Annotated in this window: 234 protein-coding genes, 2 tRNA genes and 3 pseudogenes (2 of these 239 cut by a window edge); 157 read left to right on the forward strand and 82 right to left on the reverse strand. The window is 58.0% G+C overall.

Annotation, left to right across the window (positions count from 1 at the left end):
• Together NUV55_RS06755 and NUV55_RS06760 are read right to left on the reverse strand one after the other, a co-directional pair.
• A protein-coding gene (locus NUV55_RS06755) for a 2-dehydropantoate 2-reductase (protein WP_296671480.1) crosses the window boundary here: on the reverse strand, positions 1 to 474 show its 5' portion. It extends 537 nt beyond the left edge of the window; 474 of the gene's 1,011 nt are visible here — the first part of the coding sequence; the start codon lies at positions 472 to 474; its stop codon lies beyond the left edge, outside the window.
• A 133-nt stretch (positions 475 to 607) separates the two neighbouring features.
• Positions 608 to 1,372, reverse strand: a complete 765-nt coding sequence (locus tag NUV55_RS06760; protein ID WP_296671481.1) for a fumarylacetoacetate hydrolase family protein — start codon at positions 1,370 to 1,372, stop codon at positions 608 to 610.
• Positions 1,373 to 1,537: 165 nt separating this feature from the next.
• Here NUV55_RS06760 and ggt (NUV55_RS06765) point away from each other — a divergent pair, with 165 nt between their 5' ends.
• Entirely contained in the window at positions 1,538 to 3,124 is a 1,587-nt protein-coding gene (gene ggt / locus NUV55_RS06765) for a gamma-glutamyltransferase (protein WP_296671483.1), read from the forward strand.
• A gap of 118 nt (positions 3,125 to 3,242) precedes the next feature.
• On the opposite strand, the gene NUV55_RS06770 is transcribed toward ggt (NUV55_RS06765), so the two are convergent.
• The 4 genes from NUV55_RS06770 to NUV55_RS06785 all read right to left on the reverse strand — a co-directional run bounded on the left by NUV55_RS06770 (position 3,243) and on the right by NUV55_RS06785 (position 8,194).
• Complete coding sequence (locus NUV55_RS06770) at positions 3,243 to 4,772, reverse strand: acyl--CoA ligase (RefSeq protein WP_296671484.1); 1,530 nt, start codon at positions 4,770 to 4,772, stop codon at positions 3,243 to 3,245.
• Between the two features lie 233 nt (positions 4,773 to 5,005).
• Complete coding sequence (locus tag NUV55_RS06775) at positions 5,006 to 5,416, reverse strand: hypothetical protein (RefSeq protein ID WP_296671486.1); 411 nt, start codon at positions 5,414 to 5,416, stop codon at positions 5,006 to 5,008.
• Positions 5,417 to 5,458: 42 nt separating this feature from the next.
• Positions 5,459 to 6,535, reverse strand: coding sequence for a glycolate oxidase subunit GlcE (gene glcE, locus NUV55_RS06780; RefSeq protein WP_296671489.1), 1,077 nt, complete (start codon positions 6,533 to 6,535; stop codon positions 5,459 to 5,461).
• Positions 6,536 to 6,700: 165 nt separating this feature from the next.
• Complete coding sequence (locus tag NUV55_RS06785) at positions 6,701 to 8,194, reverse strand: FAD-linked oxidase C-terminal domain-containing protein (protein WP_296671490.1); 1,494 nt, start codon at positions 8,192 to 8,194, stop codon at positions 6,701 to 6,703.
• A gap of 63 nt (positions 8,195 to 8,257) precedes the next feature.
• Here NUV55_RS06785 and NUV55_RS13815 point away from each other — a divergent pair.
• The 3 genes and pseudogenes from NUV55_RS13815 to NUV55_RS06800 all read left to right on the forward strand — a co-directional run.
• Positions 8,258 to 8,591, forward strand: a pseudogene (locus NUV55_RS13815) (glutamate--tRNA ligase family protein); the annotation flags it as partial.
• Between the two features lie 78 nt (positions 8,592 to 8,669).
• Entirely contained in the window at positions 8,670 to 9,272 is a 603-nt protein-coding gene (locus NUV55_RS06795) for a DUF502 domain-containing protein (RefSeq protein WP_296671493.1), read from the forward strand.
• Between the two features lie 70 nt (positions 9,273 to 9,342).
• A complete protein-coding gene (locus NUV55_RS06800) occupies positions 9,343 to 9,975 on the forward strand; it encodes a YchE family NAAT transporter (protein WP_296671495.1) in 633 nt (210 codons plus the stop codon).
• Positions 9,976 to 10,161: 186 nt separating this feature from the next.
• Here the strand turns inward: NUV55_RS06800 and NUV55_RS06805 are convergent, their stop codons facing one another.
• Entirely contained in the window at positions 10,162 to 10,668 is a 507-nt protein-coding gene (locus NUV55_RS06805) for a DUF1993 family protein (protein ID WP_296671496.1), read from the reverse strand.
• A gap of 238 nt (positions 10,669 to 10,906) precedes the next feature.
• Between NUV55_RS06805 and NUV55_RS06810 the strand changes: the two genes are divergently transcribed.
• The 5 genes from NUV55_RS06810 (at position 10,907) to dinB (ending at position 16,991) form a co-directional block, all read left to right on the forward strand.
• Complete coding sequence (locus NUV55_RS06810; RefSeq protein ID WP_296671498.1) at positions 10,907 to 11,710, forward strand: ABC transporter ATP-binding protein; 804 nt, start codon at positions 10,907 to 10,909, stop codon at positions 11,708 to 11,710.
• A gap of 113 nt (positions 11,711 to 11,823) precedes the next feature.
• On the forward strand, positions 11,824 to 12,930 hold the full coding sequence (locus NUV55_RS06815) for an ABC transporter permease (protein WP_296671499.1): 1,107 nt from the start codon (positions 11,824 to 11,826) through the stop codon (positions 12,928 to 12,930).
• Positions 12,931 to 13,154: 224 nt separating this feature from the next.
• A complete protein-coding gene (locus NUV55_RS06820) occupies positions 13,155 to 13,367 on the forward strand; it encodes a hypothetical protein (protein WP_296671501.1) in 213 nt (70 codons plus the stop codon).
• A 142-nt stretch (positions 13,368 to 13,509) separates the two neighbouring features.
• Entirely contained in the window at positions 13,510 to 15,723 is a 2,214-nt protein-coding gene (locus tag NUV55_RS06825) for a YgiQ family radical SAM protein (protein ID WP_296671502.1), read from the forward strand.
• A gap of 101 nt (positions 15,724 to 15,824) precedes the next feature.
• Positions 15,825 to 16,991, forward strand: a complete 1,167-nt coding sequence (gene dinB / locus NUV55_RS06830) for a DNA polymerase IV (RefSeq protein ID WP_296671504.1) — start codon at positions 15,825 to 15,827, stop codon at positions 16,989 to 16,991.
• 18 nt (positions 16,992 to 17,009) lie between these two features.
• On the opposite strand, the gene NUV55_RS06835 is transcribed toward dinB, so the two are convergent.
• The 4 genes from NUV55_RS06835 to NUV55_RS06850 form a co-directional block, all read right to left on the reverse strand.
• On the reverse strand, positions 17,010 to 17,207 hold the full coding sequence (locus NUV55_RS06835) for a DUF1059 domain-containing protein (RefSeq protein ID WP_296671883.1): 198 nt from the start codon (positions 17,205 to 17,207) through the stop codon (positions 17,010 to 17,012).
• Positions 17,208 to 17,399: 192 nt separating this feature from the next.
• Positions 17,400 to 18,653, reverse strand: coding sequence for a D-amino acid dehydrogenase (locus NUV55_RS06840; protein WP_296671506.1), 1,254 nt, complete (start codon positions 18,651 to 18,653; stop codon positions 17,400 to 17,402).
• A 33-nt stretch (positions 18,654 to 18,686) separates the two neighbouring features.
• A complete protein-coding gene (locus NUV55_RS06845) occupies positions 18,687 to 19,352 on the reverse strand; it encodes a nitroreductase (RefSeq protein WP_296671507.1) in 666 nt (221 codons plus the stop codon).
• 134 nt (positions 19,353 to 19,486) lie between these two features.
• On the reverse strand, positions 19,487 to 20,473 hold the full coding sequence (locus NUV55_RS06850) for a serine hydrolase (protein ID WP_296671509.1): 987 nt from the start codon (positions 20,471 to 20,473) through the stop codon (positions 19,487 to 19,489).
• Between the two features lie 233 nt (positions 20,474 to 20,706).
• On the opposite strand from NUV55_RS06850, the gene NUV55_RS06855 reads away from it, so the two are divergent.
• Positions 20,707 to 21,030 (forward strand): hypothetical protein, encoded by a 324-nt coding sequence (locus NUV55_RS06855; RefSeq protein ID WP_296671510.1) that lies wholly within the window; start codon positions 20,707 to 20,709, stop codon positions 21,028 to 21,030.
• A gap of 122 nt (positions 21,031 to 21,152) precedes the next feature.
• Here the strand turns inward: NUV55_RS06855 and rlmKL are convergent, their stop codons facing one another.
• Complete coding sequence (gene rlmKL / locus NUV55_RS06860; protein WP_296671512.1) at positions 21,153 to 23,306, reverse strand: bifunctional 23S rRNA (guanine(2069)-N(7))-methyltransferase RlmK/23S rRNA (guanine(2445)-N(2))-methyltransferase RlmL; 2,154 nt, start codon at positions 23,304 to 23,306, stop codon at positions 21,153 to 21,155.
• A gap of 111 nt (positions 23,307 to 23,417) precedes the next feature.
• On the opposite strand from rlmKL, the gene NUV55_RS06865 reads away from it, so the two are divergent.
• Complete coding sequence (locus NUV55_RS06865; protein WP_296671514.1) at positions 23,418 to 23,672, forward strand: hypothetical protein; 255 nt, start codon at positions 23,418 to 23,420, stop codon at positions 23,670 to 23,672.
• 78 nt (positions 23,673 to 23,750) lie between these two features.
• Here the strand turns inward: NUV55_RS06865 and rpoH are convergent, their stop codons facing one another.
• The 4 genes from rpoH to ftsY all read right to left on the reverse strand — a co-directional run bounded on the left by rpoH (position 23,751) and on the right by ftsY (position 27,390).
• Entirely contained in the window at positions 23,751 to 24,605 is an 855-nt protein-coding gene (gene rpoH / locus NUV55_RS06870; protein ID WP_296671516.1) for an RNA polymerase sigma factor RpoH, read from the reverse strand.
• A gap of 142 nt (positions 24,606 to 24,747) precedes the next feature.
• Complete coding sequence (gene ftsX, locus NUV55_RS06875) at positions 24,748 to 25,665, reverse strand: permease-like cell division protein FtsX (protein ID WP_296671518.1); 918 nt, start codon at positions 25,663 to 25,665, stop codon at positions 24,748 to 24,750.
• On the reverse strand, positions 25,662 to 26,333 hold the full coding sequence (gene ftsE, locus NUV55_RS06880) for a cell division ATP-binding protein FtsE (protein WP_296671520.1): 672 nt from the start codon (positions 26,331 to 26,333) through the stop codon (positions 25,662 to 25,664). The genes ftsX and ftsE overlap by 4 nt, the downstream gene beginning before the upstream one ends.
• Before the next feature lie 91 nt (positions 26,334 to 26,424).
• Entirely contained in the window at positions 26,425 to 27,390 is a 966-nt protein-coding gene (gene ftsY, locus NUV55_RS06885) for a signal recognition particle-docking protein FtsY (protein ID WP_296671522.1), read from the reverse strand.
• 85 nt (positions 27,391 to 27,475) lie between these two features.
• Between ftsY and NUV55_RS06890 the strand changes: the two genes are divergently transcribed.
• The 6 genes from NUV55_RS06890 to ggt (NUV55_RS06915) all read left to right on the forward strand — a co-directional run bounded on the left by NUV55_RS06890 (position 27,476) and on the right by ggt (NUV55_RS06915) (position 33,496).
• On the forward strand, positions 27,476 to 28,852 hold the full coding sequence (locus tag NUV55_RS06890; RefSeq protein WP_296671523.1) for a pitrilysin family protein: 1,377 nt from the start codon (positions 27,476 to 27,478) through the stop codon (positions 28,850 to 28,852).
• A complete protein-coding gene (locus NUV55_RS06895) occupies positions 28,842 to 30,236 on the forward strand; it encodes a pitrilysin family protein (protein ID WP_296671525.1) in 1,395 nt (464 codons plus the stop codon). Before NUV55_RS06890 ends, NUV55_RS06895 begins: the two co-directional genes overlap by 11 nt.
• The gene (gene rsmD, locus NUV55_RS06900; RefSeq protein ID WP_296671527.1) at positions 30,223 to 30,867 is read left to right on the forward strand and encodes a 16S rRNA (guanine(966)-N(2))-methyltransferase RsmD; all 645 of its coding nucleotides are present in this window, start codon (positions 30,223 to 30,225) and stop codon (positions 30,865 to 30,867) included. The genes NUV55_RS06895 and rsmD overlap by 14 nt, the downstream gene beginning before the upstream one ends.
• A gap of 76 nt (positions 30,868 to 30,943) precedes the next feature.
• Positions 30,944 to 31,423: a pantetheine-phosphate adenylyltransferase gene (coaD, locus tag NUV55_RS06905; protein WP_296671528.1), complete on the forward strand. Its 480-nt coding sequence runs from the start codon at positions 30,944 to 30,946 to the stop codon at positions 31,421 to 31,423.
• A gap of 44 nt (positions 31,424 to 31,467) precedes the next feature.
• A complete protein-coding gene (locus NUV55_RS06910) occupies positions 31,468 to 31,722 on the forward strand; it encodes a YfhL family 4Fe-4S dicluster ferredoxin (RefSeq protein WP_296671530.1) in 255 nt (84 codons plus the stop codon).
• Positions 31,723 to 31,828: 106 nt separating this feature from the next.
• On the forward strand, positions 31,829 to 33,496 hold the full coding sequence (gene ggt, locus NUV55_RS06915) for a gamma-glutamyltransferase (protein WP_296671532.1): 1,668 nt from the start codon (positions 31,829 to 31,831) through the stop codon (positions 33,494 to 33,496).
• Positions 33,497 to 33,512: 16 nt separating this feature from the next.
• Here the strand turns inward: ggt (NUV55_RS06915) and NUV55_RS06920 are convergent, their stop codons facing one another.
• The 12 genes from NUV55_RS06920 to NUV55_RS06970 all read right to left on the reverse strand — a co-directional run bounded on the left by NUV55_RS06920 (position 33,513) and on the right by NUV55_RS06970 (position 47,141).
• Entirely contained in the window at positions 33,513 to 35,495 is a 1,983-nt protein-coding gene (locus tag NUV55_RS06920; RefSeq protein WP_296671533.1) for a dynamin family protein, read from the reverse strand.
• A gap of 329 nt (positions 35,496 to 35,824) precedes the next feature.
• The gene (locus NUV55_RS06925) at positions 35,825 to 36,538 is read right to left on the reverse strand and encodes a hypothetical protein (RefSeq protein WP_296671536.1); all 714 of its coding nucleotides are present in this window, start codon (positions 36,536 to 36,538) and stop codon (positions 35,825 to 35,827) included.
• Between the two features lie 81 nt (positions 36,539 to 36,619).
• Positions 36,620 to 37,666 carry a hypothetical protein gene (locus NUV55_RS06930; protein ID WP_296671537.1) on the reverse strand — a complete coding sequence of 349 codons (1,047 nt, stop codon included), beginning with the start codon at positions 37,664 to 37,666 and terminating at the stop codon, positions 36,620 to 36,622.
• Positions 37,657 to 39,039, reverse strand: a complete 1,383-nt coding sequence (locus NUV55_RS06935; RefSeq protein WP_296671539.1) for a hypothetical protein — start codon at positions 39,037 to 39,039, stop codon at positions 37,657 to 37,659. Before NUV55_RS06935 ends, NUV55_RS06930 begins: the two co-directional genes overlap by 10 nt.
• A gap of 304 nt (positions 39,040 to 39,343) precedes the next feature.
• Positions 39,344 to 39,454 (reverse strand): zinc finger domain-containing protein, encoded by a 111-nt coding sequence (locus NUV55_RS13820; protein ID WP_367280367.1) that lies wholly within the window; start codon positions 39,452 to 39,454, stop codon positions 39,344 to 39,346.
• A gap of 112 nt (positions 39,455 to 39,566) precedes the next feature.
• The gene (locus tag NUV55_RS06940; RefSeq protein WP_296671540.1) at positions 39,567 to 40,625 is read right to left on the reverse strand and encodes a hypothetical protein; all 1,059 of its coding nucleotides are present in this window, start codon (positions 40,623 to 40,625) and stop codon (positions 39,567 to 39,569) included.
• Positions 40,616 to 41,977, reverse strand: a complete 1,362-nt coding sequence (locus NUV55_RS06945) for a hypothetical protein (protein ID WP_296671542.1) — start codon at positions 41,975 to 41,977, stop codon at positions 40,616 to 40,618. The genes NUV55_RS06940 and NUV55_RS06945 overlap by 10 nt, the downstream gene beginning before the upstream one ends.
• A gap of 319 nt (positions 41,978 to 42,296) precedes the next feature.
• The gene (gene mutM, locus NUV55_RS06950) at positions 42,297 to 43,112 is read right to left on the reverse strand and encodes a bifunctional DNA-formamidopyrimidine glycosylase/DNA-(apurinic or apyrimidinic site) lyase (protein ID WP_296671543.1); all 816 of its coding nucleotides are present in this window, start codon (positions 43,110 to 43,112) and stop codon (positions 42,297 to 42,299) included.
• 19 nt (positions 43,113 to 43,131) lie between these two features.
• Positions 43,132 to 44,052, reverse strand: a complete 921-nt coding sequence (locus NUV55_RS06955) for a DUF4340 domain-containing protein (protein ID WP_296671545.1) — start codon at positions 44,050 to 44,052, stop codon at positions 43,132 to 43,134.
• A gap of 12 nt (positions 44,053 to 44,064) precedes the next feature.
• Entirely contained in the window at positions 44,065 to 45,414 is a 1,350-nt protein-coding gene (locus tag NUV55_RS06960) for a GldG family protein (protein ID WP_296671546.1), read from the reverse strand.
• Positions 45,415 to 45,417: 3 nt separating this feature from the next.
• Complete coding sequence (locus NUV55_RS06965) at positions 45,418 to 46,167, reverse strand: ABC transporter permease subunit (protein ID WP_296671548.1); 750 nt, start codon at positions 46,165 to 46,167, stop codon at positions 45,418 to 45,420.
• On the reverse strand, positions 46,164 to 47,141 hold the full coding sequence (locus NUV55_RS06970) for an ABC transporter ATP-binding protein (RefSeq protein ID WP_296671550.1): 978 nt from the start codon (positions 47,139 to 47,141) through the stop codon (positions 46,164 to 46,166). Before NUV55_RS06970 ends, NUV55_RS06965 begins: the two co-directional genes overlap by 4 nt.
• A gap of 275 nt (positions 47,142 to 47,416) precedes the next feature.
• On the opposite strand from NUV55_RS06970, the gene NUV55_RS06975 reads away from it, so the two are divergent.
• The 4 genes from NUV55_RS06975 to NUV55_RS06990 all read left to right on the forward strand — a co-directional run bounded on the left by NUV55_RS06975 (position 47,417) and on the right by NUV55_RS06990 (position 50,048).
• Positions 47,417 to 47,986 carry a hypothetical protein gene (locus NUV55_RS06975; RefSeq protein WP_296671551.1) on the forward strand — a complete coding sequence of 190 codons (570 nt, stop codon included), beginning with the start codon at positions 47,417 to 47,419 and terminating at the stop codon, positions 47,984 to 47,986.
• A gap of 146 nt (positions 47,987 to 48,132) precedes the next feature.
• On the forward strand, positions 48,133 to 49,254 hold the full coding sequence (locus NUV55_RS06980; RefSeq protein WP_296671552.1) for a CDP-6-deoxy-delta-3,4-glucoseen reductase: 1,122 nt from the start codon (positions 48,133 to 48,135) through the stop codon (positions 49,252 to 49,254).
• Between the two features lie 141 nt (positions 49,255 to 49,395).
• On the forward strand, positions 49,396 to 49,611 hold the full coding sequence (locus NUV55_RS06985; RefSeq protein ID WP_296671554.1) for a hypothetical protein: 216 nt from the start codon (positions 49,396 to 49,398) through the stop codon (positions 49,609 to 49,611).
• Between the two features lie 11 nt (positions 49,612 to 49,622).
• Positions 49,623 to 50,048 carry a hypothetical protein gene (locus tag NUV55_RS06990; RefSeq protein WP_296671556.1) on the forward strand — a complete coding sequence of 142 codons (426 nt, stop codon included), beginning with the start codon at positions 49,623 to 49,625 and terminating at the stop codon, positions 50,046 to 50,048.
• Here NUV55_RS06990 and NUV55_RS06995 read toward each other — a convergent pair.
• The 10 genes from NUV55_RS06995 to NUV55_RS07040 form a co-directional block, all read right to left on the reverse strand.
• Complete coding sequence (locus tag NUV55_RS06995; RefSeq protein WP_296671557.1) at positions 50,045 to 51,289, reverse strand: heme biosynthesis HemY N-terminal domain-containing protein; 1,245 nt, start codon at positions 51,287 to 51,289, stop codon at positions 50,045 to 50,047. The two genes, NUV55_RS06990 and NUV55_RS06995, sit on opposite strands and share 4 nt — an antisense overlap.
• Complete coding sequence (locus NUV55_RS07000) at positions 51,286 to 52,365, reverse strand: uroporphyrinogen-III C-methyltransferase (protein WP_296671559.1); 1,080 nt, start codon at positions 52,363 to 52,365, stop codon at positions 51,286 to 51,288. Before NUV55_RS07000 ends, NUV55_RS06995 begins: the two co-directional genes overlap by 4 nt.
• A gap of 29 nt (positions 52,366 to 52,394) precedes the next feature.
• Positions 52,395 to 53,198: a uroporphyrinogen-III synthase gene (locus NUV55_RS07005; protein WP_296671560.1), complete on the reverse strand. Its 804-nt coding sequence runs from the start codon at positions 53,196 to 53,198 to the stop codon at positions 52,395 to 52,397.
• Positions 53,191 to 54,117 carry a hydroxymethylbilane synthase gene (gene hemC / locus NUV55_RS07010; protein WP_367280368.1) on the reverse strand — a complete coding sequence of 309 codons (927 nt, stop codon included), beginning with the start codon at positions 54,115 to 54,117 and terminating at the stop codon, positions 53,191 to 53,193. The genes NUV55_RS07005 and hemC overlap by 8 nt, the downstream gene beginning before the upstream one ends.
• A gap of 475 nt (positions 54,118 to 54,592) precedes the next feature.
• A complete protein-coding gene (locus NUV55_RS07015) occupies positions 54,593 to 55,006 on the reverse strand; it encodes a hypothetical protein (protein WP_296671562.1) in 414 nt (137 codons plus the stop codon).
• 87 nt (positions 55,007 to 55,093) lie between these two features.
• A complete protein-coding gene (locus NUV55_RS07020; RefSeq protein ID WP_296671563.1) occupies positions 55,094 to 56,614 on the reverse strand; it encodes an AAA family ATPase in 1,521 nt (506 codons plus the stop codon).
• Positions 56,615 to 58,076: 1,462 nt separating this feature from the next.
• Entirely contained in the window at positions 58,077 to 58,637 is a 561-nt protein-coding gene (locus tag NUV55_RS07025) for a hypothetical protein (protein WP_296671565.1), read from the reverse strand.
• Positions 58,638 to 59,003: 366 nt separating this feature from the next.
• The gene (locus NUV55_RS07030) at positions 59,004 to 59,750 is read right to left on the reverse strand and encodes a LytTR family DNA-binding domain-containing protein (protein WP_296671567.1); all 747 of its coding nucleotides are present in this window, start codon (positions 59,748 to 59,750) and stop codon (positions 59,004 to 59,006) included.
• Complete coding sequence (locus tag NUV55_RS07035) at positions 59,747 to 60,892, reverse strand: sensor histidine kinase (RefSeq protein ID WP_296671568.1); 1,146 nt, start codon at positions 60,890 to 60,892, stop codon at positions 59,747 to 59,749. The genes NUV55_RS07030 and NUV55_RS07035 overlap by 4 nt, the downstream gene beginning before the upstream one ends.
• A gap of 3 nt (positions 60,893 to 60,895) precedes the next feature.
• A complete protein-coding gene (locus tag NUV55_RS07040; RefSeq protein WP_296671570.1) occupies positions 60,896 to 61,948 on the reverse strand; it encodes a sensor histidine kinase in 1,053 nt (350 codons plus the stop codon).
• A gap of 454 nt (positions 61,949 to 62,402) precedes the next feature.
• On the opposite strand from NUV55_RS07040, the gene argH reads away from it, so the two are divergent.
• On the forward strand, positions 62,403 to 63,794 hold the full coding sequence (gene argH, locus NUV55_RS07045) for an argininosuccinate lyase (RefSeq protein ID WP_296671571.1): 1,392 nt from the start codon (positions 62,403 to 62,405) through the stop codon (positions 63,792 to 63,794).
• Between the two features lie 74 nt (positions 63,795 to 63,868).
• A complete protein-coding gene (locus NUV55_RS07050; protein WP_296671573.1) occupies positions 63,869 to 64,207 on the forward strand; it encodes a nucleotide pyrophosphohydrolase in 339 nt (112 codons plus the stop codon).
• Here the strand turns inward: NUV55_RS07050 and NUV55_RS07055 are convergent, their stop codons facing one another.
• Genes NUV55_RS07055 through NUV55_RS07070 form a run of 4 tightly spaced genes read right to left on the reverse strand, consistent with a single transcriptional unit; the run spans position 64,208 to position 65,864 of the window.
• The gene (locus NUV55_RS07055) at positions 64,208 to 64,744 is read right to left on the reverse strand and encodes a DUF3106 domain-containing protein (protein WP_296671574.1); all 537 of its coding nucleotides are present in this window, start codon (positions 64,742 to 64,744) and stop codon (positions 64,208 to 64,210) included.
• Positions 64,725 to 64,949, reverse strand: coding sequence for a hypothetical protein (locus NUV55_RS07060; RefSeq protein ID WP_296671575.1), 225 nt, complete (start codon positions 64,947 to 64,949; stop codon positions 64,725 to 64,727). The genes NUV55_RS07055 and NUV55_RS07060 overlap by 20 nt, the downstream gene beginning before the upstream one ends.
• A complete protein-coding gene (locus NUV55_RS07065; RefSeq protein WP_296671577.1) occupies positions 64,933 to 65,286 on the reverse strand; it encodes a hypothetical protein in 354 nt (117 codons plus the stop codon). The genes NUV55_RS07060 and NUV55_RS07065 overlap by 17 nt, the downstream gene beginning before the upstream one ends.
• Before the next feature lie 2 nt (positions 65,287 to 65,288).
• A complete protein-coding gene (locus NUV55_RS07070; RefSeq protein WP_296671578.1) occupies positions 65,289 to 65,864 on the reverse strand; it encodes an RNA polymerase sigma factor in 576 nt (191 codons plus the stop codon).
• Positions 65,865 to 66,098: 234 nt separating this feature from the next.
• Between NUV55_RS07070 and NUV55_RS07075 the strand changes: the two genes are divergently transcribed.
• A complete protein-coding gene (locus NUV55_RS07075) occupies positions 66,099 to 66,269 on the forward strand; it encodes a hypothetical protein (protein WP_296671580.1) in 171 nt (56 codons plus the stop codon).
• 4 nt (positions 66,270 to 66,273) lie between these two features.
• On the opposite strand, the gene NUV55_RS07080 is transcribed toward NUV55_RS07075, so the two are convergent.
• Entirely contained in the window at positions 66,274 to 66,786 is a 513-nt protein-coding gene (locus NUV55_RS07080; RefSeq protein ID WP_296671581.1) for a hypothetical protein, read from the reverse strand.
• A gap of 140 nt (positions 66,787 to 66,926) precedes the next feature.
• Between NUV55_RS07080 and NUV55_RS07085 the strand changes: the two genes are divergently transcribed.
• Together NUV55_RS07085 and NUV55_RS07090 are read left to right on the forward strand one after the other, a co-directional pair.
• A complete protein-coding gene (locus NUV55_RS07085; protein WP_296671583.1) occupies positions 66,927 to 67,220 on the forward strand; it encodes a hypothetical protein in 294 nt (97 codons plus the stop codon).
• A gap of 98 nt (positions 67,221 to 67,318) precedes the next feature.
• Complete coding sequence (locus NUV55_RS07090; RefSeq protein WP_296671584.1) at positions 67,319 to 67,624, forward strand: hypothetical protein; 306 nt, start codon at positions 67,319 to 67,321, stop codon at positions 67,622 to 67,624.
• A gap of 135 nt (positions 67,625 to 67,759) precedes the next feature.
• Here NUV55_RS07090 and cyaY read toward each other — a convergent pair whose 3' ends face one another.
• On the reverse strand, positions 67,760 to 68,074 hold the full coding sequence (gene cyaY / locus NUV55_RS07095; RefSeq protein WP_296671586.1) for an iron donor protein CyaY: 315 nt from the start codon (positions 68,072 to 68,074) through the stop codon (positions 67,760 to 67,762).
• A gap of 91 nt (positions 68,075 to 68,165) precedes the next feature.
• Between cyaY and NUV55_RS07100 the strand changes: the two genes are divergently transcribed.
• The 12 genes from NUV55_RS07100 to NUV55_RS07150 all read left to right on the forward strand — a co-directional run bounded on the left by NUV55_RS07100 (position 68,166) and on the right by NUV55_RS07150 (position 78,526).
• Entirely contained in the window at positions 68,166 to 69,251 is a 1,086-nt protein-coding gene (locus tag NUV55_RS07100; protein WP_296671588.1) for a saccharopine dehydrogenase family protein, read from the forward strand.
• A 109-nt stretch (positions 69,252 to 69,360) separates the two neighbouring features.
• Complete coding sequence (locus tag NUV55_RS13825) at positions 69,361 to 69,495, forward strand: lipoprotein (protein WP_367280369.1); 135 nt, start codon at positions 69,361 to 69,363, stop codon at positions 69,493 to 69,495.
• 16 nt (positions 69,496 to 69,511) lie between these two features.
• A complete protein-coding gene (gene lysA / locus NUV55_RS07105; RefSeq protein WP_296671590.1) occupies positions 69,512 to 70,777 on the forward strand; it encodes a diaminopimelate decarboxylase in 1,266 nt (421 codons plus the stop codon).
• Positions 70,778 to 70,926: 149 nt separating this feature from the next.
• A complete protein-coding gene (locus tag NUV55_RS07110; RefSeq protein ID WP_296671592.1) occupies positions 70,927 to 71,052 on the forward strand; it encodes a hypothetical protein in 126 nt (41 codons plus the stop codon).
• Between the two features lie 239 nt (positions 71,053 to 71,291).
• Positions 71,292 to 72,131 carry a diaminopimelate epimerase gene (dapF, locus tag NUV55_RS07115; RefSeq protein ID WP_296671594.1) on the forward strand — a complete coding sequence of 280 codons (840 nt, stop codon included), beginning with the start codon at positions 71,292 to 71,294 and terminating at the stop codon, positions 72,129 to 72,131.
• Positions 72,128 to 72,829 carry a DUF484 family protein gene (locus tag NUV55_RS07120; RefSeq protein WP_296671595.1) on the forward strand — a complete coding sequence of 234 codons (702 nt, stop codon included), beginning with the start codon at positions 72,128 to 72,130 and terminating at the stop codon, positions 72,827 to 72,829. Before dapF ends, NUV55_RS07120 begins: the two co-directional genes overlap by 4 nt.
• 18 nt (positions 72,830 to 72,847) lie before the next feature.
• Positions 72,848 to 73,756 carry a tyrosine recombinase XerC gene (gene xerC / locus NUV55_RS07125; protein WP_296671597.1) on the forward strand — a complete coding sequence of 303 codons (909 nt, stop codon included), beginning with the start codon at positions 72,848 to 72,850 and terminating at the stop codon, positions 73,754 to 73,756.
• Positions 73,753 to 74,610: a hypothetical protein gene (locus NUV55_RS07130; protein ID WP_296671598.1), complete on the forward strand. Its 858-nt coding sequence runs from the start codon at positions 73,753 to 73,755 to the stop codon at positions 74,608 to 74,610. Before xerC ends, NUV55_RS07130 begins: the two co-directional genes overlap by 4 nt.
• A gap of 206 nt (positions 74,611 to 74,816) precedes the next feature.
• Positions 74,817 to 75,440: a TetR/AcrR family transcriptional regulator gene (locus NUV55_RS07135; RefSeq protein ID WP_296671600.1), complete on the forward strand. Its 624-nt coding sequence runs from the start codon at positions 74,817 to 74,819 to the stop codon at positions 75,438 to 75,440.
• A gap of 28 nt (positions 75,441 to 75,468) precedes the next feature.
• Positions 75,469 to 75,840 carry a LexA family transcriptional regulator gene (locus tag NUV55_RS07140; RefSeq protein WP_296671602.1) on the forward strand — a complete coding sequence of 124 codons (372 nt, stop codon included), beginning with the start codon at positions 75,469 to 75,471 and terminating at the stop codon, positions 75,838 to 75,840.
• A 256-nt stretch (positions 75,841 to 76,096) separates the two neighbouring features.
• Positions 76,097 to 77,173, forward strand: a complete 1,077-nt coding sequence (locus NUV55_RS07145; RefSeq protein ID WP_296671604.1) for a DUF1207 domain-containing protein — start codon at positions 76,097 to 76,099, stop codon at positions 77,171 to 77,173.
• Positions 77,174 to 77,293: 120 nt separating this feature from the next.
• Positions 77,294 to 78,526 carry a hypothetical protein gene (locus NUV55_RS07150; protein WP_296671606.1) on the forward strand — a complete coding sequence of 411 codons (1,233 nt, stop codon included), beginning with the start codon at positions 77,294 to 77,296 and terminating at the stop codon, positions 78,524 to 78,526.
• Between the two features lie 127 nt (positions 78,527 to 78,653).
• On the opposite strand, the gene NUV55_RS07155 is transcribed toward NUV55_RS07150, so the two are convergent.
• Positions 78,654 to 78,860, reverse strand: coding sequence for a cold-shock protein (locus NUV55_RS07155; RefSeq protein WP_296671608.1), 207 nt, complete (start codon positions 78,858 to 78,860; stop codon positions 78,654 to 78,656).
• A 397-nt stretch (positions 78,861 to 79,257) separates the two neighbouring features.
• Between NUV55_RS07155 and NUV55_RS07160 the strand changes: the two genes are divergently transcribed.
• Positions 79,258 to 79,407 (forward strand): hypothetical protein, encoded by a 150-nt coding sequence (locus tag NUV55_RS07160; protein WP_296671609.1) that lies wholly within the window; start codon positions 79,258 to 79,260, stop codon positions 79,405 to 79,407.
• 64 nt (positions 79,408 to 79,471) lie between these two features.
• Here NUV55_RS07160 and NUV55_RS07165 read toward each other — a convergent pair whose 3' ends face one another.
• Together NUV55_RS07165 and NUV55_RS07170 are read right to left on the reverse strand one after the other, a co-directional pair.
• Entirely contained in the window at positions 79,472 to 80,776 is a 1,305-nt protein-coding gene (locus NUV55_RS07165) for an ammonium transporter (RefSeq protein WP_296671611.1), read from the reverse strand.
• Positions 80,777 to 80,803: 27 nt separating this feature from the next.
• Complete coding sequence (locus NUV55_RS07170) at positions 80,804 to 81,142, reverse strand: P-II family nitrogen regulator (protein WP_296671612.1); 339 nt, start codon at positions 81,140 to 81,142, stop codon at positions 80,804 to 80,806.
• A 294-nt stretch (positions 81,143 to 81,436) separates the two neighbouring features.
• On the opposite strand from NUV55_RS07170, the gene NUV55_RS07175 reads away from it, so the two are divergent.
• The 3 genes from NUV55_RS07175 (at position 81,437) to NUV55_RS07185 (ending at position 84,866) form a co-directional block, all read left to right on the forward strand.
• A complete protein-coding gene (locus NUV55_RS07175) occupies positions 81,437 to 81,874 on the forward strand; it encodes a rhodanese-like domain-containing protein (protein ID WP_296671614.1) in 438 nt (145 codons plus the stop codon).
• 20 nt (positions 81,875 to 81,894) lie between these two features.
• Positions 81,895 to 84,366: an EAL domain-containing protein gene (locus NUV55_RS07180; protein ID WP_296671615.1), complete on the forward strand. Its 2,472-nt coding sequence runs from the start codon at positions 81,895 to 81,897 to the stop codon at positions 84,364 to 84,366.
• Positions 84,367 to 84,512: 146 nt separating this feature from the next.
• Positions 84,513 to 84,866 carry a hypothetical protein gene (locus NUV55_RS07185; protein ID WP_296671617.1) on the forward strand — a complete coding sequence of 118 codons (354 nt, stop codon included), beginning with the start codon at positions 84,513 to 84,515 and terminating at the stop codon, positions 84,864 to 84,866.
• A 148-nt stretch (positions 84,867 to 85,014) separates the two neighbouring features.
• On the opposite strand, the gene NUV55_RS07190 is transcribed toward NUV55_RS07185, so the two are convergent.
• On the reverse strand, positions 85,015 to 85,497 hold the full coding sequence (locus NUV55_RS07190; RefSeq protein ID WP_296671619.1) for a peptidylprolyl isomerase: 483 nt from the start codon (positions 85,495 to 85,497) through the stop codon (positions 85,015 to 85,017).
• 189 nt (positions 85,498 to 85,686) lie between these two features.
• On the opposite strand from NUV55_RS07190, the gene NUV55_RS07195 reads away from it, so the two are divergent.
• Both NUV55_RS07195 and NUV55_RS07200 read left to right on the forward strand, forming a co-directional pair.
• On the forward strand, positions 85,687 to 86,094 hold the full coding sequence (locus NUV55_RS07195) for a secondary thiamine-phosphate synthase enzyme YjbQ (protein ID WP_296671620.1): 408 nt from the start codon (positions 85,687 to 85,689) through the stop codon (positions 86,092 to 86,094).
• A complete protein-coding gene (locus NUV55_RS07200) occupies positions 86,091 to 88,025 on the forward strand; it encodes a S9 family peptidase (protein WP_296671622.1) in 1,935 nt (644 codons plus the stop codon). Before NUV55_RS07195 ends, NUV55_RS07200 begins: the two co-directional genes overlap by 4 nt.
• Positions 88,026 to 88,030: 5 nt before the next feature.
• Here NUV55_RS07200 and NUV55_RS07205 read toward each other — a convergent pair whose 3' ends face one another.
• The 4 genes from NUV55_RS07205 to NUV55_RS07220 all read right to left on the reverse strand — a co-directional run bounded on the left by NUV55_RS07205 (position 88,031) and on the right by NUV55_RS07220 (position 92,279).
• A complete protein-coding gene (locus NUV55_RS07205; RefSeq protein WP_296671623.1) occupies positions 88,031 to 89,515 on the reverse strand; it encodes a 2Fe-2S iron-sulfur cluster-binding protein in 1,485 nt (494 codons plus the stop codon).
• 273 nt (positions 89,516 to 89,788) lie between these two features.
• The gene (locus NUV55_RS07210; protein ID WP_296671624.1) at positions 89,789 to 90,190 is read right to left on the reverse strand and encodes an RNA-binding protein; all 402 of its coding nucleotides are present in this window, start codon (positions 90,188 to 90,190) and stop codon (positions 89,789 to 89,791) included.
• Between the two features lie 263 nt (positions 90,191 to 90,453).
• Complete coding sequence (locus NUV55_RS07215) at positions 90,454 to 91,773, reverse strand: DEAD/DEAH box helicase (RefSeq protein WP_296671626.1); 1,320 nt, start codon at positions 91,771 to 91,773, stop codon at positions 90,454 to 90,456.
• A gap of 278 nt (positions 91,774 to 92,051) precedes the next feature.
• On the reverse strand, positions 92,052 to 92,279 hold the full coding sequence (locus NUV55_RS07220) for a hypothetical protein (protein WP_296671627.1): 228 nt from the start codon (positions 92,277 to 92,279) through the stop codon (positions 92,052 to 92,054).
• A 213-nt stretch (positions 92,280 to 92,492) separates the two neighbouring features.
• Here NUV55_RS07220 and NUV55_RS07225 point away from each other — a divergent pair.
• The 3 genes and pseudogenes from NUV55_RS07225 to NUV55_RS07235 all read left to right on the forward strand — a co-directional run.
• Positions 92,493 to 92,900, forward strand: a pseudogene (locus tag NUV55_RS07225) (endonuclease V); the annotation flags it as partial.
• A 124-nt stretch (positions 92,901 to 93,024) separates the two neighbouring features.
• Positions 93,025 to 93,822, forward strand: coding sequence for a hypothetical protein (locus tag NUV55_RS07230; protein ID WP_296671630.1), 798 nt, complete (start codon positions 93,025 to 93,027; stop codon positions 93,820 to 93,822).
• Positions 93,823 to 94,404: 582 nt separating this feature from the next.
• Entirely contained in the window at positions 94,405 to 95,064 is a 660-nt protein-coding gene (locus tag NUV55_RS07235; protein WP_296671631.1) for a MarC family protein, read from the forward strand.
• A gap of 10 nt (positions 95,065 to 95,074) precedes the next feature.
• On the opposite strand, the gene NUV55_RS07240 is transcribed toward NUV55_RS07235, so the two are convergent.
• Entirely contained in the window at positions 95,075 to 96,346 is a 1,272-nt protein-coding gene (locus NUV55_RS07240) for an HD-GYP domain-containing protein (protein WP_296671633.1), read from the reverse strand.
• A 197-nt stretch (positions 96,347 to 96,543) separates the two neighbouring features.
• Here NUV55_RS07240 and NUV55_RS07245 point away from each other — a divergent pair, with 197 nt between their 5' ends.
• Together NUV55_RS07245 and NUV55_RS07250 are read left to right on the forward strand one after the other, a co-directional pair.
• Positions 96,544 to 96,753 (forward strand): dodecin, encoded by a 210-nt coding sequence (locus NUV55_RS07245; RefSeq protein ID WP_296671634.1) that lies wholly within the window; start codon positions 96,544 to 96,546, stop codon positions 96,751 to 96,753.
• Positions 96,754 to 96,878: 125 nt separating this feature from the next.
• A complete protein-coding gene (locus NUV55_RS07250) occupies positions 96,879 to 97,193 on the forward strand; it encodes a DUF2007 domain-containing protein (protein ID WP_296671638.1) in 315 nt (104 codons plus the stop codon).
• Positions 97,194 to 97,361: 168 nt separating this feature from the next.
• Here the strand turns inward: NUV55_RS07250 and NUV55_RS07255 are convergent, their stop codons facing one another.
• Complete coding sequence (locus NUV55_RS07255) at positions 97,362 to 98,585, reverse strand: hypothetical protein (protein ID WP_296671640.1); 1,224 nt, start codon at positions 98,583 to 98,585, stop codon at positions 97,362 to 97,364.
• Between the two features lie 241 nt (positions 98,586 to 98,826).
• Here NUV55_RS07255 and htpX point away from each other — a divergent pair, with 241 nt between their 5' ends.
• From htpX to slmA, 8 genes are all read left to right on the forward strand, one after another.
• Complete coding sequence (gene htpX / locus NUV55_RS07260; protein ID WP_296671641.1) at positions 98,827 to 99,711, forward strand: protease HtpX; 885 nt, start codon at positions 98,827 to 98,829, stop codon at positions 99,709 to 99,711.
• Positions 99,712 to 99,967: 256 nt separating this feature from the next.
• Positions 99,968 to 100,930, forward strand: coding sequence for a protein-methionine-sulfoxide reductase catalytic subunit MsrP (gene msrP / locus NUV55_RS07265; protein ID WP_367280379.1), 963 nt, complete (start codon positions 99,968 to 99,970; stop codon positions 100,928 to 100,930).
• A 19-nt stretch (positions 100,931 to 100,949) separates the two neighbouring features.
• Positions 100,950 to 101,573, forward strand: coding sequence for a protein-methionine-sulfoxide reductase heme-binding subunit MsrQ (gene msrQ / locus NUV55_RS07270; RefSeq protein WP_296671644.1), 624 nt, complete (start codon positions 100,950 to 100,952; stop codon positions 101,571 to 101,573).
• 247 nt (positions 101,574 to 101,820) lie between these two features.
• Positions 101,821 to 102,363, forward strand: a complete 543-nt coding sequence (gene hslV / locus NUV55_RS07275; protein WP_296671646.1) for an ATP-dependent protease subunit HslV — start codon at positions 101,821 to 101,823, stop codon at positions 102,361 to 102,363.
• 2 nt (positions 102,364 to 102,365) lie between these two features.
• Complete coding sequence (gene hslU / locus NUV55_RS07280) at positions 102,366 to 103,706, forward strand: ATP-dependent protease ATPase subunit HslU (protein ID WP_296671648.1); 1,341 nt, start codon at positions 102,366 to 102,368, stop codon at positions 103,704 to 103,706.
• Between the two features lie 171 nt (positions 103,707 to 103,877).
• Complete coding sequence (locus tag NUV55_RS07285; RefSeq protein WP_296671649.1) at positions 103,878 to 104,339, forward strand: Hsp20/alpha crystallin family protein; 462 nt, start codon at positions 103,878 to 103,880, stop codon at positions 104,337 to 104,339.
• Positions 104,340 to 104,687: 348 nt separating this feature from the next.
• Positions 104,688 to 105,584, forward strand: coding sequence for an acetylglutamate kinase (argB, locus tag NUV55_RS07290; protein WP_296671651.1), 897 nt, complete (start codon positions 104,688 to 104,690; stop codon positions 105,582 to 105,584).
• 10 nt (positions 105,585 to 105,594) lie between these two features.
• Positions 105,595 to 106,176 carry a nucleoid occlusion factor SlmA gene (gene slmA / locus NUV55_RS07295; RefSeq protein WP_296671652.1) on the forward strand — a complete coding sequence of 194 codons (582 nt, stop codon included), beginning with the start codon at positions 105,595 to 105,597 and terminating at the stop codon, positions 106,174 to 106,176.
• 123 nt (positions 106,177 to 106,299) lie between these two features.
• Here the strand turns inward: slmA and NUV55_RS07300 are convergent, their stop codons facing one another.
• The 9 genes from NUV55_RS07300 to NUV55_RS07340 form a co-directional block, all read right to left on the reverse strand.
• A complete protein-coding gene (locus NUV55_RS07300) occupies positions 106,300 to 106,542 on the reverse strand; it encodes a hypothetical protein (protein WP_296671654.1) in 243 nt (80 codons plus the stop codon).
• A 438-nt stretch (positions 106,543 to 106,980) separates the two neighbouring features.
• Entirely contained in the window at positions 106,981 to 107,970 is a 990-nt protein-coding gene (locus NUV55_RS07305) for a GIDE domain-containing protein (protein ID WP_296671655.1), read from the reverse strand.
• A 135-nt stretch (positions 107,971 to 108,105) separates the two neighbouring features.
• Positions 108,106 to 108,681, reverse strand: coding sequence for a LemA family protein (locus tag NUV55_RS07310; RefSeq protein WP_296671657.1), 576 nt, complete (start codon positions 108,679 to 108,681; stop codon positions 108,106 to 108,108).
• A 65-nt stretch (positions 108,682 to 108,746) separates the two neighbouring features.
• Positions 108,747 to 109,169 (reverse strand): M67 family metallopeptidase, encoded by a 423-nt coding sequence (locus tag NUV55_RS07315; protein WP_296671659.1) that lies wholly within the window; start codon positions 109,167 to 109,169, stop codon positions 108,747 to 108,749.
• On the reverse strand, positions 109,166 to 109,912 hold the full coding sequence (locus tag NUV55_RS07320; RefSeq protein ID WP_296671661.1) for a molybdopterin-synthase adenylyltransferase MoeB: 747 nt from the start codon (positions 109,910 to 109,912) through the stop codon (positions 109,166 to 109,168). The genes NUV55_RS07315 and NUV55_RS07320 overlap by 4 nt, the downstream gene beginning before the upstream one ends.
• Positions 109,913 to 109,932: 20 nt before the next feature.
• Positions 109,933 to 110,796, reverse strand: coding sequence for a peptide chain release factor N(5)-glutamine methyltransferase (prmC, locus tag NUV55_RS07325; protein ID WP_296671662.1), 864 nt, complete (start codon positions 110,794 to 110,796; stop codon positions 109,933 to 109,935).
• Between the two features lie 2 nt (positions 110,797 to 110,798).
• On the reverse strand, positions 110,799 to 111,881 hold the full coding sequence (prfA, locus tag NUV55_RS07330) for a peptide chain release factor 1 (protein ID WP_296671664.1): 1,083 nt from the start codon (positions 111,879 to 111,881) through the stop codon (positions 110,799 to 110,801).
• A 147-nt stretch (positions 111,882 to 112,028) separates the two neighbouring features.
• Positions 112,029 to 113,285, reverse strand: coding sequence for a glutamyl-tRNA reductase (hemA, locus tag NUV55_RS07335; protein WP_296671887.1), 1,257 nt, complete (start codon positions 113,283 to 113,285; stop codon positions 112,029 to 112,031).
• Between the two features lie 57 nt (positions 113,286 to 113,342).
• Positions 113,343 to 115,034: a carbon starvation CstA family protein gene (locus tag NUV55_RS07340; RefSeq protein ID WP_296671665.1), complete on the reverse strand. Its 1,692-nt coding sequence runs from the start codon at positions 115,032 to 115,034 to the stop codon at positions 113,343 to 113,345.
• A 200-nt stretch (positions 115,035 to 115,234) separates the two neighbouring features.
• Here NUV55_RS07340 and NUV55_RS07345 point away from each other — a divergent pair, with 200 nt between their 5' ends.
• From NUV55_RS07345 to NUV55_RS07565, 44 genes and pseudogenes are all read left to right on the forward strand, one after another.
• Positions 115,235 to 116,962 (forward strand): tetratricopeptide repeat protein, encoded by a 1,728-nt coding sequence (locus tag NUV55_RS07345; protein WP_296671666.1) that lies wholly within the window; start codon positions 115,235 to 115,237, stop codon positions 116,960 to 116,962.
• Positions 116,959 to 117,594: a lipoprotein insertase outer membrane protein LolB gene (gene lolB, locus NUV55_RS07350; protein WP_296671668.1), complete on the forward strand. Its 636-nt coding sequence runs from the start codon at positions 116,959 to 116,961 to the stop codon at positions 117,592 to 117,594. Before NUV55_RS07345 ends, lolB begins: the two co-directional genes overlap by 4 nt.
• Before the next feature lie 18 nt (positions 117,595 to 117,612).
• Positions 117,613 to 118,434, forward strand: a complete 822-nt coding sequence (gene ispE, locus NUV55_RS07355; RefSeq protein WP_296671669.1) for a 4-(cytidine 5'-diphospho)-2-C-methyl-D-erythritol kinase — start codon at positions 117,613 to 117,615, stop codon at positions 118,432 to 118,434.
• Between the two features lie 170 nt (positions 118,435 to 118,604).
• Positions 118,605 to 118,679, forward strand: a tRNA-Gln gene (locus NUV55_RS07360).
• Between the two features lie 140 nt (positions 118,680 to 118,819).
• Positions 118,820 to 119,755 carry a ribose-phosphate pyrophosphokinase gene (locus tag NUV55_RS07365; RefSeq protein WP_367280380.1) on the forward strand — a complete coding sequence of 312 codons (936 nt, stop codon included), beginning with the start codon at positions 118,820 to 118,822 and terminating at the stop codon, positions 119,753 to 119,755.
• A 122-nt stretch (positions 119,756 to 119,877) separates the two neighbouring features.
• A pseudogene (locus NUV55_RS07370) lies at positions 119,878 to 120,549 on the forward strand (50S ribosomal protein L25/general stress protein Ctc); the annotation flags it as partial.
• 126 nt (positions 120,550 to 120,675) lie between these two features.
• The gene (gene pth / locus NUV55_RS07375) at positions 120,676 to 121,257 is read left to right on the forward strand and encodes an aminoacyl-tRNA hydrolase (RefSeq protein WP_296671674.1); all 582 of its coding nucleotides are present in this window, start codon (positions 120,676 to 120,678) and stop codon (positions 121,255 to 121,257) included.
• A 112-nt stretch (positions 121,258 to 121,369) separates the two neighbouring features.
• Positions 121,370 to 122,461, forward strand: a complete 1,092-nt coding sequence (ychF, locus tag NUV55_RS07380) for a redox-regulated ATPase YchF (protein ID WP_296671676.1) — start codon at positions 121,370 to 121,372, stop codon at positions 122,459 to 122,461.
• 83 nt (positions 122,462 to 122,544) lie between these two features.
• Positions 122,545 to 122,621: transfer RNA gene (locus tag NUV55_RS07385), tRNA-Met, on the forward strand.
• A gap of 233 nt (positions 122,622 to 122,854) precedes the next feature.
• On the forward strand, positions 122,855 to 125,734 hold the full coding sequence (locus tag NUV55_RS07390; RefSeq protein WP_296671678.1) for a molybdopterin oxidoreductase family protein: 2,880 nt from the start codon (positions 122,855 to 122,857) through the stop codon (positions 125,732 to 125,734).
• Between the two features lies 1 nt (position 125,735).
• Entirely contained in the window at positions 125,736 to 126,467 is a 732-nt protein-coding gene (locus NUV55_RS07395) for a 4Fe-4S dicluster domain-containing protein (RefSeq protein ID WP_296671680.1), read from the forward strand.
• A 142-nt stretch (positions 126,468 to 126,609) separates the two neighbouring features.
• Positions 126,610 to 126,825, forward strand: coding sequence for a four helix bundle protein (locus NUV55_RS07400; protein ID WP_367280371.1), 216 nt, complete (start codon positions 126,610 to 126,612; stop codon positions 126,823 to 126,825).
• A 113-nt stretch (positions 126,826 to 126,938) separates the two neighbouring features.
• On the forward strand, positions 126,939 to 127,916 hold the full coding sequence (locus tag NUV55_RS07405) for a DmsC/YnfH family molybdoenzyme membrane anchor subunit (protein WP_296671683.1): 978 nt from the start codon (positions 126,939 to 126,941) through the stop codon (positions 127,914 to 127,916).
• Positions 127,917 to 128,160: 244 nt separating this feature from the next.
• Positions 128,161 to 128,322 (forward strand): hypothetical protein, encoded by a 162-nt coding sequence (locus NUV55_RS07410; protein WP_296671685.1) that lies wholly within the window; start codon positions 128,161 to 128,163, stop codon positions 128,320 to 128,322.
• Between the two features lie 136 nt (positions 128,323 to 128,458).
• Positions 128,459 to 129,859, forward strand: coding sequence for a tRNA (N6-isopentenyl adenosine(37)-C2)-methylthiotransferase MiaB (gene miaB, locus NUV55_RS07415; RefSeq protein ID WP_296671686.1), 1,401 nt, complete (start codon positions 128,459 to 128,461; stop codon positions 129,857 to 129,859).
• A gap of 61 nt (positions 129,860 to 129,920) precedes the next feature.
• Complete coding sequence (locus tag NUV55_RS07420) at positions 129,921 to 130,907, forward strand: PhoH family protein (protein WP_296671688.1); 987 nt, start codon at positions 129,921 to 129,923, stop codon at positions 130,905 to 130,907.
• The gene (gene ybeY, locus NUV55_RS07425; protein WP_296671691.1) at positions 130,904 to 131,359 is read left to right on the forward strand and encodes an rRNA maturation RNase YbeY; all 456 of its coding nucleotides are present in this window, start codon (positions 130,904 to 130,906) and stop codon (positions 131,357 to 131,359) included. Before NUV55_RS07420 ends, ybeY begins: the two co-directional genes overlap by 4 nt.
• Complete coding sequence (locus NUV55_RS07430) at positions 131,356 to 132,252, forward strand: HlyC/CorC family transporter (protein ID WP_296671692.1); 897 nt, start codon at positions 131,356 to 131,358, stop codon at positions 132,250 to 132,252. The genes ybeY and NUV55_RS07430 overlap by 4 nt, the downstream gene beginning before the upstream one ends.
• Positions 132,253 to 132,262: 10 nt before the next feature.
• Entirely contained in the window at positions 132,263 to 133,765 is a 1,503-nt protein-coding gene (gene lnt, locus NUV55_RS07435) for an apolipoprotein N-acyltransferase (RefSeq protein ID WP_296671693.1), read from the forward strand.
• A gap of 117 nt (positions 133,766 to 133,882) precedes the next feature.
• The gene (locus tag NUV55_RS07440; RefSeq protein WP_296671695.1) at positions 133,883 to 136,501 is read left to right on the forward strand and encodes an EAL domain-containing protein; all 2,619 of its coding nucleotides are present in this window, start codon (positions 133,883 to 133,885) and stop codon (positions 136,499 to 136,501) included.
• 135 nt (positions 136,502 to 136,636) lie between these two features.
• Positions 136,637 to 137,152 (forward strand): OmpH family outer membrane protein, encoded by a 516-nt coding sequence (locus tag NUV55_RS07445; protein WP_296671696.1) that lies wholly within the window; start codon positions 136,637 to 136,639, stop codon positions 137,150 to 137,152.
• 236 nt (positions 137,153 to 137,388) lie between these two features.
• Entirely contained in the window at positions 137,389 to 140,163 is a 2,775-nt protein-coding gene (leuS, locus tag NUV55_RS07455; protein ID WP_367280381.1) for a leucine--tRNA ligase, read from the forward strand.
• Positions 140,160 to 140,732: an LPS assembly lipoprotein LptE gene (gene lptE, locus NUV55_RS07460; RefSeq protein WP_296671697.1), complete on the forward strand. Its 573-nt coding sequence runs from the start codon at positions 140,160 to 140,162 to the stop codon at positions 140,730 to 140,732. Before leuS ends, lptE begins: the two co-directional genes overlap by 4 nt.
• Positions 140,716 to 141,741 carry a DNA polymerase III subunit delta gene (holA, locus tag NUV55_RS07465; protein ID WP_296671699.1) on the forward strand — a complete coding sequence of 342 codons (1,026 nt, stop codon included), beginning with the start codon at positions 140,716 to 140,718 and terminating at the stop codon, positions 141,739 to 141,741. Before lptE ends, holA begins: the two co-directional genes overlap by 17 nt.
• 52 nt (positions 141,742 to 141,793) lie before the next feature.
• On the forward strand, positions 141,794 to 143,050 hold the full coding sequence (locus NUV55_RS07470; protein ID WP_296671890.1) for a glutamate-5-semialdehyde dehydrogenase: 1,257 nt from the start codon (positions 141,794 to 141,796) through the stop codon (positions 143,048 to 143,050).
• A gap of 116 nt (positions 143,051 to 143,166) precedes the next feature.
• Positions 143,167 to 143,811 carry a nicotinate-nucleotide adenylyltransferase gene (gene nadD, locus NUV55_RS07475; RefSeq protein ID WP_296671700.1) on the forward strand — a complete coding sequence of 215 codons (645 nt, stop codon included), beginning with the start codon at positions 143,167 to 143,169 and terminating at the stop codon, positions 143,809 to 143,811.
• Positions 143,811 to 144,215 carry a ribosome silencing factor gene (rsfS, locus tag NUV55_RS07480; protein ID WP_296671702.1) on the forward strand — a complete coding sequence of 135 codons (405 nt, stop codon included), beginning with the start codon at positions 143,811 to 143,813 and terminating at the stop codon, positions 144,213 to 144,215. Before nadD ends, rsfS begins: the two co-directional genes overlap by 1 nt.
• Before the next feature lie 48 nt (positions 144,216 to 144,263).
• Positions 144,264 to 144,731, forward strand: a complete 468-nt coding sequence (gene rlmH, locus NUV55_RS07485) for a 23S rRNA (pseudouridine(1915)-N(3))-methyltransferase RlmH (RefSeq protein ID WP_296671703.1) — start codon at positions 144,264 to 144,266, stop codon at positions 144,729 to 144,731.
• 64 nt (positions 144,732 to 144,795) lie between these two features.
• A complete protein-coding gene (locus tag NUV55_RS07490) occupies positions 144,796 to 145,416 on the forward strand; it encodes a nucleoside triphosphate pyrophosphatase (protein ID WP_296671705.1) in 621 nt (206 codons plus the stop codon).
• Positions 145,417 to 145,527: 111 nt separating this feature from the next.
• On the forward strand, positions 145,528 to 146,994 hold the full coding sequence (gene rng, locus NUV55_RS07495; RefSeq protein WP_296671706.1) for a ribonuclease G: 1,467 nt from the start codon (positions 145,528 to 145,530) through the stop codon (positions 146,992 to 146,994).
• Between the two features lie 282 nt (positions 146,995 to 147,276).
• Positions 147,277 to 151,170: a YhdP family protein gene (locus tag NUV55_RS07500; protein WP_296671707.1), complete on the forward strand. Its 3,894-nt coding sequence runs from the start codon at positions 147,277 to 147,279 to the stop codon at positions 151,168 to 151,170.
• Positions 151,171 to 151,280: 110 nt separating this feature from the next.
• A complete protein-coding gene (locus NUV55_RS07505; RefSeq protein WP_296671708.1) occupies positions 151,281 to 152,093 on the forward strand; it encodes a carbon-nitrogen hydrolase family protein in 813 nt (270 codons plus the stop codon).
• Positions 152,090 to 153,541 (forward strand): metalloprotease TldD, encoded by a 1,452-nt coding sequence (tldD, locus tag NUV55_RS07510; RefSeq protein WP_296671710.1) that lies wholly within the window; start codon positions 152,090 to 152,092, stop codon positions 153,539 to 153,541. The genes NUV55_RS07505 and tldD overlap by 4 nt, the downstream gene beginning before the upstream one ends.
• Entirely contained in the window at positions 153,534 to 154,895 is a 1,362-nt protein-coding gene (pmbA, locus tag NUV55_RS07515) for a metalloprotease PmbA (RefSeq protein WP_296671711.1), read from the forward strand. Before tldD ends, pmbA begins: the two co-directional genes overlap by 8 nt.
• A 45-nt stretch (positions 154,896 to 154,940) precedes the next feature.
• Positions 154,941 to 155,213, forward strand: coding sequence for a HigA family addiction module antitoxin (locus NUV55_RS07520; RefSeq protein ID WP_296671713.1), 273 nt, complete (start codon positions 154,941 to 154,943; stop codon positions 155,211 to 155,213).
• 68 nt (positions 155,214 to 155,281) lie between these two features.
• Entirely contained in the window at positions 155,282 to 155,512 is a 231-nt protein-coding gene (locus NUV55_RS07525) for a type II toxin-antitoxin system HicA family toxin (RefSeq protein ID WP_296671714.1), read from the forward strand.
• A 15-nt stretch (positions 155,513 to 155,527) separates the two neighbouring features.
• Positions 155,528 to 155,956, forward strand: coding sequence for a type II toxin-antitoxin system HicB family antitoxin (locus tag NUV55_RS07530; protein WP_296671715.1), 429 nt, complete (start codon positions 155,528 to 155,530; stop codon positions 155,954 to 155,956).
• 224 nt (positions 155,957 to 156,180) lie between these two features.
• Positions 156,181 to 158,538 carry an EcoAI/FtnUII family type I restriction enzme subunit R gene (gene hsdR, locus NUV55_RS07535; RefSeq protein WP_296671717.1) on the forward strand — a complete coding sequence of 786 codons (2,358 nt, stop codon included), beginning with the start codon at positions 156,181 to 156,183 and terminating at the stop codon, positions 158,536 to 158,538.
• A gap of 14 nt (positions 158,539 to 158,552) precedes the next feature.
• Entirely contained in the window at positions 158,553 to 160,106 is a 1,554-nt protein-coding gene (locus tag NUV55_RS07540; protein WP_296671718.1) for a class I SAM-dependent DNA methyltransferase, read from the forward strand.
• A 23-nt stretch (positions 160,107 to 160,129) separates the two neighbouring features.
• Complete coding sequence (locus tag NUV55_RS07545) at positions 160,130 to 161,260, forward strand: restriction endonuclease subunit S (protein WP_296671720.1); 1,131 nt, start codon at positions 160,130 to 160,132, stop codon at positions 161,258 to 161,260.
• 139 nt (positions 161,261 to 161,399) lie between these two features.
• Positions 161,400 to 161,651 carry a type II toxin-antitoxin system Phd/YefM family antitoxin gene (locus NUV55_RS07550; protein WP_296671721.1) on the forward strand — a complete coding sequence of 84 codons (252 nt, stop codon included), beginning with the start codon at positions 161,400 to 161,402 and terminating at the stop codon, positions 161,649 to 161,651.
• On the forward strand, positions 161,648 to 162,058 hold the full coding sequence (locus NUV55_RS07555) for a type II toxin-antitoxin system VapC family toxin (protein ID WP_296671723.1): 411 nt from the start codon (positions 161,648 to 161,650) through the stop codon (positions 162,056 to 162,058). Before NUV55_RS07550 ends, NUV55_RS07555 begins: the two co-directional genes overlap by 4 nt.
• Before the next feature lie 109 nt (positions 162,059 to 162,167).
• Entirely contained in the window at positions 162,168 to 163,523 is a 1,356-nt protein-coding gene (gene mgtE / locus NUV55_RS07560; RefSeq protein WP_296671724.1) for a magnesium transporter, read from the forward strand.
• Positions 163,524 to 163,642: 119 nt separating this feature from the next.
• Positions 163,643 to 164,047, forward strand: coding sequence for a WYL domain-containing protein (locus tag NUV55_RS07565; RefSeq protein WP_296671725.1), 405 nt, complete (start codon positions 163,643 to 163,645; stop codon positions 164,045 to 164,047).
• A gap of 37 nt (positions 164,048 to 164,084) precedes the next feature.
• On the opposite strand, the gene ptsP is transcribed toward NUV55_RS07565, so the two are convergent.
• The 11 genes from ptsP to NUV55_RS07620 all read right to left on the reverse strand — a co-directional run bounded on the left by ptsP (position 164,085) and on the right by NUV55_RS07620 (position 173,854).
• Complete coding sequence (gene ptsP, locus NUV55_RS07570; protein ID WP_296671727.1) at positions 164,085 to 165,812, reverse strand: phosphoenolpyruvate--protein phosphotransferase; 1,728 nt, start codon at positions 165,810 to 165,812, stop codon at positions 164,085 to 164,087.
• A gap of 142 nt (positions 165,813 to 165,954) precedes the next feature.
• Positions 165,955 to 166,224, reverse strand: a complete 270-nt coding sequence (locus NUV55_RS07575; RefSeq protein ID WP_296671729.1) for an HPr family phosphocarrier protein — start codon at positions 166,222 to 166,224, stop codon at positions 165,955 to 165,957.
• Positions 166,224 to 166,634: a hypothetical protein gene (locus NUV55_RS07580; protein ID WP_296671731.1), complete on the reverse strand. Its 411-nt coding sequence runs from the start codon at positions 166,632 to 166,634 to the stop codon at positions 166,224 to 166,226. The genes NUV55_RS07575 and NUV55_RS07580 overlap by 1 nt, the downstream gene beginning before the upstream one ends.
• A gap of 141 nt (positions 166,635 to 166,775) precedes the next feature.
• The gene (gene rapZ / locus NUV55_RS07585; protein ID WP_296671732.1) at positions 166,776 to 167,630 is read right to left on the reverse strand and encodes an RNase adapter RapZ; all 855 of its coding nucleotides are present in this window, start codon (positions 167,628 to 167,630) and stop codon (positions 166,776 to 166,778) included.
• Positions 167,631 to 168,713, reverse strand: coding sequence for an HPr(Ser) kinase/phosphatase (hprK, locus tag NUV55_RS07590; RefSeq protein ID WP_296671734.1), 1,083 nt, complete (start codon positions 168,711 to 168,713; stop codon positions 167,631 to 167,633).
• A 137-nt stretch (positions 168,714 to 168,850) separates the two neighbouring features.
• On the reverse strand, positions 168,851 to 170,350 hold the full coding sequence (locus tag NUV55_RS07595) for an RNA polymerase factor sigma-54 (protein WP_296671735.1): 1,500 nt from the start codon (positions 170,348 to 170,350) through the stop codon (positions 168,851 to 168,853).
• A 161-nt stretch (positions 170,351 to 170,511) separates the two neighbouring features.
• Positions 170,512 to 171,315: an LPS export ABC transporter ATP-binding protein gene (lptB, locus tag NUV55_RS07600; protein WP_296671737.1), complete on the reverse strand. Its 804-nt coding sequence runs from the start codon at positions 171,313 to 171,315 to the stop codon at positions 170,512 to 170,514.
• 7 nt (positions 171,316 to 171,322) lie between these two features.
• Positions 171,323 to 171,829 carry a lipopolysaccharide transport periplasmic protein LptA gene (lptA, locus tag NUV55_RS07605; RefSeq protein WP_296671738.1) on the reverse strand — a complete coding sequence of 169 codons (507 nt, stop codon included), beginning with the start codon at positions 171,827 to 171,829 and terminating at the stop codon, positions 171,323 to 171,325.
• Between the two features lie 35 nt (positions 171,830 to 171,864).
• Positions 171,865 to 172,299: an LPS export ABC transporter periplasmic protein LptC gene (gene lptC / locus NUV55_RS07610; RefSeq protein ID WP_296671740.1), complete on the reverse strand. Its 435-nt coding sequence runs from the start codon at positions 172,297 to 172,299 to the stop codon at positions 171,865 to 171,867.
• Positions 172,296 to 172,877 (reverse strand): 3-deoxy-manno-octulosonate-8-phosphatase KdsC, encoded by a 582-nt coding sequence (kdsC, locus tag NUV55_RS07615; protein ID WP_296671741.1) that lies wholly within the window; start codon positions 172,875 to 172,877, stop codon positions 172,296 to 172,298. Before kdsC ends, lptC begins: the two co-directional genes overlap by 4 nt.
• Before the next feature lie 2 nt (positions 172,878 to 172,879).
• On the reverse strand, positions 172,880 to 173,854 hold the full coding sequence (locus tag NUV55_RS07620; protein ID WP_296671743.1) for a KpsF/GutQ family sugar-phosphate isomerase: 975 nt from the start codon (positions 173,852 to 173,854) through the stop codon (positions 172,880 to 172,882).
• 69 nt (positions 173,855 to 173,923) lie between these two features.
• Between NUV55_RS07620 and NUV55_RS07625 the strand changes: the two genes are divergently transcribed.
• The 6 genes from NUV55_RS07625 to NUV55_RS07650 all read left to right on the forward strand — a co-directional run bounded on the left by NUV55_RS07625 (position 173,924) and on the right by NUV55_RS07650 (position 180,361).
• On the forward strand, positions 173,924 to 175,900 hold the full coding sequence (locus tag NUV55_RS07625) for a monovalent cation:proton antiporter-2 (CPA2) family protein (protein WP_296671745.1): 1,977 nt from the start codon (positions 173,924 to 173,926) through the stop codon (positions 175,898 to 175,900).
• Positions 175,901 to 175,916: 16 nt separating this feature from the next.
• Positions 175,917 to 176,681 (forward strand): class I SAM-dependent methyltransferase, encoded by a 765-nt coding sequence (locus NUV55_RS07630; RefSeq protein ID WP_296671746.1) that lies wholly within the window; start codon positions 175,917 to 175,919, stop codon positions 176,679 to 176,681.
• Between the two features lie 25 nt (positions 176,682 to 176,706).
• Positions 176,707 to 177,288, forward strand: coding sequence for an NAD(P)H-dependent oxidoreductase (locus tag NUV55_RS07635; protein ID WP_296671748.1), 582 nt, complete (start codon positions 176,707 to 176,709; stop codon positions 177,286 to 177,288).
• A 61-nt stretch (positions 177,289 to 177,349) separates the two neighbouring features.
• Positions 177,350 to 177,802, forward strand: coding sequence for a hypothetical protein (locus tag NUV55_RS07640; protein WP_296671750.1), 453 nt, complete (start codon positions 177,350 to 177,352; stop codon positions 177,800 to 177,802).
• Positions 177,803 to 177,855: 53 nt separating this feature from the next.
• Positions 177,856 to 178,431 (forward strand): hypothetical protein, encoded by a 576-nt coding sequence (locus NUV55_RS07645; protein ID WP_296671752.1) that lies wholly within the window; start codon positions 177,856 to 177,858, stop codon positions 178,429 to 178,431.
• A gap of 220 nt (positions 178,432 to 178,651) precedes the next feature.
• Positions 178,652 to 180,361 (forward strand): tetratricopeptide repeat protein, encoded by a 1,710-nt coding sequence (locus NUV55_RS07650; RefSeq protein WP_296671753.1) that lies wholly within the window; start codon positions 178,652 to 178,654, stop codon positions 180,359 to 180,361.
• Between the two features lie 263 nt (positions 180,362 to 180,624).
• On the opposite strand, the gene NUV55_RS07655 is transcribed toward NUV55_RS07650, so the two are convergent.
• The 3 genes from NUV55_RS07655 to NUV55_RS07665 all read right to left on the reverse strand — a co-directional run bounded on the left by NUV55_RS07655 (position 180,625) and on the right by NUV55_RS07665 (position 181,495).
• A complete protein-coding gene (locus tag NUV55_RS07655) occupies positions 180,625 to 180,933 on the reverse strand; it encodes a type II toxin-antitoxin system RelE/ParE family toxin (protein WP_296671755.1) in 309 nt (102 codons plus the stop codon).
• Entirely contained in the window at positions 180,923 to 181,108 is a 186-nt protein-coding gene (locus NUV55_RS07660; RefSeq protein ID WP_296671756.1) for a hypothetical protein, read from the reverse strand. The genes NUV55_RS07655 and NUV55_RS07660 overlap by 11 nt, the downstream gene beginning before the upstream one ends.
• 201 nt (positions 181,109 to 181,309) lie before the next feature.
• Entirely contained in the window at positions 181,310 to 181,495 is a 186-nt protein-coding gene (locus tag NUV55_RS07665; RefSeq protein WP_367280373.1) for a hypothetical protein, read from the reverse strand.
• A gap of 249 nt (positions 181,496 to 181,744) precedes the next feature.
• On the opposite strand from NUV55_RS07665, the gene acs reads away from it, so the two are divergent.
• The 23 genes from acs to tatC all read left to right on the forward strand — a co-directional run bounded on the left by acs (position 181,745) and on the right by tatC (position 199,531).
• Positions 181,745 to 183,688 (forward strand): acetate--CoA ligase, encoded by a 1,944-nt coding sequence (gene acs, locus NUV55_RS07670; protein ID WP_296671760.1) that lies wholly within the window; start codon positions 181,745 to 181,747, stop codon positions 183,686 to 183,688.
• A 334-nt stretch (positions 183,689 to 184,022) separates the two neighbouring features.
• Positions 184,023 to 184,853: an ATP-binding cassette domain-containing protein gene (locus NUV55_RS07675; protein WP_296671761.1), complete on the forward strand. Its 831-nt coding sequence runs from the start codon at positions 184,023 to 184,025 to the stop codon at positions 184,851 to 184,853.
• Complete coding sequence (gene mlaE / locus NUV55_RS07680) at positions 184,850 to 185,629, forward strand: lipid asymmetry maintenance ABC transporter permease subunit MlaE (RefSeq protein WP_296671763.1); 780 nt, start codon at positions 184,850 to 184,852, stop codon at positions 185,627 to 185,629. Before NUV55_RS07675 ends, mlaE begins: the two co-directional genes overlap by 4 nt.
• 1 nt (position 185,630) lies before the next feature.
• Positions 185,631 to 186,107 (forward strand): outer membrane lipid asymmetry maintenance protein MlaD, encoded by a 477-nt coding sequence (gene mlaD / locus NUV55_RS07685; protein WP_296671764.1) that lies wholly within the window; start codon positions 185,631 to 185,633, stop codon positions 186,105 to 186,107.
• 24 nt (positions 186,108 to 186,131) lie between these two features.
• Complete coding sequence (locus NUV55_RS07690) at positions 186,132 to 186,779, forward strand: phospholipid-binding protein MlaC (protein ID WP_296671766.1); 648 nt, start codon at positions 186,132 to 186,134, stop codon at positions 186,777 to 186,779.
• An 11-nt stretch (positions 186,780 to 186,790) separates the two neighbouring features.
• Positions 186,791 to 187,093 (forward strand): lipid asymmetry maintenance protein MlaB, encoded by a 303-nt coding sequence (locus tag NUV55_RS07695; RefSeq protein WP_296671767.1) that lies wholly within the window; start codon positions 186,791 to 186,793, stop codon positions 187,091 to 187,093.
• A 52-nt stretch (positions 187,094 to 187,145) separates the two neighbouring features.
• Positions 187,146 to 188,063 (forward strand): ABC transporter ATP-binding protein, encoded by a 918-nt coding sequence (locus NUV55_RS07700; RefSeq protein WP_296671769.1) that lies wholly within the window; start codon positions 187,146 to 187,148, stop codon positions 188,061 to 188,063.
• Positions 188,064 to 188,065: 2 nt separating this feature from the next.
• Positions 188,066 to 188,821 (forward strand): ABC transporter permease, encoded by a 756-nt coding sequence (locus NUV55_RS07705; RefSeq protein ID WP_367280382.1) that lies wholly within the window; start codon positions 188,066 to 188,068, stop codon positions 188,819 to 188,821.
• Between the two features lie 171 nt (positions 188,822 to 188,992).
• On the forward strand, positions 188,993 to 189,214 hold the full coding sequence (locus NUV55_RS07710; protein ID WP_367280383.1) for a BolA family protein: 222 nt from the start codon (positions 188,993 to 188,995) through the stop codon (positions 189,212 to 189,214).
• A 50-nt stretch (positions 189,215 to 189,264) separates the two neighbouring features.
• The gene (gene grxD / locus NUV55_RS07715; protein WP_296671774.1) at positions 189,265 to 189,579 is read left to right on the forward strand and encodes a Grx4 family monothiol glutaredoxin; all 315 of its coding nucleotides are present in this window, start codon (positions 189,265 to 189,267) and stop codon (positions 189,577 to 189,579) included.
• A 73-nt stretch (positions 189,580 to 189,652) separates the two neighbouring features.
• A complete protein-coding gene (gene murA, locus NUV55_RS07720) occupies positions 189,653 to 190,948 on the forward strand; it encodes a UDP-N-acetylglucosamine 1-carboxyvinyltransferase (protein ID WP_296671776.1) in 1,296 nt (431 codons plus the stop codon).
• 3 nt (positions 190,949 to 190,951) lie between these two features.
• Positions 190,952 to 191,596 (forward strand): ATP phosphoribosyltransferase, encoded by a 645-nt coding sequence (gene hisG / locus NUV55_RS07725; RefSeq protein ID WP_296671778.1) that lies wholly within the window; start codon positions 190,952 to 190,954, stop codon positions 191,594 to 191,596.
• 7 nt (positions 191,597 to 191,603) lie between these two features.
• Positions 191,604 to 192,911 carry a histidinol dehydrogenase gene (gene hisD / locus NUV55_RS07730; RefSeq protein ID WP_367280374.1) on the forward strand — a complete coding sequence of 436 codons (1,308 nt, stop codon included), beginning with the start codon at positions 191,604 to 191,606 and terminating at the stop codon, positions 192,909 to 192,911.
• 97 nt (positions 192,912 to 193,008) lie between these two features.
• Positions 193,009 to 194,088 (forward strand): histidinol-phosphate transaminase, encoded by a 1,080-nt coding sequence (gene hisC / locus NUV55_RS07735; RefSeq protein WP_296671779.1) that lies wholly within the window; start codon positions 193,009 to 193,011, stop codon positions 194,086 to 194,088.
• 60 nt (positions 194,089 to 194,148) lie between these two features.
• A complete protein-coding gene (gene hisB / locus NUV55_RS07740) occupies positions 194,149 to 194,742 on the forward strand; it encodes an imidazoleglycerol-phosphate dehydratase HisB (protein ID WP_296671781.1) in 594 nt (197 codons plus the stop codon).
• Positions 194,743 to 194,842: 100 nt separating this feature from the next.
• Entirely contained in the window at positions 194,843 to 195,493 is a 651-nt protein-coding gene (gene hisH / locus NUV55_RS07745) for an imidazole glycerol phosphate synthase subunit HisH (protein ID WP_296671783.1), read from the forward strand.
• 64 nt (positions 195,494 to 195,557) lie between these two features.
• Positions 195,558 to 196,301, forward strand: coding sequence for a 1-(5-phosphoribosyl)-5-[(5-phosphoribosylamino)methylideneamino]imidazole-4-carboxamide isomerase (hisA, locus tag NUV55_RS07750; RefSeq protein ID WP_296671784.1), 744 nt, complete (start codon positions 195,558 to 195,560; stop codon positions 196,299 to 196,301).
• Between the two features lie 93 nt (positions 196,302 to 196,394).
• Complete coding sequence (gene hisF / locus NUV55_RS07755) at positions 196,395 to 197,156, forward strand: imidazole glycerol phosphate synthase subunit HisF (RefSeq protein ID WP_296671786.1); 762 nt, start codon at positions 196,395 to 196,397, stop codon at positions 197,154 to 197,156.
• Between the two features lie 112 nt (positions 197,157 to 197,268).
• On the forward strand, positions 197,269 to 197,661 hold the full coding sequence (hisI, locus tag NUV55_RS07760; protein ID WP_296671787.1) for a phosphoribosyl-AMP cyclohydrolase: 393 nt from the start codon (positions 197,269 to 197,271) through the stop codon (positions 197,659 to 197,661).
• A 1-nt stretch (position 197,662) separates the two neighbouring features.
• A complete protein-coding gene (locus NUV55_RS07765) occupies positions 197,663 to 197,983 on the forward strand; it encodes a phosphoribosyl-ATP diphosphatase (protein WP_296671789.1) in 321 nt (106 codons plus the stop codon).
• Between the two features lie 71 nt (positions 197,984 to 198,054).
• Entirely contained in the window at positions 198,055 to 198,306 is a 252-nt protein-coding gene (gene tatA, locus NUV55_RS07770) for a Sec-independent protein translocase subunit TatA (protein WP_296671790.1), read from the forward strand.
• Positions 198,307 to 198,333: 27 nt separating this feature from the next.
• The gene (gene tatB, locus NUV55_RS07775; RefSeq protein ID WP_296671792.1) at positions 198,334 to 198,753 is read left to right on the forward strand and encodes a Sec-independent protein translocase protein TatB; all 420 of its coding nucleotides are present in this window, start codon (positions 198,334 to 198,336) and stop codon (positions 198,751 to 198,753) included.
• Complete coding sequence (tatC, locus tag NUV55_RS07780; protein WP_367280375.1) at positions 198,722 to 199,531, forward strand: twin-arginine translocase subunit TatC; 810 nt, start codon at positions 198,722 to 198,724, stop codon at positions 199,529 to 199,531. Before tatB ends, tatC begins: the two co-directional genes overlap by 32 nt.
• Positions 199,532 to 199,574: 43 nt before the next feature.
• On the opposite strand, the gene NUV55_RS07785 is transcribed toward tatC, so the two are convergent.
• Positions 199,575 to 200,744, reverse strand: a complete 1,170-nt coding sequence (locus NUV55_RS07785; RefSeq protein WP_296671793.1) for a Do family serine endopeptidase — start codon at positions 200,742 to 200,744, stop codon at positions 199,575 to 199,577.
• Positions 200,745 to 201,016: 272 nt separating this feature from the next.
• Here NUV55_RS07785 and petA point away from each other — a divergent pair, with 272 nt between their 5' ends.
• The 13 genes from petA (at position 201,017) to NUV55_RS07850 (ending at position 210,317) form a co-directional block, all read left to right on the forward strand.
• Positions 201,017 to 201,616 carry a ubiquinol-cytochrome c reductase iron-sulfur subunit gene (gene petA / locus NUV55_RS07790; protein ID WP_296671795.1) on the forward strand — a complete coding sequence of 200 codons (600 nt, stop codon included), beginning with the start codon at positions 201,017 to 201,019 and terminating at the stop codon, positions 201,614 to 201,616.
• On the forward strand, positions 201,616 to 202,869 hold the full coding sequence (locus NUV55_RS07795) for a cytochrome bc complex cytochrome b subunit (protein ID WP_296671796.1): 1,254 nt from the start codon (positions 201,616 to 201,618) through the stop codon (positions 202,867 to 202,869). The genes petA and NUV55_RS07795 overlap by 1 nt, the downstream gene beginning before the upstream one ends.
• Positions 202,866 to 203,609, forward strand: coding sequence for a cytochrome c1 (locus NUV55_RS07800; protein WP_296671797.1), 744 nt, complete (start codon positions 202,866 to 202,868; stop codon positions 203,607 to 203,609). The genes NUV55_RS07795 and NUV55_RS07800 overlap by 4 nt, the downstream gene beginning before the upstream one ends.
• 94 nt (positions 203,610 to 203,703) lie before the next feature.
• Positions 203,704 to 204,312: a glutathione S-transferase N-terminal domain-containing protein gene (locus tag NUV55_RS07805; RefSeq protein ID WP_367280384.1), complete on the forward strand. Its 609-nt coding sequence runs from the start codon at positions 203,704 to 203,706 to the stop codon at positions 204,310 to 204,312.
• Positions 204,313 to 204,361: 49 nt separating this feature from the next.
• On the forward strand, positions 204,362 to 204,760 hold the full coding sequence (locus NUV55_RS07810; RefSeq protein ID WP_296671800.1) for a ClpXP protease specificity-enhancing factor: 399 nt from the start codon (positions 204,362 to 204,364) through the stop codon (positions 204,758 to 204,760).
• 223 nt (positions 204,761 to 204,983) lie between these two features.
• Positions 204,984 to 205,286: a hypothetical protein gene (locus NUV55_RS07815; RefSeq protein ID WP_296671802.1), complete on the forward strand. Its 303-nt coding sequence runs from the start codon at positions 204,984 to 204,986 to the stop codon at positions 205,284 to 205,286.
• A 95-nt stretch (positions 205,287 to 205,381) separates the two neighbouring features.
• Positions 205,382 to 205,873: an O-acetyl-ADP-ribose deacetylase gene (locus NUV55_RS07820; RefSeq protein ID WP_296671803.1), complete on the forward strand. Its 492-nt coding sequence runs from the start codon at positions 205,382 to 205,384 to the stop codon at positions 205,871 to 205,873.
• A gap of 472 nt (positions 205,874 to 206,345) precedes the next feature.
• A complete protein-coding gene (locus tag NUV55_RS07825) occupies positions 206,346 to 206,663 on the forward strand; it encodes a hypothetical protein (protein WP_296671804.1) in 318 nt (105 codons plus the stop codon).
• 151 nt (positions 206,664 to 206,814) lie between these two features.
• A complete protein-coding gene (locus NUV55_RS07830; RefSeq protein ID WP_367280376.1) occupies positions 206,815 to 208,002 on the forward strand; it encodes a DUF4236 domain-containing protein in 1,188 nt (395 codons plus the stop codon).
• Positions 208,003 to 208,113: 111 nt separating this feature from the next.
• Positions 208,114 to 208,833: a hypothetical protein gene (locus tag NUV55_RS07835; protein WP_296671807.1), complete on the forward strand. Its 720-nt coding sequence runs from the start codon at positions 208,114 to 208,116 to the stop codon at positions 208,831 to 208,833.
• Positions 208,834 to 208,887: 54 nt separating this feature from the next.
• On the forward strand, positions 208,888 to 209,241 hold the full coding sequence (locus NUV55_RS07840; protein WP_296671808.1) for a DUF423 domain-containing protein: 354 nt from the start codon (positions 208,888 to 208,890) through the stop codon (positions 209,239 to 209,241).
• Between the two features lie 5 nt (positions 209,242 to 209,246).
• Complete coding sequence (locus NUV55_RS07845) at positions 209,247 to 209,624, forward strand: hypothetical protein (RefSeq protein ID WP_296671810.1); 378 nt, start codon at positions 209,247 to 209,249, stop codon at positions 209,622 to 209,624.
• Positions 209,625 to 209,792: 168 nt separating this feature from the next.
• Entirely contained in the window at positions 209,793 to 210,317 is a 525-nt protein-coding gene (locus NUV55_RS07850) for a hypothetical protein (protein WP_296671811.1), read from the forward strand.
• A gap of 33 nt (positions 210,318 to 210,350) precedes the next feature.
• Here the strand turns inward: NUV55_RS07850 and hypE are convergent, their stop codons facing one another.
• The 4 genes from hypE to NUV55_RS07870 are packed head-to-tail and all read right to left on the reverse strand — an operon-like array spanning position 210,351 to position 215,086.
• Entirely contained in the window at positions 210,351 to 211,376 is a 1,026-nt protein-coding gene (gene hypE, locus NUV55_RS07855; protein WP_296671813.1) for a hydrogenase expression/formation protein HypE, read from the reverse strand.
• Positions 211,373 to 213,832, reverse strand: coding sequence for a carbamoyltransferase HypF (hypF, locus tag NUV55_RS07860; protein ID WP_296671814.1), 2,460 nt, complete (start codon positions 213,830 to 213,832; stop codon positions 211,373 to 211,375). The genes hypE and hypF overlap by 4 nt, the downstream gene beginning before the upstream one ends.
• Before the next feature lie 38 nt (positions 213,833 to 213,870).
• Entirely contained in the window at positions 213,871 to 214,731 is an 861-nt protein-coding gene (gene hypB / locus NUV55_RS07865; RefSeq protein ID WP_296671816.1) for a hydrogenase nickel incorporation protein HypB, read from the reverse strand.
• On the reverse strand, positions 214,724 to 215,086 hold the full coding sequence (locus NUV55_RS07870; RefSeq protein WP_296671818.1) for a hydrogenase maturation nickel metallochaperone HypA: 363 nt from the start codon (positions 215,084 to 215,086) through the stop codon (positions 214,724 to 214,726). The genes hypB and NUV55_RS07870 overlap by 8 nt, the downstream gene beginning before the upstream one ends.
• A gap of 278 nt (positions 215,087 to 215,364) precedes the next feature.
• On the opposite strand from NUV55_RS07870, the gene NUV55_RS07875 reads away from it, so the two are divergent.
• The 14 genes from NUV55_RS07875 to NUV55_RS07940 all read left to right on the forward strand — a co-directional run.
• Positions 215,365 to 215,964, forward strand: coding sequence for a HyaD/HybD family hydrogenase maturation endopeptidase (locus NUV55_RS07875; RefSeq protein WP_296671819.1), 600 nt, complete (start codon positions 215,365 to 215,367; stop codon positions 215,962 to 215,964).
• A complete protein-coding gene (locus NUV55_RS07880; RefSeq protein WP_296671821.1) occupies positions 215,961 to 216,413 on the forward strand; it encodes a hydrogenase expression/formation C-terminal domain-containing protein in 453 nt (150 codons plus the stop codon). Before NUV55_RS07875 ends, NUV55_RS07880 begins: the two co-directional genes overlap by 4 nt.
• Entirely contained in the window at positions 216,403 to 217,461 is a 1,059-nt protein-coding gene (locus tag NUV55_RS07885) for a hydrogenase small subunit (protein ID WP_296671822.1), read from the forward strand. The genes NUV55_RS07880 and NUV55_RS07885 overlap by 11 nt, the downstream gene beginning before the upstream one ends.
• Before the next feature lie 2 nt (positions 217,462 to 217,463).
• Positions 217,464 to 218,117 (forward strand): hypothetical protein, encoded by a 654-nt coding sequence (locus NUV55_RS07890; protein ID WP_296671824.1) that lies wholly within the window; start codon positions 217,464 to 217,466, stop codon positions 218,115 to 218,117.
• Positions 218,114 to 219,475 (forward strand): (Fe-S)-binding protein, encoded by a 1,362-nt coding sequence (locus tag NUV55_RS07895; RefSeq protein WP_296671826.1) that lies wholly within the window; start codon positions 218,114 to 218,116, stop codon positions 219,473 to 219,475. Before NUV55_RS07890 ends, NUV55_RS07895 begins: the two co-directional genes overlap by 4 nt.
• A 3-nt stretch (positions 219,476 to 219,478) precedes the next feature.
• Entirely contained in the window at positions 219,479 to 221,251 is a 1,773-nt protein-coding gene (locus NUV55_RS07900) for a nickel-dependent hydrogenase large subunit (protein WP_296671828.1), read from the forward strand.
• A gap of 11 nt (positions 221,252 to 221,262) precedes the next feature.
• Positions 221,263 to 221,844, forward strand: coding sequence for a HupE/UreJ family protein (locus tag NUV55_RS07905; protein WP_296671830.1), 582 nt, complete (start codon positions 221,263 to 221,265; stop codon positions 221,842 to 221,844).
• A gap of 299 nt (positions 221,845 to 222,143) precedes the next feature.
• Positions 222,144 to 222,476, forward strand: coding sequence for a hypothetical protein (locus tag NUV55_RS07910; protein ID WP_296671832.1), 333 nt, complete (start codon positions 222,144 to 222,146; stop codon positions 222,474 to 222,476).
• A gap of 2 nt (positions 222,477 to 222,478) precedes the next feature.
• Positions 222,479 to 223,510: a V-type ATPase subunit gene (locus NUV55_RS07915; protein WP_296671833.1), complete on the forward strand. Its 1,032-nt coding sequence runs from the start codon at positions 222,479 to 222,481 to the stop codon at positions 223,508 to 223,510.
• 51 nt (positions 223,511 to 223,561) lie between these two features.
• Entirely contained in the window at positions 223,562 to 225,463 is a 1,902-nt protein-coding gene (locus tag NUV55_RS07920; protein ID WP_296671835.1) for a V-type ATPase 116kDa subunit family protein, read from the forward strand.
• Between the two features lie 39 nt (positions 225,464 to 225,502).
• Positions 225,503 to 225,943 carry an ATP synthase subunit C gene (locus NUV55_RS07925; RefSeq protein ID WP_296671838.1) on the forward strand — a complete coding sequence of 147 codons (441 nt, stop codon included), beginning with the start codon at positions 225,503 to 225,505 and terminating at the stop codon, positions 225,941 to 225,943.
• Positions 225,940 to 226,308 (forward strand): V-type ATP synthase subunit F, encoded by a 369-nt coding sequence (locus tag NUV55_RS07930; RefSeq protein ID WP_296671840.1) that lies wholly within the window; start codon positions 225,940 to 225,942, stop codon positions 226,306 to 226,308. Before NUV55_RS07925 ends, NUV55_RS07930 begins: the two co-directional genes overlap by 4 nt.
• The gene (locus tag NUV55_RS07935; protein WP_296671842.1) at positions 226,305 to 226,955 is read left to right on the forward strand and encodes a V-type ATP synthase subunit E; all 651 of its coding nucleotides are present in this window, start codon (positions 226,305 to 226,307) and stop codon (positions 226,953 to 226,955) included. Before NUV55_RS07930 ends, NUV55_RS07935 begins: the two co-directional genes overlap by 4 nt.
• Positions 226,948 to 228,059: the 5' portion of a V-type ATP synthase subunit A gene (locus NUV55_RS07940; protein ID WP_296671844.1), read on the forward strand. Its footprint extends 685 nt past the window's final position; 1,112 of the gene's 1,797 nt are visible here — the first part of the coding sequence; the start codon lies at positions 226,948 to 226,950; the stop codon falls past the right edge of the window. Before NUV55_RS07935 ends, NUV55_RS07940 begins: the two co-directional genes overlap by 8 nt.

Below are 228,059 nucleotides of genomic sequence, written 5' to 3' on the forward strand. Positions count from 1 at the left end.
GATCACTCCCGGGGATTCGATCTCGGCCGCGGGAAAGACCACGCAGCCGAGGATGCGATCGACCTCGATGCTGGCCATGAGGTTGCCGTTGGGATCTACGGTCTCGACGCGCCGGCCTTCGAATTCACCGCCGTGCTTCTGAAAATACCACCAGGGAATGCCGTTCTGGGTCGTGACCACGATGGTCGTATCGTGGAACAGGCTGGGAATTTCCTTTGCCATGGGCTCGACCTGATGCGCCTTGAGCGCCAGGATCACGACGTCCTGTTTGCCGGCCTCGCTCAGCTTGTTCGTCGCTTTGACGTTCTTCGCCACGTGTTCGCTGCCGTCTTCCTCGATCAGCTTCAGGCCGTTCTTTTTCATGGCCTCGAGATGCGCACCGCGCGCGATCAGCGTGACTTCTTCGCCCGCGAGCGCGAGTTTGGCGCCCATCAAACCGCCGATAGCGCCGGCGCCGACGATGCAGATCTTCATGAGTCAAACCTCCAAATGAATGTATTCGAACCACGGGGGGCACGGGGAAAAACTTTAAGGGGTAAAAATGGACATCTCTGTTTTCCTGGCATTTATTCTTCCCCGTGTTCCCCGTGGTTTAAGACGTAGTCCTTCATTTATATTCGTTGGACAGCGTGCCGATGCCGTCAATAATGACCTCGACCTTGCTGCCCGGTTTCATGGAGCCGACGCCCACGGACGTGCCGCAGGAGATGACATCGCCGGGATTCAGCGTCATGTCGCGCGAGATCAGGCTCACGATCTGCGCCGGTTTGAAGATCATGTCGCTCACCGGGTAATTCTGGCGCTCCTTCCCGTCCAGCAGGGTTTTCACGCTGAGATCGAGTGGATTCACCTCGGTGGCGATTACCGGCCCGAACACGCCGAAGGTGTCAAAACCCTTGGCTCGCGTCCACTGGGCGAAGGTCGGGTCCTTCTGGATAATCTCGGCGGCGGTGACGTCGTTGGTGCAGGTATAGCCGAAAATATATTTGGCGGCATCGTCCTCGGAAACATTCGAGGCACGCTTGCCGATCACGATCCCGAGTTCGCCTTCGTACACGACCTTGCCGGTATAGGACGCCGGCACGCGGATGGTCTGGCCTCCGGCGAGGAAGGAGTTCGGCGCCTTCAACAGATACAGGGGTTCGGGTGGTGGCGTCAGGTTCAGCTTGGCCGCGAGCGCATGGAAATTATTCCACAGCGCGAACATTTTTCCGGGCACGCAGGGTGTGAGCAGCGTCACCTCGGCGAGCGGCACAGTCGTGTCCGTCGCGCGGCTGTCCTCGAACATGTTGCCTTCGTTGATCCGGATGACGCCGTCATGCAGTGTCCCGAATCCAATTTTCCCGGCGTGTTCGAAACGTATCCAGTGCATAAAATTCCCTCCGCCGTGTTATCGTGGCGATCCGTTACTGCTGTGGATCTTGAGACGTATGCTACCTTTTGGCGCTGCGTGTCGCCAGCCGCATCGTGATTGCACATGATGAAACTGGCAACGCGAACACACCAATGTAAAACGGTATTTCATTAGACGAAAACCATGCGCGATAACCAATACCCCGGACGTTCCGTTGTCATGAGCACGCGCGGCATGATCGCCACCAGCCAGCCGATGGCGACGCAGGCGGGGCTCGCGGTGCTGCAAGCCGGTGGCAACGCCATGGATGCTGCGATCGCGGCGAGCGCGGTGCTGAGTGTCACCGAGCCGCAGGCCACCGGCATCGGCGGCGATTGCTTCCTGCTGTATCACGAGGCCAAAACCGGGAAGCTCCACGGGCTCAACGGTAGCGGCCGCGCGCCGGCACGCGCCACACCGGAGGAATTCGAGCGACGCGGGCTCATGCAGGTGCCTGAATTCGGCATATTGTCGGTGATCGTGCCCGGTGCCGTGGACGCGTGGTACACGGCGCTGGAACGTTTCGGCACGCGCAGTCTGGAAGAACTGCTGCAACCGGCCATCGTGTTCGCCGAGGACGGCTATGCGGTCACGCCGGTGGTGGCCAAGGCGTGTCAGAACAATACCGCGGTGCTCGCGCCACATGCCGAGAGCCGGCGCGATTTCATGGTGGACGGCCATACGCCCGCGGCCGGGACCGTGCATCGTCAGCCCCGGCTCGCCAAGTCGCTGCGCCGGATCGCGCAGGGCGGACGCGATGCTTTTTATCGCGGCCCCATCGCCGAGGAAATCGTGCACTTCAGCCTGAAGCACGATGGTTTATTCGAGATGGAAGATTTTTACGAATACCACTCGGAGTGGGTCGAGCCGATTTCCACGGATTACCGCGGCGTCAGGGTGTACGAGATTCCGCCGAACGGGCAGGGCATCACGGCCCTGATGACGCTCAATATCCTGGAAAAAGTGAAATTGAGCGGGATGAAGCATCTCAGCGTCGATCACCTGCACATGGTGATCGAGGCCTTCAAGCTGGCCGTGGCCGAGCGCGATGAATTCGTCGCCGACCCGGCATTTAACAAATTACCCGTAGAAGAAATGTTGTCGAAGGAATTCGCCGCGAAGCAATTTGCGCGCATCGATCCACAACGCGCTGCGCGCTACCCCATCGCCCCGGCGGCACGTGCGCACCGCGACACAGTCTATCTCAGCGTGGTGGACCGCGACCGCAACGCCGTGTCCTTTATTAACAGTCTGTATTATCCCTACGGCAGCGGCGTTGTCGCGGGTGATACCGGCATCATGTTGCAAAACCGCGGCGCCGGTTTTGTGCTGGAGCCCGGGCATTTCAACTGCATCGCGCCGCGCAAGCGCCCAATGCATACCATCATCCCGGCCATGGCCTACCGCGGCGACGACATTTTGAGCTTTGGTGTGATGGGCGGGGAGTATCAGCCCATGGGACATGTGACCGTGCTGACCAACTGGCTCGATTTCGGTATGGATTTGCAAGAGGCGATTGACGCGCCGCGTTTCCAGCCCGGCGGCGGCGTGGTAGCGCTGGAGCGGCCGGTTCCACAGGAAGTGCTCAAGATGCTGCAGCAGCGCGGTCACGTGGTGGGGCGCACCGAGTTGTCACTCGGCGGCGCACAGGCGATTTACGTCGACATGAAAAATGGCGTGCTGTCGGCTGGTTCCGACCCGCGCAAGGACGGCTGCGCGCTGGGTTACTGAGAATGGACAGGATTAACAGGATTTACAGGATATATATTCTGAACAACAACAAAAACGATCTCGGAAACCGCTTTAATCTTGTTAATCCTGTAAATCCTGTCTATTTCGTTTTCTTTTTTTAAGCTAACCCGAGCTTCTGCGCCAACCCGATGCGCTGCAACTTGCCGGTCGCGCCCTTGGGGATTTCTTCCAGAATTAATATCTTGCGCGGTACCTTGAAGTCCGCCAGCCGCTTGGCGGCGAACTCGCGAATCTCCTTTTCATCGGCTTTCTTGCCCTCGCGCAACACCACGGCCGCCGCCACGTCCTCACCGAGCTTGGCGTGCGGCATGGCGAAGGTCACGACCTGTTGTATCGCCGGATGATCCATCAGCACCTCGTCCACCTCACGCGGCGAGATTTTTTCGCCGCCGCGATTGATGATCTCCTTCAGCCGGCCAGTGATGCTGAGATAACCCTCGGCGTCGATCACGCCCTGATCGCCGGTGCGGAACCAGCCATGGGTGAAATTTTCGGCGTTGGCCTTGGGATTGTTCTCGTAGCCCTTGGTCACGTTCGGCCCGCGAATGACGATTTCCCCGGTCGCGTTCGGGCCGAGCACCTTGCCGTCTTCGCCCATAATCGCCACTTCCGGCCCCGCGGCGATGCCCACGGTTCCGGGTTTGTGCGGGCGCGGTGGCAGCGGGTTGCTGGTCATCTGGTGCGAGGCCTCGGTCATGCCGTAGGACTCGAGCACCGGCGCGTTGAATACCTGTTCGAGCTCGGTCATCACCTGCGGTGGCAGCGAGGACGAGGACGAGCGGATGAAGCGCAACGGGTGGCGCTTTATGACCTCGCGATTGTTGGCAGCGCGTGACAGGATCGCCTGGTGCATGGTCGGTACCGCCGTGTACCAGGTCGGCTTGCACTCATCCATCCAGGCAAAGAATTTGAGCGCGTTGAAGCCGGGCGTGCACATTACGCTACCGCCGGCGCAGAGCGTGGACAGCACCGAGCCGATGAGGCCGTGGATGTGAAACAGCGGCATGATGCTGAGCCCGCGGTCGGCGGGCACCAGGCTCAAAATGTCGCGGATATGCCCGGCCGAGGCGCACACGTTTTTCTGTGACAACGGCACGATCTTGGGGCGCGAGGTAGTGCCGGAGGTGTGCAGCACCAGCGCCACATCGTCGGCCCCGGCGTAGCCGCCTGATTTCGCAGCCGCGGTCTTGGTGCTTGCGACCGGCACCAGTTCAAACACGCCCGCAGGGTCGGTATTGTTGCGCACGAGTTCAATGACGGGAATATTCAGTTTCGCCGTGACGCTGAGCGCGGGCGAGGTGCTGCCGCGCTCGACCACCAATGCCTTGGCTTTGAGATCAGAGAGATAGAATTCGAATTCGTCGGCGCGGTAGCCCGGGTTCAGCGGCGCTGAGGTTGTGCCCGCGGCGATGGCGACGAAGGCGCTGGCCATCTCGGTACCGTTTGGCAGCACGATGGCAACGCGGTCATTGCGTCCGATCCCAAGCCGGTTGAGACTCGCCACGGTACGTTGCACATGTTCGCGTAGACCACCGTACGTGAGCGACGGACAGCCGCTGCCGACGAAGGCAACGGCGCCGGCCGGCTTTTTCGCCAGCAGTTCGTGGATCGCGGAGAAAACAGTCATGGGTAATTCCTGTGTTTATGGCTCGGAACAGGGTGGGTCTCACGCTACGGATGCGGCTTCATGTTAACAGCATGGTTCACGCTGTAAATCCGGTTTTCATGATGCGGAACAACGAATTGATGTCTTGAAATCACCTATTGTGATTTCAAGGTCACAAAAGATGACCTTGATCGTATGTCACGAATTTTAGGTCACAATTTGTGACCTCAAATTTGAGGTTCCAAATGGGTACCTCAAGTTACGCCCGCATTGGCATTAAACGCTTCAAGAATCTTTTTGCCTGCGGCCCCCCGGAAAAACAGACGCTTTTCGAAGCCACGGATATTCACCGCGACATGGTTCACCAGCCACGACCGCTCGCGTTGCGCGGATTCCACCGCTGACCAGGGGATGAAAAGGGGCGGATGCAATAAGCGATACGGAAAAATCACTGACAAGCCCACGCCGGTAGGCTCCACCGTGACAAACAGCACGCGGCGGTAGCGTGCCGGGAAAAGGCCAGTTCCAATCGTCATCGAAGCAAACCGGATTTCTTCGCCGTTGATAGCGGAGTCCGATCGGAACTTCGCTGCCAGTCGGTGCCACCCGCCCATGAGCGAAATCATGGCGCAGGCGAACAGCCAGGCGACGATGATCAGCAGCATCAGCCACCCGAGGTGGACGCTTAAGTCCGGGGCGGGATCCATTCAGGCGGCGCTCTGGGCGGGGTAGGGGAGTCCGGGATTGAGGATGCCGGCGGGGTCGAATGCCCGTTTCAGATTTTGGTGCAGCTCGACGAGTTTCGGGGGCAACGGGTGGAACCGCGCGCCGTTGTGGTTGGCGTGGCGGAACAGCGTGGCGTGGCCGCCGACACTTTCTGTTTTCTGCCGGATCTCTCCGGCCGGCGCCACGCTCTTGAGCCAGCGCTGTGCGCCGCCCCAGTCGAGCAGCCACTGGCCCGGCAAGTTCATGGGCGGCGTGGCCGGCGGGATGGACAGGCGCCACAGCGGCGCGTCATCCTGAAAAAATTCATGCCGCTGCTCGCGGATGTCGCGCCAGAAGTCATCGCTCTTGTCCATCGGTTTGCCGCCCAGCTTGGCGCGCGCGGCCTGTATTCCCAGTTCGGTCCCGGAGAGACGTATATATAGAGTCTCGCTCGCGTGGCAGGCGGCGGACAGCGGCAGCGGCTGCGCGCCCAAGCCGTTCATGATGGAAATCCCCTTTTCGGCCGGCATCTCGAAACACAGCGTGACCTCGCGTGCCGGTTTCGGCAGCACCTTGAGCGAGACTTCCAGCAGCACGCCGAGGCTGCCGAGCGCGCCCACCATCAGGCGCGAGACGTCGTAACCGGCCACGTTCTTCATGACTTCGCCGCCAAAATGCAGCACCTCGCCCTTGCCGTTGATGATGCGTGTGCCCAGCACGAAATCGCGTGCGGCCCCGGCATAGGGACGGCGCGGGCCGGAAAAACCACAGGCGATAGTGCCGCCGAGTGTCGCGCCCTCACCGAACCACGGCGGCTCGAAGGCCAGCATCTGGCCCTTGTCGGCCAGCGCCGCTTCCAGTTCCGCCAGCGGCGTCCCGGCGCGGGCGGTGACGATCAGCTCGGTCGGCTCGTAAGTCACGATGCCGTGATGCCCGGTGACATCCAGTGCTTCGCCCGCGATGTCGCCGGCGTAAAAGCGCTTGCTGCCGCTGCCGGTAATCGTGAGCCGCGCATGTTTCCCGGCTGCCCCTTTTACCGCATCAGCGAGTTGTTTCGAGATGTCGTTAGTTTGGTTCACTCACCCCTCACCCTATCCCTCTCCCGCAAGGGGAGAGAGGAACTTTTATTTATCTTTGCGTTCTTGGCGCTTTTGATACGCGCCATCCCTGGCGCGTTCCCCTGTGGGGCGCACTGAAGCGCGTCCAATTTTGTTCCATACAAAATTGTGTGGCAAAAATTCATATTAAAATCGTTCGAGTTCGGAATGGGCGAGCTTGCCGCTGTGTACGTGCATGCGCCCGAACTCGGTGCAGCGCGACAGTGTCGGCACCGCCTTGCCGGGGTTGAGCAGGCCATGCGGGTCAAACGCCGCTTTCAGGGCATGAAACTGTTCGATCTCCCCCTTGGTGAACTGCATGCACATCTGGTTGATCTTCTCGATGCCAACGCCATGCTCACCGGTCACGGTGCCGCCGACCTCAATGCAGAATTCCAGAATCTTGCTGCCCAACTCTTCAGTCATTTCCAATTCGCCGGGATTGTTGGCGTTGTAAAGAATCAGCGGGTGCAGGTTGCCGTCGCCGGCGTGAAATACGTTTGCGACCCTCAGCCCATATTCTTTTGATAACTCATTTATCCGAGTCAGCACCTTGCCCAGATGCTTGCGCGGGATGGTGCCGTCCATGCAGTAATAATCCGGCGACAGGCGCCCGACAGCGGGGAACGCCGCCTTGCGCCCGGCCCACATGCGCAGGCGCTCGGCCTCGTCCTTGGCGGTGCGTACCTCGACCGCGCCCTGCTTCAGCAGCAGCGCGCGGATCTGCGCGATGCCCTCGGAGACTTCCTCGGTGGTGCCGTCGAGTTCGCACAGCAGGATCACCTCCGCGTCGAGCGGGTAGCCGGCCTTGACGTATTCCTCGGTGGCCTTGATCGCGAGCCTGTCCATCATCTCCAGCCCCGCGGGTATAAAGCCCTGGGCGATGATCGCGGCCACGGCGTCGCCGGCCTTTTCAATCTCGTCGAACACTGCCAGCACCACCTGCGCGCGTTCGGGTTTGGGCAGCAGCTTGACCGTGAACTCGACCATCACCCCGAGCATGCCCTCCGAGCCGTTCATGATCGCGAGCAGGTCGTAGCCGGGAATGTCGAGTGCCTTGCCGCCGAGCGTGACCAGCTCGCCGTCCATGGTCATGAATTTGACGCCGGTGACGTTGTGCACCGTCAGGCCGTATTTCAGGCAATGCACGCCGCCGGAATTCTCGGCCACGTTGCCGCCGATGGAGCAGGCCAGCTGCGAAGAGGGATCGGGCGCGTAGTACAGCCCGTGCGGCGCGGCGGCCTCGGAGATCGCGAGGTTGCGCACGCCCGGCTGCACGGTGGCGGTGCGGTTGACCGGGTCAACTTCGAGGATGCGGTTGAACTTGGACAGCGACAGCAGCACGCCGGCCTCGTGTGGCAGCGCGCCGCCGGACAGCCCGGTGCCGGCGCCGCGCGCCACGACCGGTATATTATGTTCCGCGCATAATTTCAGCACGTAGCTGGCCTGTTCGATGGTCTCCGGCAGCGCCACGATCCACGGCAACTTGCGATAGGCCGACAGCCCGTCGCACTCGTACGGGCGCTGGTCTTCCTCGGTGGTCAGCACCGAGGCGCGCGGCAGGCGCTTGCGCAGCAGCGCCGCGAATTTTTCGCGCGGGACTTGTGTGCCGGATACTTTCTGTGAAATAACGGTAGCCATGTCAGACTCGTATTACCTGAAGGTTAAACTCATGTCATGCCGGGGTAAACAGCGCGCGCTGGAATGAGCCAATTGACCCCGTCCCGCGCGTCACATTCTCCCGGCCGCTACCGCGGCCGCTTCGCGCCATCACCCACCGGGCCGCTGCATTTCGGCTCGCTGATTGCGGCTGTCGGCAGTTTTCTCCAGGCGAAATCGCGTGGCGGCGAATGGCTGGTGCGCATCGAAGACCTCGACCCTCCGCGCGCAGCGCCGTCGCGCGGCCGATAACATCCTGCGCACGCTCGAAGCCTTTGGTCTGCACTGGGACGGCGAGGTGGTGTACCAAAGCCGCCGCCACGCGCTGTACGAAGAAGCGCTGGCAAATCTGAAAGCCCGGAACCAGATTTATCCCTGCGCGTGACGAGCGGCAAGCTTGGGTACTGCCGGCACGCTCTGTTAGAGTGCTCGGGATAACGTCAGCGGAGGACATTCCATGAAAAAAATCACTCGCACCTTCCTCACCGGTCTGGCCGTGACGCTGCCGGTGGTATTGACCCTTTATCTCCTGGTCTGGGTGACGCTCACAACCGAGCGCGTTCTGGACAGGGTGTTGCACCTCGTGTTGTCGGAGGCGGTCTTTGTCCCCGGTCTCGGGCTGATGCTGGGCTTGGTGTTGGTATTCCTCGTGGGCCTGCTGATGCGCACCTGGGCCGCGCGCAGTATCTTTGCCTGGACCGAGCGGATGATGTACCGGGTGCCGGTGATCAAGACGGTCTATGGAACACTGCGCGACTTTACCGATTTCTTGTCGCGGCCGCAGAAGCAGGGCGCGCGGCAGGTGGTGCTGGTGCGCCTCGGGGGCACCGACCTGCGCATCATGGGCTTCGTCACGCGCGATGATCTCGCCGGCCTGCCGTCGGGCATGAGCGAGCCCGGGGTGATCATGGTGTACCTGCCCATGAGCTATCAGGTTGGTGGTTACACCGTGTTGGTCCCGCGCGCGTCGGTGCAGCCGGTGGACATGTCGTTCGAGGAGGCCATGCGCTTTACCCTGACCGCGGGTCTCAGCGTTCCAGCCGTCAAAGACGAAAAATAAGGAGGCGGTGCGAATATTGGGGCCAGATTGGAGTTCCCAGGATATTCCAGACACCCTTAAACACCCACCAATGCTCGAATACACCGAATACACTAAATTCCTGGTTGGACTCATCGCCGTCGTCAACCCGCTCGGCGCGGTACCGATTTTTATTGCCCTGACGGGGAATACCAGCAACAAGGACAGAAGGGAAATCTCCAAGCTGGTGGTGCTGTCCGTATGCATCATATTGTTCGTTTCGCTTTTCTTTGGACATGCTTTGTTGCGCTTCTTCGGGATAACGATTGACTCATTCAGGGTAGCCGGGGGAATTCTGATCCTGCTCATGGCCATCTCGATGTTGCAGGCCAGGCTGAGCGCGGCGGTTCATACCAAAGAGGAAGAACAAGAAGGCATGACCAAGGAATCCATCGCCGTGGTCCCGTTATCCATGCCGCTGCTCGCCGGACCCGGCGCCATCAGCACCGTCATCCTTTTTTCCCATAAAGGCTCGGGCATCGGTCACTATTTTCTGGCGGGACTGGATATATTTTTATTGAGCATCATTTTATTGACGGTATTCCAGTTCATCCCGTGGATATCAAGGACTATCAGCCAGACAGGGATCAACATCTTCACCCGTATCATGGGCTTGATCCTGGCCGCGATCGCCATTGAATTTATTGCCAATGGACTGAAAGGATTGTTTCCGGCTTTGGTGTAGCCAGGTTAGATTGAGATCAAACAGGGAGAGTCCATTGACGTATTACCTGGTCAAAATCGCCATCACGACCGTTTTGATCGTGGCGATCTCCGAAATTGCCAAGCGCAGCTCCTTCGTTGGGGCCATTCTGGCAAGGATCGGCGTGATTTATTAGCAATCGCGCCGATCCTTTTTCAAGTATTACTCTCAAATCTTCCCCAGAAAATCCGCCTTGCCCACGGGAACGCCGTTGTGGCGCAGGATGGCGTAGGCCGTGGTGGTGTGGAAATAAAGATTCGGCAGCACGTAGTGCAGGAGATAGGCCTGGCCCTTGAACGACATGGGCTTTCCGCCGACCTTCAGTTCAATCGTTTTATCCTCGCTCCCGTCTATCTGTTCCGGCTTGAAGGTCCTGAGAAAGGCGACGGTCTTGTCCAGCCGTGCCTTCAGCTCCGCGAAACTGGCCTCGTTGTCTTCATAGCTTGGCGGGGTCTGGCCCGATAGTCGCGCGGCGCAACCCTTGGTGGCGTCGGTGGCAATCTGTACCTGGCGCGCCAGCGCAAACATGTTGGGGTACAGACGCGCGTTGACGAGCACCGAGGGGTCGATCTTATTGGCCTCGGCATGGGTGGCCCCCTTGTCCAGGATGCCAGCGAGGTTGCCGTGCATGTGAATGAAGACCGGGATGGAAGCCTGGTACATGGACAGAGTCATGGTGTGCTCCTGATGGTGAAAAGGAATCGTAGAGATTGTTCAGTAATCGCTCCGAAGCCCTTAACTATACCCAAACGTCGCGCCCACAGAAAATCAGGGAAAGCCCGGAGGGCACTTGGGGCATTTGTGTGGGCGCAAGGTACACGCGCCGTGCCCCCGATCGAATTTCTCCTTTCCGTCATGTCAGTGCCGGGGTAGGCTTCTGATTCCGAATATTTGATGATGAGCACCCCTGATCGTGCCTGTTGCCATTGCTGCCAACAATCTTGTGAAGCGTTTCGGCGCCGTGCTGGCTGTCAACAGCGTTTCGCTATCGATCCCGCCCGGCGAGATTTTCGGACTGCTCGGGCCTAACGCCGCCGGAAAGTCGACGTTGATCCGGCTGTTGTCGGGAATCCTGTCGGCTGACGGCGGGAACGCCGAGATACTGGGTTACGATCTCGCTACCCACGCCGAAGCCATTAAAAAGCGTATCGGTTATGTGGCGCAGCACTTCGCGCTATACCCCGAGTTGACGGTGGCGGAGAACCTGGATTTTTACAGCGCTATTTACCAACCAATCACGGATGCCGAGCAAGCGCGCTTGTTGGAACAATACGGCCTGGCACCGTATCGTCACCGGCGCGCGGGCCAATTGTCCGGCGGCTATAAAAGGCGGCTGTCGATTGCCTGCGCCATGGCGCACGACCCGAAGCTGATTTTTCTAGATGAACCGACTGCCGGCATCGATCCGGTGACGCGCAAGGAATTGTGGGAATCCTTTTACGCTTTGGCCGCCTCCGGAAAAACGCTCTTCGTCACCACGCATTACATGGAAGAAGCGGAACGCTGCCATCGCCTGGCATTTATAAACAAGGGTGGGCTGGTGGGCGAGGGGACGCCGACGCAGATCAGGGGCTTATTGAAAGACTATCGTGTCTATGCCTGCCGGCTGCATTACGACCCGGCCGTCGTCGCGGCGCTGTCGGGGATGGACGGTGTGCTGGTATTGAACCAGTTCGGCGAAGAATTACGGATCATCACCGACGCGGCGATGGCCTAGGACCGGTTGGCCGCCGTCGTGGCGCACCGCCTTCCCTCCGGCGTTCATCTGCGCGCGGTCGAGCCCAATATCGAGGATGCCTTCATCACGTTGACGCGGGAGTCGCCGGCGCCATGAAACATATTCTGGCAATGATGAAGAAGGAATTCCTGCAACTGCGACGCGATCCGCGCCTGATCGGTTTTATTGTCATGGCGCCGGTGATCCTGCTGATTCTGTTCGGTCTGGCGCTGAAGCTGGAACCGGCAAATGTCAAAATGGCCTATGTCGATCAGGATAAATCTTTTTTTACCGACCTGATCAAAACCAATATCTGGTACGAGGGCTATTTCAAGCTTTATGATGTGGCCGATGAAGCTGCCATTATCAAGGAAATTCGTGACGGACGTGCGCGCGCCGGGTTGTTTATCAAGAAGGATTTTTCCGACAAGCTCTCCGAGAATCAACAACCCACTGTCAAGATGTATGTGGACGGGACGATGCCGTCATTGGCGACGGCCATGGACAATAATTCCAGTGCCATTACCGACCGGAAAGTTACCGGTGACATGTACTTTCTCGATGCGAATGCACCAAAAACCATTATTCCGTCCGAGCCGTTTATTCTGGATATTGAGATACTTTTCAACCCCGACAAGAAGGAAACCTGGTTTTTCCTTCCCGGTGTTATCGGCGTGTTGATTATGCAGATCGCCCTGATCCTGACCAGCACGGCGATCGTGCGCGAGAAGGAATACAACACGCTGGAGCAAATTGTGGTCAGCCCCATCACCCGGACCGAATTCATCCTCGGCAAGATCTTTCCGTACATGCTGATTGCCTTCGCCGATTTTTATTTCATCCTGGTGCTGGGCTGGTCGATGTTCGATCTTCCGGCCGCGTCGTCGCAGCTGATGCTGTTTGGCCTTGCTTTTGTATATGTCGTCGGGCTCATCGCCCTGGGGCTGGTGATTTCCACCGTAAGCCAGACCCAGCAGCAGGCCATTTTCCTGTCGATTTTTATCCTTATTCTTTCCATTCTGCTGTCGGGTTTTATCTTTCCGGTTGAGGCCATGCCGGTTTACATCCAGCCGGTGGCTTATCTGCTGCCATTCACGCGCGGCATCCTGCTCAAGGATAATGACTTCCTCGTTCTGGCGCCTGATTACGCCGCCCTTTCTGGTTTTGCCGCTGTCTTTATCGTGATAAGCATTACGCGTTTCAAGAAATCACTGGACTGAATAAATTGGGGTTAGCTCTGAACACGGTTTCATCACGCAAGTGAAGGCACCGCGGTCTGCTACAAATTCCCCATTAAATAATTCCCGGTATACATGTCGTTGCTCGCCTGCGAGGATTTTTTATAGCTCCTGCCGGCAGCGGTCTAATGAGCAAAATCACGGCTTTGGCACGTTTTCTGCACCATTTCCCCCATGGTTAGTATTGAAAACGGTAAGGTGCATTCATGAAGCTATGGCGCCTGATGCTCATCGGTTTGAGTCTGCTGGTCTCGGCCTGTACCAGCACACGCGATTTCTACGAAGCGGTTTACAGCACGCTGCAGTTTCACGCCAGGGCCAAGAATCCGCAGGATAATGCCACGTATCAAGACCGGCCCGTGAGCTTTCAGCAGTACCAAGCCGAACGTAAGGCGCTCATCGACTCCCGGGACAAATAAAGAAGAGCTGGAATCAATTCTCCGTTTTCACTGATATGTTGCTTTAGACGCTACCAAATATCCACCCGGTAGAATTCGTCCTGTTTCACGGGTAGACTGCGCCCCCTGCTTAATACAGTGTTCCGGCGTTACCCCTGTTCCCATGCAAACCGCGCGTGAAATTTTTTCCTATCGCAAGTACTGGGCCAAGCGCTTCGGTCCGGCGCCGTTTCTGCCCGTGTCGCGCGAGGAGATGGACGAACTCGGCTGGGATTCCTGCGACATCATATTAGTTACCGGCGATGCCTACGTGGACCTGCCGAGCTTCGGCATGGCCATCGTCGGGCGCGTGCTGGAATCGCAGGGTTTCCGCGTCGGGATTATTGCCCAGCCTGACTGGAAGAGCGCCGAGGCATTCAAGACCCTGGGCCGGCCGAATTTGTTCTTCGGCATCAGCGCCGGCAACATGGATTCCATGGTCAACCGTTACACCGCCGACCGGCGCATCCGCTCGGACGACGCCTACACCCCCGGCGGCGCCGCGGGCCGGCGCCCGGACCGCTCGGTGATTGTGTACGCGCAGCGGGTGCGAGAGGCCTTTGTTGCCGTGCCTATTATCATCGGCGGTATCGAGGCCTCGTTGCGGCGCATCGCGCATTACGATTACTGGTCGGACAAGGTGCGCCGCTCGATCCTGCTGGATGCCAAGGCCGATCTGCTGGTCTATGGCAATGCCGAACGCCAGGTGGTCGAGATCGCGCATCGCCTCGCGGCCAAGGAGCCGCTTGCCAATATCACCGACGTTCGCGGAACCGCTTTCGTGCGTAACGGTCTGCCGGAAGGCTGGACCGAACTGGACTCCGCGAAACTGGATACGCCCGGCGCGTTGAATCCGCCGGTGAATCCTTATGCGAGCGAGGAAGAAATGCGTGCTTCCCCTCCCCCTAACGCCCTCCCGCAAGGGGAGGGGGAGTCTGTTATTAATGTTGTTCAGTTGCACAAGCGTGCGCCGAAGCTGGACCGCGAAAAAACCGTGGTTCGTCTGCCGGCGTTCGAATCGGTATCGAAAGATTCCATCCTTTATGCGCACGCCTCGCGCGTGATGCATGTCGAAACCAATCCCGGCAACGCGCGCGCCCTGGTGCAGCGCCATGGTAACCGCGACGTGTGGCTCAATCCGCCGCCATTGCCGCTCGCGACCAAAGAAATGGACGGCATCTATGAGCTGCCGTACCAGCGCCTGCCACACCCGTCGTACGGCAAGGAGAAAATCCCGGCCTACGAGATGATCCGGTTTTCTATTTCCATTCAGCGCGGTTGCTTCGGCGGCTGTACCTTCTGCTCCATCACCGAGCACGAGGGGCGCATCATCCAGAATCGATCGGAAGAATCGGTCATCCGCGAAATCGAAACCATCCGCGATACCGTGCCCGGCTTCACCGGCGTGATCTCCGATCTTGGCGGACCCACGGCCAACATGTATCGCATCGCCTGCAAGTCGCGCGAAATCGAATCGGCCTGCCGCTTACCCTCGTGCGTGTACCCCGATATTTGCCAGAACCTCAATACCGATCATTCGTCTCTCGTTAAACTCTACCGCCGCGCACGCGAGTTGCCGGGCATCAAGAAGGTGCTGATCGGTTCCGGCGTGCGCTATGACCTCGCCATCGAATCGCTGGAGTACGTAAAGGAACTGGTGACGCACCATGTTGGCGGCTATCTCAAGATCGCGCCTGAGCATTCGCGCGAAGGCCCGCTATCCAAAATGATGAAGCCGGGGATGGGGGCGTATTACAAGTTCAAGGAGCTGTTCGATAAATATTCGAAAGAGGCGGGCAAGGAGCAATACCTGATTCCCTATTTCATCGCGGCGCATCCGGGCACCACTGACGAGGACATGCTGGAGCTGGCCCTGTGGCTGAAGCAGAATGGCTTTCGTGCCGACCAGGTGCAGGCCTTCCTGCCGTCACCGATGGCGACGGCGACCGCCATGTACCACTCCGGCAAGAACCCGCTGCGCAAGGTGACCCGCGACAGCGAGCGGGTGCTCGTCCCCAAGGGCCTCAAGCAGCGCCGGCTGCACAAGGCCTTCCTACGCTACCACGACGCCAACAACTGGCCGATGTTGCGCGCCGCGTTGCGGCGCATGCACCGACTCGACCTCATCGGTTCGGCCAAGCATCAGCTGATTCCCTCGTATCAGCCGGTGGGGACAGGGCAGGTGCACGAAGGCCGCCGCGGTGGCAAACGCTTTGCCACGCAACACACCGGCTTGCCGAAATTCACACCGAAGAAACCCAAGTCAGCGCACGTCGGACAGCGACCGCACAAGACACTGCATCCCGGCAGCCCCACCGGCAGCGGCAAGCGACGCTGAACAGGTTCAATTTCAGTTTCGAGCAATGCCATTCAAGTCGCGTGCGTGATAACATGCGCTTCCAGCATGACCCCATATTCACGCAGGTTGAACCACGGTAGATGATCCTGCACATCGACATGGATGCGTTTTACGCCTCCATCGAAGAGCGGGATCGTCCGGGCCTTCGCGGCAAGCCGATGGTCGTCGGCGGCAATCCCGACAAGCGCGGGGTGGTCGCGGCGGCAAATTACGCGGCACGGCGTTACGGTATTCACAGCGCCATGCCGACGGCGCGAGCCAAACATCTTTGTCCCCACCTGATCGTCCTGCCGCCGCGCCATTCCTATTACGCTCAGGTATCGCAGCAGATCCGTGACATTTTTCATCGCTACACGCCACTCGTTGAGCCGTTGTCGCTCGATGAGGCGTTTCTGGACGTGAAGCACAGTCATCTTCTGTTCGGCGAACCGGCTGATATTGGGGCGCGCATCAAGCGCGAAATCCGGGATGAACTCAAGCTCACCGCGTCGGTTGGGGTGGCGCACAACAAGTTTCTTGCCAAGGTGGCCAGTGAGGCAGGGAAGCCTGACGGAATTCTCGAAGTGAATCCTGCCGGCGTGCAGGCCTTTCTCGACAAGCTCCCGGTGTCGAAGCTCTGGGGCGTGGGCAAGGTCAACAATCAGCGTTTGCAGAATCTCGGCATACACACCATCGGCGATCTGCGCGCGCAGACGCCGGAGATGCTGGAGGAATTATTTGGCAGCTGGGGTGGAACGCTGTGGGATCTGGCGCACGGGAAGGATCATCGCACGGTGGTGCCGGACCACAGGGCCAAATCCCTCTCACACGAGACCACGTTTGCGGAGGACATCACCGATGTCGAGGCGCTACGCGGTTGGTTACTCGACCTGACGCGTCAGGTGGCCATGCGCCTGCGGCGCAACCGTATCCGCGGACGGATCGTGCACGTGAAAATCCGCTTCGCCGATTTCCGCACCATCACGCGCTCGCGCACGTTGTCACAGTCCACGGACGTTACACAGGAGTTGTGGGACACGGGTCTGGCGATGCTGTTGCAAAATCTTCCGCTGCGGCATCGCGGAGTGCGCCTGCTCGGTTTCAGCGTGAGCGGTTTCGATCCGACCGGGCCTTGCCAGACCGATCTGTTCGATGAGTCGATCCGATCCAGGCAGGTACGCCTCGATACCGTCAGTGACTGGATACACGCCCGCTTCGGCTCGGCGGCGCTGACACGTGCCGCCGAACTGGCTCACACCTCGGAGTAAACCCCTGAGGCCGCGCGCTTAAGCGGCGCGCCGTCTTTCCATTTTGGATGCTTGTATCATTTGGGCGCGTAGCTCCGGCGTGTCTCTGTGCCCGTGAACCGCTATTGCGTGCTGTACGGCCGCCTCTATCAGTTCCGACTCGGTGTCAGCAAAGATAGCCACTGAGCAACGCATCTCGCAGGGAAAATCCCGACAGTCAATGAATTTCCTGACCATAGCTCCTCCATTTTTTTTGGTTCGATCTAAACAGCTTGAGGAAAAATCAACAACTTCAGACCCCCCATTCCTTTGTGCGGGACCTAACACCAAGCTTAATCCTCGATTTATAGGTGTCAAGGCAACAACATTCATGCCAGCGTCACCAGCTTCGAAAGAAAGAGACGCATTGAACGCGGACTGCATTCCCTTTCAGGAAAATCGTGCCAGCGTCAGGCCTTTCAGGTCGATGTCCACGCTGCGGCCCGAGACAATATCCGCCAGGATTTTTCCTGAGCCGCAGGCCATGGTCCAGCCGAGGGTTCCGTGGCCGGTATTGATAAACAGGTTTTTACAAGGCGTGGCGCCCAATATGGGCGGATTGTCCGGCGTCATCGGCCGTAGCCCGCACCAATTCTGTGCATCCACCTGATTGCCGGCGCCCGGAAACAGATCGGCCAGCACGTGCGAGATGATGGCCAGCCGCGAGGACCGCAACGACAGGTCATAGCCTGCGAGCTCCGCCGTCCCTGCGCCGCGCAGCTTGTCGCCCAAACGTGTGATGACGACCTTGTATGTAACATCAGTCACACTGCCGGCCGGAGCCGCCTTGGCATCCATGAGCGGAAGGGTGACGGAGTAACCTTTGACGGGATAGATCGGCAGCCGGATGCCGAGCGGGCGCAGCAGCAGTGGCGTGTAGCTGCCGCAGGCGATCACATAGGCATCGGCTTTCAGCTCGCCCTCGCCGGTGATTACACGGATGAGACAGTCACCATCTGCTTCGAGCCGTTCTATGTGAGTATTAAGTGAAAACGTAACGCCTTGGGACTTGGCAAGGTTAGCCAGCGATTGGGTGAATTGGAAACAATCACCCGATTCGTCGCCGGGAAAATGCAGGCCCCCAACAATCTTTTCCTGCGACGCGCGCAGCGCGGGTTCGTGCGCGACACAACCGGCGCGATCGAGCAGGCGGCAATCGACACCCCAGCGTGAGAGCATCCTGGCGTCTCGTGCCGCATCGTCGAGTTCTTTTTTCGTGCGGAAGAGTTCGAGTATGCCGGTCATGTGCTCGTCATAACGGATACCGGTTTCATTCCGTAGTGCCATCAGGCATTCGTGGCTGTAACGCGAAAGCCGTACCATGCGTTCCTTGTTGATGACGTAACGCTCAGACGTGCAATTGGCAAGCATTTTGAAAAGCCAGGTCCACATCGCCGGGTCCAGACGCGGGCGCAGTACCAGCGGCGAATGTGGGCGCAGCATCCATTTCAGCGCCTTGAGCGGAATGCCGGGCGCGGCCCACGGAGTGCCCGCGCCCCACGACACCTGACCGCCGTTGGCATGGCTGGTTTCCAGGCCTACTTCCGCTTGCCGGTCCACGACCGTGACCTCGTGCCCCGCGCGCTGCAGATACCAGGCGGTGGTGACGCCGATCACCCCGCTACCGAGGACGAGTACTTTCATGAAGACATGATGTTGCTGAAGAGCGTGCGGTTGTTATGCATGCCAGGTGGTGAAATTATTCACCGGCTCGCGTGCGGTGCGGTAATTATTCACGGGCGCCCCCGTGTCGGGGTATCCGAGCGCCATGCCGCAGACGAGGGCGCGGGTATCGGGAACATTCACCAGATTACGAACAATATCGGGATATTCCGCGATCGCGGCCTGCGGACAGGTGGCGAGCCCATGCCCGATCGCGGCGAGCATGACATTTTCAATGAACATGCCCATGTCGATCCATGAGCCTTTCTCCAGTGAGCGATCGAGAAAAAACAGCAGCCCCACCGGCGCGCCGAAGAAGGAGTAATTGTTGTTCCAGGCCTTCAGGCGCGCGTCCTTGTCGTCACGTCCAATCTTGAGTGCCTGGTAGAGCGCGAGCCCGCAGGCCACGCGACGCGATTTGTAGGGTTCATTCCACTGCTTGGGATAATAGGCGTAGTCCGGATTCTCCGGGCGTCTCGCGACGCGCTCCGCCAGCAGCGCGGCGCTGATTTTTTGTTTGGTTGCGCCCGTGATCACCACGACTTGCCATGGTTGGGCATTGGTGCCCGATGGCGCCCAGCGTGCGACGTCCAGAATCGCTTCCACCGTGGTGCGGTCGACCGGTTTGTTGAGATAGGCGCGTGTCGAAGCGCGCTGCTTGATCACATCAAGGACATCCATCGGCAATCTCCCGCTGGTAGATCGTGAATACCGTAATGTAACCCGATTACGGTATCGGAAGAATTCCCGGATGAAGAGCCGAAACGAAACAACCCGGCAGGCGCCGGGTTGGGTAGGGGGAAAACCGTTTTAATTTAACCGGTGGAGGCGCGGGCGGTCTGCAGCGGCGGGACGCGGCGTTCGGCCTTTTCCAGCCATTGATGGATGCGGCGGGCGTCGCCGTAACGGCTGAGCTTGCCCCACGAGTTGAGCAAGACAATCGTGAGCGGACGGTCTGAGATGGTGGTCTGCATGATCAGGCAATTACCCGCGGCAGCGGTGTAACCGGTTTTGCTCAGGCTGATGTCCCAGCTGTCGCGATGCACCAGCCGGTTGGTATTGCGAAAGGCGACTTGGCGTCCCGAAGCCAGGTCGGTGATACGGAACGAGGGTGTGGTAGTCATCAAATGGAACAGCTGATGTTTTTGTGTCTCCTCGACCAACCGCACGAGATCGTTGGCGGTGGAGACATTGCCATTGTGCAGGCCGCTGGCGTCGATGAAACGGGTCTGTGTCATCCCGAGTTTCTGCGCCTGCGCATTCATGGCCTGGAACATGGCGTCTTCGCCGCCCGGATAAGAGCGCGCCAGCGCGGCCGCCGCGCGGTTGTCGGAGGCACCGAGTGCGGCGCGCAGCAAATCGTAGCGAGTGAACACGGCATTGAAGCCAATACGTGATTTCGTGCCACGCAGGCGGTCGCGATCATCGCGCGTGATTTTGATCTGTTCGTCGAGCGACAATCCGGATTCAAGGATGACCAACGCTGTCATGAGCTTGGTCAGGGAGGCGATGGGGCGCGGGCGTTCGATGTTGCGTCCGTAGAGCATGACACCTTCGCGATCATCCATGATTATGGCGACGCCCGATTGCAGCGTAAGCCGTTCGGGGTGACCGTACTGGATGATGTCCGCCGCCGAGGCGAACGAGGCTGGCTTGTTTTCAACCGGCGGCGTGACGCTGGCATCCGAGGTGGCAAACAGCGTGGTAAGAGTCAGGCCGGCGACGGTCGCCAGACTGACCAGCATCCCTGTCAGTTTGATTGAATCGATGACGTGTTCCTCCCTGTTCTTTTTCGCGGCCACTACTTTATATTAGTAGGTGATCGGCAGGACGCAACCTTAACCCGGTATGGAGGGTCTTGTGAAGCATTGACAAGGCGCGTATTTCCACCCCGGACTGCCTCTCATCGGAGGAGCGCCCCACTTTTCAGGCGGTCCGGCCCGAGCGCCGGGTGCACCGCCGCTTGCTATGGGGGGTGGGGGTTTAATATGCTGTCCAGGCGTTTCGGAACGATTACTGACAAGGAGCAACATCCATGGCGCATACTTATCACGAACTGAAGGAAATGACCGTGGCGCAGATGCGCGAGATTGCCAAGGACATCGAGCACGAGGCGGTCAAGGGTGCAACGCAGATGAACAAGGATCATCTGCTGAAGGGTCTGTGCACGGCACTGGGGATCGAAATGCATGAGCACCATGAGGTGGTCGGCATCGACAAAGCCGGGATCAAGATCAAGATCCGGGCTCTGAGAAAAAAGCGCGATGAAATTCTGGCCACGAAAGATCGCCAGGACCTGCACGGCGTCCTGCGACAGATTCATGCACTCAAGCGCACCATCCGGCGGGCGACGGTATAGCCGCTGGCAGAATTTTAAAATATGAGTTTTCACCGCAGAGCACGCAGAGATCGCAGAGAGTTTCCAGTTTATTCTCAATACTTTCTCTGCGTACTCTGTGCCCTCTGCGGTTGAATTTCATATCATTTCCGTGTGATCCGGAAACACTGATGGATTTTCGGATCGCGCTCGAAGTCCATGGGGATGGTTTTGCGGGAAATGTCCTCGATATGGAGATCCGCGGGCGGGTCCCGGTCCAGCCGGAAACGGCGCAGATTCGTTGAGAAGATCAATATCCCGCCGGGCTCCAGCAGTGCCGCGGTATCGGTAATGAGCGCAGCGTGATCGCGCAGGATATCAAGCGTATCTTCCATGCGCTTGGAGCGCGAGAAGGTTGGCGGATCGAGAAAAATCAACTCGTAGCGTCGTTGCCGGTTTTCCTTCAGCCATACCAGCACATCGGCCTGAACCAGTTCATGTTTATTTCCCGCCAGTTTATTCAGATCGAAATTTCGCTGCGCCCAATCGAGGTAGGTGTATGACATGTCCACGGTGGTGGTGGACGCCGCTCCGCCGAGCGCGGCGTGCACCGTGGCGGTGCCGGTGTAGCCGAAAAGATTAAGGAATCGTTTACCGCCCGCCAGTTCACCCAGCATTGCGCGCGTGTCGCGGTGATCGAGGAAAAGCCCGGTATCGAGGTAATCGGTGAAGTTAACGAGAAACCGGCACGGGCCTTCACGGACTTCATGAAACTTGCCAGTCTCGTCGAGTTTTTCGTATTGTGCGCCGCCTTTCTGGCGCCGGCGTACCTTGAAGAACATCTGTTCCCGCGGGATTTCCAGGATCAACGGAATTACACCCAAGGCATGCTGTAACCGTTGCCGTGCTTTGTCGGGGCTGATGGTGTCCGGTGCCTCGTATTCCTGTACGTGCACGTAACGCTTGTCACATTCATATACGTCAACGGCGAGGTTGTACTCATGCAGGTCGGCGTCATATAGTCGGTACGCGAAAATTTCCTGACGTCGCGCCCAGCGGCCGAAGTGCTGCAAGTCCTTGCGCAGTCGGTTGGCAAACATTTCCGCGCTCGAACCGGGGCGGATCTCGAAGGGTTTCGCCACGCGTTCGCCCACGACATTTTCTGGCGTGATCTCGAAGTGCAGCAGCTTGCACTCGATGGCGCCGTTGTAAAGTGTGTGCATTTTGCCGGCACGCAATCCCATCACTTTTCCCAATTCAGGATTGCCGGTGAACACCGCTCCGCGCCAGCCGGGAAAACATTTTTTGAACTGCGTGCCGAGCTCTGTGTACAGCGCCGACAGTTCGGACCCCGGGCCCAGGCGTTCTCCATAGGGCGGGTTGGCCACCACGAGCCCGGTTGACGCCTCTTCCGGGCTACAGTCGGACAGTTCACGTTGTTGCGCAACGATAAGATTGCCCAGCCCTGCGCGCTTGATGTTGTCGCGCGCAGCCCGGATCGCCAGCGGGTCGTGGTCATAGCCGTGAATCGGCGGCAGCTGCGCGAGCCCGGTTTCGCGCCGCTGGTGCGCCTCGTCGAGTAGTTTCGCCCATGCCGCGGCATCATGTTTTTTCCAGCGCAGAAAGCCGAAGTACTCGCGCGCCAGCCCGGGCGCCATGTCGGTGGCGATCATGGCACCTTCGATCAGCAGCGTGCCCGAGCCGCACATGAGATCCACCAGCATGCCGCCTTGTTTGGCGATGGCGGGCCAGTGGGCGCGCAGCAGGATCGCGGCGGCGAGATTTTCCTTGAGCGGCGCCTGCACCGTCTGCGTGCGGTAACCACGCCGGTGCAGGGATTCGCCCGAGAGATCGAGGCTGACCGTGGCCTGGTCGCGCAGCAAATAAATATTGATGCGGACATCGGGCTGGGCCGTATCGACGGAGGGCCGCACGCCGAATTCGTCGCGCAGCTGGTCTACCACGGCGTCTTTGGCTTTCAGCGCGCCGTAGTGCGAGTGGGTGATGGCCGATTGCGAGGTGGTGAAGTCCACGGCCAGCGTCCCTTCAGCGTCGAGATGCTCCTTCCAGGCAATGGTTTTTACCCCGGCGTACAGATCTTCCGGCGTGGGCGCCGGAAAACTTGTCAGCGGCAGCAGAATGCGGCTGGCCAGTCGCGACCACAGGCAGGCGCGGTAGCCGATGGCGAGCGGACCCTCAAATGCCACACCGGCGCGGGTTTCCTTGACCGTCTCCGCGTCGAGCTGGCGCAATTCGTCAGCGAGCAGCGATTCGATGCCCTTGGGACAGGTGGCGAAAAATTGGCGTGTGTCGGTCATGGGTTGGGGCGCATGTTACGTGCCCGGTCTTTCCCGGTAAACAATCTGGGTTGAGATCATGGGGTGAGGAGAAGATAATCGGTCGACCGACGATCTTGCAGGCGGCCTATCATGACGCGCATCGGTCTCGATCCGGAAACCAGGGTAGTCAATGAAGTCTTTGCGCTGATCTACGCGCCGGGGCGCACCCGCGACCGGTTTCCGGAGAATTGCGTGACCGTCATGGAATCCGAAGCGGCGGCGCTCGAAGGGGCCGATTCCGAAAAAAATCTTTATCCGGCTCGCGTCATTGGACCCTCTCGATCTTCCGAAGGGTTTCGGCTTTATTACTTGGTAGGCTGGCTGGGTAATGAGGGCAGGAAATAGCGCCAATTTTAGACATTCCGTGCTAAAAAAAGAGCTTCCCGCAGGAAGCCCTATTTGTTTGATTGCTTATGTGCAGCCTTAGGCTACGAGCGCGTCTTTCATAATATCGAGCGCCTTCGATTCGATCTGACGAATGCGCTCGGCCGAGATACTGTATTCCGCCGCCAGTTCGTGCAACGTGGGTTTTTTCTCGTCCAGCCAGCGGCGCTGAATGATGTCGCGCGAGCGCGCATCCAGCGTTGAGAGCGCGTCTTTCAATTGCGTCTGGCGTGCGTCTTCCTGATCAGATTTCGTCGCCAGCACCTCGGGGTTGTAGCGCATGTCCTGCAGGTAGCCGGCCGGCGCGACATGGTAATTGTCGTCATCGGCGTCGTTGTCGGCGTCAAACGCGACATCGAAATTGCTCATGCGGCCTTCCATTTCCTGCACTGTTTCCGGCGCCACGTCCAGATTTTCCGCCATGGCATCGACTTCGCCGCGCGTCATCCAGCCGAGACGTTCGCGCGATTTGCGCAGGTTGAAGAACAGCTTGCGCTGCGACTTGGTGGTGGCGACCTTGACGATGCGCCAGTTGCGCAGGACGTAGTCGTAAATTTCCGCCTTGATCCAGTGGACGGCGAATGACATCAGGCGCACCTTGCGCGCCGGGTCATAGTGTTTGACCGCCTTCATCAGGCCGATGTTACCTTCCTGGATCAAGTCCGCCTGCGGCAGGCCGTAGCCGGAGAAACCACGCGCGATGCGCGCGACGTTGCGTAGATTGGACATGACCAGCTGGCGGGCCGCGTCGAGATCGTTGTGCTTGTGGTAGCGCCGCGCGAGCTTGCGCTCCTCGCTCACGCTGAGGACCGGCAGGGCATTAACGGCGCGCAAATAGGCCGAGAGCCCCTTTTCGGGGTAGAGATTGATGGGCAATGTCAGTGCCTGGGCCATGTTTGGGATCTCCTGTTGCTCAACCTTACGTCTTTCTCTTAGCTAAAGTATTTTAGCACTCGAGCCATCTGAGTGCCAAACTAACTAAAAGTTCGCTTGTTATGGGGTGTTTTATGGGTTGGAGGCAGGGAATTTCAAGGGGTCAGCGGGGTTCTATAGTCCGTAGATGCCGGCCGACGGCCAGCCTTGAACCGAGCCAGCCCAGCAGCCCCCCCGTCCCGATCAAAACCAGGGCGGCCAGGAAACCCATGTTCTCAACCGCGAACAAACTGCCATAGAGGCTCGCTAGACGATGTACCGGGCCGGACAGAATCAGCAGGCCCAGAGCGACCAGCAACCAGGCCAGGATGCCGCCCAGCAGGCCCTGAAGCGTGCCGGAATAGAGAAAAGGGCGACGAATGAAGGCATTGGTACCGCCGATCAGCTTGATGATCTCGATTTCGTCACGGCGGTTGAGGACGGCAAGGCGGATGGTATTCCCGATAATGAGCAGCACGGCCAGCGCCAGCCCTGCCGTCAAAATCAATACTCCCTGCATGGCCAGATCGAGCATGGCGTACAGCCGGCGGACCCATTCGAGATCAAGTTGCGCGAGCTCGACTTCGTTGTGGCGCTGCAGATCCTTCAGCAGCGATTGCAGGGCATCGGGGCGTGCGTGCTTGGCGGCCGGGTGCACGACCAGCACCGGCGGCAGCGGGTTGCGGTCGAGTGAGCCCAGCGCTTCTCCGAAGCCCGAGAGTTTCTTGAACTCGGCCAGCGCCGCCTCGCGCGAAACGTAATCCACCCAGGAGACCGCCGGCAATTTGCGAATTTTCTCGGAGAGTTTTTCGATGGCGGAATCGGAAACATCTTGTTTCAGAAACAGGGAAATTTGGCCATTGTCCTCCCAGCCGTGCGCCAGCCGCTGCACATTCTCGATGGCGACATAAAGGCTGGCCGGCAGTGCCAGCGTAATGCCGATCACCGCGACGGTCAGGAAGGTAGCCACCGGCACGCGCGAGAGTTGCCCGAGGGTGTAAAAGAAAACCTGCGCATGACGCAGGAAATAATTCCTGATCACGGTTTGGCCCCCGTGTCACGCGCGAGCTCGCCGTGGTTCAACTCAATAACGCGCTGGCGCGCGCGGTCGATGAGATGCAGATCGTGTGTCGCGATCAGTACTGTTACGCCGTGGTGATGAAAATCAAGAAACAAGTCGAGGATCTCGTCGGAGAGCTTGCTATCGAGATTGCCGGTTGGCTCGTCCGCCAGCAGCAAGGGCGGTTTGTTGACCACGGCGCGCGCAATACCGACGCGCTGCTGCTCGCCGCCGGAGAGCGTCACCGGAAGCATGCGTTCCTTGTCGAGCAGACCGACCATCTCGAGCGCGGCGCGTACGCGCCGCGGAATCTCCTGTTGGTCGGTGCCAGTAACGATCAAAGGCAAGGCCACGTTGTCGTAAACGGTACGATCGAACAGCAGCTTGTGATCCTGGAAAATCACGCCGATCTCGCGCCGGAAATAGGGGATGCGTCGGCGCGGGAGTTTTGTCAGGTTTTTGCCGTTGACGGCGGCCTCGCCACGCGTGGGACGGTCGATGGCTGTGATAAGCCGGAGCAGGGTGCTTTTACCCGCGCCGGAATGGCCGGTGATGAAGGCCATTTCGCCGGCCTCGATGCGCAGGTTGATATCGCGCAAGGCATCGAAGCCCCCGGGGTAACGTTTGAATACATGGGCAAATTCAATCATGAAAAAATCAGTGGCAAGTAGCGAGTAACAAGTAGCAAGGAATGTACAAAGTGGCAATCATTTTATCTTGCAACTTGCCACTTGAAACTTGCTACTCGGTTTTAGGCAACAACGCGTCGACATACTCCTCCGCGTTGAATTCACGCAAGTCGTCCATGCCTTCCCCCACTCCGATGAAGCGGATCGGCAGCCCTGTCTGGCGCGCCATGGCGATCAGGATGCCGCCTTTGGCGGTGCCATCGAGCTTGGTCAGCGCGAGACCGGTCACCCCCACGGCCTCACGGAAATGTTTTAGTTGCGACAAGGCGTTCTGCCCGGTGCCGGCATCGAGCACCAGCAACACCTCGTGCGGGGCATCGGGGCGGGTTTTGCCGATAACGCGCCGTATTTTTCGGAGTTCATCCATCAGACCTTCCTGCGTGTGCTGGCGTCCGGCGGTGTCGACAATGAGGACGTCGCTGTGGCGCGCGACCGCGGCATTGAGCGCGTCGTGCACCACCGCCGCGGCATCGGCCCCGGTGTGCTGGGCAATGACGGGGATATCAAGCCGCCCGGCCCAGGTTTTGAGCTGTTCGATGGCCGCGGCACGGAAGGTGTCGGCTGCCGCCAGCGTTACCGTGAGCCCCTGATTTTTGAAATAGTTTGCGAGTTTGGCGATGGTGGTGGTTTTGCCCACTCCGTTGACGCCCACGACCATAATGATGAAAGGCCTTTCCGCTGCGATTTCCAGCCGCCGATGACAGGGTTCGAGAATTGAAAGAATGCCCTGCCGGAGCGCGCCATGCACGGCGCGTGTATCGTTCAGCTGCTGGCGCGATACCTGATCCGTGATGTCTTGCATCAGTTGCTGGGTGGTTTCCACCCCCACGTCGGCGGACAGCAGCAGTGTTTCCAGGTCTTCGAAAAGAGAATCGTCGAGCGCACGATCTCCGAGCAGCAGGTCGGAAAGCCCCCGGGTGAAACTGCGCTGGGTGGCAGCCAGCTTGTCGCGCAGGCGTCCCAGCAGGCCGGTGGGGCGGTTTTTTTCTGACTGGCCTGAAGGATAAGACGGGCTCAAGAGATAATCCTGAATGGAAACTTTTTCGGTTAAGTGACTCTAAGCTGTGGCACAATATTATATAGAGAATAATCCGGGAAACCCCATGCTTCAAAAATTTTCATGGCTCCTGCTTCTGGGCCTGTGGTTGACAGCGTGCAGTCAGACGCATGAAACCACACTGGACAACGGCTTGCGCGTCATCGTGCACGAGGATCATCGTTCGCCGGTGGTGGTTTCGCAAATCTGGTACAAGGTCGGCAGCCAGGACGAGCCCGAAGGTCTCACCGGCATATCGCACGTGCTTGAGCACATGATGTTCAAGGGCACGGCCAAACTCAAACCCAACGAATTTTCGCGCATCATCGCCGAAAATGGCGGGCGCGAAAACGCTTTCACCAGTTACGATTACACCGCCTATTTCCAGCAGCTGGAAAAATCGCGTCTCCCCATCGCCTTCGAGCTTGAGGCCGATCGCATGCAGAACCTGGTGCTGACCGAGGCCGAGTCCATCAAGGAGATCAAAGTGGTGATGGAAGAGCGCCGGCTGCGCACGGAGGATCAGCCCGAGGCGCTGGTCGGTGAAAAATTCATGAACACCGCCTACGAAGTGCATCCGTACAAGCATCCGGTCATCGGCTGGATGGCGGATCTGCAATCCATGACGGTCAAGGACCTGCGTGACTGGTATGGTCGCTATTACACCCCGGCCAATGCCATTTTGGTTGTGACGGGTGATGTGCAGCCAAAAGAAGTGTTTGCGCTGGCACAGAAACATTTCGGGCCAGTTCCCGCGCGCCCACCGGTGACCACAGCAGCTGCCGCGGAACCCACGCAAAAAAGCGAGCGCCGCGCACGCGCCGCGTTGCCGGCGGAGGTACCGTATCTCTTGCTGGGCTACCACACACCGGTGCACGCATCGGCCGGGCGCAATGAAGTTGCTGAATGGGAGCCCTATGCGCTGAGCATACTCGGCGGTGTGCTTGACGGCGGACAGGCGGCGCGATTCGAGCGTGAACTGGTGCGCGAGAAAAAAATCGCCTCCAGCATAGGCGTTGAGTATTCGGCGGTGTCGCGTTCGCCCTCCATGCTGCTCATCGAGGCCACGCCGACCAACGGGCACACCACGGCGGAACTGGAAAAGGCCATCCGTGCCCAGATTGAACGCATCCGCAACGAGCCGGTGTCCGCCGAGGAAATGAAACGCGTGAAAGCGCAAGTGGTGGCGGGCAATGTCTATTCGCGCGACTCGGTGTTTTATCAGGCGATGCAGATCGGACGCCTGGCGGCGGTCGGTCTCGACTGGCGCATGCTCGATGACTACGTTAAAAATCTCAACGCCGTGACGGCGGAACAGGTGCAGACGGTCGCGCGCAAATATCTCGTGGACACGAACCTTACAGTGACTGTGCTCGATCCGCAGCCGATGAGTAAAGACAAGCCGCGTCCCGCCCCGCGCATGGGAGGCGGCCATGTTCGATAATACTTTGGTGCGCGCGTTAGCGCGCCTCGGCTCGCCCCCTTCTCCCTTGACGGGAGAAGGGGTGGGGATGAGGGTGGCACATCTCGGGATGTGGTTTCTGACCCTGTGCCTTATCACCTTTATTCCTCAAGTCGAGGCGGGTCCAAAAATCCAGCACTGGACCCTGTCCAATGGCGCGCGCGTTTATTTTGTTGAAAGCCGCGAATTGCCCATGTTGCAGGTTCGCGTGGTATTCGACGCCGGATCCAGCCGCGATCCCGTGGAAAAGGCGGGCGTTGCCAATCTGGCGGCGGCCATGCTGGACGAAGGCGCGGACAAGCTTAGTGCAGATGACATCGCCGGTCGTTTTGAAGGCGTGGGCGCAGAATTTGGCGCCGGCGTCGATCGCGACATGGCCAGCGTCAGTCTGCGCAGCCTGTCGGATTCCGCCTTGCTGGACCCGGCGCTGGAATTGTTCGCCCGGGTTCTGTCCACCCCTGCCTATCCCGCGGAGAATCTCGAGCGCCAACGGGCGCAAGCGCTCGTGTCCCTGCAAAAAGACGCGCAGTCGCCGGGTGCGATTGTTGAAAAGGCGTTTTACAGTGAGTTGTACGGCCAGCATCCCTATGCCAGCAATCCCCTGGGGAACGAAAAAAGCCTGAAGGCCATTACACGCGATGACCTGCTTGTCTTTCATCGGCGCCATTATGTTGGCACTAATGCCTGGGTGGTGATTGTCGGTGACGCGAGTAAACGCCAGGCGCGGAATATCGCTGAGCGCGTCATAGGCAAGCTCCCATCCGGAAAAACGCTAAAACCGATACCGCCGGTGCATACACTCTATTCCGGAAGAATGAAGCAAATAGTGTTTCCTGCCACTCAGACTCATATCTACATGGGGCATCCGGGAGTGCGGCGCGGCGATCCGGATTATTTTTCACTGTACGTCGGCAACTATATTCTTGGCGGTGGCGGGCTGGTGTCGCGCTTGTCGGCGGAGGTGCGTGAGAAGCATGGCCTGTCGTACAGCGTCTACAGTTACTTCTATCCGCTGCGCGTTCCGGGCCCGCTGCTTATCGGTCTACAGACGAAAAACTCGCAGCGCGATCAAGCACTGAAGATGGTGCGCCAGGTTGTTTCAGATTTTGTCGCCAAAGGCCCGACAGACAAGGAGCTGGAAGCCGCAAAGAAACACATCACCGGCAGCTTCCCGTTGCGGCTCGACAGTAACGGCAAGATCGCCGAGAACCTGGCGGTGATCGGCTTCTATGGACTACCGCTCACTTATCTCGATGATTTCATTTCACGCGTCGAGGCCGTGAGCGTTGATCAGGTTCGCGTGGCATTCCGGCGACACGTGCATCCCGATCAAATGGTAACGGTGACCGTCGGTGGCGGGCACTGAGCGGAAACGCGTGCGACGTTCGCCGGTCGTGCGTGTTTCCGGATCGAAGTTATCTCCCGCCAAATCAAAATCATCTTATCCGCGCAAGCTTCGCATCATCGGTGGGCACTGGCGCGGGCGGCGCCTGGATATATCTGAATCTGAAGGTTTGCGACCCACGCCCGATCGCGTGCGCGAGACGCTTTTCAACTGGTTGCAGCCTTATATCGCGGGTGCCAGTTGTCTCGATCTGTTTGCCGGGACTGGCGCGCTGTGCCTGGAGGCGCTCTCGCGCGGTGCCGCGGATGTGGTCATGGTGGAAAAAGCACCGCACGTGGTGCAGCAGCTACACCAGCATATCGAAAGGCTGGAGGCGACGGGCGCCGAGGTGGTATTGGCCGACGCGGTAGAATTTCTGCAGCGCACCTCGCGAGCGTTCGATATCGTCTTTATCGACCCTCCTTTCAAAAGCAATCTGATAGCGGATTGCGCTGCCATGGTGGATGCGCGGGGATGGATAAAACCCGGCGGGCTTGTATACGTTGAAGCGCCCAGCCAGCTGAAGGATCTGACCTTGCCGGCGACGTGGGAGCTGATTCGCAGTAAAAAAGCCGGACAGGTGGGTTATCATCTGGCGCGAAAGACCGCATGAATGCGGGGTATTCTTGATTTTCATCAATGAGACGGCTATTGCCAATGATAGGATTAATTCCATTCCGAGGGGCTGAATGAAAGTCGTCGCGCTGTACCCCGGTACGTTTGACCCCATCACCAACGGCCATACGGATCTGGTGCGACGGGCGGCACGCTTGTTCGACGAGGTCATCATAGCTGTGGCGGCCAACCCGCAGAAGCAGCCCCTGTTCAATCTCTCGGAACGCGTGGAGTTGGCGCGCGCGGTGCTGGCGGATGTCAAAGGCGCGAGAGTCACCGGTTTTGACAACCTCCTGGTGGACTGCGTGCGGCAACACAAGGCCAATGTGATCCTGCGTGGTTTGCGAGCGGCGTCGGATTTCGAATATGAATTCCAGCTTGCGGGCATGAACCGGCGCCTGGCACCGGAAGTGGAAACAGTGTTCATGACGCCGTCGGAGCAGGAGATGTTCATCTCGGCTTCTTTGGTGAAGGAGATAGCCCTGCTGGGCGGTAACGTGTCGGAATTTGTCGACGCGCGCGTGGCGGCTGCGATGACCGCCAAAATACGTTAATATGTGAGCGCTTTAACCGGAATTATTGTCCAGGTATTTTTTTTATGTCTTTGCTGATCACCGAAGAGTGCATCAACTGCGATGTGTGCGAGCCCGAGTGTCCGAACGGCGCCATCACGCAGGGCGAGGAAATCTACCAGATCAAACCCGAACTCTGCACCGAATGTGTCGGTCACTTCGAGACCTCACAATGCGTGGATGTTTGCCCCGTGGATTGCATCATCCTTGATGCCGATCATCCGGAGACCAAGGTGCAGTTGCAGGTCAAGTATCAGGGGCTGATTCAAAAAAGCGCGTAGAGAGACCCTCTCTCGTTGGACAAGGCGGCCATGGCCGCCTTTTTATTGTCAAATTCAAACCTGGCAATCTTTGCCTCGCTACGCCAATTCCATTATCTTGTCGGCCATGCAGAATTATTGGCGCCTGCTGCTCGTGTTGGTGTTGCTGCCTGTGTCAGGTTGGGCAGCGGAGACGCGCCCGACCGCCGCGGCCATCGCCAGCGCTCATCCACTGGCGACCGAGGCCGGGCATGAAATCCTTGCGCGTGGTGGCAATGCCTTTGATGCCGCGGTTGCTGTCGCCGCCGCGCTGGCCGTGGTCGAGCCTTATAATTCCGGCCTGGGTGGCGGCGGTTTCTTTTTGCTGCATCGTGCGCGCGACGGATTCGAAATAATGATCGATGCACGCGAACGCGCGCCGCTGGCCGCCACCCGCGACATGTATCTGCGACATGGCCGGCCGGTGCCCGCACTTTCCATCGACGGCGCGCTGGCCGCCGGCATCCCCGGCATACCGGCGGCGCTGGATCACATCGCCAAAAAATACGGAAAACTCCCGCTCAAACAGACGCTGGTACCCGCCATCCGCTTCGCACGCGAGGGATTTCCAGTCACACCGCTTTATTCAAAGATGCTGCTGCGTCAGCACATGCGCCTGACCGATCATTTTCCAGAGGCGGCGCGGGTCTATTTGAAGGAAGGATTGATTCCGGCTCCGGGCGATACAGCGCGGCAACCGGAGCTGGCGCAAACGCTGCAACGGATGGCTGAAAAGGGGCATGCGGGGTTTTATGGTGGCGTGACGGCCGAGCGTCTGGTGCAGGGTGTGCGCGGGGCGGGCGGTATCTGGAGCCTGAAAGATCTTGCGGAATACCGCGTGGTCGAACGTGAGCCGGTGCGCGGATCCTATCGTGGTGTCCGTATTACCTCGGCGTCGCTACCGTCGTCAGGCGGTGTCGTGCTGACCCAGATACTCAACCTGCTCCAGGGGTTTGATCTGGATGCCATGCCGGATGCGCAACGTGAGCACACAGTGATCGAAGCCATGCGTCTCGCCTACCGCGACCGTGCGCGTCATCTTGGCGATCCGGATTTTGTGCGTGTGGATGTGCCACGCCTCCTCGATCCCGTCTACACCTCAAAACTTCGGGAAGAAATGCGTGCAACAAAACCGGCTTTCACCGGTTCGCCTGCCAAGGCCGCGGGCGGAGGCATGAATACCACCCATTTTTCCATCATTGACCGGGAAGGCAATCGCGTGGCGGCCACGTTGAGCCTGAACACTCCTTTTGGTTCCGGCTTCATGCCGCCCGGTACCGGGGTGGTGCTGAACAACGAGATGGATGATTTTGCTGTTATACCCAATTCCCCCAACACCTATGGCTTGGTGGGCAGTGATGCCAATGCGGTCGCTCCTGGAAAACGGCCACTGTCGAGCATGACGCCGACATTTCTGGAAAGCGACGAAACTGTTGTCGTGCTGGGCACGCCCGGCGGTAGTCGTATCATCAGCATGGTATTGCTGGCCACGCTGGAATTTTCGCACGGTCGCGGCGGATCGAAGGAGTGGGTAGGGTTGTCGCGTTTCCATCACCAGTATCTTCCAGATGTAGTGGCGCATGAAACCGGTGCTTTCAACGAGCACGAGACACGCGAGTTGCAGCGGTTCGGGCACCGACTCGAATCCGTGCGCGGACGTTACGGTAACATGCAAGTGGTGGCGTGGTATAAAAAGACCGGGAAGATGGAGGCGGTTTCGGACCCGCGCGGCGAGGGTGCGGGGGTTGTGAAGTAGAAAGAACTGCTGATGATCACGCCGACTCGTCGGCGGCAGTCTCCATGGACTTATCGAAATTTATCACCTGTATCACCGCCTTGACCCGGCTTTCCAGATTCTTTTCCTGTTCGCGGATACCGTCGCGGATCTGTTCCAGTTCCTGCACACGCTCTTCCAGGGTATCGCTTGCCTGATGGATGCGCTTGATCGATTCCAGCCGCCGGCGCAATTGCACCTGGTGCTCGCGCACCTGGGATTCCATCGGTGACATGATGGTCTTGAGCCAGTTGTCGGCGTCGCGATTGGCCATCTTGTAGATGGCGCGGGTCTTGGCCACGGAGGATTCGAAGAATTTGCGCGTGAGTGACCGCTGCTCGGTCAGCATGAGCGATATGCCCTTCATGTATTGGGCATGCCGGTCCTGAAGCCGCTTGATTTCGCGCAGGTAGCGCGTAACCGAGAAACTGCCCGGTTTGATATTGCCGAGCCCGTGTTCCTCCTGGAATTTCTTGTACACCCCCTCCATCATGGATTTGATTTCCTGGGCCTGTTTGGAGGCCTCTTCCATGGTGTCCTGGGAGTGCTTGAAGAAGCCTTCCATGCACGATTTGAGCCCGGCCGTGGTCAGACTGAGGTCCATTTCCTTCTTGGTCTGGGCAATCTGGGTGTCAAGGTTTTTCAGGTTCAGGTGCGTATACAGCACGTTGGTCTGCTGTGAGAAAATACTGCGCGTGGCCTGAAAGCGCTGCAGACTCTTCTCGAACACCTCTTTGTCCGCCTTGACCTTCTGCATCATGTGTTCGATGACATCCATGTTCTTGCCGGACAAGCCGCCGAGCTCGTCCATGTGTTCGTACACGTTCTTCGTGCGTTGCGAAATGATCAGCCGCATGGCCTTGATTACATCCTCCATGTCGCCGCTGATGTTGTCGCGCACGATTTCGCGTTTGGCCGGAACGATTTCGTTGCCCAGCGCCTGCTCCAACGCCAGGATGCGCGAGCGTTCGACGATTTTGCTGTCCTTTTTGACCTTGCCGAGCAGCGCCTTTTGCGCCGACACCGGGAACACATTGCTTTCCGGGATGGCGAGGTGTTTCGCCGTATCGCGGATCTGGCGATTAATTTCTTGCTGCACCTCGTCCCAGTTGCGCAGTTCGTCCCACAGTCCGTCAATCTTGTTCAGTACCACCAAGCGGCCCTTGTTCGGGCTGTCTTTGCGCACGCCGATGTGATCGTGCCACACGTCAATGTCGGATTTGGTCACGCCGGCATCGGCGGCCAGGATAAACAGTACCGCGTGCGCCGAGGGCAGCATATTGAGTGTCAGCTCCGGTTCGGCACCGAGCGCGTTGAGGCCCGGCGTATCGAGAATCACCAGCCCCTGTTCCAGCAAGGGATGTGGAATGTTAATAATGGCGTGGCGCCACTTCGGAATTTCCACCAGACCATCTTCGGCAAGACGCATGCCGGTTTGCGATTCCTCTTCAGCCACGTGAAATCCCATTGTCTGGGCCTCCTCGCGCGCGATGTGCTTGACCTCGGTGATGTGTTGCAGCGTCTGGACCATCTTGTCCGGTGACTTGGTATCGAGCGGTAGCACCTGCCACTCTTCGGGGAAGCCGCGGAACTCGGTGATGGTGGTGCCGCTCTTGCGGGACTCGATCGGCAGCAGCCGCAAGTTCGGCTCGCTGCCGTTTTCGTACATGACTTCGGTCGGGCACATGGTGGTGCGGCCGGCGCTCGACGGCAGGATGCGCTGCCCGAAGTTGGCAAAGAAAATGGCGTTGATCAGCTCGGATTTTCCGCGCGAGAACTCGGCCACGAAGGCGACATAGAGTTTGTCATCGCGCAGGGTGGACAGGACGTGTTCCAGTCGCTGATCGATCTGGGTATCGCTCAGTTCCTGCTGATGCAGCCAGGTTTTGAGTTCGGTGACGGCATGGGCGAGCGACTGGCGCCACTCGCTGTAGGCCTCAAATTGCTGCTCTAGATTCTGGGTTTTGCTGGCGGACGGCATCCTAAAACTATAGATTCCCTGGCGGGAAACTCCTCCCTTTAAGCCTGATTTTCCTCATTTTTCCGGGATCGAAATTATTCGTCACGTGAAAAATCCAGCCCTTTCAACAAGTTTGCTAAGTTACATATCTTGATACCTGAAGTCTAGTCCCGTTCCAACTTATGGCAACTCTCGTTCTCCCGCGCCCTGTGGCCACAGAATCCCCTTCGCCTGCTTAGGTCAGGAATTGCAAAAAGTTGATGGTACAAGCCCCTCAGGTCTGGAAAACCAATTTCCCCCCCATCGGTGCCACATCGGCTGGTAGAACCTTTTTGTGCATTACCCTGGTGCTAGTCAGAACAAAAATGCCACCCTAGGCTATCGCCAGACTCCAAATTATGCCTCCATTCTCGAACTGAGCGTTTAGCCGCTTCGCTCTTGGAATGCAGTGATAGGAACTTCGAATAGTAATTGATTGCCGCTTTTCTGGCCCGCTCTATTTGATCCATTATTGGCGTTTCATCAAAAAATGCTGAGAAGCAGTCATACTTGTAATCCTTCTCGCCACGGTCCTTTAGCGCCTTGTATAAATCATCGTAGAAGTTTCCGATAATAATCAAGGTATCCTCAATAAACGGTCCTGTGGGAAATTTCTTCTCGTAGTGTAAAGCCGCCGTGATATTTGGCATGCCAAATCCGCCTGAAAAACTTCCTTGACCTCCATAAATGTCCGAGTAGGTGGTATAGGCTTCATACAGTTTTTTAATGTCGCGCTTCTTGGCTTCGTGCAATAACGTACCTGAATATTCCAGCGAGTCAGAGTAATGGCCAACATTTACTCCGATAACCCTATACTGCTCGTTCCAATATTTACCATCAATTGACTTATTGCGTACCATCCACGGTTTATCAATCAACAATCTCAGCTCTTGATCTAACCGAATCAATGTTTCAACACCCGCCTCACTGTTGTCTTGTTTTACCGCCTCATATTGTCGATATATCTCTTCGAGTTTGTCTGCTATAGGATCTGCTGCATGAGCGGAGCAGATCACAAGCGACATCCAGATGATTAATAATAGCCTGTACATACATTCAGACGTATGATGTGCGTTTGCTGTCCCGAAAGGACAGCTTGAGCGACGTCAGTCGTCCTTCCCGGCCTTCAATCGCTTTTCAATATACTGGAGATCAAAGTCTAGGACTTTTGCGGCGAGCTTGTCGATTAACCGAGACTTATCTTTCTCCTTGTCTTTGGCATCATCATCCCCGTCCTCATCGTCCTTGTCCACGTCGGCATGTTCTCGCTTGAGCATGTGACGCAGGTCTTTGAGGTTGCCCTTCAGCGCCACGGTGTTGCTGCCCTTGGCGGCGGCGATGGCGGTTTGGAATAATCGGTCCAGTTGGGATGCGAAGGCCGGGTCAATCAGCTTCATGCTGACGAGATCTTGATTGACGTGCTTCTGCATGCTGGTTAGTACTGCGGCTGCATCAAACGGATTCGGCACCGGGATCAGCGGGACGGCGGCGGGGCGGAGAACGAAGTTATTCGCCTGAAGGTTGTTAACCTGTTTCCCAATCGCTGATGCTGGATCAGGTATCCCAAGCCAGGTTGTGGGTCTAGCGGCACCTGTAATCTGTGCTGTGCCGATACCAGGAAGATCGAAACTCTCTAGACTAAATCCAATGGGTCCTTCATTGGGTTTCAAGCCACCCAGATCAACATTCCCATCATATATCCAAGATAACCGAAGTCGATCATCTACAGAATTTGGCACAGTCCGACCAACCCAGTCTTTTGGATTCTTTAGATCTCCATATGCACTATTGATATTTGTTATTAGCGTATCTATGTTTTGCTTGCTGTGCTTGCCGTTTTTCAGTTTATAACGATAAGTGATGATATTCTTGTTCTCTGATACATGAAATTTGGATTTTAGGGCAGGATCAATTTTTGTAGATGGTTCAAACACCACCTCGCTAAAGGTATCATCATCTTTGTAGGTAATGGTGTAATTGCCAGTGTCCAGATTGGTGACAACGCCTTCTTGCCAATCCTTATATACCTCTTTGAATTCTTTTGTTTGCGGGTCCCATTCGCTCGCAATATGTCCGATTCCAAGTTCGGCATGAGTAGAACCCGCGCTCAATAATAGAGCGACTATAACGAAAATCATACGATTTATGGACATTGCAATCCCTCCTGATTCAATAAGCGAATATGAAAATGTCGCAGATCCCAACGACGTTTTTTGGTTTTGTCCTTGGGAACATCCCATGCTGCATCTGCACCCACAACTGTTGCCAATGTTTGAAATTTCTTGATCATCGGATCAGTTGGATTAGTAATATCCAATGCCCCTTCCGCCCCATTGGCCCGGATATCAATGACGGCGCCACGGCAGTGTTCAAAGTGTGGCGACTTCCAATTGTGGTTGAGGTCAAAAATTCCACCACGTTCAAGACTCGCGTCATTGAGATGCAACACAGCGAGGTTCGGATATTTAGCATGATAAAGTGTAGCAAGGACGGCGAGACGCGATGCAGCGGTTAAAGTTAGATAGTGATTGTCCGGATGTCCTGGGTCCTTGGCGGCATTGGGAATCAATTGATATACGGCGTTATCGCCAACTGGTTGCAGTCCTTTATACCCCACCCACACCGTATCCGGCCCCTCCGGTTGGCAGTTCTTCCCATCGGTGCAAGAAGCTTTGATCTTGTAATCGCCCGACACGCTGGAAGCCTTGTAGCTGAATTGCAAACCGTTCGATTCCGTGTTGCCCGTCAGCACCTGCTGACCCTGCATCGTACCTGTGCGCGCCGCGACGGTATCATCGGGGTGATGGTGCCCGCCGCTGTTCTGCTTCGCTTCCAGCGTAAGCCGCACGCCGACGTTCGGTACGAGTTGATTGTTTTGATCGTAGACTTTCGCGACCAGATTCGTAGCCTTGTCGGGCTCGATTGAAGTCAGAATTGAGGCAGTTTCAGAAGCGTTGTTGCTGAGTGATAGCCTGATTGTGTACGAACCTGCACATGCGGGAGAAGGTTTGGCACTCAGCGCGTCATTAAATGTGCGTAAATCTCCCATCAACATACAACTGGCGAATTTCGTGGAGATACCTATATGACGATCGGATCTCGATGGAGTACAGACCCAGACCCCGTTTTGAAAATAGCAAGAATCGCCGTCGCAGCCAGACCAGTCGCATGTTATATAGGTGGAGATAATGGGTAATGGCGGACTGGTTGGATAGCAATAATCGTTGTAAGGCTTCCCCAGCATGAGATCGTCCAGTTTAAGCTTGGCTGCAGCCAAGATTGCATCGCGGTCTGGATAAGGTCCCAGAGAATGAATTCCAATATTCCCGCTAATCACGCGAAGTTCGCCGACCCAGCATTGTGAGCCAGCGGCAACCGGTGGCGCATGGCTGGCGACAATGAGAGCAAAGACCCAAACCCAAGACAGGATGATAATAGGACGCGCAGGTTTTTGCCGAGAGATAAATTGAAGAGTGCCATGCGTACATGCTTTGATAATTGATTGCCCCAAGATTTTATATAACATCCGTATACCCACCCCATGACAGACATTTTCTGGTTAGACAACAGCCAGGCACGTTGGTGAAGCCACAGGGGAGGTGCTTTAAGCTTTTCTCCCGACATTTCGGTTCACGCAGAACATTGCCACTGTCTCTGCACGCATCCCTATGCCAGGAGACGAATCGTATTGCTTTCTAACTGCTATAGCAGCGATACAAGTGAGGTCAAGTATTGCTCAGGCCTGTTTTCATTTTGAATAGATGCGGCCAAAACGATAAATGATGGCAATTCAATACATTGGAATTATTTGCACCATTTGGGTGTGATAGTCAGGTCTGGCATTTCGGGCAGAAAAAAGCGCTTCTTTGCCTCAGTTTTCTGGCCCTGATGACCGTACCGCAAACCAGGCAAGGCTCGCCCGCGCGGCCGTAGACGTTCAAGGACAGATGAAAGTACCCCAGTTCACCGCGGCCGTTGCTACGTCGGAAATTGCGCAGAATACTAACGCCCCTTCAGAGGAAGGGACGGACGGGTATTTTTTGTTACGTGAGATTAATCGTTATTGCCAAGACGCTTCTGGATATATTTCAGATCGAAATCCAGTACCTTCACGGCGAGCTTGTCAATTAACCGGGACTTATCTTTTTCCTTATTTTTGTCATCATCCTTGTCCCAGTCCTCATCGTCCTTGTCAACGTCGGCGTGCTCTCGTTTGAGCATCTGACGCAGGTCTTTGAGGTTACCCTTCAGCGCCACCGTGTTGCCGCCCTTGGCGGCGGCGATGGCGGTTTGGAACAACCTGTCCAATTGGGATGCAAACGCAGGGTCGATCAGCTTCATGCCAACGAGGTCTTGGTTGACGTGCCTCTGCATGTTGGTCAGCACTGCGGCCGCATCGAAAGGATTCGGCACCGGGATCAGGGGAACGGCGGCGGGGCGGGGGACAAAGTTGTTGGTTTTGAGTTCCCAGAGTTGCTTGCCGACCGGAGTATCGAACGGTGGAGTATGACCGAGCCATGTGGTCGCTTTAGCCGCGCCCGTAATTTCCATAACAGTAATACCAGGCAAGTCGCTGCTTTCTACTTTAAATTCCCCAATGCTTCTGCCGGGCGCGAGACCTCCTAAATGTTCTTCGCTGTCATACATCCAGGAAAGGCGCAAGGTGGAATCAGTAAGCGTTGGAATTGCGCGTCCATCCCAGCCCTTCGGGCCCATCGGACTGCCTGGGTTAATGCTGCTGACATGAGCCAGAAACATGTTGATGTTTTGTTTGCTTCTTGTTCCGTTTTTTAGCTTGTATTCGTAAACAACCGTGTTAGCTGAGTTAGGGTGTTTAAACTTTGACTTTAAAACTGGTTCAATTTTTGTCGCCGCTTCAAACATAACCGAGTTATAAAAACCATATCCGTCCTTGTAGGTTACTATGTAGTTGTTAGTCTGTGGATCAAGCAAAATCCCCTCTTGCCAGTCTTTATAAACCCCGTCTACATATTCGCGAGTCACCGGATCTTGCACAGTACCTTTACCCATTTCGGCCTGTACCACAGGCCATGGGAACAAGAGCAAAGCGAGAATAAATAGTCCTATATCTTTCAAGCTGGCTATGGACATTGCAAACCCTCCTGTCCCATCAAGTAAGTGTGAAAATGCCGTAAATTCCAAAGACGATTACCTTCCTTATCTTTTGGAATTTCAAAATCTGGTTCTACACCGGCGACCCGACCAATCTCTTTGAGCTTTTCAATCATCGGATCATTGTCACTCGTAATATTCAATGCCCCTTCCCCCCCATTGGCACGAATGTCAATGATGGTGCCATGGCAGTGTTCAAAATGCGGTGATTTCCAGTCAAGAGATATATCGAACACGCCACCACGCTCCAAACTCGCGTCATTCAAGTATAGAACAGCGGTGTTGGGATACTTTGCCTGATAGAAGGCTGCGAACACCGTTGCGCGGTTTAAGGCTGTGGATTTCAGATAATGATTGTCTGGATGCTGCTGGTTTTGACCTATCAACCTGTAAACACTGTTTTGGCCAGATAACGGAATTAAATTCTTCACCCCCACCCACACCGTATCCGCCCCCTCCGGTTGGCAGTTCTTGCCGTCAGTACAGGTGGCCTTGATCTTGTAATCACCCGCCACGCTGGGAGCCTTGTAGCTAAACTGCAAACCGCTCGGTCCTGTGTTGTCTGTCAGCACCTGTTGACCCGCCAGCGTACCCGTGCGCGCTATAGCGGAATCATTGCCATGATGGTGTCCGCCGCTGTTCTGCTTCGCTTCCAGGGCGAGTTTTACGACAACATTCGGTACGAGCTGATTGTTTTGATCGTAGACTTTGGCGACAAGATCTGTGGCCTCGTCGGGCTCGATTGAAGTCAGAATTAAGGCAGTTTCAGAAGCGTTGTTACCGGGCGATAGTCTGATTGTGTACGAGCCTGCACACGCCGGAGAGGGTTTGCTACTCAGTGCGTCATTATGTGCATACAAACTTGCCAAGTTACAATTAGCGAGTTCCGAGGAAGCCCATATGGTACGAACGCTAATCCATGGAGTGCAGACACCGGTTCGATAATCGCAAGAGTCGATGTCGCAGTTGACGGTGTTGCATGTCATTTGGGTGGAGATAAAGGGCAGTGACGGATTGATAGGATAGCAATGATCGTTGTAAGGCTTCCCCAGCAAGAGTTCATCCATCTTGAACTTTGCTGCCGCCAGAATCGCATCGCGATCTGGATAAGGACCCAGAGAATGAACTCCAATCGTATTCCCGCCAAGTTCGCCGACCCAGCATTGTGAGCCAGCAGCAATCGGCGGCGGATAGCTGGCGAAGATGAGGGCAAGGAAGCCAGATAGGACAATAAAAAACTGCGAAGGCTTTTGCTTACGAATATTTCGATGAACGCTCGACCTAAAAGCATTGATACCTGTATGCCTCAAGATTATATGTGATATGCGCATACCCACCCCATAACAAACATTTTCTGATCAGGTAACAGCCGGGCATGTTTGGTGAAACCACAGGGGAGGCGCTTTATGCTTGTCTCCCGACATTTCGGTTCACGCAGAACATTGCTACAGTCTCTGCACGAATCCCTATGCCAGAAGACGAACTGTTATTCTTTCCAAATGCTATAGCAGCGATACAAGGGGGGGTCAAGCCTGGATCAAATTCGTATTTAAATACGACACGCGCCTGTGGGAATGAAAAATACTGTAATTCAATACATTGGCATTGCCTGCACTGTTTGAGTGCATGGGTACGGAAAGGTAGTTTGTATCATGCTTGGCACTTCGGGCAGAAAAAAACGCTTCGTTGCCCCAGTTTCCGGGTCCGAACAGGGGCTCGGCAGACGCGACAGGACTCGCCATCTCGGCCATAAACATTGAGCGAGAGCTGGAAGTATCCGGGCTTGCCGTCACTGTGGCGGAAGTCGCGCAGGGTGGTGCCGCCGGCCTTGAGGGCGCGGTTCAGTGTTTCGCGAATGGCCGCGGCCAACCGTTCGTACTGTGTCCGGCTGATGCGGCCAGCGGCACGCGTGGGCCGCAGACCGGCCCTGAACAGCGCCTCGTTTGCGTAAATGTTGCCGATGCCGGCGACGATCTGGCTGTCGAGCAGAAAATCACGGATCGCGCGTTTACGACGACGTGATTTTATAAAAAGACGATCGCCGCTGAAGTCCGGCGACAGGGGCTCCGGGCCGAGGTCGCGCAGCAGTTTGTGCTTGTGGGGATCATCGCGCGTCCACAGCAGTGCACCGAAGCGGCGCGGGTCGTGCAGGCGCAGGCAATCACCGTTATCGAGCACGATGTCCACGTGGTCATGGGCGTCCGCCGGTTGCGTGCTGGGAACGACACGCAGACTTCCAGACATGCCGAGATGGAGAATCGCCGTGCCGGTGGCTGTGCTGAGTAACAAATATTTCCCGCGGCGACCGACCGCCTGGATCGTTTGCCCCGATAACTCCCGTACCAGTTTTTCTGTCACGCGCCAGCGCAGGCGCGGGTTGCGCACCACCAGCCTTGTCACGGTACGGCCGACTACGTGCGGTTCGATGCCACGGCGGGTGGTTTCGACTTCCGGGAGTTCGGGCATGACAACGAAAGCCGCCGGATTATTTATCGCCGGGCGACAGGTTCAGCAGGCGTTTGCCGGCCTCTTCGGTAAAATGGTATTCCAGATCTTCATCCGGCCGGTGCAGAACGAAATCCGGCTTGTAGGCGAGTATGCCGAGCGTCAGCTTTTCGGTTTTGCCGTCACGCAGGGAGGCGATCTCGATCCGGTCCAAAATCTCCTTGCCTGAATATTTCTCGACACCGAGCGCACTGGCGTTCTGCCATTCCGCGGCGAAATCATTGATTCGATCCGACATAAGTTTCGCGTCCGGCGGTTGCTTTTGCCAGACACCGTTTTCTTGCGCGAGCGTGAAGTCCGGCAGTATGACGGTCGTGAGCTTGCGGTTCTCCTCGAACAAGCGGCTGTCGATGAAATTGGTATATGGGTAAATGGCCGTGCTGAGGTAATGGCTTGGAATCAGCACCACCTCATTCTTATTTTGAACATAAATCTGGTTGTTGAGCGGGTGAAGGGAACCGAAGGCGATTTCCTCGTTGTCGTACCACACGCGTGTCTGTGGTCTGTCCAGGCCGAATTTGGCCAGGTCTGTCGCGACCGCGGGAAAACGGGTTTCGCCCGGGGCCGTGATAATGCGCAGCAGGCTCTCCACATTGAAGTGATTGGCGCGTGCCCGCACTGGTGTTGTGAGCATCCATTCCTTGCCGGTTTTTTCCAGCGTAACGGCAGGATGACCAGGCCGCTCTGTACGTAGCTGTAAAATCGTATCGGTTGTCAGAGTGGTCAGCGGTGGTCCGGTAACGTCTTTTTCCTGACCAGCACGATAGATCGCGAGCCACGCCAGCGCGACAATTAGTACCAGCAGAGCGGCGTTGAGTAGCCAGCGACGCCGCAGTCCCGAGGGACTGACGGGATTAGCCGGGTCTTGCCCGGTTTCCTGTGGTTTTTCGGTTTCCGGCATCCGTGCCTGCCTTCAGCGTTTGCGGCGCCGCAGCCAGATCAGCACGCCGCTGCTGATCAGCGTGACGGGCAGAATTGCCAAGAACACCGCGACGATGGCGATCTGGCCACCACGCCCCAGATCGAGCGAGCGGTCACGTGCGGTCTTGACCGGAATATTCACAAAGGCATCGTCCTGTGACAGCCAGTTGGTCAGGCTCATGCCAAGCTCCAGATTACCGCCGTTGGGGAGATAGGTGTTCGCCAGGAAATCGCCGTCGCCGACAACAATGACGCGCTGCTCGCGCTTGTTGTCGAGTGTGCGCATGAGCGCCACGGCCAGGTTGAGCGGACCGCGGAGGTCCCGGGCCTTGTCGAGCTGGATCGGCCCATCGAGCGAACCGGTTTCAGACCAGCTTGTGGGGCGCGTGTCCATCAGCACTGAACCCTGCCAGCCCTCCGGTGCATTCAGGCTGATACCACCGGCCTGCGGGAACACCGTGTTGTCGGTAAAGCCGCGTACCACGGGGTGCGCGCCATACTTGGTAATGACGATGGCGGCGGCATTACCGGTGATGCTTTCGGACGCCGGGTCCACGATGACGCCCGATTGAAATTCGATGCCGAGATTTTCAGCCAGCGGTTCCAATCCGAGCAGCGGACCCGGGTCGTGCAGCCACAACAGGTTACCGCCACGGTCGAGATAGTTCTGAACCTCCTTGACCTCGCCCGCGAGCAAACGCGTGCGCGGGCCGGCAATCACCAGTACTGTTGTGTTTTTCGGAATTTGCGGATGCTCCCCGAGCGAGAGCGCGCGGGTCTTGAAGCCGCGCTTGTGCAGTTGTGCGGCCCAGGTGGACAGATCGAAGTTCGCCTGCTTGACAGGACTGCGCTCGCCGTGGCCGCTCAGAAACACCACCCAGCGTTCCCCGCGATGACCGAGGCGTGTCAGCGCGTTGGTGAAATTCTGTTCGTTGAATTGGGTCGGCGGCAGGCTTTCACGCGCATCGCCATATTCGAGCACCAGTTCACCGTCAAACTGCACGCCGGTGGCGCGCGCGCGCTCGGGCGCGGTGTCGGGATCGACAAATTCGAGCTGGATATCCGGTTTATATTTCTGGTAACGCCCCACCATTTCCTGAATCAGCCGGCGCGTCTCGCCGCGCTGGCTGGCGAAGGCGGTGATCTTGAGCGGTTCCTTGAGTCGTTCCGCCACGGCTACGCTCGCCGGCGAGAGCGAATGCCGGTGCATGCGGGTCCAGTCGAATTGCAGCTGGTATTCCGACGCCAGCCATTGCAGCAGTCCCACGGCCAGCAGGAACAGCACCACGAAGCTGAGATTCATCAGACGTAATTGCCAGTGGATGCGTGGGGTGTGATACATGGTTTAACCTCCCAACCGGTCAGCATCCAGACGACGGATGCTGAGCACCAGAAAGGTGGTGATGAGCAGGATGTGGTAAGCCGCATCGGCACTGTTGAAAATGCCTTCCAAGAACGGCTTGTAATGATTGAACAGCGACAAATAGGCCATCCAGTTGCCGGCGCCCACGCCCTGACCCGACCAGTCGAGTATCCAGAACAGCAGCAGTGCGCCGAAAGTGCTGACCGCGGCGACGGTCGTGTATTGCGTGAGCGTGGACATGAACAGCCCCACGGCCGCGAAACCCGCCAGCAGCAGCGCCAGCCCGAGAAATCCCGAGGCCATCAAGCCCAGATCCAGGCTTGCCCCCGCGAGCAGGGACAGTGGCATCAGCGCGATCATTAGCAACAGCACCAGCAGGAACAGCAGAATGCCGAGGTATTTCCCGAGCACGATTTCGGTCATCGACAGCGGTGCGCTGAACAGCAGCGCGAGCGTGCGATTGCGTCGTTCCTCCGCTACCAGGCGCATGGTCAGCAGTGGCACCACCAGCAATAGGATGATGGCAGCATTACTGAGGAGAGATGGAATAACGTATTCTGTAAGGCCCGGCGCGCCGTTCATTGCCATCAGCGATGGCTGGTCCAACTGGAACACTTCGAGGCGTACCAAGAACAAGAAGCCGAGGATCACCTGCACTACCGCGAGGATGGACCAGGCCAATGGCGAGAGAAACAGCGATTTGAATTCGCGCAGGCCGATGGTCAGAATCATGTGGCGCTGTCCGATGTAATGGCGGCGTCGGAAACAGGCGCATGCTCCGCCGCGTCCGTGGTCAATTCCATAAAAATCTGTTCGAGTGAGAGCCGTCCCGGACGGATTTCATAAAGCCCCCAGTTTTTCTCGACTGCCATGCGCAGGATGGCGTCCGTCGGATTTTGTTCGGCTTCATGGAAGACGTGCATCCGTCCGTCTTTTTCCGGCTGCACCGATTTCACGCCCGGAAGTTTTTCCAATGTCTTTTGTTCCGGCGGATGACGGAAGGCCACCGTGAGCGAGGCCGATTTCATTTGGTGCTCCAGCCCCTCGATGCTTTCATTGAGCACCAGCTCGCCCTTATTGATAATCTGGACGCGGTCGCAGGTGGCCTGTACTTCGGGCAGGATATGCGTGGACAGGATCACGCCATGTTCCTTGCCCAGCTCGCGGATGAGCGCGCGGATTTCACGGATCTGGATTGGATCGAGACCGACGGTGGGTTCGTCCAGTATCACCACGGGCGGAAGGTGAATAATTGCTTGCGCGATGCCGACGCGCTGTTGAAAACCCTTCGATAAATTGCCGATCAACCGTCGGCCGGTGTCGTGCAAACCGCAACGTTCCTTGGCGTTGTCACGTGCATTGACGCGTTGCGCGCGTGGCACATGATTCAGCGCTGCGCAGTAGTCGAGATATTCATCCACCGTCAGTTCGCGGTAGAGCGGGGGTTGCTCCGGGAGATAGCCGATCTGGCTCTTGGCGGCGCGCGGGTCTTCGAGCAGGTCGTGGCCGGCGATGGTCACGCTCCCGCCCGAGGGCGCGAGGTTGCCGCTGATGATCTGCATGGTCGTGGTCTTGCCGGCGCCGTTGGGGCCGAGGAAGCCGAGCACTTCTCCCTGCCGGATGGTGAAGCTGACGTCCTTGACCGCCTGCAACGCCCCGTAGAAGCGCGAGAGATTTCTGATTTCGACCAGGGCGTTATGGCTCATCAAGTGTCAAAACCGGTGCTTTGGGTCCGTTCGAGCATGGGCCGCATTTAAGGGAGCAGGGGCGGGAATGTCAAATAGTCCTGCGGTTTGACATGCCGCTGGTTTTAGGCGCAGAGTGACGCTGTCCGTAACGATGATTTCGCTTACGGTTCGCGGCTAGCTTGGGAGTGGCCCGCCGTCCTCGATGTAATCCGCTGTAAATAATGGACTTTTCCGCGGCTGGAATCTCTGGCACGGAATATGCCTTTTATACCAGTGAGAGAAGGTAAAGATCCATGAAAAAGGCCCTGACACTACTGAATACGCTCATCATCGGTTTCGCCGCCAGCGTCTGGACCGGCACCGGTGAAAGCTCCGATCCGATACTAGCCGACCGCGAAATCCCGGCTGATATCGCCAGCACCTGCGCGCTGACCCAGGCCTGCGACCAGCCGGCCTTCAGCCGCCGCTGGGTGGCCAAGACCCTTCAGGGCGACCTGTACATCATCATCAACGAACGCTGCACGGGCAGCGATTGCCGCGCCTGGCTGGTAGAGAAATCCGCAAGCGCCGCGACCACGCTGCTCAGCTTCGACGCCACCTTCCGCCTGCGCGAAGACAAGGCTGGTTACCCGGTGATTGAAAGTTATACCGGAATGTCCGCCACCGAGGGCGCGTACAGCCGCTACGAGTGGATCGGCAACGCCTACACCCGCACCACCAGCCGCCTGGTCTATAACGTGGATGGCGTGGAATGCGGCACGATCGAACAGTGCCGCCTCGCTGCCAGTGAAGCCGTCACGCAGAAACAGGTCGACCGCGCCGTGCGCATCTGGGAAAACGTCGGCGGCGTCTCCTGGATCTGAACCGCACTCCAGATTTCCCCTTTTCCCGATTCGTCACCATGCCCGCGCAAGCGGGCATTTCATTTTTAATCTGAGGTTTTTCTTCCCGGCGTTTTGGGGAACAATAGGCCCTTCACGCCCAATAAAAAACCATCAGACCCGTTCCCATGACCTTCAAGATACGTATTCAGTCCAGCGGTCGTGAGTTTATCGCGGAAGAAAAAGAAACCGTGCTGGCGGCGGCGCTACGTCAGGGCGTGATGCTGGCCTACAGTTGCCGCAACGGCGCTTGCGGTACCTGCAAGGGAAAACTTGTGTCCGGCGAGCTTGACTATGGCACCTACGAGTCCAAGGCCATGAGCGAAGCGGAGAAGGAAAACGGCCATGCCTTGTTCTGCCAGGCCAAACCCCTGTCGGATCTGGTGATCGAGGCGAAAGAAATCGCCGCGGCCAAGGACATCCCCATCCGCATCATGCCGGCGCGCGTAGTGCAAATGGAAAAACTCGCCGATGATGTCATGCGACTGTCACTCAAGCTGGCCGAGGGCCAGCGGCTGCAATTCCTTGCCGGGCAGTACATCGATATTCTTTTGAGCGGCAACCTGCGGCGCAGCTTTTCGCTTTCGACCTCGCCACTTTCCGATGAATTGCTGCAACTGCATATCCGCCACGTGCCGGGCGGGCATTTCACCGATCACGTATTCGGGAAGATGAAGGAAAAAGACCTGTTGCGGTTTCAGGGTCCGTTCGGGATGTTTTTCCTGCGCGAAGATGATGTACAGGGAAGTACAAATGTCGGCCGCTCTCAGCATCCTGCTTCTCGCGGCATTAGTACGTCCATGTACGTCACGGGAGACAGGATGTCGAGAGCGACACCGGAGCATCCGGCCATCCTGGTCGCGGGCGGTACTGGCTTTGCGCCCATCAAGGGCATACTCGAATATGCTTTCGCCAAAGGCATAACGCGCCCACTGCATCTGTATTGGGGCGTGCGCGCCAAACGTGATTTGTACCTGGCCGATCTGCCGCAAACATGGGCCAAGGAATATAAAAATTTCAAATTTACTCCAGTGTTGTCCGCAACGTTGCCGGAAGACCACTGGAACGGTCGTCAGGGTTGGGTGCACGAAGCGGTGGCCGGAGATCACCCGGACCTGAGCCAGCACGAGGTGTATGCCAGCGGCCCGCCGCCGATGATCGATGCACTCAAGGGTGTGGTGAAAAAACATGGATTACCCGAGGACCGCTTGTATTATGATTCCTTTGAGTTTGCTCACTCCACCGTATGAATGCGGGGTGGAGAGTCAGTAGGGTGCGTCCCACGCACCGATTTAATGGTGCGCAGGGCGCACCCTACGAAGATAGCTGTATGGTGGGCACTGCCCCCACCTTACATGAGGGGATGACTCTTTAATGCTGGAGGGGAAATTATGCGAACGGTGTTAGCATGCCTCTGCTGCCTTGGCCTGTTGGTTGCCTGCGGTGAGAAGAAAGATATCAAGGACACTGTATTCGCCCCGGCGGTGCAGGCCAAGGACAAGGCCCGCGCGGTGGAAGACAAGCTCAAGGAAGGCGCGGAGAAAAACCGCGAGGCCCTGAAGGCCTCCGAGCAGGATGGCGGTGCGGAGCAACAAAAAGGTTATTAGAAATATTCCGAATGATCGTCACCATTCAGCTGCACGGCAAACCCGTGCGCGTGGAACTGAGTCCGGCTGCCGAACGCGCTTTGGCGCGGCGTATCGTGCCGCTGTATGCCGAGGTGCAATTGATCTTCGGCTGCATGATCGCCAAGCGCGTGTGGTTCCGCGACGAAGCTGTCGACAATGCGGTACCGGTGAATTCGAAACTCTACGCGTGGTTCCGCCCGGCACGCTACCAGAAAGCCTGCAGCTTCGATGACATCGATAACGGCGCCGAGGCCAGCGATTACCCGGTGGTGGGCGACCGCGGCCGCTTCGTGCCGGATGTGCTCTCCATCGATTACCGCGGCGGGAAATTCACCGGCGATTTTACCTATTCGATGGATTTGTACCGCGAGCAGAATTCCAGATTGAAGCTGCCAAACTTATTAATAACGGATTAACGTGCCGCGCGGAAGCGGGAGATGGTTGATCCCAGTCCGCGAGCCGGAGTGGCATGCCGTTCGCTGGCAACCATCTCGAGGCCGCGGCGGTAAGTGTTGAGCGCCTTGTCCTTTTCGCCGAGTTTTTCCAGAAGATTTCCGAGTTCACGGCAGGCCTCCACCGGCCCTTGTTGCGCAAGGCAGGTTTCGTAATACCCGCGCGCCTTGCTGTCCTGGTTGTCGCGCGTCGCCAGGCGCGCGAGCGTCAGCAGTAATTTCGAATCGTCGCGGTGCGACGTCAGCCAGCCCTCCGCGGTTTCCAGTTGTTCAGCGGAATTCGGTCCCTGTGCCAGACCGTACAGTTCCACCAGCGCCGAGTCCCAGTTATCCTCAATGGAGGCGCGTAGCACCGATTCCGCTTGTGCCATCTCGTTCTGCTGGATCAACTGGCGTGCGTAGATGCCAATCATGGAAGGATGACGCCGCAAGGATTTCGGCACCGCGTTCCAGGCCTTTTCCAGCACGCCTGGCCGGCCGGCGGGGAGCGAAAGTTTCATCAGCTCGCGATGTGCCTGCAATTCGAGCTCGTCGATTTCTTTCGTGGTCATGGCGTAGCTCTGGCGCAAGTCCGGGATCAGATTGATCAGACCGGTCCAGTCGCGCAATTCGAGGTGCACTTGGGACAGTAGTTTCAGCACCTGCTTGTGCTTCGGGGTCTCGGCGCGCAATTCGTTCAGGGTCGCCAGCGACTGCTCCATCTGGTTTGCCTGATGTTGCAGATAGGCCTGGGTCATGCCGATGGCGAGATCATTTTGCGGCGCGTTTTTGTGTGCCAGCGCCAGGTATTCATCACGTTTCTCACTGTGGCCCTGACCCTCGCAGGCCATGGCCGCGCCCAGGTAATTGAGTAGCGGCGTGTCGCCATGACGCATGCCGGCGAGCAACTGTGTTTCTGCCTCGACCCAGTTTCCTTCTGCCAGATATGTCAGTCCCTGGATGAGCGAAGTGCGCGCCTTGTTGGCCTGTCCCTTGCCGCGCCAGCGGCCGACGTCGCGCGGGATGCGCCACAGACGTACGATCATGAAGAGCAACAGGTAGAACAGGAAAAAACTGATGACCATGAGCGGGATGAATACCGTCAGGCTCATCTCGATGCTCCACGGTGCGCGCGAAATGAGTACGTAGCCCGGATTGTCCATGGCGTAGAAGGTCACCAGAACTGCCGTGAACAGCAGGATGATGATGAAGATCAGCGTCTTCACGGTTCTTCGCCCCGCCCGCTCAGGCGCCGCAGGGTGGTCAGCGACGCGGTGATGTTCGGCATGTCGGTGAGGATCTTCATGGTTTGCAGGCGGGTGAGTTCGGTTTGCATCGACGTGACGATCTGCGATTCGACATCAAAATAATCCTTGAGCAGGCGTTGTGCCGTCTTGAGATTCTGCTGAAAGGTGGGAACGCTGCCCTGCAACAGCGCTTGCTGCGCCCCGTACAGCATCAGGCGCAGGTTCTCGCGCAGAAAATATTGCTGTTCCGGCGGGAGCAGCGGACGCTGCGAGGCCACGTCGTCGCGAATGCGCACCAGTGAAAGAATATCCTGCCACAGGCTGCGCGCCGTTTGGCGCCAATTGCCGTCCGCGCTGGCAACCTGGGCATCGCCTGCTTTGACGGGCAATTTGGCCTCTTCGATTTCACGCAACCGTATATCCAGCGCCAGTGGCAGCCGGTCCACGTTGTCCGCCTGAGTGGCGAGGCGCAGGGTGATGCCGCCGATATCCAGTTTCTCGTTGGATTCCAGCAATGAAATTTCGCGCGCGAGTTCACGCCGCACCGGCAGGAATTTCGGCATCGCCAGTTGTTGCAGTTGCTGGTCGGCGGCGCGCAGGGCGGCCAGCGCCGAGCTGGAGTCGCGCGCCAATTGCAGGCGGTTATTAGCAATGATCATTAACTGCTCGGTTTCCGTCAGCGCCCATTCGAGGCGGTTGCGACGCAGGTCGCTGTTGATTTTTTCGAGCGAGGCCCGAATCGCATCCTGGGTTTCCTTGAGTGCCTTGATGTCCTTCTCGGTGTTGGCGACGGTTTCCAGCGCCTGATTGGAATCGGACTCAATGCGGTCTAGCGCGCCGACGATATCGCGCGAGAACAAATCTGCGCTCTCATAGAACATGACGTACCACAGGTATCCGCTCGCGATGAGCGCCAGTGTGGCGAGAATGACCGCCAGTCCGCCGCGCACGCGACCGTGGCGTCGCTCGCCTTCGGATTTCTTGGGCGCGGTTTTGGCGCGCCTGGAGGCAGCCGCCTGTTCAGCAGGGGGATTTTTGGCGTCCGTGTCAGTCATGGGATATCCGGCCAGTGTGCGAAGCGCAATTATAAGGTGTTTTTACCGCCCCGCCACGCCTGTATCGCTTCCAGAATGGCTTCATCGCTGGCCGTCGTTGCTACCCGTGGTTCGGATTTGAAGCCCAGTTCGCGGCACACCTCCGCCATGCGCCCGCTGACCACAATAATGGGTGTCCGGATCAGCCATTGCTGGCCGGCCTTGCCGACCATGTCGTAGAGATTGTGCAGGCCGTCCACGCTGGTGACGCTGACGATGTCGATTTCCCCGCGCGCCCAGCGGCGCAGCAGCGGCGTCATGTCGGTGTTGGGGCGCACGCGCCGGTAGCACTCGGCGTACTCGATTTCCGCCCCGCGCGCCTTGAGGGTGTCGCCCAGCAGTTCGCGTCCGCCGTCGCCGCGGAAGATGACAATGCGTTTCCCCGCCACCTGTTGCAGCTCGGGCAATTCCAGCAGCGCCTCGCTGTCAAAGCGGCCCGGCGGCACGATGACGTTTTCAATCCCGAAGTGTTTGAGTTCACGCGCGCTGCCGCGCCCGACGCAGGCCACGCGCAGCGTCGGCGGCAATCCGCCACGCGCGAGGATCAAATTCATGGCGCGGTTGACCGCGTTCGGGCTGATGAAAACCGCCAGAGCGAAATCTTTCAGCCGGCCGATGATGGTCTGCAACGCCTGCGTGTCCTGTGGCTCGGCGATTTCGATCACCGGAAAACGGATGGCCTCGCCGCCTCGTTCTTCAATCAAGTGCGCGAGATTTTCCGCCTGATCGCGCGGGCGGGTGACGAGCACGCGCACGCCGGCGAGCGTGCGTGGGGGGGAGGGGGACTCAGGCACGGCCGTATACCTTGTCGAGAATTTTCCGAGCGCCTTGTTCGAGCAACTGTTGCGCCAGTTGCACGCCCAACTGCTCGGCCTGTGTTGCGGGACCGCGAATCTCCGCGCGCAACAGACGGCTGCCGTCCGGTTCACCCACCATGCCGCGCAGATGCAATTCCTCGCCATGCAGTTCGGCAAAACCGCCGATCGGTACCTGGCAGCCGCCCTCAAGATGCAAATTCAGGGAACGTTCCGCCGTGACACAGGTTTGTGTCGCGCTATGGTTGAGCGGCGCCAGCAGTTCATGCGTAGCGCGATCGTCCACGCGGCATTCGATGCACACCGCGCCCTGGCCCACGGCCGGCAGGCTCACGGAAGGATCGAGTCGCTCGCGAATGCGCGCTTCCATACCCAGTCGTTTCACACCGGCGACGGCGAGAATAATAGCGTCATACTCGCCGGCATCGAGTTTGGAAAGGCGTGTGTTGACGTTGCCGCGCAGCGTAACGATCTCAAGCCGGGGAAAGGCTTCACGCAATTGGCACTGGCGCCGCAGGCTGGAGGTGCCGATGCGTGCGCCATTTGGGAGCGCGGCGAGCGTCGCGAATTTATTTGAAATGAAGGCATCGCGCGGGTCCTCGCGCTCGCAATAGACCGCCAGGTGCAGGCCCGCCGGCAGCGTGGCCGTGACGTCCTTGAGGGAATGCACGGCGATATCCGTGTGATTCTCCAGCAGTCCTGTCTCCAGCTCCTTGATGAACAGGCCCTTGCCGCCGACGGCGGCAAGGCTGCGGTCGAGAATGCGATCGCCCTCGGTCGTCATGGTGACCAGTTCGACCTTCAGGCCTGGGTGATGACGTTCGAGCGCGTCGCGCACGTAATGCGCTTGCCACAGGGCGAGTTGGCTTTTTCTTGTTCCTAATCGGAGGGTTTTCATTGGGATTCTTATTGTGGCGGGCTTCGCCCGCGATGACAAACTAATTGCGGGTGGCTCCTGTTGCCCTGTGCTGCACAGGGATGTACGAATGCCGCGAAGCGCGGGATGCGCGAGAGCGGCCACCCTGGGGTCCTTTGCTTCTCGCCGGAATCGGCGCTCGCCTCAACTCGCCGGGCGCATGCACCCGGGGCACGCCGATCCGCGGCGCGCCCGTTCGGCGGCATGGAAGTCCACCGGACTTCCATGACTACTCCGCCTCACCCTCGGGCTCAAACACGAGGCTCGCTTCTCCCGATTCCGGCTGCGATGCTCGGGCGCGCCATACGGGTGCGTTGAAAACACCTACGCGCGGATGCCTTGGGTGGATTGCTCTATCTCCCGTCGGTGTCCGGTTCGCGACGACGGGAATTAGAAAGAAACTAACGCCGTGTTGAGACGCGTGGGGCACGAACACAACAGGAAACGGTGCGCTGTCTCACCGCGTCGGCTCCAAGGGCTTGTTATGTGCCGATTGCTTATGAAGGCCACTGACAACCCAGAACACAAGCCCAACTACATAACCACAAAGAGCAAATGCCAGATAGAACAAGAACGAGCTTTTTTCTGGTTCTTTGTAAAGAACAAAACCGTTCGGTGCCGACATAACCAAGATTGGTAATATTGCAACGAATGCAGAACCAAATGTAATTGACCAGAAGTTTATTAAACCAAGTTTTTTGGTGATGAAATAAAAGGGTAGCCCAGCCACAATCGTGATGGCATATGCGATTGGCGCGCCCAGAACAAGAAACATGCCGACTATGCCAAACATTTCTTTTGCATCGTTGAGGCTATATTTATATGCAGGGCCGCGCAAATCTTCACCAACGACCAAAATGGTGAGCAGCATGATTAATGGAGCAGCCAGAGGCGCTACAACACAACCTAAAAATAGGTTTGGTATTTTTCTATTCATTAAGGCACATAACGCCCCGGTTCAGGCGCGCGCAGCTTTATGCGCGTCGCCTGCAACCGGTGGTTCTGCCGCACCTGATTGAGGTGGCAGGATACCAAGAGCACCGAATAGCACCTGAACGAATTTCGATACAGAATGTCGCGAGCTCGCCTCCTTGGCACACAAGTACACGAAGATTTCCTTTGACATCCCAGAATCATGCAGGTGCCGCTTGAAGAATTCGTCGATGATTTTCTTTCCATCGTACAGCTCCCGCCGCCGTACCGCTGACTTTAACGCACCGGCGTTCTCAGTTGCTTCGCGCGCAACTCCCTCAAAGTACTGTTGCGATAATTCTCCGAGGATAGATTCGGCAAATTCCTCGACTTGGCGCCTCGCCTCTGTGACGGGGTCATGGATGCGAAATGTACGACTGGACACTGCCGCCTTAACACGTCGGCTGACTTCATGATCGAACAACTCGTCGAGGATTGTGTCAATTGCACGGGCAACGTCTTCTGGGGTCTGAAATGATGTCTTGTGCAGCACGGTTGCGATAGCTTTAAACACGACATCCGGATCAATGAGTAGGTTTTCAACCATGGATACCGGCAAATACATGACCCCCGGGCCGGTCGGCTCATCCTGCAGCGTGTCGCGATCCAGAAGAGCTACTGCTTTGAGGTTGGGGGCGATTGGGACCAGTAACTCATTGAGCGTGCGAATTAGTGTTTGACACTCCGACTTGCCTCCGCCGGATAATACAGTTAGTTGTCCGAATTGATCGCTAAGAAATCCATAGATGCGTCCATCGGCAGGCCGCCGACTTCCCTTATCAGCTGCACGGCCCTCGACGACGAGAATTGTCCGAAGCGCTGTGACGTTCGACGTCGATCCAAATACAGCTCGTAGAGTCGCAAGACGTTCCTCGTCGCTGGCGATACGAACGAGCTGGTTGGCGTCACCGGCCGTCAGTTCTGCGGGGCGGAGTAGATACAGCTCTTCATTAACTGCCTGTTCCACCATTGACGGTGAATGTGTGGCCAGAATGAACTGAACGCTCTCACGCAGTGAGAGCGCGCGAATGTAATCGAGAACCTTGGCTTGCAAATTCGGATGCAGGTGGAGTTCCGGCTCATCCATTAGGACCGCAACCGGCCCGAGCGCTGCCACCTCTCCGGCCCCGCGCATCGACGCGAGATGGCGGTTTACCTGGTGCTCAATTAATGGAACGAACATCTGAATGATTGCCTTCTCCCCTGAGCTTAAGTCATCGATGTCAACCAGGACATCTTTGCTGTGAACGTGCCAAAGGCACTTAATCTGGTCTCTATTAGTGAGGTCTATACGGTGAAACTGAAGATGCGGCAAGAGGTTGTGGGTAAGCTCCCGGAGAGGTGCCCAGACGTCTGGCATATCGGCCTTTAGGACAGCGCCAGTTGTGTCGAATCGGTCAGCAATTGCAGCTTGGCGATCAATCTCAATCTGACAAAGACTGTATTTGAGGAAGCTCTGTGCTTCATCAAAATTCCAAGCATCACGTTCCCTTGACGGTATATTCAACCCGTCAAACCCGGGGAGACTATTCCCAGATAGAAGGGAGCCCATCTCTATGCGAGCCTGCCCCAGATATCGCATTTGAACTTGTTGCCGTCGGCTATTTCGATGGGGGCTAACGTACAGGGTGCGTCCATCGCCAGTACCAACGTTCCTAAGCGCATTTAGAAGAGTTGATTTGCCGCAGCCGTTCGGGCCAGTGATGACCATTACCTGAGGCACTTCGTCGCAAGACGCGAGACGCACGGCGCGCTGGTTTCGCACGGAGAAGTTTGGAATTCTCATGAATCAACGGACCCCGGTTGAGTAATGTGCGGCATAACGCCGTTTTAACCGGCGCGGGCCAAGAGGCTTCAGGAAACAGTGCGCCGTCTCACCGCGTCCGGTTGAAAATATAGTTATGTGGCTTTTGACTTTAATCTCCATCTCCACCACCACTTGACCCACTTTCGAAGGGCTCTGACCGACCTCCGGAACGCCACCCAGAATAATTGTGAACGTCGCCCGGCATTTCACGACCAGTCAGATGGGAACCGCTGCCTTCTTTCGCTGCCTCTGCCTCACGGCGCAACACTCTTTCGGTATATAGAAGCCAGACACCAACACAAACCCCCACAAAGGTGGCCGCCCAAAGAAGCCGACTCACGTACATTCCGACCGGCACAAGCGCAGCCGACAAGACCAACACAATCAGCCCCAGCCATTCACGGAAGTTCAACGTTCAATCCTCTGAGCCATATAACGCAGAGCTAACCCGCGAGTTACGAGGCGCGAAGCGCCGACGTAGCGAGTCAGGTTGAGCGACGTGTTAGGTGATATTTGGAAGCGAGAAAACATCTACGGGAATTACTAGCGTTTCCAGATCGGGGCTTGTTGCATTGGACAAACCCAGACATCGCCACAGTCAGAACAGTCTTTTATGCCTCTCTCTGCGTATATAGCTGTTCCTCGAATCCCCGTACCCTTTACCGCACCTCTTGCAATAACAAGGCTACTCTGTGCCCATCTGCCGTCGTTATCACCAAACATGCGGGCACCGTCGATGCTAATGTTTACATCATCCGAGGAGATCACAATGTTATTTGCGCTGTACGCGAGCTTAACCGGGTACCTTGAAAGAATTATGGAATTAGTTACTGACATAAGATTTACGTCACCATCTATAATGATAAGTTGTCTATGGACATTATTGAGAAGGCTGCGCGACTCAGATCGAACTATGCCTGTGGGATTTATCGAAGCGAAACGCTGTTTCTTTTCTGGAGGTAGCTCAAGTTGGCGAATAAGATCAGCAACATGTCTTTGAACCACGAGAATCGTCTTGTCTTGACCATTTGCGTTGGGTGAGTCGACTATCTCGAATAGCTTCTCTCCAATGGGTGTGCTACATGCTGAACATGTAACAATCAGCACCGCCGATATTCCGCCCGTCAGCACTTTTCTCAGGCAGTATTGAACGTACGTTTCTTCAATCACTTTTTGTCCCGAATGTCTGAACATAATGCCCGTACGTAATTGTTGTACCACCCAAAGCATAAATCTTTGTGCCGTTTCCGCGGGACAAATTGGTTCTCCCTTTCGATACCAATAGACTTGAGTAACTGCCGGCCCCAGACAGTCCGCTATCATCACCGATACTTAAGTCTCCATTACAAACAATTACGTTGTTTGCACTGGACTGAATCTTTAGCGAGCCTGTTGCCACAATTATTGACCCTGCAACGTTCTTCAATTCTCCGTTGCCACTTATAAGCACGAGTCGCTGAGCTATATGATCTGGTGCATTATGCGTTCCGGGCCGGACAATACCGAGAAGATTCAGTGATGTATATCGCTGTCGTATGTCCTGTGAAACATCAAGATGATCGAGCAATCTTTCGACACGCCCTTCTGCCTTGTGAATCACCTGATCCTTGTCACGGTTCTCATCAAGGCTCACAAGTCCGAGTAGCTTGTCTCCTGCAAAGGTACTACATCCGCAGGAAGATATTGCGAGAATGACGGTGATAACAGTTCGCACAAAGTACACGATTTAATCTCCGATCGGTACCTAACGTAATTTAGACGTCACTTTCTGACGTCTAACCTGGCCCGTGACGTCTAACCTGGCGGGGCTGAGTTGCATAAAGTCCTTGCCATCAGGCGTTTAGATAATATCTTGGTATGGCGATGCAGTATTAACCGATCCGACAAACCCTGCAAGGCCACCAGAGCGAAAGTCAGGTAAGGCAAGGTGTTGTTGCTCAAGCCCCGTAGCCGTCGCGAGTGCTGCCCTGGATGGGCGAATGCCGCGGAGCACAGGGATATGCGAGAGCGGCCATCGCAGCCTGCCTCGAACATATTGCGAGACTTATATGCAGTCATTCCGGCTTGCGCCGGGGTGACGGCAACGTGATCAGGCGTTCATCGGCCTATTCCGCGCCCACCGCCGCACTTGGGCGGTATGCCGGCGGCTGACATCGAGCTTCTTGTCATAGTTCTTGAGCGCGATCTGCCAGGTACCGGCGGGGTTTTTCTCAATGCCCTTGATGGAACCGGTGTACACCAGCGCATTGCGGTGAATGCGCAGGAAGCGCTCGCCGAATTCCTTTTCGAGGTTCACCAGCGAGTCCTCAATCAGGTGCTCCTCGGTGGACGTGCGCACGACGACATACTTGCTGTCGGCCAGGAAATAAAGAATTTCCGGCACCGGCACGAGTCGTATATTGCCACGCAAATGCACGCTGATATGCGTGCGCGAGGCCGGTTCGGGGCGTGCCTGGCTGATCTCGGCGATCTGCTTCATCGTGAGTTTGTGCGCCTTGGACAGCGCCTTGGCCAGGCGGTCCTTGCGGATGGGCTTGAGCAGGTAATCCACGGCGTTGACGTCGAAGGCGTCGAGCGCGTGCTGGTCGTAGGCGGTGGTGAAAATCACCGCGGGCGGATTCTCCATGCCCATCAAATGCATCGCCGCCTCGAGTCCGTCCATGCCGGGCATGCGGATGTCCATCAGCAGCACGTCGGGGTTGAACTCGGCGGATTTTTCCACCGCCTCGGTGCCGTTCATGGCTTCACCGACCACGGTGTAACCACCGATGTCGTTCAGCAGTTCGCGCAGGCGGTCACGCGCCAGTTTTTCATCGTCTACGATCAATACTCTCATAGGTTATCTCCGCGTGTCGGCAGTACGACCGTCAGTGTAAACAATCCGTTCTCCTCGGCACTCGTAAGCGATGCCTGCGCGCCGTAATGGCTCTGAAAGCGCTGGCGTATGTTGTCCAGTGACTGGCCGGGATTGAATTTTGCCTGTTTCGATCTGGCCTTGGGGATCGGATTGGTCACCCGGATATGAATCTGATCATTCTCTTCCCATAAGCGTACGTCAATTTCCCCGCCGGCGGGCAGTTCCTCGATACCGTGGCGGATGGCGTTTTCCAGCAAGGGTTGCAGGGTAAGCACCGGCATGACGCTCTTGCGCGGGAACTTGCCGATATCCCAGTTGACCGTGAGGCGATTATCGAGGCGCAGCGCCTCGAGCGCGAGGTATTTATTGGCGACGTCGATTTCGTTCTTGACCGGCACCAGCATTTCGTCCTGCGACAGCATCATGCGGAACAAATCGGCCATGTCCTCGATGGCGGCCTCGGCCTTTTCCGGCGAGCTGCGCGTGAGTGAGGCGATGATGTTCAAGCTGTTGAAAACGAAATGTGGGCGGATGCGCGATTGCAATGCCTGAAGTTTCGCGCGCGCTTCGGACAGGGTGCGGCTTTGCAATTCGTGCTTGGCGAGGAACAGTCGCAATAGCAGTCCGTTAATGATGGCGCTGATGGTGAGATTCAGGATATGGAAATCGGCATACCATGCCGGGCGCGCGGAATTGAGCCGACCCAGCGCCCACAGCAGCCAGACCACGCACTCGCTCACCACAAAGGTGGTGAGCAACAGCAACAGGTAAGCCGCGCCCAGGGCGCGCAGGTTGGGCAGGCGGTTAAGGTATTTGCGCGTGTAACACAGCACCGCGGTGCCGGCGAGCGCCACCCACTGGATGAAGATCGAGATGAGCAGCAGATCCTGCAACACGGTGGGCGACAGAAAATTGCGCGGGATAATGAGATTGATTACGATCGCCAGCATTTCCGCGACCACGACCACGTTGAACACCACCTCGCCGGTGCAGAAGTTCGGCAGGAATTCGGTCTTCTCACCCGGTGGAATCTCGGCCGTCGGCATCAGGCGTTGCCCGGCCTTACTCACGCCGCCGCGGAGGCGATCGAGCAGTAATCGGATTTTGGCGGCGAGTTCCATGGATCAGCCCCGCACGATGGGTATTTTGACCTTAACGTGATACTGGCCGCCTTCCTGGATGACTTGCATGCTGGCGGCGTCGCCGAACTGCGTCGCCAGGCGCTGGCGGATGTTTTCCTGCGCGATCTTGTTGCCCTTGGTGTGGCCTTCCTTGCGCACGTCCGGGAGTGGGTTGCTGATCATGATGTTGAGCATCTCGCCCTCAGCCCACATCTCGATTTTGATAGTGCCACCGGCGAAGCGTGGCTCGATGCCGTGGTAAATGGCATTTTCCAGCAGCGGTTGCAGGGTCAACGCCGGGATCAGCGCCGAGTGCGGGATGTTGCTGACGTTCCATTTGATTTGCAGGCGGTCACCGAGGCGTATTTTCTCCAGCTCCAGATACTGGCGCGAGATCTCGCGCTCGGCGGACACGGGCACGAGCTTGCGCGCGTCCGCCAACAACACGCGAAAAAGATCGGCGAGATCGTGCAGCACCGCCTCGGCCTTGGAAGGATCGCTGCGCGTGAGCGAGGCCACGCTGTTCAGGCTGTTGAACAGAAAATGCGGGCGTATGCGTGACTGCAACGCCTGCAGCTTGGACTCCTGTTGCAACTTGCTGTCCTTGTCGGAGCGCTCACGCATGATCAGGTAGCGTACCCCCAGTGTGCCGATGATGGTGGTGATCATGAGGCTGCGGACCAGCAGCGTTTCGCGCCACTCCGGCCAGCGGTTTTCAATGATGGAAAGATGATGCAGCAGGTAGATGATGGCGTCGATGCCGAGCGAGGTGACCAGCAGCAGCATGACGATGACCAGCACCGAGCCGGTGCCGGTCGAAGTGCGCTTGAGCAGGGGCGAGACGATTTTCAGCACGATGATGCTGCACAGCGCGATCGACACCGCAAACACGGACAGCAACGAGAAATCCTGCATTGTCTGTTCATTGATTTCAGAGTTGCGTCCGATGGTGATGATGATGGCGATCAGTTCGGCCAGGATGACGAACTGCAGCAGCATGCTGAAGGTCCCGAAATCGGGGAGGAAGTTGTGCTTCTCGGTGTTTGTATTGGGCATGGAATCCGTTCGGGCGTACAACATTCCGGCTTACTGCTGTGCCGGATCAAATATTCCTTTGGGGCCTGGTGGCCGGTGCACGACGAGGCCAATTCGCCCCACCGACTGAATTTATAGCTTAATTATATAAGTTACCGCAGACGGATGGGGTGTGGGCGGGGGAAATCACCGATTTATTTGGGCAACTTCTCAAGTATACTTTCGGCGGCACGGGCATAAAAAAACCCCCCGTTTTGAGGCGGGGGGCCTAATCCTGATCCGGAATTCGGGGTGGGGGTGCACAAAGGAGAGTCCGAACCAGGTGCTACAAGGCGAAACAATAGCCAGACCGTTTCGCCATAACAATAAAAGCCCGATAATCGTGGGCCACCTACGGACAGGCGGCGCCGGATAAAGGTTTTTACCGGAACAACGGTCAAAACCGGGTCACGCACTCTCGTCGTTGAAAGGAACCATGGCAAAAGAAAAACCCTGGAGCGGGCGCTTCACCGAACCCACCGACGCTGCCGTCGAGGCCTTTACCGCCTCGGTGCACTTCGACCGCCGGCTGTACGTCTACGACATCATGGGCTCGATCGCGCACGCGCAGATGCTGGCGAAAGTGCGTGTGCTCACGAAGAAAGAGTGCGATGCCATCGTCAAGGGCCTGAAGGAAATCGAAGTCGAGATCGACGCCGGCAAATTCGACTGGAGCGTGGCGCTCGAAGACGTGCACATGAACATCGAGGCGCGCCTGATCCAGCGTATCGGCGAGACCGGCAAGAAGCTGCACACCGGCCGCTCGCGCAACGATCAGGTGGCGACCGATCTGCGTCTCTACCTGCGCGACGGCATTGATGTCGTGGCGCATGCCATCGGGCAACTGCAACAGGCCATTCTCGATATTGCCGAACGCGAAGCCGCCACGCCGGCACCGGGCTTTACCCATCTGCAAGTCGCGCAGCCGATCACCTTCGGCCATCATCTGCTGGCGTGGTTCGAGATGCTCGCGCGCGACACACAAAGACTCCAGGATTGTCGCAAGCGCGTGAACATCATGCCGTTGGGCAGTGCGGCACTGGCCGGCACGAGTTTTCCGATCGACCGTGCTTACACCGCCAAACTGCTTGGGTTCGATGCGGCTTCTGAGAATTCGCTCGACGCCGTTTCCGACCGCGACTTTGCCATTGAATTCGTCGCGGCCGCGGCACTGCTCATGACGCATCTCTCGCGCATGTCCGAAGAACTGGTGCTGTGGTCGTCTTCCCAGTTCGGGTTCATCGAGCTGTCGGATGCCTACTGCACCGGCTCGTCCATCATGCCGCAGAAGAAAAACCCCGACGTGCCGGAACTGGTGCGCGGCAAGACCGGGCGCGTGAACGGGCATCTGGTCGCGCTGCTGACGCTCATGAAGGCGCAGCCGCTGGCGTACAACAAGGACAACCAGGAAGACAAGGAGCCGGTGTTTGATACTTTCGATACCGTGCTCGGCAGTCTGCGCGTGTTCGCCGGCATGATTCCGTCCATGAAGGTAAGGCGCGACCACCTGCTGCGCGCCGCGATCATGGGCCATGCCACCGCCACCGATCTGGCCGATTATCTGGTGCGCCAGGGCGTTGCCTTCCGCGACGCCCATGAAATCGTGGGGAAAGCGGTGCGGCTCGCTATCGACACCGACCGCGACCTGTCGCAGATCGACCTGGATGAGTACAAAAAATTCAGTCCCGCCATCGGCAAGGACGTGTACGGCGTGTTGACCGTGGAAGGCTCGCTGAAGGCGCGCGATCATCTCGGCGGCACCGCCCCGGCGCAGGTCAAGGCCGCGGTCAAGCGCGCCCGCAAACGCATTTCCCGCCCCAGCAAATAATCCCCTCTCCCCTTGCGGGAGAGGGCTAGGGTGAGGGGGATTTTAGATCGCTTTCAGCCCATGGAGATTTTGTTTTGGACACCCTCGAAGACCTCCGGAAACATCTGCGCGAGTTCGCGCGCGAGCGCGACTGGGAGCAGTTTCACTCGCCCAAGAATCTCTCGATGGCGCTGATCGTCGAGGCTGCTGAGCTGGTGGAGCATTTCCAGTGGTTGACGCAGGAGCAGAGCAGGAAGCTGCCCGAAAAAACCCTGCGCGAGGTCGAGCAGGAAATGGCGGATGTGTTTATTTACCTCAACCGTATGGCTGACTTATTAGGTATCAACCTGCTGGATGCCGCCAAGCGCAAGATGGAGCTCAATGCAAAGAAATATCCAGCGCAGGAAGTGAAAGGAAAGGCTGATAAGCGGTGATTACCGCGGCCCCATCCGTCCCGGCCGCTCCGGACGCGGTGACATGCCGCGCTCATGGGCCGGACCTCTGTCGTCTCTTCGCCATTTTTCCTTGAATTCCTCACGCTGCTCCGGCGTCATGTTCTGCCACTTCTCGCGCAGTTCGGCGCGCCGTTCCGGCGGCAGATTCTTGAACCACTGGGCGCGACGGCGCAGGCGCTCTTGTTGCTCCGGCGGTAATTCGCGGAAGCGCTCGTAACGCTGGCGCGCCTTTTCGCGCTGATCCGGTGTCAGCTTCTGCCAGCGGGTGAAGCGTTCCTTCGCCTGCGCACGTTGTTCCGGCGTCATGGCCTGCCAGCGTTTCACACCTTGTTGCAGGCGCTCGCGCCGTTCCGGCGGCAGGCCATCCCAGCGTTCCTGGAAGGGTTTGAGGGTTTGCTGTTCTTCCTGACTGAGCTGGTCCCAGCTGAGGCCAGCACCGCCTTCCGCGGCCAGCGTGAGGGCGGGCCACAGCAACAGCAATCCAAGAATCAATCGTCTATTTCTGTGCATCGTCATAAGGTGGTTCCTCCGGCAAATCCGGGAGCAGGCCGGTATCGATGGCGGTCAGGATTTCCTTTCCCGAGTTGCCCCGGGTTTCGAGGCTTCCTAAAAATTCGATCAGTTCCATGTCAGGGGTTTCTGGTTTGTTCGCCGCCGCCGCGGTTAGCGGCAGTGTTAACGCCACCATGACGATCAGCGACGACCTAAGCAGCATTCTCATGGCCTTCGAGCCATTCGTAGAATTCCAACTCGGTAAAGAAATCCGGATTCTCTTGTGCCGTCAGCAGCTCCAAGTCGCCCATGCCGGCCTGCATGAGGTTACCGTTCGGGGCTGAAAACCACAGCAGCCCGGCCACGGCGAGCACGATGCCGGCGGTGGCAAAGCCGCCCACCGGCAGCAGCCAGCCCGGACGCGTCCACGATGATTTATGCCGGCCATCTTCGATGGCGGTCCGGCGCGCCGCGCGCAGGCGTGCCACGGTGCCAGCGTCGAGATTCTTCTCGGCCGCATCGAGCACGCGTTTCGCGTGCTTCAGAAATTTGTCTTCGGTTTCCATGGTTACAAGTGTTCCTCCAGCTGTTCGCGCAGCGCATGCACTGCGCGCGAGTAATGTGTCTTGACGCTGCCTTCCGAGCATTTCATGGCGCGCGCCGTCTGCGCCACGTCCAGCCCTTCCCACACCCGCAGCAGAAAGGCCTGCTGTTGCCGCGCCGACAGTTTGTGTATGGCTGTCTCCAGTGCCGCCATCGCCTGTTTATCCTGCAACTGTCCCGACGGATTCGGGCTGCGGCCGTCGGCGATGTTCTGCAGTGGATCAGTTTCATCCTCCTCGTCCTTGCCACCGAACCAGACACGAAACCGGTTGCGAACCTTGTTGCGCCGGTGCCAATCGGTAATCCGGCTTTGCAGGATGGTATGAAACAACGGCCCCCACTCCTGCTCGCTGCGGCTGGCGTAGCTGCGCACCAGCGTCAGCATCGCGTCCTGCACAATATCGTGCGCATCGTCGGCGTTGCCGGTCGCGAGCCGCGCCGTCACGAACGCGCGCCGCTCGACACCGGCGAGAAAACGATCCAGGGCTTGTGTCGGCGGCAGCGGTGATTCCTCTATATATGTGTTTACCGCCGGCCACACTGTTCGCGTCGTCCTTCCCTGACACTCAGCCGGTCCGGCATTGAACCCGTATCTTCGACCATCACCGGCCAGCCTGCCAGCGTCAGCAGCGACGCCGCCCTGCAATTCCTATAACAACGCTTGATGTTTCCCGCGGTTGACGGGGGAGGGGGACCGGTTTGGGACAGGCCGTCCGGAATGGTAGAGTAGCGGCAAAGAGACGGCTGGGATCGTCCGTATTCTATGGAGTGGGCGGTGGTGCAGAATTACAACAATATTTCTTACGACTTCCTCGTGCACGGCGATCGGCGCAAGGGCGAGCGTCGCCTACCGAATCTTGAACGGCGCGGCGTGCTGCGCTGGGATCCGCAGACTAAGGATCGTCGCTTGAGTCGGGACCGGCGCCAAGCGGCCCGCGGGCGCTAGATGCTCAAACCCGCCAGAAGGCGGTGAGCATGTTGTCGGCGGAAGGCGGGAGCGGAAATTGCTCGCGGCGCATATAGTCGAGCGTGCTTGAGATGCGCCCGAAGTCCTGATGCAGATGCCAGTACACCTGCCGCTGCCGGGGGTTCAGCTCACGGTCCGCGCAACGCCAGTAGGCACTGCTCCCATGCGCCAGATAGTAATTCAATTCGCCGCGCGCCATGAGGCGTTCGCGGAATATCCCGCTCATAAACAGCGCATATTCACCGAGATGGCGCAGGATGGAGCGACCATGGGATGGGCTGGTTGTCTCATTCTGTTGCCAGGTTTCGAGCATGTCCACGATGTATTCGAGCGGTCGTCCTTTCGCATCCTGCAGGGCGTATAAATGTCGCAATTGCGCGAAGCGGGCCAGGATGTCGCTGACGTAATCCACGGTGGCCGGTTCGGCGATGCCGTGGCGGTGAAAGCCGTGGTTCACCTGATGGCGGAAGAACTGGTAGAGCGAAGGCAGCCGCATCGTTCGTACTCCTGTTGCGCATTGATCGTCTGCTACGCATTGACTCGCCCCCTGTGCCGCGTATCATCTGCACGCTGCGTAGGGGAATTTTGCGTGGCGGACAAGTCTCTATCAATAATAGTCAATTTTCAGGAGCGTGTATGAAGCGTTATATGCTATGGGCGATCCTGGCGGCTTTTCTGCTGGCCGGCCCGGTGGGATGCGGGAAGAAGGAAATCGAGGAACTGACTGCCAAGGTGACCCAGCTGAACAAGGATCTTGCTGCTGCCAAGGAAGATCTCGCTGAAAAGAGCAAGGAAGCGGCAGAAGCGGGTGCCAAGGCCAAGCAGGTGCAAGCCACCGTGGACGCGCAGGCAGCCGAGATAGTCAAGATCAAGGAAGAGCGCAACAAGCTCAAGCAAGACCTGGCCGCCCTGAAAAAGAAGAAGCGCTAGGATTCTATTCGTATCGCCGGCAGCCGCTCCGGGTTGCCGGACGCAGGCATGACGCAACGAAACTTGCCGCGATCGCTATGGCAATACCGGCCTGTTTCATGAAGAGTCAAGTGGAGCAAGGACTTGTGGGAAGTTTTGTCGCTTTCAAGTGCAAGTTTTGCCAATACGAGGAACCCGGTATCAGTGTGGGGCGCGGCAAGGCCGAAATGCCGTTCCTCGCACTGTATCGCTGCAATCACTGCCTCACCATCGGCAGCACCTGGGTGCACGAAGGAAAAATCCCGCGTTGCGCCAACTGCTATGACGATGCCATTGTCGTTATGCCGGATGACACCCGGCGCGTGAACTGTCCCAAATGTGGCGAGCCGGCGGTGATCACGCCGAAGGAAGGAAGTTGGGAATAAAAAAGGGAGAAAAGCATCCGCAGATGAACGCAGATGATAAATTGATAAACGCGGATGAGTTACACGGGTTGTTGTTTTATCAGCTTTAATCCTAAAAATGAATCGGTGTTTATCAGCGGTTCCAAAATATTATATTCAGGATAACGTCACGTCCTCGCCCGATTGTTCGCGCACGAAGCGCGACAGCTCGCTCATCAATTCCCCACCGCCCTGATCGTTGATCCAGGCACTGCCAATGAAACCGTAGTGGAAGCCGCCGGACCTGGCGGCGACCCATATCTGTTTGGCCGCGCCTTGTTTGTTGATGATGATTTTGCTGCCGTTTCCGAATTCAAGCGTCAGGATGCCACCGGCGGCCTCAAAATCAATGTCCGCGCCGCTTTCCTCGATGGCCTGTTCAATGCGCAACAGGGTATCGGTGGCGCGTTTGTCGAATTCGGATTCGTTCATGGGGGATATTTCTGCCGATGGTCGGTGGCATGTTAACGAAGCCGGTGTCCGCTGAACAGCGGCCCCGATCTGATATGATCACACGGCAAGCATGGGAAAGCGGATTCTAATTCTGGGAGGTGATAGCGCTCTTGGCCGGCATATCAGCCGGGCCATTGCCGCGATGCCGTTGGCGGAATGTGTTATCGGAAGCCGTCGTCCCTTGAAACGTAACGGCTTTATTGGGGAAAACATTACCGCGTTGACCGTGAATATTCACGATCCCTCGAGCTTGCGACAGGCATTTGGCGGGGTGTTCGCCGTGGTCAACGCCATGGGACCGTTTCAGTTGCATGATTATACCGTGGCGGAAACCTGCGCCGGCATGGGCATCCATTATGTCGATCTCGCCGAGACACGCGCCCACGTGGACGGCATCACGCGCCTGAACCGCCGTGCGCAACAGAAAAATTGCCTCATTGTAAGCGGCGCGAGCGCCGTGCCTGCCGTGTCGACAGCGTTGGTGGATTTACTCGCGCCCGAATTCGACCGCATCAGTGACATCCATGCCTGCATCTCGCTCGGCAATAAAACTCCTCTCGGCGTAGCCACGTTGCGCACGATCCTGGGTTATGCCGGAAGCTCGTTCAGGTTCAAGGAAAACGGACGCTGGCGGTATGCTTACGGCTGGAGCGACTCGGAAAAAGTGGTTTTCCCCAGACCGGTCGGCAAGCGGCGCGCGTATCTGTGTGACGCGCCGAATCTCGACATTTTTCCAACGCGCTACGGCGCGCAAACGGTTACTTTTCGCGCCGGACTGGAGCTGAAGCTGTTCAATCGCGGTCTCTTTGTGCTGGCGAGAATGCGGCGGCTCGGCTGGATAAAGAATCTGTCGGGTTGGGCGCCGGGCCTGTCTGCCGCCAGCCGCATGTTCCGCGGTTTCGGCAGCGCCACAGGCGGCATGCGGATAGTGGTGCGCGGCCGCAAGAACGAGGAGGAAACCGAGCACACCGTATTCCTGATATCGCGCGACACCAACGGTCTGGTGATTTCCAGTAGCCCGGCATTGGCGCTTGTTCGCAAATGGGTCGAGCGCGGCGTGCCGGATGCCGGCGCCGTACCCTGTATCGGCCAGCTCTCCTGGGACGAAATCAGGGCCGAGATGGTCAACCACGACATTGTGTTGGTCAGGTCTTGAATGCTGCCACTGGATGCGGTGTGAACAGGCAAGGTAAGCTTAGGCCATGAATTCGTGCAGAAATCATTTCCCGTCGAGACGATGCAAACCGTGGATCATGCGGTTGGGCATGGTATGCGTTGTTATTTTTATCGCTGCCTGCGGCAAGAAGGGGCCTTTATATCTGCCGGACAAGGTTGACGCGCCGGCAAAGACAGGCGAGCAGACCCTTAATCCATCGCTCACGCAACCCGGAACAAAGTAATTCTATTGCTTCTGTCATGAATCCGTTTACCTATCGGGACCGGCAACTGTATGCCGAAGATGTAAGTCTGGCCGACATCGCGCAGAAGGTCGGCACGCCTTGTTACGTCTACTCACGCGCGAGTCTTGAGGCGCAGTTCCGCGCCTTTGATGACGCGCTGAAGGGCCGCGACCACCTCGTCTGTTACGCCGTCAAGGCGAATTCCAATCTCGCGGTGCTGAATCTGCTGGCGCGTCTGGGTTCGGGGTTTGACATTGTCTCCGGTGGCGAATTGGAGCGTGTATTGGCGGCAGGCGGCGATCCAGCCAAAGTGGTGTTCTCCGGTGTTGGCAAGACACGCGATGAAATGCGGCGTGCACTGGCGGCCGGCATTTATTGCTTCAACGTGGAATCCGAAGCGGAGCTGGAAGTTCTGAACGGCGTGGCCGCAGAGCTGGGCAAACAGGCGCCGGTAGCGCTGCGCGTCAACCCGGACGTGGACCCGGCGACGCACCCGTATATCGCCACGGGTTTGAAGGAAAGCAAATTTGGCATCGATATCGCGCATGCCGCCGCAGCCTATGTGCAGGCCCAGGCGCTGCCGAACCTGCGCGTGACCGGGGTGACCTGCCACATCGGCTCACAGCTTACCGATTTGGCGCCGGTGGTTGAGGCGCTGGATCGCATTATCGCGCTTGCCAATGTCCTGCTCGACAAGGGTTTTGCCCTGCAACATCTCGATCTCGGCGGTGGGCTCGGCATCCGTTATAACCAGGAACAGCCGCCGTCACCGGGCGATTACATCCGTGCGATCCTGGATCGGTTGGCGGCGAAGGGTGGCCGTTGCCAGAAACTCCGCCTCATCTTCGAGCCCGGTCGCGCGATTGTCGGCAACACCGGCCTGCTGCTGACGCGCGTGCTGTTCCTCAAGCACGGCTCGGAAAAGAATTTCGCCGTGGTGGATGCTGCCATGAACGATTTGTTGCGCCCGGCATTGTACGAGGCCTGGCACGACATCACACCGGTATCGGTGGACGCGCCACGCACCCTGCGCATCTATGATGTCGTCGGCCCGGTGTGCGAGAGCGGAGATTTTCTCGGGCACGACCGTGAACTCGGCATCGAGGCCGGGGATCTGCTTGCCGTGGTTTCTGCCGGCGCCTACGGCGCTGTCATGAGCTCGAATTACAACACGCGCCCACGCGCGCCCGAGGTGATGGTGGACGATGAAAAGTTCCATGTCGTGCGCCGGCGCGAAACCGTCGCGGAGCTTATCGCTCCCGAGACCATGCTGCCTAAATAAAAATAGACAGGATTAACAGGATTTTTCAGGATTTACAGAATTAAAGATTTCAGGAAATAAAAATCCTGTTAATCTTCTTTTCCATCCTGTAAATCCTGTCTATTCGATTTTTTATTAATGTATTGCCCTGGCTGTCCAGGCGATTTGACGTGCGCCATCCCTGGCGCACGCCCTTCGGGCGCACTGAAGTGCGCCCAATTCTGCTCCCGACAGAATTGTGGTTGCAGGAAGGCGTGATGAACATTCCCGCGGCCGAGCGCGCGAGGCCGGCATGATCGTGGTCATGGACCGCTGCGTCTACCGGGAGTGGCCGCCGGATCCCGAGGCGCAGCTCTTTCGGAGACGGCGGCTGTGGCGCCCATGGATACTTCGTTCATTGCGGCCACCTGCGCCCATTGTCAAAAGAGCATTCGCCTCGGGCACTGGGCGCTACCTGCGTCTGTTCGGACCGGTGCCGCATCCGTAAGGATGCCCGCGGTTTATTTGGCTCACGGCAACCGGTAAGCTTGCCGCCATGCCTGTTCCCTTTACCAAGATGCACGGCGCCGGAAACGACTTCGTGGTGTTCGACGGCGTCTCCCGTCCGATTCAGCTCACGCCCCAGAAAATCCGTCGTCTCGCGGACCGGCATTTCGGCATCGGTTGCGATCAGGTGCTGCTGGTGGAAAAGCCCACGGGAAGTGGTGCGGATTTCCGCTACCGGATTTTCAACGCCGACGGCGGCGAGGTCGAGCAATGCGGCAACGGTGCGCGCTGTTTCGCGCGTTTCGTTCGCGACAAGCAGCTGACCGCCAAGGACGAAATCGTAGTGGAAACGCTGAGCGGTATGATTTACCCGCGCCTGGAAGCGGACGGCGCTGTCAGCGTCAATATGGGTGTGCCGCGCTTTGAGCCCGCCGAGGTTCCGTTCGAGGCAGGCACACGCGAAAACGTCTATGATTTAAATGTGAATGGCCGCACCGTGAACGTGAGTGTACTGTCCATGGGCAATCCACATGCCGTGCAGCTGGTGTCGGACGTGGACGCGGCCCCGGTCAACACGCAGGGACCGCAGATTGAGCGGCATCCGCGTTTCCCCCAGCGTGTGAACGCCGGTTACATGCAGATTGTGGACCGCCGGCACATCCGCCTGCGGGTCTACGAACGTGGTGCGGGCGAGACGCTGGCTTGCGGAAGCGGCGCCTGCGCGGCGGCGGTGGCCGGTCGCCAAAGAGGTCTGCTCGATGATAAGGTAGAGGTGAAACTGACCGGTGGCACACTGCGCGTGTCCTGGGCCAGAGAAGGAGAGCCGGTGTGGATGACGGGACCGGCGATTTCGGTTTTTGAGGGAACTATCGACCTGGATAACCTATGAAACAAAAACTGCCAAGCGAAGAACTTCAGAGCGAACTTTCCTGGGAGGAGGCGGTGGCACGCTACCTCGAGGACCATCCCGATTATTTTCAGCGTTACCCGGAGACGCTCTCGCGCATTCTGTTGTCGCACGAAACCGGTGGCAAGGCGGTATCGCTCATTGAGCGACAAGTGCAGGTGTTGCGCGAGCAGAATCAGGCGCTGCAGCGTCAGTTGCGCGAGCTGGTAAATAACGCCCGCGAAAACGACGTGTTGAGTGGTCGCCTGCACCGCTTCGCCACCGCCATGATCGGCTGTAGCTCGCTCGATGAAGTACTGGACACAACTTATGACTTGCTGCGCCAGGAATTCAAGCTCGACGCCGTGGTGATTCTGCTGCAAGGCCGGCCTACCCAGGGCGGGCGCGCAGAACTGGTCCCGGAGGACGACAAACGACTCAACACACTGTTTCTGCAGTTCAGTTCCGGCAAACCCATTTGTGGCGGCAAGTTCGAAGACAGCCTGATGAGTTATCTTTTCAGCGGACGCGCTTCAGAAATCAAGTCATCCGCACTGATCCCGCTGGGCGAAAAACATCCCCACGGCGTGCTTGGCCTTGGAACCCAGGATCCCTACCGTTTTCATCCCGGCATGGGCACGGTCTATCTCACGCGGCTGGGCGAAATGCTGACGCACAGTCTCGCCCGACACCACGAGTAATCCCCTTACGCGCCACGGATGCACGAGCGCGCCACGCAATATCTCGACAGTTTTTTCCGCCATCTCGGCGATGAGCGACGCTTGTCCCCGCTCACGCTGACGCATTACCGACGCGATCTTTCGCAATGCATGGCGTATTGCGACGTTGCCGGCATTGCCAACTGGGCACAGCTGACGACTGCCGAGGTGCGCGGGTGGGTGTCGGCTCTGCATCGGCGGGGGCTATCCGGGAAAAGCATCCAGCGCGCACTTTCCGCATTGCGCACCTTTTACCGTTATCTGTTGCGCGAGCAGATCGTTATGTGCAATCCCGCAAGTGGGGTGAGTGCGCCCAAATCAACGCGCCGTCTCCCCGCCACGCTGACCCCCGATCAGGCCACACGACTGGTAACGCTGGAGGCGCGTGATCCGCTCGCGGCGCGAGACCGCGCATTGCTGGAATTGTTGTACTCCTCCGGATTACGCCTTTCCGAGCTGGTGAACCTCAATATTCCTGAGCTTGATCTTGCCGCCGGCAGCGTGCGTGTCACCGGCAAGGGCCGCAAGGTGCGCGACGTGCCGGTGGGCGCCAAGGCGCGTGAGGCCTTGCGTGACTGGCTGGTGGCACGCGCGCTATTGACCGGTGCCGGGGAACACGCCGTGTTCATCTCGCGCCATGGCAGGCGTCTGGGCGCGCGTGCGGTACAAGCGCGGCTGCAAGGTTGGGCGAAGCGCCAGGAGATGGGGGTGCCGGTGCATCCGCACATGCTGCGTCATTCGTTCGCCAGTCATTTGCTGGAATCGAGCGGCGATCTGCGTGCGGTGCAGGAAATGCTGGGCCACGCCAACATCTCGACCACTCAGATATATACCCATCTCGATTTTCAACACTTGGCGGGTGTCTACGACAAGGCCCACCCGCGGGCGCGCAAGAAATCCACGGCATGAGCGCGGTACGTTATTACAGCATGCGGCGATTCTCGCCCTACCAGGGTACGGTGCAGATCACGGAGTTGCCGGATTTCCGGGCCGTGACCTCCGATGGCATCGCCTGGCGCGTGCAATTTCTCAATCAACGCTCGCGGCTTTCCAGTCATGCCGTGTGGCGCGCCGACGGTGGTGGCAACCTGATCGAGACCGCGCGCACGAGTGAATTGATTCAGGCCCTGCAAGAGCATCCGCCTTTCCCTTTTCCACCGCAGGATAAGCTTGAGTTGTGGCTGCTGGATGCCCGCGAACAAAAACCGCTGGCGATCCTGGCCAGCACGCTCGGCCGTATCAAGCCGCCGCGTTCTGTCGATACCCGCTGGCATGCCACGCTGGCGGAGGATGACAGTTTTGTCGCGCCGAGCCTTGCGTCGGGAACCGCAGCGATTTCGTCGTCGCACATTCCGCACAGTCAGGTGTTGAGCCGGTGCGTGCAGAAGGCTGCCGGTCCGCTGGAGCGGGCGCAATGGTTCCGTCGCGAAGACGATGGTAGCGGCATTGGCTTGCATGGTAATCGTCTCGATGATGGGCACGTGGGCCGAAAACTCGGGTGTGACGTCTTTCCCGAACTGTTGTTGCGCGAGACTTGGGAGGTGGAACAGGAGCAGAGTCTTGTCAGCAACTATCATGACTGGCAGGCGCCCTGTTTGCTGACGCACAGCAAATTGTTGCGATCCACACGCGACCGCCTCGAGCGTGCCGCCTGCCGTCAGGCCGAGAAGCTATATAAGGTTCGACATTTTTTGCCGGAGATCATCAACCAGGATCTGCTGAATGTCGCCTTTGTCGAGGCCGTGATCCGACGATCCACTTAAGTCTGACGTAAAGTAAGTGAATCCAATGGACAGGATTAACAGGATTTTTCAGGATTTACAGGATTAAAGATTTTTAAGAATTAAGAAATCCTTAATCCTGTTTTTCAATCCTGTAAATCCTGTTCTGATTTTTTATTTAGGACTTCTTAACCACCCACCAGGAATGACATAATAATGTCCCGAACCATGTTATGGAGACCGGCGCCATGACGACGAAGGACAAGATTCTCGACGCGGCGCTCGATCTTGCCATGCGCAAATCCTGGGAGGGCCTGCGGCTGCACGACGTGGCGGCGGAGCTGCAACTGGGCCTGAATGATGTGCGCGCCTGTTTCCGCGAAAAGGAAGATATCTCGGATGCGTGGTTTGACCGCGCGGATGCCGCCATGCTGCAAGCCGGCACCCGGCCCGGGTTTGCCGATCTGTTGCCGCGCGAACGCCTGCACCGGCTGATCATGGCATGGCTCGCGGTGTTGTCCTCGCACCGTCGCGTGACGCGAGAGATGATTTACGGAAAATTCGAGCCGGGCCACGTGCATTACCAGTTCGCGGGGCTGCTGCGCGTGAGCCGCACGGTACAATGGCTGCGCGAGGCGGCGCATTGTGACGCCGAGTTGCCATGGCGCGCCTTCGAGGAAACGGGCCTGACGGCGATATATCTCGCGACGTTCTTTTACTGGATGCGTGACGAGTCGGGAAATGCCGCGCGCACTTCGGTGTTTCTCGACAGGATGCTGGGGCGAGCGGAATGTTTGACGCGATACTTCCCGGGGTTTTCCGGGCCGCGCGCGAAGGCCGACGCACCAGCCCCGGCCACGCCGAAGACCTGAGCCTCATTTCAACCTGGAGACCCGGCCCATGGCCGATACATTCAAGAGCATTCCCATCAAAATCACCACCGGCAGTCAGGAACATGCCGAGATCAAGAGCTGTGCGGAGGCGGAGCCCTACGCGCTGCGGGTCATCGGCGACAGCATGGAACCGGAATTTCTGGAAGGCCATATTCTGATCATCGATCCGGCCATGCCGCCGCAGCACGGCGCCTACGTGATCATCGATTATCAGGGCGAAACCACGTTCCGGCAGTTTATCGTCGAAAACGGCAGGAAATTCCTCAAGGCGCTTAACAGCACCTATCCTGCGGTAGAGTTGGTGGAGAATTACTCAGTGCGCGGCGTGGTGATACAGCGCGCCAGCCGCCGGCGCAAGGACCACAAGCATTATTATTGATCCGCCGGGTAAGCGGCATTTCGGCATGGCGGATTGTCAATCTTTTGTAGAGAGGGGGCCACTGCTCTTTCAGGATGTCATTTATTCTGTCTTGCCCGTGTATTCCATTGCCGACACGAGATTTCATAAAATTTGGAAAATTACACTGACCACGATGACTCCCCGGAGCTGAGATAAAGTGTAAAATGGCAGCATGAAATACCGGTGGCATTCACGAATCGCGATTTTTTTGCTTGGAGCCCCGTGGCGGATATTTTTGGGCGCGCTGATGGTCGGAGTGGCATGGGCACCGGCTGGAGCCGGTGAACCGGAAGAATATCTGCGCGGCTACGTCAATTCGCTGCTCGACAGCCGTTATCCCGGTCTGGGGCTGCGATCGCAGGTCGTCTCGGTGGACGGCACGGTGAAATTGACTTCCAGCACCTGTCTCGGCTCTTCCCAGAAACGCGACGTGGCCTATCTGCTCACAAAAACTGGCCGCGTGAAAACCATTCAGTGGGGCGCGTCGACGGATTGCGATAAATCTGGCGAGACGGCGGAGCAGGATAGGGCGAGAGCGGAGCGCGAAGCAGCGACTCCCGTTGATCTTTATGCCTTGCCTGAACAGGAACTGTTCGCGCCATTGCTCGCGGATCCGCGCCATCCCCGATTTTCAGTAAGCTACCTGCACTATCGCAGTCCTGCGGCTGAATTTTCAGCCGCCAGTGTCGCTTTCGGCGAGTATTTCGGCCTGGCTTCGGGATTTTTCGGAGGCTCAGGCAATTCGCAAATCGGGATTCAGGGCGGTGTATTCGCATTGTTCAATCTCGATGCCCCATCAATCGATTTGATCAACGCGGATTACTCGATCGGATTGCCGATCAGTTACCGCAGGGGCCCGTGGTCTTATTTGTTGCGTGTCTATCATCAAAGTTCGCATCTGGGTGATGAGTTAATTCTGGGCAACCCGGGAATCAATCGGGTGAATTTGAGCTATGAGGACATGGAGTTCCTTGTGTCTCATGAATGGGAGCGGTGGCGTCTCTATGGTGGGGGTGGTTATTTGTTGAACAGCGAGCCGGATCTGGCGCCCAAACATCTTCAGGGCGGGGTCGAATACGTGCGACCGCGTGCGGCCGGGAGATTGAGCTTCATTGCCGCGGTGGATGTACAGGCCTCCGAGGAGCTCGATTGGCGTCGCAGCCGCTCGTACCAGGCCGGGTTCGAGCTCCGAAGCGGCAGTGCACGGCGGGCACGCCTCATGTTTGAGTATTTCCGCGGCCATTCACCCGATGGGCAGTTTTACCGGGAATCTCTGCGTTACACGGGACTGGGGCTTTACTTTGGCTTTTGAAAAAAAGCCCGGCCGAAATGGCTGATTTACACAATAAAAGCGATTGGCGGACGACACCGGGCATACTATCCTTAGGGTTAAATTGTTAGGATTAAATTGGAACTCACAGGCAGGTGGTCCATGGATCTAAAAATGAAACTCGATAAAAAATCCCTGATTCAAATCGTCATCCTCGTGGTACTCATCGCCGGCGGCGCGGGGGCCTATCTCATGCAGCAGGATGGTGGTCTGGATTTCATCAGCGGTTTGTTTGAGAGCGAACCGGCCACTATCCGGGCGCCCGCCGCTGACAAGAAGCTTGCACCAGGCCCGACCGCGCCTTCCGCCGCTCCTGCGCGCGGTGTCTCCGAGATTCCTGCCGCACCTGCCAAGGGACAGATTCATGGCAAACCGTTTGCTGTAGAGAACAGTGATATCGAAAGTGGCGTGCTGACTCTGCGGTTGGGCAAGGACGTCACCGCCGACCTGGAAGTGAAAGTGCTGCTGCCCGGTACACCGTGGGAAACGCCAGCCGGAAAAAAATACAAGGTAACGGAAGCGGGCGGAGCGGGCATTCCTCAAGTAATGCTCGCGTGGAAAGAGAATGGTCAGACTACTCCCACGGAACAGAAATTTACCGACAAGTACACCATGGCGCTCGAATTCGGTCAGGAGAAGGATAAAAAGTTACCGGGAAAAATTCTGCTCAACCTTCCGGACGAAACCAAGAGTAATGTGGCCGGCACCTTTGAGGCAGACATTCATGGGTTCCGTATTGTGGACGGCAAGCCTGACCTGTCTGCCGACTCGGTGGATACCCTGCAGTATCTGGCGTTGCACGAACTACTGAAGGACGATCCGAATAAATCCCTCGAAGTGTTGTCGTTCCGCGATGGACGCTATGCCCAGTCGGAATCCGCCACAAATAACATGAACGGATACATCGAGGCGGAGTACCGCGTCGGACCGAATTCACCCAGCGTGCAACGGTATCAATTCGAAAAGCAGAGCGGGACCTGGAAGGTGGTGCGTACGCTTAACGGGAACCAGCTGGATGAAGCACGCCCGCTGCAAACGCCGGGTGCGAAAGACTCGCCTTCGAAAATACTGACTTATCTGGCCGCCAAAAAACTGGAGGCTGACGTTCAGAAGAAACATCCGGGCAAGAATATCTACCAACCCGAATTTATGTCGCGTCACAGCGAGAAATTCAAGATTGGCGTTTGCGAGGCCACCTACAAGCTCGATACCTCCGGCGACCCGGTGAAAATCGCCTATCTGTTCCGACTTCAGCCGGGTGGCTGGAAGTTTGAGCGTGCACTCGGCAAAAAAGAGAAGGTCAATTTCGACACCGGACGTATCGACAAACGCTGACGTTTGATGGTCCCCGAGCGAACAAAAACCCCGCCGACATGGCGGGGTTTTTGTTCGCTCGCCTCATCCTTGGGGCTCGTCCCTTCTGGGTGCTGAACAAGCCGGTAATCCGGCAAACCAGTCTGAATCAGCCGACCGGTTTTACCACCGTAGCCTGCATCCCCTTCGGTCCCTTCTGGCTTTCAAACTCGACCTCCTGACCTTCGGCCAGTTTCTTGTAACCTTCAGCCTGAATCACGGAATAGTGTACGAACACATCCGCGCTGCCATCCTGTGGGGAAATGAATCCAAAACCCTTAGCCTCGTTGAACCACTTTACAGTTCCCATGTGCATGACGAATAACCTCACTAATGATGAATTTCTTATAAAAAATTTTTACGTGCTGTGATGGTGGAGTTCGCCAGGACCAACGCGGATGCCTGTAAATACCAGCATGACAACATACGGCAGTGCAGCACTGCGAAATCAGTATAACGAAAATGCTAATTGTGTACAGCCGTGAACCACGCGTGGGCTCGTCAAATTCGGTATGAAACTTGCCGAAATCGCACTTCACATTGTGAAAAGTGTAAACTTTTCTGACACGGAGGGCTAAATGTGAGAATTCCATGGCAAATCATAGCGATCGGTACTGCGCTGTCTGGCGCGCGCGTTACCCAATGCTGAATCACGCATAAAAGACATTACTGTCGCCAAGCTGCTGTTGACGGCGCTACCGATAGGTATCCTGGTGTTCTTTTATATCGGTTCAATGGCCGCCCGGCTTCGTGGCAGGTTTTGCCTGTCTGCTGTTTCGCAAAATTTACATAACCAGAATGTGATCATCGGTAGCCTGCTGGTGTTCGCCGGCCTGGGGATAATCAGCTGGAACAATCCCTGAAGGATTTCAGGAAAAAAAACGGACGCATGCACGTCCGTTTTTCACACTGATGGTGATTATCTTGTTAGAGATTATACCCCGTCTCGTTGTGCAGCACGGTGTCCAGACCTTCGGTTTCCTGCTCAATCGTGACGCGCAGACCCAGTGTGAGGTCAATCAACTTGAGAAGAATGAAGGTGACAATTCCGCACCAGGCGGCCGTGGCAAGAATGCCGGTAAGCTGGGTCGTGACTTGCTTGCCCATGGTAACGCCTTCGGCAAAACCGACACCGCCCAGGGCCGTGGCGGCGAACACGCCTGTCAGTAGTGTGCCGATAATGCCGCCTACGCCGTGCACGGGAAACACGTCGAGCGAATCGTCCACGCGCAGTGAACGCTTCATGTAGTTGGTCGCCACGAAGCATATGAGCCCGGCGGTGACACCGATCACGAGTGCTCCGAGCGGGCCGACGAAACCCGAGGCCGGCGTGATGGTGCCGAGCCCCGCCACCATGCCGGTGACGATGCCCAGCACGGACGGTTTCCCGAAACGGACCCATTCGCAGAACATCCACGTCAGCGAACCGGCGGCCGCGCCGATGTGCGTAACCAGCATGGTCATGCCGGCGGTGCCATTGGCCGCGAGCGCGCTGCCGGCGTTAAAGCCAAACCAGCCGACCCACAGCATGCAGGCGCCGATCACGGTCATGGTGAGGTTGTGTGGCGGCATGGCGGTTTCCGGGAAACCCTTGCGCCGGCCCAGCACCAGCGCGGCGACCACTGCGGCGACACCGGCATTGATGTGCACCACGGTGCCGCCGGCGAAATCCATCACGCCCAGCTTTTGCAACCAGCCGTCGCCCCAGACCCAGTGACATACCGGGACGTACACCAGCAGCAGCCATAGCAGGCTGAATATCATCATGGAGGAAAACTTCATGCGCTCGGCGAAGGCACCGACCACGAGCGCGGGCGTGATGATGGCGAATGTCATCTGGAACATGGCGAACACGGTTTCCGGGATGTCACCCTTGAGCGTGTCAACGCCGATACCGGCCATGAGCGCCTTGGCCATGCCGCCGATCCAGGCGTTGTTGACGCCGCCGTCGCCGAAGGCGAGGCTGTAGGCAAACAGCACCCACACGATCGACACCATGCAGGTGATGGCGAAGCACTGCATCAACACGGACAGCACGTTTTTCGTTCGCACCAGACCGCCGTAGAAGAGGGCCAGACCCGGGATGGTCATGAACAGCACAAGCACCGAGGAAGTCAGCAGCCAGGCCGTATTGGCCGCGTTGAGGGTAGGCGCTTCCTGCGAGTATGCCAATGAAGGGAGGATGAGCAACAGCGAGGCAATAAACAGTCTCGTGGTTTTGCCGAGAGTCATGTGATTTTCTCCTTTGGTATTTTTTGTTTATAGGGCGCTGGTTCCGGTTTCGCTGGTGCGTATTCTCACTACCTGATCAAGTTCATAGACGAAGATTTTCCCGTCGCCGATTTTTCCGGTTCTGGCCGATTGCGAGATGGTTTCGATCACGCGATCCGCCATGTCCTTCGACACGGCCACTTCGATTTTGGTCTTGGGCAGAAAATCCACCACGTACTCCGCTCCGCGATAGAGTTCCGTGTGCCCCTTCTGGCGTCCGAATCCTTTGACTTCCGTTACCGTCATGCCCTGGACGCCGAGACTCGACAGGGCCTGACGCACATCGTCCAACTTGGAAGGTTTGATGATGGCGGTAATGAGCTTCATGAGTCTCTCTCCTGTGGTGATTATTTTTTATGTCCAACCCCGCCCCGGGAGGCGGGTACGCTTTCCCCACGAAGCAGGTTCCCCGGCCGTGGGTTAGCCTGCGGCATCATACAAAAACACGGGCGTTTCCCGAAATACCCGTCTGGCACTAAAGGCGCCTGAAAGCAGGCAGATCAGCACCGGCCCAGGCCTCCAATTCATGCTATTCCTGTAAAAAATTTGGGCCTATATGCACCAAAATGGCACATATATTGCCCTTCAGTTAGGAATTACATCGAAAAGTGGGTACCCATCATGAACCGAAGACGCCTTCCGGCAGTTGTCGTATTGGCGTGGCTCTTGGCAAATGCGGGGCCCGCCCAGGCAGAGAAGGAAGTGGTTTCGCCTGACACTGTTCCCGGCACCACGAAAGTGGATGCTGAGGGCGTGATCAACCTGGTGGAGAAGATTTCCCAATTCGTGATTGTGGATGCACGTATCCGTCACGACAGGTTGCAGGGATATATCGAAGGCTCCGTCAGCCTGCCGGATGTCGAAACGACCTGCGAATCGCTCGCCAGCGTCATTCCCAAGAAGTCGTCGCCTGTTTTGTTTTACTGCAACGGTCCCAAATGTGGGCGCAGTGTCCATTCGTCAAACAAGGCACTGGCTTGCGGATACACCCAAGTTTACTGGTTTCGTGGCGGGTTCGAAGAGTGGAAGAACAAGAATTATCCGTACCTGAAAAAATAACCGGGAAATAATAATCCATCATGCTGACACAGCATTTGACCATGCGGGCCTCGCTGAGCCTTACCATCGTGGTAATGGGCATGCTCGGCCTGGCTCTGGCGCTGGTGACCGGCGAGGTGTACCGGCAGCAGACGCTGGATAACCAGCGTGCGGCCATGGTCGATATGCTGCGTCTCAAGACAGATGACTTGCTGAAGGAGCTTGAGGTCAAATCGCGGGACCTTGCCCTGGCTATCCAGCACGCGCCCGAATTTCAGCGTAGCTTCGCCGCGCGTGACTCGGCTTCCCTGTCACGTCTGATGGACAGCCAGTTCCACCAGTATTTCGAGACTGCCAATGTCATCAAACTTGAGAAACTGAGGACATTCGATACCAGCTTTTCATTCGTGGCGGAATCCAGTGAAGGCAGCCCGATGCTGGCGGGTGGGAAAAGCATCTGCCCTGGGCTGATCAAACAAGCACGCTCGCGCCAAGGGCCCGCGCGGGTGCAAACCATCTCTGATTTGTGCCCGGTGGGCGACAGGCTGTATTACGCAGTGATCGTTCCCATCGGTGGATTGCGGCCGAAGGGATATCTGCAGATCATCACCGACCCCATTCACAACCTTTCCGCCATCGAGAAGGCATTGGGAATGCCGGTCAAGATAACCCTGGCCTCCGGACAGGGATTGTATAAGTCCCGGGAATGGTTTCCCCCGCACGCCATGGAACGCACACTGGTGGCGGTATATCCGTTGGAGACATCCCTATCCGGAAAGGTGATGAATCTTGCCATCATGCAAGACATTCGTGCTCTCCATGAAAAGCTCTCCATGACACGTTACATGATCATGATGGTTGCCGGACTTGTCACCCTACTGGTCATCGCGATTGCCCTGCTGGTGCTGCAAAGCACAACGTTGCGGCCGCTGATGGCCCTGCACGATCAACTGCGCAACGTGCGCAAGGATCGCACGCGTTTGAGCGAGTCACTTACGCCCGCCGGTACCCTCGAAATCAAGGAGCTGGCGCAGGACTTCAATGCCCTCAGCGCTGAACTGGGAGACGTGCACCGGATGCTCGAGCGTCAGGCATTTACTGACACACTGACGGATCTCCCCAATCGCAGCCATTTCCACGAACGATTGAGACAATGCACCGCGGTGGTCCGCGCCACCCAGCGTCCATTTGCCCTGTTTGTCATGGATCTCGATCGCTTCAAGGAGGTCAACGATTCCTTCGGCCATGATATCGGCGACCAGTTGCTGAAGCAGGTCAGTACGCGCCTGCGCGGAGTGTTACGCCGCTCTGACGTGTTCATGCGGCTGGGTCAGGAAACCGCGACAAAGCTCGAGGATGAAATCATTGCGCGCCTGGGTGGAGACGAGTTCGCCGCCATTGTGCCGGATATTGCTGATGAAAAGCCGGCCATCCTGATTGCCCAGAAGTTCATTAAATCGATGCAGCAACCGTTCATTATCGGCATGCACCGTTTCAACATTGGAGTCAGCATCGGCATTGCCTTGTACCCGCATCATGGCGCGGACCCGATGACGCTGTTGCGTCAGGCGGACGTTGCCATGTACCAGGCCAAGCAGGGTAAATCCGGTTACGCCTTTTTCGACAGCGTGCGCGATCATCACAAATTACAGTTGCTGACTCTGGAGCGCGATCTGCGTCTGGCGATCGAGAGCGACAGCCTCGATCTGCATTTCCAGCCGATGGTGGATATCCGCACCACCAAGGTGAGCTGCGTGGAAGCGCTGGTGCGCTGGCGCTACCCGGACCTTGACCTGAAGTCGCCGGACAAGTTTATTCATGTTGCCGAACAGTGTGGGCTGATCCAGCCGCTCACCCGCTGGGTGCTCAATCACGCGGTTGAACAATGCGCGCGCTGGCGCAGGGCGGGATACCTGTTCGATGTCTCGGTCAACCTGTCCGTGATGAATCTGCACGAAGTGGACTTTGTCGAATACGTTATGGACACGCTCCATCGCTGGGAGGTCGAGCCATCCTGGTTATCGCTCGAAGTCACCGAAAGCGCGGTCATGTCCGATCCGAATCACGCGCTGGAGGTACTGTCGCGCCTGGACACCATGGGCGTGCGGATATCCATCGACGATTTCGGCACGGGATATTCGTCGCTGGCCTACCTCAAGCGGCTTCCGGTGGATGAAATCAAGATTGACCGCTCCTTCGTCTTCGACATGAAGCAGGACAGTAACGATGCGGTCATCGTGCGCTCCACTATCGACCTGGCGCATAACATGAGTCTGCGCGTGGTGGCCGAGGGCGTGGAAAATCCGGAAACCCTGCGGCTGCTGACAGCACTCGGTTGCGACGTGGTGCAGGGGTTCTTCGTCAGCCGACCGATACCCTATGACGAACTGATCCAGTGGCTGAGCAAGTCCGCCTGGAGTGCCAAGCAACGTCCGGGCGCTTCGGCCACGGGTTCCGGAAAGAAGAGCTCGGTGGTGGCGCTACGCCGCCCACGTCCGGGATCAGGTCCCTGACAGCGCATTTCTGCTTCACAAGCATTTTTCCATTCATCTCCGCGGCATGGCCAATCGGTCTTGCTGAGGCGGTATCTCGGTGCGATTATCGTCCTGGAAACAGAGTGGCCCGCCATGAGGCCCGTGTCTACTCCAGGAAATAAGGAATGAATGCGCCGAAAATCCAGACAGCGATTCCCCAGCGACGCTACCAGTTTGGTGAATACACCGGTGTAGTGCTCGGCGAGATCGAAAGCGGGGATGGAGTGAAATACCAGTACATCCTGGCGCTCGTGCGCGAAGGTGAAGACCGGCCCTCGTTTTACGTGACCGCGGAGAAGAATCCGCGAAGCCGTGCACAGGAAGGCTCCCATCGCCTGCGCGTCATCACACAAGGGTTGGACGAAGAGGTCGGTTGTTCGAACGCGTGGGTCGAGCTCGACGCCTTCTGCGCGGAGGCCTTTACCGTCGTGGCCAAGGTGTTGGGCCTGTCAGACGAGCAACCTGTGGCGATTGCCTGACCGGCGCTTTGCCTGCTGACACTAACTGTGGGAGAGATCCTGCGTTCGGTGTTTCCCCCTCACCCTTGCCCTCTCCCGCCGGGGGAGAGGGGGAGTCGGTCGGCTTCAAGCCAACAGTTAAAAACTGCCGGCTTGAAGCCGATCATACTTAGTGGTGATGGCCACCCGCACCGTGCACGTGACCGTGCTCAAGCTCTTCCTTCGTGGCCGTGCGGACTTCGGTAATCTCAACATCGAAATGCAGGGTCTTCCCGGCCAGCGGGTGGTTGGCGTCGAGAACGGCTCCGGTTTCCGTCATGCTGACGATGGCAAAAGTGATGGGTCCGTTTGGCCCGTCGGCTGAGACGCGTGCGCCGACTTCGAGCTTCATGTCTGGCGGGAAATGTTCACGCGGGGCCTCGAAAATGGCCTCAGGATTTTTCTCGCCGTAGCCCTCCGCGGGCGCTACCGTGACTTTGGATTTGTGGCCAGCCGAAACGCCTTCCAGCGCTTTTTCCAGTCCTGGAATGATGTTGCTGTGACCGTGCAGATAGTTAAGCGGTTCACTGCCACGGCTCGAGTCGAGCACTTCGCCACTGTCGTCGGTCAGGGTGTAATGCATCGACACAACCATACCCTGGGCTGCCTTCATCATGAAATCCTCATGGATATTTGGTAAGAAGAGTGCGCCACTATATCGCAGATGGGGGCCGACGCCCAAGCAGGATTGGCACTGCCTGTCACGTGCGGGGGTTTGCCGAACCGGCAAGACAGCCTCCATGGACGGGCTTATACTTCCATGTGAAATTTCCCGGTGATTCATTCGGATAAATTATTTCTCATGATCAAACATCTCGATGTTAATGTCTCCGGACAGGGCCTGCATGAAATCACCGATCGGATCCAGGCTGTGGTGCGCGAGGTCGGAATCAATGAAGGTCTGTGCACACTCTTTGTGCAGCACACCTCTGCCAGCCTGTTAATTCAGGAAAATGCCGATCCAGCGGTGAAGCACGATCTGGAGCACTGGTTTAACCGGCTGGCGCCGGAGAACGATCCGCTATATACCCACCAGAACGAAGGCCCGGATGACATGCCGGGACACATCAAGTCGGCGCTTACAGCAACACACCTTTGCATCCCGGTTTTCGGCGGACGTCTGGCGCTCGGCACCTGGCAGGGCGTGTATCTGTGGGAGCACCGGCACAAGCGCGGCACGCGTCAGATCGTGGTGCATCTCGGCGAGTGAGCATTCGCCAGACAATCGCGCCGTACGGTTCCTGGAAATCGCCGATCACTGCGGATCGTATCGTCGAGGGCGGCGTTGGCCTGGGACAGGTCGCACTCGACGGTTCCGATATTTACTGGAGTGAAATGCGCCCCGCAGAAGGTGGGCGCCATGTCATCCTGCGTTGGCGAGAGGGCACCGTGGAGGAAATATTGCCCGCGCCTTTCAGCGCACGCACGCGAGTGCATGAATATGGCGGCGGAGCCTTTGCGGTGGATGAGGGCGTGCTGTATTTCAGCAACGACAACGATCAACTTCTGTATCGTCTGGCACCGGGTAATCCGCCACATGCAATTACTACGGGCACGGAAAAACGCTACGCTGACGCTGTGATTGACCGCCGACATCATCGCCTGCTCTGTGTTGGCGAGGATCACAGCGTCGGGGGCGAGCCCGTCAATACGATCGTAGCCATCGATCTGGAGGGCCAATGCGAGGCACGCGTTTTGGTGGCGGGGCAGGATTTTTACGCCTCCCCACGCCTGAGCCCGGATGGCAGGCAACTCGCGTGGCTTTCCTGGAATCACCCGGACATGCCGTGGGATGGCACAGAGCTGTGGCTGGCAGACATGGGGCCGGATGGCTTGCCCGTTAACCCTCAATGTGTGGCGGGCAACCGCGAAGAATCGGTATTTCAGCCGTTGTTCGCGCCGGATGGCACGCTGTATTTTGTTTCCGACCGCAGCAATTGGTGGAATCTTTACCGCCTGCAGCAGGGGCGCGTCAAGGCACTGGCGCCCATGGAAGCGGAGTTTGGCCTGCCCCAGTGGATTTTCGGACTGTCCACCTATGCCTTCGATTCGGCCCAGCGTCTGGTTTGCACGTTCAACCGCGCGGGCGCGTGGCATCTCGCCGTGCTCGACACCAGCACGCTCAGGATGGAGGAAATTGAGACACCATTCAGCGACATCAGTCATGTCACGGCCGCTGATGGTATGGCGATTTTTGTGGCGGCCTCAGCCACGCTGCCGGCGGCAATCGTGCGTCTCGACTTGGTAACTCACCAATATGAAATCCTGCGCGCATCCCTTACCGATATTCCGGAGTCCGGTTATCTGTCCGCGCCGCAGACACTGACCTATCCTACGGCCCACGGCGATACAGCGCACGCCTGGTATTACCCGCCCACGAACCAGGATTTCCATGCAACCGCGGACTCAATGCCACCCTTGCTGGTATTGAGTCATGGCGGTCCGACATCGGCGGCATCGTCGTCACTGAATCTCAGAATCCAATACTGGACCAGCCGCGGTTTTGCCGTGGTGGATGTGAACTACCGTGGATCGACGGGTTATGGTCGTGCCTACCGCCACCGTCTCGACGGACAATGGGGCGTTGCCGATGTGGAGGATTGCATGGCGGCAGCGCAACATATCGTGGAGCGCGGGCTGGCGGACAAAGATCGTCTCGCCATACGCGGGGGCAGTGCCGGTGGATACACTACGCTGTGCGCGTTGACGTTCCACCGTTTGTTTCGCGTCGGCGCGGCTTACTATGGCGTGAGCGACCTCGAAGCACTGGTGCGGGACACGCATAAATTCGAGGCGCGATATCTGGATCGTCTGATCGGGCCTTATCCTGCCAGTCGAGACCTATATCTTGAGCGTTCACCGATTCATCATGTAGATCGTTTGAGTAGTCCGGTAATTTTCTTTCAGGGGCTGGAGGACAAGGTGGTGCCGCCGGATCAAACGGAGAAGATGGTAAACGCGCTACGCGCGCGCCACATACCCGTGGCTTACGTGCCGTTTGAAGGCGAGCAGCACGGCTTCCGCCGCGCGGAAAATATCCGTCGTGCACTGGAGGCGGAGTTTTATTTTTATTCCCGACTGTTTGGTTTTACGCCGGCCGATTCCATCATGCCGGTAACGATCGAGAATCTCCAGCCGTAAAAAAATCAGTCCACGCGGCTGGTGATCAGCTGGTTATCCGGAAATTTATTGTCGCGCAGGTATTTATTCACCGATGTCAGAAAGGCTTCGGGTCCGGCGGCGTAGATATCGAAGCCGCTGAGATCGGGATGATCCTTCGTGAGCTGCTTGAGGGCCAAGTCCGATTTGGCCGCCCCCGCCGTCAATGATGTGTACTGGAAATTATCCAGCGCGTCTGTCCAGGAACGGCAGAGATTGTTGAGGTAATGACCGCCGTCGTCGCTGAGCCAATACAGGTGCAGGCTCTCGGCCACGTCCCGCGCCATGGCGTGTTCGATGAGGCTTTTGATCGGCGCGAATCCCGTTCCATGGGCCAGAAAAATCAGGGAACGTGGCGATTCCTCGCCCAACTTGAATTCCCCTTTGGGTCCGACGAGCGAAACGATATCCCCTGGTTTCAGTTTTTTGAAGACATAATCGGCGAGGCGATTGCCGGGCAGACGCTGCACGTGAAACTGGAGATTGCGGTCGTCACACGGGCAACTGGCGACCGGGTAATCCGCCTCGGCGCCGTTGGCGGTTTCGAGCGTCACCGCCTGGCCGGCGAGGAACTGCAGCCGCTTCGTGCGTGGCGTCTGCAAGTGCAACAGCGCCATGTTATCGCCAAGCAACTCTATCTTCTTGACCCGCGTCGCGATTTGTTGTGCCGGAATATCCTGCGCGCCGCCGATCTCGGCGGCCTCGATCTCCAGATCGTTCACCGCCGTGTGGGAACACAGCAGCACATAGCCCTGATTCTTTTCGGCCTCGCTGAAAGCGTAATCGGAGTGGCGCATCGGGAGCGTCTTCCCGGAAACCACCCTGGCCTTGCACAAACCGCAGTTGCCGTTGCTGCAACCATAACGCAGCGAGATGCCGGCACGCAGGGCGGCATCCAGGATGGTGTCCGAACCTTCCACGAAAAACTCGCGTTGGCCCGGAACGAGGCGAACATGGGCGGTCATGAGGCGGAGAAAACTCTCCTTGACGACGTAGGATTGAAGATAGTCGTTGGGCGACTGCTTCTCCAGTTCATGCCGTAGCCACAGCTTGAGAGGCCCCATGATATTGCGGATATCCTGACCGCCGGACCTTTCATGCTCACTGAATTTGTCATACAGCCAGTCGGTGATGGTTTTGTAGCGCCCCACCTGCATCCGTGTTTTTGCCAGTTCCTTGCTCAGCCCGGAGAGACGTTCGGCCAGCACCTCGGGTCCGGGCAGCAGTACTTCACGCACACGGTGGGCAAAGGCATCGTCCTTGATGTGGGTGAAGCGCTCCAGTTCACCGCTGTTGTCCAGTTGTGTATCCGGATAGGCGCGCAGCAAATCCTCGGGCTTGACCATGCCCTCGAAGGTTTCCAGCTCGCCTTTCTTGATTTTTTTCTGGAGCGCGCCACGCGTGACGCCCACAAGACGCGCGGCGCGCGTCAAGCTAAGTAACTGTGCGCCGTTATTTGACTGGTCTGGCATGGATCAATCCCACCAACGTGTCTGGGCCGTGTCGGTTGAATTAAATCACCCGACTATAGTCAGCATGACAACCTTACAGAGAGGCATGAGGCGCGGTTTACTGCAGAGATAATTGGGGAAATATAAAACGTCATGGCAAATGCCGTATGCCAAGTATCGGGGATATAAAAAACCGGCTTGCGGGGCAAGCCATTGTCTGGCTTTGCCCCGCTCCGACGTCAGATGGAGAAAGATGAGTTGAGACTGTCTGGCTAAATAGGCAGATCGGGAGGTCTAGTAACTCCGTCGCCCGCCACCGCCACCACCACCGCCACCACCGCCGCGATTTCCCCAGCCGCCACCACCGCCACCACCACCACGATTCCCAAAGCCACCGCGGCCACCACCACCGCCACCACCACCACCACCACCACCACCGCCACCAGGACGATCAGTCTTGGGCCGGGCTTCGTTGACATTCAGCGCGCGACCTTTCAGGTCTTTCTGGTTCATGCCGTTGATGGCGGCCGTTGCCTCGGCCTTCGCCGGCATTTCAACAAATCCGAAACCACGCGGCTCGCCACTGAACTTGTCTTTGAGAATGGTGACCTTGCTGATCTGCCCGAAGGCGCTGAAGGCCTCGCGCAAGTCTTCTTCCGTGACATCGCGCGACAGATTTCCTACGAAGATATTCATATCAAACTCCTGGATTGAAAGGGTAAGGCATCGTGGACCGTGCTTCGCTTTCGGAAACGATGGCTGTGAAAGTGCGCGGTCGGATAGGCGAATGATCGGGCGTGAACCAGTTCCTTGGCATCAATGTAAGGAAGGGTGGGCTTCAGTGACCCAGCTTCTTCGGCATCCGCGACGGATAATACGCCTGTGATTTGCCGGCGTCCAAGTGTCCAAAGAACTCCACCCGATCATCGGCCTGCCGGGGGGCAGGAGCGGCGCGCCGGTTAGCCGAATGCCTTTACAGTGCGGCCGGTGCCACCCGAGCCATGGCGCGGGCCTTGGCCGTGACGAGGATGATTCCCGCCGTTTTTTGCTTTGAAATGGTGCGGCGCACCGTTTTGGCGATGCGGTTTGTTGCTAGACGGGCCGCCGCGACGGTGGGCCGAGGGTGCGTGCTGTCGCGGGCGCAGGGTCGGTTCCATGCCGGGTATGACATGGGCCGGAATCGCCTGGCGGGTGTAACGCTCGATATCCCGCAGCTGCTGGAAATTATCCGGCGCGGCGAACGAGATGGCGATGCCCTTGGCGCCTGCGCGGCCGGTGCGGCCGATGCGATGCACATAATCCTCCGCGCTTTTCGGGAGATCGAAGTTGATGACATGGGTAATGCCGGAGACGTCGATACCGCGAGCGGCCACGTCGGTGGCCACCAGCAAGCGCACCGAGCCTGAACGCAAATTGGTGATCGCGCGGTTACGCTGGTTCTGGTTCATGTCACCGTGCAGTGCCGCGGCCGGGTGCCCCTTGGCGTGCAGGGTTTTGGCAAGACGATCCGCTCCCCGCTTGGTAGCGGTGAACACGATGGCCTTGTTCATGTTGATATCATCCAACAGGTGAGTCAGCAGGCGCTGCTTGTGCGCGCCATCGTCCACGTGATGCAGGCGTTGCTCGATATTTTCATGTCGTTCCTGCGGTGTCGCGATCTGGATGAGCTTGGGGTTTTTCAGCAGGCGGCGTGCCAGTTTGGCGATATTGCCTTCGAGCGTCGCGGAAAACAGCAGTGTCTGACGGGTGGCCGGTGTGGCGGCGGCGATTTCTTCCACCGCGTGAATGAAACCCATGTCGAGCATGCGGTCGGCCTCGTCCAGCACCAGTATTTCCAGGCGCGAGTAGTCGATGCGTCCACGTTCCATGTGGTCCAGCAGCCGTCCGGGTGTCGCCACCAGAATATCCAGCGGTTGGGACAGCAGCCGCATCTGCGGCGGATAGGGCATGCCGCCGACGACGCTGCCGATGCGAAAACGCATGTGCTTGCCGTATTTGATGGCGGCCGCTGTTACCTGGTTGGCGAGCTCGCGTGTGGGTGTCAGCACCAGCACGCGCGGGCCGCGGGAATTTTTGGTCGACGGCGTGCTCAGCCGTTGCAGCGAGGGCATGACGAATGCGGCTGTCTTGCCGGTGCCGGTCTGGGCCGAAGCCATGAGGTCGTGGCCTTCCAGTGCCGCGGGGATTGCCTGCGCCTGGATTGGAGTAGGCACGGTGTAACCGCTCTCGCTGATGGCCTTGAGGATAGACGGGTGTAAAGCTAGTTTTTCAAAAGTCACAATATTTCCTTGAATGAGATAAATGGTGCGTGCAGATAAGCGCAACCGTTTACCTGCATCAGGCAACGGTGGTGACAAACTGCTGGCGCGAACACATCGTCGCCAACCGTTTAATTGCTGAAATTCCAGGGAAACTGAAACCAGAAGGTGGGTCAGAGAGCGATGAACTTATTGGCTGAATCCAACATTACTGTCTGGATCGTTTAGCCGGCGCGAACCATACAGGAATACTCGGGGGAAAGCCAGTTTGCGCTCGCGGACAGGGTGTCCACGGAGGATTATTCCTTGACCAAGGGGACCCACAGCAAATGCAGCCCTACCATAAGCGCCAGGCCAATCAGGCTCAGGCCATAAACCATCAGGTTGGTGTCGAAGAACAGGGCGGCGACCATGACGGCAGCGCCCGGCAGGGCGGCCTTCAACCAGTCCGGAAAGGAGACCTTGACGGCTTTTTCGCAGGCCTGGCAGGGTACGGGAGCGCCGGGCCCCAAAAAAATCTTGCGCAACGAACTTATCGCGGGTTTTCCGCAATGAGGACACTGATACATCTTTCTCTACCCTATGCTGTAGTGCTGACGCTATATATCAAAAGATTGAAATCGCCCTTTTGATTAGCTCGCGTGAATGAGTCAGATCAACAGGCCGGAATACAATATCCACCTGTCCGGGAAAAGGCAAATTGGCCCGGCCGGGAACCGGCATCGAGGATGTATCGTACATTGATATGTGACGGGCAGGGGTTGGCGCACCCGCGGCGGTTCGGACTGGCCTGTCATCTCGGTTTGTTGCTCGATATTCCCAGCATCGGCGTGGCCAAGTCGCGACTGATCGGAACGCATGGCGAAGTGCCGGACACGAAGGGCGCATGGACGCCGCTGCTCGGTCACCCCTCATCCCCATCCCTTCTCCCGCAAGGGGAGAAGGGGGCGAGACGTGGCGCGCTTCGCGCGCACTCAGAAATCATCGGCGCGGTGCTGCGAACGCGCACCGGCGTGATGCCGGTTTATGTGTCCATCGGCCATCGAATCAGTCTCGCCACCGCCATTGATTATGTTCTGCGCAGCACGACGCGCTTCCGCTTGCCGGAAACAACGCGTCGCGCGCATCGGCTGGCCTCCGCGGTTTAATTGCCGCGCGCTGTTTTTTTGATCAGGGTCAACGACCCGCGGGGGTATCTCTGTACCATGGCATCAATGTTGCGTCTGATAATGCCGTACGCTATTTCTCCAATTCATCTGATGGATCATGACCATGAAAAATGTTTTGTGTTATCGGAATCATCTGTTTTCTGCGCTGGCCCTGGCAGTATTATGTGTCGTATTGCCGCAGGCGCAGGCGGCAACCCCCGGCGAGACCAGTATCAGCCTGGGGGCGGAATACACCTCGGGTGATTACGGAACTTCCAGCAAAACCAAGATGTGGTATTTCCCGGCCACGCTCCGGTATGAAACGGACCGCAACATGATGGCGCTGACCATGCCTTATGTCGTCGTCGAGGGGGCCGGCAATGTCGTGGCGTCGGGCAGTATGCAAGGCATGCCGCGTACAACGATGTCCACAACGAGCCGGACGGAATCCGGGCTGGGCGATATCGAATTGTCGGCCTCGCACGTGATCGCGCAGGACGCCGGCTGGCGCGTGGGTCTGGGCGGACTCATCAAGCTTGGCACCGCCGATGAGCAGGATAACCTGAGTACGGGAGAGGACGACGTCTCCATTCAGCTGGAGGCGGAAAAGACCAGTGACAATAACACGATCTTTGGTACTGCCGGGTACAAGATGCTCGGTGATCCACCGGGTATTGATTACGACGATATCTTTTATGGATCGGTGGGAGTATCTCGACGTCTCAATGCCTCCCGTGCTGCCGGCGTGGAATTGTATGCACAGCAGGCGCCGCTGCCTGGCGTGGATGGAAAGTCGGAATTGATGCTGTTTTTGAGCGACAAGCCAGGGCCGAAGACACGGCTCACAGTATATTTGATTGCCGGCTTCGCCGATGGCAGCCCCGACTGGGGAGTGGGCGTCACGCTCAAGTTGAGTCAGTAGCGGCGCGAATTGTTTTCTTCTTTGCTGTTCTTGCTTCCATCCGACCGTCCACATTCAGTTGTGCCGCTTCTGCAGTAGCTTTCCTGTTTAACAGAGACAACTTCGTGGTTGCATATTTCCCCGACGCGTGTGGTTGACTCCTTGGTTTAAAATTATTCCAGAATGACGACACGACGTCTTCTTGATCTGTGTCAAAGCATCAGGGGGATGTTTCTGCCAGAGTTCGCGCGTTGTTGCCTCAGTAGGGCAATCCGCCGCTCGTGTCTCCACACGGCCGTCACTTCTCCCTGGTGGCCTGGTTTAGAGCGGCGGAATTTTTTTTGCCCGCGAATTTCCACGTCATTATCAAGAACCGTAACAAAATGAACTTCAAACCACGGGGAACACGGGGAAAGCAGATAAAAACATAAATAGCCTCCCCGTTTTTCCGGCACTTTTCACTCCCCGTGCTCCCCGTGGTTTAAGGTTTTAGTTTCGATTTTGTTGGAAACTCCAATGAATCTCCCGCCTCCACGGTCACGGTTTTGCGGATTGCCGCGCACAGGGTAGAGTTAGACTCATTCTCACGCGAAGGGAGGCGCCGTGTTCGACCTGTTTGTGGATTCGCTGATTATCCTGCTCGTGGTGGTTGACCCGGTGGCCGTGGCCCCGCTTTTTGCGGCGCTGACGCACGGTGAATCGGTGACCACCAAACGCCGTATCGCCATCCGTGGAACGACTATCGCGGGGGGGATTCTGGTGGTGTTCGCGTTGGCCGGCGGCATGCTGCTGGATGCGCTTGGCATCGGCATGCCGGCGTTTCAAATCGCGGGTGGGTTGCTGCTGTTTCTGCTCGCGGTCGACATGGTGTTTGCCCGCCATTCCGGGTTGCGCTCCACTACCGAACGCGAACAGCGCGAGGCGGAGACGAAAAAGGATATCTCGGTTTTCCCCCTGGCCATTCCGCTCATTGCCGGTCCGGGCGCATTGACCTCGGTGCTGCTCATGGTGGGCGACCAGGGCGATGATCCGCTTGTGATCGGCACGGTGCTGGCGGTGATCCTGGTAGTGCTGCTGGTGACACTGGTTTCGTTGATTTTTTCGGCGCGCATCATGGCGCTCATGGGCGAGACCGGCGCGAACGTTATCAGCCGCGTACTCGGCGTGGTGCTCGCGGCACTGGCGGTTCAGTTCGTGCTGAACGGCTGGCAGGAAGGTTTTATGATGATCGGGGAAAACGCGTCACAGATGTTGACGATCTGATCCGATAACATCAGGCGGCGGTGTCGACGGGGAGATATTGCACCGGATTGATGCCGTAGGTACCCGGATCGAGCACGCGGTCAATCTCGCACGGCCGTCCATCGCGCGTCTTGTAGTCGGTGAGGTCCACGGTCGTGGCGCCCGGGACCGGGTAGTAGTCGGGTTGCAGTACCAGTGCCACCTGGGGTTTCAGCCGGCGCACGCGGTTCATGGTCACGACCACGCCGATCTCGCCGGTGTTGAGTTCCACCACGCTCCCGATCGGATAAATTCCCATGCACTGGATGAATTGCTCCACCAAGCCGGGGTGGAAGTCGCGGTGGCGCCACTCATACATCTTTTTCAGCGCGGCATGGGCTGACATGCCGGTGTGATAGGCGCGGTCGCTGGAGATGGCATCGTAGCAGTCCACGATGCCTCCGATCATGCCGAACATTCCGATATCGTCCCCTTTAAGGCCGCCGATGTAACCGCCGCCGCTGTAACGTTCGTGATGGCAGCGCGCCACCTGGACGGCGGGGGGTGGAATCCCGGAGGATTTTTCCAGAATGGCCACGCCGTGCGGCACGTGGCTTTTCATTTGTGCATATTCATATTCAGTGAGCGCGCCGGGTTTGTTCAAAATCTCGTTCGGCACCCTCATCTTTCCGATGTCGTGCAGCAACGCGCCAAGGCCTAGCAGGTTGAGCTCGTGTTGATCCAGTCCAAGATGACGACCGAAGGAGAGCGCCAGAATGCAGACGCGCATACTGTGTTGCGCGGTGTATTCGTCTTTCTTTTTCAGCTGAGCGAAGCTGGTGAGCGCATCCGGATTGCGAATAACGCTTTCCACCATCTCGGCGACCACCTTTTTGGCGCCAAGACTGTTGATGTTTTTTCCGAGGCGCACATCCTCCAGCAGGGTGTATACCAGCTCCCGGGTTTCATGATGAATTTCTCGGGCGGCTTCGATCTCCTGCTCCAGGCGGGTTTGATCGTGGTAGACCGGCTTGAGCAGTGGATGACTGGCAACCTTGATGAGAAGATCGCGTTCGACTTTCCTGTGTTGTAACACTTCCTCGGCGACGGCCTTTTCCGCCGGAGTACGTGGAATTGGCTTTTGGTAGACTTCGGGGATATCGACGTAGACGTGCTGGCAGTAGCGCTGCAGGTCGCGGATTTCATCTTCGCTGCGGATTTCGAAGCCTTGGAAGATGAAGGGAGTTTCGCGCCAGGGACGGTCCAGTTCGCGGACGTACATCCCTATCTTGAGTTGCTGTACCTCGAGCTTTCTTTTACCCATTCTTGACCCGCGGGTTCCCTGTCATTCCGTGATTCCGTACGAAACCACTGCCACAGCCACTAAACATATTGTAGGACAGAAATATTCATACCCCCAAGGAAAGCAATCGGGTGTTGCCAGTCAGTGCCGGCAGCGGACAGAATCGGGAGAAGCTGCCACAATGGGTCCGTCTTAACACTCCATGGAGGAAATCGAGCATGAGCGAACATACCTATAAGGTGGTGGAACTGGTGGGCTCGTCCACCCAGAGCACAGACATGGCCATCCAGAATGCCATCTCCCGTGCCGCCAAGTCCCTGCGGAATCTGGACTGGTTCGAGGTTGTTGAAACTCGTGGCCATCTCGAGAAAGGCAAGATCGCCCACTGGCAGGTCAAGATAAAGCTTGGTTTCCGCATGGAGGATTAGGAATTTCTGAAATATGAATTTTCACCGCAGAGATCGCAGAGGGTTTTCTGTTAATTTCATGATTTTTCTCCGCGTACTCTGCGTTCTCTGCGGTAGATAATCATATAAATCAGGACTTCTTCAGGATGCTTCGTCTGTGCACTGCGGCCAATCTGCCGGAGGCCCATCTGCTTCTGCACCAACTGGCGCAGGCCGGTATTGAGGCGCGAGTGCTCAATGAGCACGCGCAAGGCGGTCTCGGCGAACTTCCTTTCACCCACGCTTATCCTGAAATCTGGATCATGGAACCGGCCCAGGAGATGCGGGCGCGCAAGATTCTTGTGGAGTTTGAGCGCGCTCCCGCCTCGACAATTCCGTTGCGGTGTACGGGCTGCGGTGAATCCAATCCGCCGGGATTTGAAATCTGCTGGCAGTGTGGCAAGCCCTTGCCGGTTTCATGAAACCACGAAGCACAAATGTTCGGAGTTTCCGATAGAGAGAAATAGACAGGATTAACAGGATTTTTCAGGATTTACAGGATTAAGAATTAGATGATGTTGGAAATTATATCTAAATCCTGTTAATCCTGTTTTTGATCCTGTGAATCCTGTCTGTTGTTTTTTGGATAATTACAAACGCGTGCTGAGGTCGGCCTCGGCCTGCACCTTGGCGCGCAGCAGGTATTCGGCGACATGCGCCCACGGCGCACGCTTTTCTGAAATGATGTCGGAAATCTTGCGCGAAAATCGTCCATAACTCAGAACCGTGTCTTCGGTCATGGCCACGGCGGTATGCTCCAGGAAGGGGATCAGGCCCTCAATCATCTTGAGCTTCTCGCGCTTGGTGCGGATGTCCTGGTCCTCTTCTTTGGCTTCGAAATAGGCCAGGGAATTGTCAAACATGGTTTCGATGGCCTTGGTGAGGCTGTTGCAATCCAGGCGGAGCATTCCGTAGGAATGCTGATAGAGCTTGAACAGTTCCAGCACAATGTCCTTGAGATGCAGCAGCCGCGGGTGCGCACGCAGGGCCTTGGCGAACATGGCGAATACGTCATCGTACTCAACCTTGGACTTGGTTCTGTTGGTTGCCGGTGCAGCGGAGAGCGATGAAACCGTAACCGATATATTGGTCGAGTCTTCGTTCTTTTCCCGCATCGAGGGATTCTTGGCCATCAGGCACATCGCCCGGATATCCTCGAGTTGTTCCAGGATTTCCTCCGCCTTGTTATGCGCGTCACGCCGTGCGAATTGAAGGTTGGTTTCCGCTTCGCTGTAGTCAAAGGAGCTGACGACGTTCTGACGGATACGGTTTTCGACCTCGCTCCCGGTCTTGGAGCCGAGCACGCCGGCGAGACGCTGTTTCAGGCGTTCGCGCGCCTCCATGGCGATGTGGTGGATGCTCGTATAGCGCGCCTCGGTCTCCTTGAACTCGACGTACTGGTGCATGTTTTCGTCGAAGGTTTCCATTTTCTGCAACAGTGCTTGTGAGAACGACAGGAACGGACCGGCGAAGGCGGTGTTTTCCTCGGCGCTCAGGGTCATCGTTGCCAGCGCCTGCTTGTAGGCGGCGACCTTGTCGTCCACCGTCTGCACGCCGCGAGTGATGCCGGAGAGGACATTGGAGATGCTGGCAAACGACTGGTGAATCTGCTTGGTAATTTTGAGGATATCAATGAGCTTGCGCAGCATGGTTTCCTCGCCGCTGGTATGCAGGAACAGCGCCTGCAAGCTGTTTTTTGCATCTCCTAACTGGTCGGGTCGCAGCAACGCATGCTCTTCAATGAAGACAAGCGCCGTCATCGAAACAAGCGCTTCGCGGTATTGGGGTTCAGCGGGTTTGTCTTCAAGCTTCATGGGCGGCACGCGGCGAGTAGGGCGCTTCTGGAATGACGCGGCCAAATTGCGTGATTACACGGTCAAGCTGGCTTTATCCAGGCGCTTCATTATAAATTATACAACACTTGTGCTGTCTTAATCGGCCTGACTGGGCGGATGCAGGAAGGACGGCGACAGACGGCTGGGGATTGAACTTGTGGGACGTTGCCCCCATCTAACGGCTTGGAAACTGTTTATTTCACTGGAGAATCCAAATTTTATGAAGCGCGTATTCCTGTTCTTGGTGACCAACATCGCTGTCCTGCTGGTGCTCAGTGTTGCTGCCAGTATCCTGATTCGCGTACTGGGCGTTGAGGAGATACCGGGCGGGCTGAATCTGCAGTCTCTTATTATTTTCGCGGCGGTGATCGGTTTCGGCGGCTCGTTCATTTCGCTGGCCATGTCCAAGTGGATGGCAAAACGTGCCACCGGTGCGAAGGTCATCGAGCAACCGCGCAATGCCACGGAGCAGTGGCTATTTGAAACAGTGCGGCGCCAGGCCAAGCAGGCCGGCATCGGCATGCCGGAAGTGGCGGTTTATGAGGCTCCGGACATTAACGCCTTCGCCACCGGCATGCGCCGCGACGCGGCGCTGGTCGCCGTCAGCACCGGCCTGTTGCAGTCCATGGACAAGGACGAGGCCGAAGCCGTGCTGGGTCATGAGATTACGCACGTAGCGAACGGCGACATGGTGACACTGGCGCTGATTCAGGGCGTGCTCAACACCTTCGTGATCGTTTTGTCTCGCGTGATCGGATATTTCGTCGATCGCGTGCTGCTCAAGAACGATCGCGGTTTCGGGATAGGGTATTTTGTCACCAGCATCGTGGCGCAGATCGTGCTTGGCATCCTGGCGAGCATGATCGTCATGTGGTTCAGCCGCCAACGTGAATTCCGCGCTGACCGGGGCGGTGCCAAACTCGCCGGCCGCGAGAAGATGATTGCGGCGCTGCAGCGCCTCAAGACAATGCACGAACCGGCGCAACTGCCCGAGCAATTGGCCGCCTTCGGTATCTCCAGCGGGCAGGTCGGTGGCTGGAAGCGCTTATTCATGTCGCATCCGCCGCTGGATGAACGCATCGCCGCCTTGCAACAGTCGCGCTGATTGTTGAGAGGTAGACGAACAGAAACCCGCCGGGCCTCGCTCGGCGGGTTTTTTGCCCTACACGGATGTAGTAATGTCGCGAGAGCGCGATACTGAAGTCCTGCTCGCCACGCTCGCTCGTCATGTCATTAGAGTAGCGCGTAGCGACCATTGACGAACCGCCCGCCGTGCCCGGCAGCAACTATTATTCAAAAGAACGGTCGCAATACGGGGACTACCCAGTCCGAATAACTCCCGGGGACAAGATATGCTCATCATCCGCAAGCCTGCCGATATCAACCCGAGCGAGATTACTCCCAGGGACGTCTATCTGAATCGCCGGCGCTTCCTACGCGAGGCCGCCGCCGTGGCCGCCGCTGGCGCCACCGCGGCTCTGTTACCCAATGTGGTATCAGCCGGGCAGAAAATTCCCAACGTGCGCAAGAGCCCGCTTTCCACGGTCGAGAAGCTGACTTCCTTCCAGGACATCACGACCTATAACAATTTCTACGAGTTCGGCACGGACAAAAGCGATCCTGCCCGACATGCACAGAATTTCCGCACCTTTCCCTGGACCATCAGCATCGAAGGCGAGATCAAAAAGCCTGCCCAGTATCAGTTCGAGGAACTTCTCAAGCACTATCCGCTGGAGGAACGTATTTATCGCCTGCGTTGCGTTGAGGCCTGGTCCATGGTGGTTCCGTGGGTGGGGTTTCCCCTGCGCGACCTGATCCGCCGCCTCGGGCCAACCTCGCGCGCCAAGTATGTCGAGTTCACCACGTTACAAGATCCTGCGCAGATGCCCGGCCAGAGACCGGGATTGTTGGGCGCCGGTCTCGACTGGCCGTACGTCGAAGGACTGCGCCTTGACGAGGCCATGCACTCGCTGACTATCCTGGCCGTGGGCCTTTACGGCGAAGTCATGCCGAGCCAGAACGGAGCGCCGATTCGGCTCGTGGTGCCATGGAAATACGGTTTCAAGAGCATCAAGTCCATCGTGAAAATCCGTTTTGTCGAAAAGCAGCCGTTAACCACCTGGATGAAGTCCGGTCCGCGCGAATATGGTTTCTATTCGAACGTGAATCCCACGGTGGATCATCCGCGCTGGAGCCAGGCCGCCGAGCGGCGCATTGGCGAGGACTCGCTGTTTTCACCCAAGCGCAAAACGCCCATGTTCAACGGCTATGCCGAGCAGGTGGCCTCGCTGTATACCGGTATGGACCTGAAAAAGTTTTTCTGAGCCTTGTCCTGCGGCGATCATGTCGAGTCCTGCCATCCATAAATTTCTGAAATCCGCGTTGTTTGTTGTAGCGCTGATTCCGCTGGCGTATCTCGTCTTCCGGGCTGTTAATAATCATTTAGGCGCCAATCCCATCGAAACGATCAACCGTTATACTGGTGACTGGGTGCTGCGTTTTCTGATGCTCACGCTGGCGGTAACGCCATTGAGAAAACTGACTGGCTGGAATTCTTTATTGCGTTACCGGCGCATGCTGGGACTGTTCGTCTTTTTTTATGTCTGCCTGCATTTCCTGTCCTACGTCTGGCTCGACCAGTATTTCGTGCTCGCGGATATCGTTAAAGACGTGATCAAGCGGCCGTATATCACGGTGGGCTTTGCCAGTTTTCTGATGCTGATACCGCTGGCCGTGACCTCCACGAATGCCATGGTCCGCCGGCTGGGCGCGAAACGCTGGCAGCAATTACATCGCCTGGTTTATCTCATCGGCATCGGCGGTGTGGTGCATTTCCTGTGGCTGGTGAAGTCCGATATCAGCGAGCCGCTGGTTTACGCTGCCATCCTGGCTTTGTTATTGGGGTTCCGGTTGTGGGTCCGGGCACGCCGGTTAAACAGTGCGATCGTGCCTGGCACGTCAACGTAACTTCTTCTCGCTGCACCTGCCGCTGGATCCCCGGAATCAGTGCATACTTGCCAGTTACAAGGCAAAGTGGAATGATTTGCCCAAGAAGAGAAATTGTCGGATCGAGACGGAGATGAACCTCTTAAGGTCTGCCCGCATCCAGGGCTTTCCCGATAATCAAGGCTACACACCGGCACTCTGATTCACACTATTGCGCCTGATGTCGCTTGAGGCGCGCGAGCCCAATTTCACTGCAGAGGAACTGGCGTTGAAAACCCAGCTTCACGGAACAACTATTTTATCGGTTCGCCGCAATGGTCATGTGGCCATCGGCGGCGATGGCCAGGTCACCATGGGTAATACGGTCATGAAGTCGAACGCGCGCAAGGTGCGCCGTCTGTACAAGGATCAGGTGATCGCCGGGTTTGCCGGCGGCACGGCCGATGCCTTCACGCTGTTCGAGCGCTTTGAGGGCAAGCTGGAAAAGCACCAGGGGCAGCTGACGCGCGCGGCGGTGGAACTGGCCAAGGACTGGCGCACCGACCGCATCCTGCGCCGCCTCGAGGCGGTGCTGGCGGTGGCGGACAAGACCGACTCGCTTGTCATCACCGGTCAGGGCGATGTTATCGAACCTGAAGGTGGGCTCATTGCCATCGGTTCCGGCGGGCCCTACGCACAGGCGGCGGCGCGCGCCCTGATGGAAAATACCGAGCTGAATGCGCGTGCCATTGTTGAACAGGCCTTGAATATCGCCGCCGATATCTGCATCTATACCAATCGCAGTCTGACCATCGAGGAGCTTCAGAGTTGACCATGTCGGAAATGACCCCGCGGGAAATCGTCCAGGAGCTGGACAAGCACATCATCGGTCAGTCGGCGGCCAAGCGCGCCGTCGCCATCGCGTTGCGCAACCGCTGGCGCCGCTCGCAGGTCGAGGATGAATCGTTGCGCGCCGAGATCACGCCCAAAAATATTTTGATGATCGGTCCGACCGGCGTCGGCAAGACCGAAATTGCGCGCCGGCTGGCTAAACTCGCCAATGCGCCCTTCATCAAGGTCGAGGCGACCAAATTCACGGAAGTGGGCTATGTCGGACGCGAGGTCGATTCGATCATCCGCGACCTCGTGGACATGGCAGTCAAGATGATGCGCGTGGAGGAAATGGCCAAGGTCCGTGCTCGCGCCGAGGACGCCGCCGAGGACCGGATTCTGGATATCCTGGTTACACCGGCGCGCGAGATGGATTTCGCCGTGGGTGAGACGGCGCGCCCGGCCGACGGCGCGGCGCGCCAGATGTTCCGCAAGAAGCTGCGCGAAGGCTCGATGGACGATCAGGAGATCGAAGTCGAGCTGTCGGCACCGGCCATGGGCGTGGAAATCATCACACCGCCCGGCATGGAGGAAATGACCAGTCAGTTGCAGGGACTGTTTCAAAACATGGGCGGTCGCCGTTCCCGCCCACGCAAGGTGAAAATCCGCGAGGCCCGGAAACTATTGACCGAGGATGAAGCGTCAAGACTCGTCAACGAGGAAGACATCAAGGGCCGGGCCTTGCAGCGCGTCGAGCAGCACGGCATTGTGTTTATTGACGAGATCGACAAGATCGTTGGCCGCAACGAAGGGCGCGCCCCGGATGTTTCGCGCGAAGGCGTACAGCGCGATCTGCTGCCGCTGGTGGAAGGCTGCACGGTTTCAACCAAATACGGCATGGTTAAATCCGATCACATCCTTTTTATCGCCTCGGGCGCGTTTCATCTCTCCAAACCCTCTGATCTCATTCCCGAGCTGCAGGGTCGTCTGCCGATTCGCGTCGAGCTCGACCCGCTTAATGCGGATGATTTCGAGCGCATCCTGACCGAGCCCGACGCCTCGCTGACCGAGCAGTACAGCGCCTTACTGGCGACCGAAGGGCACAGACTCGAATATAAACCCGACGGCGTGCGCCGTATCGCCGAGGTGGCATGGCAGGTGAATGAGCGTACCGAGAATATCGGCGCGCGCCGCCTGCACACCGTCATGGAGCGCCTGCTCGAGACAGTATCCTTTGAAGCCACTGATCGCGGCAATGAAAATACCGTGGTGGATGCCGCCTACGTCGATCAGCACCTGGGCAGCCTGGTCGACAACGAAGATCTTGCGCGTTATATCCTCTGACGGCCGTTCCGGTCGTTTCAAATTATCTGATTTTGCGCGATTTTTTTTGCGCGCTTGAAATTTTCCCCGTCGTCCCCATTAAAAATACCGCAAACGGCAGATGAGCTTGTGGATGGTGAAATCAGGTTCAGCGGATGCCGGGAATTTAATTGATTTATTTGGAGGTGTTTTATGACCAGACTGATACGACGTGAAAACGGCGCCCCGCTGACCCGCTGGGGTTTGTGGGACAATGATATCGACCGGATGTTTCAGGGTTTCTTGAACCCGATGCGCGAGGTGGAAGAGGCGCGCGATGAGGACCTGTTCCCGGCCATGGACGTGAAAGAGCGTGCTGATGCCTATGTCATCGTCGCCGATGTACCGGGCGCGAAGAAAGAGGACATCGACGTAAGCCTGGAAAACGGCATTCTCACCATCAGCGCGGAAACCAAGAGCGAAAAGGAAGAAAAGGATGGCGAACGTGTTCTGCGCCAGGAACGCCGTTACGGCAAATATGTCCGCAGTCTGCGGTTGGGCACGCAGGTCGACGAAAAGGGTATCAAGGCCAACTACAAGGACGGGGTATTGGAACTGACCCTGCCCAAGGCCGAAGCAGTGAAGCCCAAGAAGATTACTGTGGATGTAGCCTAACTCCTCCGATGTCTCCGGGACGGACCCCGGAGGGGGAAAGGCCGCGCGAGCGGCCTTTCTTTTTTTTGAACTCGTGACAAAATGATTTCGAACCACGGGGAGCACGGGGGAGAGAGAAAAAAGGCAAGAAAGGGTATCTTCATCTTTCCATTACCTTTCATCCCCGTGTTCCCCGTGGTTTAAGACGCTTAATCTTTTTTAATACTAGCCTGCTGACTTTAATGTGAATATGCGCTAACTTTTCGGTCGGAATGCAGGTTCACCCTCCGACTCCCCCTCTCCCGCGTTAGCGGGAGAGGGCAAGGGGTGAGGGTGATAAAAAGATACAAGCAGCAAAATGGAACAATAATGACGCTCACCCCCCAATCCGCCGCCGACCGCGCGCGCATCCTGACCGAGGCGCTGCCGTATATTCAGCGCTTCCAGGGAAAAACCATTGTCATCAAGTACGGCGGCAACGCCATGGTGGACGAGAACCTCAAGCGCGGCTTCGCGCGCGACGTGGTGCTCATGAAGCTGGTTGGGATGAATCCCGTGGTAGTTCACGGCGGCGGGCCGCAGATCGGTCAACATCTGGAAAAGATCGGCAAAAAGAGCGAATTCATCCAGGGCATGCGTGTTACCGACCGCGAGACCATGGACGTGGTAGAGATGGTCCTCGGTGGCCTCGTCAACAAGGAAATCGTGAGTCTCATCAGCCAGCAGGGCGGCAAGGCCGTGGGGCTGTCCGGCAAGGATGGCGGGCTGATTCGCGCCAAGAAAATGATTTTGCAGAGGCCCGCCGACAAAAAGGATCTCCCGAGCGAAATCATCGACATCGGTCACGTGGGCGATGTCAGCAGCATTGATCCAAGGCTGGTGGCGCTGCTCGATACCGGCGATTTCATCCCGGTGATTGCGCCCATCGGCGTGGGTGAGGACGGCCAGACTTACAACATCAACGCCGACGTCGTCGCCGGCAAGCTCGCCATCACGCTCAAGGCCGAGAAGCTCATGCTGCTTACCAATACCACCGGCGTGCTGGACAAGTCCGGCAAGTTGCTTACGGGCCTGTCCATCACGCAGATCAAAGATCTTATCGCTGACGGCACCATCCACGGCGGTATGCTGCCCAAGGTCAACTATGCTCTCGACGCCGTCAGCAGCGGCGTCAAGGCTGCGCATATTATTGACGGGCGTGTGGAGCATGCGGTGTTGCTGGAAGTTTTTACCAATGAAGGCGTCGGTACCCTGATCAAGTCCTGATCGCCCGCCCATGGCCCGACCGCGCCGCGGCGAACGCCGCCAGACCATCCTCGAAACACTGGCGCACATGCTCGCGAAAAACCACGGCGAGCACATCACCACGGCCCAGCTGGCGCGCGCCGTCGGCGTTTCCGAGGCCGCGCTGTACCGCCATTTTGCGAGCAAGGCCAAGATGTTCGAGGGCCTGCTCGAATTCATCGAAGAGACGCTGTTCACCCGCATCAACAAGATTCTCGCGGAAGAAACCCGCGCCGAGGCGCGGGTGCAGAGCATCCTGTTCCTGCTGCTCGGCTTCGCCGACAAAAACCCCGGCATGGCGCGCCTGCTGTACGGCGATGTGCTGGTGGGCGAAACAGAACGCCTGCGCCAGCGTGTAGTGCAGATTTACGAACGCATCGAAACCCAGCTGAAACAGGTATTGCGAGAGGGAGAAGCGAGTGAAAACCTGCGAGTCCCGATAGCCGATACGGCGGCGCTATTGCTCTCGGTGGTCGAAGGTGCGATCACGCGGTTCGTCAGGAGTGAATTCAAATCTTCGCCAGTGGCGGGATGGGATAAACAGTGGGAGTTGCTGCGGAAGGGAGTTTTTTAATTGAATCGCTTTCAGCGATGGATTTACGTTTCGCAGAACCTGACGGTCTTACACAGAGCGTAGTGCAACGAAGCGGCGTGTAAAACCGGTCAGAGTTAATGCGCTTGTTAGGTATGTGGCAGCTCATTTTTCCTCTGTGGGTTGAGAAACGCCAGTGAACTTAAAAATGAGTTTGCTAAAGGGTTTATCCATTGGGCGAAAAACATAAGCTGCTGCTGCAGGCATTAACCCGTAGAAAAACTTTTCTTCGTTGTCCTGAGCGACAAATAGTACTAATACAGCAATAATGGCAATGGTTATTAGGGTATAAATAGTCCATGCCATTTTAGTATAGAAAATATACTTATCATTTTGATTGTCTGTCATATTCTTCGATTCCTGGTAACTCGTATTGGAATTACACGATTAGTGTTTATAAATATTACCTAACGATGATTGAACGGCCCAAGTACGGGATATTCAATATAGCGTGGGCAGAAAATATCTGAAAGCCGTTTGAGGTCAGACATTTGGGACGAATACCTCGGAGAACGTGTATCCGCAATATACTGCAAACTCACGGGATAAGTGAATTGAACTGCAATGTGACGGTATAACATTGTCTTTGCACGAGCGAAGACAAATTCGATGGGATCGAATTTGGACAGCCGAAGGCTGCCCGAAGGGCGAGGACCAAGGATGGTCCGAGTCCAAGTAACCCAAGGCGCAGGGGCGGAGCCACCCGCCATTAGTTTTTAAATCGTGCGCGGAGCACACACTACAGATTGTTTTTCGATGACAAAAAATATGCCGGGACCGGCATATTCAGATGAATTTCGCGTTAAACACCCACACTGCCGCCAGGCCCAATAAGAAACATCCACCGGCGTATAACGCCGCCCAAAGTTTATAGCGCTTCGTCAATTCCGCCTGCGTGAAGGCCGACAGAATATACGGTCGTGAGCCGTCGCGCGTGGGGCCGAGGACGCTGAGGCCGTCGGCGGAGTGGATGACCTGTTCCTGGCGGTTCTTCATGGTTTCGCGCCGGGCCTGGGCGCGGGCGAGGCGCCATTCGATCTCGTCGATTTTTCCGTCCTTGTTCAGATCGAAGCGCTGCAACATAGTGGGTTGGTCTTTTTTCCAGTCCCTGAGCATTTCGCGCACGTCTTCGTCCACGGTCGGCATACTGGTATAGCTGCTCACACTTTTCAGTAGACCCAGCGCGTAGAGTGACTCGCCGGAGTTGATGCGCTCCTCGGTCAGGCGATAGTTGCCGTGACCGACATTGGAGGCAAAAAAACGGGAGGCGCCGGCAGGTTGACGGGCTATGCCACCCAGGCGGGAGCCAGATCGCCACCGGTCCTTGTGTCGTGGCGTGACGTCCGCGTCTTCAGGGTCGATGACCACGCGACCGGTATCATCCTGCATCCAGAAGGTTTCAGTGCTTTCGCCTTTCTCCACCACTTGCCAGCGGGTTTGGGTGCGCCCCTTGTGATAGGACTTCACCAATTCCTCGACCTGGTAGCGGAACCACACGCACGGCAGGCCGGAAAGCTTGGCAATAATCGGCGGGCCGTCCATGAGTTTGCCCGCGCCTTCCAGTTCGACATAGCCTTGCGGCGCGGAACGGATTTTGGCGGTGGGAGTATCTTCAATCAGGCGGATGTGACTGACGTTGCGCCAGGTGCGCCACGAGGTGTAGGCGCAACCGGCGACGAGCAGCACCACGCCGATGCCAACGGTGGCGGGATCGCTTTGGTTGATGTTGCGGGCGAGTTCCGACAGCCACTGCATCAGCGGACCGGAGGACGACATCCTTTAAGAACCCCTAACAAAAAGCAATTTAACCGCCAAGACGCCAAGAACGCCAAGTTTTTACTGTTGAAAAAATAGCCTTCCTTGGCGCCTTGGCGTCTTGGCGGTTCAGAATCATATTCATTTTGTTAAAAACTAAGTGTTAAAGAGCGCCTTGACGCTGACGTCCTGAATTTCGCTTTCCTTGAACTTGAGCAAAGGCTTCTGCTCGAAGCGGAACAGCGTGGCGATGACATTGTCCGGGAAGGTCTCGATGCGAATATTGTTGGCATTGACCGAGTCGTTGTAGAACTCGCGGCGGTCGGCGATCTGTGCCTCGAGCTGCGAGATTCGGTTTTGCAGGTGCTGGAAATTCTCATTCGCGCGCAGTTCGGGATAATTCTCCGCCACGGCGAAAAGATTCATCAAGCCTGTGCGCAACTGAGTCTCGGCCGCGCCGACAGCGGCCACGTCACCAGCTGCACGTGCCTGGCCCACGGCCGCGCGTGCCTGGGTCACGGCCTCCAGCACGCCGCGCTCATGCTTCATGTATTGCTTGCAGGCCTCGACCAGCTTGGGCAGCTCGTCATGGCGCTGCTTCATTAACACGTCGATATTCGACCAGGCTTGGGCGACGTTATTCTTGAGCCGCACGAAGTTGTTGAACATGGTCACGGCATAGAGAAACAGCGCGCCGAAAATACCGAGGAAAACGAAGGTCGCGATGGACATGATTGCTCCTTTACTGAAGCCCGAAGTGGCTTTAAAAAAGAGTATAGACGCGGGCGCAGCCTGCGCTAGTGTGCGGGTTCTTCCTGCAGGCCGATGGCGATTTCCTCGATGGCCGGCCCGCGAATTTGAAAGCCGCGCATTTCCAGCACACCCTTGGTACCGAGCGAGATAATCAGGTAAAGCACGGCGGGATATTCATGCTGTTCGACATCGGCCAGTGAGGGCAGGGGCGGGGAATCCGGGTGGGAGTGATAAATCGCGGCCAGTTCCTCGCCATCGCTGCGCATGGCGCGCATGGCATCGATCTGCGCCTTGGGGTCGAGCGTGAAAAAGCGTTTTCTGTCGCCGGCCCGGTTGGAGACGGGGTAGCATTTCCGGAAACCGCGGCTGTCACGCGAGATCAGCCCGCAGATTTCCTCGTCCGATGATTTCTGCGCCAGGTGCAGTAACTGGTTGACGATGGGGCGCGGTAGGCGGATGACATTCATACCTTGCCGCACACCGGGCAGGCCGGGTCTTTGCGCAGTTTCATTTCGCGCCATTCCATGGTCTGGGCATCGAGAAGGAGCAGGCGGCCGTTCAGCGTTTGGCCGACGCCGGTCAAGACCTTTAATGTTTCCGTGGCCTGAATGCTCCCGATGATACCGGCGGCGGGCGCGAGTACGCCGGTTTCGGAACAGCTCTCGGCAATCTCGTCCATGTCCTGGTACAGGCAGCGGTAGCAGGCGCTGTCCGGCAGGTCGGCACGGAAAGTCGTCACCTGGCCTTCGAGGCGGATCACCGCTCCCGAGATCAGCGGCTTTTTATATTCCACGCAAAGACGATTGAGGCTGAAGCGCGTGGCAAAGTTGTCGCTCGCGTCCACCACGGCATCGGCGAGCTTCACCTGATCGGCGAGTTCATCCGCGTCCAGTTTTTTGTTGAAGGCCGTGACCTGAATATCAGGATTGAGTTGTTGCAGGTTTGCCTGCGCTGATACAACCTTGTCCTGGCCGATGGTTTCCGTGGTGTGCACGATCTGGCGCTGAAGGTTGGAAAGTTCCACGCGGTCGTGATCGACAATGACCAGATGCCCCACGCCGGAGGCGGCGAGGTACATCGCCACCGGCGAACCCAACCCGCCGAGGCCGATGATGAGCACGCGCGCATCGAGCAGTTTCTGCTGGCCGTCCACGCCCACCTGCGGCAATAAAATATGCCGGCTATAGCGCAGCAGCTGTTTGTCGTCCATCGCGATTTAACCAGGTTGTGTTACCGGCGGCACGCCGCGACACGGGCGTGTCCGGCCAGATCCTGATGATAAACCATGTCGCTGTAATCGTACTGGCGCAGAAGCTCACCGACAGCCACAACCTGATCCCAGCCGTGTTCAAACAGAAGCCAGCCGCCGGGCTTGAGAACAGTCCGTGCATGCCGCGCGATATGTTGAATCGCATCGAGCCCATCGGCGCCGGAGACAAGCGCAACGGCTGGTTCAAAACGTACATCGCCTTGTGATAAATGCGGGTCACGGGCGCGGATGTAGGGCGGGTTGCTCACGATCAGGTCCAGCTTCTCGCTTGCAAGTGGCACGAACCAGTCACCTTCACGAAACTCAATATTGGTCAGGCCGAATTTTCTGGCGTTGGATTTACCAACTTCCAGCGCCGCGGATGAATGGTCGGTCGCAATCACATGACAGCGTGGAAGTTCCTTTGCCAGGGCCAGCGCAATGGCACCGCTGCCGGTGCCGAGATCGGCGATAGTCCATGCGGCGTCGTTTGGAATATGCTCCAGTGCCTTTTCCACCAACAGTTCTGTTTCCGGACGTGGTATCAGTGTTGCCGGCGAGACATTGAGTTCCATGGACCAGAATTCACGCTTGCCGGTGATATAGGCGACAGGTTCTCCACGCTTGCGCCGATCAAGCAGCCTGTCCATTCTCTGTTGCTGTTCGTCGGTCATGGCCATTTCGTTGCGTGTTATAAGACCGCTTCGGTCCAAGCCGCACGCGTGCATCAGCAACACTTCCGCATCGAGTCGCGGTGTGGGGCTGGTCAATTCCAGTGCATGCAGCGCCTTGCGCAAGGCCGCGCCAACGGTAACGATGGATGGATGCAGGACGGCCGGTTCCATGCTCAGCCGTTCAGCGCTGCGAGCAGATCCGCCTGATCGGCAGTACGCAGTGCGTCAATGAGTTCGTCGAGCTTGCCTTCCATGGCCTGATCGAGCTTGTAGAGCGTGAGGTTGATACGGTGATCGGTCACGCGCCCCTGCGGAAAATTGTAGGTGCGGATGCGCTCGGAGCGGTCGCCGGTGCCGACCAGGCTCTTGCGTGTGGCCGCCTCCTGCTCGCGCTGTTTACGCTGCTCGGCTTCGAGCAGGCGCGCCGAAAGTATCGACATGGCACGGGAGCGGTTTTTGTGTTGCGAACGTTCGTCCTGGCATTCGACCACGATGCCCGTGGGCAAATGTGTGATGCGGATCGCCGAGTCGGTTTTGTTCACGTGTTGGCCGCCGGCACCGGAGGCGCGGAAGGTGTCCACTTTCAGCTCCGCAGGATTAATGGCAATGGCGTCAATTTCCTCCGCCTCCGGCAATACTGCCACGGTGCAGGTCGAGGTATGGATGCGACCCTGGGCCTCGGTCGCGGGAACGCGTTGCACGCGGTGAGCGCCGGATTCGAACTTGAGCCGCGAGTACACGTCCTTCCCCGAAATGCGAGTAATGACATCCTTGTAACCGCCGTGTTCGCCGGGGCTCTGGCTCATAACTTCCACTTCCCAGCCATGCGCCGTGGCGTAATAGCTGTACATGCGATACAGGTCGCCGGCAAAGAGTGCCGACTCGTCGCCGCCGGCGGCGGCGCGGATCTCAAGAAAAATGTTGCGGTTGTCGTTCGGGTCTTTCGGCAGCAGCAGGGTCTGGATTTCGGCTTCCAGCCTGGTGATCAGCTGCTGGGCATACGTGAGTTCCTCCTGCGCCATTTCGCGGATGGAGGCATCCTTGTCCTTGAGCATGGCGCGCGCGGATTCCTTTTGATCGCTGGCCGAGCAATAGTCGCCGTAAAGCTTCACCACCGGATTGATCTCGGCGTATTCCTGCGACAGCTTGCGGAATTGATCCTGTTTGCCGATGACTTTCGGGTCGGAGAGCAGGCGTTCGATTTCCTCAAAGCGCTGCGCCAGGCCGGTGAGCCTTGTTTCGATGGATGGATTCATCTTTCAAGAATTCTATGAAAATAAAAAAACAAATCTTAAACCACGGGGAGCACGGGGAGTGAAAAGTATTGAAGACAGAGAGGCCGTTCTTGTCCTTTTACATGTCTTTCCCCGTGATCCCCGTGGTTTGATCATCATTAATGAGTTCTAGTCTTCGTGGAGGTCGAACAGCCGGCGGGCGGCTTCGAGCAGGGCCTTGTTGCCCTCATGGTCGGCCTTGCGCAGCACGTCGGTGGGCGTGTGCGTGAACTTGTTGGTCAGTGCGCGCGCGAGATGCTCGATCACCTTGGCCGGATCGTCGCCGTGGGCGAGACGTTGCCGTGCGCGCTCGACCTCGGATTCACGCAGGGCATCGGCGGATTCGCGCAGGGCGCGGATGGTCGGCACCGCATCCAGCGATTTGACCCATTGCATGAAATCCACAACCCGCGTGTCGATGATCTTTTCTGCCTCGAGCGCCGCTTCCTGGCGGGATTCCATGTTTTCCTGCACCACTTCCTTGAGATCGTCGATGGTGTAGAGGTAAATGTCTTCGAGTTCACCGACCTCGGTCTCGATGTCGCGCGGCACGGCGATATCCAGCATGAATATGGGCCGATGCTTGCGTGCCTTCAGGGCGCTTTCCACGGCGCCCTTGCCCAGAATGGGCAATTGACTGGCGGTAGAGGAGATCACGATATCCACATCGGCCAGGCGTGTTGGCATTTCCGCGAGTGAAATCGCCTCGGCGCCGAAAACGGTAGCCACCTGCTGGGCGCGCTCGACCGTGCGGTTGGCAACGATCATGTGGCCGATACCCTGTTCCTTGAGATGGCGCGCGCACAGCTCGATCATGTCGCCGGCGCCGATCAGCAGCACAGTCTGCTCCGACAGTTTGCTGAAAATCTGCCGCGCGAGCCGCACCGCGGCCGAGGCGACCGACACGGCGCTGGCGCCGATGGCGGTGTCGGTGCGCACCTGCTTGGCCACCGTGAAGGTCTGCTGAAACAGCCGGTTCAGAATCTTGCCGGTGGCGCCGGCCTTGTGCGCGGTGGCGAAGGCTTCTTTCATTTGTCCGAGGATTTGCGGTTCGCCCAGGATCATGGAATCGAGTCCGGCGGCGACGCGGAAAGCGTGCTTGACCGCCGCCTGGTCCGGGTGGCGGTACAGGTAGGGATGAATGTCAGAGCGGTTGAGGTGGTGATAGTGGCAGAACCAGTCGATGACGTGGTCTTCGTGCGCAGGCTCGAGGCCGCAGTAGAGCTCGGTGCGATTACAGGTGGAGACGATCGCTGCCTCGTCGGCGCCGCCGTTGCCGGTGACTTCATGCAGCGCGCCAATCAGCTTATCGGAGGCAAACGCCGCCTTCTCGCGGATATCGACCGGCGCGGTGTGATGATTGATGCCAAAGGCGAGCAGACGCATGTGAAAACCGGGAAATGGCTCTGGATGCCCGCGATTTTGACCCATCAGGGTCCAGTGTCAAGTTGGGGAAGAAGCAGATGTTTTTAATACGTTCACTGCCAGCAGGGCCAGCGCGATTTCAATTGCCAGCAGCAGAGCGCCAAGGCTTAACAGCAGCCACTCACCCTCCGCCCACCACTGCATGGCCAGCGTGGCAAACGCCCAGTGGGCAACTACCGCCATGAAAATCAATGGCACCAGCACCCAGATGACAGGCCGTCCGCTGCGATGCAGCGCCAACGCCAACAGCGAAAAACCCAGCACGGCCAGTATCTGGTCAGCCACGCCAAACAGCGGCCACCACGAAAGCCCGCCCAGTCCGTGGCCGTCGTGCAACGCCAGCATGGCCGACAGCAGCACGACAGTAATAATCTGGTTCTTTTCATTTCCCGGCAGAAGCGACGGAAAACGTTCCGTCAGGCCGGTGAGTAATTGCTTTTGCACGCGCAGACCGGCTTCCAGGGTGGCGACGAGGAGACCCAGCATTACCACCGCGGCGAGCGTGCGGGCAAATGCCTGATCCAGTCCGATACTCGCGGCCATTCGCGCAAAGCCATTGATGTAAAGCGCAAGGACCTTATGCAGGTCATGAAATACTTCCCACGCGGCGTAATGCTGACTCCATTCCTGGGTGGTGGCGGAGCTGGTAGCGCCGATGATGATGGCGCTTAACGCCAATAGCCCCAGCGCGAGCGCGCCGCCGTAACCGATATAGCGCGCGTCGGTTTCATGCTTGAGCTGGCGCGCGGTGATGCCATTGGCAATCAACAGATGAAAACCCGCGACGGCGCCTGAGGTGAGGGTGACGAATAGCCACGGGAGCGTCGCGGGAATGCCCGGTCCGGTATGGAATTCCGGCGCGACCAGAACCGGGTGATCGATTATCACCGCGGTGTAACAGATAAAAAGCATGATGCCGAGCAGCAGGGCCGTGAGATAACCGCGTGGGCGTATCAGTTTCCACATCGGCTGACGCGTGGCATGGTAGGCGTAGACGAACAGGATCAAGACCCACACCATGTTGGCGTCGAATGCCAGATAGGTTGTTTGGGTCTCAAAATTAAGCGCGCCAGTAAACGCCAGCGGGAATTCCCCAAGCAGCCAGACGGCCATCAGGCCCAGGGTCAGGGCAATCAGCGAGGCAAAAATGATTTCGAAATTATTTCGGCCGCGCAGAAATCCCCCGAGCAGCCAGGCCAGCACCGCAATGGCCCAGAAAGGCAAAACCGCTTGCGGGAAACCGGACAGCAGTTGTGCCGCCAGCGCGGCACAGGCGGCGTTCATGATAAGCAGCAGTAGAAAAGCAAACAGGGCGAAAAGTGCATGTGCCCGGGTGGAGAGCAGGCGCGCGGCGATTTCCGCCGGGTTCAGCCCCGGATAGCGCAGGGACAGCCACAAGGAACCCAATCCGTAGGTGCCGGCGGCCGTTACCGTGGCCACGACGGCCCATAGAAAGGCTGGAATCCATCCCCATATTAAAGAGACAACACTTCCCGTGACAGCCGTGCCGGCCCCGAGGGAAGCGAGGTGATGACCGAATATCAGGTGACGTTTGGCGCTGCGCTGTTCGTCTTCGGCGGGGGGATTCTGGGCGGGTATACTATAATTGTTCTCAAGGTGGAAAACGCCGAGCGCCAGAAGCCTGGAATAGAATCGATAGCCGAAGACAAAGGCCACCGTCGCCGCCAGCAGCAGAAAAAGCGAATTCATGGCTTATTCCCGTTGCTGAATGTCACGCCAAGGATCATTTCGATATCGTTCCGTTTGCTGTCCGTGCTGTTTTCTGGATGTTAGAGGCTGTAACGACTATTTTAAATGGTAGGCGAATATCCGCCCACCGCGACGGTCATAGGGATACTCGTACCACCATGACAGATTTGGGCTTATCTATATATATGATTACTTCCCGTTTGCGTCGTTTACGCCCGTATCTGCTGTTGTCGCTTGTGTCGTTGCTGACGGCCTGTGCCGGCACGGTTAAACCCGACCCGCTGGCCGAAACCGCCCCTCCCAAGTCCGCCAACTCCGACGAAACACTGCCACGGGTCGCGCTGGAACCGGAGATTCTCTATGACCTGCTGCTGGGCGAGATCGCCGGGCAACGGGGACAGATCGGAGTGGCGGCCGCCACCTTGGGTAAAGTTGCCCAGCAGACACGTGACCCACGTCTCGCTGAACGCGCCACACTGGCGTCTCTGTTTGCCAAGCGTTACGACGATGCGTTCCAGTCGGCCCGTTTGTGGTCCGAGCTACGTCCGCACGACAACGAGGCGAGAGAGGCGCTGATCACGGCCCTGCTCGAACTCGACCGCGTCGCGGAAGCCAAGGAGCATTTTCAAACTCTCTTTGCCTCGGAGGAAACCCGCCGGAATCTCGACCAAACTTATCTGCGTGTGGCCGCTGTGCTCGGCCGGGCGAGCAATCGCGCCTCGGCCATCGATGTCATGCAATCCCTGGTGGCGCTGAACCCGCGCCTCGCCGCGGCCCATTTTGCCATGGCGCATCTGCTGGTCCGTGGCGGCGATCTGGAAAAGGCGCTGGTCTCCGCTGATGAGGCTCTGAAACAGCGCCCGGAGTGGGAGGAGGCGGCGCTATTCAAGGCGCGCATCCTGCTGTCGCAGAAGGAGCCGCAAAAGGCGCGCGCCTTTTATGAATCGTTTCTGGGCGACAATCGCGGCGCGAACAACGTCCGACTGAATTACGCGCGTTTTCTGGTCGACCAGAAGGAATGGCAGAAGGCGCTCGCAGAATTCAAGCGTGTTACTGACAACGCTCCGGACGATGCCGATACGGTTTATGCCGTGGGCCTGCTTTCACTGCAGACCAACAATCTGGAGGATGCGGATAAATATCTGAAGCAGGCGCTGAAATTGCGACCACAGAACGATCAGGCACGCCTCTATCTCGGACAGGTTGCGGAACAGCGCAAGCTGCACGACGAGGCAGTGCATTGGTATCTTGAGGTGAGGGAAGGCGAATATTATTTTGAGGCACAAGCCCGTCTGGGCGTGGCACTGGCCAAGCAGGGCGATCTGGCGCGGGCGCGCCGCCATCTGGAAGACATCAAGTCGCAAAACGATCCCCAGCGTGTACAGGTGGCGCTGGCGCAAGAACAGATTTTGCGCGATGCAAAGCAATTTAATGAAGCGCTGGCCGTGCTGAATGCGGCAATTCAAACCGTTCCGGGCGACAAGGACCTGCTGTACGCCCGCGCTTTGATGGCGGAAAAACTCCACATGCTGGACGTTACCGAACACGATCTGCGCGAAATCCTCAAAAAGGATCCAAAAAACGTCAACGCGTTGAATGCTCTGGGCTACACCCTCACGGATCGCACCAATCGCTATGACGAGGCGCATGAACTGTTGCAGCAAGCCATGGAGCTCAAGCCGGATGACGCCTTTATTATGGACAGTATGGGATGGTTGCAATACCGGCGTGGCAACAGTGCGGAGGCGGTGAAATATCTGCGGCGTGCTCTCGATATCCGCAATGACGCCGAAATTGCGGCGCATCTCGGCGAGGTGTTGTGGGTGACAGGCGACCGTCACGAGGCTGAATCGGTGTGGGATCGTGCGCTGCGCGAGACGCCGGACAACGAGGCGCTGAACGGCGTCATCAAAAAATTCAAACCATGAGGAAGGTTGTTGGGCTCCTCATTCTCATTGCCTTCATTTCCAGTTGTGCCACTGCTGTTCCGCTTCCTTCCGTCGCGGATGTCGACGCCGCATGGCATCTGCGGCAAGCAACATTAAAGCCCGTAACCTCCTGGCAGGTCCGGGGAAGACTGGCCTTGCGTGCCGCCGATCAGGGCTGGCATGCGACATTGAATTGGGAACGCAGCGGCGAACGGCATCGCCTGGATTTCACGGGTCCGCTCGGTCGCGGCCATCTGCGGTTGGTGCAGGACGAACACGGTGCCGAGCTGCAAGACGCCGAACAGCGCATCTGGCGCGCCGGCAATGCCGAAACGCTGCTGTATCGCGCCACGGGTTGGAGGGTGCCGCTGGATGGCTTGAATTACTGGATAGTCGGGTTGGCCGCGCCCGAATCAGTGTCGAATCAACAGTTAGACGCGCAGGGTCGCCTGAAAAGGCTGGCGCAGTCAGGTTGGGACATTCAGTTTCTCGAATACACCCATTACGGTTCTTTCGATCTGCCGAGTAAACTGTATATCACGAGGCAGGGGGGCCGCGTGGAGGGAAACCCTGCTGCAGATGAAGCGATCGAGGTGCGGCTCAGTATCGAACGCTGGACATTCAAACAATAATCAAGGAGTTTTCCGCGCATGCGAACCTGGCCGGCGCCAGCCAAGCTGAATCTGTTTCTGCATATCACCGGTCGTCGTGCGGACGGCTATCACACGCTGCAAACGGTTTACCAATTTCTCGACTACGGCGATGAACTGGCGTTCGTCGTGACCGACGACGGCCGCATCACGCGCGCGACCCCGGTTACCGGCGTGACGGAGGAAAGCGACCTGACACTGCGTGCGGCACGCCTATTAAAGGAATCGCGTGGCGTCATGAAAGGCGCGCAGATCCATCTCACCAAACGCCTTCCCATTGGCGGTGGGCTCGGCGGCGGCAGTTCCGACGCTGCCACGACCCTGCTGGCGCTTAACGAATTATGGGATACGCGTCTGAGCATCCCGGAACTGGCGGCACTGGGGTTGAAGCTGGGGGCCGATGTGCCGGTCTTCATCCATGGCCATGCCGCCTGGGCCGAGGGAATTGGCGAGGTTCTGACGCCGATTGAGCCGGAAGAGGCGTGGTATCTGGTGGTGGTGCCACCGGTACATGTTTCGACGACGCAGGTTTTTGCCGACCCCGAATTGACACGCTATAGCCCGCCCCTCACAATACGCGACTTTCGCGAAGGGCGCGGCCTGCGAAACGACCTTGAACGGGTGGTGCGAGGCCGCTATCCGGAAGTGGATAGCGCGATGCGGCTGTTGGCGGAGTTCGGCGAGCCGCGCATGTCAGGTTCCGGTGGTTGTGTGTTTCTGAATGTGACGGACGCAGACCGGGGCCGTCAGATACTGGAAAGAATTCCCAAACCGTTTACCGGCTTCGTGGCTCGGGGAATGAACCGGCACCCTTGTCGGTAAACGCGGCGACAGTTCACCTTGGGGCGTAGCCAAGCGGTAAGGCACTGAATTCATCCCCGGCATTCTGACGTACAGGGACGTACTAATGTCGCGGGAGGCATGGATGCCGAGAGCGACCCAGGTTCGAATTGCTGCACGAGATGCGCGGTGATATGTGGGGCTCAGGTTTCTGGGGCGTAGCCAAGCGGTAAGGCACCGGATTTTGATTCCGGCATTCCCAGGTTCGAATCCTGGCGCCCCAACCAGACAATGTTTGTGACGGGGTGAACAATCGGCGCCCCAACCAGTACAATGCGCAGGCATTAACGGGGTAGATGGCGCGCCCCAACCAGATTTTGTCGTGGACCATCCGACTCACAGGGGAAATCACGTGTCCTTGGACAACATGGTGGTGTTTACCGGGAATGCCAACCCGGCACTCGCAGAACTGGTGGTGCGGCATCTGGGATTGCCGCTCGGGAAGGCGGTCATCGGCCGTTTCTCGGATGGCGAGATCCAGGTCGAGATCATGGAGCACGTGCGCGGGAAGGATGTGTTCATCATCCAGCCGACCTGCGCGCCCAGCAACGACCATCTGATGGAGTTGCTGATCATGATCGATGCGGTGAAACGCTCCTCGGCGCAGCGCATCACCGCAGTGATACCTTATTATGGTTACGCACGCCAGGACCGCCGCCCGCGCACCGCGCGCGTGGCGATCACGGCCAAGCTGGTGGCGGACATGATCACCGTCTCGGGCGCGCATCGGGGGTTGACGATGGATCTGCATGCCGATCAGATCCAGGGGTTTTTCAACATCCCGACAGACAATATTTATTCGTCGCTGGTGTTGCTGGGCGACATCTGGCGGCAGGAGATCAAGGATCTGCTCGTGGTGTCGCCGGACGTGGGCGGTGTGGTGCGGGCCCGTGCCATGGCCAAGCATTTGGAGGCGGATCTCGCTATCATCGACAAGCGGCGTCCGAAGCCGAACGAGGCCAAGGTGATGCACATCATCGGCGAGGTCGAGGGCCGTACTTGCGTGCTGATGGACGACCTCGTGGATACCGCCGGAACACTGTGCGAGGCGGCGGCGGCGCTCAAGGAGCACGGCGCGAAAAAGGTATTAGCTTATTGCACGCACCCGGTGCTGTCGGGAAGCGCGGTGGAGCGGATCGGCAAATCCCAGCTCGATGAGCTGGTGGTGACCGACACAATTCCGCTCAAGCCGGAGGCCAAGGCCTGCCGGCGCATCCGTCAGCTGAGCGTGGCCGAGCTGTTGGCCGAATCCATGCGGCGCATCGCGGAAGAAGATTCGGTCAGCGAGCTGTTTATGGAATAAATTCAGTAGCAAGTTTCAAGTGGCAAGTAGCAAGGTAAAAAATCGTATTACTTGCTACTCGTGGTTCCGGCTTTCTTGGTCGCAGGAAAGACGGGTATTTGACTAACTTTGTGGAGACGACAATGAGCGCTAAATTTGAATTGACTGCCGAGCCACGCTCAGCGAAAGGTACGGGTGCGAGCCGCCGCCTTCGCCGCAGTGGCAAAGTACCCGCCGTGCTTTATGGCGCGGGCAAGCAACCGACGATGGTTGCGCTGGACCACAACCTGATGACGCGCCACCTGGCGAATGAAAAATTTCACACCTCGATTCTGACCGTGAATGTCGGCGGTGAAACCGACCAGGCCATTTTGCGCGATTATAATATGCATCCCTACAAACCCATCGTGATGCACGTGGATTTGCAGCGCATCAGCGCCACCGAGAAAATCCACATGAAGATACCCATCCACTTCGTGGGTGGTGATGTGGCCCCGGGCGTGAAGGTCGACGGCGGTGTCGTGACGCATCTCATGAATGAAATTGACATTACCTGTCTGCCCAAGGATCTCCCGGAATTCCTCACGGTGGACATGTCGGCCCTGCTCATCAATGAGTCGGTGCACTTGAAGGACATCAAACTGCCAGAGGGTGTTGCCATCACGAGTCTGTCGCACGGCGGTGACAACCTCGCCGTGGCGGCCATTTCGGTCATCAAGGTGGTGGAAGAGGCACCGGTGGTGGTGGCTCCGGTGGAAGGCGTGGCGGCTGCGGCGGTTCCGGCGGAAGGCGAGGCCAAGGCCGGCGAAGCGAAAGCAGGCGAGGCCAAGCCCGGCGAGGCGAAGAAAGGCGAAGCCCCCAAGGCGGATGCCAAGAAGTCGGAGGCCAAGAAACCCGAAGGTAAGAAGGAAGGAAAGTAATCCCTTTCTCGGAGGCGCAACGTGGCGCAAGGGATTTCCCTCATCGTCGGCCTGGGAAACCCGGGCGCGGAGTACGCGGAGACCCGGCACAATGCCGGGTTCCGTTTTCTGGATGTCCTGTTGGACGCCACCGGCGGAAAATTGCGCGCCGAATCTCGCTTCACTGCGAATGCCGGCAAGATCAGTCTCAGCGGCAAGGACATCTGGCTGCTTGAGCCTCAGACCTTCATGAATCACAGCGGTGAATCCGTTTCGAAGTTTGCCCACTATTTCAAAATCCCGGCATCGGAAATCCTGGTAGCGCACGACGACCTCGACCTGCCGCCGGGAACCATAAGATTGAAAGTCGGTGGCGGCGACGGCGGCCACAACGGACTTGCCGACATCACCGAGAAATTGGGCACCTCCGATTATGCGCGGTTGCGCATCGGCATCGGCCATCCCGGCAACGCCGCGCAAGTGGTGTCGTATGTTCTGAAAAGGGCGCCCGCGGCGGAGCAGACATTAATAGAGGCGGCTATCGGGAATGGCAAAGCGCACTTGGCGGAGATGGTGCACGGTGAGCTCCAGAAGGTCATGAACAGCCTGCACACGCATAAGTAATATCTTCAAACCACCGATGAACACAGATAAACACAGATGTGAGCCAGTGAAATGCACGGTTTTTTTGATCCGTGTGCATCCGTGTTCATCTGTGGTTACAAGGGATTTATAAATGGGTTTCAAATGCGGTATTGTCGGCCTGCCGAACGTGGGCAAATCCACGCTGTTCAATGCGCTCACCAAGGCGGGGATTGCGGCAGAGAATTATCCTTTTTGCACCATCGACCCGAACATTGGCATCGTCGAGGTGCCGGACCCGCGCCTGCAAAATCTGGCTGGCATCGCCAAGCCGGAAAAAATCCTTCCCACCACCATTGAATTCGTCGACATCGCGGGCTTGGTCGCTGGCGCCTCCAAGGGTGAGGGGCTGGGCAACAAATTTCTCGCCCACATCCGCGAGGTGGACGCCATCGCACACGTCGTGCGCTGTTTCGAGGATGAGAACATCGTGCATGTTGCGGGCGGCATCGACCCGCTGGCCGACATTGAAACCATCAACACTGAACTCGCGCTCGCCGACCTCGAGGCAGCCGACAAAGGCACGCAGCGCGCCGACAAGAATGCCAAAAGCGGCAGCAAGGAAGACATCAAACTGCGTGAGCTGCTTGTCCGCGTGCACAAACATTTGGATGGCGGCAAGCCAGTACGCAGCATGGTTTTGAGTGAAGAGGAGCACAAGCTGCTCAAGCCCTTGTGTCTGCTGACTGACAAGCCGCTCATGTACATTGCCAACGTGAGCGAAAAGGGATTCAGCAGCAATCCCCATCTCGATCAGGTGGACAAGCTCGCGCGTTCGGAAAACTCCGTTGCGGTACCGATCTGTGCCCGGATTGAAGCGGAGCTGGCCGATATGGATACTGAAGAAAAGAAGGTGTTCCTCGCCGATATGGGGCTGGAAGAACCGGGCCTGAGTCGCGTCATCCGCGCCGGGTACCAGTTGCTCGGCCTGCAAACGTTTTTTACCGTCGGCCCCAAGGAAGTGCGCGCCTGGACCGTGCGTAAGGGCGCACACGCACCCCAGGCGGCTGGGGTGATCCATACCGATTTCGAGCGGGGGTTCATCCGCGCTGAAACCGTTGCCTACGATGATTTTGTGCGATTCAAGGGCGAGCACGGTTCGCGCGAGGCCGGCAAGCTGCGCCTGGAAGGCAAGGATTACGTGGTGCACGATGGCGATGTCATGCACTTCCGTTTTAATGTCTAGAGAGATTGTTCTATAGTCAGGCCATCACCGGCGTGATTCCCTTGTCAGCCTCCGCGGATATCGGTATCTTTTGCGCCCCTTTCGGCTAGGTAGCTCAGACGGTTAGAGCGCGGCACTCATAATGCTGAGGTCGGCGGTTCGATTCCGCCCCTAGCCACCATTTTCTGTTCTTCTCGCGTACCCATCATTTATGTGGGCTCTCAATTAGCGATCCTCAGTAAGAAATTAAATCCACGTTCGCATGCGGCGATTCATTTGTTACACGAAATCAAGCTTCCCTCAATTCTTATTGCCACATTCAATATTATTAATTGCGGATAGCTCCCGGGCTTAGTATCTTAACTGGCGCAAAATATTTTGTGTCCAACCTTCTTGCTGGATTGCTCATCTCTTATGACCCAAGCTTCCACTGGCCGCAGCGAGACCAAGAACACGACCTGCTACATGTGCGCCTGTCGTTGCGGAATCCGCGTGACGCTCAAGGATGGTGAGATGCGTTACATCGATGGCAATCCCGAGCACCCGATCAACAAGGGTGTGATTTGTGCCAAGGGTGCCTCGGGCATCATGAAGCAGCATTCGCCTGCGCGCCTGACCAAGCCGCTCCGGCGCAAACCAGGCAGCGAGCGCGGCGCTAACGAGTTTGAAGCGATTTCCTGGGATGAGGCATTTGCCATTCTGGAAGAGCGCCTGGCGAAAATCCGCGCTACCGATCCGAAGAAGTTCGCGTTATTCACCGGCCGCGACCAGATGCAGGCGCTGACCGGCCTGTTCGCCAAGCAGTTCGGCACGCCCAACTACGCGGCGCACGGCGGTTTCTGCTCGGTCAACATGGCCGCGGGCATGATCTACACCATCGGTGGCTCGTTCTGGGAGTTCGGCGGACCGGATCTCGACCGCGCCAAGCTGTTCGTGATGATCGGCACCGCCGAAGATCATCACTCCAACCCGCTCAAGATCGCCATTTCCAAATTCAAACGCAACGGCGGCAAGTTCATCTCGGTCAATCCGGTGCGCACCGGTTACTCGGCGATCGCCGACGAGTGGGTTCCAATCAAACCCGGCACCGACGGCGCACTGTTTCTGGCGCTCATCCACCAGCTCATCAAGCAGGGTCTGTACGATCGCGATTTCCTGGTGCAATACACCAATTCCGCGCAGCTGGTGAACATGGACAACGATTCGAGCGAGAACGGCATGTTCGTGCGCGCCGAGGTGCCGGAGGAGGAGGGCTGTTTCGATCCGCAGAACAAACTGTGGTGGGATCGCCTGACGAACAAGGCTGTGCTCACGCATAGTGCCGGAGCCGATCCCAATCTGCTCGGCGAGTTCGCGCTGCCGGATGGCACCAAGGTTAAACCGTCATTCCAGTTGCTGGTGGATCGCGTCAAGGACCACACGCCCGAGTGGGCCAGCAAGATTACCGGCATCCCGGTGGAAACCATCAAGCGTCTGGCGAACGAAATGGGCGTCACGGCGCGCGACCAGAAAATCGAGCTGCCCATCGCCTGGACCGATATCTGGGGCAAGGACCATGAGACCGTGACTGGCAACCCGGTGGCGTTTCACGCCATGCGCGGCCTGGCCGCGCACTCGAACGGTTTTCACACCATCCGTGCGCTCTCCATACTAATGAGTATTCTTGGCACCATTGACCGGCCGGGCGGCTTTCGCCACAAGGCGCCGTTCCCGCGCCCGATTCCGCCTTGCGCCAAGACGCCGAAAGGCCCGGAAGGCGTGCGCGCGGGCAAGCCGCTGGACGGCATGGCGCTCGGCTGGCCGGCCGACCCGGATGATTTATTTGTCGACCAGGACGGCACGCCGGTTCGCATCGACAAGGCCTTTTCCTGGGAGTATCCACTGTCGGTGCATGGGCTGATGCACAACGTCATCACCAATGCCTGGCGCGGCGATCCCTATAAGCTCGACACACTGATGATCTTCATGGCCAACATGGCCTGGAACTCGACCATGAACACGGTCGAGGTACGCAAGATGCTGAACGACAAGGATGAGAAGGGTGAATTCAAAATCCCGTTCATTGTCGTGTGCGATGCGTTCCAATCGGAGATGGTGGCGTACGCCGATCTGGTGTTGCCGGATACCACTTATCTGGAACGCCATGATGTCATGGGCATGCTCGACCGGCCGGTGTCCGAGTTCGACGGTCCGATGGATTCCGTGCGCATCCCGGTGGTGCCACCCAAGGGCGAGTGCAAACCGTTCCAGGAAGTGCTGATCGAGCTCGCGACACGCCTCAAATTCCCGGCCTTTGTCGATACGCGTGGGCAACGTAAATTCAAGAATTATCCGGATTTCATCATCAACTACGAGATCGAGCCGGGCTCGGGTATTGGTTTTCTCGCCGGCTGGCGCGGCAAGGGCGGCGAGAAATTCATGAAAGGCGAGCCTAACCCGAACCAGTGGGAGATGTACGAGAAGAACAACTGCGTGTTCCGCTACGAGTTGCCCAAGTCCTACCAGTACATGCGCAACTGGAACAAGGGCTATCTCGAATGGGCGCAGCGCCACCGCCTGACGCGCTATGCCGAGCCGATCCTGATTCATGTCTATTCCGATATTTTGCAGCAATTCCGCCTCGCGGCGCAGGGCAAGACCCAGGGCAAGCAACCACCCCAGCATTTGCGCGAGCGTATCGAGACCTATTTCGACCCACTGCCGTTTTACTATGAACCGCTCGAAACACAACTGACCGACAAGAAGAAGTATCCGCTCAATGCGGTAACACAACGGCCGATGGCGATGTACCACTCGTGGGATTCGCAGAACGCCTGGCTGCGCCAGATTCACACGCACAACTATTTATTCGTGAATCCAAAAACCGCCAAGACCGAAGGCATCGCGGATGGCGATTGGGTCTGGATCGAGTCGCCGTGGGGCAAGGTGCGCGGCATGTGTCGTTACAGCGAGGCTACCGAGCCCGGCACAGTCTGGACCTGGAACGCCATCGGCAAACAACCGGGCGCATGGAATCTTGAACCGCGCGCGAATGAAGCGCGCAAGGGTTTTATACTCAATCATCTGATCACCGATGAGCTCCCGCCGCAGCCGGAGGGAAATCATCTTTCCAACTCCGATCCGGTGACCGGGCAGGCGGGGTGGTACGACGTGCGTGTGCGGATTTACAAGGCCGATCCGGCGGAAGAAAAAGTAACCATGCCGCAGTTCGAAATACTGTTACCGGTGCCCGGCGAACCGACTCGCCTTAAAAACTGGTTGGCCTATGTGGCCGGCAAGCTCACGGGAACCTGACGTGACCCAGCTCGCCTTGGTCATCGATCTCAATGTTTGTGTCGGCTGCCACGCCTGCGTCACGAGTTGCAAGGAATGGAACACCTCGGGTGTGGCCGGCTACCTGTCCGACGACCGTCCGTACGGTGAGGATCCGACCGGTACTTTCTTCAATCGGGTGCAGACCTTCGAGGTGGGTGAGTTCCCGAATACCGAAACCGTGCATTTTCCGAAGTCGTGCCTGCACTGCGAGGACCCACCGTGCGTGCCGGTGTGTCCCACCGGCGCCAGCTACAAACGCCCCGAGGACGGTATCGTGCTGGTCGATTACGACAAGTGCATCGGTTGCAAGTACTGCGCGTGGGCCTGCCCCTACGGCGTGCGCGAGATCGACGAACACCAGAAGGTCATGAAAAAGTGCACTCTGTGTGTGGATCGCATCTACGATACGACGCTGCCCGAGACGGAACGCAAACCGGCCTGCGTGATGGCGTGCCCGACCAGCGCGCGCCTGTTCGGCGACGTGCACGATCCGGACTCGGCGGTATCGATCGCGATCGGCGAGAGCGGTGGTTACGCACTGATGCCGGAGTGGGGTACCAAGCCGGCCAATCATTATCTGCCGCGGCGTAAGACGCGTATCAAGATCCACGACGACGAGCTCATGCGCGCTGATAATCCACTCAAGAAAGAGGGGGCGCAGCCCAAGCCGGATGTCAAAGAACCGTCGCTGGACGACGTCACTTCTTGGTAAGGCAGTGACAAGTTAAAGTGCTAAGTGATAAGTTCAGAAGCGCGCTGTTTTGAAACACTTGAGTGAGGCGAGATGAAAGAGAGTCCGTTAAGAAGCAAGAGTTATGAATTTTCACTCAAGGTTGTCCGGATTGTCAGGGGGCATGCGGGAGAGAAAACCCGAGCACGAACTGACATCCCAGCTTTTACGTTCAGCAACGAGTGTGGGCGCCAACATCGAGGAAGCGGGTGCTGGTCAGAGCCGCAGGGATTTTATCTCCAAGCTGTCGATTGCACGGAAGGAAGCGAATGAATCAAGGTACTGGCTGCGGTTGATGCGCGACGCGATGTTATTGATAACGACGTGGCATCGAATTTGATCGAGGACTGCGAAGAGTTGATCCGGATGTTGACAGCGAGCATAAAAACCGCCCAACGGAGTACGAATAGGACATAGCACTCATCACTTATCACTTGCAACTGGTTCACCAATATGAATCCAGCATTCTCGGTTATTTTTCTGACGACACTGATTGGAGCCGGTCAGGGCCTGTTTCTGGCGCTATACACCGCACAGGTCTATTCGGCGGTTGAGTTGCTTCCGGAACAATCAAACAGTTTTTACGTGCTGGGTAGCGCCATATCGTTTGCATTACTAATCGCCGGGCTGGTGGCATCATTCTTCCATCTCGGTCATCCGGAGCGCGCGTGGCGCTCGGCCGCGCGCTGGCGTACCTCCTGGTTGTCACGCGAGGTGATTGTGTTGCCGGCGCTGATGGGTGCCGTGGCGGCCTATGGCCTGATTCATTATTACGAATGGGACCTGAGTCTTATCGGTATCGATAGCTCGGCCCAAGGCGGCCTTTCGCTCGTCGTCGGCGCCGGGGGTACGGCGCTGGCTTTTCTGTTGTTTCTCTGTACCGGTATGATTTACGCGTGCATCAAGTTTCTGCAGGAGTGGGCGACGTGGCTGACGGTGGTGAATTACACGCTGTTCGGACTGGCCTCCGGTTTCCTGCTGGCGACCGCGTACGCGGCGTACCAGGCGCCGGCGCTGATGTACTTCTACGGGGGCTGGACCATCGTTGCCACACTGGCTGTTTTGATGACGCGCATTGTTTCGCTGGTCCGTAATCGTCGCATTAAGCACAAGTCGACGATCCAGACCGCTATCGGCGTGCGTCATGCCCGTATCGTCCAGAAGTCACAGGGATTCATGGGTGGGTCATTTAATACGCGTGATTTTTTCCATAACGCCACGCCATGGGTGTTCCGTTCGATTAAATGGATTTTTCTGGTGCTGGTGTTCCCGGTGCCAATGGGAATGCTTTTCGCCGGCATGATTCACAGCAGCGCTACGCTGATTACCGCCGCCTTTGTTGTTCAGTACCTCGGTTTGCTTGCGGAGCGCTGGTTTTTCTTTGCCCAGGCCAATCACCCGCAGAATCTCTATTACCAGACTATCTCCTGATAAAGCCGCGCGATTTTCCTGCCATTCATCGGCCGGGACACGACGCCTGTTCGCTGCCGGTGATCTAAGACCCTGACGTACAAGGAAATCACCGGTTGTCCCCGCTGGAGTGCCACGTATCGGTACTGGCTTGTGGTATGAGCAGCCCCGGCCAAGACTCTGTCCTAAGGGACGATCTGCGGGTAGAAAGGATTGACGGGCCAGCCCCCTCCCGCAGACTGTATTTCCTGAGGAGGAAAGTATTATGCTGAAGCTGAGTTTTTGGATTGGTACCCCGTCGATTATCACTTACCTGGCATCGACCTATTCCCAACTTCTGGAAAATATCTTTTTTATCTTTGCCCTATCAGTGTTGGCGTTGTTCGTGGCGATTCTGTCGCAGATCGGCGAAAAAGCCAGGCCCTGACGATTATTGGCGGTCCTCCGAACAATGCGGGTGGCGAGAGCCATCCGCATTTTTATTGTGCTTATTTTGCCTTAATGGGTGATTTCTCCTTTTGGCAGTAGATTTACCCACCATCCATGCTGTTTAATTCCACTTAATGTCCCGCAAGCTGCACATCAAGACCTTCGGTTGCCAGATGAACGAGTACGACTCCGCGCGCATGGCGGACGCGCTGGCGGCCAGTCACGGCTTCGAGGCCACCGACAACCCGGCCGAGGCTGATGTACTGTTGCTCAATACCTGCTCCATCCGCGAAAAGGCGCAGGAAAAAGTGTTCTCCCAGCTTGGCATGTGGCGGGAACTGAAGTTGGCCCGGCCCAAACTTATTATTGGCGTCGGCGGCTGTGTCGCCAGCCAGGAAGGGGCAGCGATTCTCCGGCGCGCACCGTATGTGAACATGGTGTTTGGTCCGCAGACCTTGCACCGTCTGCCGCAGATGCTCGACAGCGTGCTGGCCACACAGCGTCCGGCCGTGGACGTGTCGTTTCCCGAGATCGAGAAATTCGACCGCCTGCCCGAGCCGCGCGTGGACGGCGTGCGCGCGCTGGTATCGATCATGGAAGGATGCAGCAAGTACTGTAGCTTTTGCGTCGTGCCCTACACCCGTGGCGAAGAATTCAGCCGGCCCTTCGATGACGTGATCGCGGAGGTCGTGCACCTGGCGGAACAGGGTGGGCGCGAAGTGATTCTGCTGGGACAGAATGTCAACGCCTATCACGGAGCCATGCACACCGGCGAGTTTGCCGATCTGGCGCGTCTCATCCATTATCTCGCCGAGATCGACGGGATCGGTCGCATCCGTTTCACCACCTCGCACCCGCAGGTGTTCAGTGAGCGGCTCATCACGGCTTATGCCGAGGTGGCGAAGCTGGCCGGTCATCTGCATCTGCCGGTGCAAAGCGGGTCGGACCGGATTCTGGCGCTCATGAAGCGCCACCACACCGTGCTGGAATATAAATCGAAAATACGCCGGCTGCGCGAGGTGCGACCGGACATCAGCGTGACGACGGATATCATCGTTGGTTTTCCGGGCGAGACCGATACCGACTTTGCCGCTACCATGAATCTCGTGGAGGAAATGAATTTCGATACCTCCTTCAGTTTCCTCTACAGCGCCCGCCCCGGGACGCCGGCGGCCGAACTCGCCGATGACACACCGCGCGAGGTCAAGGAGGCGCGACTGTTGCGTTTGCAGGGCCGCAACATCGAAATGGCGTCCGCCATCAGCCGGCGCATGGTGGGAACAACGCAGCGCATTTTGGTCGAAGGCCCGTCACGCAAGTCCCCGCAACAGATGTGCGGGCGCACGGAGAACAATCGTGTTGTCAATTTTGATGTACAGGGAAGTACAAATGCCATGGGAGGCGGGATGCCGGGAGTGGTGGAATGCACCGACGCGAGTTTGATTGGCTGTTTTGCCGACGTGGTAATCACCGAGGCGATGACTAATTCCCTGCGTGGACGGTTGCTTGTCGAGTCTCAGGCACGCCGCGCTTGATTTATTCCCCGAATTTGCTCTTAATCATGGGTCGAGACCCATTCGGAATTGCCTTGCACGCTTGAAACCCAAACCCAAGCACGTTGAACTCAGTCTTACCCCCGCGGATAACCGGCGCCTGGCCAGTCTGTGCGGGAGTCACGACGAACATCTCAAACAGATCGAGGAATATCTGGGAGTAGAGATCGCCAACCGCGGCAATCTCTTCCGTGTCACGGGTAGCCCGGAGGAAAGCCACGCGGCTTCGCAGTTGTTGCAAGACCTTTACGGTGTTACCGAGGGCAAAGGGGAGCTGACGCTTGCCGGCGTGCACGCGGCTTTGCAGCAACTGGCAATGCGCTTGCCGGACGAGGAGAAGGATCGCGAAAGCACACTGCGCACGCCCAAGCGCATCGTGCGCGGTCGCGGACCCCGCCAACGGCAGTACATTCGGAACATTTTGACTCATGACATCAGTTTTGGTGTCGGCCCGGCCGGTACCGGCAAGACCTATCTGGCCGTGGCCTGCGCCGTGGAGGCACTGGAGAGCAACCGGGTCGAACGCATCCTGCTGGTGCGACCGGTGGTGGAAGCGGGGGAGCGCCTCGGGTTCCTGCCCGGCGCCATTGAGCAGAAAATCGATCCGTATCTGCGTCCCCTGTACGACGCGCTGAATGAAATGCTGGGTTTTGAAAAAGTTGCGCGACTGCTCGAAAAAAGCGTGATTGAGCTGGCCCCGCTGGCGTACATGCGCGGACGGACGTTGAACGAATCCTTCATTATTCTGGACGAAGCGCAGAACACCACCGCGGAACAGATGAAAATGTTTCTCACGCGCATCGGATTCGGCACCACCGCGGTAATCACGGGGGACATCACCCAGATCGACCTGCGCCGCAGCCAGTTGTCCGGCCTCAAGCAGGCGATAGAAATCCTGGGCGATGTGGGCGGCATTACCTTTACCCATTTCACGCCGCAGGATGTGGTGCGCCACGCGCTGGTGCAAAAGATTGTCGAGGCCTACGAAAGTTTCGATAAGGGCACGGAAGGACTACCTCCCGCGAAATGAAACTGCAATTAAGCGTGCAATACGCCGCCGCCCGCGCTGGATTGCCCGCCACAATGACGCTCCAACGCTGGGCCGGCGCCGCGTTGCACGGTCTGGGCCGCCGCCGCGTTGCGCTGGGTGTACGTATCGTGGGAGCCGCGGAATCCGCGGCCCTGAATCACCGGTTTCGTCGCCAACGTGGCCCGACCAACGTGTTGTCGTTTCCCTTCGAGGGACCGTCCGGGATACGCAGCGAATTATTGGGCGATCTGGTCATTTGCGCGCCAGTGGTGCGACGCGAGGCGCGTGAACAGCAAAAACCCCTGCGTGCACATTGGGCGCACATGGTGGTACACGGTATACTACACCTGCGCGGCTACGATCATCTGAAGCGGCAGGACGCCACTGTGATGGAAAAAAAGGAAATCCGTATTCTTAAGGAGTTGGGTTTCACCAACCCCTATATTTCATGAACAAGAAAACCGAAGACAAGTCCGAAGACCAGGACGAGGCTGCTGTTGCGCCGCGTTCGCTGCTGGATCGCCTGAGTCACGCCCTGCTGGGTGCGCCGGCCTCGCGCGAGGATCTGGTGCAATTACTGCGGGAGGCGGCGGAGCGAGAGCTGATCGACAGCGATTCGCTCGACATGATTGAGGGCGTGCTGCAGGTCTCTGAAATGAAGGTGCGCGACATCATGGTGCCGCGCTCGCAAATGGACGTGGTAGACCGGGAAAGCCTGCCGGAAGCTTACCTGCCGCTGGTGATGGAATCCGGCCACTCGCGCTTCCCCATGGTGGATGGCGACAAGGACAAGGTGGTCGGCATACTGCTTGCCAAGGACCTGTTGCGTTACCTGTTTCTCGACAAGAAAAAACGCGCCAAATTCAATATTCACGACATGCTGCGCCCGGCGGTTTTCGTGCCGGAGAGCAAGCGCCTGAACGTTCTGTTGCGCGAGTTCCGCACCAGCCGTAATCACATGGCGATCGTGGTAAACGAATATGGCGGCGTGGCGGGCCTCGTGACCATCGAAGACGTTCTCGAGCAGATTGTGGGTGAGATTTCGGACGAATATGACATCGATGACGACGTGATGATCATGCCGCGCGAAGGCGGCGAATACGTGGTTAAGGCGCTGGTCACGCTGGCCGATCTCAATACGCGGCTCAAGGCCAGTCTTGCCCATGAGGAAATCGAGACCATCGGCGGGCTGGTCATGAATCGCCTCGGCCATGTACCGCGTCGCGGCGAAAAGGTCGAGATCGATAACCTGCGCTTTGAAATCCTGCGCGCCGACAGTCGTCGCGTTTATCTTCTGAAAGTGACTCCGGTTGAACAACCCGGCCGGCAAAAAACCCAGAAGTAATATTTATTCGTTGCCGCCGGCGTGGGCCGACGTGGCCGCTGGCGTTGCCGGACTGTTGCTGCCGCTGGCGTTTTCTCCCTTCGATCTGGTTCCGCTCGCTATCCTTTCGCCCGCACTGCTGTTTGCATCCTGGCACGGGGCCTCTCCCGGACGTGCCGCGTTTCGCGGTTTCCTTTTTGGCCTCGGCATGTTCGGCGTGGGTGTGTCCTGGGTGTATGTCAGCATGCATCTCTACGGCAACATGCCGGCGGCGCTCGCCGGCTTCGCGGTTTTTCTGTTTGTGGCGGGGCTGTCGCTTTATCCAGCGTTGCTCGGCTGGTTGCAGGCGCGTTTATTTCCAAAGCCCGGACCGTGGCATCCGTTGTCTGTCCTGGCTTCGTTATGGGTGTTGTTCGAGTGGATGCGCGGCTGGTTTCTGACCGGTTTTCCCTGGCTTCATCTCGGCTACAGCCAGATTGCCACGCCGCTGTCCGGTTACGCGCCCTGGTTCGGAGTGTATGGTGTGAGTTACTTTTGCGCGATCAGCGCCGGGCTGCTGGCCGCCGGCGTGCGCACGCCGGAAAAAGTTCTCAAGATATTTTTACCGCTGTTGATTCTGGTCTGGGTAGCCGGATGGGCGGCGGGCAGGTTCGAGTGGGTAGCGCCGCTGGATAAACCGCTGCAGGTGACGCTGATCCAGGGCAACGTGCCGCTCGAAAGCAAATGGCAGCCGGCGGCGCGCCGCGTCATTATGGATCGCTATGCTTCTTTGAGCACGCAGGCACCCCGGTCGGACCTGATTGTCTGGCCTGAATCGGCCATCCCGGTGACGCGAGAAGAGATTGATCCGGGATACCTGGAAAATCTGCAACGCCTGAGCAGAACAGCAAGCACGGATTTTTTGATGGGTATCGTTGAGCGCGATAAAAATACCCGCCGTTATTACAACAGTGTCATCAGCGTCAGTCCGCAGCCGGGAACCTATCGCAAACAACATCTGGTCCCCTTCGGGGAGTACTCGCCGCTCGATCCACTGTTTCGCTGGTTGATGCGGAATCTGCAAATACCCATGTCGGATTTCAGCGCCGGACCGGCCGATCAGCCCCCGCTGGTGGCGGCGGGACAAAAAATCGGCGTGTCGGTGTGTTATGAAGATGCCTTCGGTGAAGAGGTGATTCGTGCGTTGCCGCAGGCGTCACTGCTGGTGAATGTCAGCGAGGATGCCTGGTTCGGCAATTCCATCGCCCCGCATCAGCGCTTGCAGATGGCGCGCATGCGCGCACTCGAGACGGGGCGGCCGATGCTGCGCGCCGCCAACACCGGTCCCTCCGCGGTCATCGATCACCGTGGTGAAGTGGTCGCGCATTCACCGCAATTCCAGGTCCATGCGCTCACGGCCACGGTGCAGCCCATGCACGGGGTAACACCCTATGTCCGTTTCGGGAATTGGCCTGTCGTGTTGTTCCTGGTCCTCATGCTGGTTGGGGCGGTACTAGGGGCCTATGTCCATATAAGACCAATCAAAATGCGCTGATTGTCAGGCCTGATTGACCGCTCCCCACGTGTGGGCATGGTTCTTGCTGCCTTTTCTGACTGACCTATTCTTATAGGTAATAACCCTTACAAACACAGGGACCGTCACCCAGGACGCATGGCTACTACCAGTCAGGACATACAGACATCCAAGTCAGGTCACTGGCGCGGCATCGGTGGGCCATTGCTGACTGTCATCGCCATTGCTGGTATCGAAATTCTGGCGCACACGGGATTCAGGATCCCCAATCCGCCGGCCATTCTTCTGCTCACCGTGGCGTTCTCCGCGTTCTACAGTGGAACCCAATCCGGTCTGGTCAGCGCCGCCTTGTCATGGGTGTACTTCGCCTATTATTTTTCGATTCCTGGCCAACCTTTTCATTACGTCGGCGAAAACTTCGTGCGCGTGGCGATGTGGGCCATCACCACGCCCGTCATGGCCGCGATGCTTGGTTATTTAAAAAAACGTACCACGCGCGTCGGCACGCTGGTATCCGAAAAATTGGCGCTGGAAACACAGATCGCCGAGCGTAAGCGCGCAGAACAGGAAGTGCGGCTGTTGCAGACCATGACGCTCGCGGTCAGCGAGGCGGAAGACCTGCACACGGCGCTTCAGGTGGTGTTGCGCAAGGTATGCGAGTCCACTGGGTGGGTTTTGGGTCAGGCATGGATGCCGGGAGAAAGCGAGCGTCTCGAATGCGTGCCGTCGTGGCATTGCAGCGCCAAGGGGCTGGAACGCTTCCGCAAGATGAGTCTGGATATAACGTTTTCCCGCGGAGGCGGACTTCCCGGCCGGGTCTGGGCGACAAAGAAACCGGCTTGGGTCAAGGACGTGAGCACCGACGGAAATTTCCCCCGCGCCGCTGTGGCGATTGAAGTGGGCCTGAAGGCCGGGCTGGGCATTCCGGTGTTGGCAGGAGATGAAGTGATCGCCGTGCTCGAATTCTTTGTGCGCGAACCGCGCCAGGAAGATGAGCATTTGATCAGCGTGGTATTCAGCGCCGCCGCCCAGTTGGGCTCGGTAATCCAGCGCAAGCGCGCGGAGGTGGCGTTGCGGCGCAGCGAGAACCAGTTACGCGCGATCATTGATGCCGAACCGGAATGCGTCAAGATCATCAAGGCGGATGGCACGCTGGTGCAGATGAACGCCGCCGGACTGGCCATGGTCGAAGCCAGCCGCCCCGAGCAGGTGCTGGGCAAGTCGATATTCAAAATGTTGATGCCGGAATACCGTGAACCCTTCCGTGCCTTTGTCGAAAATGTCCTGCGTGGCAACAAAGGTATTATGGAATTTGAAATAACCGGATTCAAGGGCACGCATCGCTGGCTCGAATCCCACGCTGTTCTTCTGCCCGAAGAACAGGGCGGGCCTCCGCTCGTATTGAGCATCACGCGCGATATCACCGATCGCAAGCAGACCGAGAAACGCCTGCGACAGCTCGCACATTTCGACAGCCTGACCGATCTTCCCAACCGGGTGCAGCTCATCGAAAAGCTGAAAGAAGCCATGGCCGAGGCGGATCGCCGTGAGCGCCTGGTGGGCGTGGTGTTTCTGGACCTTGACCGGTTCAAGAACATCAATGACAGTCACGGCCATGCGAAAGGCGACAAGTTGCTGCGGGAAGTTGCCGTGCGGCTGAGCGGCGCGGTGCGCCGCGGGGACACGGTCGCGCGCCTGAGCGGCGATGAATTTGCGCTGGTGCTGGCGGACATGGGGCATGTGGACGATGTCATCCACGTGGCCCAGAAAATCCTGGATACTTTTCGTGAGGCGTTCCAGGTGGAAGAAAATACTTTCTTTATTACGGCGAGCATGGGTATCACGCTCTATCCCTTCGATGACCGGAGCGCGCAGGAATTGTTGCGCAACGCCGACGTGGCCATGTATCGCGCCAAGGAATCCGGCAAAAACAACTACCAGTTCTATGTGGCGGAAATGACTGCCAAGGTCGCTGAGCGGCTGTCACTTGAAAATGATCTGCGCTTCGCCCTGGAACGCGGTGAATTATCATTGAATTATCAGCCGATCGCCGATTGCCAGTCCGGTCGCATTCTCGGGATGGAGGCGCTGCTGCGCTGGAAACATCCCAAGCGCGGCATGATTTCACCGGCGCTGTTCATTCCGCTCGCCGAGGAGACCGGTTACATCGTTCCCATCGGCGAATGGGTTTTACGTACGGCGACCGAACAATGCCGGCTCTGGCAAAAAATGGGATTTCCCTCGCTTTACGTGGCGGTGAATCTTTCCTCCCGGCAGTTTCATCAGAAGGATCTGCCGATGTCCATTTACAATATTCTGCAGGAGACCAACTTCAATCCGGCCTTGCTCAATCTGGAGTTGACGGAAGGGCTGGTCATGCAGCAGGCCGAGGCGTCCATTAATACCCTGCGCGAACTGGTGGCCATGGATATCCGGATTTCCATCGATGATTTCGGCACCGGCTATTCCAGTCTCAGCTATCTCAAGCGTTTCCCGATTAACGTGCTGAAGATTGATCAGTCGTTTGTGCGCGATATTCCGAAGGACGAAGATGACGCGGCCATTGCCAGCACCATCATCACCATGGCCCACAGTCTGGGGCTGAAGGTCGTGGCCGAGGGCGTTGAAACGCTCGAACAGCTGAACTTCATGCGTGAGCACCATTGCAATGCCATGCAGGGTTATTATTTCAGCAAGCCCCTCCCGCCCGAGCAGTTCGAGGAATTCCTGAAAAGCGGAATCCGTCTCGCCGTCTGATTTTCCGTTGCTGGCGCTTCCGGCGCCATTCATTTCCTGTTCCCCCGTAGTTGTATCTGCGAAGACTGCCGCGAAAATGATATGATGCGTCTATCCTGCCTCGGCGGGTTCTGTCATCTTTTCAAGGATCGAACAATGAAAAAATATATTCTGTTTTTACCGTTGATCTTGCTGTTGAACGGCGTTGCTATCGCCGTAGACAAGCCGGCCATTGGTTATGTAGATGTGCGCAAGGTGCTGCTGGAAAGCAAGGCGGGCAAGAAAACCAAGGCCGAGTTCGAGAAAATAATCAAGGAAAAGGAAGGTGCCCTGCGCAAGGAAGAGGAAAAGCTCAAGGCCATGCAAGAGGCGTTTCAGAAGGATCAGCTGTTGATGACGGACGACCAGAAAAAAACCAAGCAGAAGGCATTTCAGGAAAAAGCCGATGCCTATCAGAAAATGGTCAAGGAGGCCAAGCAGGAAGTCGGCAAGAAAGACAACGAATACGCCGCCAAATCGATGGTTGAAATACGCGGCATCATCGCGGAGCTGGCCAAGGAAATGAAACTGAATCTGGTCTTGGAGGCATCCGAGTCCGGCCTGCTGTACGCCGAGGAAGGCATGGATCTGACATCAAAAGTCATGGAGAAGTACGACGCGAAGGCCAAATAAACGAAAACAAGAATCTTAAACCACGGGGAGCACGGGGACTGAAAAGTGCCGGAAAAACAGGGAGGCCATTCCTAAATCTTTACATGCCTTTCCCCCGTGTTCCCCGTGGTTTGAATTCATTTTGTTATGGGTTCTTCGCTTGTAACATCGCCGAAGGCGATTTGGCCGAAAAAGGACGAAACCCCCGAATTACGGTATCCTTCCGGCTCTCAGGCAATGAGCCGAAGATGCATCCGATGCAAGAAAATTACTCCCACGAAAAAGTAGAAAAAGCCGCCCAGGACTACTGGGAGAAACATCAGACGTTCAAGGCAGCGGAAGATCCGAAACGGGAGAAATTCTACTGCCTGTCGATGTTTCCCTATCCCTCCGGCAAGTTGCACATGGGTCATGTGCGCAATTACACCATTGGCGATGTGATCACCCGCTACCAGCGTATGCAGGGCCGCAACGTGTTGCAGCCCATGGGCTGGGACGCCTTCGGCTTGCCGGCCGAGAATGCGGCCATGGCCAACGGCGTACCGCCGGCGAAATGGACTTACGACAACATCGCCTACATGAAAAAGCAATTGCAATCGCTCGGTTTTGCGATCGACTGGGAACGCGAGCTCGCCACCTGCAAGCCTGAATATTACAAGTGGAACCAGTGGCTGTTTCTGCGCATGCTGGGAAAAGGCATCGCCTACAAGAAAACCGGCGTGGTGAATTGGGACCCGGTGGACCAGACCGTGCTCGCCAACGAGCAGATCATCGACGGGCGTGGCTGGCGCACGGGCGCTCTCATCGAGAAGCGTGAGATTCCCATGTACTACCTGGCGATCACGCAATACGCCGAGGAACTGCTGGCCGATCTGGACAAGCTCACCGAGTGGCCGGAGCGCGTGCGCACCATGCAGGCCAATTGGATCGGCAAGAGCGTGGGCGTGCGTTTTGCCTTCCGAGTGAATGGAGTCGCGCGTAGCGCGCTCGGCTCGCTCCCTTCTCCCCTTGCGGGAGAAGGGGTGGGGATGAGGGGTGATTCCCCCTCTCCCCTTGCCCTCTCCCGCGAGGGGAGAGGGGGAGTTGGTGAGAGTCTTCAGGATGGTTTGCTCTGGGTCTTCACCACCCGCGCCGATACCATAATGGGCGTCACTTTCTGCGCGGTGGCGGCTGAGCATCCACTGGCAACACATGCCGCGAAAAACAATTCAAAGCTTGCCGCGTTTATCGAAGAATGTCAGCGCGGCTCGGTCATGGAGGCCGATCTGGCCACCATTGAAAAGAAAGGCATGTCGACCGGTATCAGTGTAACGCATCCACTCACGGGCGAGCCGGTTCCGGTGTGGGTCGGCAACTACGTGCTCATGGGTTATGGCGATGGCGCCGTAATGGCGGTGCCGGCGCACGATGAGCGCGACTTTCATTTTGCGAAGCAGTATGAACTTCCCATCAAGCAGGTCATTGCAGTTGGGAACGAGAAATTTTCTATTGAGGGATGGCAGGAATGGTACGCGGACAAGGCGCTCGGCCGCTGCGTGAATTCAGGCAAGTACGACGGCCTCAATTACCACGCTGCTGTCGACGCCATCGCCGTTGACCTGAAAGCGAAGGGCCTCGGCGATAAACAGACCATGTGGCGACTGCGCGACTGGGGCATTTCACGCCAACGTTACTGGGGTTGCCCAATACCGATTATTCACTGCGGCCAATGCGGTGACGTGCCGGTCCCGGACAAGGATCTGCCGGTGCTGCTGCCCGAGGACTGCGTGCCGGACGGCACCGGCAATCCGCTCAACAAGCGTACCGATTTCGTGAACTGCCCATGCCCGAAGTGCGGCAAGCCCGCGCGGCGCGAGACCGACACCATGGATACCTTCGTGGATTCTTCCTGGTACTACGCGCGCTATGCCAGCAAGCGCAGTGACACCGCCATGGTCGACAGCGAAACCAATTACTGGATGCCGGTGGACCAATATATTGGTGGCATCGAGCACGCCATCCTGCACCTGCTGTACTCGCGTTTCTGGTGGAAAGTGATGCGGGATAACGGACTGGTGCAAGGTGACGAGCCGTTCCTGCGCCTGCTCACTCAGGGAATGGTGCTGAACGAGATTTTTTTTCGCAGACCGGCGACCGCCATGGATGGCGGAAGTGCCGGAAACGCAGGAGCAGGTTTCAGGCCGAGCGGTCGCATCCAGTACTTCAATCCGGCGGAGGTCGAGATCAAGACCGACGACAAGGGCGGTCGTGTCGGTGCGATACTAATAAGTGATGGCCAGCCGGTTGAATCGGGCGGGATCGGCACCATGTCGAAGTCCAAGAACAATGGCGTCGATCCGCAGTCGCTGATCGAACAGTATGGCGCCGATACCGCGCGCTTGTTCATGATGTTTGCCGCGCCGCCGGAGATGACGCTGGAGTGGTCGGACGAGGGCGTGGCCGGTGCCAGCCGTTTCCTGCGCCGGTTGTGGAAGCTCGTGGCCGACCACGTGAATCGGGGACCGGTGGCCAGGGCTGATTTTTCTGTGCTCCCACCAGTGCTCAAGGATCTGCGACGCCAGGCGCACCAGACACTGTCCAAGGTTTCCGACGACATCGGCCGGCGTCGCACCTTCAATACGGCGATCGCGTCGGTGATGGAATTGCTCAATGCGGTCTCCAAGTCAGATGAAAGCTCGGCGTCCGCCAACGCCGTGCGTCAGGAGGCACTCGAATTTGCCGTGCTGACACTGTCACCGATCATTCCGCATATCTGCCACACCTTGTGGCAGGCGCTCGGGCACCAGGAAGCCATACTCGATGTGCGTTGGCCCACGCCCGACGACGCGGCAATGAAACAGGATAATCTCGAAATCGTGGTGCAGGTCAATGGGAAATTGCGCGGTCGCGTGTCAGTCCCAGCGCAGGCAGGTGAGGACAAGGTGCGTGAAATTGCGCTGGCGGATGAAGCGGTGACGCGTCACGTCGGTGGCAAGGTGGTAAAGAAGGTCATCGTGGTGCCGGGCAAGCTTGTGAACATCGTGGTGGCATGAAAGTGGCAAGCAGCAAGTTACAAGTAACAAGCAATGGAAGCAGGAGTTCTGTTCTCTTGCTACTTGCTACTTGTTACTTGTTACTGGTTTCGTGTGGTTTTCATCTGCGCGGAACAGGAAATGTGGATATTCCTTCTTCGCTTTCCGTGTTGCAGGTGAGGGTGGAAGGCAGTCTGCTGGAAAATAACCCGCTGCTGGTGGCGATAAAGAATGCGCTGCGTACGCAGACGAATATTCAAGTCCAGGAATCCGGTGATGTGCCGCAATTGATACTTTACGGCGAGCAGTCGGACAGTCAGGTTTTGTCGTTAACCTCGGCCGGAAAAGTTGAAGAGTACCTGCTGAAATACGAAGTCAGCTTCCGCCTGATGGACAAGGAGGGAAAACTGTTATCGATGCCACAAACGGTCAAGGTACAGCGCGATCATCAGTTCGACCGACTCAACGTATTGGCCAAGGAGAGGGAAGAGCAGGAACTGCGGCGCGAAATGCAACGCGATGCGGTGCAGCAGATCTTGCGAAGATTGGCGCGAGTCACCCTCATTGATCCCGATGCAAATCAACGCTGATCAATTAGCCAATCAGTTCAAGCGCGGCCTGGCGCCGGTCTACTTCGTGTACGGCGAGGAATTGCTGTTGGTCGAGGAAGCCTGCCAGTCCATTCGCGAAGCGGCGCAGGCCGCCGGATACCTGGACCGCCAGCGGTTGACGGTGGAAAATGGATTCGACTGGGATGGATTTTTTGCCTCCACGCAGTCGCTTTCGCTTTTTTCCGAGCGGCGTTTGATCGAGCTGCGTCTGCCGACCGGAAAACCGGGCGAGGCTGGCGCGAAAATTCTCATCGAAATCGCGGCACAACCGCCCGCGGATACCGTGTTGCTGATCAGTGGCGGCAAGCTCGACAAGGCCACGCGCGAAACCAAATGGGCCAAGGCGCTGGAAAACGCGGGTGTGGTGGTGGTGGCGTATCCGTTGGAGTCGGCGCAATGGCCCATGTGGATACGCCGTCGCATGGAGGCGAAAGGACTGAAGCCAGGTCCGGGCGTGGTGGATTTATTGGCGCACCTGATGGAAGGCAACTTGCTGGCGTGCGCGCAGGAAATCGACAAATTTTCCCTGCATTTTGGCAGCGGCGAAGTGGGCCTGGATGACATCGAGAATAATCTCAGCGACAATGCCCGCTACAATGTTTTTGCATTGGTGGATGCCAGTCTGCGCGGCGAAGCGGCAACCGTTGAGCGGATTCTCGTCAGCCTGCGCAGCGAAGGTGTCGAGCCCATCCTGGTTCTGTGGGCGCTGGCACGCGAAGCGCGCGAATTGGCACAAATGGCGGATCTGGTGGCATCCGGTCAGCCGGTGATGCGGGTTCTTGAAACGCGGCGGGTGTGGGCCAAACGCAAGCCGCTGGTCGGTGCTGCGCTCAAGCGGCTGTCTTCCCGGGCCTCACAAGACCTGTTGCAACGCGCCGCCCGGACAGACCGCATTTTGAAGGGCCGGGCAACCGGCGATGTATGGCAGGAGTTGCAGTGTCTTGCGCTCAGCATGACCGGTCTCAAACTCGCCACATGTAATATATAGTGAGCACGACAATCAGGGCTTTATGAAAGCAGCCTCGAAACAAACCGCCGACATGGACATCAAGCGCTACATGCAGGAAGTCGGGCAGCGCGCGCGTATGGCGGCGCGTGCGATGTCGCGCGCCGAGACGGCGGCCAAGGACGCCGCCCTGATGGCCATGGCTTCTGAAATCGAGCGCCAGACCGAAGCGCTGATCGCGGTGAACAAGAAGGATATCGACGCTGCCAAGGCCCAGGGCCTCGATGCCGCCATGCTCGACCGGCTTGAATTGAATGGCGCGCGTATCAAGGCCATGGCCGAGGGCCTGCGGCAGATTGCTCAGCTTCCCGATCCCGTCGGCGAGATCACCGATTTGAATTACCGCCCCTCCGGCATTCAGGTGGGGCGCATGCGCGTGCCGCTCGGCGTGATCGGCATCATTTATGAATCGCGCCCGAATGTCACCGCCGACGCCGCCGGGCTTTGCCTGAAATCCGGCAATGCGAGCATACTGCGCGGCGGCAGCGAGGCGATTCACTCGAACCGCGCCATTGCCGCCTGCATCCAGACCGGACTCAAACAGTCTGGCCTGCCGGAAGATGCTGTGCAGGTGATCGAGACCACCGACCGCGCCGCCGTGGGCGAACTGATTCGCATGAAGGAATACGTGGACGTGATTGTGCCGCGTGGCGGCAAGTCGCTCATCGAACGCATCAGCGCCGAGGCCACCATCCCCGTCATCAAGCATTTGCACGGCGTGTGTCATGTGTACATTGACGACAAGGCCGACCTCGACAAGGCCGTGAAAGTGGCGTTCAACGCCAAGACGCAACGCTACGGTACCTGCAACACCATGGAAACCCTGTTGGTGGCACGTGCCGTGGCCGGCAAGGTTCTTCCCGTGTTGGGAAAAATGTATCAAGACGAGGGTGTCGAGCTGCGCGGCTGCGAAGCCACGCGCAAGATTCTTTCCGGCATCAAGGCCGCGACGGAAGAGGATTGGCACACGGAATATCTGGCGCCGATTCTTTCCATCCGCGTTCTGGATAATGTCGAAGAGGCCATCGATCACATCGCGCGCTATGGTTCGGCGCACACCGACGCCATCGTGACCGAGGACATTACCCGCGCGCGCCGTTTCCTGCGCGAGGTGGATTCGAGCTCGGTGATGGTCAACGCCTCGACGCGTTTCGCCGACGGTTTTGAATACGGACTCGGCGCCGAAATCGGCATCTCCACTGACAAGCTGCATGCGCGCGGCCCGGTCGGTCTCGAGGGGCTGACGTCAGTGAAATTCGTCGTGCTCGGGGACGGGCATATCCGGAAATAATGTTGCACCGCAGAGTACACAGAGATCGCAGAGAGATTCGTTTCAGAGACGCACGTTTTGACCCGCTCCACTTGCTATTCTCTGCACCCTCTGTGCTCTCCGTGGTGAATCCCTAAGTGAAGCCTATTGGCATTCTTGGCGGCACTTTCGATCCTGTTCACTATGGCCATATGCGTCCCGCGCAGGAAGTATTGCGCGCGCTCGATTTGGCGGAAGTGCGAATCATCCCCGCCGCCCATCCTCCGCATCGCCGGCCGCCGCTGGCCACGGTGGACCAGCGACTGCGCATGGTGGAGCTAGCGGTGGCCGAATTCCCCGGGTTGCGCGTGGATGACCGTGAGATCCGGCGTGGTGGACCTTCGTACACCGTGCTGACGCTGGAATCTCTGCGTGAGGAATTCAGCGAGCGTCCACTGTGCCTGCTGCTGGGCCTGGACGCCTTCGATGGCATTGGGACCTGGCATCAATGGCAGCGGCTGCCGGAGCTGGCGCATTTTATCGTGATGACACGGCCGGGATGGAATATTCCGGCAGGCGTGACGCTGCCGTCATGGGCGCGTGGCCGTCTTGCGCGTACTGCGGGTGACCTCGCCCAGGCCAGTGCGGGAAGGATTTATTTTCAGACAGTCACACCTCAAGATATTTCCGCGACGCATATCCGCGAATCCATTGCGCGTGGCGAAGCAGTGGATGGGCTGTTGCCGCCCGCCGTGCTCGATTACCTTCGCGCCAACCGAATCTATCTTAATCGAGAAAACTGATGCCGAAAGCCGCTACCGCAACCAAGACCCAACGCTGGATTCAGAATGCTCTCGAAGATGCCAAGACACGTGATATCGCGGTACTCGATGTGCGCAAGGTTTGCGATTTCACCGACTACATGGTGATAGCTACCGGTACCTCGAGTCGGCACGTGCAATCCTCTGCCGACAAGGTTGTGGACGCGCTGCGAGAGCATGGTGTTCGTACCGTGGGCGTCGAGGGTGGCAAAATCGGCGATTGGGTGCTGATTGATTTTGGCGATGTCGTGGCGCATGTGATGCGCGAGGAAACGCGCGATTTCTACAACCTCGAGAAGCTCTGGTCCGACGCTAGGCGCATTGAAGCAGTTGAAAACAGGAAAACCGCCAAGACGCCAAGAAAAGCAAAAGCTGTGAAAAAATGAATTTCCGACTTTTTGGCGTCTGGGCGCCTTGGCGGTTCAAAACTCAATATGCAAATTCATATCATCGCCATCGGTAACCGCATGCCCGAGTGGGTTGAAACCGGATATCAGGAGTACGCCAAACGCCTGCCGCGTGAGTGTCGTCTCGTGTTGCATGAAATCCCCGCCGGACGGCGCGCCAAGGGCGCCGACCTGCGACGTGTTGTCGAGCAGGAAGGCGTGCGCCAGTTGGACGCGATTCCCGCCGGCGCGCGCGTGATAGCGCTCGACCGGGCGGGAAAACAGCTCGACTCCGAAGTCTTGGCCGGGGAACTCAAAAGGCAACTAGCTAGCGGCGAGCATCTGGCCTTGCTGGTTGGCGGACCGGAAGGGTTGGCGCCGGCGTGTCTCGATTGCGCGAAAGAACGCTGGGCATTGTCTAAACTTACCTTGGCGCACCCCGTGGTGCGCGTGGTACTGGCCGAGCAGCTTTATCGCGCCTGGAGTATCGTTCAGAATCTGCCATATCATCGATAACAACAGTAACAAGTTTCAAGTAGCAAGGAGCAAGTAAAAGCGGAAACCAGGAAGGTATAATCATTTGATCTTGTTACTTGGAACTTGCCACTTGCTACTCGATTTCAAGATCTATCTAGCCTCTGCCTCTCCTCGCCGGCAGGAATTGCTGCGCCAACTCGGTGTTGAGTTCGATCCCATGCCATCCAATATTCTCGAGGTCCGCGAGGCGGGAGAATCACCCGCGCAATACGTAACGCGCGTGGCGGGCGACAAGGCGCGCTGGGTGTCGCAATTGGTCAAGGAGCGTGGGCTGCCGGCCCATCCGGTGCTGGGTGCGGACACGGAGGTGGTGCTCGACGGTGAAATTCTGGGAAAGCCGGAGAATGCGGCGCATGGCATGGATTTGCTGCGGCGCCTGTCTGGCCGCACGCACGAGGTTTTGTCCGCCGTCTGCATTTGGAATCACGAGAATGAATATACAGCGCTGAGTACCAGCCGCGTCACGTTTCGCCCGCTGACGCCAGCGGAAATCGAGCAATACTGGAAAACCGGCGAACCCGTGGGCAAGGCCGGGGCTTATGCGATTCAAGGGCGCGCCGCGGCATTTGTCGTGAAACTGGAGGGAAGTTACTCCGGCGTGATGGGACTGCCGCTGTTTGAGCTGGACGGTATTCTGCGGAGCATAGAGTCAGAAACAAAGTGAATATGATTTTGAACCGCCAAGGCGCCAAGGCCGCCAAGAAAGGCGGTTTTCAAGTTCACAAAACTTGATGTTCTTGGCGTCTTGGCGGTTAATCTTTTTATTTAGGAAGGCATGAGCGAAGAAATTTTAATTAACGTCACTCCGCAGGAGACCCGCGTCGCGGTTGTCGAAAACGGCGTGCTGCAGGAGGTCTACATCGAGCGCGCACTCAGCCGGGGGATTGTCGGAAACATATATAAGGGTAAGGTAGTCCGGATACTCCCGGGCATGCAGGCGGCGTTCGTCGACATCGGACACGAGCGTACGGCGTTTCTGCATGCCTCGGACATCCGCCTGGTTTCCAGCGCCGAGAATGGCGCCAGCTCGCCGCCGCCCATTCATGAATTATTGCGGGACGGACAGGAAGTGGTGGTGCAGGTGCTCAAGGACCCCATGGGCACCAAAGGCGCGCGCCTGACCATGCAGATAACGCTGCCGGCACGCTATCTGGTATACCTTCCCTACAGCAAGCACATCGGCATTTCGCAGAAGATTGGTGACGAGGTGACGCGCGAACGCCTGCGGGCATTGGTTAAATCCGCGATGCCGGATGGTATGGAGGAGGGTGGCTACATTCTGCGCACGCTGGCGGAAGCAGCGGCAGAAGAGGAAATCGAAACCGACATCCGTTATCTGCGCCGGGTGTGGGCCGCCTGCCAGGAACGCATCCGCAGCGCGCCTGTACTCAGCCTGATCCACGAGGACCTGTCGCTGGCGCTGCGCGCCATGCGTGATCTGGTGCGTGGCAACGTCGAGAAGATCCGCATTGACTCGCGCGAGGTTTTCATCAAGGCGCGCGATTTCGGTATCGAGTTCATCCCCGAGGTTGCCGAACGCATCGAACATTATCCAGGTGAGCGACCGATTTTCGATCTGTATTCCGTCGAGGATGAAATCCAGAAGGCCCTCGACCGCAAGGTCATGCTCAAGTCCGGCGGTTATCTGATCCTGGACCAGACCGAGGCCATGACCACCATCGATGTGAACACGGGCGCCTACGTCGGTCGTCGCAATCTGGAAGAGACGCTTTTCAAGACCAACCTCGAAGCGGCGCAAACCATTGCACGCCAACTGCGGCTGCGCAACCTGGGCGGCATGATTATCATCGACTTTATCGACATGGCGGAGGCCGAACACAAGCGCCAGGTGATGCGCGCACTCGAGCGGGCCCTTGGCCGCGATCGCACCAAGGTCTACATTACGGAGATGTCACCGCTCGGGCTGGTGGAGCTCACGCGCAAGCGCACGCGCGAGAGTCTCGAACATGTCCTGTGCCAGCCCTGTTCCGTGTGCGAGGGGCGCGGCATGGTGAAGACGCCGCAGACCGTCTGTTATGAAATCTTCCGCGAAATCCTGCGCGAAGCGCGCCAATACGGTGCCGATGGTTATCTGGTGATGGCGTCCGAACCGGTGATTGATCTGTTGTTCGACGAGGAAGCCGGCAGCTTGGCAAAGCTGCAGGAGTTTATCGGCAAGCCCATCCAGCTCAAGGTGGAACCGCTCTACACGCAGGAACAATATGATGTGGTGTTGATGTAGCCGCCGGATCCCGAGGCGCAGCTCTTTCGGAGACGGCGGCAGTAGCGCTCATGGACACATCGTTCATTGCAGTCATCTGTGCTAATTGCCGAAAGAGCGTTTGCTTCGGGCACTGGGCGCTAGCCAGCCGGCGTTTGCCGGCGTGCATGAACTTCCCCGGAAATACTGTCTCAAAGGATTTATTCCTCAAGTTCCCGTTTATTCTTTTCTGCTTTGGGTCCGGATGCGGCAGAATAGTGACATGAACCCTTCAGGCAAGCCGGCGCCAGAGCGGTCGTTGACATGAAGAAGCGACTGCGCCAATACGCCTTTCATATCGGCCGCGTGACGTTGCACGTCAGCCGCTGGACCCTGTACATCTCGACGGCAATGTTGGTGCTGTTGACGATTGTTTTCCTCATCGCGCGTTTTCTGCTGCCGATGATCACAGAGCAGAAACTCAATCTCGAGCTGGATCTGAGTGAACGCTCCGGGCATCAGGTGCGGATTGAGTCATTGCACGCCTATTGGGACGGGTTTCACCCCGGCGCGCGCCTGCAAGGCTTGCAGGTTTATGCGACTGACGGCGTCAAGCCCACTATTCGTCTGAGCGAGATGCGCCTCAGTCTTGCCCTGTTGCCCCTGCTCTGGGGAAATTTCGAAATCAACAGCCTGGTAGTTGTGAATCCAAGTCTGGCGCTGGAGCGTCTGTCCGACGGGCGCTTCCGCATTTCCGGATTCGATCCGTTGCAGGACACGGGACATGGTGCGGACGAGAAGTTTGTTGGTTGGTTGTTTCAGCAGGGGCGTCTCGAAATCGAAAACGGCGAATTGCAATGGTTCGATCACCGCGAGACCGGCCCAGCCGTGCGTCTGGGGCGCGTTAATCTCAGTCTGCGTAACAACGGCGACCGTCACCGCCTTGAATTCAGCGCTGATTTCCCGGACGGTATGTGCGATGGATGTTCGGTCGCAATCGACATCACGGGAAATCCGCTGGCATCGTCCGAGTGGGATGGCGATATCTATTTGCGCGCGGGCCATATCAATATCAGCGCCCTGCCTTTGATCGCGCGCGAGAAACTTCCGGGTAATTTTCGCGGACGATTCGCTTTGCAACTGCAGTCCGATTGGGAGAAAGGTCGCCCCGTGTCGGTCAAGGGTTACACGAAGGTTTCCGGACTCCGACTGCCGATACAAGGATGGGGCTTGCCGATCGAGATACGCGAGGCCAGTGGCGATCTGGCCTGGCGCGCCAAACGCACGGGCTGGCGACTCGACGTGGCCAATCCCCAGCTGGGACTGAACGGCCCGCCGTGGGCAGGCGGGCATTTGCGCGTCGTGTATCGGCCGGATGAGAGCGAGATCCAGATCAAGCATGTGAAACTGGATGACGTCACTGGCTTTGTTGTGCGTTTGAAAAAAGAAATTTCCGAAAGTGCCGGAAATTTCCCCGGAAAATCGGGTGAACTGCTTGACGCCTGGCCGGCGGCCAAACCGGAGGGTAGTGTCGATAATTTCAGCCTGCGACTGGTCGGCGACTGGATGTCGCCTGAGAATTATTCCCTGGAAGCAGATATCAGGGATGGCACGGGACTTTCCTCTCAGCAATATCCCGGTGTTCAGGGCCTGAGCGGACATTTATCCCTGTCGCGTGACACCGGAAACTTTCGAATCGATTCCATTGGCATGAAGTTGTCCCTCCCCTGGCTGTTCCGCCAACCACTGGCGGCCGAGCGCGTCAGCGGTGACCTGAGCTGGGAAAAATACGCCGATTATTGGCTGGTCCAGGGGAACAGTCTGCGAGTGGCCGGCGCGGACGCAAGTGGGACAGGCAAGCTCAGCCTGCAACTGCCGCACGATCATGCCGCATCGCCTGTTCTGAAGCTGCGCGTCGATTTTCATGACGGCAAAGGCGCGCATGCCGCCCGTTATTATCCAGCCTCGCATCTGGCGCCCGGCACCCTTGCCTGGATGGAGCGTGCCTTTGTCGCCGGTGAAATCACCCAAGGCTATCTGATCTACGACGGTCCGATTCGCGAATTTCCATTCCCCCACCGTACGGGCAAATTCGAGTTGCGCGGCCATGTACGACAGGGTGTTTACCGTTATCTGCCCGGCTGGGAACCGGTCAGGCTGGCGGAGGTGGACGTTGCGATCGACGGTTCCGAGGTGACGGTGGTTGGCAGCGGAAAAATCGGCAAGCTCGATGCCATGCAGGTGGTAGTGACGTCGCGTGATTCCGGTGCGGGACATCATGTCGTGCACGTCGGCGGCAAAGTAAGCGGAGCGCTCGGCGAAACTTTGAATGTTCTGCGCGAGATAAAGCCCGAGTCCGGCAGCGCGCGCTGGCTGTCTTATTTGCCCTCTGGTTTGCAAGGATCGGGCGCAGGCATACTCAGCCTGGATTTGACGATTCCGCTGCACGAAGCACATGCCAGCCATATCCAGGGCGAGTATCGGTTCATGAAAAACTCGTTGCGATTTTCTGGCTCGCCGGTGGCCGTGGAGGACATCGAGGGTCATGTGCGGTTCACGGAAACGGGAATGCGCGAGGGTAATGTACGTGCGCGTTTTCTCGGCGGCGAAACCGTGGTGGCCGCCGCTCAGCGCGAAGGCCAGCTGGTTGTTCATGGCCAGGGCGCCATTACGGCGCAAGGATTAGCGCCCGTTATGGGGTCTAAAATCGCCGCGCGTATCAGTGGCAGTGCCAGTTGGACTGGTTCCTGGCAAGGAAAGAAGGAGGCCGGGGATCTGCATGCTGAGGCCGATCTGCGCGGCCTCAAAGTGACGCTGCCGGCGCCGCTGGACAGGCCCGACGGTCTGGCAGACGAGAAGCTGGTGGTCCGGACCGAGTCCGCGCACCGCGACAACATTTTGCTGGGTCTGAGTGTCGGCACCCGCATGGGCGGCAAGCTGGCCTTTACGCGCCAGGACGGTGCCTGGAAATTTTCCGGTGGGCGTGTCGGCTTCGGAGAAGCGCAGGTGACTCCACCCAAAAATCGCGAGCTGCACATCAGCGCCGATCTGGGAGCCGTGGATTACGATCAATGGTGGCCGTTGCTGGGCGGAGGCGGTGGTGTGACCGAGGCGCTCACGCATGTGAGCGCCAATGTGCAGACGCTAACCATGTTCGATCGAGACTTTGGCCATCTCTCTCTTGATGTCTTTCGTAATAAGGATAACTGGAGCGGTACGGTCAGCGGCAGCTCCGTGGCCGGAAAGATGAAGTATTCCGCTACAGCCGCCGCGTCCGCGTTTGAAATGGACCTTGACCGGCTGGCCATACCGGACAAGCACCATCAAAGCCGTGACGTGCCCGTGGATCCGCGTCGTCTGCCCACCGTGGTATTGCGCAGCAAATCGTTTGAACTGCGCGACAGGTCGTTGGGAGAACTCGACTTCATGGCCATTCCGGTTGACAACGGCTGGCGCATTCGGCGGTTCAATCTGATTCGTCCCGAGATGAAGCTGAATGTCAGCGGCAACTGGCAGTTCGCCAGCAATGCGCATGCCAGCGATTTCGACATTGATTTTGAAAGCGCCAATCTGGGAGAAACCGTGACGGCGTTCGGCGCCCCCGACCAGGTGGCGGGAGGCGAGGTGGCTATCAAGGCGCACCTGGCGTGGCCGGGTTCGCCGACCACGCCCAAGCTGGCCGAGCTGAACGGTGAATTCAACGTCTCGGCAAAAAAAGGCCGCTTTGTGAAGGTCAGGGCGGGCGCTGGACGCCTGTTTGGCCTGCTCGATTTGAGCGCCATCGGCCGTTACCTGACGCTCGATTTCACGCCGGTGTTCGGCAAGGGCTTCATTTACGACCAGATCGAGGGCAAGGTCAGCATCGAGCAGGGCAATGCCTATACCCGGGGTTTTTCCATACGCGGACCGGCCACGCAGATCGATGTTGGTGGGCGCATCGGATTGGCGGCGGAGGATTTCGATCTGGCAATCGAAATACAGCCGAAACTCAGCAACACGGTCACGCTCGCGACATGGGGCGTTCTGGGGCCGCAGGTGGCGGCGGCGGTGCTGGCGGTGCAAAAGATTTTCAAGAAACAGATCGCGGCGGGAACCCGCATTACGTATGTGGTCAAGGGGCCGTGGGACAATCCGGTGATCAACAAGCAGATCAAGGGCAAGGTTGCCGATACCTCGAAAGAAACGGGCGGGGCAGATGATGAGGCCGCGCGTCAGTGATATTCTAGCGGCATGCAGCGGATTCGATCCTGTTCACAGAAGTTATCGCTTTCCCCGATGCCCATCGCGCCAGTCCTTCTCCTTCCTCGCGAGAACGCGTCAGGTACGCCATGACGCCGATGGCGGCGGTGCAAATGGTATCCGGGCCGCGGGTACCGGACAATCTTGACGAGGCCGGGCGATTGATCGCCGCCGCAAGCGCGGCCGGCGCAAGACTCGTGGTGCTGCCGGAAAATTTCGCGCTCATGCCGCTGAATGACGCCGATCGTCTGGCCGCGGCGGAGCCGGATGGAAAAGGGCCGATGCAGGATTTTCTGGCGGCGCAGGCGCGCCAGCATCATGTGTGGCTGGTGGGTGGTACCATCCCCCTGAGCACGAAAACAGCTCACAAGGTGCGCGCCGCTTGTCTCGTGTTTGACGATCAGGGAAAACGCGTGGCGCGCTATGACAAGATTCATCTATTCGATGTACAACTGGACAATGGCGAAAAGTATAAGGAATCAAACAATTTTGAACCCGGAGAAAATATTGTCGTGGTCGAGACCCCGTACGGAAAGCTTGGGCTCGCCGTGTGTTATGACCTGCGCTTTCCGGAGCTTTTTCGGCGCCTGCTCGAAAAGGGCGCGGAAATTTTCGCCGTGCCGGCGGCCTTTACCGCGCATACCGGCAAGGCCCACTGGGAAGTACTGCTGCGCGCACGCGCCATTGAAAATCTCGTCTACGTCATTGCCGCGGCGCAGGACGGCCGTCACGCCAACGGGCGTGAAACCTATGGTGACAGCATGGTCGTGAGTCCCTGGGGTGAAGTCCTGGCGCGTCTCCCGCACGGTGCGGGCAGCATCATGGCCGATTGCGACCGCACACGGCTGCAAGACGTGCGCAAGAATTTGCCGAGCATCCGGCACCGGAAGCTTAGTATATGAGCGCGAACAGGCTGACACTGGCGCGCCAGTCGCTGCTGGAACCCGCTGGTTTGGGCGAGACGGAGCTGACACGCCTCATGGGCCAGCTGATGTCGGGCAGCGTGGATTATGCCGATCTTTATTTCCAGTACAGCCGGCACGAATCCTGGTCGCTCGAAGAAGGCAAGGTTAAATCCGGCAGTCACAGCATCGAACAGGGTGTGGGCGTGCGCGCTGTCGCCGGAGAAAAAACCGGTTTCGCCTATTCTGATGAAATAATTTTGCCCGCGCTGCTGTCGGCGGCCGGCGCCGCACGTGCCATCGTGCAGCAGGGCGCGCCGTCGCGCGCGCCGGCGGCTTTCCGCGGCGAGCTGGGGCGCCAGCTTTACCGGCAGGATGATCCGCTTGCGAGCTTGCCCGACGACGCCAAGGTGAAATTGCTCGAACGTGTGGAAAAAGAAGCGCGTGCGCAGGACCCGCGCGTGAAACAGGTCATGGCAAGTCTGGCCTCGACACATGAAGTGGTGTTGGTGGTGCGTTCGGATGGCGTAATGGCCGGTGACGTGCGCCCGCTGGTGCGGCTCAACGTCACCGTGATCGTGGAGCAGGACGGTCACCGCGAATCGGGCAGTCATGGTGGTGGTGGCCGCTTTGCCTACGATTATTTCAATCAGGAAGACCGCGCGCTGGGTTACGCGCGCGAGGCGGTGCGCCAGGCGCTGGTGAATCTCGAGGCCGTGGACGCGCCCGCTGGCACCATGACGGTGGTGCTCGGACCCGGCTGGCCGGGCATCCTGCTGCACGAGGCCATCGGCCACGGGCTCGAAGGCGATTTCAATCGCAAGGGCACTTCCGCCTTTGCCGGGCGCATCGGACAGCGTGTGGCCTCCGAACAATGCACGGTGGTGGACGACGGCACTATTCCCGACCGGCGCGGCTCGCTCAACGTGGACGATGAAGGCACGACGACGCAGAACACCGTGCTTATCGAGAACGGCATTCTCAAGGGCTACATGCAGGACACGATGAACGCGCGCCTCATGGGCGTCGCGCCTACCGGCAATGGCCGGCGCGAGTCCTACGCGCACCTGCCGATGCCGCGCATGACCAACACATATATGTTGAATGGCAAATTCGATCCGCAGGAAATCATCGGCTCGGTCAGCAAAGGCCTGTACGCCGTCAGCTTCGGCGGCGGGCAGGTGGATATCACCTCGGGCAAGTTCGTGTTCTCCGCTTCCGAGGCTTATCTCATCGAAAACGGAAAGATCACGCGGCCGGTCAAGGGTGCGACCCTGATCGGTAACGGCCCGGACGTGCTCACGCGCGTGTCCATGGTCGGCAACGACATGCAGCTCGACCCCGGTGTCGGCACCTGCGGCAAGGAAGGCCAGAGTGTGCCGGTGGGCGTGGGTCAGCCGACGCTCAAGATCGACAGCCTCACCGTGGGAGGCACGCAGCATGAGTAGCGCCATCGTTGCCAGCTCCGCCGTGGCGGACAAAGAATCGCGTAAGCGCCTCGCTGCTGTTGTCGAACAGGTTCTCGCCGAAGCGAAAAAATCCGGCGCCACCGCGGCCGAGGCCGGTGTGAATATCAGCCAGGGTCTGTCAGTGACAGTGCGCCTCGGCGAAGTCGAAACCGTGGAGCACACGCGCGACAAAGGCATGGGCGTAACTGTTTATTTCGGACAGCGCACCGGTTCGGCCAGCACCACCGATTTCAGCGAAAAGGCCTTGCGCGAAACCGTGCGCGCCGCCAGTACTATTGCGAAATTCACCGCCGAGGATGACTGCGCCGGCCTCGCCGACCCGGAACGGCTGGCGAAAAATATTCCTGATCTCGATCTGTATCATCCCTGGAATCCGGGCACGGACCGGGCCATCGAACTTGCGCGCGCCGCTGAAGCCGCCGCGCGTGCCATAGACAAGCGCATCGCCAATTCCGAGGGCGGCAGTCTTTCCTCGCACGAAGGACTGGAAGTGTATGGCAACAGCAACGGGTTTCTCGGCACGGTTGCGGCCACGCGCCACAACCTGTCGGTAAGTGTGATCGCGCAGGACGAGGTCGGCATGCAGCGCGATTACTGGTACACCGTGGCGCGCAACGCAAAAAATCTGGAATCGCCGGAGTCGGTTGGTCAGATGGCGGCGCGCCGCAGCCTGCACCGGCTCGGCAGCCGCAAGCTCTCCACGCGCCAGTGCCCGGTGCTGTACGAAGCGCCGCTCGCCACCAGTCTGGTGTCGCATTTCATTGGTGCTGTGCGCGGCACCAGCCTTTACCGCCAGGCCTCGTTCCTGCTGGATGCACTCGGCAAGCCGGTGTTCTCCGATTTCGTGCGCATTCACGAGCAGCCACATCTGAAAGGCGCGCAGGGCAGTGCAGCGTTCGACAGTGAAGGTGTGGCAACAAAACCACGCGATCTGATTCGCGATGGAGTTCTGCAGGGCTACGTGCTCGATTCCTATTCCGCGCGCAAGCTCAAGTTGCCGACCACCGGCAATGCCGGCGGTGTGCATAATTTAACTATTGATCCGGGAAAAGAAGATCTGGCCGCGCTCATGAAGCGCATGAATACTGGCCTGCTGGTGACCGAACTTATCGGTTTCGGGGTCAACACCATCACCGGCGACTATTCCCGCGGCGCCGCCGGCTTCTGGGTCGAGAACGGCGAGATTCAGTATCCGGTGGAGGAAATCACCATCGCCGGCAACCTCAAGGACATGTTCCGCCGTATCGTCGCCGTCGGCAGCGACGTCGATACCCGCGGCAATATCCGCAGCGGTTCGATCCTTATTGAAAACATGACGGTGGCGGGGAGTTGATGTTGGGCGTGAATTACGTCGATTATTACTGAGCGAGGTGTCGATATGGCTATGCGTAGTCCTGCTCATCCTGGCGAGGTGCTGCGCGAGTATCTGCCAGAGGACATGACGGTGACGGAAGCGGCGCGCCGGCTGGGCGTTACCCGGCAGGCATTCTCGGCACTGCTAAACGGCCGCGCCGGGGTGAGCGCAGAAATGGCGCTGCGCCTGGCTCAGGCGCTCGGCACCAGCGCAGAAATGTGGCTCTCGATGCAGACTGCCTATGACTTATGGGAGGCGAAACGCAGGCCACCCAAGGTCAGTCGTATCGCTGCATAGAAGGCAAGCTGAAATTATTACCTGAAAAGTCGCATTAGCCCTCCCAGCTCTTTGACAATCGGACATATTTGTCCGATACTCTTTCCATGCGAGGCAATGAGTTTATCCGCCGGGTGCAAAAATATGCCAAGGCGCGAGGGATCCACTGTGAATGGCACTCAGAGATGGGCAAAGGTAGCCACGGTGTATTGATTCTCGGTGACCGGCGCACCGTGGTCCGTAATCCCAAGGATGAACTCAAAACGGGAACCATGTATGCGATGTTGAAACAGCTAGGCTTGTCGAGAACCGAGATTTAACGGAGGTAATTAATTATGCGCGAATTTCTTTATCCCGCCCGGTTTACCCCGGACAAAAAGGACGGAGGTTATGTCGTAACCTTTCGTGATATCCCCGAGGCTATCACCCAAGGCGAGACGACCGACGAGTGTCTGGAGGAAGCAGCGGGAGCGCTCCAGGCGGCACTCGAAGGCCGGATTATGAGTGACCTTGATATCCCGAAGGCCTCAAAGTTGAAGCGGGGAGAGCATTCCATCGCCGTCCCGGTGCAAACGGCTCTCAAGGCGGCGCTTTACCTGGAAATGCGTAAAACCGGTATCACCCGGGTCGAGCTTGCGCGCCGCCTGCGCATCGACGAGAAAGAAGCTCGCCGCATGCTGGATCCGCATCACCCCACGAAAGCCGACCGGTTGGAAAAAGCACTTGCCGTGTTGGGCAGGCATGCTGAGCTGCGCGTAGCCTGAGATTCTAGAACCTATCTCAAAATCCCTCGCCCCTCCAGGGAGAGAGCGGGGTGAGGGCGTTCACATTTCGCTCTAGGGTGTTTCAAATCTAAACAAAGCCGTCATCCCGGCATGGTGTAGGCCGGGATCGAGGTGTTAGGATTCCAGTCTTAAAGAAAAGGGATCAGAGGAGGGGCTTGGTCCCGCAGCGAGAACAAAAAGCTAAGGGAGCGATCGACAAGTAGATGCCTACCGAAGCCGATACCTGCCGCAAGTTTGTTGTCCCTAAGCTCCAGTCAGCGGGTTGGGATAACGAGCCGCATTCCATCGCGGAGCAACGCACCATCACTGATGGGCGCATTGTGCCGGTGGGGAAAGGCTTCGTGCGTAAACCACCTAAACGAGTGGATTTCCTTCTACGTTTTACGCGAGATTTCCCGCTCGCAGTCGTAGAAGCCAAAGCGAACTATAAGAAAGCTGCCGACGGTATGCAGCAAGCCAAGGAATATGCCGAAATGCTTGGCCTCAAATTCGCTTACGCCACCAACGGTCACGAAGTTCTCGAATTTGATTACTTCACGGGTCGTGAATCCCGTATCTCAGACTACCCGACGCCCCAAGAACTTTGGCAGCGCTACCGTGCGGCTAGCAAGATCAAGGACAACCAAACTGCAGAGCGTCTACTCGCTCCCTACAACCACGATGTCGGCAAGGGCGAGCGCTATTACCAACAGATAGCCATCAACAGAACGGTTGAGGCGGTACTGAAGGGCCAGCAACGTATATTGCTTACCATGGCCACGGGAACCGGCAAGACCGCCGTGGCCTTTCAAATCTGCTGGAAACTCTGGAACGCCCGCTGGAACCGCACAGGCGAACATCGCCGTCCGCGCATTCTCTATCTTGCCGACCGTAATATTCTCATTGATCAGCCAAAGGACGGTATCTTTGCTGCCTTCGGTGACGCGCGGTACAAGATCGAATCCGGCGAGGTCGTGAAGAGTCGTGAAATGTATTTCGCGATCTATCAGGCTCTTGCCGAAGACGAACGCCGGGTCGGCCTATTCAAGTCATACTCTACTGAATTCTTCGATCTGGTCATCGTAGACGAGTGTCACCGTGGTAGTGCTCGCGATGACAGCGCCTGGCGCAGTATTTTGGAATACTTCAAACCAGCGTATCAGCTCGGCATGACGGCCACGCCTCTGCGTAACGAAAGCCGCGATACATATCTCTATTTCGGTAACCCGATCTATGAGTACAGCTTGCGTCAAGGCATTGATGACGGTTTCCTAGCACCGTACCGGGTACACCGTGTTATCACAGAATGGGATGCCGCCGGTTGGCGACCTAGCAAGGATGAACTCGACCGCTATGGGCGATCTATCCCGGACGATGAGTATCAAACGAAGGATTTTGAACGTGTGGTGGCCCTGCGTGCCCGCACTCTGGCCATCGCCAAACACCTAACGGAGTTTCTTAAGAAAAACGACCGCTTCGCCAAGACAATCATTTTCTGTGTGGATCAGGAGCATGCCAGCGAGATGCGACAAGCCCTATCCAACCTGAACAGCGATCTGGTCACCCAATACCCGGACTATGCCTGTCGCGTTACAGCAGACGAGGGCGACATCGGGCGCGGCCACCTCGGGCGCTTTCAGGACGTGGATACCCGGACACCCACAATCCTGACTACTTCGCAGCTTCTTACCACGGGTGTGGATGCGCCGACGTGCAAAAACGTGGTGCTTGCCCGTGTCATAGGCTCCATGAGTGAGTTCAAGCAGATCATCGGTCGCGGTACCCGCGTGCGCGACGACTACGACAAGCTCTGGTTCAATATCATCGACTACACGGGTTCGGCCACGCGCATGTTTGCCGATCCGGATTTTGATGGTGATCCTGTGAAGCTCACAGAGGAAGAACTGCTCAAAACCGGTGAAACTCGCATTATTACCGAGGAGGAGCCGCGCAAGGATGTCGCAGAGCTGGAAGTGCCGTATATCATCGAGCCTCCGGAAGAAGATCGCAGGAAGTACTACTTCGACGGCGGTTCGGTTGAAATCGCCGCCCATCTCGTCCACGAGCTGGACCCTGATGGCAAGCAACTCCGCGTGGTGCGCTATACCGACTACGCCGCCGAAAAGGTCCGTACCCTATGCCCAACCGCGCGTGAGCTTCACAAGAAATGGGCTGATCCCACTCAGCGTTTCGAGATCATCCAAGCTCTCGAAGAAAGGGGCGTGAGCTTTGCCGAGTTGGCGGAGCAGGCCAAGATGCCCGAGGCAGACCCATTCGACCTGCTGTGCCATCTCGCCTTTAACGCCCCGCTGCGTACACGTCGCGAGCGTGCGCAGCGACTGAAAAGCGAGCGCAAGGGCTTCTTCGAGCAACATGGCCCCGAGGCCCGCCAGATTTTGGAAGAGCTTTTGGAAAAATACGCGGAGCATGGCAACGCCCAATTCGTCCTGCCGGACGTGTTACATGTCCCGCCCATCTCAACGCATGGCACGGTGCGCGAAATCAGTGCGGCTTTCGGTGGCACCGAGAAACTCCGGCAAGCCGTGCACGATTTGCAAAACCTGCTGTACGCCGCATCTTGAAGATAAGGTAAACAATGCCCCGAACCAAGAAAGCACCCAAGGCGGCTCAACCGCAAACTACCACCCAATCCCTTGGGAGCCTCATCAAGTCCGCGCGCGATATCATGCGCAAAGACAAGGGACTCAACGGTGACCTCGACCGCCTGCCAATGCTCACCTGGATCATGTTCCTCAAGTTCCTCGACGATCTGGAACTTCAGGGCAAGGAAGAGGCCAAACTTGCCGGCAAGAAGTTCCGCCCGGCCATTGAACCTCCGTACCGTTGGCGCGATTGGGGCGCACGGGCCGATGGTATAACGGGCGACGAATTACTCGCGTTCATTAACTCGGAAAAATGCGTTCGGCCGGACGGCACGCGTGGTCCGGGCCTGTTTGCCTACCTGCGCAAGCTCACCAGCTCCAATGGCGACGACCGCCGCGACGTGATTGCCACCGTTTTCAAGGGAGTGGATAACCGCATGAAGAGCGGTTACCTCCTGCGCGATGTCATCAACAAGGTGCACGGCATTCACTTCACGTCCAGTGATGAGCTGCACACCTTAGGCAGTCTCTACGAATCCATGCTGCGGGAGATGCGTGATGCGGCGGGAGATTCCGGCGAGTTCTACACACCGCGCCCGGTGGTGCGTTTCATGGTCAAGGCCGTCAATCCTTGTCTCGGCGAGACCGTGCTCGACCCAGCCTGCGGCACTGGTGGCTTCCTCGTCGAGGCATTCAATCACCTGAGCCAGCAGGTAAAGACCGTCGCCGATCGCAGGGTGCTTCAGGAGAAATCCCTTTTCGGCTACGAACCCAAGCCGTTGCCATATCTGCTTGCGCAGATGAACCTTCTACTGCACGGGCTGGATGCCCCTCAGATAGACCCCGGCAACGCACTGCGCTTCAAGCTCACCGAAATCGGCGAGAAGGATCGCGTGGACGTGATCCTGACCAATCCGCCCTTTGGCGGCGAGGAGGAGAAGGGTATCCAGGGCAACTTCCCCGAGGATCGGCAGATCGCCGAAACCGCGCTGCTTTTCCTTCAGCTCATCATGCGCCGCCTGCGTCGTACGTCGAGTAAGGGCGGTTTCGCTAGAGCAGCAGTGGTTGTGCCCAACGGTATACTCTTCGGCGACGGTGTCTGCGCCCGCATCAAGGAGGAGTTGCTCAAGGAGTACAATCTTCACTTTATTGTCCGCCTGCCCAACGGCGTGTTCGCGCCGTACACGAGCATTCCGACGAATATCATGTTCTTCGACCGCTCCGGGCCGACGAAGGAGGTTTGGTATTACGAGCACCCGTTGCCGGAAGGGCGCAAGAACTACACCAAGACCCAGCCGATCCAGTTCGAGGAATTCAAGTCATGCCTCGAATGGTGGAGCAAACGGGAAGAAAACGACCGCGCCTGGAAGGTGAGCGCTGATGAACTGCTCGCCAACAACTGCAACCTCGACCGCAAGAACCCGCGCGGCAAGGCGGACTTCGAGCACCTGCCACCGGAACAGCTTGCCGATGACATCCTTAAGAAGGAGCAGCGGATCGTGGAGATCGTGGCAGAAATTAAAAGCGTGTTGACACAGAAACCATGAGTGCGAGTTGGCCGAGGGTACGGTTGGTCGAAGTATTGACGCCGATCAGCCGGGAAGAGGTAGTTGATCCCGTACGCGAATATCGGCTGCTCGGCGTTCGGTTGGACGGCCAAGGACCGTTCCTGCGTGAAATGGTGCTCGGTTCGGAAACGGCGGCTAACAAATTGTTTTGTGTCGCAGCAGGCGACTTTATTTACAGCAGGCTTTTTGCTTGGCGAGGCGCATTCGGTATTATCGAGGAGGAGTTGGATGGCTGTTACGTCTCCGGCGAGTTCCCGACATTCGCGCCGATCGCCAACAAGATCGACATCCGCTTCCTACGCTATTGGTTCCGATTATCCGGGACCTTGGATCGCGTGAGTGAGGATTGTAGCGGGAGCACGCCGCTCACGCGGAACCGTTTCAAAGAGAAATTTTTTCTTTCCCTCGAAATACCCCTGCCGCCGTTGGCCGAGCAGCGGCGCATCGTGGCGCGCATCGAAGAACTGGCCGCCAAAATCGCCGAAGCCCGCTCTCTCCGCCAGCAGACAACTGCGGAAGTTGAGGCTTTTGTCATAAGTGTTCATGCCAAACTCGCGGCTAAACGTACGAAGAAGTTAGGAGAAGTGCTCAAACTCGATGAAGATGCAGCGGCGATTTTGCCAACGGGTTCCTATCCACAGGTCGGCATGCGAAGTTTTGGCGGCGGTCTTTTTCCGAAGGGCGCAGTCGCTGGAATGGAAACGACCTACAGGGCCTTCAACCGGCTTTACGAAGGCGCTCTCGTCCTCAGCCAAGTGAAGGGATGGGAAGGCGCTGTAGCCGTCTGCCCGACGGAGTTAGCAGGGTGGTTCGTGTCCCCCGAATACCGCACCTTTCGCTGTATACCAAGCGAAACTCGGCCTGGTTACTTGGGGCCACTGGTGCGGACAGAATGGTTCTGGGGCAAGCTGGCACACGCTACTAGAGGAGTCGGTGCCCGCCGAGAACGTACGCGACCGGAACAGTTTCTTGAGATCGAACTGCCTATGCCTGACGTAGAGCATCAGAAGAGAGGTGAGATGCTATTTGCGCAAGTGGACGCACTGAAACGCCTGCAGGTTGAGACCGTCGCCGAACTCGACGCCATGTTGCCCGCCATCCTCGACCGCGCTTTCAAGGGAGAACTGAGGTAGCCCAGTTTCCCGGACAATTTAGTTAAGCAACACCCAGCCCCGGTTTTTTGTGTGCGGGTTCGGTTTGCCATCCGACCGGTTCATGCCTATAATCTGGCTAGTCTAGCTATATTTTCCAAGTCGGGATTGGGAGGCATGCATGAAAAAGCGCTGGCAGTTGCAGGAAGCCAAGAACCAATTGAGCCGCGTGGTAACAGAAGCCCGTGAGCATGGGCCGCAAACCATCACAGTGCACGGACACCCCGCGGCCGTGGTGATTTCGATTGAGGAATTCCGCCGCCTGGCGGCGGAAAAAAAACCACTCTCTCAATTCTTTCGCGATCTTGCACCGAAAGGGGCTGGTCTCAGAGTCAAACGTTCGCGTGACACGGGACGCAGGACCGAGTTGTGAGCTTCCTGCTCGATACCGTGGTTGTTTCGGAGCTGATGAAGAAAAACCAGAACCCGAACGTCATACGCTGGATCGATGCCCAGGAACCACCTTTACTCTTCGTAAGCGTGGTTACCGTCGGTGAGATTGAACAAGGGATCGGACGTCTGCCGCACGGGGAACGGCGGCGTGCCTTCGAGCAGATGGCGCGCGAGGCGTTGCCAGCACGTTTCGCCGAGCGCATTCTGCCAGTGAGCATTGAAGTGGCATCTTCGTGGGGTGCATTCTCCGGCCGCCATAAGCAGACGCTACCCGTGATAGATGGCCTCATCGCTGCCACGGCCCGTGTGCATGGCTTGACAGTGGTCACACGCAACGTAACGGATTTCCGGCGTTTTGACGTGCCGGTATTTGATCCCTGGAAATAAACAATATTCAGCAACGGATCAATCAACTTCTGCTTCACGTTGCGTAAATCCCCTTTGCGCCAGCGCGCGAGTCCTCTACACTCTGGCCGCGAAAAATAGATAACTCCCCATGGCCAAGGCGCGCAAACCCAAGAAACCGGATCATCTGAAGCCTGTCCTGGCCGCGCTTGAGGCCAGCGATAGCGCGCAGGTAAATGGGATTCTGGCCGAGCTTCATCCCGCGGATATCGCCCGTATCCTCGAAGGCCTCCCCCCGGAGCTGCGCGCCGCCGTCTGGGCGCAGGTGGACATCCTGCACATGGGCGAGGTGCTGCTGGAACTGCCGGAGGCGGTGCGCACCGATCTCGTCAAGCTGATGGACGACAAGGCGCTGGTGGCGGCAGCCCACGCGCTGGATATCGATGATATCGCCGACCTCATCCCCGACTTGTCGGACGAGGTCATCGCGGAGATCCTGTTCGACCTCGACAAGCAGGACCGCCATCGCCTCGACGCCGTGCTGTCCTATCCCGAGGACACCGCCGGCGGCCTGATGAACGTGGACGCCATCACGGTGCGCGAGAACATCACGGTTGAGGTGGTGTTGCGTTACCTGCGTCGGCGCGATGAGCTGCCGGAACATACCAACCGCCTGTTCGTGGTGAATCGCAGCGACCGCCTGATCGGCGACCTGAAGCTGACCAAACTCCTGACGGCTGACCCGAAAGCCCGCGTATCGCAGGTCATGGAGCGCGATCTCGTCAAGTTCACCGCGCTCACGCCGGACAAGGAAGTGGCGGCCGCGTTCGAGAATTACAACCTGATCTCGGCCCCGGTGGTGGATGAGAACAGCCGCTTGCTCGGTCGCATCACGGTGGATGACGTGGTCGACGTTATCCGCGAGCAGGCCGACCGCCAGGTGCTGGCGCCCGCCGGTTTGAGCGAGGATCAGGACATCTTCGCGCCGGTGGCGCGCTCAAGCCGGCGCCGCGGCATCTGGCTCGGCGTCAATCTCATCACCGCCTTTATCGCGTCATGGGTTATTGGCCTGTTCGAGCAGGTGATCCAGCAAGTGGTGGCGCTGGCAGTGCTGATGCCTATCGTCGCCAGCATGGGCGGCAATGCCGGGACCCAGACGCTGACGCTGGTAGTGCGCGGCCTCGCGGTGGGCACGATCTCGGAGAGCAACGCGCGGCGGCTGCTTATGCGTGAACTCATGATCGGCGCCGTCAACGGGTTGATCTGGGCATTGGTGGTGGCGGTGGTGGCGATCTGGTGGTATGCCAACCTCGTGATCGGCGCGATCATTGCGGCGGCCATGATCATTAACCTCGCCTTTGCCGCGCTTTCTGGAGTGGCCATCCCCTTTCTGGTGCGCCGCTTTGGCGTCGACCCGGCGCTGGCCAGCGGTGTGATTCTCACCACCGTTACCGATGTCGTGGGCTTTTTTGCCTTCCTCGGCCTCGCGACCCTGTTCCTTCTCTGAAATCCCGCCCCGGCCTTGGGGAATCCGGCCGTATGCTCCGTGAAATCAGCCATTTATCCGGGAGTATTTGCGATGCCGGCCGCCTGTGCCATATTTTATATAGAGACAGGAACCGGAAAATGCTCCCCAACACCATTCAACTCATCAGCCAGGCGATTAAGGAAAAGCGTTGCATCGCCGTGCGCTATCACGATCAGCGCCAGATCCGCGTGGTGGAACCGCACGCGGTTTACACGGATGAGCGCGGCGAACTGGTCATGGACGGTTACCAAACTCGCGGCCATTCCGCCTCCGGCCGTCCGCCGCCGTTCTGGCGGCCGTTCCGCATGAACAAGATCACTGCCGTGTCGGTGTTGAAGGAAACATTCCAGCCGCGTATTTCGGAAGGGTTCAGCGCCAACCGCCTGAAGTACCGCAGTGGTCTGGTGGCGATCGTGCAGGACAGCAAGCCGGCCTTCGCCTACGTGTATCCGGCACAGACCTCGGAAATCGGCCCGCACCTGCCCGAAGGCGTGCGCCGCTAACCGGACTTAAGGAATTACCGTCTCACGACAAGCCGGCTCAATGCCGGCTTTGTTTTTCCACCCGCGCGTGTATCTCGCGTGTGTCGCGCACCTTCAGCAACTCTTTGGCGAAGCGCGTGAGTTGGCCGACGTTGGCGCCGCGCACGATCTTTTTGATTTCCAGCATCGTGGCCGGGTGCATGCTGAACTCGGTCAGCCCGAGCCCCAACAGCAAGCGCGTGTAGCGCGGGTCGCCCGCCATTTCGCCGCACATCGCCACCGGAATACGCGCATTTTTGCCGGCCTGAATGGTGATAGAAATCAGGCGCAGTATCGACGGGTGCAGCGGGTCGTAGAGATAGTTCACGGCGTCGTCCACGCGGTCGATGGCGAGCGTGTATTGAATCAGGTCGTTGGTGCCGATGGAAAAGAAATCGAGGTGGGGCGCGAACAGGTCCGCCGAGATCGCCGCCGCCGGTACCTCGATCATGCCCCCGACCGGAATCCTGGCGTTGTATTTGATGCGTTCACGCTTGAGATCGCTCTTGGTCTCCTTGATCAGATCGAGAACCTGAAAAAGTTCCTCCTGACCGGATAGCATGGGAATCATCATGCGCACCTTGCCGAAGGCCGAGGCGCGCAGAATGGCGCGCAATTGTGGGCGAAAAAGCGACGTGTCGTGCAGGCACAGCCGCACCGCGCGCAGGCCGAGCGCCGGGTTGACCGTGATGGTGGCGCCGGCACGCCCGCCGTCAACCTGCTTGTCGGCGCCGAGATCGAGCGTGCGGATCGTCACCGGCTTGCCCGGTAGCGATTTGATGACCTTCATGTAGGAGCGAAACTGCTCCTCCTCGTCCGGTGGGGCGGGACGGTTCATGAACAGAAATTCGGTGCGGTACAGCCCGATGCCATCGGCGCCGGCCTGTGCCGCGGCGCGTACGTCCGCGGGTAATTCGATGTTGGCCAACAGGGAAATACGGCGGCGGTCGTGAGTGATGGCGCGGCTGGTTTTCAGGCGATTGAGTTCGCGTTTCTTGCGGGTGATGTCCTTCTGGCGCCGGCGGTATTCGTCAACGATGGAGCGGTCGGGCGCGATGATGAGCATGCCGCGCTTGCCGTCGACAATCACCAGTTCGCCGGGGCTGACGTAGCGTGTGGCGCTGTGCGCCGCCACGATCGCGGGGATGCCGAGGCTGCGCGCCAGGATCGCGGTGTGCGAAATCGGCCCACCGAGGCTGGTGACGAAGGCGCGCACGCGGTTGTGCTTGAGCATTACCGTGTCGGCCGGCGTCAGGTCATCGGCGATGATGATCTCGCCCTCCGCCATTTTCTCGTGTTCGTCGTAGTTCTGCTGCAGCAGATTGCGCTGGATGCGGTTGACGACCTGGTTGACGTCGGTCTTTTTATTACGCAGGTAGTGGTCGTCCATCTGCTCGAAAATGGCGCTCAGGATTTCGCTCTGCGTTTTGAGCGCCCATTCGGCATTGCACTGCTTCTGACGGATCATGTCGGCCGGCGCCATGGAAATCATCTTGTCGTCGAGCATCAGCAGGTGCGCGTCCAGAAAGCTTGTGGCCTCCGGCGGCGCATTGGCGGGGATGTGCTCGCGAATGGTTATTAATTGCCGGCGCGAGGCCGCTACCGCCCGCTGGAAGCGCGCGACCTCCTCTTCGAGATACTCTCGAGGGATGACGTATTCAGGGATTTCCGGCAGCTCGTGCTGCAGGACGAAGGCCTTGCCGATGGCAACGCCGTCGCTGACGCCGGTTCCGTGTAGAGCCAACATATTTTATGGGACTCCTGAAATATGAGTTTTCACCGCAGAGGGCGCAGAGATCGCAGAGATTTTCCGGTTAATAGTCATGAATTTTTCTCAGCGTGCTCCGCGTTCTCTGCGGTAGATAATCATACATAAATCACAACTTGCTTTACTCGCCCTCGCCGAAGCGGTTATTGATCAGTTCGGCCAGCGATTCCAGGGCATTCTTCTCGTCCTTGCCATCGGCGCATAGCTCGATTTCCGCGCCCTTGGCGGCCGCCAGCATCATGATGCCCATGATGCTTTTGCCGTTGACCTGCTGGCCATTGCGCTTGAGTGTAATTTCGGCGCTGAACTCCGAGGCCAGACTGACGAACTTGGCCGAGGCGCGCGCGTGCATGCCGAGCTTGTTGATGATGGTGATTTTCTGGCAACGCATTATTTCTTTCCTTCTAAATTGGCGGGATTGCCGGCGCAGATAATGCCGCCGCAACCGCCGCTCAGCGCCTTGTCGATCAGGTCGTCCATGGCACTATGCCGGTAATTGAGCACGCGCAGCAGCATGGGCAGGTTGACCCCCGTGATCAGCTCAATCGTCCCGCGCTTCAGCTGGCGGCAGGCGATATTCGTGTGGGTGGCGCCGTATACGTCGGCCAGGATCAGTACGCCTTCGCCTCGTTCCACTTTTTGGATGCTCTGGCGCAATGACGTCTCGATTAGCTCAGGTGGCGCCGAATGATCGAACTCGGTGGCCTCGAGCTGCGGCGGACGGCCGCCAAGCGTGTGCGCCACCGTGGCAATGAGGCCCGCGCCCAGGTTTTTTTCTGCAAGAATCAGCAATCCGATCATTTCAGGGGATCTCAAAAAATATGAGTTTTCACCGCAGAGCACGCAAAGATCGCAGAGATATTACAATTAATATTCATGATTTTTTCTCTGCGTCCTCTGCGCTCTCTGCGGTTGAAATTAATATATAAAACTTTTATTAAATTATTTTAATTCCCGGTGACGGACCTGCGTCTTCAGGCCCTTGTTGGCAAAGTATTCTGCCAGTCGATGCACCAGATAGACCGAGCGATGCTGGCCGCCGGTGCAACCCACGGCAATGGTCAGATACGTGCGGTCCTCGCGCTCGAAGTGTGGCAACCATTTTTCCAGGAAGCCGCGTATCTCGTCGAGCATCGATTGCACGTCCTGGTGCTGCTGGAGAAAACGCACGACCGGCTCGTCCAGCCCCGTGAACTGGCGCAGTTCTGTCTGCCAGTAGGGGTTGGGCAGACAGCGAACGTCGAACACGTAATCGGCATCGAGCGGGGTGCCGTGCTTGTAGCCGAAGGACTCGAACAGCATCGTCAGCCCGACGGTATCCTCGCCGCGCGCAAAGTTGCGCACTTGCGAGCGCAGATCGTGCGGCGTGGTGCGGGTGGTGTCAATGCGCATGGTGGCCTCGACCGACAGCGGTCCGAGCAGTGTCTTTTCTGCGTGGATGGCCTCCACCAACGGTGTTTGATGATCCGACATGGGATGCTTGCGCCGAGTTTCCTTGAAGCGCTTGACCAGGATGGAGTCCTCGGCCTCGAGAAAAATGATGCGGTAATGAACGCCGCGCGTGCGCAGGTCGTCCAGGCTCTTCGGCAGGTCGGCGAGAAAGGCGCGGTTGCGCACGTCCAGGCCGATGGCCACGTTCATGATGGCGTTGTTGCGCATGTCCGTCAGCAGGCCGGCGAAGTGCGGAAGCAGCGCCGCCGGGAGATTGTCGATGCAATAAAAGCCGATGTCTTCCAGAGCCTGGAGCGCGATGGTTTTTCCGGAACCCGACAGGCCGCTGACGATGAAGAAACTCATTCAGTCCACTTTGTTGCGCGCCTTGCGCAACTTGTCTCCGGCGGGCGCCGCCGGATGACTCGCGCCGTGGTTGTTCATGTGCTCGTGATGGCGCTTCATGAATTCCTCGAGTGGGTCGAAACCCCACATGTGCAGGATGTAGGCGCGGGTGGCAGCTTCCACCAGTACCGCCAGGTTGCGGCCGGGGCCGACGAACAGGGTGACCTCGGGAACTTCCACATCGAGAATGCGGCGGGTCTGCTGTTTCGACTGGAGGCGATCGATTTTGCTTAGTTTCATGCGCTGCATGGATTCCAGGCGCACGATCAAATGCAGTTTCTTTTTGTGGCGTACCGCGGTTTCGCCAAACATCAGGCGTATGTCCAGAATACCCAAGCCGCGCACTTCCAGGTAGTCGGATAGCAATGTCGGGCATTGCCCGACGATCACGTCGGGGCCGACCCGCACGAATTCCACGGCGTCGTCCGCGATCAAGCGGTGGTCGCGCGAGAGCAGTTCCAGCGCGAGTTCGCTCTTGCCGATTCCGGATTCGCCGGTGATCAGTACGCCCATGCCCATGACTTCCATGTATACGCCGTGCACCGTGACGCGCGGCGCCAGCGCCCGCGTAAGGTAATACTGAAGATGATCGATGACTACCGGGCTGGGGAGCGCGGACGAAAACAGAGCGAGCGAGGCTTCGTTGGCGGCCGTGATCAAATCGGAGGCAATCTTTTTGCCGCCCGCGACAATGACGATCGAGGTTTTTTCGCAGCTGAAGAGATTATGCTCCGCCGCTTCACGCTCCGCCTTGCCGAGTCTGTCGAGATAGGCGATTTCTGCCTCGCCGATGACCTGGATGCGGTTGGGGTGGACGAAATTGAGATGGCCGACCAGTGCCATGCCCGGGAACTTCGCCGTCGTGGGTTCGAGCAGGCGGCCCTTGCCGGTCTCGCCCGCCACCCACTTGAGCTTGAGCGGCCCCGACTCGGCCTCGAAAAGGTCGTGTGCCGTGACCGCTGGCGTGGTCTTGGGATCGGCGATCGGTCCGGATTTCAGCTCGGGCGATGCGCGGTTAATTCTCTTACGTGGTTTACGCCGCAAGCAGCGGTTGCCTCGTCGGGTTGGATTGAATTCCTGCGCGCCGTTTCCGGGTCGGGCAGGGAAGACGTCATTGTAACAGGTTTGCCGGCGGGGGAATGCGACCTAATGAGCCATGCGCCGGCATGGACCGGGGCGCATCAGACCAGCGACTTGCGTTGGCTGGAGGGCGGGATGTTCATGAACTCGCGGTATTTGGCGACGGTCCGGCGCGCGACATTGATGCCCTGCTCTTCCAGGATTTCGGCGATCTTGCTGTCACTGATGGGTTTGGTGGGTGTTTCGCACTCCACCAGCTTCTTGATGATCGAACGAATGGCGGTCGCCGAACAGGTGCCGCCGTCCGCGGTGGTCACGTGGCTGGAGAAGAAATACTTGAGTTCGAATATTCCACGCGGCGTCAGCATGTACTTGTTGGTGGTGACGCGCGAGATGGTGGACTCGTGCATGGTCACGCTCTCGGCGACATCGTGCAGCACCAGCGGTTTCATGGCCTCCGCGCCGTGGTCGAAGAAGGCGCGCTGTCGGTCAACAATCGTGCGCGCGACCTTGAGCAGGGTTTCATTGCGGGAAGTGAGACTTTTGATGAACCAGCGCGCCTGTTGAAGTTGATCTTGAAGGTAGCGGTTGTCGGCGCTCGAATCGCCGCGGTGAATCATTTTTTCGTACTGGCGATTAATGCGAAGTCGTGGTGACACATCCGAATTGAGGTCCGCGCGCCATACGCCACGGAATTTTCTCACGATGATGTCGGGAACCACGTAACCGGCCTGCGAGGATGTGACGGAATTGCCCGGTCTTGGGTTAAGTCTCTGAATAAGCTCTATCGCCTGCTGCAATTCTTCTGCGGTGAGCTTGAGATTGCGTCGCAGCTGGGTGTAATCCCGGGCCGCCAGCAGGGCAAGGTTCGCCGGTGTGGCGAGCTCTTTGGCGGTTTTCAGGTCGGGTGTTTCGGGAGCGAGCAGTTTCATCTGCAAGCGCAGGCACTCGGCGAGATCGCGCGAGCCCACGCCGATCGGATCGAAGTTCTGGATTTGGTGTAATACCGCCTCAATTTCGTCTATTTCGATGGCATGATTTTCCCCCAGCGCCTGCTGGATCTCCTCCAGATTGCAGCTCAGGTAGCCATCCTCGTTCACGGCATCGATCAGGGTCAGCGCAATCTGTTTGTCGGTGTCCGAGAATGGCGTCATCTGCATCTGCCATAGCAGATGGTCGCGCAACGTTTGCGGTGGGCTGTTGCGAGCGTCAATATCGGGAAAGTCATCGTCGGATGTGGAGCGGCTGGCCGTGGGAGCCGTCAAGGACTCGAAGGGTTCGTCCCACTCGGCGTCACGTTCCTCGCCGGGCGCGGTGTCGGTGTCGGCCGCCGGTAAAGCGTCGACTTCGTCGCTGGATATCTCGACACTGTCCTCGCCGTTGGCGTCGGCGGAATCGGAGGCGGAATGTTCCGTTTCGTTCTTGGCGTCCGGCGTCTCGTCTTCGCGTTCGTTTTCCTCGAGCAGGGGGTTGCTTTCGAGCGCTTCCTGGATTTCCTGTTGCAGTTCGATGGAAGAAAGCTGCAGCAGCCGGATGGCCTGCTGCAATTGGGGGGTGATCGTTAAATGTTGACCCAGTTTAAGGTCAAGTGACTGCTTCATATTGCCTAAAGTTCTTTGATAAGCCATCCGCCCTGCGGGCGGTTTCGTGTTGTCTACCCAGAGTTTAGTCCATTTTCCCGGCGGGGAGGCTGTGTCCGTGGTACAGGCACGGCCTCAAACAGCGGCTATACTTATTCTAACTCGAAGAACAGGCTCCCCTCTCAGAGACGAAAGTCTTCGCCCAGATAAACTTTTTTAACGGCATCATTATACAAGATATCTTCCGGCGTGCCGGCCGTCAGCAGCCGACCGTCGTTCAGAATGTACGCACGGTCACAAATCTTCAGGGTTTCGCGCACGTTGTGATCGGTGATCAGCACGCCGATTCCGCGCATCTGCAGATGCCTGATCAGTTGCTGAATCTCCAGGACGGAAATCGGATCCACGCCGGCAAAAGGCTCATCGAGCAGCACGAAGCGCGGTGCGGTCGCCATCGCGCGCGCTATTTCCACGCGCCGGCGCTCGCCGCCGGACAGGCTGATCCCGAGCGTGTCGCGCCGTGCCGTGATGTTGAGATCATGCATCAGTTCCTCGAGGATACGCTTGCGTTCCGAATCCGGCAGCTCGGCGCGCGTTTCAAGAATAGCCATGATGTTTTCGTGCACCGTCAGGTTGCGGAACACGGATGGCTCCTGCGGCAAATAGCCCAGCCCCAGGCGCGCGCGTTTGTGCATCGGCAGATCGCCGATGAATGTGTTATCCAGACGAATTACCCCGCTGTCCATCGGAACCAGTCCCACAATCATGTAAAAGCAGGTGGTTTTGCCGGCACCGTTCGGGCCGAGCAGGCCGACGATCTCGCCGCTGCGGATTTCCAGGGAAACGTCCTTGACGACCTGACGGCCGCGGTATTCCTTGGTGAGCCCTTCGGCCACGAGCACGCTCGCAGGCCGTGCCGGCGGGACGGGGGCCTCAGGCGTGCGCCTGTTGTGGGGGTGATTCGTCTGGCGGACTTTATCGTTCATGTGCACTTCAGGGACCGGTCGCGGGTTCGGCGCCCGGTTTGTTGCGCTGGATCACGGCATGAACACGGCCATCGCCCGTGTCACCACCCGCGGCGCTCAGGTTTTTCGAGTTGAGATCGTAATGCAGCGTTTCGGCGGTGAAGAGGTCATCGCCACGTCGCAGTGTCACGTGACCGACCAGGTCAATTTTCCTGACAGGGACATGGTAATCCACGCGATTGGCCTCGGCCTGTATTTCTCCGCTGTCACCTTCGGCGCGCTGACGCAGCTTCACGGGTTTTCCGGTGGCGTGAACGAGTTCGGTTTTGCCTTTGCGTGTCTTGATTTCAACGCGGTCCGCGCGGATGGACAACCGTCCCTGTTCAACCTGTACGTTGCCGCTGTAAATCATCGCGCCGGTCCTGTCATCCGCCTCCACGGAGCGGGCGTTGATTCGAACCGGTTCATCTTCATCGCGGCTGGCGGAATGCGCCACAGATGTCACCAGCAGTGTTGCCAGAAGAGGACCAGCCAACAGCGAAGAAACCGCTCTGTACAATGTGATGTGCATCATCTGTCGAGCAGGATTTTCATCCTGTCCACCCGGATTTCCCCGCCGGCGCCACGCGGGTCGCGCCCGCGCGCCGAAACCGCGTTGCCGTCCAAAAGTATTTCATTTCTGGATTTCGGCATCCATCCCTTGTCGGCGCGGGTGTGAACCGGTACGGAACCCTCGCGATACTGAATAAGGTAGGGCTGTTCCAGGTTGGAGCTGCCATCGTCACCGTAATGAATCAGGTTCACGGCGGAAAGGGTATAGCGGCGTTGCCCGCGCTCGCCCATGACCGTGACGCTGAAGTTCTCTATGGTGTAATCGGGATCGTGGCGCAGCTTGCCGTCGAACACCTTGTCCGGGACCGTTACCGTGCGGGTCAGCCACCACGAACCGGTCGCCAGCAGAAGCAGCGTGGCGGCAATGGCGATTCGTTTGGAGTCAAGAATCATCCGGCAGTCGGTTCTTTACCAATAGCAAGGTAGCGCTGCATTTCCGTGTGATACACGCCGTGGGCGTGCAGGATCATCTCGCAGGCCTCGCGCGCCGCGCCGTAACCGCCAATGCTGGGTGTGATCCAGTGGGCATGCTGTTTGGCCAGCGGATGAGCGTTATGCACCGCCACGGCCAGCCCCACCTGCAGCATGATGGGCAGATCCACGACGTCATCGCCGACAAACGCGGTCTGCTCCGGTTTGAGTTTCAGCTTCTTTATCAGCTTCTGATACACCGGTAGTTTTTCCTTGCAACCCTGGTAGACGTGTTTGATCTGGAGGTCCTTGACGCGGTGTTTCACCACGTCCGAGGTGCGGCCGGTGATAATGCCTACGCTGATCCCGTGGCGCTGCAGCATTTTGATACCGTGCCCGTCACGTGAATTGAACGCCTTGAACTCCAGTCCGTCGTCGCCGATCACGAGTCGGCCATCGGTAAGCACGCCGTCAACGTCAAACAGCAGCAGTTTTACCTTGGCTGCCAGGCTCATTACTTTGGGATTTACTTCGAAAACAGGTGCAAGTATCTGGTTCATGGTCAAATGATTCCAGCGCGAAACAGGTCGTGCATGTTGAGGGCGCCCAGGACATGGTTCTTGTCGTCCACCACGAACAGGCCGTTGATTTTAGAGGATTGCATCAGTTGTACTATTTCCACCGCCAGGCGGTCAGCGCGCGTGGTTTTTGGATTGCGCGTCATGACATCCGCGATTTTGGCATTATAAACATCGATACTGCGGGCCAGCACGCGACGTAGATCGCCGTCGGTAAGGATTCCCGTCAGCGCACCCTGGCGGTCCACCACGCCGGTCATGCCCAAGCCCTTGCCGGTCATTTCCAGCAGCGCTTCGCGCAGGCTTGCCTCTTCGTTGACTTGCGGGATGGCGGTACCCGTGTGCATGACGTCGCTCACGTACAGCAGCAGACGCCGGCCGAGACTCCCGGCCGGATGGGCGCGCGCGAAGTCCTCGCGCGTGAAGCCGCGTGACTTGAGCAGCGTGACTGCCAAGGCATCGCCGATGGCAAGCGCGGCCGTGGTGCTCGCGGTCGGCGCCAGGTTATGCGGGCACGCTTCTTTTTCAACCCCGGCATAGAGAATCGCATCGGCCTGTCTGGCGAGACTGGAGTTGGTATTGCCGAGCAGGGCGATGAGTTTCACGCCCATGCGCTTGATGATTGGCAGGATGGTGAGGATTTCCGCGGTCTCGCCGGAATTGGAAATGGCGAGCACGATATCGACGGGCATAATCATGCCGAGGTCGCCGTGCGAGGCCTCTCCCGGGTGCACAAAGAACGAAGGCGTGCCGGTACTGGCCAGCGTCGCCGCGATTTTACCGCCGACGTGCCCCGACTTGCCCATGCCGGTGACGATCACGCGCCCCTGACAAGCGAGGACCAGCCGGCAGGCTTCTGCGAACTTTTCATCCACGCGCGTCGCCAGCGTTTGCAACGCTTCGGCTTCGAGCTGGATTACTTCGCGTCCCAGCTGCTCGAATGAAGAGGATGCACTCATGCGTTTCGCGATTTATTCCGGCTTCAGGTAATCTTCAGGGCAGTATATCGAAACAACCGTGAATATCCCATGGAGCCCATTGGTTTTCACAGTATCCTGATCCTGCTCGGCGTGGCGGTGGTGCTGGTCGCGCTTTTCCGTTATATGCGTCTGCCGCAGATTCTGGCGTACCTCTGCGCCGGCATTGTCGTGGGCCCCTACGGCATGGGCTGGATTCCCGATCTGGAGGGCACGCGCACTCTCGCCGAGTTCGGTCTCGTGTTCCTCATGTTCACCGTCGGACTGGAATTTTCACTGCCCAGGCTCGTCGCCATGAAGGCCATGGTGTTCGGCCTCGGTGGCGCACAGGTTCTGATCAGCTCCCTGGTGTTTGGATTTGTTGCCTGGCTGTTTGGTGTTTCGCCCGGAGGCGCCATCGTCATCGGCGGCATGCTGGCGATGTCATCGACGGCGATTGTCATGAAGTTGCTCACCGAGCAGCTCGAGCAGAACTCGCGTCACGGCCACCATGCCATCAGCATGCTGCTGTTCCAGGACCTGATCGTGGTGCCGTTCCTCATTTTTATTCCGGCGCTGGGCGGCAATATGGATCAATCAGTATGGGTGTCGCTCGGCTGGGCGTTGCTGAAAAGTGTACTCGTACTGGTCGGGATATTTATCGCCGGCCGCTGGTTGTTGCGGCCGTTTTTCCATGAAGTCGCCTCCGCGAAGTTGCGCGAGTATTTCATGTTGGCCGTCCTGTTGTTGACACTGACCGCGGCGTGGATCACCGAGATGGCCGGTCTGTCACTGGCGCTCGGGGCTTTTCTGGCCGGCATGATGATGGGCGAGACGGAATACCGGCATCAGGTCGAAGGCGATATTCTGCCGTTTCGCGACATCCTTCTCGGACTTTTTTTCATCACCATCGGCATGATGCTGAACCTCGGCGCCATGCGCGAGCTGTGGCCCGGGGTGCTGCTGTGCGTCGTCGTGATCGTAGTCTTCAAGACGCTGCTTATCCTCGGGCTTGGCAAGCTGTTTGCCATGGAAACCGGCGTGGCGCTGCGCACCGGGCTCGTCATGTCGCAGGTGGGCGAGTTCGCCTTCGCACTGCTGCTCTCGGCCAGCCAGTTCGATCTCTTCAGCGAAGCGGTGTCGCAGATCGTTTTGGCCTCGGTGATCCTCAGCATGATGGCGGCGCCGCTGATCGTGCGCTACAACGGCTATCTCGCCAAGCGCTGGGTGCCGGGTTACACCCACGCACGCGAGGGCAATCTGGACGCGATCCGCGCCGAGGCGGTCGTCGCGAACAAGCACGTGATCATCTGCGGCTACGGCCGCAGCGGTCAGAACCTGGCGTGGATGCTGGAGCAGGAGGGCATCCCGAACCTCGCGCTCGATCTCGACCCGGTGCGCGTGCGCGATGCGCGTGACGCCGGCAAGTCGGTGGTGTACGGCGACGTGGCGCGCCGCGACGTGCTCGAGGCCGCCGGGCTGCACCGCGCCACGGCGCTGGCGATCAGCTTCTACAATACGCCCGCGGCGCTGAAGATTCTCGAGGTCACGCGCCACGTGCGCCCGGACATGCCGGTGATCGTGCGCACTATGGACGATGTCGATCTCGAGCGGCTTAAAGCCGCGGGCGCGACCGAGGTGGTGCCCGAGAGCCTGGAAGGTAGCCTCATGATGGGTTCGCACCTGCTGCTGCTCATGGGCGTGCCGGTGTCGCGCATCGTGCGGCACGTGCGCGACGTGCGCACCGACCGCTACCGCATGTTGCGCGGATTCTTCCACGGGGAAGATGTGGACGAAGGCCGGGATCCGAGCGCCTACCAGGAGCGGTTGCATTCCATCTCGCTCCCGGCCGGGGCCTACGCTGTGGGCAGGCTGATCTCCGAACTGCATCTGGAGGAGGCCGGGGTCAACGTGAATGCGGTGCGCCGCGGCGGCATCCGTGGTCCCGAGCCCTCGCCCGAAACCAAGCTTGCCGCCGGTGATGTGCTGGTGCTGTACGGTGCGCCCGATGCGCTGGAACAGGCGGAAAAGATATTATTGGAGGGATAATACGGTTTCTCCCACCATGACTATATATATGGAATTCAAAGACCATTTTTCGCAGCACGCCAGTGATTACGCCCGGCATCGCCCGGACTATCCGGCCGCGCTTTATGAATTTCTTGCCGAGAAGGTGAAACAGCGCGAAGTGGCCTGGGACTGCGGCACCGGCAGCGGGCAGGCGGCGTTGGGACTGGCGGAGCATTTTGATCGCGTGATCGCCACCGATCCGAGCGCGGAACAGATCCGGAACGCCGCGCGCCATGAAAAAATCAGTTACGCGGTGGTTCCGGCGGAACAGACCGAGATTCCTTCGCATACCGTGGGCCTGATCACGGTGGCGCAGGCAGTGCACTGGTTCGACATGGAACGGTTCTATCGGGAAGCGCGGCGCGTATTGAGGCCCGACGGCATGCTGGCCGTGTGGTGTTATGGTTTGAGCCGGATCAATCCCGAGATCGACAAGGTCGTGCAACATTATTATACGAATATCGTCGGACCTTACTGGCCGCGCGAGCGCCATTACATCGACGAAAAATACGAAACCCTTTCATTCCCGTTCGCCGAGCTGCCGGTGCCCGAGTTCAACATGAAAGCAGAATGGGATATGCACGAATTCATGGGTTATCTTCACACTTGGTCGGCTACGCAACAATTCCAGGAGGAAAACGAGCAAGACCCGCTGAACATCGTCCACCGGCTATTGGCGAAAGCCTGGGGCGATCCGGAGACGCGACATGCCATACGCTGGCCGCTTTATCTCCGTCTCGGTAAAGTGAGCGCTTTGTAGCAGTCAGGAAGGGGCGGGAAAGGTCATGCCGAAAAAGATTCTGGTGATCCTCGGTCAGCCGCAGCGGCACAGCTACGGGGGCGCGCTGATGCAGGCATATTCCGAAGGCGCGCGCGCCGCGGGAGCGGAAGTGAAAGAATTGTATCTCGGCGATCTCAAGTTCGATCCACTGGCGACCACCAGCCTCGCGCATCTGGCCGAGCTTGAGCCCGATCTGGCGAACGCGCAGGCAGCGATCAAGTGGGCCGATCATCTTGTGTTCGTTTATCCGATCTGGTGGGGCACCATCCCGGCACTGCTGAAGGGATTCATCGAGCGGGTTTTTCTTCCGGGCTTTGCCGTGAACTTCCGCGAGAATTCCCCGCTGTGGGACAAGCTGCTCACTGGCCGCAGCGCGCGCCTGATCGTCACACTCAACACGCCATCGTGGATTTACCGTTGGTATTTCGGTCGCCCCGGGCATAACACCATGAAGAAGACCATCCTTCAGTTCTGCGGCATCAAGCCGGTGCGCATCACGGAAGTGGGGCCGATGAAAAACTCCAGCGAGGCAAAGCGCAAGCAATGGCTGGAGCAGGTCCGCGCGCTGGGTGCCCGTCTGGCCTGACTGTTCGCAGCATGGTAGGTTGGGGTGAATGAAATGAACCCCAACGAATTGAGGAAAGAGCGTGCCTGAACAAACCTACCAGCGTGTTGATTTGGCGAAGGAACAGCTAGAAGTGGCGCTCGAAATGTTCCTTAAGCGCGGTAGCTTTGTGTCGGCGCTAACCCTAGCCGGTGCGGCCGAAGAGATTCTTGGAGAAACTCTGATCCAACGTGGCGAGAAGACAACATTGCAGCATGAATGTTCGCTCATAAAACCTGTTGAAGATCTGTTTCGGAAGAAACCATATAGTTGGAGCGAATTCACTGAAAAGAAGAATAGAGTTCGAAATGCTGCTAAACATATAAAAAACGCATCGGAGGCAACGGTTACTGCTGATATCGAAGATGAAGCCCTTTGGATGATCGTGCGAGCTTGTGATAACCACGCGCGGCTTGGGCTAGAACCAACACCACTCATGCAGGAGTTTGAAGAGTGGTTCTATAAGAACGTGGTGGGGCTGGAATATGAGGTATAACTTTGCGTTCGAGACGGACACGATGAGACGGCGCACTGTTTCCTGTAAGGTCGGTGGCCGCCGCGCGACTCAACACGGTGTTAGAACACGACATTTGGCCCATGACAGTCCCCAACGACAAGGTTGCTGACGAATTGACCCCGGTCTTTCTGGAGATGGGGAAAGCCGTCTACATCTGCCAGTGTCTGGAATCGAGCCTTTGTCTTCTGCTCGCGACTATGGCTCATGAAGCCGCGCGTGGTGAAGAAGGCGCGTTTCAGGCCTCTTGGGACTTCCATTCCGAGAAGACACTCGGGAACCTTCTGAAATTGTTGCGTGAACAGATCGAAGTACCCAAAGATGTTGATGACTATCTGCGTGTGGGGTTGAAGAACCGAAACGAAATTGTTCATGGTTTTCTTACAAAGAACGCGATGCGGCTGGCCGATCCGAAAGGACGCCTTGAGGTAGAGGAAGAACTCGCCAAACTCAAGAAAGAGGTAAAACGTCGAGACGTTCTGGTAAATAAGCTGCTCGATACACTGCTGAAAAAATATGGGTTGTCGAACGAAATCTTGAAGCGTAACGCTGACCGGGTTTGGGACCACTTGAATGCAGATGCTCCTTCAGACCCATCGTCAACCCATTAGACCGCGTTCTAACACGTTGTTTGTGCCGACGCTGGGGACAGCGCGCCGTTTCCTGTGGCCTCGGTGGCGGCACGGCACAACAACACGTTAGCCCACGTAGGTCGGAATAGCGCAGCGTATTCCGCCGTATGAAGGAACTCACAAGAGACCAAAGGAATAATTTCCCCAAAAATAAGCCGATACCCTAAGATAGCCCTGATAACTGCACCGGAGTCTGCTCATGCAACGCCCGTCAGCCTATTGTTTGATGCCCAGCCTTGCGCTCTTGCTGCAAGGCTTCGCCATGCCTGCTTTCGCTCTCACCCCGAGCCAGGTGTTCGAAAAGGTGAAGGACACGGTTCTGGTGGTAAAGGTTCTCGATGCCGAAGGAAAACCCAAGGGCCGGGGCAGTGGCGTGATGCTGCCGAACGGCAAGGTCGCCACCAACTGTCATGTAGTGAAAAGCGGAGAACGTTTTCAGGTGGGGAGCGGTAAGCAGTTCGTTACTGCCACGTTATATGCAGCGGATGCGGACAAGGATCTGTGCCTGCTCGAAGTCAATGGTCTTTCAACCAAGCCGGTGCAGTTGGGCAAAGCCGCCACCCTCAAGGTGGGCGAAGCGGTGTATGCCGTGGGTTCGCCACAGGGGCTCGAACTTTCTCTTTCCGATGGTATTGTCTCGCAACTGCGCGGTGCCGCCCCGCCTATCATCCAAACCACCGCCGCCATCTCCCCCGGTTCTAGCGGTGGCGGTTTGTTCGACGCGGAAGGTCGATTGGTTGGCATCACAACTTTTTATCTTGAGGACGGGCAAAGTCTCAATTTCGCTCTGCCGGTGGAATGGTTGGCCAATATTCAGCCGGGCAAGAAGCAACAAGTTGCCCAAGGAAGAAGCCAAGTCGACTGGCTGGCTCGGGCAACGGCTCTGGAGAAGAAAAAAGATTGGCGAGGGATGGTGGACTGGTGCCAACAGTGGACACGCGCCGATTCTGGCAGCGCCTCGGCTTGGTTTGGCCTCGGGGTTGCTTACGGAAACCTTAACCGTTACACCGACGCCATTGATGCCTACCGCGCGGTTCTCCGCATCAAGCCTGATTATGCCAATGCCTGGTACAACCTCGGGGTTGCTTACGATGATCTCAAGCGACACACCGACGCCATCGAGGCCTACCGTAAGGCCCTGCGTATCAAGCCGAATTATGCCAAAGCCTGGTACAACCTCGGGAACGCTTATGAAAAACTCAACCGCCATCCCGACGCCATCGAGGCCTTCCGTGAGAGTGTGCGTATCGAGCCGAATTATGCCAAAGCCTGGTACAACCTCGGAACCACCTACGGAATGCTCAACCGCACCAACGATGCCATCGAGGCCTTCCGTAAGGCCCTGCGCATCAAGCCTGATAATGCCAATGCCTGGTACAACCTCGGGAACGCTTACGATGATCTCAACCGCTACAACGACGCCATCGAGGCTTATCGTGAGGCCCTGCGTATCAAGCCGGATGACGCCGACGCCTGGAACAACCTCGGGGGTGCTTACATAAAACTTAAGCGATACCCCGAGGCCATCGAGGCTTACCGTGAAGCCCTGCGCATCAAGCCGGATGCTGCTGGTGCTTGGAACAACCTCGGGACCACTTATGGAGACCTCAACCGCTACACTGACGCCATCGAGGCTTATCGTGAAGCCCTGCGCATCAAGCCGGATGACGCCGATACTTGGTACAACCTCGGGGTCATATACGGAAAGACCAACCGCCACACCGACGCCACCAAGGCTTATCGTGAAGCCCTGCGCATCAAGCCGGATTACGCTGATGCTTGGAACAATCTCGCAGTCACTTATTTATTATCAGGCAACCGGGGGGCGGCGTTGGAGGCGGCACGGGAACTTCGGCGTTACGATCCTCAGCGGGCGGATAAAGTGTTCAACCTGATCATGCCCAAGTGATTCGCGCGCGCACGGCACACCGCCGGATTGAAAATGCGACGCGGGCGCTCCGCACGTTCGCCTGAGTGCGCAGTGTGTAAGCCGGTAGGGCGCAATAGCGCAGCGTATTGCGCCGTATGCACGGGAATGAAATCATCGTCCCATGCCCGATTACCGACGCGCCCGGCATCCGGGCGGAACCTGCTTCTTCACGCTCACTTTGCTGCGGCGTCGCAATTGACATGCGGCGCAATACGCTGCGCTATTGCGCCCTACATGGACTGCTACACCACCTCCCACGGCTTTACCGCCTGGCCCGCCAAATCCCGGCTGCCGTGGAGGACAGTGACAATATAAACGTGTTCGAGTTTGATCCGATAGATGATGCGGTAGTTCTGAAAGATCAACTCTCGAATATCCTCACGGTCGGCTTCTGGAACCTTGCGCCCGATCTGGGGATGTTCGGTGAGCGACTCCACGGCTTTGAAAATCTTCTCCACAAATCGCCGCGCGTAGTGCGGGGAGTCTTGCGCGATGTACGTTCGTAGTTCCCTCAGGTCGGTACGGGCGCGGGCCGACCACTCAATGGCCATTGCCCAACAGCTCGGCTTTGACCTGCTCGTGCGGGATCGTGCGACCGGCTTCGATGTCGGCGAGTCCTTCCTCGATCTTCTGTTTTACGTACAGCTCATACATGATGTCATCCCACGACACCTGTTCCGGCAGTTGCTCGATGAGTTGTTTGGCGGATTGTTTGGGGGTGGTCATAAATGCCTCGTTGAAATGCGGTAGGGTCCTCGTTACGCCTTCGACAAGAAGGCATCGATGGTTCGCAGCAACGCCTCTTGATCGTGCTGTTACGGGGCGCCACACCTTAAAGTTTAGTATCTCATCGGCGCTGGCATTAAGCCAGCATAGCCCCCGTAGGGCGCAATAGCGCAGCGTATTGCGTCGTATGAAGGTGCGGCCCTAACGCAATTCCGTCTTTTCCTTCCCGCACCGCTCGCAACGCCGCAGCGTGACCAGCTTTCCCTGTTTTACGTCGAATTTCTTTTCGGTCACGATTTTCCACCGATGAAAGCCGCTCTTGCACAAGGTTTTGCCCTCGGCTTTCTCTCTCAAGGATGGTTTCCTGAATTTAACGATCTCGCCCATGTTTATCGAACTGTTCGTTTGTTGAAGAAACAGGATGGCGTGTAAAGCGGACCGGAGTGCATGGAAACAGGATACCGCAGACGGATTTTCCGCGCCAAAATGAATGCCGGCCTGACAACGATGCATTGAATCGGCAGTTCCCTGGGCGATTTGCACCGGGAAAATCCCCGCCCCCGGCGATCGGCTTGAGGTAAGACCCGAACATGCTGCAAAATCGCGTAGCATGCCGTAGCCCCCAGGAGGAGAACAATGTCGAGTGAGAAGATTTACGCAATCCCCGCCGATGTCGCCAAACGCGCGCACATCGACAGCAAGAAATACCAGGAGATGTACGAGCGTTCGGTCAGGGATCCCGACGGCTTCTGGGCCGAGCAGGCGAAGGAATTTGTCACCTGGTCCAAGCCCTGGACCCGGGTCAGCGACTGGAGCTTCGATGCCAAGAACCTGCACGTAAAATGGTTCGAGGGCGGCAAGCTCAACGTTTCCTACAATTGCCTCGACCGTCATTTAGACAAGCGCGGCAACCAGATCGCCATCCTCTGGGAAGGCGACGACCCCAAGGATGACAGGAAGATCACCTATCGCGAGCTGCATGCCGAGGTATGCAAGTTCGCCAATGCCCTGAAGAGCCGCGGCGTTAAGAAGGGTGACCGCGTGTGCATCTACATGCCCATGATCCCGGAGGCGGCGGTGGCCATGCTCGCCTGCACCCGCATCGGCGCGGTGCACTCGGTGGTGTTCGGTGGATTCTCGCCGCAGTCACTCAGCGACCGCATCCTCGATTCCGACTGCCGCGTGGTGATCACCGCCGACGAAGGCGTGCGCGGGGCGAAGAAAATCGCGCTCAAGGGAAATACCGACCAAGCGCTGGAAAAATGTCCGAATGTGCACACCGTGGTGGTGGTGAAACACACCGGGGGCAACATCGCATGGAAAGACAAGTGCGACGTGTGGTACCACGAGCAGATGGCGAAAAGTTCCGCGGACTGCCCACCGGAGGAAATGGATGCCGAGGACCCGCTATTTATCCTTTATACCTCCGGCTCCACCGGCAAACCCAAGGGCGTGTTGCATACCACTGGTGGCTATCTGGTGTATGCCGCGATGACGCACAAGTACGTTTTCGATTATCACGACGGCGATGTTTACTGGTGCACGGCGGATGTCGGCTGGGTAACCGGACATACTTATATAGTGTACGGCCCCCTGTGCAACGGCGCGATGACGCTCATGTTCGAGGGTATTCCGACTTACCCCAGCGCTTCACGCTTCTGGGAAGTCATTGACAAGCACAAGGTGAATATTTTCTACACAGCCCCGACAGCGATTCGCGCCTTGATGCGCGAAGGCGAAGCGCCGGTAAAGAAGGCGTCGCGCAAATCTCTCAGGCTGCTCGGCACCGTTGGAGAACCGATCAATCCCGAAGCCTGGGAGTGGTATTACCATACGGTGGGTGATGCACGCGTGCCGATCGTGGATACCTGGTGGCAGACCGAGACCGGCGGCATCCTTATCACGCCACTTCCGGGCGCGACGCGGCTCAAACCGGGTTCGGCGACGTATCCGTTTTTCGGGGTAATGCCGGAGATTGTGGACGACAAAGGCAAGGTGCTTGAAGGCGAGTGCAGCGGCAACCTCGTCATCACCCGTCCCTGGCCGGGCCAGATGCGCACGGTGTATGGCGACCACCAGCGTTTTGTTGACACCTATTTCAAGACCTACCCGGGGAAGTACTTCACCGGCGATGGCGCGCGCCGCGACAAGGACGGTTGTTACTGGATCACCGGGCGTGTCGATGACGTACTGAACGTCTCCGGGCATCGTCTCGGTACGGCCGAGGTCGAAAGCGCGCTGGTGTTGCACAAGTCGGTGGCCGAGGCCGCTGTCGTGGGATTCCCGCATGACATCAAGGGGCAGGGCATCTACTGTTACGTCACGCTCAAGGTCGGCGTGCAGGCCTCGGATGAACTGCGCAAGGAACTGGTGGCGCAGGTGCGCAAGGAGATCGGCCCGATCGCCACGCCCGACGTGATTCAATGGGCGCCGGGTCTGCCCAAGACACGCTCCGGCAAGATCATGCGCCGTATCCTGCGCAAGATCGCTGCCAACGAGACTGACAGTCTCGGCGACACCAGCACACTCGCCGATCCGGCGGTGGTGGATGATCTCGTCAAGAACCGCGCGCATCAATGAACTCATCACATGAGTTTCGAGACACCGCTCCTCATTTCTAGTTTTGCCCTCACCCAAAGCGAAGAGAATGCGCGCGTAGCGCGCCACGGCTCGCCCCCTTCTCCCCTTGAGGGAGAAGGGATGGGGATGAGGGGTGATCCCCCTCACCCTTTCCCCTCTCCCGGAGGGAGAGGGGAAGTAGGTGGGCATCTTTATTTCGATCGGGAGTCGGTCGGCTTCAAGCCACCGGCTTGAAGCGATGCTTAATTCTTGGCTGACAATTTTCAGCCAGATTGAATAGAATGCAGCTTCCTCACCCGGGGAAACGGCCCTGAATCGCAAAAAGGAAAGCGGATTGAGTCAGTCCCGTAATGCGGTAGACGGCAGGGAAGTCCTGGTCGACATACAGGATGTTTATTTTTCCCGCGGCGACCGACCGATCCTGAAGGGCATTACCATGCCAATCCGCCGGGGCGAAGTCACCGCCATCATGGGCGGCAGCGGTTGCGGCAAGACCACGTTATTGAACCTGGTCGGAGGTCGCATCAAGCCGGACCGCGGAGCGCTTACGGTGGATGGTCAGTCGGTCCCCGATCTCGGAACCAAAGACCTTTACGAGCTGCGCAAGCGCATGGGTATGCTGTTTCAGTCCGGCGCGCTGTTGACTGATCTTACCCTGTTCGAGAACGTGGCGTTTCCCATTCGCGAACACACCAAGCTACCCGAGTCGATCCTGCGCAAGGTGGTGTTGATGAAGCTGGAGGCCGTGGGCCTGCGCGGCGCGTGGAATCTGATGCCATCGGAACTCTCCGGTGGCATGGCGCGGCGCGCGGCGCTGGCGCGCGCCATCGCGCTGGAACCGTTGATCATCATGTACGACGAGCCGTTCACCGGCCTCGACCCGATTTCCAAGGGCGTGATCGCCAAACTCATTCGTGAACTCAATCAAAGCCTCGGCATCACTTCTATTGTTGTCTCGCATGATGTGGCAGAGACTTGTTCGATCTCGGATTATGCCTATCTTGTTGGTGATGGCCGGATCATCGGCGAAGGAACACCCGCGGAGGTACAGAAATCGGGTTCCGAACATGTGCGCCAGTTCATGGACGGGCTTCCCGATGGTCCGGTGCCATACCAGTATCCGGCCGATGATTATTTCGAAGACCTGATGAAGGGCGCGGCATGAACACCATTCGCACGCTTGGCGGCATCGTGATCAACAGCGTCGAGCGTCTCGGCCGTGCCTCGATGTTCCTCTACGAAGTTCTCACCGGCTCCTGGGAGCTGCTGCGCCGGTTTTACCTGATCGTGCAGCAGGTCTACGCCCTTGGCGTGCTGACGCTGCTGATCATCCTGGTCTCGGGCCTGTTCGTCGGCATGGTACTGGGGCTGCAGGGCTACAACACGCTGGTGAAATTCGGTTCCGCCAACTCGCTGGGTCTGCTGGTGGCACTGTCGCTGGTGCGCGAACTGGGCCCGGTGGTGACGGCGCTGTTGTTCGCCGGCCGCGCCGGTTCGGCGCTGACGGCGGAGATCGGCCTCATGAAGGCAACCGAACAACTTGCCGGCATGGAAATGATGGCAGTCAATCCGATCACGCGCGTGATCGCTCCGCGCTTTCTCGGCGGCGTCATTGCGATGCCGCTGCTGGCGGCGCTGTTTTCCGCGATTGGCGTGCTGGGCGGGCATCTGGTCGGCGTAGGTTTGCTGGGGGTGGATGCCGGCGCCTTCTGGTCGCAGATGCAAAACGGCGTTGACTACCGTAATGACATCCTGAACGGCGTCATCAAGAGTGTGGTTTTTGGTGTGGTGGTGTCATGGATCGCGGTATTCGAAGGTTATGATGCCGTGCCGACATCGGAAGGTGTCAGCAGCGCTACCAATCGCACGGTGGTATATTCTTCGCTCGCGGTACTGGGACTGGATTTCATTCTTACCGCCTTGACACTGGGAGAAATCTGAAATGGTTAACAGAAAAAGCCTGGAATTGTGGGTCGGATTGTTCGTGGCGGCGGGAATCCTGGCGCTGGCCATGCTGGCTTTCAAGGTTGGTAATCTCACCACCGCGGATGTTGTCGATGGCTATCGGGTCAGAGCGAACTTCGACAACGTCGGCGGTCTTAAGGTGAAGGCGGCCGTGACCATGGCCGGGGTGCGTGTCGGACGGGTCACGGGCATCACGTTCGACAATAATAAGTATCAGGCCACGGTCACGATGGATATCAGCGGGCAGTTCAAGATTGTGCCTGAGGATAGCAGCGCCACCATTCTTACGTCTGGACTTCTTGGCGATCAGTACATTGGTCTCGAACCCGGCGGTTCCGACGTATTTCTGAAGGACGGCGACATGATTCGTACGACACAGTCGGCCCTGGTTCTCGAAAAACTGGTCGGCCAGGTGATCTTCAACAAGGCCAATGAGAGTGGCGCAACCAAGTAACGCGCCGCGACAAAAGGAGCCCTTATGAAACGAACTGTTATCGCTGTGCTGGTATTGTCGATCGCGTTTCTGGCGCTAGCCGCTGACACGTCGCCTGATCGATTGGCGCGTGAGGCGACCGACAAGATTGTGGTGTTGCTCAAGGCCAACAGGGATGAGTACAGCAAGGACCACAAGAAACTTTACGCCATGGTGGACGAGCATGTGCTGGCGCAATTCGATTTCCGCGCCATGTCACGCACGGTGCTGGGGCGTTATTGGCGCGAGGCGAATGAGGATCAGCGCACGAATTTCACCAACGAGTTTCGCAACTTGCTGGTGCGCACTTATGGTACGGCGCTACTCAAGTACAACGACGAGGAGATTATTTATCTGCCGTTCCGGATGAGTCCGGAAGACCGCACCGCCACGGTAAAATCAGAAGTCCGCCGCAAGGACGGCGGCCCGCCAGTAGCTATCCAGTACAATTTCTACCGCACGGACAAAGGCTGGAAGGTGTACGATGTGGCGATCGAAGGCGCCAGCCTGGTCTCGACGTATCAGTCCACCTTCGCCGCGCGTGTCCAGAAGGAAGGTCTGGGCGCCCTGATTACGAGTTTGACGCAGGACAACAAGACCGCCGCCAGCGGCAAGACCGCTTCCAACGGCGGCAAGGCGAGCGTCACCCGGTGAGCGAGAATGGCTTGGCATCCCGCGGCGATGGGACGTTCGAGATGTCCGGGAGTTTGACGTTCCAGACCGTACCGCAATTTCAGACGCATGCCGGCACCCTGTTGCTTGGTGGCGCGCAGCCGGTGACGATTGACATGCGAGGCATCACGCAGGCCGACAGCGCTGGACTGGCGCTGATGATCGAGTGGCTGCAGATGGCGCGTAACGAGAGGCGCAAGCTCGCCTTCGCCAATGTTCCCGAACAGGTGAGCGAACTTATCCGCGTGAACGGCCTGCAACAGATGTTCGGCCTGGAAAACGGGCAGAACCGGTAATAAATGTGAATCCTGAGTTGTAACACCCCGCTGCCCCCGACTTTTATTTTCCGTGCTGGCCATCTCGATTTCAGGTCTTAACAAGCATTACGCCGGAGTCCATGCTCTCGACAATATCGACCTGACGGTTGAGCAGGGGGAATTTTTCGGCCTGCTCGGCCCGAACGGTGCCGGCAAATCCACGCTGATTAATATCCTGGGAGGGTTGACCCGCTTTAATACCGGCCGCGTGGCTGTGCTGGGTCATGACGTGGTGGCGGACTACCGGCAATCCCGCCGGCTCATTGGCGTGGTGCCGCAGGAGCTGACTTACGATCCCTTTTTCAACGTGCGCGAAGTGCTGCGCATCCAGTCGGGATATTTCGGCCTGCGCAAAAACGACGCCTGGATCGACGAGCTGTTGGCAGCGCTCATGCTGACCGAAAAGGCCGATGCCAATATGCGTGCCCTCTCGGGCGGCATGAAGCGGCGCGTGATGATTGCACAGGCGCTGGTGCACCGACCCGAGGTGGTGGTGCTGGATGAACCCACCGCGGGCGTCGACGTGGAATTGCGCAAGTCCTTGTGGGCCTTTATCCGCCGCTTGCACAGCGAAGGCCATACCATCGTTCTGACCACGCATTATCTGGAAGAGGCCGAGGCCCTGTGCGACCGGATTGCCATACTCAATCACGGCAGACTGGCTGCGCTGGATACCAAACAGGCGCTGCTGGCGCGCGGCATCGGCCGCACGCGACGGGTCTGCATCACCACCGAACAGCCGCTGGGAAGCCTGCCCGAGGCGCTGGAGAAAAAAGTGCGGCGTCGGGATGGAAATATGATTGAGTTGCAGCTCGACAAAAGTACCGATTCTGTCATGGCAGCGCTCGATGCCTTTCGCTCATACGGCGCGGTGATCACCGACCTCAACATGGAGGGCGCCGACCTGGAAGATGTGTTTGTCGAGCTGACGCGGAGGGATAACGCGTGAACCTGGTCGGGGTCTATACCCTTTTCTGCAAGGAAGTACTGCGCTTTGGCAAGGTGCTGTTGCAGACCTTGATTGCGCCAGTCATCACGGCCTTATTGTACCTGCTGGTTTTCGGGCATGTGTTCGAGGGTCGGGTGCAGTCCTTTCCCGGTGTAAGTTACACCATGTTTCTGATCCCCGGTCTGGTGATGATGACGGTGATACAGAATTCCTTCGCTAACAGTTCCTCGAGCCTCATCCAATCCAAGGTCACGGGTAACATCATGTTCATGATGCTGACACCGCTGTCGCATCTGGAATTTTTTCTCGCGTATGTGTTGGCTTCTGTGGTGCGTGGAATACTGGTGGGCGTGGGGGTGTACATCGTGGCGCTGTTTTTTACGGCGCTGCCCATGAAACACCCGGGTCTCATACTGCTCTTCATGTTTATGAGCAGCGCCACGCTGGGCGCCATCGGCGTGATCGCCGGTATCTGGGCTGAGAAATTCGATCAGCTGGCCGGTTTTCAGAATTTCATCATCCTGCCGCTATCGTTCCTCTCCGGCGTGTTTTACTCGATCCATTCACTACCGGATTTCTGGCAGAGGTTGTCGCACTTTAATCCATTCTTTTACATGATCGACGGTTTCCGTTATGGATTCTTTGGGGTCTCCGATATCGCACCACTCCACAGTCTCGCGATCGTGACGCTGTTTCTGGTGATCTTATCCGGCATCACGCTCATGCTGCTCAAGACCGGTTATAAGCTGCGCGATTGAAGGCGTCTTGGCAGGGGCCCAAATCCCCATTCATCGGGAATGAGGCTTTTGCCAGCCGGTCTATAATAAGGTCTCAGAGAAATATGGCCGGCGTGTAATGCGAAGTTTTCTATCCCTTAAGGGTATATCTCTTGTAATGGCCGGAAGCGGTCGGATAATGAGCTAATAATGATGCAGCCGGATGATATCAAGCAGATGATTGAACGCGGTTTGCCGGGCGCGCGTGTATCGGTGACCGGTGACGGCCATCATTTCGAAGCCGAGGTGATCGCCAGCGAGTTCGCCGGCAAAAGCACGTTGCAGCAGCATCAGATCGTGTACCGCACACTGGGCGGCAAAATGGGCAATGAGATTCACGCGCTTTCCTTGCGCACCCAGACGCCGGGCGAATGACACGGATACCAGTTGGCACTATTTATTTACTGAAGCGATAAGAGGTTTACATGAACACAGAAAACAAAATCCGCCAGCAGCTTAGCGGCGATAAAATCGTGCTCTACATGAAGGGCAACCCCCAGTCCCCGCAATGCGGCTTCTCGGCCAAAGCCACGCAAATGCTGGGCGCCTGTGGAGCGAAATACGCCAGCTATGACATCCTGTCGGACCCCGAAATCCGCCAAGGCCTCAAGGAATACTCGAACTGGCCAACTTTCCCCCAGCTCTACCTCAACGGCGAATTGGTCGGAGGCTGTGATATCATGACCGAGCTGTTCCAGAAGGGCGAGCTCCAGAAATTGATTGCCAAGGCGATGGGCTGAACGTCGACCGTGATGATCGAACCAAGCCGCCTTCTGGCGGCTTTGTTTTTTGTGGCAAAGAGAATTTTCATGCATGGATAAACTGATTGTCACGGGCGGTAACCCGCTGCGCGGCGAGATAAAAATCTCGGGCGCGAAAAACGCCGCGTTGCCGGTGCTGGTGGCCTCGCTGCTGACAAACGAGACGCTGAGCATCGGCAACGTGCCGCATCTGCAGGACATTACCACGACCATGGAACTGCTCGGTCGTATGGGCGTGCGTCTGGTGGTCGGGGACAAGATGGTGATCGAGGCTGACTCGAGCCAGAATACTTCCATACGCGCGCCGTATGAGCTGGTGAAAACCATGCGCGCGTCGATCCTGGTGCTGGGCCCCTTGCTCGCGCGTTTCGGCGAGGCCGAAGTCTCCCTGCCCGGCGGTTGCGCCATCGGCTCGCGTCCGGTGAATCTGCACATCAAGGGTTTGCGGGCCATGGGTGCGGAAATCAATCTCGACGGCGGTTATATTCGTGCCAAGGCAAAACGTCTGAAGGGCGCGCGTATCTTCATGGACCTCGTCTCCGTCACGGGGACGGAAAACATCATGATGGCGGCGACCCTGGCGGACGGCACGACAATTATCGAGAATGCCGCGCGTGAACCCGAAGTAGCGGATCTCGCCAGGTGCCTCAATTCCATGGGCGCGAGGATCACGGGCGCGGGCACCGACGAAATCACGGTGGAAGGCGTGCAGCGTTTGCACGGCGCGATGCATGAAGTGATTCCCGACCGCATCGAAACCGGAACCTATCTGGTCGCGGGCGCCATGACCGGCGGCAGCGTGCGTTTGCGCCATGCGCGCCCCGATCTGTTGCAGGCCGTGCTCGACAAGCTGCGCGAGACCGGCGCTGTCATCGAAACCGGACCGAACTGGATCAGCCTTGACATGCAAGGCAAACGCCCGAAGGCTGTCTCCGTACGCACAGCGCCCTATCCGGCGTTCCCGACGGACATGCAGGCGCAGTTCATCGCATTGAATGCAGTGGCCGAAGGCAGCGGCACGGTCACGGAAACGATCTTCGAAAACCGCTTCATGCACGTCTATGAATTGCAGCGCATGGGCGCGAAGATTGAGATGGAAGGCAACACGGCCATTGTCACCGGTGTGCCGCGCCTGAAGGGTGCGCCGGTGATGGCGACCGACCTGCGTGCGTCGGCGAGCCTTGCGCTTGCAGGACTGGTGGCGGATGGCGAGACCGTGGTTGACCGCATCTATCACATCGATCGCGGTTATGAATGTATTGAAGAAAAACTGGCTCAGCTGGGCGCGCGCATCCGTCGCGTGCCGGGAGAACACGCGGCCAGAGCGGCCCGCAAGCAATCGGCGTGAACCATGACCACCGTACTCAATATCGCCCTGTCCAAGGGGCGGATCCTGGAAGAGGGTCTACCGCTACTTGAGCGTGCCGGCATCCGTCCCGCCGAGAACCCGCTCAAAAGCCGCAAGCTTATCCTCGACACCAACCTGCCCGAGGTAAAGCTCACCATCATCCGTGCCGCGGACGTGCCCACCTATGTCCAGTTCGGCGCGGCTGATCTGGGTATTGCCGGCAAGGACGTGCTCATGGAATACGAGGGTGATGGCCTGTACGAACTGCTGGACCTCAAGATCGCGCGTTGCCGCATGATGGTGGCCGAGCCCAAGAGTCTGGCCTCGCGCGATGATCCGGACAGTTGGACCCGGCTGCGCATTGCCACCAAATACGTCAAGACCACGCAGCGTCACTTTGCCGCCAAGGGCATCCAGACGGACATCATCAAACTCTATGGCTCGATGGAACTCGCGCCACTCGTGGGTCTTTCCGACCGGATAGTTGATTTGGTGGACACCGGTAATACTCTCAAGGCCAACGGTCTTGCCGAGGTCGAACACATTGCCGATATCAGTGCCTGGCTCGTGGCCAACCGCGCTTCGATGAAAATGAAACATCAGGCACTCAAAAGTCTTGTGGACCAGCTGGAGAAGGCGGTCGCCTGAAAACCCCATGAGTAAAATTAATCTGCGCCAGCTCAGCACGCGCGACGCCGGTTTCGAGCGCGAGTTCGCGCGACTGCTGGACCGGACGCCAGCGACTGATCCGAAAATCGAGGCCACGGTCAAGGAGATCATTGCGGACGTACGTGCCCGCGGCGATGACGCCCTTGTCGAATACACCCGCCGCTTCGACCGTCGCGTGCTGTCTTCGATAGCTGAGCTGGAGATTCCGCGTCAGCGCCTGCGCGAAGCGGCACGCGCACTGACCAAGGAACAGTACGAAGCACTCGCCAATGCCGCCGAGCGCATTCGTTCCTATCACGAGCGCCAGCGCGCCGAATCCTGGAGTTATACCGAACCCGATGGCACCCTGCTTGGACAGCAGGTGACGCCGCTCGAGCGTGTTGGTCTGTATGTGCCCGGTGGCAAGGCGGCCTATCCCTCGTCGGTACTCATGAACGCGATCCCGGCCAAGGTGGCCGAGGTCCATGAACTTGTCATGGTTGTGCCGGCACCGGAAGGTGAAGTCAATCCCTTGGTGCTCAGTGCGGCGCATCTGGGCGGTGTGGACCGGGTGTTCACCATCGGCGGCGCGCAGGCGGTGGCAGCGCTGGCCTATGGTACCCAGTCCATTCCCAGGGTGGACAAAATCGTGGGGCCGGGCAATGTCTATGTTACCACTGCCAAGCGTCTCGTCTTTGGCGCGGTAGGCATCGACATGATCGCCGGTCCTTCCGAGATCGTGGTGCTGTGCGACGGTCAAACCGACCCCGAGTGGATCGCCATGGACCTGTTTTCGCAAGCGGAGCACGACGAGGACGCACAATCCGTTCTCATCAGCCTCGATGAAGCTTTTACCGGGAAAGTGCGCGCGGCCATCGAAAAACTGCTTCCCGGCTTGGAGCGGCGCGACATTATTCAAACCTCTCTCGAAGCCCGCGGCGCGTTGATCACCGCCGCGAGTCTCGATGAAGCGCTGGCGCTGGTGAACCGCATGGCGCCGGAACATTTGGAGCTGTCATTGGAGAATGCGCCGGAAGTCGCCAAGCGTGTGCACCACGCTGGCGCGATTTTTCTTGGCCGTTATACCGCGGAGGCGGTCGGCGATTACTGCGCCGGGCCGAATCACGTGTTGCCGACCTCTGGCACCGCGCGGTTTTCTTCGCCGCTGGGCGTTTATGATTTCCAGAAACGCACGAGTCTCATCCATTGCTCGGCGGACGGAGCCTCCTGTCTGGGTCGCATTGCCTCCGTGCTCTCGCGTGGCGAGGGACTGACCGCGCACGCACGCTCGGCGGAATACCGGATAAAAAAATAAACAGGATTCACAGGATTAACAAGATTAAAACCAAAAAACTTTACGAATTAATCCTGTCAATCCTGAAAAATCCTGTTAATCCTGTGAATTCGGTTTTATGAGTTCCAACAAAAAAATTGAAGCCTTGATCCGTCCCGAAATTCGGGCGCTCAAGGCCTATCATGTGCCCGACGCCACCGGCCTCATCAAGCTCGACGCCATGGAAAACCCCTATTCTTTTCCGGAGCCAGTGAAACGGGAATGGCTTTCAGCATTGCAACAGGTCGCGCTGAATCGTTACCCCGATCCCGATGCTCCTCGTTTGCGCGAACGGCTGCGCGTGGCGCTTGCCATACCGGATGGCATGGAGCTGGTGCTGGGTAACGGTTCGGATGAATTGATTCAGATTATTCTGATGGCCGTCGCCAGGCCCGGCGCGGCGGTGTTGGCGCCGACGCCGACCTTTGTCATGTACGAGATGATTGCCACGTTCGCCGGCATGAAGTTCACCGGCGTACCGTTGATGCCTGATTTCTCGCTCGACATGCCGGCCATGGCCAAGGCGATGGCAGCACAAAAACCGGCGGTTATTTTTATTTCCTATCCCAATAACCCAACCGCGAACCTGTTCGCACGCGAGGATATCGTAAGTCTGATTGAACAGGCACCGGGCCTGGTGGTGCTGGACGAGGCTTATCATGCCTTTGCTGGCCAATCCTTCATGAACGAATTGGGGAAACATGAAAATCTTCTGGTGATGCGCACGCTTTCCAAGCAGGGCCTCGCCGGTTTACGACTCGGCGTGCTTGCGGGTCCGCGGCCCTGGCTCGCGGAATTTAACAAAGTGAGATTGCCTTACAACATCGGCACCCTGACGCAGGCGAGCGCGGAATTCGTCCTGACGCACCTCGCGCTGCTGGATGAGCAGGCGGACCTGATACGGAAGGAACGGGAAAAACTTTTCCAGGCACTGAGCGCATTGAAAGGCGTGCAGGTTTGGCCGAGCCAGACCAATTTCCTTCTCTTCCGGGTGGAGAAGGGCGATGCGGACAGGGTATTTGAAGGGCTGCGCCGGCGAGGTGTGTTGATCAAGAATATGAATTCCGCTGGTGGGGTCCTCAAGAATTGCCTGCGCGTGACGGTCGGTACGCCGGAGGAGAACGGCGCCTTCCTAAAGGCGCTTGAGACGTCTCTGTAATTCGTCTATGTAATATTGGTGTGATACCATAAAAATCACAAACGCTTCGGAGATGATTTCGTGTCCAGCCGCCGCGCGGAGATTACGCGCAAGACCAAGGAAACCCAGATTACCCTGTCCGTGAACCTGGACGGCAGTGGCACGTCACGCCTCAACACCGGCGTGCCATTTCTCGAGCACATGCTGGAGCAAGTGGCGCGGCACGGGCTGATCGATATCGTCTTGGAAGCCAAGGGTGACCTGCATATCGATGCCCATCACACGGTTGAGGACATTGGCATCACGCTGGGTCAGGCGATTGCCAAGGCCGTGGGCGAAAAGAAGGGCATCCGCCGTTACGGCCATGCCTATGTGCCGCTCGATGAGGCGCTCTCGCGCGTGGTGGTCGATTTCTCGGGACGTCCCGGATTGGAATATCACGTGGATTTTCCGCGTTCGCGCGTGGGCGAGTTCGACGTCGATCTGGTGCACGAATTCTTCCAGGGTTTCTGCAATCACGCCCTGGTCACCTTGCACGTGGATTGTCTGCGCGGCAAGAACGCGCATCACAATGCCGAAACCATCTTCAAGGCCTTCGGACGAGCGCTGCGCATGGCGCTCGAAGTAGACGCGCGTGCCCCGGATTCTGTGCCCTCGACGAAAGGAAGTTTGTAATAATTTATTAACCGCCAAGGCGCCAAGGACGCCAAGATGTTTTGTGATCCGATAAATATGCTTTCTTGGCGCTCTTGGCGTCTTGGCGGTTCAAATTAATATGAACACGGTTGCGGTTATTGATTACGGCATGGGGAACCTGCGCTCGGTGTGCAAGGCAATCGAGCATGTGGCGCCGAAGGCGCGCGTCCGGCTCACTGCCAGCGCCACGGATATCCGCGCCGCTTCACGCGTGGTGTTTCCCGGCCAGGGCGCCATCGGCGGTTGCATGACGGCGCTTGAGACCGGCGGTCTGCGCGAATCAGTATTGGAAGCGATGCACTCCAAACCCTTTCTCGGCATCTGTCTCGGACTCCAGGCCCTGTATGACTTCAGCGAAGAGGGCGGCGGGACGCCGTGTCTGAGCCTGCTCGCGGGTTCGGTGAAACGGTTTCCGGTGGAAAAAATGACCGACAAGGCCACTGGCCTGCCGCTGAAGGTCCCGCATATGGGCTGGAATCAGGTGCATCAAACGTCCCCGCACCCGCTTTGGAAAGGCATCTCGCAGGATACGCGGTTTTATTTCGTGCACAGCTACTACGCCGATTCGGCCGACGCGCACGATATTACCGGCGAAACGGCGTACGCGCTGCGGTTTACCTCGGCCGCGGCACGTGCGAATATTTTTGCGGTCCAGTTCCATCCGGAAAAAAGCCAGCATGCCGGACTGCGCCTGCTGGAAAATTTCATGGCATGGGATGGAAGCCATTAACCCGGAAGACTTTCAGGTCCACTCTCCACTCATACCCTAATCAGGATTTATCCGGAGCCAGTCAGTGCTGATCATTCCCGCGATTGATATCAAAGACGGCAAATGCGTGCGCTTGCGTCAGGGACGCATGAACGATGAAACGGTTTTTTCCGACGACCCGGTGGCAATGGCCAAACGTTGGGTGGAGGCCGGTGCGCGGCGCCTGCATATTGTCGATCTCAATGGCGCCGTGGCCGGCAAGCCGGTAAACGCCGCAGTCATCCAGGCCATCTTGTCCGCCTTCCCCGATGTGCCGGTGCAGGTGGGTGGCGGCATCCGCGACGAGGACACCATTCAGGCCTATATCGAGATGGGCGTACGCTACGTGATTCTGGGCACCAAGGCGGTGAACGCGCCGCATTTCGTGAGTGACGTATGCATGGAATTTCCCGGCCACATTATTGTTGGGCTCGATGCCAAGGACGGTAAGGTCGCCATCGACGGCTGGTCCAAGCTCTCGGGGCATGATGTGGTCGATCTGGCCCAGAAATTCCAGGACGATGGTGTCGAGGCGATTATCTACACCGATATCGGCCGTGATGGCATGATGACCGGTGTAAATATCGAGGCCACGGTAAAACTGGCCAATGCCATTACCATCCCGGTCATTGCCTCTGGCGGCATTACCAATATTGATGACATTCGCAAGGTTTGCGAAGTGGGAGAAGCAGGTATTGTCGGCGCCATTACCGGTCGCGCCATTTATGAAGGTACGCTCGATTTCGCCGCCGCGCAGAAACTCGCGGACGAATTAAGTAAGGATTCTTAACCGCAGAGAGCGCAGAGCACGCAGAGTTATTGAGAATAAAATTCTGTTTTTCTCTGCGCCCTTAGCGAATTCCGCGGTGAAATTTAAAATCATATGGGCCTAGCAAAAAGAATCATTCCCTGCCTCGATGTGGACAACGGTCGCGTCGTGAAGGGCGTGCGTTTTGTGGACATCCGCGATGCCGGCGATCCGGTCGAAGTCGCGCGCCGTTACGATGAACAAGGCGCGGACGAAGTGACCTTCCTCGATATCACCGCCAGCTCCGACAACCGCGAGACCATGGTGCATGTGGTGGAGGCCATGGCCAGCCAGGTTTTCATTCCGCTCACGGTGGGCGGCGGCATCCGCAAGGTCGAGGATGTGCGCCGTATGCTCAATGCCGGCGCCGACAAGGTGGCGATCAATACCGCGGCGGTGTCCCGTCCCGAATTCGTCCGGGAAGCCACGGACCATTTCGGTTCACAATGCATTGTGGTGGCGATTGATGCCAAGCAGGTGGGGCCGGACAAGTGGGAGGTTTTCACCCACGGCGGTCGCCAGGCGACCGGCCTCGATGCGCTGGCCTGGGCCAGAAAAATGACGGAATACGGCGCCGGCGAGATCATGCTGACGAGCATGGATCGCGACGGCACCAAGGATGGATTCGACCTCAAGCTGACACGCGCCGTGTGCGATGCCGTCAGTATTCCCGTGATCGCCTCCGGTGGTGTTGGCAATCTCGATCACCTCGTCGCGGGCATCACCCACGGTCACGCCGATGCGGTGCTGGCCGCCAGCATTTTCCACTTCGGGGAATACACCGTGGCGCAGGCCAAACAGCGCATGGCCGCGGCCGGCATCGAAGTAAGGCTCTAAAAATCAAAAAAAGTAAACCACGGGGAACACGGGGTTGTGTCTGATACGAAATGACTCTCCCCGTGCTCCCCGTGGTAAAGTAGCCTTTGTTGTCTTGCGGCGAGTGATCATAATGACCGATTCTTGGCTCGATGCGGTGAAGTGGAATGCTGAAGGTCTGGTCCCTGCCATTGCACAGGAGGCCGGCAGCGGCAAAGTGCTGACGCTCGCGTGGATGAACCGCGAGGCGCTGGCGGCGACAGCACAGGAGAAGCGCACAGTGTACTGGTCGCGCTCGCGCCGCAAGCTGTGGCGCAAGGGTGAGGAATCCGGGCACGTGCAGACGGTGAAAGACGTTCGCCTCGACTGTGACAACGACGCCGTGCTGCTGATTGTCGAACAGAAGGGCGGGATCGCCTGCCACACCGGACGCGAGCGTTGTTTCTATCAGCAATTGCAGGGTGACCGTTGGGTGGCGGTCGAGCCGGTCATCAAGAGCGAACAGGAAATTTATGGCAGGAAGTGACATGTCTGACGTCCTGAAAAAACTGGCCGCGGTGCTGGAGTCACGCAAAGGGGCCGACCCGCAAAGCTCCTATGTCGCGGGTTTGTATGCCAAGGGGCTGGACGCGATTCTCAAGAAGATTGGCGAGGAAGCGACTGAAACGGTGCTCGCCGCTAAAACCGGTGAGCGTGCCAAAATCATTCATGAGACCGCCGACTTGTGGTTTCACACGCTGATTATGCTTGCGCAAACGGGACTGAAGCCGGATGATATCCTGGCGGAGCTGGATCGGCGTTTCGGCGTGTCTGGTCTGGATGAAAAAGCCTCGCGTACGCGTCAGTAACGCCGGGACCGATCACTCAATCCACGTATAGATTTCACTAGGCAAGAACGGAATTTTTCTGGAGAAATAGCATGGGTACATTCAGCATTTGGCACTGGTTAGTCGTCCTGGTTATTGTGTTGCTGATTTTTGGCACCAAGAAGCTGCGCAATCTTGGCGGCGACCTCGGTGGCGCCATCAAGAGCTTCAAGCAGTCGATGAAGGAAGGCAGCGACGACTCTTCGTCAGAGACAGATGAGAATGAGCAGGCCAAAAAGATCAAGAAAAACTCCGGCCGTGTGATTGACGCGGAAGTCACTTCCAAGAAGAAACAAAAGAGCTAGTCCCGTACTCCGCCACGGTCACGCGCGATGTTTGACATCGGCTTTTCCGAACTGGTGGCGGTCGGCCTGATTGCGTTAATCGTGCTGGGCCCGAAGCGGCTGCCCGAGGTGGCGCGCACTGCCGGCCGCTGGATGGGGCAATTGCGGCGCTTCATCGCTGACGTCAAGCAGGATATCGACCGCGAGGTCAATTCCGAAGATCTGGCGGAACTGCGCAAGCTCAAGCTGGAGCTGAACGACACTCGCCGGATGATGCAGAACACATCGGGCGAGCTGGTGAAGGGGTTTACGGAAATCACGCCCGAGCCTTCCAGTCCCACGATTCATTCCCCGGAAACAACGGCATTGCCGCACACGTCGTTCGAAAATGCGAAGCGCAGCCGTGCCCGCGCTAAATCTGGGACGGGAAAAAAACATGGCAAAGCCCGAAAAGCCCGGCGCCGCTGAAGGCAGCCTGATTTCGCACCTGCTGGAGCTGCGCGACCGCCTGCTCTACTCGGTGATTACTATTGCCGTGGTGTTCTTCGGATTGATTCCGTTTGCGAGCGAAGTGTACACGGTGGTGGCCAAGCCGCTGATGGGTGTGTTGCCGGCCGGCGCCACCATGATCGCCACCGAAGTGGCCTCGCCGTTCCTCACGCCCATCAAGCTCACGCTCGCCGTGGCGATTGTGATCACGATTCCTTTCCTGTTGTATCAGCTGTGGGCCTTTGTGGCGCCGGGCCTGTACAAGCACGAGCGGCGGCTGGTGTTCCCGCTGCTGCTGTCTAGCACCATTTTGTTTTACGGCGGCATGGCTTTCGCCTATTTCGTGGTATTCCCCATGGCGTTCGGATTTTTCGTGCATGCGCTCCCGCCGGGCGTGACTATGATGACGGACATCCGTTCCTACATGGACTTCGTGTTTTCCATGTTCTTTGCCTTCGGCATTGCCTTCGAGGTGCCGATCGCGGTGATCCTGCTGGCGCGCATGGGCGTGATCAACCCCGACACGCTGGGGCAGAAGCGGCCCTACGTGATCCTGTGGGCCTTCATCGTGGCCGCGGTCATCACGCCGCCGGATGTTTTCTCGCAGTTTTTTCTGGCTGTCCCGATGATCATATTGTTCGAGGTCGGCCTTTTCGTCGCGCGCTTGATGAAACGCGCCGCTGACGCCGCCGTGGACAGTGGCCGGCGCAATCTGACCGAAGACGAGATCGAGGCCGAGTTCAACAAGCAGGATTAGGTTTTTTTCAGGCCAGTAAACGTCAGGGGAGCATACGAGCAGGTTATTTTGTGACTGCCGCGCGCGCCGGACGCTCGATGGCCGTGGCTTCCAGCATTATCGATTTTCCCTCGCGCAGTACTTCCATCTTTACGCGACTGCCGGGCTTGCGGCTGGAGATTATCAGCAGGGCCTCACGTGCCTCGATGATTCTTTTGCCATCGATGGCGATCAGCACGTCTCCCGGTTGCAGGCCCGCGTTATGTGCGGGACCACCGCGCACCACGCCAACCACCACCACACCGGTGGTATTCTTGAGTTCGAGCGCACGTGCAATTTGTGGGGTAATCGATTGCGCCTCGACGCCGAGCCAGCCGCGCCGCGGGCGGCCATGTTCGATGATTTCTTCCATCACATTCTGGGCGAGGCTGGTGGGTATGGCGAAACCGATGCCCTGGTTACCGCCACTGCGCGAGAAGATGGCGGTGTTGATGCCGACCAGGTGGCCCTCGGCGTCGATCAGCGCGCCGCCCGAATTACCCGGGTTGATGGCGGCGTCGGTCTGAATAAAATTCTCAAAGGTGTTGATACCGAGCTTGTTGCGGCCGGTGGCGCTGACGATGCCCATGGTCACGGTCTGTCCCACGCCGAAGGGATTGCCGATGGCCAGCACCACGTCGCCGACGCGCAGGTTGTCGGAGTGACCGAGCGTCATCACCGGCAGCATCTTGAGATCGATTTTCAGCACCGCGACATCCGTTTCCGGATCGCTGCCCACCACCTTGGCCTGCACCATGCGCCCGTCCTGCAGAGATACCTGAATCGCATCCGCGCCCTGAATGACATGGTGATTCGTCAGGATGTATCCCTGCTCGCTCATGATGACGCCGGAGCCGAGGCTGGTCTCGACGCGCTTGCGCGGTGTGATCAGATTGTTGCCGCCACCGAAGAACTGGCGGAATGCCGGGTCATCGAAGAACGGATGCGGTCGAACGGTGACCACCTTGGCGGTGTTGATGTTGACCACCGCAGGTGAGGCCTTGTCCACCGCCGTCGCATAGGAGTAGGGTCCGCCGGCCGGCCGTGGCGAGGTCTCGGGTGTGGTCTGGCGGATTTCCACGGTCGTGGTTTCTTGCCCGGCGATCTGTGGCCAGAAATACATTACGACAAAGGCCAGGGCCAGCCCCAGGACAATGGCTTGGGTCAGGTAAGACAAGGTATGGCGCGAAATCATGTTCTATACGTAAACCAGGATTGGTGGGCGATGATTCTATCTGATGTCCCGGTCCGCGCGCTCCATCATGGCCATATGGCGGATATCGGGGTTTCTTCGGAAAAAATGTACGCGATTTGATTTAAGCGCTTGACTCCGGCAGGGATGATATATAATCCTATGCGCCGTTTTCAGGGCCTGACTCGTAACGATTAATTGGCTGATTCGCATTATAAAATTACGCCAGTGCGCGTGATTTTTTATTTTCTGCTCTACCAGATTGAGGGGGTTTCATGGGTGAAGAGGTTGTCAATCCGCGCCGCCGGCGCTTGCTGGCGATCACCAGCGGATTAGGAGTGGTTGGAACGGCCTTTGCGCTCACCCCCTTCGTCCTCAGCATGTTCCCGAGCGCGCGCGCCAGGGCCGCCGGCGCGCCGGTCGAGGTCGATATCAGCAAGCTCGAGTCCGGCCAGTTGCTCACGGTCGAGTGGCAGGGCAAGCCGGTGTGGATCCTGCGCCGTACGCCAGCCATGCTGAAGTCACTTCCCGAAGCTGAACCGCTTCTGGCCGATCCGGGGTCCAAAGTCGTCGACCAGCAACCTTCTTATGCGCAAAACGGGGCGCGCTCCATCAAGCCGGAAATCCTCGTGCTGGTCGGTATCTGCACGCATCTGGGCTGTTCGCCCGACAGGCGTCTCGACGCCGGTATTGCCTCGGGTCTCGGTGACGACTGGAAGGGCGGGTTTTTCTGCCCCTGCCACGGTTCCAAGTTCGATCTCGCCGGTCGCGTTTTCAAGAACGTCCCGGCGCCCACCAATCTGGTGGTGCCACCACATGGCTATCTCTCCGACACGCGCATTATCATTGGCGCTGACCAGAAAGGAGCCGCGTAATGGAAAAGCTGCTGACCTGGATTGACGACCGTTTCCCTCTGACCAAAGTCTGGAAAGAGCATCTCGCCGAATACTACGCGCCCAAGAATTTCAATTTCTGGTATTACTTCGGGTCGCTGGCGCTGCTGGTGTTGGTGATGCAGATCGTCACCGGTATTTTCCTCACCATGCATTACAAGCCGGACACGCAGCTGGCGTTCGCCTCCGTCGAGTACATCATGCGCGACGTGGACTGGGGCTGGCTGATCCGCTACATGCACTCCACCGGCGCCTCTTTCTTCTTTATCGTCGTGTACCTGCACATGTTCCGCGCCATGCTCTACGGTTCGTACCAGAAACCGCGCGAGCTCATCTGGCTGTTCGGCGTAGTCATCTTCGTCGCGCTCATGGCCGAGGCCTTCATGGGCTATCTGCTGCCGTGGGGCAATATGTCCTACTGGGGCGCGCAGGTGATCATCTCGCTGTTTGACGCCATCCCGGTGATAGGCCCGACACTGTCCGAATGGATACGTGGTGACTTCGTGGTGGCTGACGCAACGCTCAACCGCTTCTTCGCGTTCCATGTCATTGCCATCCCGCTGGTCCTGGTGGCGCTGGTGTTTGTGCACATCGTGGCCCTGCACAAGGTCGGCTCGAACAACCCGGACGGCGTCGAGATCAAGAAAAAGAAGGGGCCGGACGGCCACCCGCTCGACGGCATCCCGTTCCATCCCTATTACACGGTGAAGGATATCGTCGGCGTGACGGTGTTTCTCATGCTGTTCTCGGCCGTGATGTTCTTCGCGCCGGAGCTGTGGGGCTGGTTCCTCGAACCCGACAACTTCGTGCCGGCCAACATCCTGCAGACGCCCACGGAGATCGTGCCGCTGTGGTACTTCACCCCCTTTTACTCGATTCTGCGCGCCAACGTGTATAACTTCCTGTGGGTCGACGCCAAAATCTGGGGCGTGGTCTTCATGGGGCTGTCTATCGTGGTGTTTTTCTTTCTACCCTGGCTGGATCGTTCCCCGGTCAAATCCATCCGCTACCGCGGCGGGAAATATAAAACCGCCCTCGCCATTTTCGTGGTGAGCTTCTTCATTCTGGGATATCTGGGCACCAAGAGTCCGGAAGTGATCAGCCTGTTCTGGGTCAAGAACGTGTACTGGGTGCAGGGCTTCACGGTCCTGTACTTCGCTTTCTTCTTCCTGATGCCGTGGTACACCAAATATGACAAGACCAAGCCGGTGCCGGAAAGGGTGACCTCGAAATGAAAAAGCTCCTGATGTTGGTGGTCATCCTGGGTCTGCCGGCCGGCGTGTTCGCGTCGGGCGGACATAAATCCTGCGGCACGGTCGAGTGCGATCCCGTCGATGTCGATCTCAGCGACAGGGCCTCGCTGCAACGTGGGGCGCGCATTTTTGTCAACTACTGCCTGTCCTGTCACAGCGCGAGTTACATGCGCTACAACCGCATGGGCCGCGATCTCGGCATCAGCGACGAGCTGGTCAAGGACAATCTGCTGTTTGCCGCCGACAAGGTGGGCGACCTGATGAAGGCGGTGATGCCCAGGGAAGACGCGCGCGACTGGTTCGGAGTGGCCCCACCCGATCTGTCGTTGATCGCGCGTTCGCGCAAGCCGGCCTGGGTCTACACCTACATGCGCAGTTTCTATCGCGACAACAAGTCGCCGTCTGGCTGGAACAACACGGTGTTCGCGCACGTGGCCATGCCCCACGTGCTGTATGAGTGGCAGGGCGATCAACGCGCTGTGTTCAAGAAGGACGCCCACGGCGCCGAGGTGTTCGAGCGCCTCGAGCTGGAACGTGTTGGTACCATGGACAAGAAGGATTACGACCGCGCCATGCGCGACCTGACGAATTTCCTGGTTTATCTTGGCGAGCCGGCCAAGTTGGTGCGTTACGAGCTCGGCATCTACGTGCTCATTTTCCTGGCGGTATTCCTGGTGTTTGCCTATCTGCTCAAGAAGGAATACTGGAAGGACATCCACTGATTCAGCAAAACAATTCACGGACAGCGGCGGTGAGTCGCCCCGGAGAGACATGATAGATAAAAATGCAATGAACACGCCCGCGGCGCGCAAGCCCATCATGACGCTGTACTCGGGCACGTCCGATCCCTGGAGCCAGCGCACACGCATCGTCCTGTTCGAGAAGGACATCGACTGCCAGATAGTGGACGTTGACGTCGCCAAAAAACCGCGCGAGCTGGGCGAGCTCAACCCCTACAACCAGGTGCCGACCATCGTGGATCGCGACCTGGTGCTGTACGAATCCAACATCATTAATGAATATCTCGATGAGCGCCTGCCACACCCGCCGCTGATGCCGGTGGACCCGGTGTCGCGCGCCCGTGCCCGGCTCATGCTGGTGCGTTTTGACCGCGACTGGTACAGCCTGATCCATGACATCACCGGGGGCGACAAGAAATCCGCCACGCGCGCGCGCCACACGCTGCGCGACGGGCTGACGGTGATCTCGCCGATCTTCAAGGAGCAGGCGTTTGCGCTGGGCGATGAATTTTCGCTGGTCGATTGCTCGCTCGCGCCGCTGTTGTGGCGGCTGGATCACTGGAACATCGATTTGCCGCGCCAGGCCAAGCCCATCCTCGATTACGCCACGAAACTGTTTCAGCGCAAATCCTTCAAGTTGTCGCTGACCGAGGCGGAAAAGGCGATGCACTCCTCTACCCGGTGAAGCGACAGACCCGGCGCCCGATTTGTTCCCGCACGCTGCCCCGCGGCGCATGACCCCGATCAAGCTTTATCTTCTGCGCGCCGTCTACGACTGGGCGGTGGACAACAATTTCACGCCGCAGGTACTGGTGGAAGCCACCGCTGCCGGTGTGAAGGTCCCGACGAATTACATTCAGGACGGCCGCATCGTGCTGAACATTAACCCGAGTGCCGTGGGCCAATTCGAATTCGCCGCCGAGGCTCTGCGGTTTTCGGCCCGTTTCGGTGGCCGCAGCTTTTCCGTCGAAGTCCCGTACCCCGCCGTGCTCGCGATTTACGCGCGCGAGAACAACCAGGGCATCACGTTTCCCGAATTGCCGTCCGGTGACAAGCCGGACCCCGATCCGGAGAGCAGTCCGCCGGACAGCAAGCCGCCGGGCAAGGGCCCCAGCTTGCGCGTCGTGAAATAGCGCGCACGTCGTGCGGTTCACGCCGTCGATACAACGATCGTGTCCGGCGCCAGTTTTTTGGGTTATGTTAAAGATAAAATTGGACAGGATTTACAGGATTAAAACAGGATTTAATTTTAAGAAATTATAATCCCCCCAAGTCTTTAATCCTGTGAATCCTGTGAATCCTGTGAATCCTGAGAAATCCTGTTAATCCTGTCTATTGTTTTTCAGGAGACGAACCATGCAAGCCATCAAATTTCTTCTGATTCTTTCCGTGATGTTCATGATTGTCCCGGTGCGTGCCGCCGACAAGGCAATACCGGAAAATGCCGAAGCGCAAAAGAAAGAAGACTCGCGCAAGCGCGCCGAACGGCCAAAACGTGAGGCGATAAAGCTCTCGCCGCATGCGCGCGAATCAGCCCCGCGACCGGACGAGAGCGGGAAGATGAAAAAAGTGGCCCCACCGCGCGCGGAATCGCCGTTGCAGAATGTGCCGGCGCTCATGCAGCCGCCACCCGGCGTCCCGCCAAAGCCATCAAAATAGACAGCAGGGTAGCCCGGATGAAATGAAATGGAATCCGGGAAAATAATATTTCCCGCATTCTGTTTCGCTTCATGCGGGCTACCGAGGAAGCTCCCATGATCCGTGCCATCCAGGCCGACATCACGACACTGAAAGTTGACGCCATCGTCAACGCCGCCAATGAATCGCTGCTCGGCGGCGGGGGCGTGGACGGCGCCATCCACCGCGCCGCCGGCCCGCAATTGAAAGAATATTGCCGCACTCTCGGTGGCTGCCCCACTGGCGAGGCCAAGATCACGCCCGGTTACAAACTCCCCGCGAAGTGGATCATTCATACCGTCGGCCCTGTATGGCACGGCGGCCAGTACAACGAACCCGCGCTGCTCGCGAACTGTTACCGCCACTCGCTTGAACTGGCATTGGGGCATGACGTGAAGTCCATCGCGTTTCCGGGTATCAGTACCGGGGTGTATGGGTTTCCGAAAGATCAGGCGGCGAAGATTGCCGTGATGATCATGAGGGAGCATGAGAAGAAATTTGATGAGATTATGGCGTGTTGTTTTAGTGAGGCGGACAAGAAATTGTATGAGGGGAAATTAAATTTGTAGGGGCGCGATTTATCGCGCCCAGTTGAGCCGCCTTCGGCGGCGTATTTATTTGCGGTTCCCCGCACCGTGCGCGGTGCTCGGATGCGCCATACGGGGTAAGAGCAACACCTTTTCCTGCCGGGGTTACCGTGACGGGATGGATGCCTTGACCGGGAACGAGACAGAGGGGCAGTTGCAGTGTTATTGGGAGCCATCCTCACTGTCCCTCGGGATTGCTTGAATTGATTGGCAAATTCGCCTCAATTCTTTGCGGGCATATTCATGTTATACGGCGGTTTGCCAGTTTCTTGCATGTTATCTTGCAATCTTGCAGCCTATCTCCGGAACGCTTGCCCACAGACAAGGTGCAAGCGCATGATTTGACGGAGTTAGCTTCGATAACATGAGTCGTATAACGTTAATAACAGTCAATATGTCGTCTAATCATCGTTAGGTGCCATTGACACGTACATTCGCTTGGGGAGAACTCTCTATGAGGTTCGCATCTATTACTATTCTCGCCACAACCACGCTGCTGGCGACAGCCTTGGCCAGTGTCAGCGCAGCGCCAGCTGTCGGCGCCGCCCCGAAGGGCGATCCCACAGCAGTTGCTACCAAGATCATCAAGTACAACTTCCCAGAGTGTAAGCGCGTCTCTAGTGCCACGCGCAGATCCGATGGTTCGATTCGGGCGAAATGCGATGGCGTCGATTACCTTGTCTTCACTGTATTCAACGCCAAAGAAGGCAAGACAATAGAGGTCGCATTGAACTGCACAGCAGCAAAGGCCCTTTTGAACATCTCCTGCTAACGTCGCGAAGCGAAAATGGTACCTAACCCGTCACTCAACCCGACCGGATTCCAGCAGGGCGGCTCGCTTCGCTTGTTTTGTCTGGGGCCGGCGGGTTAGTTCTGGCGTTAGGCTTGTTCGAGGACTTTCAATAGAGTCGGGAGGAAACAGTATGGGGCTCCGTTTTCGAAGGTCAGTAAAGCTCGCCCCCGGTATCCGAATGAACTTCAGCGGCAGTGGCATAAGCTGGACGCTCGGCCCTAGAGGCGCGTCTGTTGGCATTGGGAAGCGCGGTACATACCTTAACTCGGGTATTCCCGGAACAGGATTCTACGCCCGGGAGCGTATAGGAGGCTCCGGTGCGGGTAGTCGCGCACGCGCATCATCCTACTCAAGTATGTCTGTCACTGTCGGAGTAACAGATGATGGAACGGTGTATTTCCGGGATGCAGATGGAAACCCTCTCGCAGAACATCTGATCAATGCGGCAAAAAAGCAACAAGGCGACGCAATACGAGATCTCATTCAAAAGAAGTGTGATGAGATAAATGCACAGATCGAAGCGCTTGGGGAAATGCACGTCCATACTCCGAACCCCAATGCAAAGCCCCAATATCAACCACAAGAGTTTCCAGAATCTCCGCCAGCAAAGCCGGTTCCAAAAAAGCCTGGGCTAATGGGCATGCTCTTCAAGTCCAAACGAGAAAAGACAGAAAGAGAAAACCAAGAAAGAGGTCGTCAATTCGAGGAAGCCCTAGAAAAATGGCAAGCGGCTAAGCGACAGTTCGATGAAGCCGAGAAACGTCGTAAGGATGTAATCGAACGAGGTATCTACTCCAATGTGGAGATGATGGAAAACTTCTTGGAAGAGAACTTACAGAGCATTGTTTGGCCACGCGAGACAATTGTATCAACGGAGATTCTTGATAACGGAAAAAAATTGTTTGTTGATGTTGATCTCCCGGAGTTAGAGGACATGCCGAGCAAAACCGCTTCGGCCCCCCAGCGAGGCTACAAGCTGTCCGTAAAGGAAATGTCAGCCGCACAGATTCAACGACTGTACATGCGTCATGTACACGGCATCGGGTTCAGAATTATCGGAGAAACTTTTAGTGCTTTACCCAACGCACAGGAAGTAGTGCTCTCCGCATATTCGCAACGCCCGGATCGAGGAACTGGCCATGTAAAGGATGAGTATCTTTATTCGGTGCGCGTAGACCGGGCTTCATGGTCCCGCATAAATTTTGACAATCTACAGAACTTAGATGTTGTAGAAGCTCTTGCACAGTTTGACCTGAAGCGAAACATGACAAAGACCGGTGCCTTCAAACCCATTGAACCCTTTGGTCCGTATGCGTAGCAAATCGAACAAGCCTAACAAGCGCGTGGAGTCGGACTCGCTACGTCGGCGCTTCGCGCCGCCTCCGCTCGCCGCTCACGCGCAGCGTTAGATGTGAAATGGAAATCTAGTATGGGATTAATCAACTCGATACACAATAAGATACCGGACGGGATTTATCGTACGTATATAAAAAATTTGGTTTCTTGGTTACAGGTTTTTAGTCTTAACTACCATTTTAAGCGGTATGTTCGAAAAACACTAAATCCAGATTCGGATATCAATAAAATCAAAACTGCGCCATGGGCATCTGAGTTATATCAGATTTGCGCAGTTTTGTTTGCGCTAGTTCTGCTTATTTTTGTTGCGCCGAATTTACCAATTGTTTCAATATGGGCTGTTGCCATTTTAGTTTTCATTTCACTATATAGACCACTTGAAATAACAATATTTCTTGTTAATTGGATTTTTACAATTACTGATGAAGTACACTCTTACAAAAGAAGTTTGGCTGGATTTCTTATTAATTTACTCGAATTAGTTCTATTTTTCTCCATAGCCCAGTTAGTAATTGGTTGTTACAAAACAAACTCAATACTAGATGCGATTTATTCAAATGCTAGGACAGTTGTAACGATAGGTCCGATCGGAAGCTATAATTATCATAGTTGTATTTACTGCGATATCATCTTATTGGCTCAAATAGGTGTTACGTCATTCTTGCTAATTATTGTTATAGCTAGCGCTGTTGGCGTAATCAAAGTCCCGCCAGAAGCTGGAAGTAAAAATGGAAATAACACATCTAACAAACCCATCCAGCCGACGCCAAAAAGCGGTGCGTCTGATGGGTGACGTTAAGTTCAATCGACACTCCAAATGGCCGCAACCGCAAGACTATTCTTAATTTTGGGCGGCATCAATGCCGCACTCGTGGTCATGCTCGGCGCGTTCGGGGCGCATGGGTTGAAGACGCGCATGACGGCGGAGATGCTGGCGGTGTACCAGACCGGGGTGCATTACCATTTGTTTCACGCGCTGGGGCTGCTGGTCATTGGGATTGTGGCAACACAAATAGTTGACTCGGCATATCTGAAATGGGCCGGGTGGCTGATGCTGGTGGGAATTATTCTGTTTTCCGGGAGTCTTTATCTATTGAGCGTGGGCTGTATGCGTTGGCTGGGGATGGTGACGCCGTTCGGCGGCCTGTCGTTTATCGCGGCGTGGATCCTGTTTGTATTGGCGATCTTCAAGGCGCCCTGAAATTTGTGAACACACCAAGGTTTATTCTGATACTTGTTTTTGCGCTGGTGTCCCTGCCGGCGATGACGGCGGTACGGGAAGAAATTCCCGTTGCTCCGGAATTACCCGTGCCGGCGCAAGCGCCGGCCAAGCCATCCGGTCCGTCGGCCGAAGCAGTTTCGCGCGGCCGGATGCTGTATGAAAACCACTGCACGCGCTGCCACGCCAGCGTCCTGCACGTGCGCGAGAACCGCCGCGCGGATTCGCTGAAGGCGCTGGAGGGCTGGGTCCGGCGCTGGTCGGGGGAAGAGAAACTCAGCTGGAGCGAGGAGGAAGTCGTCGAAGTCGTGGATTATCTCAACCGCCGTTATTACAAGTTTCCTCCGCCCGGAGGGAAGAAATAGACCGGTTTGTCCCGGTTCGTCACCGCTGTCCTGAAAGCGTCGCCCTGATCTACCGTCCGTCCCCGCGCCTGGGCGCGGAATTCCCTTAAATATGCCTGTTTTCAAGCCTTGCCGTGGCTGGCACGTTCATTGCTTTAGATCCAGTGCATAACCTGGAGAGTAAGGGCAATGGAAAACGGACTGACTGCTGGACGATGTGTACGGACCTCGATTATCACACTGTTTTTGATGTGTTTCTTCGCTGTTCCCGCCTACGCCGATGATTTTAGTGTGCTGTTGAACGGCAAGGCGATCCATCTCGATAGCCAGCCGGGTGTCACCTACAACGAAAACAACTGGGGCGTGGGTTTTCAGTACGACATGGCGCCGGTTCAGGAAAAATGGGTGCCATTCGTCACGGCCTCGGAATTCAAGGACTCGAATAAAAACACGTCTTATTATTTCGGTGGCGGATTTTTGCACCGCACCAATTTTGAGTGGGGCAAGACCTCGATGCATTTCGATGCCGGCGGAATTGCCTTCCTTATGAAACGCAAAGGCTTCAAGGATGGCGACCTGTTCCCGGGCATTCTGCCGGTGGTGTCGCTGGGTACGTCGCGGGTCGCGGTCAACATGACCTTTATCCCCAAGGTCGACCCCAAGATGGTGCCGATTCTGTTCTTCCAGCTCAAGGTTACGCTCGGTACTTTTTAGCTCGCCTGTCAGGCGCGCCGTAACGGCGGCGCGCTAACAAATTCGCGGCAGCGGGTCGTCTTCCAATTCATCCAGCATGCGCTCACCTCCGAGCGCGGTTTGCATTTCCACAAAACGTTTGCTTTTATCGACCTTGCCGATCAGGGCCGCGTCCTGCCCTTGTGGCAGAGCACGCCAGGTAGCCAGCGCGGCCTGCGCCTGATCGGGCGCGACCACGGCCACTACCCGGCCTTCGCAGGCGAGGTATAGCGGATCGTAGCCGAGCAATTCGCACACCGATTCAACGATCTCGCGTACCGGGATGGCCGTCTCATCCATATAGATACCCATGCCCGTAGCGCGGCGGATTTCATGCGCGATCATGGCCAAACCGCCGCGCGTGGGATCGCGCATGAAGCGCAGTCCGGGGAATGACAACAGCGCCTGTGTCAGCGGCAACACGCTGGCGCAATCGGATTTCAAATCGCCGCGCATGCCAAATTGTTCGCGCGCCAGCATCACCGCGATGCCGTGGTCGCCCACCGGTCCACTGACGAGAATGGCATCGCCATCGCGTATTTGCTTCATGTCGAGCTTAAGGCCTTTCTTCCTGACACCGACACCGGTAGTGGCGAGGTACAGCCCGCCGCCTTCGCCGCGTGGCACCACCTTGGTGTCGCCGGCGGCCACGCGTGCGCCGGCCTCTTTGGCCGTGCGCCCGAGACTTTCAATGACGCGTTCAAGCAGCGCGACTTCCAGCCCTTCTTCGATAAAGGCGTTGAGCGAGAGATACAGCGGCGTCGCTCCCGCCACCGCGAGATCGTTAACCGTTCCGTGTACCGCCAGTGAGCCGATATCGCCGCCGGGAAACTCCAGTGGTTGCACCGTGAAGCCGTCCGTGGTGATCATGAGTTCGCCGTCCGGTGTCGGTAGCGGTACCGCGTCGGCCTGTACGTCCAGCAGCGGGTTGGCCAGATGGCGTGCAAATACCTGTTCGATCAGTTCGCGCATCAGGCGCCCGCCGTTACCGTGTGCCAGCGCAATATGTTTCACGCCGAGGATGTCGGGTTTGGCGTTCATGCGGGCCTGCTTCCCATCTCAAAGATCTGGCCAAAGCTGATGCCGGCGTCATTGCACGGGACTTGGTGCATGAGGCGCACGTCGAATCCGTTTTCCCGCAGCGCCGCCAGGGTGCGTTCCGTCAGCACACGGTTCTGGAACACGCCGCCAGTAAGACCCACGGCCAGCTCGCCGTGTTCCTCGCGCAGCGCAATGGCTTGCGCCACCATCGCCCGCACCAGGCTGGCATGAAAACCATCGGCGCGTTCGCTGACGGTGAGTTTTGAATTCATCAGATAAGGCAGGAGTGGCGCCCAGTCGGTCTCCCAAAACCCCTGCCGGTTTTTTGCCATGGGCAGGGGAATCGCCAGCGCACTGTCATCGGTGCAGGCGGCTTCCAGCAGCATCGGTCCCTGACCTTCATAGCTCGATCGGAAATGCAGCCCGGTCAGAGCCGCCGCGGCATCGAATAGCCTTCCGGCCGATGTCGTTTGCGGGCAGTTCAGGCGCCGCCGCCAGGCGTGATGCGCCAGCATCGGGTCTTCGGGACATTGCTTCCATTCGATCCCGGCCTCCCAGCACAGCGACAGCGCCGAGCGCCAGGGTTCACGCCCGGCCTTCTCGCCACCGGGCAGATAGAATGGCCGCAGACTGCCGGCGCGTTGCCAGTGTCCGGGCGATCCCAGCAGGGTTTCGCCGCCCCAAAGCGTGCCATCGGCGCCGTAACCGACGCCATCCCACGCGAATACCAGCCAGTTATTCACATCCGCATGTTCGCCGGCGAGGGCCGAAGCATGCGCGTAATGATGCAGCACCGGTGTGACCGGCAGGCCAGCGCGCCGCGCCCAGCGCGAGCTGACATATACCGGATGCGCATCGCACACGATGGACCGGGCGCGCACGTCGTAAAGGTTTTGCAGATCGGCGATCACCTGCTCGAACACGCTGAGGCTGCGCGGTGCGTCGAGGTCGCCGATGTGGGGTGAAACGATAACGCGATCACCCCAGGCGAGTGCGACGGTGTTTTTCATGTGGCCGCCGACGGCGAGCACTGGTTTCTCCAGTATGAACGGCAGCGTCAGCTCCAGCGGTGCAGTGCCGCGTCCATGACGCAACGGGCGTGCGAAGCCGGCGATCACTCGATAGACCGGATCGTCCGCCGGGCGCTGGATCGGGCGGTCGTGATGCAGAAACCCTTCCGCGACATGGGCCAGACGCTGGTTGACGTCATCGTTTTCCGTCAGCACCGGTTCACCGCTGATGTTACCCGAGGTCGCCACCAGCGGTCCGTCGAACTCGTCCAGCAGCAGGTGATGCAGCGGGCTGTAAGGCAGCATGATGCCGACTTCGCGCAATCCTGGCGCAATACGTTGCGACAGCGGTGCGTGGATTATTTTGTTCACCAGCACGATCGGGCGCACGGGATCGCGCAGCCATTGTTCATGTTCCGGCGTCAATTCCGCCACCGCACGCACTGCTTCCAGGTCGTCCGCGCCGCGCGCGGGATACATCACGGCGAGGGGTTTGTGCGGACGCGGTTTTTTTGCGCGCAGTCGTGCGATAGCAATGTCATTGCGTGCGTCGCACATAAGGTGATAACCACCAATGCCTTTGACGGCAATAATCTTGCCGGCACGCAGTGCGGCCACCGCCTGCGCCAAGGCGGCGGCATTGTCGCGTGTCACCACATCAGTAATGTTTTGGTTCAGTTCCCTCCCCCTTGACGGGGGAGGGTTAGGGTGGGGGTGAGAAATGTCCCCGGAAAATTCAGTTTCTTGTCCAGTTTGATCTCCCCCTCCCCCTAACCCCCTCCCGCGAGGGGAGGGGGGGAAACTTTTGGGAAAGGCTTCCGCAGCAGGCAAAGCGAAACTTAATCGTGGTCCGCAGGCGGGGCAGGCGATGGGTTCGGCATGAAACCGCCGGTCAAGCGGGTTTTCGTATTCGCGTCGGCACTCCGGGCACATCGCATACGCCGCCATGGTCGTGTTGTGACGGTCGTAGGGAAGCTTGCCGATGAACGTGTAGCGTGGTCCGCATTGGGTGCAGTTGATGAACGGATGGCGATAACGTCGGTTGACCGGGTCGCGCAACTCGCCCAGGCAATCGTCACAGGCGAAATAATCTGGCGGCACGTGGATGCGCGCCGGGGCGCCTTCACGGCTGGGAAGAATCTTGAAGGTTTCGAAGGCTTGTGGTTCTGCGGATGAGCGCGACGCCAAGCGCGGTCGTGCCAGTGGCGGCGCCTGTAGCAGCAAGGCTTGCTCGAACGTTTCCAGCGCTACCAGCGCGCCTTCCACCCATATCTCGACCGTGCCGGCTTCGTTGCGTACCCAGCCACGCAGGTCGAATCGATGTGCCAGGCGATAGACATACGGTCGAAACCCCACGCCCTGCACGCGCCCGCTGATCGTCAGGCGCAGTGCCTGACGCGGGGCGTCGGGATGAAGCATCTGTTGTGGCGTATTGCGCTTGGGCATGAGAGAGGATCGCGACGCTGTGCAGACCAGCGACGCGCTCAGGCTTCCCGATAGCGGGGATGCTTTTCGGAAGTCGCTGGGCTGGAATGATGCGCCGCCATTTCCGCATGCATCCGGGCGCCATCGGACTGGATTGCCGGGCGCAGGCTTTGTCCATGCCGTGCGCGTTGCCGTTGTGTGAGGAGTTCCTGCCGCAGCCAGTCAAACCAGGCGTCGAGGCCATCCTTTGTTTTCGCTGACAGACGCAATACCGGGGCCGGGTTGGCGAGCTGACGCAGGTAATGTTCGGCGCGGTCGGGATCGAAATCGTCCAGGGCCGGCAACAGATCGGTTTTGGTGAGCAGCACGAGATCGGCGGCGCGGAACATCACGGGGTATTTGGCCGGCTTGTCGTCGCCTTCGGTGACCGATAGCAGAGTGATGTTGCGATGCTGGCCCAGATCGAAACTGGCAGGGCACACCAGGTTGCCGACGTTCTCGATGAACAGGATGTCGATATCTGCGAGCTTCATATGATGCAAGGCATCGTGGACCATGTGCGCGTCGAGATGGCAGGCGGAACCGGTGGTGATCTGTACCGCCGGCACGCCCTTGGCGCGGATGCGCGCGGCGTCATTTTCGGTTTCGAGATCGCCCTCGATGACGGCGATGCGGAATTTATGCTTGAGCGCTTCGATGGTGGCTTCCAGCAGCAGCGTCTTGCCCGAACCCGGTGAGGACATCAGATTTAGCGCCAGCACGCCATGCAGATCGAAATGTTCTCGATTGTGCGACGCCACCTGATCGTTGGCACCCAGCAGATTCTTCAGGACCGTGACGGCATCCTGGCCCTGTGAATTCTTCTGGCGCGCCAGATGTTCGTTGCCCGGTGTAATGTTGCAGCCGCAGGTTTCACACATAACTGTTCTCCGTCTTCGCGAGCTCCACGCTTGCCAACAGCATTTCATCGCCGCTTAGCAGCTTTGTATGCCAGTCACCGCAGGCACCGCACACCAGCTTGTTCAATTCGGCATCGGTGTCCGCGCCGCAACTCTCGCAGTGCACGCGAATCGGCAGCCGTTCAATAATCAATTGTGAATCTTGCGCCACCGTGCCGGCGCTGGCCAATGGAAACGCCTGTATTAATAGTTCCGGTTCAACACCGGAAAGCGGGCCGATACGCACAATGATATGACGAATGCCTTCGGCTTGGTGCTGTCGGGCGATGTCTTCGACCTGGCTGATCAGGGCCTGACAAACTGACAGTTCATGCATGGGCTTGATAGGGCTCAGCAGTTGGTTGATCCGCCTCGCGATTTGATCCTAGCGTGAAAAAACCAATGGATTTTGACCTGTATCAATAAACGCTAATATTCCATGGGTTACAAATGCAGCGCGCAATCAACAACAACACCAGTACGGATACAGGGTGAATTGTTCATTTTGCAGCTTGCTTAATAATGCGCCTGACGGGGGCGCGGCTGCAAGTTCAAGGAAAACTCAAGCGAATCGTCAGGGGTTAGACCGACGTGGGCGCTATGCCTGAATTGCCAGTGAAAACCAGAACGCTCGTTCTGGGACTGGGCAATACGTTGCTGGGCGACGAGGGCGCCGGTGTTTACGCGGTGCGCGCCCTGCAAGAGAAGCATGCCAATCTCACCCATGTCGAATTCCTCGACGGCGGCACCCTGAGTTTCACGCTTGCCGGTTCTATCGAAGATGCTGAAAACCTCATCGTCATCGATGCTGCCCAGCTGAAAGACAAGCCTGGCACGGTGCGCGTATTCGAGGGAGAAGACATGGATCGTTTTCTCGGCAGCAATCGCAAGAGCAGCGTTCACGAAGTCAGCCTCATGGACCTGATGGCGATCGCCATTCTGGCGGAGTCGCTGCCGGCACGTCGCGCACTCATCGGCATTCAACCCGAATATCTCGACTGGTCGGACGCACCGACCGACGCCGTCGCGCGCGCCATTCCGCTGGTGTGCGACATGGCCATGGATCTCGTCAACAGATGGCAGAGAGAGGGGCGGTCCGAGCAGGGAGCCGGGACCCCGCGAAGCGGGGATGCGACCGGCCGCGAGTGGCCGCCGGCCGTCGACAGCGGAATATTTCAGACGGCAGGAAGACACGGAGGCGGCGAACGCGCATGAATCATATTAAAGGTATTCCCATCGCCACCGAAGGTATGCCGTTTGTCCCGGCGCTGAGCCATGGCAACGCCCTGCCATTACTGCACGAGATCGAGGTCCTGCTGAGCGATCTCGTGACCACGGGCAAATCCGCCAGCATCGATCTGCGCAGCTTGCCCATGCTCCCGGACGATTATGAAAAGCTTCTCGAGGTTCTCGGTGAGGGCGAGGTCAGCGCCACAGTCAACGTGCTCGGCCCGACGCTGGCGCGCGAGACGGCGATTCACGGCGTGTGGTGGGTCACGCACCAGAATGCCGACGGCGAGGTGACCGCGCAATTCATCGAAGTGACCTATCTGCCCGAAATACTCAAGACACATCCCGCCGACGCCCGCGCGGCGGTGGAAACATTACGTTCACGCCTATTGCAGTCAGCGCCAATGACGGAAGGAGATGACCATGCCGGATAATATGACTCTGGGTGAAAAACTCGTGCAACAGGGAATCAGTCGCCGAACCTTTCTCAAGTTCTGCGCCTCCATGGCTTCTCTCATGGCGCTGCCGCCGTCCATGGCCGCGGAAATGGCGGAAAAGCTGGCCAAGCTCAGGCGCCAGTCGGTAATCTGGCTGTCGTTCCAGGAATGCACCGGCTGCACCGAATCCATCACGCGCTCGCACTCGCCGACGATTGAGAGCCTCATTTTTGATGCCATCTCGCTGGACTACCACCATACGCTGATGGCCGCCTCGGGCACGGCGGCCGAGCATGCGCGTGAGCAGGCGATGAAGGAAAACGCCGGCAAATACCTGCTGGTCGTGGACGGTTCGGTGCCGGCCAAAGACACGGAGTACTATTCCACCATCGCCGGTATCAGCAACTACGACATGCTGGTTGACACCGCCAAGGGTGCGATGGCGATTCTTTCGGTCGGCACCTGCGCTGCCTACGGCGGCATTCCCAAGGCCAACCCCAATCCGACGGGCGCGGTCGCGGTGTCTGACATTATCAAGGACAAACCCATTATCAATATCCCGGGCTGTCCGCCGATTGCGACAGTCATGACCGGCGTGATCGCGCATGTGCTGACGCTTGGCACCATTCCCGACCTCGACGAATTGGGACGGCCCAAGGTGTTCTTCGGCGACACCATCCACGACCGCTGTTACCGCCGGCCTTTCTACGATCAGGGCAAGTTCGCCAAGAGCTTCGACGACGAGGGTGCGCGCAACGGTTGGTGCCTGTATGAGCTGGGCTGCAAAGGACCGACCACGTACAACTCCTGCGCCACCACGAAATGGAACGGTGGTGTGAGCTTCCCGATCGAATCCGGTCACGGGTGTCTCGGCTGTTCCGAGCCGGATTTCTGGGACAAGGGCAGTTTCTACAAGCCGTTGTCCACCGGCGAGTGGGGCGGCGGTCAAATTCTTGCAGCCGGCGTTGCGGCTGGCGCGGTCATCGGTGTCGGTGCGGCGTTCGCCGCCCGTAAACGCCAAGACAAGGCCAGCGGAGGTAAATAACCATGGATCTACTTGCATTCGCGAAGGGCCCGATACTGATGTGGTCGTTGATCATTTTTGTTGTCGGGGTGTCGTGGCGGCTGCTCGGGATACTTTTGCTGCGACGCAAGCCGGACTATTCAGAACCGCGAAGTAATGCGACGTGGTGGGGCGCGGTGCGCACCGTGTTTTCGCGCATGTGGATGCGCAAGGAGTTTCAGTCGCGCACCGCCTACGGCGCGGCGCTGGGTTACGTGTTTCATATCGGTCTGGCGATAGTGGTATTTTTCTTCGTCCCGCACATCCTGTTCATCAAGGATCTCACGGGGCTTTCCTGGGGCGGCTTGCCGAGCGGCGTGATCTACGCCACCGGCGTGGTGACCATGATCGCGCTGATCATCTTGCTCATTCGCCGTTTCACGCATCCGGTGCTAAAGCTGCTCTCGAACTTCGATGATTACTTCAGCTGGTTCGTCACCACCGCGCCGGTCGTCACCGGCCTGTTGGCGGTCGCGCATCTTGGGGCGCGCTATGAAACCTTGCTTGGCTTGCACATCCTGAGTGTTGAGCTGCTGTTTATCTGGTTCCCCTTCGGCAAGCTGATGCATGCCTTTCTATTTGCCATCTCGCGCGGTACCACCGGCGCCTTGCTGGAGCGCAAAGGAGCAGCCACATGAGCGTCACCGATATCAACAAGGAACATCCACTGGAGACGCAGGGGCCGCGCTTCGGCATCAAGAAGCCCAAGGCGCGCTACGACAAACAGGGTGAAATCCCGGACAGCGAGCGCGTGGAAATCGCCATGAAGAATTTCGTGCGCGACTTCGGTGCCCATGCGGCGACTTACATGGAGTCCTGCATCCACTGCGGCATGTGTGCCGAGGCCTGCCACTATTATGTGCAGACCAATGACCCGAAATACACGCCGATCTGGAAACTTGAACCATTCAAGCAGGCGTACAAGCGCGAGATGAGCCCATTCGCCTTTTTCTATCGCGCGCTCGGTCTTAAGCGCAAGGTAACGGTCGAGGAACTCGAGGAGTGGCAGGAACTCATTTACGATTCCTGCACCATGTGTGGACGCTGCACGCTGATCTGTCCCATGGGCATCGACATCGCCGTGCTCGTGAGCCAGGCACGCCATGGGATGTTCCAGGCCGGCCTGGTGCCGCACGAACTGTGGGCGGCTGCCGAACGTGCCGAACGCGAAGGCAGTCCGCTGGGCGCTACCCCCAAGGTATTCAAAGACCGCATCGAGTGGCTGGCCGACGATCACGAGGTCGATATCCCGGTCGACAAGGAACAGGCCGACGTGATCATCGGCATGTCTTCCATCGAGATCATGAAATATCCCGAATCCATCGTGGCTACGGCCAAGGTGTTAAACGCGCTCAAGCAGAACTGGACCATCCGGCTCGATGGCTACGAGGCCACCAATTTCGGATTGCTCTCGGGCAACTCTCAGTGGCAGAAGGACATGAGCATGAAACTCATTAACGCCGCCATCAAATGCGGCGCCAAGCTTTTGATCCTGCCCGAGTGTGGCCATGCCTACGGCGCCCTGCGCTGGATGGGGGCGAACATGTATGGCAAGCCGTTGCCGTTCAAAGTCATGCATATCTCCGAGTTTCTCGCGGAGAACCTGAAGAACGGCCAGCTCAAAGTGAAGAAAGTCAAAAAATCAGTCACCTACCACGATCCCTGTCAGGTCTCGCGCCGCGGCGGCGCCACCCCGGCCGGACGCACCGTTCTGAACGCGCTCGGTGTGGATCTGCACGAGATGACCCCCACGGGTGATCTCAACTGGTGTTGCGGCGGCGGCGGCGGTGTCGTCACGATTCATCGTGCCGATGACCTGCGCTACAAGGTATTCGAGATCAAGATGAAGCAGGTAAACGATACCGGCGCTGAAATGCTGGTCATGAGCTGCTCCAATTGCCGCCTGACGTTCGATGATGGTCAGTCGCATTTCAAATGGGACAAGACCGCGAACAGCCTGCTGGAAATGGTTGCTGACAATCTAGTCGAGGGATAAAAAATGGCCACTCAAACAGTTGTTGTCGATCCGATCACCCGCATCGAAGGCCACCTTCGCATCGAGGCCAAGACCGACGGGAACGGTGTCATCACCCAGGCGTCGAGCGCCGGTACCATGGTCCGCGGCATTGAAATCATTCTGCGCGGGCGCGACCCGCGCGATGCCTGGGCCTTCGCCCAGCGCATTTGTGGCGTCTGTACGCTGGTGCATGGTATCGCCTCGGTGCGCGCGGTCGAGGATGCCTTGAAATATGAAATTCCTGCCAACGCGCAGTTGATCCGCAACCTCATGATTGGCGCGCAATACGTGCATGATCATGTGATGCACTTCTATCATCTGCACGCGCTGGACTGGGTTGACGTGGTCTCGGCGCTCAAGGCCGATCCGAAAAAGACCTCTGAACTGGCGCAGTCCATCAGCAACTGGCCCAAATCCTCGCCCGGCTATTTTGCCGACACGCAGAAGAAGGTGAAGAACTTTGTTGAGTCCGGCCAGCTCGGCATTTTTGCCGGCGGCTACTGGGGGCACCCGGCCTACAAGCTGCCGCCCGAGGCCAACCTCATGGCGGTGGCGCATTACCTCGAGGCCCTCGTGTGGCAGCGCGACGTGGTACAGATCCACACCATCTTCGGCGGCAAAAACCCGCATCCGAACTTCCTGGTCGGTGGTACTCCGGCGGCAATCAGTCTGCATCCGCAGCATCAGGGACAGGGTAAGGGCCCGCAATACCGCGGCGGTGCCGGCGCCACCGCGGTGAACATGGTCGGCTTGCAGCGCGTGAAAAACGTCATTGATTCGATGCGCGCCTTCGTGGACCAGGTATACGTGCCCGACACGCTGGCGATTGCCGGCTTCTACAAGGATTGGGGCGCGCAGGGTGAGGGCGTGGGCAATTTCATGTGCTATGGCGATTTTCCATCGAAGGGCAACAACGACGTCGACAGTTTCCTGGTGCCACGCGGCGTGATTCTCAACCGGGATCTTTCGCGGATTCATGAAATCGATCTCAACGCCGAGGATCAGATTCAGGAGTTCGTTTCCCATTCCTGGTACGACTACAGCGGCGGCAAGGACAAGGGGCTGCATCCGTATAACGGTGAAACCAAGCTCAATTACACCGGGCCCAAGCCGCCGTACGAGCATCTCGACACCGACAAGAGTTATTCCTGGCTCAAATCACCGCGCTGGAAGGGCAAGGCGGTGGAAGTCGGGCCGCTGGCGCGCGTGTTGATGCTGTACGCCAAGGGCCACAAACAGACCAAGGAACTCGTCAACATGACGCTGAAGAAACTCGATGTGCCGGTCGGCGCGCTTTTCTCCACGCTTGGGCGCACCGCGGCGCGCACGCTCGAGACCAAGATCTTCGTCGATGCGCTGGAGGGCTGGTACAACCAGCTGATTGCCAACATCAAGGCCGGCGACGTGAAGACACACAATGAAAAACTGTGGGAACCCTCGACCTGGCCAAAGGAGTGCAAAGGCGTGGGTTACACCGAGGCGCCGCGCGGCGCGCTGGCGCACTGGATCGTGATCAAGGACGGCAAGATCGACAATTACCAGGCCGTGGTACCGAGCACCTGGAATGCCGGCCCGCGCGATCCGGCCGGGCAGGAAGGCCCGTACGAAGCGGCGCTCAAGGGACACAAGTTGCACGATGCGAAACAGCCGATCGAAATATTGCGCACCATTCACAGCTTCGATCCCTGCATCGCCTGCGCGGTGCACGTCACCGATCCGGATGGCGAGGAATTAACCAAGGTCAAGATCAGCTAAAGGAGACATCCATGAAACGCGGATATCAGATAGCGGCGGTATTGGCAGCGCTGTTTCTGGCAGGCACGGCGCAGGCGCATACCATCGGCGCGCACGGCGCGGGATTCGCCGCCGGCATGGCGCACCCTTTCATCGGGCTCGACCACCTGCTCGCGATGGTGGCCGTAGGCATATGGGCCGCGCAACTCGGCGGGCGCGCCATCTGGCGCATGCCGCTGGCATTCATGGCCATGATGGCACTGGGTAGCATGTTCGCCTTCGTCGGATTGCTGCTTCCCGCCGTCGAGGCCGGCATTGCCGTTTCGGTGCTGGTGTTGGGTCTGCTCATCGCGGTGGCGGCGCGTTTCCCGCTCGCGGCCAGCATGCTACTGGTCGGGGCGTTTGCATTGTTTCACGGCCATGCGCACGGCCAGGAGTTGCCGCACGCGGCTTACGCGCTCTTATATAGTCTGGGTTTTTTGCTGGCCACCGGGTTGCTGCACGCCACCGGCGCGGTTATGGGAAACCTGCTCAGTCGCGGCATCTCAACGAACTGGGTGCGTCTGATGGGTGGCGGTATTGCCGCCGCCGGCGTGATGTTGGTGGCTGTTTGACGAGCCGTAAAGCTTGCTGGAAGAACAAGAGTCACGCTTCGCCTGATTCATCAGCGGCCCGCCTTTCGCGTCATCAGAACACAGTCAGGTTCTTTATACCGCCATTGTATTGTTGTATGCGTCAGGCGGCGGTACCCCCTGGTTACGCTGAAATTATATTGACTTGTCCGTCTCAGATCCGCCTTGCTTGATAAATATCAAAGCAGCGGGAGTTCTCTTTCATCAGTATTCAATTATGTTCTCATTCATTGCTAGTTACGTGGCTCTGACGGTGTTGAACTCAGGCGCAGGGGGCTGACATGAGCGAAGAAATAGAAGATGAACTGCAACGGCTGCTCGATACCGAGCTCCAGGCCGAGGCGCTGGTGCGTGAGGCCGAACTCAAGCGCGAAAAAATGATCCGCCAGGCGCGCGCGGATGCACGCAGCGCCGAGCAGCAATTTGAGGCGAGGTTGCCGGAACTGCGCGCCTCGTTCATGGAAAAAGCCGAGGAACGCGCCGTCCAGGCGGTGGCGGAACTGGCACGGCGCTATGAGGAACGCCGTGCCCAGCTGCGTTCCCAGGCGAAGTCGCGCGAGGATGATGCCGTCAAGGCGGCGGTTGAGTTGCTGCTTGATACGGAGCGGGGCTGAACGTGGGCCCCGCCAGCCGCTACGCCTATCTCCACGGGCGCGTATCGCTCATGGGCGCGCGCTTGCTGTCGGAGACGGCGCTGGCAAATCTCAGCCAGGTGCCGGCGGATCAGGAGACGGAACTTCTCGCAGCAGGTGGTCTCAAGCCGCCATCGGAGGAGCAGACAGTCGGCGCAATGCGCTCACTCGAACAGCGGCTTATCTCCAGCTTGCTTGCCGATATCGTGGTGCTGACGCGCGCGCTCACGGGAGGCGCGCGGGATTTTCTTATCTATTGGGCATACCGGTTTGAACTCAGCAATCTCAAAACAATACTGCGCGCCAAGCTGTACGGCGAGAGCGTGGCCACCGTACGCGAGCAGCTGTTCGACATGGGACCGTTCGCGCGTCTGCCCGTCGATGAATTGTTGCGCACCGATGACGTCACCGAGTTGTTGCGCCGGCTCGAGGGGACGCCCTATGCCGATATCGCGCGGCAGGGACGGCGCATCTATGACGAGCAGCACGAGCCGTTCGCGCTCGATGCGGCCGTCGATCGCCAGTACTTCGCCGGTCTGGCCAAACGTTCCCGTGAGGCCGAAGGCGGCGGCGACCCGCTGCGCACGCTGGTCGGCAACCTGATCGACCGTATCAACCTGCTGTGGCTCCTGCGTTATCGCTTCGCCTACGGATTGCCGGCCGGCGAAACCTATTATCTGTTGATCCCGGCGGCCTATCGTCTTGGCGGAAACGAGCTCCAGCGTCTTTCGCAACTCGGCAGTTTCGAGGAGGTGATCGCGAATGTGCCTCCGCCCTGGGGACCGCTGCTCGAAGGAGCGCAATCGGCCGCCGAAGTGACCCTGCGGCTGGAGCGCGACACCTGGCGTCTGGCGCGCAGCGTCATGGCGCGGGGGGTATTTACGACGGCACGTGCGTTTGCCTATCTGCTTCTGCGCGAGAAGGAACTGCGTCAGATCCGTGCGGTGGTCAAGGGCAAGCGCCTCGGCGTTGCACCCGACCTCGTGCGCGAGGCCATGGGACTGGAGGCTGCGTGATCACGCGCAGCGCCATTCCGGAACCCATCCTTATTTCTCGAGGAGGCGTTTGTGTTTAAGCCCTTGCCCATGCAGCGTGCCGCCCTGTTTATGCTGAGTGACGATGCCCCGCTGGCGGCGCTGACCCTCGCCGAGCGCGGTGTTTTCAATCCCGAGACGACCCATCTCAGCGCCAACGACCTGCCCGAATTTCCCGGGGAGAGTTATCGCGAACTCTATCGCAGCGCACGCAGTCGCCTGGACAAGACTCTCGCGCATTGCAGTGCCCTGAAAGATGAATTGCCCATGCCGGCGCCGCGGCTTGTTTCCGAGCCGGAACTCGCGGCGCTGGACGAATGGCTGCGTGCCGTCTGGACCGAGTGCTCGAAGTGCCAGGAGGGGCTGCGCCACTTCGAGGAAGAGCGCAAGCACATCGATCAGCTGTTGCGAGCGATCGACAATTTTGCTGCGCTTGATATTGATCTGGGCCTGCTGGTCGGATCGAGACGTTTTATCGATGTACAAATCGGCACCGTCCCGGTCGCCCATGTTGCCAGGCTCAGGGAAGCGCTGGGGATTGCAGATTATCTGGTGCGGCCGTTTCTGGAGATCGAGGGTCTGACCCACCTGGTGGTGGCGGGGGCCGCGGGCAAGGAAGACGAGGCGCGTGGAGTACTGCAGGCGGCCGGTTGGCGCGCCATCGAAATTCCTCTTGAATTGCGCGAGCGGCCGGACAAGGCACGACGCGATTTGCAACAGCGGCTTGACAAGGTGCTGGAAGAAACTGATTTGCAGTGCCGCGTGATTGAAAACACGCAAAAGGAATTCAATGACCGCCTGATCGAGGCGCAGCAGGTGCTGGCCATGGTTGCGCCTTACGCCGAACTCGGCGAGGCATTGCGCGCGCGCGGCGGCCTCGTGGGAATCGGTGGTTGGGTACCGCGTGTCGATGTAGCGTCGCTGCGCACCGCGCTGGAAGAACGCTTTGACAAGCGTTTCGTGCTAAGCGTGCGTGACCCGCGGCCGGAAGAACGTTTGCAGGTCCCGTCGGTGATGCGGCACGTGTGGTTTTTGCGTCCGATTGTACAGCTGGTCAAGACCTACGGTGTGCCGCGCTACGGCGAAATCGACCCGACGCTGTTGTTCGCCATCACCTTTATCGCCATGTACGGCATGATGTTTGGCGACGTGGGACACGGCTTGTCGATCGCGCTGCTTGGTTTGGCGCTGCGCAAGCGCCTGCGGCAGTTCACACGCTTCGTCGTTGCCATCGGCCTGTCCTCGGCCTCGTTTGGACTCGCCTACGGGAGCGTGTTCGGCTACGAGGAGTGGCTGCATCCCCTGTGGATGTCACCGCTGACAGATCCGACCCGCATGTTGACGCTGGCGCTCTACTGGGGCATCGGGTTCATAGTACTGACGACCCTGCTGAACATCCGTAACCGGCTGGCTGACGGCGACTGGGAAAAGGCCTTGCTCGATCGCGGCGGACTCGCCGGGCTGCTGTTTTACCTGGGCTTGCTGTATGCCGGGTTCCGCTATGCGTCCGGGGCGGAGGTGGGCTGGCTCGAAGGGCTGGTGGTGCTGGTTCCGTACGCGGTCATTGTCGGTCATATATGGCATGAGAACGCCGTTTCCCTGGGAGAGCGGATATTGATTGTGGTCATAGAAGGCTTCGAGACGGTGGTGAAATATATTTCCAACACGCTTTCATTTTTGCGTGTCGCCGCTTTCAGCCTGAATCACGTGGCCTTGGCGATAGCGGTGTTTACCTTGGCCGGGATGCTCGACACGGCCGGCCACTGGATAACGGTGGTACTGGGAAACGTTTTTATTATCGGCTTCGAGGGGGCGATTGTCGCGATCCAGGTGTTGCGTCTTGAATACTACGAGGGCTTTTCGCGGTTCTACAGCGGCGATGGCCGAGAGTTCCGGCCATTGACGCTGGCCCTGGGAAGCCCGGGAAAGACGTAACGGAAGACAAAGAACGATTTCTTAAACGAGGAGCATCTTATGTACTGGCTAATTGGTCTGATTACGCTGAGTGTGCTGGGGCTGATCGGTATGGGAGTGTACCTGCAGTTGTATCCGGTACCACGTCCGCGACGATGGCTGCGGGGAGTACTCGGGACGAACGTGTTCGTCTTCGTGGGCGGTCTCATTGGAATTCTTTTTCTCGGTGCACAGGACGTGCTCGCGCAGACGGGCGCGGCCGCCGGTGCGGCTGAGATCTCGACTGGCCTCGGTCTGGCGCTGATCGGCATCGGAGTTCCCACGGGGCTGGCGGCAATCGGGGCGGGTATTGCGGTCGGTCCGGTCGGTGCCGCCTCGCTCGCGATCATCGCCGAGAAACCCGAGATGTTTGGCCGGACCCTGATTTACCTGGGTCTGGCGGAAGGTATCGCGATTTACGGTTTGGTGGTCACCATCCTGCTGCTCGGAAAAATCGGATGAGTGTCGGCACTTTGCCAGAAGGCGCCGAAACCGCCGCGACACCCACGCGCATCATCGCGCTCGGCTCGGCGGCGCTGACCGAGGGTTTCAGCCTGATCGGTGTCGAAACACTGCCAGACGCGACGGCGGAACAACTGGAGAACCTGCTCGCCGACATCATCAGACACAAGCAGAAAGCCCTGGTGTTTCTGGAGCACAATCTGGCGCGCAGCCAGGGGCCCTGGCTACGGCATGTGCGCGAAGAGGGGGGGCGCGTCGTGATCGCAGAAGTGCCACCGTTGCATTCGCCCGAAGAGTATCACCCACAGGTGGAGGATGTAGTGCGTGCGATTCTTGGCGCACAGGCCCTGGAGCTGAAGTCATGAACAAGCAGGCACAGATCAATGAACTCGAGGCTGCGCTGATCGCGCGCGCCAAGGCGCTCGCGGATGAGCATCTCGCGAATGCCGGACGTGCGCGCGATCAGGTGCTGGCGGATGCGAACGAACGCCAGCACCTGCGCGAGGAACGCGAAATTCTCGCTGCCAAGGCCACCGCCGAACGCACCTTCCGCCAGCGCCAGCAGGCCGCCGAAATCAAGCAACAGGAGGAAATCGACCGTCTGCGCTGGAATCTGGTGCAGAACGTGATGAGTCGACTAACTGCGGAACTCGAGCGGCTTGGCAACGACGAGAAAAACTATCTGCCGTTGCTGCGTAAGTTGCTGGCGCAGTCGGCCGGCGTGTTCGAAGAGAAGGATCTCGTGGCCGAGCTGAATGCGCGCGATCACGCGCGCCTGTCTGGGGATTGGGAGAGTTTTTGCCGCGACGCCGGGGTGAAGCAGCGAATCACGCTAGCGCCCGACCCGGTGGTAAGCCTCGGGGGTGTACGAGTGCGCAACGCCAGCGACACCATTCGCGTGGACAACAGTTTTGAGGGGCGCCAGGAGCGTTTGCAGGAGGCACTGCATCAGGTGGTGATGGAGCGTCTGTTCGCCTCAACCGCACCTATAGGAGCAATCATCGGTGGATAAGCGCGTGACGGGAAAAATTGTCGAAATCAACGGACCGATCGTGACCGTCCGCCTGCCGCGGGTATTGAACGGCGAGCAGGTGCGCATCGGCAAGCTCGGGCTGGTCGGCGAGGTCATCGGACGCGACGGTGATCAGGCGGTGGTGCAGGTGTACGAATCGACCGAGTCCGTGTGCCCTGGCGAAGACGCCGTGCCGCTCGGTCATCCGCTCTCGGTCGAGCTCGGGCCGGGACTGCTGGGTAATATTTTCGACGGCGTGCAACGGCCGCTTGAGGCCATCCGCGAACTGAGTGGCGATCAGATTGCACGTGGCCTCAATGTCATGCCGCTCGACCGCACCCGTACCTGGGCCTTCGAGCCTTCCAAGGAACTCGTGCGCGGCAAGCCGGTTGCTGCCGGTGCAGTGCTCGGCACCGTGCAGGAGACCAAGACCATCCAGCACCGCGTGCTGGTGCCGCCGGACGTCGAAGGTGAGCTGGTGGAACTGGCGAGTGCGGGCGAGTACACCGTGGAACAAGTGATCGCGCGAGTGAAAACCATGGACGGCGTGACGCGCGAACTCAAGCTGTATCATCGCTGGCCGGTGCGCCAGCCTCGCCCCTACCGGCGTCGCGATCATGCCGCCGAGCCGCTCATTACGGGTCAGCGCATCCTCGACACATTTTTTCCTCTGCTCAAGGGCGGCAAGGCCGCGGTGCCCGGTCCGTTTGGCGCTGGCAAGACCGTGGTGCAACAGCAGATTGCGCGCTGGTCGAACGCCGAGATCGTGATCTACGTCGGTTGCGGCGAGCGCGGCAACGAGCTGGTCGAAATTCTCGAAACCTTTCCCGAACTGACCGATCCCTACACCGGGCGGTTGCTCATGGAGCGCACGCTGCTGGTGGCGAACACTTCGAACATGCCGGTGGTGGCGCGCGAGGCCTCGATCTACGTTGGCGTGACATTGGCCGAATATTATCGTGACCAGGGTTATGACGTGGTGATGGTGGCGGATTCCACCAGCCGTTGGGCTGAAGCACTGCGCGAGGTTTCCGGTCGCCTCGGTCAAATGCCGGTGGAGGAAGGCTATCCGGCCTATCTTGCCTCGCGTCTTGCCGCGTTTTA

Origin of the sequence: Sulfuricaulis sp. (assembly GCF_024653915.1) — a bacterium.
Lineage (GTDB): Bacteria > Pseudomonadota > Gammaproteobacteria > Acidiferrobacterales > Sulfurifustaceae > Sulfuricaulis.

Coding starts and splice junctions, on each gene's coding strand:
- NUV55_RS06760 (WP_296671481.1), bottom strand. CDS start 1,372: ATGCACTGGATACGTTTCGAACACGCCGGGAAAATTGGATTCGGGACA.
- ggt (WP_296671483.1), top strand. CDS start 1,538: ATGCGCGATAACCAATACCCCGGACGTTCCGTTGTCATGAGCACGCGC.
- NUV55_RS06770 (WP_296671484.1), bottom strand. CDS start 4,772: ATGACTGTTTTCTCCGCGATCCACGAACTGCTGGCGAAAAAGCCGGCC.
- NUV55_RS06775 (WP_296671486.1), bottom strand. CDS start 5,416: ATGCTGCTGATCATCGTCGCCTGGCTGTTCGCCTGCGCCATGATTTCG.
- NUV55_RS06785 (WP_296671490.1), bottom strand. CDS start 8,194: ATGGCTACCGTTATTTCACAGAAAGTATCCGGCACACAAGTCCCGCGC.
- NUV55_RS06795 (WP_296671493.1), top strand. CDS start 8,670: ATGAAAAAAATCACTCGCACCTTCCTCACCGGTCTGGCCGTGACGCTG.
- NUV55_RS06800 (WP_296671495.1), top strand. CDS start 9,343: ATGCTCGAATACACCGAATACACTAAATTCCTGGTTGGACTCATCGCC.
- NUV55_RS06805 (WP_296671496.1), bottom strand. CDS start 10,668: ATGACTCTGTCCATGTACCAGGCTTCCATCCCGGTCTTCATTCACATG.
- NUV55_RS06815 (WP_296671499.1), top strand. CDS start 11,824: ATGAAACATATTCTGGCAATGATGAAGAAGGAATTCCTGCAACTGCGA.
- NUV55_RS06820 (WP_296671501.1), top strand. CDS start 13,155: ATGAAGCTATGGCGCCTGATGCTCATCGGTTTGAGTCTGCTGGTCTCG.
- NUV55_RS06825 (WP_296671502.1), top strand. CDS start 13,510: ATGCAAACCGCGCGTGAAATTTTTTCCTATCGCAAGTACTGGGCCAAG.
- dinB (WP_296671504.1), top strand. CDS start 15,825: ATGATCCTGCACATCGACATGGATGCGTTTTACGCCTCCATCGAAGAG.
- NUV55_RS06835 (WP_296671883.1), bottom strand. CDS start 17,207: ATGGTCAGGAAATTCATTGACTGTCGGGATTTTCCCTGCGAGATGCGT.
- NUV55_RS06840 (WP_296671506.1), bottom strand. CDS start 18,653: ATGAAAGTACTCGTCCTCGGTAGCGGGGTGATCGGCGTCACCACCGCC.
- NUV55_RS06845 (WP_296671507.1), bottom strand. CDS start 19,352: ATGGATGTCCTTGATGTGATCAAGCAGCGCGCTTCGACACGCGCCTAT.
- NUV55_RS06855 (WP_296671510.1), top strand. CDS start 20,707: ATGGCGCATACTTATCACGAACTGAAGGAAATGACCGTGGCGCAGATG.
- rlmKL (WP_296671512.1), bottom strand. CDS start 23,306: ATGACCGACACACGCCAATTTTTCGCCACCTGTCCCAAGGGCATCGAA.
- NUV55_RS06865 (WP_296671514.1), top strand. CDS start 23,418: ATGACGCGCATCGGTCTCGATCCGGAAACCAGGGTAGTCAATGAAGTC.
- rpoH (WP_296671516.1), bottom strand. CDS start 24,605: ATGGCCCAGGCACTGACATTGCCCATCAATCTCTACCCCGAAAAGGGG.
- ftsE (WP_296671520.1), bottom strand. CDS start 26,333: ATGATTGAATTTGCCCATGTATTCAAACGTTACCCCGGGGGCTTCGAT.
- NUV55_RS06890 (WP_296671523.1), top strand. CDS start 27,476: ATGCTTCAAAAATTTTCATGGCTCCTGCTTCTGGGCCTGTGGTTGACA.
- NUV55_RS06895 (WP_296671525.1), top strand. CDS start 28,842: ATGTTCGATAATACTTTGGTGCGCGCGTTAGCGCGCCTCGGCTCGCCC.
- coaD (WP_296671528.1), top strand. CDS start 30,944: ATGAAAGTCGTCGCGCTGTACCCCGGTACGTTTGACCCCATCACCAAC.
- NUV55_RS06910 (WP_296671530.1), top strand. CDS start 31,468: ATGTCTTTGCTGATCACCGAAGAGTGCATCAACTGCGATGTGTGCGAG.
- ggt (WP_296671532.1), top strand. CDS start 31,829: ATGCAGAATTATTGGCGCCTGCTGCTCGTGTTGGTGTTGCTGCCTGTG.
- NUV55_RS06920 (WP_296671533.1), bottom strand. CDS start 35,495: ATGCCGTCCGCCAGCAAAACCCAGAATCTAGAGCAGCAATTTGAGGCC.
- NUV55_RS06925 (WP_296671536.1), bottom strand. CDS start 36,538: ATGTCGCTTGTGATCTGCTCCGCTCATGCAGCAGATCCTATAGCAGAC.
- NUV55_RS06930 (WP_296671537.1), bottom strand. CDS start 37,666: ATGTCCATAAATCGTATGATTTTCGTTATAGTCGCTCTATTATTGAGC.
- NUV55_RS06935 (WP_296671539.1), bottom strand. CDS start 39,039: ATGTTATATAAAATCTTGGGGCAATCAATTATCAAAGCATGTACGCAT.
- NUV55_RS06940 (WP_296671540.1), bottom strand. CDS start 40,625: ATGTCCATAGCCAGCTTGAAAGATATAGGACTATTTATTCTCGCTTTG.
- NUV55_RS06945 (WP_296671542.1), bottom strand. CDS start 41,977: ATGCGCATATCACATATAATCTTGAGGCATACAGGTATCAATGCTTTT.
- mutM (WP_296671543.1), bottom strand. CDS start 43,112: ATGCCCGAACTCCCGGAAGTCGAAACCACCCGCCGTGGCATCGAACCG.
- NUV55_RS06955 (WP_296671545.1), bottom strand. CDS start 44,052: ATGCCGGAAACCGAAAAACCACAGGAAACCGGGCAAGACCCGGCTAAT.
- NUV55_RS06960 (WP_296671546.1), bottom strand. CDS start 45,414: ATGTATCACACCCCACGCATCCACTGGCAATTACGTCTGATGAATCTC.
- NUV55_RS06965 (WP_296671548.1), bottom strand. CDS start 46,167: ATGATTCTGACCATCGGCCTGCGCGAATTCAAATCGCTGTTTCTCTCG.
- NUV55_RS06970 (WP_296671550.1), bottom strand. CDS start 47,141: ATGAGCCATAACGCCCTGGTCGAAATCAGAAATCTCTCGCGCTTCTAC.
- NUV55_RS06975 (WP_296671551.1), top strand. CDS start 47,417: ATGAAAAAGGCCCTGACACTACTGAATACGCTCATCATCGGTTTCGCC.
- NUV55_RS06980 (WP_296671552.1), top strand. CDS start 48,133: ATGACCTTCAAGATACGTATTCAGTCCAGCGGTCGTGAGTTTATCGCG.
- NUV55_RS06985 (WP_296671554.1), top strand. CDS start 49,396: ATGCGAACGGTGTTAGCATGCCTCTGCTGCCTTGGCCTGTTGGTTGCC.
- NUV55_RS06990 (WP_296671556.1), top strand. CDS start 49,623: ATGATCGTCACCATTCAGCTGCACGGCAAACCCGTGCGCGTGGAACTG.
- NUV55_RS07000 (WP_296671559.1), bottom strand. CDS start 52,365: ATGACTGACACGGACGCCAAAAATCCCCCTGCTGAACAGGCGGCTGCC.
- hemC (WP_367280368.1), bottom strand. CDS start 54,117: ATGAAAACCCTCCGATTAGGAACAAGAAAAAGCCAACTCGCCCTGTGG.
- NUV55_RS07015 (WP_296671562.1), bottom strand. CDS start 55,006: ATGCTGCTCACCATTTTGGTCGTTGGTGAAGATTTGCGCGGCCCTGCA.
- NUV55_RS07030 (WP_296671567.1), bottom strand. CDS start 59,750: ATGAGAGTATTGATCGTAGACGATGAAAAACTGGCGCGTGACCGCCTG.
- NUV55_RS07035 (WP_296671568.1), bottom strand. CDS start 60,892: ATGGAACTCGCCGCCAAAATCCGATTACTGCTCGATCGCCTCCGCGGC.
- NUV55_RS07040 (WP_296671570.1), bottom strand. CDS start 61,948: ATGCCCAATACAAACACCGAGAAGCACAACTTCCTCCCCGATTTCGGG.
- argH (WP_296671571.1), top strand. CDS start 62,403: ATGGCAAAAGAAAAACCCTGGAGCGGGCGCTTCACCGAACCCACCGAC.
- NUV55_RS07055 (WP_296671574.1), bottom strand. CDS start 64,744: ATGACGATGCACAGAAATAGACGATTGATTCTTGGATTGCTGTTGCTG.
- NUV55_RS07060 (WP_296671575.1), bottom strand. CDS start 64,949: ATGAGAATGCTGCTTAGGTCGTCGCTGATCGTCATGGTGGCGTTAACA.
- NUV55_RS07065 (WP_296671577.1), bottom strand. CDS start 65,286: ATGGAAACCGAAGACAAATTTCTGAAGCACGCGAAACGCGTGCTCGAT.
- NUV55_RS07080 (WP_296671581.1), bottom strand. CDS start 66,786: ATGCGGCTGCCTTCGCTCTACCAGTTCTTCCGCCATCAGGTGAACCAC.
- NUV55_RS07085 (WP_296671583.1), top strand. CDS start 66,927: ATGAAGCGTTATATGCTATGGGCGATCCTGGCGGCTTTTCTGCTGGCC.
- NUV55_RS07090 (WP_296671584.1), top strand. CDS start 67,319: ATGAAGAGTCAAGTGGAGCAAGGACTTGTGGGAAGTTTTGTCGCTTTC.
- cyaY (WP_296671586.1), bottom strand. CDS start 68,074: ATGAACGAATCCGAATTCGACAAACGCGCCACCGATACCCTGTTGCGC.
- NUV55_RS07100 (WP_296671588.1), top strand. CDS start 68,166: ATGGGAAAGCGGATTCTAATTCTGGGAGGTGATAGCGCTCTTGGCCGG.
- NUV55_RS13825 (WP_367280369.1), top strand. CDS start 69,361: ATGGTATGCGTTGTTATTTTTATCGCTGCCTGCGGCAAGAAGGGGCCT.
- lysA (WP_296671590.1), top strand. CDS start 69,512: ATGAATCCGTTTACCTATCGGGACCGGCAACTGTATGCCGAAGATGTA.
- dapF (WP_296671594.1), top strand. CDS start 71,292: ATGCCTGTTCCCTTTACCAAGATGCACGGCGCCGGAAACGACTTCGTG.
- NUV55_RS07120 (WP_296671595.1), top strand. CDS start 72,128: ATGAAACAAAAACTGCCAAGCGAAGAACTTCAGAGCGAACTTTCCTGG.
- xerC (WP_296671597.1), top strand. CDS start 72,848: ATGCACGAGCGCGCCACGCAATATCTCGACAGTTTTTTCCGCCATCTC.
- NUV55_RS07130 (WP_296671598.1), top strand. CDS start 73,753: ATGAGCGCGGTACGTTATTACAGCATGCGGCGATTCTCGCCCTACCAG.
- NUV55_RS07135 (WP_296671600.1), top strand. CDS start 74,817: ATGACGACGAAGGACAAGATTCTCGACGCGGCGCTCGATCTTGCCATG.
- NUV55_RS07140 (WP_296671602.1), top strand. CDS start 75,469: ATGGCCGATACATTCAAGAGCATTCCCATCAAAATCACCACCGGCAGT.
- NUV55_RS07150 (WP_296671606.1), top strand. CDS start 77,294: ATGGATCTAAAAATGAAACTCGATAAAAAATCCCTGATTCAAATCGTC.
- NUV55_RS07155 (WP_296671608.1), bottom strand. CDS start 78,860: ATGCACATGGGAACTGTAAAGTGGTTCAACGAGGCTAAGGGTTTTGGA.
- NUV55_RS07165 (WP_296671611.1), bottom strand. CDS start 80,776: ATGACTCTCGGCAAAACCACGAGACTGTTTATTGCCTCGCTGTTGCTC.
- NUV55_RS07170 (WP_296671612.1), bottom strand. CDS start 81,142: ATGAAGCTCATTACCGCCATCATCAAACCTTCCAAGTTGGACGATGTG.
- NUV55_RS07175 (WP_296671614.1), top strand. CDS start 81,437: ATGAACCGAAGACGCCTTCCGGCAGTTGTCGTATTGGCGTGGCTCTTG.
- NUV55_RS07180 (WP_296671615.1), top strand. CDS start 81,895: ATGCTGACACAGCATTTGACCATGCGGGCCTCGCTGAGCCTTACCATC.
- NUV55_RS07185 (WP_296671617.1), top strand. CDS start 84,513: ATGAATGCGCCGAAAATCCAGACAGCGATTCCCCAGCGACGCTACCAG.
- NUV55_RS07190 (WP_296671619.1), bottom strand. CDS start 85,497: ATGAAGGCAGCCCAGGGTATGGTTGTGTCGATGCATTACACCCTGACC.
- NUV55_RS07195 (WP_296671620.1), top strand. CDS start 85,687: ATGATCAAACATCTCGATGTTAATGTCTCCGGACAGGGCCTGCATGAA.
- NUV55_RS07205 (WP_296671623.1), bottom strand. CDS start 89,515: ATGCCAGACCAGTCAAATAACGGCGCACAGTTACTTAGCTTGACGCGC.
- NUV55_RS07210 (WP_296671624.1), bottom strand. CDS start 90,190: ATGAATATCTTCGTAGGAAATCTGTCGCGCGATGTCACGGAAGAAGAC.
- NUV55_RS07230 (WP_296671630.1), top strand. CDS start 93,025: ATGAAAAATGTTTTGTGTTATCGGAATCATCTGTTTTCTGCGCTGGCC.
- NUV55_RS07240 (WP_296671633.1), bottom strand. CDS start 96,346: ATGGGTAAAAGAAAGCTCGAGGTACAGCAACTCAAGATAGGGATGTAC.
- NUV55_RS07245 (WP_296671634.1), top strand. CDS start 96,544: ATGAGCGAACATACCTATAAGGTGGTGGAACTGGTGGGCTCGTCCACC.
- NUV55_RS07250 (WP_296671638.1), top strand. CDS start 96,879: ATGCTTCGTCTGTGCACTGCGGCCAATCTGCCGGAGGCCCATCTGCTT.
- NUV55_RS07255 (WP_296671640.1), bottom strand. CDS start 98,585: ATGAAGCTTGAAGACAAACCCGCTGAACCCCAATACCGCGAAGCGCTT.
- htpX (WP_296671641.1), top strand. CDS start 98,827: ATGAAGCGCGTATTCCTGTTCTTGGTGACCAACATCGCTGTCCTGCTG.
- msrQ (WP_296671644.1), top strand. CDS start 100,950: ATGTCGAGTCCTGCCATCCATAAATTTCTGAAATCCGCGTTGTTTGTT.
- hslU (WP_296671648.1), top strand. CDS start 102,366: ATGTCGGAAATGACCCCGCGGGAAATCGTCCAGGAGCTGGACAAGCAC.
- NUV55_RS07285 (WP_296671649.1), top strand. CDS start 103,878: ATGACCAGACTGATACGACGTGAAAACGGCGCCCCGCTGACCCGCTGG.
- argB (WP_296671651.1), top strand. CDS start 104,688: ATGACGCTCACCCCCCAATCCGCCGCCGACCGCGCGCGCATCCTGACC.
- slmA (WP_296671652.1), top strand. CDS start 105,595: ATGGCCCGACCGCGCCGCGGCGAACGCCGCCAGACCATCCTCGAAACA.
- NUV55_RS07300 (WP_296671654.1), bottom strand. CDS start 106,542: ATGACAGACAATCAAAATGATAAGTATATTTTCTATACTAAAATGGCA.
- NUV55_RS07305 (WP_296671655.1), bottom strand. CDS start 107,970: ATGTCGTCCTCCGGTCCGCTGATGCAGTGGCTGTCGGAACTCGCCCGC.
- NUV55_RS07310 (WP_296671657.1), bottom strand. CDS start 108,681: ATGTCCATCGCGACCTTCGTTTTCCTCGGTATTTTCGGCGCGCTGTTT.
- NUV55_RS07315 (WP_296671659.1), bottom strand. CDS start 109,169: ATGAATGTCATCCGCCTACCGCGCCCCATCGTCAACCAGTTACTGCAC.
- NUV55_RS07320 (WP_296671661.1), bottom strand. CDS start 109,912: ATGGACGACAAACAGCTGCTGCGCTATAGCCGGCATATTTTATTGCCG.
- prmC (WP_296671662.1), bottom strand. CDS start 110,796: ATGGAACCGGCCGTCCTGCATCCATCCATCGTTACCGTTGGCGCGGCC.
- prfA (WP_296671664.1), bottom strand. CDS start 111,881: ATGAATCCATCCATCGAAACAAGGCTCACCGGCCTGGCGCAGCGCTTT.
- hemA (WP_296671887.1), bottom strand. CDS start 113,285: ATGCGTCTGCTCGCCTTTGGCATCAATCATCACACCGCGCCGGTCGAT.
- NUV55_RS07340 (WP_296671665.1), bottom strand. CDS start 115,034: ATGAATTCGCTTTTTCTGCTGCTGGCGGCGACGGTGGCCTTTGTCTTC.
- lolB (WP_296671668.1), top strand. CDS start 116,959: ATGAGGAAGGTTGTTGGGCTCCTCATTCTCATTGCCTTCATTTCCAGT.
- ispE (WP_296671669.1), top strand. CDS start 117,613: ATGCGAACCTGGCCGGCGCCAGCCAAGCTGAATCTGTTTCTGCATATC.
- NUV55_RS07365 (WP_367280380.1), top strand. CDS start 118,820: ATGGTGGTGTTTACCGGGAATGCCAACCCGGCACTCGCAGAACTGGTG.
- ychF (WP_296671676.1), top strand. CDS start 121,370: ATGGGTTTCAAATGCGGTATTGTCGGCCTGCCGAACGTGGGCAAATCC.
- NUV55_RS07390 (WP_296671678.1), top strand. CDS start 122,855: ATGACCCAAGCTTCCACTGGCCGCAGCGAGACCAAGAACACGACCTGC.
- NUV55_RS07400 (WP_367280371.1), top strand. CDS start 126,610: ATGCGGGAGAGAAAACCCGAGCACGAACTGACATCCCAGCTTTTACGT.
- NUV55_RS07405 (WP_296671683.1), top strand. CDS start 126,939: ATGAATCCAGCATTCTCGGTTATTTTTCTGACGACACTGATTGGAGCC.
- NUV55_RS07410 (WP_296671685.1), top strand. CDS start 128,161: ATGCTGAAGCTGAGTTTTTGGATTGGTACCCCGTCGATTATCACTTAC.
- miaB (WP_296671686.1), top strand. CDS start 128,459: ATGTCCCGCAAGCTGCACATCAAGACCTTCGGTTGCCAGATGAACGAG.
- ybeY (WP_296671691.1), top strand. CDS start 130,904: ATGAAACTGCAATTAAGCGTGCAATACGCCGCCGCCCGCGCTGGATTG.
- NUV55_RS07430 (WP_296671692.1), top strand. CDS start 131,356: ATGAACAAGAAAACCGAAGACAAGTCCGAAGACCAGGACGAGGCTGCT.
- NUV55_RS07440 (WP_296671695.1), top strand. CDS start 133,883: ATGGCTACTACCAGTCAGGACATACAGACATCCAAGTCAGGTCACTGG.
- NUV55_RS07445 (WP_296671696.1), top strand. CDS start 136,637: ATGAAAAAATATATTCTGTTTTTACCGTTGATCTTGCTGTTGAACGGC.
- leuS (WP_367280381.1), top strand. CDS start 137,389: ATGCAAGAAAATTACTCCCACGAAAAAGTAGAAAAAGCCGCCCAGGAC.
- lptE (WP_296671697.1), top strand. CDS start 140,160: ATGAAAGTGGCAAGCAGCAAGTTACAAGTAACAAGCAATGGAAGCAGG.
- holA (WP_296671699.1), top strand. CDS start 140,716: ATGCAAATCAACGCTGATCAATTAGCCAATCAGTTCAAGCGCGGCCTG.
- NUV55_RS07470 (WP_296671890.1), top strand. CDS start 141,794: ATGGACATCAAGCGCTACATGCAGGAAGTCGGGCAGCGCGCGCGTATG.
- rsfS (WP_296671702.1), top strand. CDS start 143,811: ATGCCGAAAGCCGCTACCGCAACCAAGACCCAACGCTGGATTCAGAAT.
- rlmH (WP_296671703.1), top strand. CDS start 144,264: ATGCAAATTCATATCATCGCCATCGGTAACCGCATGCCCGAGTGGGTT.
- rng (WP_296671706.1), top strand. CDS start 145,528: ATGAGCGAAGAAATTTTAATTAACGTCACTCCGCAGGAGACCCGCGTC.
- NUV55_RS07500 (WP_296671707.1), top strand. CDS start 147,277: ATGAAGAAGCGACTGCGCCAATACGCCTTTCATATCGGCCGCGTGACG.
- NUV55_RS07505 (WP_296671708.1), top strand. CDS start 151,281: ATGACGCCGATGGCGGCGGTGCAAATGGTATCCGGGCCGCGGGTACCG.
- tldD (WP_296671710.1), top strand. CDS start 152,090: ATGAGCGCGAACAGGCTGACACTGGCGCGCCAGTCGCTGCTGGAACCC.
- pmbA (WP_296671711.1), top strand. CDS start 153,534: ATGAGTAGCGCCATCGTTGCCAGCTCCGCCGTGGCGGACAAAGAATCG.
- NUV55_RS07520 (WP_296671713.1), top strand. CDS start 154,941: ATGGCTATGCGTAGTCCTGCTCATCCTGGCGAGGTGCTGCGCGAGTAT.
- NUV55_RS07530 (WP_296671715.1), top strand. CDS start 155,528: ATGCGCGAATTTCTTTATCCCGCCCGGTTTACCCCGGACAAAAAGGAC.
- hsdR (WP_296671717.1), top strand. CDS start 156,181: ATGCCTACCGAAGCCGATACCTGCCGCAAGTTTGTTGTCCCTAAGCTC.
- NUV55_RS07540 (WP_296671718.1), top strand. CDS start 158,553: ATGCCCCGAACCAAGAAAGCACCCAAGGCGGCTCAACCGCAAACTACC.
- NUV55_RS07550 (WP_296671721.1), top strand. CDS start 161,400: ATGAAAAAGCGCTGGCAGTTGCAGGAAGCCAAGAACCAATTGAGCCGC.
- mgtE (WP_296671724.1), top strand. CDS start 162,168: ATGGCCAAGGCGCGCAAACCCAAGAAACCGGATCATCTGAAGCCTGTC.
- NUV55_RS07565 (WP_296671725.1), top strand. CDS start 163,643: ATGCTCCCCAACACCATTCAACTCATCAGCCAGGCGATTAAGGAAAAG.
- ptsP (WP_296671727.1), bottom strand. CDS start 165,812: ATGTTGGCTCTACACGGAACCGGCGTCAGCGACGGCGTTGCCATCGGC.
- NUV55_RS07575 (WP_296671729.1), bottom strand. CDS start 166,224: ATGCGTTGCCAGAAAATCACCATCATCAACAAGCTCGGCATGCACGCG.
- NUV55_RS07580 (WP_296671731.1), bottom strand. CDS start 166,634: ATGATCGGATTGCTGATTCTTGCAGAAAAAAACCTGGGCGCGGGCCTC.
- rapZ (WP_296671732.1), bottom strand. CDS start 167,630: ATGAGTTTCTTCATCGTCAGCGGCCTGTCGGGTTCCGGAAAAACCATC.
- NUV55_RS07595 (WP_296671735.1), bottom strand. CDS start 170,350: ATGAAGCAGTCACTTGACCTTAAACTGGGTCAACATTTAACGATCACC.
- lptB (WP_296671737.1), bottom strand. CDS start 171,315: ATGAACGATAAAGTCCGCCAGACGAATCACCCCCACAACAGGCGCACG.
- lptC (WP_296671740.1), bottom strand. CDS start 172,299: ATGATTCTTGACTCCAAACGAATCGCCATTGCCGCCACGCTGCTTCTG.
- kdsC (WP_296671741.1), bottom strand. CDS start 172,877: ATGAACCAGATACTTGCACCTGTTTTCGAAGTAAATCCCAAAGTAATG.
- NUV55_RS07620 (WP_296671743.1), bottom strand. CDS start 173,854: ATGAGTGCATCCTCTTCATTCGAGCAGCTGGGACGCGAAGTAATCCAG.
- NUV55_RS07625 (WP_296671745.1), top strand. CDS start 173,924: ATGGAGCCCATTGGTTTTCACAGTATCCTGATCCTGCTCGGCGTGGCG.
- NUV55_RS07630 (WP_296671746.1), top strand. CDS start 175,917: ATGACTATATATATGGAATTCAAAGACCATTTTTCGCAGCACGCCAGT.
- NUV55_RS07635 (WP_296671748.1), top strand. CDS start 176,707: ATGCCGAAAAAGATTCTGGTGATCCTCGGTCAGCCGCAGCGGCACAGC.
- NUV55_RS07650 (WP_296671753.1), top strand. CDS start 178,652: ATGCAACGCCCGTCAGCCTATTGTTTGATGCCCAGCCTTGCGCTCTTG.
- NUV55_RS07655 (WP_296671755.1), bottom strand. CDS start 180,933: ATGGCCATTGAGTGGTCGGCCCGCGCCCGTACCGACCTGAGGGAACTA.
- NUV55_RS07660 (WP_296671756.1), bottom strand. CDS start 181,108: ATGACCACCCCCAAACAATCCGCCAAACAACTCATCGAGCAACTGCCG.
- NUV55_RS07665 (WP_367280373.1), bottom strand. CDS start 181,495: ATGGGCGAGATCGTTAAATTCAGGAAACCATCCTTGAGAGAGAAAGCC.
- acs (WP_296671760.1), top strand. CDS start 181,745: ATGTCGAGTGAGAAGATTTACGCAATCCCCGCCGATGTCGCCAAACGC.
- mlaE (WP_296671763.1), top strand. CDS start 184,850: ATGAACACCATTCGCACGCTTGGCGGCATCGTGATCAACAGCGTCGAG.
- mlaD (WP_296671764.1), top strand. CDS start 185,631: ATGGTTAACAGAAAAAGCCTGGAATTGTGGGTCGGATTGTTCGTGGCG.
- NUV55_RS07690 (WP_296671766.1), top strand. CDS start 186,132: ATGAAACGAACTGTTATCGCTGTGCTGGTATTGTCGATCGCGTTTCTG.
- NUV55_RS07710 (WP_367280383.1), top strand. CDS start 188,993: ATGCAGCCGGATGATATCAAGCAGATGATTGAACGCGGTTTGCCGGGC.
- grxD (WP_296671774.1), top strand. CDS start 189,265: ATGAACACAGAAAACAAAATCCGCCAGCAGCTTAGCGGCGATAAAATC.
- murA (WP_296671776.1), top strand. CDS start 189,653: ATGGATAAACTGATTGTCACGGGCGGTAACCCGCTGCGCGGCGAGATA.
- hisG (WP_296671778.1), top strand. CDS start 190,952: ATGACCACCGTACTCAATATCGCCCTGTCCAAGGGGCGGATCCTGGAA.
- hisD (WP_367280374.1), top strand. CDS start 191,604: ATGAGTAAAATTAATCTGCGCCAGCTCAGCACGCGCGACGCCGGTTTC.
- hisC (WP_296671779.1), top strand. CDS start 193,009: ATGAGTTCCAACAAAAAAATTGAAGCCTTGATCCGTCCCGAAATTCGG.
- hisH (WP_296671783.1), top strand. CDS start 194,843: ATGAACACGGTTGCGGTTATTGATTACGGCATGGGGAACCTGCGCTCG.
- hisF (WP_296671786.1), top strand. CDS start 196,395: ATGGGCCTAGCAAAAAGAATCATTCCCTGCCTCGATGTGGACAACGGT.
- hisI (WP_296671787.1), top strand. CDS start 197,269: ATGACCGATTCTTGGCTCGATGCGGTGAAGTGGAATGCTGAAGGTCTG.
- NUV55_RS07765 (WP_296671789.1), top strand. CDS start 197,663: ATGTCTGACGTCCTGAAAAAACTGGCCGCGGTGCTGGAGTCACGCAAA.
- tatA (WP_296671790.1), top strand. CDS start 198,055: ATGGGTACATTCAGCATTTGGCACTGGTTAGTCGTCCTGGTTATTGTG.
- tatB (WP_296671792.1), top strand. CDS start 198,334: ATGTTTGACATCGGCTTTTCCGAACTGGTGGCGGTCGGCCTGATTGCG.
- tatC (WP_367280375.1), top strand. CDS start 198,722: ATGGCAAAGCCCGAAAAGCCCGGCGCCGCTGAAGGCAGCCTGATTTCG.
- NUV55_RS07785 (WP_296671793.1), bottom strand. CDS start 200,744: ATGATTTCGCGCCATACCTTGTCTTACCTGACCCAAGCCATTGTCCTG.
- petA (WP_296671795.1), top strand. CDS start 201,017: ATGGGTGAAGAGGTTGTCAATCCGCGCCGCCGGCGCTTGCTGGCGATC.
- NUV55_RS07795 (WP_296671796.1), top strand. CDS start 201,616: ATGGAAAAGCTGCTGACCTGGATTGACGACCGTTTCCCTCTGACCAAA.
- NUV55_RS07800 (WP_296671797.1), top strand. CDS start 202,866: ATGAAAAAGCTCCTGATGTTGGTGGTCATCCTGGGTCTGCCGGCCGGC.
- NUV55_RS07810 (WP_296671800.1), top strand. CDS start 204,362: ATGACCCCGATCAAGCTTTATCTTCTGCGCGCCGTCTACGACTGGGCG.
- NUV55_RS07815 (WP_296671802.1), top strand. CDS start 204,984: ATGCAAGCCATCAAATTTCTTCTGATTCTTTCCGTGATGTTCATGATT.
- NUV55_RS07820 (WP_296671803.1), top strand. CDS start 205,382: ATGATCCGTGCCATCCAGGCCGACATCACGACACTGAAAGTTGACGCC.
- NUV55_RS07825 (WP_296671804.1), top strand. CDS start 206,346: ATGAGGTTCGCATCTATTACTATTCTCGCCACAACCACGCTGCTGGCG.
- NUV55_RS07830 (WP_367280376.1), top strand. CDS start 206,815: ATGGGGCTCCGTTTTCGAAGGTCAGTAAAGCTCGCCCCCGGTATCCGA.
- NUV55_RS07835 (WP_296671807.1), top strand. CDS start 208,114: ATGGGATTAATCAACTCGATACACAATAAGATACCGGACGGGATTTAT.
- NUV55_RS07850 (WP_296671811.1), top strand. CDS start 209,793: ATGGAAAACGGACTGACTGCTGGACGATGTGTACGGACCTCGATTATC.
- hypE (WP_296671813.1), bottom strand. CDS start 211,376: ATGAACGCCAAACCCGACATCCTCGGCGTGAAACATATTGCGCTGGCA.
- hypF (WP_296671814.1), bottom strand. CDS start 213,832: ATGCCCAAGCGCAATACGCCACAACAGATGCTTCATCCCGACGCCCCG.
- hypB (WP_296671816.1), bottom strand. CDS start 214,731: ATGTGTGAAACCTGCGGCTGCAACATTACACCGGGCAACGAACATCTG.
- NUV55_RS07870 (WP_296671818.1), bottom strand. CDS start 215,086: ATGCATGAACTGTCAGTTTGTCAGGCCCTGATCAGCCAGGTCGAAGAC.
- NUV55_RS07880 (WP_296671821.1), top strand. CDS start 215,961: ATGAATCATATTAAAGGTATTCCCATCGCCACCGAAGGTATGCCGTTT.
- NUV55_RS07885 (WP_296671822.1), top strand. CDS start 216,403: ATGCCGGATAATATGACTCTGGGTGAAAAACTCGTGCAACAGGGAATC.
- NUV55_RS07890 (WP_296671824.1), top strand. CDS start 217,464: ATGGATCTACTTGCATTCGCGAAGGGCCCGATACTGATGTGGTCGTTG.
- NUV55_RS07895 (WP_296671826.1), top strand. CDS start 218,114: ATGAGCGTCACCGATATCAACAAGGAACATCCACTGGAGACGCAGGGG.
- NUV55_RS07900 (WP_296671828.1), top strand. CDS start 219,479: ATGGCCACTCAAACAGTTGTTGTCGATCCGATCACCCGCATCGAAGGC.
- NUV55_RS07905 (WP_296671830.1), top strand. CDS start 221,263: ATGAAACGCGGATATCAGATAGCGGCGGTATTGGCAGCGCTGTTTCTG.
- NUV55_RS07910 (WP_296671832.1), top strand. CDS start 222,144: ATGAGCGAAGAAATAGAAGATGAACTGCAACGGCTGCTCGATACCGAG.
- NUV55_RS07925 (WP_296671838.1), top strand. CDS start 225,503: ATGTACTGGCTAATTGGTCTGATTACGCTGAGTGTGCTGGGGCTGATC.
- NUV55_RS07930 (WP_296671840.1), top strand. CDS start 225,940: ATGAGTGTCGGCACTTTGCCAGAAGGCGCCGAAACCGCCGCGACACCC.
- NUV55_RS07935 (WP_296671842.1), top strand. CDS start 226,305: ATGAACAAGCAGGCACAGATCAATGAACTCGAGGCTGCGCTGATCGCG.